Below are 230,686 nucleotides of genomic sequence, written 5' to 3'. Positions count from 1 at the left end.
CCTCAATGAGTTGATTCTCTCTTTTACATAAAATAATTTGTTTTTTTTTCAGAAAACACACACCTTTGCACATCCGGTTCTGTTATTCATTGTGAGTAACTTTATCGGCTATTGCAGAAAACACACAAGCGTATGGATAATAAATTCGTAGTAAATATAGGCCGCCAGTTGGGAAGCGGCGGTAGGGAAGTCGGTGAAAAATTGGCTGCTCGCTTAGGAATTGACTTTTATGATAAGGAGTTGATAAGATTGGCCTCGGAAGAAAGCGGTCTTTGTCGAGAGTTCTTTGAGAAAGCCGATGAAAAAACCTCTCAAGGCATTATCGGGGGATTGTTTGGAATGCGTTTTCCTTTCATCAGTGATGGAGCTATACCGGCAACGAACTGTCTTAGCAATGATGCTTTGTTCAAAGTCCAAAGCGATGTCATACGCAGGTTGGCTGAAGAAAAATCATGTTTGTTTGTGGGGCGTTGTGCCGACTATATATTGCGTGATAATCCCCGTTGTGCCAATATTTTCATATCTTGTTCTCATGAAGAACGCGTGAGGCGTCTTCGCCAGATACATTCTATTTCTGAGCATGCAGCAGAAGAAATGATGAATAAGGCGGATAAAAGACGTTCTGAATACTATAATTATTATAGTTATAAAATGTGGGGAGTTGCTGCAACCTATCATCTTTGTATTGACTCTTCTGTTTTGGGAATTGATGGTACAGTTGATTTGGTAGAGGAGTTTGTGAGGAAAAAACTAAAGATATGACCGGCTTATCGGTGTTACTAAAAAAAAGGCGGATTTTTACTAAATTCTTATGGCATTTTTAGTAAAAATCCGCCTCTTTTTTAGTAATTCTTCTACGATCTACATCATTGTCAACAATATCATCTGTCCTGCCAGAATACGAAGGAACATAGTTAGCGGATAAACGGTGGAGTAACCTACTGCCGGAGCATCGTTGCCCGACGTCTGATTAGCATATGCCAATGCGGGAGGATCGGTATTGCTGCCGGCAATTAATCCCATTAAGGTGAAATAGTTCACCTTACAATAGAAACGGGCTATCATGCCGATTATCAATAGCGGGATAACAGTTATCAGGAATCCATATCCTACATACAGTAATCCGTTGCCTTCCACTACTGTTTGCACAAAATGCTCACCGGCTTCTATGCCTACACTGGCAAGGAAAAGTACGATGCCTATTTCACGCAGCATCAGGTTGGCACTCATTGTAGTATAAGTTACAAGATGCAGTTTATGGCCGAAACGCCCGATAAGGATGGCTACTACCAACGGACCACCTGCCAAACCTAATTTCACAGGAGTAGGCATGCCTGGAAATGCAATAGGGAGGCTTCCAAACAAGATACCTAAGAATATGCCCACGAAAATAGTAACTATGTTCGGAGTGTCCAAACGCTTCAACTGATTGCCTAATACACCGGCTACACGATCTACGGCATCTTGTTGGCCTACCACCATTACACGGTCACCTACCTGAAGCACCAGATTGGGATCAGCAAACAAGTCCATGCCGGAACGGTTGATACGAGTTACGTTCACACCATACATGCTGCGGAAATGAAGGCTGCCTAACTTTTTACCGTTGATTTCGGATTTGGTGACCAGAATACGGCGTGAAACCATCGGAGTATCTTGTTTCTCCCAGTCCACCTGTATCTCTTTTCCGATAAAAGCGGCTACCGCTTCTGCATCTTCTTCAGAACATACAATGAAGAGCTGGTCGCCTACGTGGAATATTGTTTCATGATTAGGGATGCTGACGTGCCCCTCATGGCGGATGCGCGAACAGACAAAAGATCTGCCCAGAAATTCTTTTACCTGAAGCAGAGTTTTACCGGAGATTGATTCATTGCGTACTTCCAGATGAAGCATATGCGGCTGGTGCTTTGCGTCCGTTTCCTGTGTGTTGAGTTCCTCTTCTTCTTTCTTAAGATTCACCCGGCAGATGTAACGTATTGCAATGATGGAACCTATGATACCGACCACACCAAGTGGATAAGCACAGGCATATCCTAAAGCAATAGGATCACCTGTATAGTGTAATTGGCTCAGTGCTTCGTTGGCGGCGCCCAGACCGGGGGTATTGGTCACAGCCCCATAAAGGATGCCGACAATCATAGGCAAGTCTATACTTCCGTCAATGAAGAATATGCCCAGTGCTACTGCGATATTTAATACCACAATACCTACTGCAAGCATGTTTAGTGTCATGCCTCCCTTCTTGAAAGAAGAAAAGAATCCGGGACCTACTTGCAGACCGATACAGAATACAAATAGAATCAGTCCGAACTCACGGATGAAATGCAGTATATGTGTTTCACCTGTGAAACCGAAGTGTCCCATCAGGATGCCTGCAAAAAGCACGAATGTGACACCCAGCGATACCCCGAAAATTTTAACTTTACCCAGCATCACGCCCACAGAAATGACGAATGCATATAAGCAGACGATGTGGGCTACGGATGAGGGGTCCCATAGCAATGTTTCTAACCAATCCATAGTTACCTTATTATATATGTTTTGAAATTTTGCGCAAAAGTAGCTAATAAGGGGGACGTAGCAAAAGTTTTGTGCTACTTTTTGTAATATCAACTTTGCAAAAACAATATGTGCGGTGAATAGGGAGCCGGGATAGAGGCGAACGCTGTGTCATCCATAGATGCAATTTCTTCTAAAAAAACTTTTAGTTTTAAGTATTTCCTTATATTTGCAAGTCTCTTGATGACAAAATGAATCCTATTCAACTATTTTAAATAAATAAACTATGGCAGACAGTAAAGAAAAACTCTTCTCGGACTTTTCCTCCATCTCCACCGAGCAGTGGATGGAAAAAGTTACCGCAGACTTAAAAGGCGCGGATTTTGAGAAGAAACTCGTTTGGAAAACAAATGAAGGATTTAAGGTAAAACCATTCTATCGTATGGAAGACCTTGAAGGCTTAAGGATTACCGATGCACTTCCCGGTGAATTCCCTTATCTCAGGGGTACTAAGAAAAGTAACAATGAATGGTTGGTTCGTCAGGAAATCAAGGTGGAATCTCCTGAAGAAGCCAATGCAAAGGCACTGGATATTTTGAATAAAGGAATTGATTCGCTTTCTTTCCATGTAAAAGCCAAGGAACTGAGTGCAGAGTATATTGATACTTTGTTGAAAGACATCTGCGCAGAGTGTGTTGAACTCAATTTTTCTACTTGTCAGGGGCATGTTGTCGGGCTTGCCGAACTTCTTGTTGCTTATTTCCGGAAAAAAGACTATGACTTGACGAAATTGAGGGGCTCCATCAATTATGATTATTTCAATAAGATGTTGGCCAAGGGTAAAGAGAAAGGTGATATGGTTGCTACTGCCAAAGCCTTGATTGAAGCTACCGCCGACCTTCCTAAATATCGCATATTGAATGTGAACGCATTGACCTTGAACAATGCGGGCGCATACATCTATCAGGAGCTGGGCTATGCATTGGCTTGGGGTAATGAGTACATGAATCAGTTGACTGATGCCGGTCTGCCTGCCGCAATGGTAGCCAAGAAGATTAAATTTAATTTCGGTATCAGTTCCAACTACTTTCTTGAGATAGCCAAATTCCGTGCGGCTCGTATGTTGTGGGCCAATATAGTGGCATCTTATGCCCCCGAATGTTTGCGAGATTGTGAGAACAGAGGCGACAGTAAAGATTGCCGCTGTGCTGCCAAAATGAAGATTCATGCTGAAACTTCCACTTTCAATCTTACTTTGTTTGATGCGCATGTAAATTTGCTGCGTACACAAACCGAAGCTATGAGTGCTGCCCTTGCAGGTGTAGATTCTATGACGGTAGTACCTTTTGACAAGACTTATGCTGTTCCTGATGACTTTTCAGAGCGTATGGCCCGCAACCAGCAATTGCTGTTGAAAGAAGAATCCCATTTTGATAAAGTCATTGATCCGGCTGCAGGATCTTATTATATCGAAAATCTGACAGTGGCTATCGCTGAACAGGCTTGGAAGTTGTTCCTCACTGTGGAGGAAGATGGTGGTTTCTATACTTCAGTGAAAGCTGGAAAAGTGCAGGAAGCTATAAATGAAAGCAACAAAATCCGTCATAAGGCTGTTGCACAGCGTCGTGAAGTTTTGTTAGGTACAAACCAATTCCCTAATTTCAACGAAAAAGCGAGTGATAAGAAGCCGGTGGAAGATACTTGTTGCTGTGGTGGCAGTCATACGTGTGAAAAAGATGTTGCAACCTTGAACTTTGACCGTGCTGCCAGTGAATTTGAAGCACTGCGCTTAGAAACAGAAGCTTCTGGAAAACGTCCGAAAGCATTTATGCTTACTATTGGTAATCTGGCTATGCGGCAGGCACGTGCACAGTATTCTTGCAACTTCTTGGCTTGTGCCGGATACGAGGTGGTCGATAACCTCGGCTTCTCTACGGTGGAAGAAGGAGTTGAGGCTGCTATGGCTGCCAAGGCTGACATCGTGGTTCTATGCTCAAGTGATGATGAATATGCCGAATACGCTGTTCCTGCTTTCAAGGCTCTGAACAATCGTGCTATGTTCATAGTGGCCGGTGCTCCGGCCTGTATGGACGAACTGAAAGCTGCCGGTATCGAGAACTTTATCCATGTTCGCGTCAACGTACTGGAAACATTAAAGGAATTCAACGCTAAACTTTTGAAGTAAGATGAGAAAAGATTTTAAAAACTTAGATATATATGCCGCATTCAAGCCCGCTAACGGTGCTGAGTGGCAAAAGGCTAACGGCATCCATGCTGATTGGAAAACGCCGGAACACATTGAAGTGAAGCCTGTTTATACAAAAGAAGACCTTGAGGGGATGGAGCATCTTGGTTATGCAGCCGGTCTTCCCCCTTATTTGCGTGGTCCGTATTCGGTGATGTACACCCTGCGTCCTTGGACTATCCGGCAGTATGCCGGTTTCTCTACGGCAGAAGAATCAAATGCATTCTACCGTCGTAATCTGGCTTCCGGACAGAAAGGTTTGTCTGTAGCATTCGACTTGGCTACACACCGTGGCTACGACCCTGATCATGAACGTGTGGTAGGTGATGTCGGCAAGGCCGGTGTATCTATCTGTTCATTGGAAAATATGAAAGTTCTTTTCGACGGCATTCCTTTGAACAAAATGTCTGTGTCCATGACCATGAATGGAGCTGTGCTCCCCGTTATGGCATTCTATATCAATGCCGGGCTGGAACAAGGAGCCAAGCTGGAAGAGATGGCAGGTACTATCCAGAACGATATCCTGAAAGAATTTATGGTACGCAATACCTATATTTATCCACCTGCATTCTCAATGAAGATAATCTCCGACATTTTTGAATATACTTCTCAGAAGATGCCGAAGTTCAATTCTATCTCTATTTCCGGCTATCACATGCAGGAAGCCGGTGCTACCGCCGATATCGAGTTGGCCTATACTTTGGCTGACGGTTTGGAATATCTTCGTGCCGGGACCGCCGCTGGTATTGATATTGATGCGTTCGCTCCGCGTTTGTCATTCTTCTGGGCTATCGGTACAAATCATTTCATGGAGATTGCCAAGATGCGTGCGGCACGTATGCTGTGGGCAAAGATTGTGAAACAGTTCAATCCGAAGAATCCTAAATCATTGGCTTTGCGTACGCACTCTCAAACTTCGGGTTGGTCATTGACAGAGCAAGATCCGTTCAACAATGTGGGTCGTACCTGTATTGAAGCAATGGCTGCTGCATTGGGGCATACTCAGTCTTTGCATACCAATGCGCTCGATGAAGCCATTGCCTTGCCTACTGATTTCTCTGCGCGTATTGCGCGTAATACACAGATTTATATCCAGGAAGAAACTTATATTTGCAAGAATGTTGATCCCTGGGGAGGTTCTTACTATGTAGAGTCTCTCACGAACGAACTTGCCCATAAGGCCTGGGAACTTATTCAAGAAGTGGAGAAACTGGGAGGAATGGCGAAAGCTATTGAAACCGGAATTCCAAAGATGCGTATTGAGGAGGCTGCTGCGCGTACACAAGCCCGAATAGACAGTGGTTCGCAGACTATTGTCGGTGTGAATAAGTATCGTTTGGAAAAAGAAGCTCCGATTGATATTCTTGAAATTGACAATACGGCAGTTCGCCAGGAGCAGATTGCCAATTTGAAAACTTTGAAGGAAGGACGTGATGAGGCAGCCGTTCAGAAAGCATTGGAAGCTATCACCAAGTGTGTGGAAACCAAAGAAGGCAACTTGTTGGAACTGGCAGTGGAAGCAGCCCGTGTCCGTGCCACATTGGGCGAAATATCATATGCTTGCGAGAAAATTGTAGGACGTTATAAGGCAGTAATCAGAACTATTTCAGGCGTGTATTCATCAGAAAGTAAGAATGACAGTGACTTCCGACGGGCTTGTGAACTGGCGGAGAAGTTTGCAAAGAAAGAGGGACGTCAACCTCGTATCATGGTTGCAAAAATGGGGCAGGACGGTCATGACCGTGGTGCAAAAGTCGTAGCTACCGGCTATGCCGATTGTGGTTTCGATGTTGATATGGGACCGTTGTTCCAGACTCCCGCAGAAGCAGCCCGTGAGGCTGTGGAGAATGATGTTCATGTAGTGGGCGTTTCTTCATTGGCGGCCGGACACAAGACATTGGTTCCACAGATTATTGAGGAACTTAAAAATCTGGGACGTGAGGACATCGTGGTGATTGCCGGTGGTGTAATCCCTGCACAGGACTATGATTTCCTTTATAAAGCAGGTGTGGCCGCTATTTTCGGACCGGGTACTCCGGTTGCAAAGGCTGCTTGTCAGATTCTTGAAATCTTGCTGGATGAGGAGTAAAAGCCTGTAACTTTATTTTTTCTTTCAAAGGCCTTAAAGATGAGGCCTGTAAGTGTTAAAAAAAGGTGGTATGCATTTGTATATCCGCCTTTTTTTCTTAATCTATGTTATGAAACATGCTTTTTTCTTTGGATAATTTGCAGATATATCAAATGTCCGTATCTTTGCACTGTGTTTTTCATAGTATTAGATTTAAGGTTAACAAAGGTTGGAGTACAGCGGTACTCCTTTTTTTATGTCCGTACCTTATTTATCTCTTATCTTGTGGAATGGATCTTTTTTGCTGTTTGCTGTAATCTTCCTATCTTTGTTCTCATTAATTCTCTAAAATCCCAAATCATTTTTTATGAATCATTCTTTCTATTCTTTTTTTAGAGTAATGCTGTTTTTGCTATTTACTCCTACTGTTTTTGCTCAATGGGTATGGCACAATCCGTTGGCAGAAGGCGATTCGTTGCAATGCTAAAGAAATAAATGTACGCTATACGGTTGCTGGTAGTTTGGCTATGCCACACATGCCTTCTACGGGCGTTTCTGGTGTAGATCTTTATGCTACTCTTATCGGGGACTATCCTACGCTATCTCGCCTCAGATGGGTTATGAATATGAGTTATATCTACCACTCTATAATATAGTGAAATGGTTGGAAATAGGTGTGCCACAAGATGCAAAATTCAGTTGGATTCCTGTCTCTAAAGAGAAACCGCTGGTGATATATGGCACTTCTATCGCTCAAGGCGCTTGTGCTTCGCGACCGGGCATGGCATGGGCAAATATTGTAGAACGTGAATTGGAACATCCGGTAGTAAATTTAGGATTTTCTGGCAGTGCTAAACTCAACCCAGAATTGTTTGATATGCTTGCGGAAATAGAGGCTAAACTCTATATCATCGACTGTATGCCCAATATGGGAGGTAAAGTTGTGAATGACATCTGTCAGCTCACTATCGACGGTGTGAAGAAACTTCGCCGTAGCAGCCAAGCACCCATATTGTTAGTAGAGCACAGTGGCTACGTCAATGAATGGTCGTCGGAATTGTCAGAGAGTGCCTATCGTGAGACTAATGTTGAATTGCGCAAAGCCTATGGAGCCTTGTTGCAGGCAGGGCTGAAAGGTTTGCATTATCTCACAAAAGAAGAAATTGGTTTGACTATGGATGCTATGGTGGAAGGGGTACATCCCAGCGACCTTGGTATGCATCAGTATGCCGATGCTTACATACGTAAAATACGGACTATTTTGCAAGAATCTACTGCTCCTTTTGTGGGAGTAAAGCAACAACGTGATCCCTACAATTGGCAAGAACGCCATGAACTGGTATTGGAACGGCATTGTCAGCAAACCCCCGAAGTGCTGATGATAGGTAATTCCATCATCCACTATTGGAATGGCTTGCTGTCGTAATTCATTTTAACAATACTAAAGCAGAATACCATTGTCTTAAGCCCGTTTCGGGAAGTAATGTTTCCTCGGTATGATACTGAGGTATACTCACTTCAAAAGATACTATGGGAGGGGGAGGTTCATCGTGAAATGGTAGGTGGGACAGGATGCCTTTGGACTTGGATATATTGTTACAAAATAGCTTTTTATTAGACTTCTCAGAAAAGCATTGTGCAATTCTCTGGAATGGGTCTTTGACTGTCAGTTCTGTATAAACCTTCCATAGTTTTATGCATAGTAATCACATTTTTGTACCTTTGCTCCGCTAAAAAAAAGAATTGAATGATAGTTTGTATTGCCGAAAAGCCCTCTGTGGCACGTGACATAGCTGATGTATTGGGAGCGAGAGATAAGAAGGATGGTTACATCGAAGGAAACGGATACCAGGTGACTTGGACGTTCGGCCATCTCTGTACCTTGAAAGAACCGCACGAATATACTCCCAACTGGAAATCATGGAGTTTGGGAAGCTTGCCCATGATTCCTCCCCGCTTCGGAATCAAATTAATCAGTAATCCCACGTATGAACGTCAATTCCATACGATAGAGAATCTCATGCAGCATGCTGACATGATTATCAACTGCGGTGATGCCGGACAGGAGGGAGAACTGATACAACGGTGGGTGATGCAGAAGGCAGGAGCGCGCTGTCCGGTGAAGCGCCTGTGGATTTCTTCATTGACAGAGGAAGCCATTCGTGAGGGATTTGCCAAACTGCGTGACGCCTCGGATTTTCAGCCGTTGTATGAAGCGGGCTTATCTCGTGCCATCGGTGACTGGTTGCTCGGAATGAATGCTACCCGTCTCTACACCATGAAATACGGGCAGAACAGACAGGTACTTTCCATCGGACGCGTACAGACGCCTACGCTGGCGCTGATTGTGAACCGTCAGCTCGAGATACAGAACTTTGTGCCTAAGCAATATTGGGAACTGAAGACCGTGTATCGGGACACTGCTTTCTCTGCCATCATCCGGAAAAGTGAGGAGGAATTGGTACTGGAAGCCGAGAAGCAGAAAGAGGCCATAGCTGCCGGAAAGAAACCTAAAAGCGAAGAAGAGAATCGGGGTATCGACCCCATTACCGACTGTGAACGCGGGCTTGCTTTGCTGGAGCAGATTAAGAACTCTCCTTTCACCATTACCGATGTCACCAAGAAAAACGGAAGGGAAGCGCCACTCCGTCTTTTCGACTTGACCTCCTTACAAGTGGAATGCAACCGAAAGTTCGCCTATTCTGCCGATGAGACATTGAAGCTGATTCAGTCTTTGTATGAGAAGAAGGTGGCTACTTATCCGCGTGTAGATACTACTTTTCTGAGTGATGATATTTATCCCAAATGTCCCGGAATACTGAAAGGACTACGGGATTACGAAGTGTTTACGGCGCCTTTGGTGGGAACCACATTGACGAAATCAAAGAAGGTATTCGATAACTCCAAAGTTACCGACCACCACGCTATCATCCCTACCGGGCAGCATCCGCAGAACCTGACGGATATGGAGCGGCGGGTATTCGACTTGATAGCGCGCCGTTTTATCGCTGTGTTCTATCCCGATTGCCTTTTTGCTACCACCACTGTGATGGGTGAGGTAGAGGAGATAGAGTTCAAAACCACAGGAAAACAGATATTGAGTCCGGGATGGAGGGTGGTGTTCGGCACTACTTCGGCTCAATCTCAGGAAGAGAAAGATGAAAAAAGTGGCGAAGAAGAAAAAGTCCTTCCGACTTTTGTAAAGGGAGAAAGCGGTTCGCATACTCCCGGATTGTTGGAGAAGTGGACACAGCCGCCCCGGCCTTATACAGAAGCAACTTTACTTCGTGCCATGGAGACAGCCGGCAAGCTGGTGGATAATGATGAGCTGCGCGATGCGCTGAAAGAGAATGGCATAGGACGCCCGTCCACCCGTGCGGCCATTATCGAGACTTTATTCAAACGAAACTATATCCGTAAGGAGAAAAAGAATCTGATAGCCACTCCTACGGGGGTCGAACTGATACTGGTAATTCATGAAGAACTGTTGAAGTCGGCGGAACTGACCGGTATTTGGGAAAAGAAACTTCGGGAGATAGAAAAGTGTACTTATAACGCCGGACAATTTCTGGAAGAGTTGAAACAGATGGTATCGGAGGTAGTGATGAGTGTACTTTCGGATAACAGTAACCGTCATATTACTATCCAGATGCCTGCTGTCGGGAAAAGCGGTAAGGTTACCGATAAAGCCGGGGTTACCGATAAACCGAAAAAAGAGCCGAAAAAGAGGACCCCAAGAAAACAAACGGCTGGGAAGAAAACGGCACAGGATGCAGATGTCGCTGTTTCTTCTGCTGAAGGAGGTATGGCTTCCACACAGCCGGATGGGCTTGTCGGTCAGGCTTGTCCCGTTTGTGGGAAAGGCACGATTATTAAGGGGAGAACGGCTTACGGTTGTTCCGAGTGGAAGAATGGTTGTACTTTCCGCAAGCCGTTCGAGTGATTTACAGTCCGTTTTCAGCCATAAATTTCCAAAGTGGAGCAGCCATTAGTGCTTGTCGTATTTCTCCTCTTTGCAGCAATGCTTTTACTTCCTGCAAGGACAGCAGATGTACAGTCAGGTTTTCGGTATCTTCCAGGTGCTGTTCTGCTATTTTTTCTACATCTGTTGCAAGGAAGCAATAAGTAATATTGGTATGAGTTCCGGGATTGGCGGAAATCTGCATGTACTCCTGCCACCTCCCATTACCATAGCCGGTTTCTTCCAGCAATTCCCGTTGGGCGGAAACCAGTGGTGAGACATCTTCTTGCTCGCAGACACCGGCGCAAAGTTCGTAGGATGTTTCCTGCAACCCGTGGCGGTATTGACGGACAAAGACAAATAGTCCGTCGCGAGTGATGGCGATGGTATTTACCCAATCGGGATATTCCAATATATAATAGGAGGGAATATGATTGCCGTTGGGCAATACCACGTGGTCTTTGCGCACGGTACACCAAGGTTCTCTTATCAAGTATTGGCTTGAAAGCACCTTCCAGACTTCTTTTGTTTTCTCCATGATGTCTCGCTGTGTTTACTTATAGTGCAGGTAGAATTCCACTACCGCTTCAATCCCTTTACGGAAAATCTCCAAAGGCATGTTCTCGTTGGGTGAGTGAATGGCGTTCGATTCAAGCCCGAATCCCATCAGTACCGTCTTGATTCCCAACACTTGTTCGAAAGTGGAAATAATGGGAATGCTTCCGCCACGGCGCACGGCCAACGGTTTCTTGCCGAAAGCTTTTTCAAAACCTTTCTCGGCAGCCTGATAAGCAGGCAATGTGATGGGGCATACATAGCCCTGTCCTCCGTGCATTGGTGTTACTTTCACCCGTACCGCATCGGGAGCGATGTTCAGGATATAGTCGGTAAACAATTGGGAAATCTTGTGGTGATCTTGGTGGGGAACTAATCGGCAAGATACTTTGGCGTATGCTTTGGAAGGGAGTACGGTTTTGGAACCTTCGCCCGTATATCCGCCCCAGATGCCGCATACGTCGAATGACGGACGGCAACTGTTACGTTCCAGCGTGCTGTATCCCTTTTCGCCGCAGAGGGCTTGCACGGCGATGGCCTTTTTGTATTTTTCTTCATCAAACGGAATATGGGCTATCATGTCACGTTCTGCCTGTGAGACTTCTTCCACATCGTCATAGAATCCGGGGATGGTTATGCGCCCATCCGTATCGGTCACTCTGCTTATCATTTGACAGAGCACATTGATGGGGTTGGCAACAGCACCGCCGAAGTGTCCCGAATGCAGGTCGCGGTTCGGTCCTGTGACTTCTATTTCCCAATATGCCAATCCACGGAGGCCGGTGGTCAGCGAAGGCAGGTCTGCTCCCAGCATGCTGGTATCTGAAACCAGGATGACATCCGCTTTCAACAAATCTTTGTGCTCCTCGCAGAAGCTTTTCAGACTTGGAGAACCGATTTCTTCCTCACCTTCAAAGATAAATTTTACATTGGTTTTCAGTAAACCATTCTTTACCAAATATTCGAATGCCTTTACTTGTATGAAAGACTGTCCTTTGTCATCGTCAGCGCCACGCGCCCAAATATGTCCATCCCGTACTTCCGGTTCAAAAGGACGGCTTTTCCATAAGTCCATCGGCTCGGCCGGCATTACGTCATAATGGGCATATACCAATACAGTCTTTGCTTCGGGATCTACTGTCTTTTGCCCGAAAACTATCGGATTGCCCTTTGAAGACATTACTAATGCTTCATCGGCTCCGGCTTTCAATAATAACTGTGCCCAGAGTTCGGCGCATGCCAGCATGTTGTCGTGATGTTCGGGCTTGGCACTGATGCTTGGAATGCGGATGAGGCTGAACAGATCTTCCAGCATACCGGCTTCGTTTTCTGCAATATATTTTTTTATTTCCATGATGATTCTTGGAGGGTTATAATTGAGTGGTTTTGTCTATCAGATAATAATCCAGCAGTGTCAGTGCGGTCATGGCTTCTACGATGGGTACTGCACGCGGCAATACGCAGGGATCGTGGCGTCCACGGGCTTTCAGAGTGGTGTCTATGCCGCTGATGTTCACTGTATGCTGTTCCATCAGTACGGTGGCTACAGGTTTGAATGCCACGCGGAAATAGATATCCTGCCCATTGCTGATGCCCCCTTGGATGCCTCCTGAGTGATTGGTGCGCGTCTCGATACGTCCGTTATTGTTGTAGAATACATCGTTCTGCTCCGATCCTTTCTGCTTCAGCCCCTTGAAGCCGTCTCCGTATTCAAAGGCTTTGGCGGCGTTGATGCTGAGCATTGCAGCGCTGAGGGCGGCATGCAACTTGCCGAATACAGGCTGTCCCAGTCCGATGGGACATCTTTTTACTACGCAGGTCACAACTCCTCCTATAGTATCTCCTTCTCCTTTTATTTTGAAGATGAGGTCTTCCATCTCTTTGGCTTTTTCCAGATCTGGGCAACGGACGGGGTTGCTCTCGATGAGGTCAAGGTTGTATGCCGTATAATTTTCCTCAAGACGGACAGGCCCCACTTGTGAGGTATATGCGGTAATCTGTATGCCCAACTGTTTCAAGGCGATTTTAGCCAGTGCGCCTGCCACCACGCGCGAGATTGTTTCGCGGGCGGAAGAACGCCCCCCCCCACGATGATCGCGGATGCCGTACTTCACCTTATAGGTATAGTCGGCGTGCGATGGTCGGTAAACCTCTTTCAAGTTGTCGTAGTCGTCTGAATGCTGGTTTTCGTTCCATACGATGAAGCCGATAGGGCAGCCTGTGGATTTGCCTTCGAAGATGCCGGAAAGGAATTCTACTTTATCCCCCTCTTTCCGTGCGGTGGTAATTCGTGATTGTCCGGGACGGCGGCGGTCCAGTTCTCTCTGCACAAAGTCCGTGTCGATGTATATTCCGGCGGGAAATCCGTCTATTACACCTCCTATGCCTTTACCGTGTGACTCTCCGAAACTGGTAAGGCGAAGAATATTCCCAAATGAATTGAACATAACAAATGCTTTAAAGGTTTATATATGAAGCTGATGCGCCATCTGTTGCTTGATAATGGAAACTTTTGGCACTATAAAGATAACAATTAGTTTTTAAAAACGTTTTATCTGGGGCGATAAAAGTTCTTTTGCCGCTTTTGCATGCCCGGAGGCAGTGCGTTTCTTGCCGGAACTTATTAGCTTGAAGTTTTATATCGAATGCCCAAAACATCCGTATGTTAATCCAAGAACATGGGGCTATTTGGGGACAATACATCCGGGGGCTTTCAATGTTCGGTATAAGAGTGAAATGTTATCGATGCAGGAGTGTTCCCTATGCGGTATAGGTTTGCAACCTTTGCGGGTGTAGGCATCATTCTTTTTCCTTGTAAAGTCTTGCATGGGAATTAAAAAATATGTTACTTTGCTTTTTCTATATAGAGAGAAAATGAATAGGAATGCTTTCATGCATTCTCTTTTATTAACTAAACAAGTATTCATAGAGTATGAAAAAGAATTTATTTTATTTATTCGTATTGATCTGTTCAATGAGTTTGTTTGCTGCTTGTAGCAGCGACAATGACGAAGATACTGCATGGAAGCAAATTCCTGAGACGGAGATTTCGGGTGACAACGCTGTATTGAAGATTAATGATGAAGTAAGAGCTTCGGGAAGCATGCAGATGAAAGTGCAGAATGCTACGGAAGCAACCGTGAACCTGAAGAACGTACTTCCCGGTTATTCTGAGATATCAGTACCTGTGGAATTGAAGAAACAAGCGGACGGTTCATATCTCTTTGCCGGTAAGTCTTCATTGTCCACCCCTCCTTCCATGATGACGAAAAGCACTGCGCCTGCATTCGTCATTTATGATTTGTCCTTGCAGGGCAACATTACTTTGGACGGCAAAGCAAGCGCCCAACTTACCTCAAAATTGAATTCTGCAGCACAAGGAGAATTGACGGGAACTTGGAAACTACAGACCAAAGTGACGAGCGATAAGGGTGCGGTGGCTGCTGCCCCTCTGTTTTTGGTTTGGTCTGCCCTCGAAATCGGCAAGCCCAATTTGGAGCAAGCTGCAAATCTTGTCAATCTGTTTGGCTCTATGGCTTTGGTCAATGTGCTCAATCAAGTGACTTTTGGAGAGGATGGAAATATTACAGCCAAGTATTGGTCTGATGTTGATATGAACGATATCATGGGTGGTGCAGATGATAATGGTAATTTGAATCCTTCGCATACTGAATGGCTCGACTCTCCTAAGGGACTCGCATTTTGGTATGCGAAAGATGGGATGTTGTATGTTGTGCCCAGTATCAGTGCCATCTTGAAGAAAGCTGGTACGGAGGGGAATGCTTCTACAAGTGATTTGACTGCTGTCATGGCTAAGTTGGCTGTATATGGTGTCAACGTAGAGACTCTTATGCCTACGGTCATGCAGTGGATGACAACAGGAATCCCTTTGAAGTATAACGTGGACGGCAATGCGCTGAAAGTATATGTGGACAAGGTGATGGTTACTCCATTCGTAGAAGCTCTTCTGCCGGCGTTGCCTAAGCTACAGGTAGAACTGGAGAAAATTTTGGCTGACCCGAATAATGGAAATGCCGGAATGATCAAGATGGCTTTGGCTATGATGGGTATTGAGAAACTTACGGATATTGAGACTATTTGGAAGGAGAATACCAAAGACTTTAATTTATCCCTGAATTTCACTAAATAAGGCAATAGCTGTAAAGATAAGATTGCCGGCAATCTTATCAGTGGATTTACGAGAAAGAAGGTACACTCTACAAGGTGAGTGCATCTTCTTTCTTTTTGCTTTATGTTTCCAGATTAAATCTGTACTTTATTCCGTTTTTTTTCTACATTTGCATGTCGAATAATCAAATACCATAGACAAAATGACAGAAGCGGAAAGACAACGGATTATAGCCCTGGTGAAGTGTGAGGTAATTCCAGCCATTGGTTGTACGGAACCTATTGCAGTGGCGTTGTGCGTTGCAAAGGCTACGGAGATATTAGGTAAGCGCCCGGAGAAGATAACGGTTCTTTTGAGTGCCAATATTCTGAAGAACGCGATGGGAGTGGGTATTCCGGGAACAGGCATGATAGGACTGCCTATTGCGGTGGCGTTGGGTGCTTTGGTCGGTAAGTCGAAATATCAGTTGGAGGTATTGAAAGACTGTACGCCCCAAGCTGTGGACGAAGGCAAACGTTTCATGGAAGAAAAGCGCATCCAGATCTCACTGAAAGAGAACATAGAGGAGAAACTTTACATTGAAGTATGCTGTCGGGCAGGTGAAGACGAGGCTACCGCTGTTATTGCAGGCGGACATACTACCTTTATATATGTGGCGCATGGCGATGAAGTGCTGCTGAGCAAGCAAGTGGAATCTTGTAGTGAGAAAGAAGAAAATACATTGGAACTGAATCTGAGGAAAGTCTATGACTTTGCATTGAACACCCCTTTGGATGAGATCCGCTTTATACTGGAGACTGCCCGTCTGAACAAGGCTGCTGCGGAGCGCTCCTTTGAAGGCAATTACGGGCATGCTTTGGGGAAGATTCTGCGTGGCACTTACGAACACCGGATTCTGGGAGACAGTGTATTTTCGCATATTCTTTCATATACTTCTGGCGCTTGCGATGCCCGTATGGCGGGTGCGATGATTCCGGTGATGAGTAATTCGGGCAGTGGTAACCAAGGTATTTCCGCCACTTTGCCTGTACTGGTTTATGCAGAAGAAAACAATAAGTCAGAAGAAGAGCTTATTCGTGCCTTAATGCTAAGTCATCTTACCGTTATTTATATCAAACAAAGCTTGGGGCGGTTATCTGCCTTGTGCGGTTGCGTTGTGGCGGCTACAGGTTCCAGTTGTGGCATCACCTGGCTGATGGGAGGTACTTATGAGCAAGTGGCCTATGCTGTTCAGAATATGATTGCCAATCTTACGGGTATGATTTGTGACGGTGCTAAGCCAAGCTGCGCATTAAAGGTCACCACCGGAGTTTCAACTGCCGTACTTTCCGCCATTATGGCAATGGAGAATCGCTACGTGACTTCGGTAGAAGGAATCATTGACGAAGACGTTGACCAAAGCATCCGTAATCTTACAAAGATAGGCTCAAAGGGGATGAATGAGACGGATAGGCTGGTGTTAGAAATTATGACGGGGAAAAATTGAATAACTGAGAAGTGGAAATAAAAAATAGAGGCTACACATGTTCATGTATAATCAACTTGGATTGCGTAGCCTCTATTTCTGATTCTTTAATCTTTTAGTGGCAACATCCGCTGTCGCATCCGCCGTCACAACTGCATCCGCTGTTGCATCCGCCGCCACAGCCTTCACCACTCATCATACGTGCCATCTCTGCCATTTCTTCATTGGTGGCCGGGCGGTTCACCAACACTTCACCAGTAAAGTTCAGGTCACAACCGGCCAGGGGATGATTCATGTCCATCACAACCACATCCTCTTTTACTTCAACTACGCTTCCGTTGATTTGCTGTCCTTCGGAAGTCATTAAAGGGACGATAGCACCTTCTACGATACGTTCGCTGTCAAATTGTCCTTCTATGATGAAGATATTTTTGGGGAGATCGATGACATGGTTGTCATCGTATTCACCATATGCTTCTGATGTGGGGATGGTAAAGTCGAATTTGTCTCCAGCTTTTAAATCTTTCACTTGGTTCTCAAAAACTTCCAGAGTCAATCCCAATCCCGAAATAAACTGGAATGGATGTTCGGAAGTTGCCTCCTCTATGAAATCTTTTTGTCCGTCTTCTATTGAGTGCAGCTTGTATGCCACGGTGATGTACTTGTTTTCTACAGTTTCCATTCGTTCTATATTCTTTATTTGATTAGTAAATACTCTTAGTGGGTGGCAAAGATACGAATAATTTGTTTTGGCTGCAGAGCATTCCTGGTAAATTTCAGATTATTAAGCGGTTTCAGCTATTGGAAAACGGCACTTTCAGGTAATATAAATGGTTTCATTTGGAACAGTTAAGTGACAGAATAGGATTTTAATACCCTGTTTGCTTACGATTATTTATATTTCCTTCTTTTTTTTATTCAAATTGTTTGGAGTTTATAAAAAAGCCCTTACCTTTGCAGCACAATAAACAAAAGAAGAATCGAGTCATGAATCTACATACATCTATTAACCTGGCAGTCTTGCATATTATTCGCGTCGTGGTGGTGGCATCAAGAGCGTGAGAAAGGTTATGTATGTATTCGTACGTTAGAAAATAATTTATTAAGCCTTTCTCACAGTAGTGGGAGAGGCTTTTTTCATAAAAGGAGATTTGAAAGATGAAACATCAGTTACGTAGTTCGTTCAGCACCCAAGGCCGCCGTATGGCAGGAGCACGTGCTCTGTGGGTGGCCAATGGCATGAAGAAAGAACAAATGGGTAAGCCCATCATTGCGATAGTGAACTCTTTTACACAGTTCGTTCCCGGTCATGTGCATCTGCACGAGATAGGTCAGTTTGTAAAGCGGGAGATTGAGAAGTTGGGTTGCTTTGCGGCGGAATTCAACACCATTGCCATTGACGACGGCATCGCGATGGGGCACGACGGTATGCTTTACTCCTTGCCTTCACGCGACATCATTGCCGACAGCGTGGAATATATGGTGAATGCGCACAAGGCGGATGCGATGGTTTGCATCAGCAATTGCGACAAAATCACTCCGGGTATGCTGATGGCTGCGATGAGGCTGAATATCCCTGCCGTATTCGTTTCCGGCGGTCCGATGGAAGCCGGCGACTGGAAGGGGCAGCACCTCGACCTGATTGATGCCATGATTAAATCTGCCGACCAGAGCGTGAGCGATGAGGACGTGGCTCAGATAGAGCAACATGCCTGCCCTACGTGCGGATGTTGTTCGGGCATGTTCACCGCCAACTCCATGAACTGTCTGAACGAGGCTATCGGATTGGCGCTTCCGGGTAACGGTACGATTGTAGCTACCCACGAGAATCGTAAGAAGCTGTTTGAGGATGCCGCCAAGCTGATTGTTGAAAACGCTTATAAGTATTATGAGGAAGGAGACGAAAGCGTGCTTCCGCGCAGCATCGCCACGCGTGATGCTTTCCTCAACGCCATGACGCTGGACATCGCTATGGGCGGTTCCACCAATACGGTGCTCCACCTGCTGGCTGTGGCCCACGAAGCCGGGGCGGACTTCAAGATGGACGACATCGACATACTTTCCCGCAAGACGCCTTGTCTTTGCAAGGTGGCCCCTAACACGCAGAAGTATCATGTGCAAGACGTGAACCGCGCCGGAGGTATTGTTTCAATTATGAACGAACTGGCCAAAGGCGGTTTGGTAAACACTTTCGTGAAGCGTGTGGATGGCATGACGTTAGCCGAAGAGATTGACAAATACTGCATCACCAGCCCGCACGTTTGTGAGGAGGCTATCAAGAAATATTCAAGTGCGGCGGGCGGCAAGTTTAATCTGCAACTTGGCTCGCAGGCGGTTTGTTACCGGGATTTGGACATTGACCGCGCCGATGGCTGCATCCGCGATTTGCAACATGCTTATAGCAAGGACGGTGGTCTGGCCGTGCTGAAAGGAAACATCGCCCAAGACGGCTGCGTGGTAAAGACCGCCGGAGTGGACGAAAGCATCTGGAAGTTTACCGGTCCCGCCAAGGTTTTCGACTCGCAGGATGCTGCTTGCGACGGTATTCTGGAAGGAAAGGTTGTCAGCGGCGACGTGGTAGTCATCACGCACGAAGGCCCTAAGGGCGGTCCCGGTATGCAGGAAATGCTGTATCCCACCTCTTATATAAAGTCCCGCCACTTGGGCAAGGAATGTGCGCTGATTACCGACGGACGTTTCAGCGGCGGTACTTCCGGGCTGAGCATCGGACATATCTCTCCCGAAGCCGCTGCGGGTGGTAATATCGGTAAGATTCAAGACGGTGACATCATCGAAATAGACATACCGAACCGTTCCATCAACGTGAAACTGACGGATGAGGAGTTGGCGGCGCGTCCCCAGATGCCCGTCACCCGCGACCGTGAAGTGTCGAAGGCGCTGAAGGCGTATGCCAGCATGGTAAGTTCGGCGGATAAAGGAGCGGTGAGACTGATATGAGAGAAGGAGTTAAAGGGAGTTAGAAGGAGTTATCGCCCGCTTGCGGGCTTGGGAGTTAAAGGCCGATACTCTTGGAAAATGGAAAGTTGAAAGTTATAACTCAATACTATCGGCTTCTAACTCCTTGAACGGAGCGAAGCGGAGTGATAACTCCCTTTAACTCCTTCTAACTCCTGTAAAGGGATAACTCCTTCTAACTCCTTCAAGCAGATAACTCCCAGCAACAAAGAATAAACAACAAAAGTATATGGAAAACTTAATAACAGGCGCAGAAGCATTGATGCGCTCCTTGGAACATCAGGGAGTGAAGACCATCTTCGGTTATCCGGGTGGCAGCATCATGCCGGTATTTGATGCCTTATACGACCATCGGAAGAATCTGAACCATATCCTGGTTCGCCATGAACAAGGCGCAGCCCATGCCGCACAAGGCTTTGCACGTGTATCGGGCAAGGTGGGTGTGTGCCTGGTGACCAGCGGACCCGGAGCCACCAATACCATCACGGGTATTGCCGATGCCATGATAGACAGTACGCCCGTTGTGGTCATCGCCGGTCAGGCGGCAACGGCTTTCTTGGGCACGGATGCTTTTCAGGAAGTGGACTTGGTGGGCATCACGCAACCTATTACGAAGTGGAGCTATCAAATCCGTCGTGCCGAAGACGTGGCTTGGGCGGTGGCGCGCGCTTTCTATATCGCCAAGAGCGGCCGTCCCGGTCCGGTGGTGCTGGACTTTGCCAAGAATGCCCAGGTGGACAAAACCGCCTATACTCCGACCCTTGTGGATTATGTCCGCAGCTACCTGCCTGCTCCCGAAATGGAGCCGGAAGCCATACGGCAGGCCGCCGAACTGATTAATGCGGCAGAACGTCCGCTGGTATTGGTAGGGCAGGGAGTAGAGTTAGGAAACGCCCAACCGGAACTCCGTGCTTTCATCGAGAAGGCCGGGATGCCTGCGGGTTGCACTTTGCTGGGATTGTCGGCGTTGCCCACGGAGCATCCTTTAAATAAAGGTATGCTGGGTATGCACGGCAACTTGGGTCCGAACATCAATACCAATAAGTGTGACGTGCTGATTGCCGTAGGTATGCGCTTTGACGACCGCGTGACCGGCAAGCTGGAGACTTATGCCAAGCAAGCCAAGATTATCCACTTCGATATAGACCCCGCCGAGATAGACAAGAACGTGAAGACGACGGTTGCCGTATTGGGCGATTGCAAGGAAACGCTGGCAGCGGTGACCTCACTGCTGAAGCCTGCTACCCACAAGGAGTGGATAGACAGCTTCCTGCCCTACGAGCAGATAGAGGAGGAGAAAGTAATCCGCCCCGAACTGCACCCGGTAGGAGACAAGCTGAGCATGGGCGAAGTGGTGCGTGCCGTGAGCGAAGCCACTCGTCATGAAGCAATTCTGGTGACGGACGTAGGTCAGAACCAGATGATGTCTGCCCGCTACTTCAAGTATAGCAAGGAGCGCAGCATCGTCACCTCCGGCGGATTGGGAACAATGGGCTTCGGACTGCCCGCCGCTATCGGTGCTACTTTCGGACGGCCCGACCGCACGGTCTGCGTCTTTATGGGCGACGGCGGTTTGCAGATGAACCTTCAGGAGCTGGGCACGGTTATGGAGCAGAAAGCCCCGGTGAAGATGATATTGCTGAACAACAATTTCCTGGGCAACGTCCGTCAGTGGCAGGCGATGTTCTTCAATCACCGCTATTCGTTCACGCCCATGATGAACCCCGACTACTTGAAGATTGCTTCCGCCTACGACATTCCGGCACGCCGTGTCTTCACCCGCAAGGAACTGAAGCAGGCCATCGCTGACATGCTGGCGGCAGACGGGGCATTCCTGCTCGAAGCCTGCGTAGAGGAAGAAGGGAACGTAATGCCGATGACACCTCCGGGCGGTTCGGTCAATCAGATGTTGCTGGAATGCTAAATATAGAAACTATGGACAAGACATTATATACAATTATCGTTCATTCCGAGAACTTCGCCGGGTTGCTGAACCAAGTGACGGCTGTGTTTACCCGCAGGCAAATCAATATCGAGAGCCTGAACGTATCCGCATCCTCCATCAAGGGTGTACACAAATACACCATTACCGCATGGACGGACAAGGATACCATTGAGAAGGTGACGAAGCAGATTTCCAAGAAGATAGATGTGCTGCAAGCCCACTACTTCACGGACGATGAGATTTACCAGCACGAGATTGCGCTTTACAAGATAACCACTCCCACGCTGGAGGAAAAGCCGGAAGTATCTAAGGTAATCCGCAAATACAACGCGCGCATCGTAGAGGTGAACGCCGTCTTCTCAATCGTGGAGAAGAATGGCTTGAGCGAGGAAATCAGCAGCCTTTATGAAGAGCTGAGCGCATTGGAGTGCGTGCTTCAGTTTGTCCGTTCGGGGCGGGTGGCAATTACCACCAGTTGCTTTGAGCGTGTCAATGAATACTTGGCGGACCGGGAGGCGAAATACAGTCAAAGCAAACAACAACAAGAACAATGAGTGAAGTGGATAATAAGATAGGTACATATCGGTTTGTGGCCGAGCCGTTCCATGTGGACTTTACCGGCAGACTGACATTAGGCGTATTAGGCAACCACCTGCTGAACTGTGCGGGCTTCCATGCCACGGAGCGCGGTTTCGGCATTGCCACCTTGAACGAGGACAACTATACGTGGGTGCTCTCCCGTCTGGCTATCGAGTTGGATGAGCTGCCGTACCAATACGAAGATTTCTCTATCCAGACTTGGGTGGAGAATGTGTACCGCCTCTTTACCGACCGTAACTTTGCCATTCTCAACAAAGACGGAAAGAAAATAGGCTATGCCCGTTCCGTATGGGCGATGATTAACCTCAACACCCGCAAGCCCGCCGACCTGTTAGCACTGCACGGTGGCAGCATCGTGGACTATGTGTGCAGCGAACCTTGCCCCATTGAGAAGCCCTCGCGCATCAAGGTGGCAGCTACGGAGGCGGAGGAGTCGCTGACAGCCAAGTACAGCGACATCGACATCAACGGACATGTCAACAGCATCCGCTACATCGAGCACATCCTCGACCTCTTTCCGATTGCGCTTTACAAGACCAGCCGCATCCGCCGTTTCGAGATGGCTTACGTGGCCGAGAGTTACTGCGGCGACAAACTGTCCTTCTACAAGGAAGATGCCGGTGCGGGCGTTTATAACATAGAGGTGAAGAAGAACGATGCCGAGGTGGTCTGCCGTTCAAAGGTGGTCTTTGTTCAAGCGACGGAGCAGTGGGAACGGACGGATGAAGGATTGAAAACGAATGAAATAAGAAACTTAAATATTAACGTTGGCGAAAGCCACAAATAAAAACTAAAACAAAAATGGCACAAATGAATTTTGGCGGTGTTATCGAGAATGTAATGACCCGCGAGGAGTTTCCCTTGGAAAAAGCACGTGAAATCTTGAAAGACGAGACAATCGCCGTAATCGGTTACGGTGTGCAAGGTCCCGGTCAGGCTTGCAACCTGCGCGATAACGGTTTCAACGTAATCGTAGGTCAGCGTCAGGGCAAGACGTATGAGAAAGCCGTTGCCGACGGTTGGGTTCCGGGCGAGACACTGTTCGGCATCGAAGAAGCTTGTCAGAAAGGTTCCATTATCATGTGTCTGCTTTCTGATGCAGCCGTGATGTCCGTATGGCCTACCATGAAACTCTATCTGACTCCGGGCAAAGCCCTGTACTTCTCTCACGGTTTCGCTATCACTTGGAGCGACCGCACGGGTTGCGTTCCTCCCAAGGACATCGACGTTATCATGGTGGCTCCCAAAGGTTCGGGTACTTCATTGCGTACCATGTTCCTCGAAGGCCGTGGCTTGAACTCTTCTTACGCTATCTATCAGGATGCTACGGGCAAGGCTATGGACAGAACTCTGGCACTGGGTATCGGTATCGGTTCGGGCTACTTGTTCGAGACTACCTTCCAGCGCGAGGCTACTTCCGACTTGACCGGAGAGCGTGGCTCATTGATGGGTGCTATCCAAGGTCTGCTGTCCGCACAGTACGAAGTGCTGCGTGAGAACGGTCATACTCCTTCTGAGGCATTCAATGAAACTGTTGAAGAACTGACTCAATCTTTGATGCCATTGTTTGCAAAGAATGGTATGGACTGGATGTATGCCAACTGTTCTACTACGGCCCAACGTGGTGCTTTGGACTGGATGACTCCGTTCCACGATGCTATCAAGCCGGTGGTACAGAAGCTGTATGCCAGCGTGAAGTGCGGCAACGAGGCTCAGATTTCCATTGACAGCAACTCCAAGCCCGACTATCGCGAGAAGCTGAACGAAGAGTTGAAAGCCATGCGCGAAAGCGAAATGTGGCAGACGGCTGTTACGGTTCGCAAGCTCCGCCCGGAGAACAACTAATCATCCAAGGGGGGGGGCACAGCCTCCCCTGACTGTTTGATAACACTTTGCCCGCTATCGGACTGATAATCTTTCAGCCGCAGATTTCTTATTTTCCCTATCTGTGTCATCAGCGTTATCTGCGGCAGGGCAATAGCAGATTTAAGTTCTCGGATAGCTTGGGGGCACAGCCCCTCTTCCGAATGCTTCTTTTCAGGCGCGGATTACGCGGAATAACGTGGATTAGGCAAACTAAATCCGTGGGATTCGCGTAATCCGCGCTTTCTTAAATATATCCTAAATGAAGTCGCTTCTATGCTTTTAACAGGCTCCTCTTGTTGTGCGGCGGCTATTTTATCCTTACTTTTGCAGCGGCTTTGCGAGGCGGAGCCATTTCACTAAACACTTATAGAGAATGAAGAAACAGACAAAAGCCATTCATACCCGGTTTCAGAGCCGGGACGCTTACAATTCGCTCAGTATGCCCGTCTATCATACGGCGGCCTACGAGTTTGACGATGCCGATGAAATGGCGGACGCTTTTTGCGGCAGGACGAATATGCCCGACTATTCGCGCGTGATGAACCCCACGGTGACTTTCTTTGAGAACAAGGTGAAGGCGTTGACCGGGGCGGCGGATGTCATAGCGCTGAGTTCGGGCATGGCGGCCATCAGCAATACGCTGCTCTGCGTGGCGGCGGCGGGAAAGAACATCGTCACCTCGCGCCACATGTTCGGCAATACCTACGCGCTGGTTTCGGGCACGCTGTCCCGCTTCGGGATAGAAGCGCGGCTGTGCGACCTCACCGATGTGGAGGCCGTGGCACGCCGGATAGACGGAAACACGTGCTGCGTCTATCTGGAGATTATCACCAATCCGCAGATGGAGGTGGCGGACTTGCAGGCATTGGTGCGGGTGGCGCACGAGAAGAATGTCCCACTGATAGCCGACACCACCGCCATTCCCTTCACCGAGTTCTGCTCGCACGACTTCGGGGTGGACGTGGAGGTGGTGTCCAGCACCAAGTATCTGTCGGGAGGGGCCACGTCCATTGGCGGACTGGTGGTGGACTACGGCACGTGCCCGGGCTTCGGCAAGCGGATGCGCACGGAAATGCTGCTCAACTTGGGCGCCTACATGACTCCGCACGTGGCCTATATGCAGACCATCGGACTGGAAACGCTCGATGCACGCTATCGCATACAGTCCGCCAACACCCTTGAACTGGCGCGGAAACTCTGCGGACTGGCTGCCGTGAAGCGCGTAAACTGTGTGGGGCTGGAAGATAATCCGTTTCATGCCTTGGCGCAGAAGCAGTTCGGCCCTACGGCGGGGGCGATGATTACCATCGACTTGGAGGATAAGGACGCTTGCTTCCGCTTCATCAATGGCTTGAAGCTGATACGCCGCGCCACCAACCTCTTTGACAGCAAGTCGCTTGCCATTCACCCGGCCAGCACCATTTTCGGCCCGTTCACGGACGAGCAGCGGCGCAGCATGGATGTGCTCGACACAACAATTCGTCTCTCTATCGGTTTAGAAGACGTGGACGATTTATTTGAAGATATAGAACAAGCATTAAAAAAGTAACAGCAATGGAAACATACGATTTTGACAAGATTATAGACCGGCGGGGCACGGGCGCTCTGAAGTTAGACGTGCTGCAAGAACGCTACGGGCGTGCCGACCTGCTGCCTCTGTGGGTGGCGGACATGGACTTTGAGACACCGGCGTTCATCACCGAAGCCCTGCGCCGCAGGCTGGAACATTCTCTGTACGGCTACACCAAGGACTCTGCCAACTACTGGCCCACGGTCATCAACTGGATAGCCTCGCACCACGGCTGGCAGGTGGAGCGTGAGTGGCTGACCTACATTCCGGGCATCGTGAAGGGCATCGGCATGGTCATCAACGTATTTGTGAAGCCGGACGAGAAGGTGATTATCCAGCCGCCCGTCTATCATCCGTTCCGCCTGACGCCGCAGGGCAACGGGCGCGAGGTGGTGTACAACCCGCTACGCGAGCACGCGGACGGCTCTTACAGCATGGATTTTGAGAACCTGGAAGCCGTGGCGGACGATAAGTGCCGTCTGCTCATCCTCTCCAACCCGCACAACCCGGCGGGCATCGTGTGGGACAAGGAGACGTTAGTGCGCCTTGCCGACTTCTGCCACCGCCGCCACATCCTCGTTATTTCCGACGAGATACATTGCGACATGGCGCTGTTTGGGCACAAGCACCTGCCGTTTGCCTCCGTCTCGCCGGAGGCCGCCGCTTGCAGCATCACCTTCGGAGCGCCGTCCAAGACGTTCAACATCGCCGGCATCGTCAGCTCCTACGCCATTGTGCCCAACCGGGACATCCGCGAGCGTTTCTACGGCTGGCTGGAGGCGAACGAGCTGAACGAAGCGCCGCTCTTTGCGCCCATCTCCACCATTGCCGCCTTCAGCGAGGGCGAGGCGTGGCGTAAACAAATGCTGCGCTACGTGGAGGGCAACGTGGATTTCGTGATAGATTTCTGCGCCCGCCACCTGCCGCAAATCAAGCCGCTGCGTCCGCAGGCCTCCTTCTTGGTGTGGCTGGACTGCCGCGGCCTGCACTTGTCGCACGACGAGTTGCAGCACCTCTTTGTGGAAGAGGCTCGCCTTGCGCTGAACGACGGCGAGATGTTCGGTCAAGGCGGCGAGGGTTTCATGCGCCTCAATGTGGGTTCGCCCCGGAGCGTGCTGCGGCAGGCTATGGAGCAGCTTGCCGAGGCGGTGCGCAGGACGGTGAAGCTTCATTAAGATATATTTCAGGCGCGGATTTCACGGAGAATATAAATGAAATTCCGTGAAATTCGCGTAATCCGCGCCTGAAAACATCCTCTCATTGGAAACGAAAGAGGGATGTGTCAGAATGCTTGTTTAAGCCCTGACATATCCCTCTTTCTTGTGTGTATTCCGTCAACGGAAGGCTGCCCGCTTCTGCCGCCACCGCTGCGGATTGCCTTTGCCGCGGGTGTTGTTGCTCCTCGGTGCGGGTGTTGTTGCTCCTCGGTGTGGGTGTTGTTGTTCCTCGGTGTGGGTGTTGTTGTTCCTCGGTGCGGGTGCTGTCGGGCAATCATTCCATCGGATTTTCCCCGTTGCTGTCCGCTTTGTTTTCTTCGAGCCGTTCCGCACGTTTCACCCCGCCCTGCTCCTTGATATATTCCATCAGTTTTTTGTAGAATGCATGCCGGTTCAGCGTGTCTGCCTCTCCCAGTATGACCAGCTTCATGCGTGCTCTGGTGATGGCCACGTTCATGCGGCGCAGGTCGTGGAGGAAGCCGATTTGCCCGTCCTCGTTGGCGCGTACCAGACTGATGAAGATCACGTCGCGTTCTTGTCCCTGAAAGCCGTCCACGGTATTCACCGTCAGCAGGCTGCGGTAGGGACGCAGGGCGGCGCTCGTCTTTATCTTGTTCCGCAAATGCTGAACTTGTGCCTTGTAAGGAGAAATCAGTCCGAAGTCTATTTGTTCCTCCAGAATCCGTTTTCCTCCGATGCGCAGGATATAAGCCTCCAACTCTTGCAGCAAAAGGTTGGCCTCTTCCTTGTTGATGCGTCCGAAGGTTTCTCCCACAAACTCCTCTTTGAAGTTCATTTCCGAGGTGTCAATCCAGCAAATGGGCGTGTCCCAGTCCAATATACCCCGGTGGCGTACTTCGGGTGCGGCTTTCAGCTCACCGTTATAGAACCATTCTGAAGAGAAGCGCATGATGTCCTCGTGCATCCGGTATTGCATCTTCAGCAGGGACACGGCGGTGGGTTTGGCGGCGGCTACGGTCTCCATGAGTGTGCGTTCCAGTCCTCCACGGGCGGCTTCGGGACACTTCACGGTGGGCGGCAGTTGGCAGTGGTCGCCTGCCAAGATTACGCGGTCTGCCTTGCGGATGGCTATCCAGCAGGCGGCTTCCAGGGCTTGGGCGGCTTCGTCGATGAAGAGTGTGCCGAAGCGGTGTCCGCTGAGCAGACGGTGGTTGCTGCCCACGAGGGTGGAGGCGATGACGTGGGCGCTGTCGAAGAGTTCGGCGTTGATTTGCAGTTCCAAGGCGGTGGCGCGGTCGCGCAGGCGGCTTATGCGGCTGCGCACGCCCTCGCGCTCGTCGTAGCTGCCACGGCGGGTCTTGCCTTGCAGTTGGCGTAGTTCCTGGCGGATGCTCCACAGCTCGGTGTAGAGAGAGTGGCTCTCGAAGCGGCGTTCGTAGGTGAAGGAGAGCATCTTATCGTTGACGCGGGTAGGATTGCCGATGCGCAGCACGTTGACTCCGCGGTCCACGAGCTTCTCCGAAATCCAGTCCACGGCGGTGTTGCTCTGGGCGCAGACCATGACCTGCGGTTCGCGGTGCAGCGTCTCATAGATGGCTTCTACGAGGGTGGTGGTCTTGCCCGTTCCCGGAGGGCCGTGTACGATGGCCACGTCGCGGGTGCACAGCACCTTGTTCACCGCCGACTCCTGCGTGGCGTTCAGCCATGGGAAGCGCACGGGGTAGAGCTCGCGGAATTTGGCTTTGGAGGTGTCTAACAGCGTGTCCCGCAGTTCGGCAAGGCGGTTTCCCTTGGCGCGAAGGGTGTCTTCCAGCGCCTCGAACATGGTGCGGTAGGAGGTTTCGTCGAAGTAAAGCTGCACGCCGAGGTTGTCCGCTGCCTGCACTTCCATGACTGCACCGGTTCCGGGCATCACGACCACCATACGCCCCTCATCGGCATAGCTGACGGTGGCGGTGAAGTTCATATAAGTAATCTTGCCGTCGGCAGACTGGCGGAAGAAGCAGACGGGACGGCCGAATTCGAAGCAGTGCTCTATATCGGTATCTTCCGTGTGGGTGACTTCTATTACCAATTGATTCAGAGAATTATAATAACTTCGTCCCGAAGAAGCAGGATACCAGCAAAGCCCCCGTTTGACTTTTCGGGCCACACCCATATTTTCCGTCTGCCGTCTGAATTCTTCTTTTTCAAACTCATATTCCATGCGCAATAAAAGCTGCTGCTGTTGAAGATGTATGGTAGGGCTGCTTGTATCTTGTTCTTTCATGTTGCAAAGGTAATCATTCCTCGCTTTTGAGGGAAGAAATGCTTTATTTTGTTAAACAAATTGCTCTTTTCTTTTGTTTATAATATTAATTTGTAATCTTTACAATAATGAAAAACTAAAAAATAAGTGGTTATGGTTTATGATTTAGCGATGCTTAAAGCTTTTTATGCAGATTATGCAAAAAAGATAGAATGTGTGCGGGCTGTATTAGGACATCCGCTGACGTTAGCAGAAAAGATTTTGTATGTCCATTTGTATAAGGAAGTAAAAAGATACAAGCGTGGAGAAGACTATGTGAATTTCCGCCCCGATCGTGTGGCTATGCAGGATGCCACAGCCCAGATGGCCTTGCTGCAATTTATGAATGCAGGGCGTGAACAGGTTGCGGTTCCTTCGACCGTGCATTGCGATCATTTGATACAGGCCTATAAAGGGGCTGAAGAAGATATTGCCACGGCTACGAATACGAACAAGGAAGTCTATGATTTTCTTCGTGATGTATCTTCCCGCTACGGTATCGGTTTTTGGCAGCCGGGTGCAGGCATCATCCATCAGGTGGTGCTGGAGAACTACGCTTTCCCCGGTGGAATGATGGTGGGTACTGATTCTCATACTCCTAATGCCGGTGGTTTGGGTATGATAGCCATCGGTGTGGGGGGAGCCGATGCGGTGGACGTAATGACGGGAATGGAATGGGAATTGAAGATGCCTCGTTTGATTGGAGTACATTTGACCGGCAAATTGAGTGGCTGGGCTGCTCCGAAAGATGTCATATTGAAGTTGGCAGGTATTCTGACCGTTAAAGGGGCGACTAATGCCATTATAGAATATTTTGGTCCGGGCACAGAGTGTCTGTCTGCCACAGGAAAGGCAACCATTTGCAACATGGGGGCAGAGGTGGGAGCAACTACTTCTTTGTTTCCTTATGACGAACGTATGGCGGCTTATCTGAAAGCTACCGGCAGGGAAGAAGTTGCTGCGATGGCCGATGCCGTGGCTGCTGATCTTCGTCCGGATGACAATGTCCTTGCAAATCCTGAAATGCATTACGACCGGATCATTGAGATTGATCTTTCGTTGTTGGAGCCCTATATTAATGGACCGTTCACGCCGGATGCCGCCACTCCGATTTCCGAATTTGCCGAAAAGGTGGTACTTAATGATTATCCCCGTAAAATGGAAGTGGGATTAATCGGTTCGTGTACTAATTCCTCTTATCAGGATTTGAGTCGTGCCGCTTCTTTGGCTCGTCAAGTGAAAATGAAAGGACTGAGTGTAGCAGGTACTTTGATTGTCAATCCCGGTTCGGAACAGATACGTTCAACGGCTGAACGTGACGGTATGATGGGTGCTTTTGAGGAAATAGGCGCTACCATCATGGCAAATGCCTGTGGTCCGTGTATCGGGCAGTGGAAGCGTTGCACGGATAGTACGGAGCGCAGGAATTCTATCGTGACTTCTTTCAACCGGAATTTTGCCAAGCGCGCGGACGGCAATCCCAACACCTATGCTTATGTGGCTTCACCGGAGCTGACGATGGCATTGACCATTGCCGGTGATCTTTGTTTCAATCCTTTGAAAGATACTTTGGTGAATGACCAAGGTAAAAGAGTGATGCTTTCGGAGCCTGTGGGTGAAGAATTGCCGTTAAAAGGTTTTTCCTCCGGACGCGAAGGCTATATTGCTCCCACCGGTGATAGGAATGACATTAGTGTCGATCCGAACTCGCGTCGTTTACAGCTATTGACTCCTTTTCCTGCATGGGACGGCGCAGATCTATTGGATATGCCTCTCTTGATTAAAGTACGGGGAAAGTGTACTACGGATCACATTTCAATGGCCGGTCCATGGCTCCGTTTCCGGGGGCATCTGGAGAATATTTCGGAAAATTTGTTGATGGGAGCTGTCAATGCCTTTAATGGAGAAACCAATAAGGTTTGGAATCGCCTCTCCAATACTTATGGAACAGTGTCCGGTACAGCCGGAGTTTATAAATCCGCCGGAATTCCTTCCATTGTTGTGGCGGAAGAAAACTACGGTGAAGGTTCCAGCCGCGAACATGCTGCTATGGAACCGCGCTTCCTGAATGTGAGAGTCATTCTGGCGAAGAGTTTTGCCCGCATCCATGAAACCAATCTGAAGAAGCAAGGCATGCTGGCCTTGACTTTCATGGATAAAGCCGATTACGACAGAATACGGGAGCATGATTTGCTGTCCGTCGTCGGACTGGATGATTTTGTTCCCGGACAGAACTTGAAAGTAGTTCTTCAGCATGAGGACGGTACAAAAGAGAGCTTCGAAGTACAACATACGTATAATGAACAGCAGATAATCTGGTTCCGTGCCGGCTCTGCACTTAATGCGCGATAGAATATGGAAAAAATTACTGTACCTTTTATTACTGGTGATGGAGTAGGAGCAGAAGTGACTCCATCCATGCGGGCTGTTGTGGATGCTGCCCTCAAGAAAGCTTGTGGCGATAAGCGTGGCATCGAATGGAAAGAAGTGCTGGCCGGAGAACGGGCTTTTAATGAGACAGGGTCCTGGCTGCCGGATGAGACAATGGAAGCTTTCCGTACTTATAAAGTCGGCATCAAAGGGCCGCTGATGACGCCGATCGGTGGTGGAATCCGTTCTTTGAATGTGGCGTTGAGGCAGGCGCTTGACCTTTATGTCTGCCTGCGTCCGGTGCGATGGTATAAAGGCATTGTCTCTCCGGTGAAGGAGCCACGGAAAGTAAATATGTGCATCTTCCGTGAAAACACGGAAGATATTTATGCCGGTATCGAGTGGGAGGCCGGTACGCCGGAAGCTGATAAGTTTTACCGTTTTCTGCATGATGAAATGGGGGTGACAAAAGTCCGTTTTCCTGATACTTCTTCGTTCGGTGTCAAACCCGTTTCCAGAGAAGGAACGGAGCGTTTGGTGCGTGCGGCCTGTAAGTATGCACTTGAGCATGATTTGCCTTCAGTGACATTGGTGCACAAGGGAAACATAATGAAGTTCACCGAGGGAGGTTTCAAGAAATGGGGATACGAATTGGCGAAACGCGAGTTTGGCAAAGAACTGGCTGAAGGACGTTTGACCGTAAAAGACTGCATTGCCGATGCTTTTCTGCAAAACACATTACTCATTCCTGAAGAATATTCCGTGGTGGCCACTCTGAATCTGAACGGTGATTACATATCTGATCAATTGGCTGCCATGGTGGGGGGTATCGGCATTGCTCCCGGAGCCAATGTAAACTATAAGACGGGACATGCCATCTTTGAGGCTACTCATGGCACTGCCCCGGATATTGCAGGCAAGGACATCGTGAACCCTTGTTCCATTATTCTCTCTGCGGTGATGATGCTCGAACATTTGGGCTGGAATGAGCCCGCTGCTTTGATAGAACGGGCATTGGAACAGAGCTTTACGGAAGCCCGTGCCACTGCTGACCTGGCCCGCTTTATGCCGGGCGGCGTTTCTTTGTCCACTTCTGCATTTACGGAGGAGATTGTAGAACGAATTTTGGGGTGATTCCCGGTATTAAAACATATATATCATGAAAAAAGAGTATTTGATTTATAAGCTTTCCGAAGATTTGAAAGAAGCTGCCCGGATTGAGAATGAATTGTTTAAGAAATTTGATGTGAAGCGCGGTCTGCGTAATGAAGACGGAACAGGAGTACTGGTGGGGCTGACAAAAATCGGTAATGTGGTGGGGTATGAACGTATTCCGGGTGGTGGCCTGAAACCTATTCCCGGTAAGTTGTTTTATCGCGGCTATGATGTGGAGGATCTGGCTCGTGCCGTCATCAAGGAGAAGCGTTTCGGGTTTGAGGAGGTTGCCTATCTTTTGCTTTCGGGCCGATTGCCCGACAAGGAGGAACTTGCTTCTTTCCGTGAACTTATTAACGACAATATGCCGTTGGAACAAAAGACCAAGATGAACATCATTGAGCTCGAGGGGAATAACATTATGAATATCCTGGCTCGCAGTGTGCTCGAAATGTATCGTTTTGATCCTGCTGCCGATGATACCTCGCGTGACAACCTGATGCGTCAGAGCATTGACCTGATTTCCAAATTTCCCACTATCATAGCCTATGCCTACAACATGCTTCGTCATGCCACTCATGGGCGGTCGCTGCATATACGTCATCCGCGTGAAGATGTTTCCATTGCCGAAAATTTTCTCTATATGCTGAAAAAAGATTATACAGAATTGGATGCCCGTACTCTCGACCTCTTGCTGGTGTTACAGGCAGAGCACGGTGGTGGAAATAACTCTACTTTTACCGTACGTGTCACTTCCTCTACCGGAACGGATACTTATTCTGCTATTGCAGCAGGAATCGGCTCTTTGAAAGGCCCGCTTCACGGAGGCGCCAATATCCAGGTAGCCGACATGTTTCATCATCTGCAGGAAAATATCCGGGACTGGACCAATGTGGATGAGATAGATACCTACTTTACCCGGATGCTGAATAAGGAAGTCTATAACAAGTCCGGTCTGATATATGGTATCGGTCATGCTGTCTATACTATTTCCGATCCCCGTGCCATTCTTCTGAAGGAACTGGCCCGCGATCTGGCCCGCGAAAAAGGTAAGGAACGGGAGTTCGCCTTCCTCGAACTGCTGGAGGAGCGTGCTATTGATGTATTCGGGCGTGTGAAGAATAACGGAAAAACTGTTTCGAGCAATGTTGATTTCTATTCGGGCTTTGTTTACGAAATGATTGGATTGCCCCAGGAAATCTTCACCCCTCTGTTTGCCATGGCGCGTATTGTAGGTTGGTGTGCCCATCGCAACGAAGAACTGAACTTTGAAGGCAAACGCATCATTCGTCCGGCTTATAAGAATGTGTTGGAGGAGGCTCCTTATATACCGATTAAGCAGCGGTAATTACTAAGCTTTAAAGATACTGACATTTATTCTTTCCACCGTAGTAGAAAGAATAAATGTCAGTATCTTTAAAGCTTAGCCTTAGCAGTCGTTTTTATTAAGTTTCGCAGGCCTTCACTGTATTTGTCGTACTTTAAAGCTATGGAGCAAGAGTATCGCCGATACTTATTGTGGATAATGAGGTGCGTGCGAAAAAATATATCCGGCATGCATCAGATAGACAATTCTCTCAATACATTTACCAAATCTTTCTTGATGGGCTTGTCATTCTTGATAGCTTTGGTGAAAGGAACATAAACCACTTCATCGTGCTCAATGCCGATCATGACATTGCGCTGTCCTTCCATGATAGCATCGATTGCCGCTGCACCCAGGCGACTGGCAAGGATGCGGTCGTGTGCCGTGGGGCTTCCGCCGCGCTGCAGGTGTCCGAGGATGGTTACGCGCACGTCGTATCCCGGATACTCATTCTTCACGCGTTCTGCATAGTGCATGGCTCCGCCGGTCAGTTCACTTTCGGCCACTAACACGATACTGCTGTTTTTTGATTTTCGGAAACCATTCTTGATGAACTCTTCCAGTTGGTCCACTTCGGTACTGAATTCCGGTATGATGGCTGCCTCAGCACCGGATGCGATTGCACCGTTCAGGGCAAGGAAGCCGGCGTCACGCCCCATTACTTCAACGAAGAACAACCGTTCGTGCGAAGTTGCGGTATCACGGATCTTATCGACTGCATCCAGAATCGTATTCAAAGCAGTGTCATATCCGATGGTGGTGTCTGTTCCGTAAAGGTCATTGTCGATAGTTCCGGGCAATCCGATACAGGGAACGTCAAATTCCTGCGCAAAGATGCGTGCGCCCGTGAGAGAGCCGTCGCCGCCTATTATGACCAGAGCGTCAATGCCTTCCCTTTTCATGTTATCATAGGCAGTCTGGCGTCCTTCGGGAGTGGTAAATTCCTTGCAGCGTGCGGTCTTGAGAATTGTGCCCCCCAACTGTATGATATTACTTACATTCTGGCTTTTGAATTCTTTGATTTCGCCGGTCACTAAACCTTTGTAACCTCTGTATATGCCTTTTACTGAGAGTCCGTTGTAGATAGCTGCGCGTGTCACTGCACGTATGGCAGCATTCATTCCCGGAGCATCGCCTCCGGAGGTCAGGATACCGATACACTTAACCATTCCCATAACAATCCTTTTGTTTAGTATTAATAGTGGGGCAAAGATAGTAAAAAGCTGAGGGCTTGACTAATAAATTACGTTAATTTGCTGTTCCAGAAGTATTACATTTTATTTTAAAGTCTTGACTTTATGGTTTCGGATATTTCTTCCATCAGCCATTTGGGAGTGGAAGTGGCTCCACACACTCCTATGGAATTCATGCCGGCCAGCAGAGAGTTGTCTATCTCCTCGGCACTGTCTATCAGATGTGAGTTTGGGTTTACTTTCTTGCACTCACTGAACAGCATTTTTCCATTGGAACTTTTTTTACCGCTTACAAAGAATATCAGATCGTGCGAGGCGGCGAACCTGCGGATATTGGGAATACGATTGGCTACTTGCCGGCAGATGGTATCGTAATACTCAAAAGTAACTCCCGGTGATATATGCTTTTTTATGTATTCTACAATGTCTTGGAATTCGTCCAGTGATTTGGTGGTTTGAGAATAAAGACGGATGCTTCTGCTGAAATCCAGTTTTTTGGCCTCCTCCAGTTTCTCGATAACGATGGCTTCTCCGGCTGTTTGTCCCACAAGACCTAATACTTCTGCATGCCCGTTCTTGCCATATATGACGATCTGTTTTTCTCCTCCGTCTTCCTGTCCGTACTCTTGTTTGATTTTCTTTTGCAAACGGAGCACTACGGGGCAGGTGGCATCTATTATTTCTATGTTGTTCCGGCAGGCAATGGCGTATGTTTCCGGTGGCTCTCCATGCGCACGCAGCAATACTTTGGCGTTGTGCAGACGATTGAATTCATCATGATTGATGGTGATGAGTCCCATTTCTTTCAGACGCTCCACTTCACGGCTGTTGTGTACGATGTCTCCAAGGCAATACAACGTGCCTCCGTTTGTCAATTCTTCTTCTGCTTTATTGATTGCGGTGACTACTCCAAAGCAGAAGCCTGAACCTTCGTCTATTTCTACTTTTACCATAGTTGATTTTATTTTCACTGCATCTGTTCCTATCTCGTGTCTGTGGTGATGGAGTATGTTGAGGAACAGATGTATAATTGGTAAGGATTTAACCTCTATTTATTCTGGACAATCCGTTCAAATTGTTCTGCCAGCCATTTCTTCTGTTGGGCAATGGTTAAATGGCTGTTGTCCAATAGCAGCGCATCATCAGCTTTGCGCAGTGGGCTTACTTCCCGGTTTTGATCAATATGGTCCCGTTGCTTCACATTTTCCAGTATTTCATCAAATCCTACCTCTTGTCCTTTGGCTTTCAGTTCATCATGTCGGCGCTGGGCGCGTATCTCAGGAGTGGCGGTAACAAATATTTTTAGTTCAGCATCCGGAAAAACAGTCGTACCTATGTCTCGGCCGTCCATTACAATGCCTTTGGCTTTTCCCATTTCTTGCTGTTGCGCTACCATGGCTTCGCGCACAAAATCCAAGGTAGCGATGGGGCTTACGCGGGAAGACACCTCCATGGTGCGGATTTTGTTTTCTACATTCACCCCGTTCAGATAGGTCTCAGGACATCCGGTTGCCGAATTTAGCCGGAAAGAAATATGAATGTCTTTGATATGCTTTTTAAGCTTCTCCGTGTCTATCCGGTTCCCTCGGAAAATCCCGTTTTCGATGCTATATAAAGTAACTGCACGATACATTGCGCCGCTATCTATGTAGATATAGCCTATTTCACGGGCAAGGTCTTTCGCCATTGTACTTTTTCCACAAGAGGAAAAGCCATCAATTGCTATTGTTATTTTCTTCATTGGAATGATATTTATATATTATAAGGTGTACTGCAAACTAAAAAAGAATGCGAAGAGACTATTTTCAATGTTTCATTTAAAATTCTTGCCAAAGATACTGCATTTTTAAAATATCTCGTTACTTTTGTACCATAAAAGCATGTGAGCACTTTCTAAGGATTAAAAAAATAAAAATACCAAGCCTATTGCGTAAAAAAGAACGGTCAAGCATGGGCAATCATCGAAAAAGTGCTATATTTGCCACAAGTGAGAGACACTATAATTATATTATAAATTTATGGAAATTAAAAAATCACCCAAAGCAGACTTGGAGAACAAGAAATCTACATGGATGCTGATCGGTTATGTAATTGTGCTCGCTTTCATGTTCGTAGCGTTTGAATGGACTAAACGTGACGTAAAGATTGACATGAGCCAAGCTGTAGCCGATGTCGTATTTGAGGAGGAAATCATTCCTATCACAGAACAGCCGGAGCAAGTAACTCCTCCACCTCCTGACGCTCCTTCGATTCCTGAAACGTTGACCATTGTGGATGATGATGCCAATGTCGAAGAAACTACTATCGCTTCTACTGAAGATACAGGACAGAAAGTCGATATAAAGTATGTTCCCGTCAAGGTGGAAGAAGAAGAGCCTGAAGAACAAACTATTTTTGAAGTAGTAGAGGAAAGTCCGGAATTTACCAATGGTGGTATGGCCGGTTTGATGAAGTATCTGTCCAATAACATTAAGTATCCTACTATTGCACAAGAAAATGGGGTGTCAGGTCGTGTAACTGTGCAGTTCGTGGTTAACAAAGACGGTAGTATTGTAGATGCTAAAGTTCTAAGAGGCGTTGACCCGTATCTGGATAAAGAGGCACTTCGTGTGATAAATTCCATGCCTAAATGGAAACCGGGCAAGCAACGTGGTAAACCCGTACGTTGTAGATTTACGGTACCTGTAATGTTTAGGTTGCAGTGATGAAATAATAAAACAGGAGAGAGGCTGCCGGAAAAGCAGCCTCTTTTTATTCCCGGTTATTCCAAAATTTAATGTTATGTTTACAGCTTCTGAAATTTTAAAAAAAATAAATTCTCATATAGCAGATCTGAAATTTACTCGTACTCCCCAAGGTTTGTATGCTCCGGTAAGCTATGTGTTGTCAATGGGCGGTAAGAGAATACGTCCGGTATTGATGTTGATGTCTTATAATCTGTATAAAGAAGACATAGTTCGGGCTTACGGGCCGGCAATCGGTATTGAGGTATATCATAACTATACTCTTTTACATGATGATTTGATGGATTGTGCAGATCGCCGCCGTGGAAAAAAAACAGTGCATAAAGTTTGGAATGATAATACGGCAATTTTATCGGGAGACGCCATGCTGGTGTTGGCTTATCAATATATGGCGCAATGTCCTGCCGGTTATTTGAAGGAAGTAATGGATTTATTCAGCCTGACAGCTCTGGAGATATGTGAAGGACAACAGATGGATATGGAATTTGAACTTCGGAAAGATGTAAAAGAAGGGGAGTATTTGGAAATGATTCGTTTAAAAACATCTGTTTTGTTGGCCGCCAGTCTGAAGATAGGCGCTCTTTTAGGGGGCGCTTCTGCTGAAGATGCCGAACATTTATATAATTTCGGTATGAACCTGGGGATTGCTTTCCAATTGAAAGATGATTTGCTGGATGTATATGGGGATGCCGCTATCTTTGGAAAAAATATAGGAGGAGATATTCTCTGCAATAAGAAAACCTATATGTTGATAAAAGCTTTTGAACATGCAGATGACAGGCAATTGCAGCAGTTGAAAGTATGGGTGGACGCCGGATCATTTGAACCGGCGGAGAAGATTGCAGCCGTAACAGATTTGTATAATCAGATCGGAATAAAAGAAATTTGCGAGAAAAAGATGGCGGAATATAGTGAACGCGCAATGGAGAATCTTGTCGCTGTAAAAGTTGCTGATGAAAAGAAGAAAGAGCTGGAGATTCTGATGGGAAATCTGATGAATAGAGAAGTGTGACTTTTTTATCTTGACAGGATATGCCATATAGAAGATTGCCAAATACTGATCAAGCGAGAATACGAGCATTAAAAGCAGTGGTCGTAAAGGCGGATATATGTAATGTTTATGATTTAGCAGTTTCTTTGAAGACCTTGACTGATGCCCGTAATTTTTTAATGAAGTTTGAGGCAGCACAGTTTTATTATGCCGACTGCTTTGACAGGCAGTCAAAAGCAGGACGTAAGCATCAGGCTAATGTGAAAACAGCCAGATTGTATATTTCTCATTTTATTCAAGTGTTTAATTTAGCTGTCATACGCTCTGAAATACGCCTTTCACATAAAGAGTATTATGGTTTGGAAACAAGGAATAATAATGTACCAGATTTGGCAACCGAAGCTGCATTGGCAGAATGGGGGCGTAAAATTATTGACGGTGAGAATAAACGTATTTCTCAAGGGGGTATTCCTATTTACAATCCTACCATTGCCAAAGTAAGGGTTCATTATGACATCTTCATGGACAGTTATGAGAAACAAAAAAACTATCAGTTGCTGACAGCTCGTAGCCTGGAGGTTCTATCTTCTATGCGTGCTGATGCCGATGAACTTATTCTGGATATTTGGAATCAGGTTGAAGAAAGGTTCGAATCTGTAACTCCGAATGAGAAACGCTTGAATTTATGCCGTGATTATGGCATTATATACTACTATCGTACCAATGAAAAAAGTAAAGACTGAATTGAAGAATGAGGTTGATTGATTCGCATTCCCATCTTTTTTTGGAGGAATTCGCAGAGGATCTGCCGCAAGTGATGGAGCGTGCAAAAGAGGCTGGTGTCACCCATATTTTTATGCCAAATATTGACAGTTCTACCATTGAACCGATGCTTCGGGTTTGTGCCGCTTATAGGGGATATTGCTTTCCGATGATAGGATTACACCCGACTTCCGTCAATGGAGACTATGAAAAAGAACTGGAAATTATAGCCCATGAACTGTCTTCTGTCAATGAATATGTGGCGATTGGTGAAATCGGCATGGACTTGTATTGGGATAAAACTTTTCTGAGAGAACAAGAGGTGGCATTGGATAGACAGATTAAATGGGCATTGAAGTATGATTTGCCGGTGGTTATTCATTGTCGCGAAGCATTTGATAATATATATAAGGTATTGGAACCTTATAAATATTCTTCTTTGAAAGGTGTTTTTCACAGTTTTGTCGGCACAAGGGAGGAAGCTGCCCGCATTATGGAGTTTTCCAATTTCCTTATCGGGATTAATGGGGTGGTCACTTTTAAGAAGTCTGCCTTGCCGGAAGTTTTGAAAAATGTACCTTTGGAACGGATTGTTTTGGAAACGGATTCTCCTTATCTGACTCCGGTCCCCAATCGAGGCAAAAGAAATGAAAGCGCTTATGTGAAAGATACCTTGATTAAAGTATCTGAAGTGTATTGTGAATCTCCTGAAAAGGTGGCACAGGTAACTTCTGAAAACGCATTAAAAGTGTTTGGAATGCTCAAATAACGTCTTGAAGATTTTAAAGTTTATTAATTTTGAGATTTTATTCGAGATAAAACGGAATGAATGTAATAGAAGAACAAAAAAAAGAATACATTTGTAGCTGAAAACGCTTGTGGTTCGCATTTTTTTCGTAATTTGCACCCGTTTTCAAAGAAGGCGTCAATTGGAGAGATGCTCGAGTGGTTGAAGAGGCACGCCTGGAAAGCGTGTATGCTCCTAAAGGGCATCCGGGGTTCGAATCCCCGTCTCTCCGCAGTATAGATGGAATGAAAGAAGAAAAATAACAAATAAATACAATAAGTAATTTAATTAATTAATCTTAAAAATTAGACACACAATGAAAAAGTTATTTGCAATTGTTGCTGTAATGGGAGTCTTAACATTTGGCTCAACTCAACTTGCTCAGGCTCAAGATGCTCCTGCTGCTGAACAAACAGAACAAGCTGCTCCAGCAGCAGAGGCGGCTCCTGCTGATGAAGCTGCTGCTCCTGCGACTGTAGAAGCTGCAGAAGGTGGCCTTCACAAAGAAATCAAGACGAAGTTTATTGAGGGTACTGCATCCTTCATGAGTTTGGTAGCTATCGCATTGGTTATCGGTCTTGCATTTTGTATTGAACGTATCATTTATTTGAGCTTGGCAGAAATTAACACCAAGAAATTTATGGCTGCTATTGAAGCTGCTTTGGAAAAAGGTGACGTTGAAGCTGCTAAAGACATCGCACGTAACACAAGAGGTCCTATTGCTTCTATCTATTATCAAGGTTTGATGAGAATAGATCAAGGTATTGATGTAGTAGAAAAATCAGTAGTATCTTATGGTGGTGTACAAGCCGGTTATTTGGAAAAGGGCTGCTCTTGGATTACATTGTTTATCGCAATGGCTCCGTCTTTGGGATTCTTGGGAACTGTAATCGGTATGGTTCAGGCATTTGATAAAATTCAGCAGGTAGGTGATATCTCTCCGACGGTTGTAGCAGGTGGTATGAAAGTTGCCTTGATTACTACTATCTTCGGTTTGATCGTTGCCTTGATTCTGCAGGTATTCTATAACTACATCCTTTCTAAGATTGAAGCTTTGACCAGCGAAATGGAAGATTCTTCTATCTCACTGTTGGATATGGTTATCAAATATGATTTGAAATACAAAAAATAATTAAGATGGCTAAGTTATCATATAAAGTATCATACTATGTACTGTACGCAATGTTGGCTGCCATCTTGGTAGTATTGGGCTTGTTCTACTTCGGTGGAGATGCTCAGGGCGATGCGGTACTGATGAGTGTTGACGCAGAAATGTGGCAACCTGCTCAGACAGATGCATTGATCTATTTGATGTATGGTCTGTTTGTTGTAGCTATTATTGCTACTGTGGTTGGAGTAGTATTCCAGTTTGGAGCTGCGCTGAAAGATAATCCGGGAGCCGCATTGAAATCTCTGATCGGTTTGCTTATATTAGTTGCAGTCGTTGTTGTTTCATGGGTTATGGGTAGCGATGAACCGCTTAAAATACCGGGATATAGCGGAACTGATAATGTTCCTTTTTGGTTGAAACTTACTGATATGTGGCTTTTCTCTATCTACATACTGTTTGGTGCAACTGTACTTGCAATTATCTTTAGTAGTATTAAGAAGAAATTATCATAACCAATTGGGGTGACTCAATTAAAAGAGTAATTACAATGGCAAAAGGAAAAAGAAAAGTTCCTGATATTAACTCAAGTTCAACTGCGGACATTGCATTTTTGTTGCTGATCTTCTTCTTGATTACAACATCTATGGATACCGACCGTGGCTTGGCAAGACAATTGCCACCGCCACCGGAAAAGGATCAAAAGATAGATGATGTGAAGCTGAAGGAACGCAATGTGCTGACTGTCTTCTTGAATATGAACGACCAGTTAATGTGTGGAAATGACTATATCAGCGTTGATCAATTGCGTGCAAAAACAAAGGAGTTTATAGCTAATCCGTATAATGAAGAATCTAAACCGGAAAAGTATTCGAAGAATATTGATTTTTTTGGCAATATGATGGTTACGGAAAAGCATGTAGTATCTCTGCGTTGTGACCGTGGTTCTTCATATAAAGCATATCTTGCTGTCCAGAATGAACTTGTTGCAGCTTATAATGAGTTGCGTAATGAATTGGCTCAGGAAAAGTGGCAGAAGAATTATGCTGATTTGAACGAAGATCAACAGAAGGCAATTCGTGAAATTTATCCTCAGAAGATTTCTGAGGCAGAACCTAAAAAGTACGGAGAAAAGAAGTAATGGGAAAATTTAATAAGACTGGCAAACGTGAAATGCCGGCGTTGAACACTTCTTCTCTGCCTGACCTTATCTTCACCTTGTTGTTCTTTTTCATGATTGTAACAACTATGCGTGAGGTAACATTGAGGGTTGAGTTTAAGGTTCCGCAAGCTACTGAGTTGGAAAAGCTTGAAAAGAAGTCTTTGGTTACATTTATTTACGTAGGAAAACCTACTGCTGAGTTTCGTAAGAAATTAGGTGATGAAAGCCGTATTCAGTTGAATGACAGTTATGCTGAAGTTGCTGAGGTTCAGGATCATATTATTGGTGAACGTGCCAGTATGAAAGAAGAAGATCAGCCGCTGATGACTGTGTCTTTGAAAGTTGACCAAGATACGAAAATGGGTATTGTAACAGATATCAAAGAAGCTCTTCGTAAGGCTTATGCATTGAAAATTAACTACTCTGCGCAACCGCGTCAGTAAAGGTTAGTAAATATAAATAAAAGGCTACTTGTTCAACAGGTAGCCTTTTGTTTTTTTATTTTAGATTATATACTTCCCGATATATATGTTCTTTTATATTATCGAAGTCTTTCTCGCATTGCAAGTTTCCATAGGCCATAAGTGACATGGGAAGAAAATGTTCACCAGGTTTGTAAGGAGGCTGGTAGTATGTTTTTTCCCATAATGAAAATCCATGGCGTTGATAGAAATTGATGCGCCGTTGTGCCATTTCTTCAACTGGTTTTTCCACTTCCAGGATGATAGGGGATTTCAAAAGCTGGCACAGGTGGTGTAGTACGTTTTTCCCATGTCCACAATTGCGTTGTGCCGGGTCTATGGCAAAATGCTCCACATAGAAAAAACGGCCGAAATCCCAATAAGTAATGAAGCCGACAGGTGTGCTGTCCTGAAAAATAATATTATTGTAGAAATTGACTTTTGTATCGGTATAATAACGCTGCTCCTCCAGTGTCCGGTATTCTTCTGTAGGGAACGAACTTATCATGAGTTGTTCCATGTACTTGTATAAAACAGTCTCGGCATTTGTAATACGTTGAAGTTTGATCATAAATTATAAAATGTTTATCTTTTACTATTTAGTATAAAAATCAATTATCCGTTGGATAGCCCGTTGGCAGACCGGACAAAAATCGGGATATTCATTGGTTCGCATGCGGCAATTATAAGCCGGGCGGTATATGCCTTTGGCAGAATATCCTGCTCCTTCATAAACTCCTATCGGATATTTGCTGCACTCTGTGGGTGGTGTAGGGATTGGAGTGTATTTTGCAAGCATTTCTATCCATTTGGAAGCGAAGTTTTTCAGGGTGCTGATATTTTGTTCCCATGGTTCGATATCCAATGGATAAGTATCTGTCATCACATCATTATCATAGAAGTATTCATCGGCAAGTCCTCCGAAACTGTGCCCGAATTCATGTACCACCACAGGGCGAAATTGGGGATGGTGAGCTGTTGTGAGTGTGTATGAATTATAGATGCCGCCTCCACCGTATTCTTCTGTATTAGCCAAGATGATGATGTGCTCGTAAGGGATTCCGGCCAGTGCATCATGTATGGACTTCACATGTGAAGTTGTCAGATAACGGTCTGAATAAAAAGTGCTGAAATTGGAATTGAAGGCGGTACGTTTCCAGTCGCCTAATCGGGGAACACTTACTCCACTATCTTCCGAAGGGCTTGCTACTGCTATGATGTTAAACTGTGTTTTCATGGATTTGAATGGTTCGTGAGAAAACAGGCTTTCACAGGCAATGGCTGCGTCTTTATAGAATGTATCCATTTCGTTCAGGGTATAACCTTCTGCAAGAATAGCTACATCAATGCATTTGTCCACACTTCCACTTTGTAACAGATATTTGTGTGAGATGGTTCGGTTGATGCCTTTCGGGTGTATCAGAATGTCATTGGGATTGACTGTGTGCTTCATATTTGCCCGGATATTTCTGTGTGGGTCGAGAAGGGTTATTTCTATTTCTGCCGGACGAAGTGGGTAGGGAACTAAGAAACTGTTTTCAAAGCCCTTCGTCACAACTTTCGCCTCGTCTGTTTCAAGCCATTCTTGAAAAAGTGAAGAGAAGGAAGTTTTATAGATAATGTTTCCACTGATTATATCACGCATAACAATTTGCCCGTTGCCTTGCAATGGGAGTTCAGATAAATGATGTCTTCTTCCTGCCCACAACGGCAATGAAGACAGTTCATTCAGGCAGATTTCCTGTTTTGCGGCATTTCCCGTGAAAAGGTAGTCAATACGCAAAGTTTTATCCATAAAGTAATCTGTGAAAACCTGTGCTTGAATGAGTAGTGTAATGGACAGGCACATAAGGAGCAGTGTGTATTTTTTCATAACGATCTTAATATTTAATCTTTCTACAAAGATACTATCTTTAAAGCTCATCTGCAATCATCTTGCATTGGGGGAATGATTTTTTTGTATATATGCCTAAAAGTTTCTGATAAGGTTTTATTCTTTTTTTAGCAATAAAAGTTATGAACCGTATTTTTATTGGTGAAAAAATAGCTAACTTTGCATGTTGACGTATGGAAATACAGAAGATATTAATAATTAATCATTAGAATTTGAAATGGGACATCATCAATTAGATACTTTAGACGAGCAGATATTAAAGCTTATTGCCGATAATGCACGTATTCCTTTCCTTGAAGTGGCAAGAGCTTGTAATGTGTCGGGAGCGGCCATTCATCAGCGCATTCAAAAGTTGACCAATTTAGGCATATTAAAAGGTTCCGAATATGTTATTGATCCGGAAAAAATAGGGTACGAGACATGTGCTTATATTGGTATTTATTTAAAAGATCCTGCCTCTTTTGATGCTGTTACAAAAGCTTTGGAAGCTATTCCGGAGATTGTGGAGTGTCATTTTACAACGGGCAAGTATGACATGTTCATTAAGCTCTATGCGCGCAATAACCACCATTTACTGAGTATAATCCATGATAAGTTGCAGCCATTGGGCTTAGCTCGTACGGAAACTTTGATTTCTTTTCATGAAGCCATCAAGCGGCAGATGCCGATAGTGGTTGAAGAAGAAGATTGATCTATCGGCGAATATAGTCAACAAATGCATAGGGGTAGGGATGCTTCTCGTCCGGCGAGTGTGATTCCCTGCTTTTTTCTTGCCATATAGCCGGATTTATTTCCGGGAAGTAGGCATCTGCTTGAGGTACTTCTGCGTCCACTTCTGTCAAGTGAAGGAGATTGGCGAACGGTAAAGCTTGCCTATATACACTTGCACCACCAATGATGTACACTTGTTCAACGGGGGTACAGCTTCTTAGTGCTTCCTCCAGCGATGAGAATAGTTCTGCTCCCGGGCAGTAAGTTTCCGGATGTGAGGAAAGTACGATGTTACGACGGTTGGGCAGTGCACCCTTGGGCAGAGACTCGAAAGTTTTCCGTCCCATGATGATGGTGTTTCCGGTAGTGAGTGCCTTGAATCGTTTCAAGTCATTGGGCAGCCAAAACAGAAGTTTATTCTGATGCCCTATTCCCTGGTGTCTGTCTATTGCGGCAATAATGCTGATCATAATTATAGTTTACTGATTGTTTTTTCCGAATGTCAGATTGCAACCTTTCCGGCAATGTGAGGATGGGGATTGTAATTAACCAGCTCAAAATCCTCGTACTTGAAATCAAAGATGTTTTTCACATCCGGATTGATATTCATCAGGGGAAGCGGTTTGGGGTTGCGAGTTAGTTGCAGTTTCACCTGTTCTATGTGGTTAAGGTAGATATGGGCATCTCCTAAAGTATGGATAAAATCTCCGGCTTGCAATCCTGTCACTTGCGCCATCATCAGCAAGAGCAGAGCGTAAGAAGCTATATTGAAGGGTACTCCCAGGAAGATATCTGCACTGCGTTGGTATAATTGCAGGCTTAGCTTGCCATTTGCCACATAAAATTGAAAGAAGGCATGGCAGGGAGGCAGGTTCATGTTATTCAAATCACCTACATTCCATGCACTGACAATGATGCGGCGTGAATCCGGGTTATGTTTAATCGTTTCGACAGCTTCACTGATCTGGTCTATAAAACCACCTTTGTAGTCGGGCCACGAACGCCACTGATAGCCATATATGTGTCCTAAATCTCCATTTTCATCCGCCCATTCATTCCATATGCGTACTCCGTTGTCTTGGAGATATTTTATATTGGTATCTCCTTTGAGGAACCATAAAAGTTCATGGATAATTGATTTCAGATGAAGTTTTTTGGTTGTCAGACATGGAAATCCTTCTTCCATATTGAAGCGCATCTGATGTCCGAATATGCTGACGGTTCCCGTTCCCGTGCGGTCGTTTTTCTCTGCGCCTTCGGTCAGTACCCGGTTGAGCAAGTCTAAATATTGTTTCATGATAGTGGTTCTTTTCTGCAATCTGTATGCAAAGGTAGGAGATTAAATTAATAATGAGTAATTAATAATTGAAAATTAAAGGAATGGTGTCAGCAAATTGCCTACCCAGCCTACAAACTTTTTCCATGCAGAGCGTTTTTTCCAAACCTCAGGGGTCAATAAGGTACTGTTTTGCTTGTCTCTCTCAAACATTTCGTTCAGTTGACGTGTGGTAGCGGGATCAAAGATAAAGGCATTTGTTTCATAATCATATCTCAGGCTACGGCTGTTTAGGTTGGCTGTGCCTACCGTGCAGAAAGTGCCGTCCACCATCATGATCTTTGAATGGTGAAAGCCGCCGTTGAAAAGGTAAATCTTGGCTCCTTTCTTCATTAGCTTGTGTGCAACATGGAAAGAGGCTTCGGGAGTAAAATAGATGTCCGATACGGCAGGGATCATGATTTCTACTTCAGTTCCCTTTTTCAACGCATTTCTTATAGCTTTACGGATTGATTTAGTCGGAACGAAATAAGGGTTTACAATCCGGATATTATTTTGTGCTGCCTGTATGGAAGCTGCGTAAGCATGGCTGATAGAACGGGGAGTTTCGAGTGGAGTGCGATCTACGATGGCTATTTCTTCTGCTATGCTGTCCGGAAAATGGGGGGTGTTCGGAAAGTATGACGGCCCTCCTATATGCTGTCCCGTTTCACGGTTCCACATAGTCAGGAAGATTCCCTGTAAATAGCGGACTGCCTCACCTTCGAGGTGGATGTGCATATCATGCCATTTGCCTATTTTTGGTAAACCATTAATATAATAGTCTGCTATATTCATGCCTCCTGTATAGCCTACTTTGCCATCAATGATGACGATTTTGCGATGATCGCGGTGTGCGGCATGGTTTATCCAAGGAAAGGTAATCGGATCAAACTTTACGATTTCGATTCCACGGTCGCGGATAGTCTTCAGGTGGCGTTTCTTCAGCGGCTTGCTGTTGGACCAATTACCGAAAGCGTCAAACAGAGCGCGTATTTCTACACCTTCTTGAGCTTTCTCTGCCAACAAGTCGAATAAGGCATTGGCAATAGAGTCATTACGGAAGTTGAAATATTCCAGGTGGATATGATGTCGGGCCTGCTTGATTGTTTTGAAAAGGTCGATAAACTTGTCATGCCCGGTCATTAATAATTTTACTTCATTGTTGCATGTGACCGGTACTCCTGTCTGTTGCAGATAACTCGTGACAATGCTGTCGCTGGATATCTGTCCGCAGGCATTCCCAATAGAAAAAAGGAATAATATGATAAATGTAACTTTCTTCAAAACTTTTCTTCTCTCTTTAGTTTTATAAATTTGCAAAGATATAAATAACATTGAGAATTACTTATTTGTTTTGAAAAAAAAAGCAGCCCTTACGCTTTTAATAAGGTAAGGGCCGGTTAAGTTATTGTATGGATAATGGTTTATGCCAAAGAAGATATTTTGCGGCATCCGAGAAATATCAGTACCACGGCTGCTATCAGCAATGACTTGGGGTCAAGTTGGGTAATTGTTCCACTTTGTATGGTTGTGCTGAATGTTTCGCGGAGCGCATCTATTATCAGTTGTAATCCGTCCAGGGTGACAAACAGCACCAATGCTAATGTAAAACAGAATGCAGTCCATATCTGTGACAGTCGATGGCTGCGGTTGGGTAGTCGGTGCATCACACGACGGGTAAATCCGTTATCGGCTATTTCCTGTCGGTTTCCGGCAAAAAATTGTTCGAGAAGTTTATCATCATTTTCCATCATAACCATTTTGTTTTAAGTAAGCAGCCATTTTTTCTTTCGCCCGTGAGAGGTGGCTTTTTACTGTTCCCACCGGACATTCAGTGATACCTGCAATCTTTTCGATACTTTGGTCTTCCATGTAAAAGAGCGTGATGCAGGTACGTTCCATTTCTTTCAGAGTGGCCAGCGCACGGTAGATGTCCATGTGCTGCCCTATGTCTTGTTGCAGCGTGCTGCATTGAGTGTCCACCTGGTACGTGTCCAAATCATCCGTCTCTTTTCGGCTGCGAATATAATCATAAAATACATTATAAGCAATACGATAGAGCCAAGTTGAGAAGCTGGACAGATTTTTAAATGAAGCAATATTGGTATATGCTTTGATAAAAGTATCTTGTGCCAAGTCGTCACTCAATTCGCTGTCGCCGCAGGTTTGGTGCAGAAAGAACCGTCGTACGGGCGACTGGTATTTCTTCACCAATTGGTCAAAGGCTTTGGTGTTGTGAAACACCACGACCTGCGCGACTAACGATATGTCATTGAGTTGACTCATTTCTCGTCGTTTTTCTTCTGTTGGCTATAATAGATTACTAATTGACCGAAACCCGTAAACATGATGAGCAAACCTATACATCCCAGGCTGAATTCTCCGGTGATCGCCCAAAGGAAGATGAACAATCCTATTCCGAGAAAAACATTCTTGATGCCTTTGGTGCGGACATCTTCTGTTTCGGTATTCCTGAAGATATTTTCCGGCAACTGCTGCCCGCTTGCCAGAGCCTGTTCGGCCAGACGATATTTGGCTTTCCGATTTTTATAGCGAAAGAAGAAGATTACGAATACGATGAGCAGAGGCATGCCGAAGACAAATATGATAGCAATGATTGAGATCGTGGCAGTGGCTGCAACGTCATTTTGGGAAAGGTCGGAAAACAACCATCCCAATCTGTCGTGACGTTCAGTGCGGTCGTTGTAGTCATATTCGCGGTTGTTTTCCTCCGAACTGCTTTCATAAGTCATGATGCTGAGTGTGTCTGTAACGGTTTTGCCATTGATAACCGCATCTCGTAGTTCTATTACTCTTCTTTTGTTTCCCAGACTGTCATTCTCTGTCACGGTTCTGTTTTTTCCTTGTGCCGATGTGCAGAATAGCATGGCAATCATCAATCCTAATATGATACGTTTCATAATCAATATGTTTTTTAATTTGTTTCTTTGTGATTTAGACGTATGGTAGCCGTTATAAAGTTGCAAAGAGAAGAAATCTTTTTGTAATTTCATCCATGAATGAGTTTCTTGGAAATCCATGGATGCAAAAATAATGTAATTGTTTTGATTGGCAATTCCCATGGAATGTAAATTTTCATTTATGAGTTAAATAATGTGGCCCTTCATTTGCTCTTTGTAGTTTACTATATCTTCTTTGGATTTTTAGTAAATCTTCGGGGGATTTTTAGTAAAAATCCGGAGAAGTTTTACTAATTTTTTTTCCCCCGTCAGGAATGCTTTGTAGCGGGGTATGAAAAAACATTCTTGATATGTAAGGTATTTTTTATTAAGTGTCTTCAATCGGATAAAAAATGCAGGAAGGGTGGTGCTTGATATGCTTTGTATAGCAAGATATAGGTATTTTAGTGCTTTGGGTATCCTTATTTGACGGCCGGAGTTGTTTTACATGATAAATTCAGCTATCTTCGCATCGGTTTTTTGATGAGGATACTGATCTTGAAGAAGCTGCGCAAAATAATGAGACTGTTTCTTCCCTTGCTGTTTATTGTTTATTTGGGAGGATTAACTCTATTTACCCATTCGCATGTGGTGAATGGGGTTATCATAGTGCACTCTCATCCATTCAAGGGGCAGCATGAACATTCTGAAGTTCAGTTGGAAACCATATTCTTCGTTTCTTCTTTTGTAGCTTCTTCACTTCCCTCCTGCCTGATTGCTACTTTGTTTTCCCTTGTTTTGCTCTGTGTGCTGGCTATTCCCGCAACAGAGTGGATTAAAAGAGTGAAATCTCGTGGCGTCATCAGCCTTCGCGCCCCTCCTTCCCTTTGATTCTTGACATAATATTTGTTTAAGAACTATTTTAATTGTGGCATCGATTGGATGTCGCAGGAATTCCATTTTATTATTTAATTTAAAGAATACATGAAAAAATATATGTTTTTTGTGCTGGGAGTGATGTGTCTGTTACTCTCAACTACTGCTTATGCCGAAGATATGAAAGGAACCGATGCCAATATTGTCGGTCATGTTATAGAAAAAAGTACGGGTGAACATCTGCCTTATATGACGGTTTCTTTAAAGGGAACCACTATCGGGACTGTAACGGATGCTACCGGACATTACTTTTTGAAAAACCTGCCGGAAGGCGAGTTTACACTGCAAGTCAGTGCGGTGGGCTATAAGTCACAAGACCGCAAAGTGATGTTGAAGCGCGGCAAGACTTTGGAAGAGAACTTTGAGCTTGAAGAGGATATGATTGCGCTGGATGGTGTGGTTGTCACCGCCAATCGTAATGAAACGGCTCGCCGCCTGGCCCCTACTTTGGTCAAAGTTGTCACTCCGAAACTGTTTGATCTTACAAACTCGCATACATTGTCTCAAGGATTGGTTTTCCAGCCCGGTGTCCGTGTAGAAACCGATTGCCAGAATTGTGGCTATTCACAGGTACGTATTAATGGTCTGGATGGAAAATATACTCAGATATTGATAGATTCAAGGCCTATTTTCTCTGCTTTGGCCGGTGTTTATGGATTGGAACAGATTCCCGCCAATATGATAGAGCGCGTGGAAGTGGTGCGTGGAGGAGGATCTGCCTTATTCGGTTCTTCTGCCATTGCCGGAACTGTGAACATTATAACAAAAGAGCCCACCCGCAATTCCGGTTCGTTTACCCATACTATTTCAAACTTTAACGGTTCCGGTTCGTTCGCCAATAATACAACGTTGAATCTTTCTCTCGTTTCTTCGGATAATAAGATGGGAGCTTATATTTATGGTCAGAACCGCCAGCGTTCGGCATGGGATTCCAATGGAGACGGTTTCTCCGAATTGCCGAAGCTCCGGAATCAGACTATCGGCATGAATGCCTATTACAGAACGAGTGCTTATTCCAAGTTAAGTTTGGAATATCACCACATGGAAGAATTTCGTCGTGGTGGAAGCGGCTTTGATTTTCCTCCACATATTGCGGAAAATGCAGATTTGAATGGTACTGGAGAGCCCGGATTGGTTGAGCAGATCAGGCATTCCATCAATACAGGAGGACTTAAATTTACAGCTTTCTCCAAGAACCAGAAGCATACGTTCAATGCTTATGCTTCTGCCCAGCACATTGCGCGCGACAGTTATTACAGTGCTTATGGCATGACAACGGATTTCACCGGAGTGCTGGGAGCTCAATATATCTATCATTTTGACAAATGCCTTTTCATGCCTTCCGAATTGACCGGCGGCATCGAGTTTAACCATGATAACCTTCATGACAAGGCAACGGATATGCAAAAATACCGTGATGCTGCTTTGGAGGAAGATCCCGCTGCGACAGGGGAACGTTTGCAGCAATTGATTAATAAATATACACCTGTTCCGCTAAATCAGATTGTGAACGTGGCGAGCGCTTATGTACAAAATGAATGGAAAAACGAACAATGGAGTTTTTTGGTTGGCGGCCGTATAGATAAGAACAGCATTATGGATAAGGCTGTTTTCAGCCCTCGCGCCAATATCCGTTACAATCCTACTCAAGACATCAATATCCGGCTTAGTTATGCCGAAGGTTTTCGTGCACCGCAGGCTTTTGATGAAGAATTGCATATTAGTAATGTAGGTGGTGAGCTGGTATCCATCGTCCGCGCCAAAGGGCTGAAGGAAGAACGTTCGCGCAGCTTGAATGCTTCGGTGGACTGGTATCATTATTTTGGAGATTTTCAGGCAAATCTGTTGGTCGAAGGATTCTATACAAGGCTTTCTGATCCGTTCATTCTGACCCCGCCGGCAAAGGACCCCAAGGGCAGTAACTATTTGATACGTACCCGTATCAATGGTCCGGGTGCTAAGGTCTATGGTGGTACATTGGAAGGGAAAATAGCCTATAAGAATATACTTCAGTTGCAGGCAGGCATAACGGTTCAGCGCAGCATTTATGACGATCCGGTGAAGTGGAGTGAGGATGAAAAGCATTTGTCTGAGGCTGAACGCCATAGTGATAAGATTTTGCGTACTCCTGATGTGTACGGCTATTTCACCGCAACTTGCACACCGACAAAAGCGTTTTCCATAGCGTTGAACGGTAATTATACGGGGCGGATGTATGTACCACACTTGATGTCCGAAGTAGATGAGACGGCAGACTTGTTGGTGAAAAGCCCAAGTTTCTTTGAACTGGGTACTAAGTTGGCTTATGATATTGACTTTACGGGCATTTGTCTGCAGTTTAATGTAGGGGTACAAAATATATTCAATTCTTATCAGAAGGATTTTGATAAAGGAGCGAGCCGTGATTCCGGTTATATCTATGGTCCCGGCACACCCCGTTCTTATTTTGCAGGAGTAAAGCTCAGCTTTTAAAAAGCAATGCGGAATGGCATAGTTTGACCGACACCGGGGAACGGTTTCTTGCCCGGTATCGGTCAGTGCTTTGCCCGGTGTCGAATAAAAAGTGGGTTATATTTTGTGTTGCCTTTCTTGTTTTAGACTATCTTTGCCGTCGCAATCAAAAGTTCAGAACATGGAATTACCCGCAGCATTTTCCGACTATACCCGTGCCCTTTTAGGTATCGGTGAATATAATAAGCTGGCTGATGTCTTGGAAGGAGAGCAGCCTGTCAGCATTCGGCTGAATGAAGATAAATTATCAGATTCTTCATTCGGCCTTTTTCATGCCTTTTCCGAGCCTGTGCCTTGGGCTTCTACGGGGTATTATCTTCGCAATCGGCTGACGTTTACTTTCGATCCCCTTTTCCATGCCGGATGTTATTATGTGCAGGAGGCGGCTTCCATGTTTGTGGAGCAGGCGCTGAGGCAGTATGTGTCCGATAGCCCGGTAGTAATGCTCGACCTCTGTGCCGCCCCCGGTGGTAAATCGACCCATACGCGCAGCCTGTTACCCGAAGGAAGTCTGTTGGTTGCCAACGAGGTTATCCGTAACCGTTCGCAGGTATTGGCGGAGAATCTGATTAAGTGGGGACATCCCGATGTTGTGGTAACCAATAACGATCCGGCGGACTTTGCGCCATTGAAGGATTTCTTTGATGTGATATTGGCCGATGTGCCCTGTTCCGGCGAGGGAATGTTCCGCAAAGACCCTGTTGCCGTAAGTGAATGGAGCTTGGAGAATGTGGAGATCTGCTGGCAGCGCCAGCGACGGATTATTTCGGATATTTGGCCTTGCCTGAAGCCGGGAGGAATTCTGCTTTATAGCACCTGTACTTACAATGTGAAGGAAAATGAAGAAAACATCCGTTGGATGCGCGATAAACTGGGGGCGGAAGTGCTTCCGTTGGAAACTTCTGCCGACTGGAACATTACGGGAAATCTACTGGCAAGTGAGGAATTTCCTGTTTATCGTTTCCTGCCACATAAGACAAAAGGAGAGGGATTTTTTCTTGCTGTTGTACAAAAAAAGGCGGGAAGCAGCATCTCGAATTCCGCAGGTGAATGCTCCTTTTTCCGTAGAAAAGGGACAAAGACTGCGGGTATTTCCAAAGAGTCTTGTTCTTCATTGCGTGAGTGGATTCTGGCTCCGGACAATTATGAACTTTTTCCGAACGGTAGCAGTGTCAGGGCTTTTTCACAATGCCATTTTCCGGTATTATCCGTATTGCAGTCATCACTCCGCATTGTGCAGGCAGGAGTTGATGTTGCGGAACTGAAGGGTAGAGATTGGATGCCCTGCCATTCTCTTGCTGTGAGCCGGGTGTTGAGGAAGGATGCTTTTGTGCGCGAGGACATCGGTTATGAACAGGCTGTCTCTTATTTGCGGAAAGAGGCCATCACATTGTCTGCGGCAATTCCCCGCGGAGTGGTACTGCTCACTTATAAGAATATTCCTTTGGGTTTTGTCAAAAATATCGGTAATCGTGCCAATAATCTCTATCCTCAGGAATGGCGTATTCGTAGCGGTTATTTGCCGGAGGCGGTTTTGGAATTGGGGACAGTCTTGTGGGAAAGTTAAATTTTCATGCAGTATTTTTTTACAGGGAAGGTTACCCGGCTGCAAATGTATTATCATTGAAGAAAGGAAGCTGTTTGCCAATCACAAACAACTTCCTTTCTTTCGGGAGGATTATAATCTGCTTTTATAAATTTGTGCCATCACTCTCTGATACTGGTTCTCCAGTTGCAGAAGGTTCGATTTACTTTGATAGACTACCGATACCTCCAGGAAATATTCGATCATGCTGATTTGTCCTCCTGCAAGTGCTTGCCTCAACAGTGCAAGGTCTTGTTGCTGCCCGAAGGTCTGTTCGTACTCTTTTATCGAGGCGTGCAGGTTGCGGGCTTCTTCGTAAAGTTGCCACAGGGTGGAGGAGGCTTGCAGTGCAGCGTTTTCCTTTCGATAGCCGAAGTTGAGTGCCTGCGATTTGGCTATTTTCACTTTGTGGCGGTTCTCAAACAAGGGAAAAGAGAAGCCTACCACAACCCCGTTCAGAGGATGACCGCTTTCTGTATTGCGGCGATAGCCCAATTCCAGCTTGGGTAACCAGCCTTGCAGGCTTGCTGAAACCTGTTTGCAGGCAGCGTCACCTTCATCGTTGAGTGCCTTCAGAATTGGGTCTAAGGCAAGTAGCTCATCACATACTTGCCGAAAGTCGGCAGGTAGTGGATTGGCGGGGTATTCTGCCAGTCCCAAAGTGCTGACAGAAGGCAGATCGGTGTAGGGTGAGGGACGTCCCGGCGTGAGTGGCTGGTTACCGTTCAATGCGGTGAGTTCCTTCAGTTTGTTGTTCAGGGTTGTTTTGTTCGTGCGGGCTTCAGTGCGCACGTTCAGCAGTTCCAGATTTATTTTGTTGGTTTCCAATACGCTTGCATCTCCTGTATCCATGCGCTTGGCATACATGGCAGAGAGTTCTTCGGCATTCTTCAGGCGTTCGTCAAGCAGTGTTTGTCTGCGTTGCAGCATGATGATGTCCAGACATATTTCTTTGGCCCGGAGCAATATCTGTTGGCGTAAGGCTGCTGCTTGTGCATCCAGCGCGCCGGCCTTCAGGCGATTCATCTTCCCGCGGGTGGCGTAGAGAGTGGGGAAGTCGAAACTTTGGGAAACAACGAGTTCGCCTACTGTCTTGCTGCGGTCTTGGGAGTCCCAAAGATGTGCGTAAGACAGAGTAGGGTCGGGCAGGTTGTTACTGGTTCTGTTTTCCAGCTTTTGCGATGAAATGAACAGGGCATTGGCCTGCAATTCTTTGTTGTTCGTTTCGATTTGGCGCAGCACGCCATCGATGCCGGAAGTTTGAGCCGTCAGTCCTGTACAGGCAATAAGGGTTACATTGAGTATGAGTATTTTTTTCATAAGCACTTGTTCTTGAATCATTTTGTTTTATGAATGCTTCTTTGCGGGTTCTTCATCATCAGATAGACTATCGGTATGATGAAGCCGTTCAGGAAGGTGGAGGTCAATAGTCCGCCCAGAATGACTTTTGCCATCGGGCTTTGTATCTCGTTGCCGGGCAGGTCGCCGCCGAGTGCCAGCGGGATGAGTGCCAAAGCAGAAGACAGGGCGGTCATCAAAATAGGGTTTAGGCGGTCGAGCGAACCTCGGACGACACTGTCATAAACGGCATACCCCTCTTCGCGCTGCAGATGGTTGTAGTGGCTGATGAGCAGCATGCCGTTGCGGGTAGCGATACCGAACAGGGAGATGAAGCCGATGATGGCGGGTATGCTTATTTCGCCCGTCGTGACAAGCAGCGCGAACACACCGCCGATCAATGCTAACGGTAGGTTGATGAGGATTATGGCGCTTTCCTTCATATTGCGGAATTCATGGTAAAGCAACAGAAAAATGACTACGACAGACATGAACGAGGTCAGTGTTAGTGTACGGCTTGCCGCCTGTTCACTTTCAAACTGGCCGCCATATTCGATGTGATATCCTTCGGGCAGTTTGATTTGCCGGTCCACCCGGTCTTGTATGTCGTTCACTACACTTCGCAGGTCACGGTCGGTCACGTTGGCGGAGATCACGATCTTCCGTTTCACGTTCTCGCGGCTGATGGTGTTGGGGCCCATTGACGAACGGATTTCCGCCACATAGTTCAAGGGTATTTTCTGCCCGTCGTCCGTGTCTATCATTAGGTCGCGGATGCGGTCGGCCGCTTCGCGCAGGTCGTTCTTGACACGCACCGTGAGATCAAAGCTCTTTCCTCCTTCGTAAACCTGTGACACGGCTTCGCCCGCCAGGCAGACGTTTACGAATTCTGCAAACTCCGGTAGCGTGATGCCATATCGGGCCAGCATTTCGCGTCGGGGAGCGATGATGAGCTGCGGGCGTTCAATCTGCTGCTCTACGTTCAGGTCGGCAATACCGGGGATGTCGCGGACGGCGGTTTTGATTTCATTGCCTAAGGAGAACATGCGGTTCAGGTCGTTGCCGAACAGCTTGATGGCAATGTTGGCTTTGGTTCCCGACAGCATGGCGTCGATGCGGTGACTGATGGGTTGGCCTATCTCCACGTTGGCTCCCACGATGGTTCCCAATTTCTCGCGCACTTCAGCTACCAGTTCGCTGCGAGGGCGGTCTTTCAGTTCGAAAGGAGCTTCTATTTCGGAGACGTTTACGCCCAAGGCGTGTTCGTCCAGCTCCGCGCGTCCTGTCTTGCGTGCCACGGTTTGTATCTCCGGAATGGAGAGAAGCAGTTCTTCGGCACGGTGTCCCATCTTGTCACTTTCTTCCAGCGAGATACCTGGAAGGGAAGACAGGTTGATGGTGAATGAGCCTTCGTTGAAGGAAGGCAGGAAGGAGCGACCCAGGGTGAAGAAGCAGCCCAAGGCTATGGCAAACAGTACGACGGTTGCTCCGAGCACGCTTTTCTTGTGTATCAACACGAAGGTGAGGGCAGTGGAGTACCAGGTTTTCAGTTTGCATGCTACGAGAGAATCGCCGTTTGCCGTGATCACCCCTGATTGTGGTGCTGTGGTTGCCTCTGATACATTGTCCTCTTTTTTCTTCAGAAGATAGGAGCATAGCACGGGTGTCACCGTCAGTGCCACTACCGTGGATGCTGCCAGTGCCACGATGAACGCGATGCCCAGTGGCATCAGCATGCGGCCTTCCATCCCACTGAGGAAGAATAGCGGAACAAAACTTACGATGATTATCAGCGTGGAGTTGAGGATGGGCATGCGCACTTCTTTCGAAGCGTTGAACACTACATTCAGCACGGACAGTTGTTCACCGGCGGGTTTCAGCCGGTTTTCCCGCAAGCGTTTGTAAACGTTTTCCACATCGACGATGGCGTCATCTACCAGCGAGCCGATGGCAATGGCCATGCCTCCCAAGCTCATCGTATTGATGGTGAAACCCATATAATGCAGTGCCAGCAGTGAAGTGATGAGTGCCAGCGGAAGCGTCACCAATGAGATGACAGTGGTACGCACGTTGGCAAGGAACAGGAACAGTATGATGACCACGAAAATACCACCTTCGAGGAGCGACTTCTGCACATTGCCGATAGAGCTTTCGATGAAGCGGCTTTGGCGGAAAACATCCGTAGATACCTTTACGTCGGGCGGAAGATTCTTCTTCAGGTCTTTCAGAGAAGTTTCCAGCTTGTCTGTAAGTTCCAGCGTGCTGGTTGCCGGTTGCTTCGTGATGGTCATCAGTACGGCCGCTTTTCCCCGTTCGGAAGCTGTGCCCAGCTTGGGTAGTTTCGCTCCGATGTGCACGTCCGCTATGTCTTCCAACAGGATGGGAGTGCCGGATGCTCCGCCTTTGCGTACCACGGCCCTTGCCAATTGTTCCACACGGTCTGTAGAGAGTGTGCCGCGTACGATGTACTCATTGCCATATTCATAAAGCACACCACCGTTGGCGTTCAGGTTCATGTTGCGGGTTGCGTTCATCACCTCATCCAGTGCTATCCCATAATGGCGCATACGTTCCGGGTCCAGTTGTATCTGATATTCCTTGATGTCACCGCCCAACACGGCCACTTGTGCCACACCACCGGTAGAAAGCAGGCGCGGGCGTATAGTCCAGTCGGCGATGGTGCGCAAGTCCAGCATGGAGGTGGAGTCTGCAGTCAATCCCACAATCAGCATCTCGCCGAGAATGGACGATTGCGGACCGAGGGTAGGTTTTCCCACATTGGCAGGCAATGATTCGCCCACTACTGCCAGCTTCTCGCTGACAATCTGTCGGGCCAGATAAATGTCCGTATCCCAATCGAATTCCACCCATACTACAGAGAAACCGTTGGTTGAGGAGGAGCGTACACGGCGAACACCTGTTGCACCGTTAACGGCTGTTTCTACCGGAAAAGTAACCAGTTGTTCCACTTCCTCTGCTGCCATACCGTTGGCCTCAGTCATAATGACCACTGTAGGCGCATTGAGATCAGGGAATACATCTACTTCCGTATGCATAGCGGTGTAAGTACCGCCAATCAATAACAGCACCGAGGCTACAAGTACCAGAATGCGGTTTTGAAGTGAGAAATGTATGATTTTGTTTAACATGATTCTTGGCTGTTTTTAGTGTTCATGACTGTGTGCCGGAATTGCATTGCTTGCTGACGCCAGTTTCACCTGATAGGCTCCTTTGGTCACTACCCGGTCACCGGCTTTTACTCCCGCAAGGATCTGAACGCGTTCACCGCTGTCGGCTCCCAAAGCGACGGGCTGCTTCTTATAGCCTTCTTCATCGAGTTGCAGATATACAAAGAAGCCGCCCTGCTCCTCGGTGAGCGCACCGTGGGGCACAGAAATCACATTTTCCATAGGCGAAGAAAGCAGGAAAACTTCTACGAATGCTCCCGGAATAATGTCACCTTTATTATCGAATTCAAAAGTGACCGGGATGTAATAACCGTTCTCGCCCGATGCTTTGCCATACGAAAGCATGCGCCCGCCCAAATCTTCAAGGGTGTATGTCTTGTTGCTGTAAGGAGTACGGAAATTGGCTGAACTGATAGTGCTCAGACAGGGATAATACTTCTCTGACACATCAGCGCGGAGAAATAATTTACGGTTCTGAGTGATGCTGACCAAAGGTTGGCCCACATTTACATAGTCTCCTTCTTTCACCAGCAGGCTCTTGATGTATCCCCCGATAGGGGAGGTTACGGCCTGTCCGGCAGCAGAATGGTTCTTGGCAACGGCTTCATAACTGATACGGGCATTTTCATAGGTCTGCTCGGCTTGCGCAAATTCCTTTTCCGATACAATTTTGTTGCTGACAAGTGTTTTCATACGCTCATATTCCTTTTTAGACACCTCATAAGCGATGCGGGCCTTCTGCACAGGATCTCCTTCTGCCATATTTCCGGATGAGAGTACCACCAACGGCGTGCCTTTGCTTACGCTCATACCTTCGATGACTTTACCTTTGAAAGATACTACGCCCGCTACTGTGGCTACGGCAACGCTTTCGTCTCCCTGTGCCGCCATTATCCGGCCACTGGTCTTGATAATCCGGTGAAAAGTTCCCGGTGTAACGATGCTGGTTTCTACTCCGGCAGTCCGGGCCTTTGTAGCAGGGAGGATGATTTCGTCATTGTCACTGCCGCGGACTTCATTTTCTCCGCTTTCGTGATCATGCCCTTCATGCCCGTGGTCTGCTTCTTGCTTGTGGTTGTGGTTTTCGCTGTCGTGGTTGTGCCCGTCATGATTTTCTCCGGGCGCGTTGTTGCAGGAGCCTAACAGGAATAATCCGATGACTCCCATGAAAATAAATTTCTTCATGATGATATTTTTGTTCTTATTTTCTAATTGGATGTAAAATTAGGAAATGAGACATGCAGTCCGGTTGCATAATTGGATTATGCCGGATGGAAGCTTGTCTCCGGTCTATGCGCCGACAAGAACGTATGGAGGGGCACGAAGGCCTGTGGCACGTGTGATAAACGTGCCATGAAGTGATTCTAAATAGATGCTTTCCTGCCTTTTTATATCATTTTCGGGCAAGACCAGCAGCTTGAAGACAGGTTCAAAGAAAAGGGTAATTACCCATGGCACATTAGGATGTGCCCATGCGCTATTGCTCGAATTGGGGCTTTGTTGTACGAAGTGTGTCGTAACACATCCTGTACCACAGCAACAATGCTCGCTGGCAGAATTATGACGGTGTTCACAACAGTCTTCTGTGATGTCGCTTTTCATGCAAAGCAATCCGTCGGCATGGTGGTGGTGAGGAATGACGGGAATCGTCAGCATAATCATGCTGATGAAAAATAGAACATGAGTGATGTACCGTTTCTTTTTCATTCCTCTATCTTTTGAATGGTTGCAAAGATAGAGGTTAATGAACTAATAGCCAAATATAAGGTATTAAAAAGATTTGAATAGGTCATTTAAGCCTTCATTCATGCTTGGACGAGTGAAAATAAAGTCACGTAGAACATTGTATCGTTGTCCTGTTTTCATGGCCAGTACAACAGTATTGATGATTTCCGGTGCATCGGCGCATAGTAAGGTGCAGCCTATGATTTGCCCTGTGTGTGCATTGATCACAGCTTTGAGCATACCGTCTATGTTTTGTAGAGTACGGGTGCGCAGCACTGAGGAGGCCGGAAGTCGTGACACCCGGATAGAGTAACCGCATCTGGCGGCTTCTTCTTCCGTTAATCCGACATGTGCCAGCGGAGGGTCGGTGAAGACGACATGCGCTATCGGATTGCGGTCATGCGTGCTTCGTGATTTATCACCGAACAACCTGTTGCGGATAATGTGGAAATCGTCAATGGATAAATGGTTATACAGCCTGCCTCCTTTTACCTCACCCAATGCCCAGATGTGTGGAGCAGTGGTTTGAAGATATTCATTGACGGTTATTGCCCCGCATTCATTTGTTTCCACGCCTGCTTTTTCCGGATTTAGCCCGTCAATCATCGGTCTGTGTCCGGTGGCAAGTAAAAGTGCATCTCCTTCCAGATGGCAAAGGTTATCGCCGGAACCATGGGTATAAGTTAGCGTAATTCCGTCTGCTGTGTCATGGATTGCTTGGGTGTGTATATTCAAGTGAATACTGACACCTTTACGCTTCAGCGCTTCTGCCATTGAGGTGGCAATGTCCCGGTCATATTCGGGCATGAATTGCTTGCTGCGCTCCAATATGGATACTTCACTTCCGAAACCGGAATATATTGTGGCAAGTTCCAGCCCGACAGTACCCGAACCTATGATAAGCAAGCGTTTAGGAAGTCTGTCCTCGTGCAGTAATGATTCGCAGGTATATACGCGTTTGTTTCCGGTCAATCCTTCAATGTCTGGTATGGCCGGAGCCGAGCCTGTGTTGATGAATATTTCTTTTCCTTTCAATATTGTCTTTCCTTTTTTGGAAATTACATGGATTGTATTTTCCGACAGAAAAGAGGCTGTCCCGTCATAGATTGTGATGTTGGCATTGACTTTTGCTTTTTCATAATCTTTTTCATGAAGGAAGTGCATAAGCTTGTTTTTCCGTGCGATGGCAAGCGCGTAGAATTTTGACTGGTTTTTATAATCATCGTGATATTGTCGTTCGGCATATTCAGACTCGTATATCAGTGCTTTGGCAGAAGTGTATCCCACATTGGCGTATGCTCCTCTGTATATTCTGGAAGGAGATTCCACGATTGCAACTTTCCAATTGCGACTGGCCAGTTCGGTGGCCAATCTTTTCCCTCCTTCGCCGAATCCTATAATTATGGCATCATATTGTTTCATTTTACTTTCTCTTAGTTAAGGGTTAGTGAATGAAACAATATGAATTAATTATTTGTTCGTGAGGGTCATTAATTAAAGTTTATCGCTCCAGTTCATGCAAAGAGTCCATCTTTTTCTTCTCAAGGAATTCATAAATACCGCATAGATGCTCTTTCACCTGCCTGTTTCCGAATTCATAAACCTTGCTTACCAATCCATCAAGGAAGTCGCGGTCGTGGCTTACTACGATAAGTGTACCATCAAAATCCAAAAGAGCCTGTTTCAGTATGTCTTTGGTTTTCATGTCCAGATGGTTTGTAGGCTCGTCTAATATCAGCAGATTTACAGGTTCGAGCAATAATTTAATCATGGCAAGGCGTGTGCGTTCTCCACCGGACAGAACTTTTACTTTCTTCATAGACTCTTCCGGGCCGCCGAACATGAAGGCTCCTAACAGATCGCGTATCTTATTACGTATTTCGCCCTTGGCTACATCATCTATGGTTTGGAATACAGTGAGGTTTTCATCCAGCAAGGAGGCCTGGTTTTGCGCGAAGTAGCCTATTTGAACATTATGTCCCAGCGTGAGAGTACCCTCATGTTCTATTTCTCTCATAATGCACTTTACGAGGGTTGACTTTCCTTCACCGTTCTTGCCTACAAAAGCTACTTTGTCACCTCGCTCTATAGTCAGATTGGCATTCTTGAACACGACATGCTCACCGTAGGTTTTTCCTACTCCTTCCATGATGACGGGATAATTGCCCGAACGGGGAGAGGGCGGGAATTTCAGGCGCAAGGCCGAGGTGTCTTCTTCATCTACTTCCAGCAATTCCAGTTTTTCCAGCATCTTTACGCGGCTCTGCACTTGCAGGGTTTTTGAATAGGTTCCTTTGAAGCGTTCTATGAACTCTTTTGTCTCGGCTATGAACTTCTGCTGTTCATCGTAGGCTTTTTGCTGCTGCTCGCGGCGCTCTTTGCGCAGTTCCAGATATTTGGAGTAATTTACTTTGTAATCGTAAATCCGTCCCATGGTGACTTCGATGGTGCGGGTTGTGATATTATCTACAAATTTACGGTCGTGGCTGATGACAATGACAGCCTTTCCATTATTGATAAGGAAATCTTCCAGCCATTGTATGGATTCGATGTCCAGGTGGTTGGTCGGTTCATCCAGCAGTAACACATCGGGCTTTTGCAGTAATAGTTTGGCAAGTTCGATGCGCATGCGCCATCCTCCGCTGAAGTCGCTGGTTTGGCGGTGGAAGTCCTCACGTGTGAAGCCAAGTCCGAGCAAGGCCTTTTCCACATCTTCCTCATAGTTTGTAGAGTCGATGGCATAAAACTTTTCGCTCAGGGCAGAAACCTTTTCTATCAATTCCATGTAGCCGTCGCTTTCGTAGTCGGTGCGGGTTTCCAATTCTTTGTTGAGGCGTTCTATTTCTGCTTCCATCTCGTGCAGATGGGCAAAAGCCCGCGCTGTTTCTTGAAATACGGTACGCCCGTCTTCTGTCATCAAGTGCTGTGGAAGATAAGCTATGACACATTCCTTTGGAGCTGATACCCTGCCACGGGTAGGTTGCCTTACTCCTGCGAGTATCTTTAATAAGGTACTTTTACCTGCTCCGTTTTTTCCCATCAGAGCAATGCGGTCTTTTTCGTTGATGACAAAAGATATATCGTTAAATAAAATAGTGCCGCCAAATTCTACGGCAAGTCCGTCTATGGAAATCATTATGTATTTTTTAAAATGAGTGGCAAAGATAACACTATTATATTATTTTTTATATCTTTGCCTCGTATAAACAAAACACATGGGTCATGGAAACAGGAAAATTATCAGCGGATTACCGTCCGCTTATTCTGGTTGCAGAAGATGATGAAAGTAATTTTAAGTTGATAAAAGCTATTATTGGTAAGAAATGTGAAATATTGTGGGCGAAGAATGGTGAGGAGATTGTTGCTTTGTTCAAAGAAAATCATGGAAAGGCGGAAGCTATCCTGATGGATATAAAGATGCCTATTATGAACGGATTGGATGCTACGGTGCTTATACGTCAGGAAGACAAGGAATTACCTATCATTATGCAAACTGCCTACGCTTTTACCGCCGATCGTGAGAATGCTTTGCAGTGTGGCGCTTCGGAAGTTTTGGTAAAGCCGATAACTTTGAGTGCTTTGCGCACTTGTTTGAGTGGATATCTGCCCGGATTGGTCTGGTGAGAGAAATAATTTTCTTTTTTATAAAGTTAAACTTGCCGGGATGTTAGAGTGTCCCGGCAAGAAAAGAATATTTTCAATAATTATCTTCCGGGAAGCCGGTATAAGTATATCCGCCTATTACGACTGTTTTGTCTTTGCCGGCATCGTGCGCTATAGATGACAGTTTCCATGAATATTCAGGTACAGTCGGGTTCTTCCATTCACTTTCCGGCTTTTTCTGACTCTTGAAGGTAACAGTACCACTATATAGCTTGATTTTCAGATATAGGCTGTCTGCTGTATTTCCTCCTTTAGTGGTGACTGCTTTGGGGATAATCTTGCCATCTTCTACATAGGCACGCAGATCCTTACGCTTTACCTCTGTCGTTTGCCCATCCGCAGTAGGTTCTTTGGAGGGTGCTGTTATAGAGAGAAGATTATCGGTCAATTTGTCGAATTCAGTGCTTGTGGATTTGAAAGAAGTCGGGCTTCCGGTGAAGAAGAATTTGCTTTTCAATGAAATTACATCCGGTATGATGTTTTCTATCCACATTTCGTTGGCTACATTGGCAGATGTATTATATATCCTCAATTCTGTGCCGTCATAGTCATGTTGTGTCTCTGTCATGTTTTCGTTCATCAATTTGACGACATACCTTCCCGAATAGTCCAATGTTGCACTGTCCCACACTTCTACATCTTTTTGGCATGAAGCGAAAAATAATGCAGAAGCAAATAATATTTCTATAAATGCGCTTGTTTTTTTCATAATATCTTATTTTTAATTTTTGTTTAACACTACTGTAAAGACCATGCCGGCATACTCGGCTTTCCATGACACCGTACTGTTTTCCGGGTTGTATTTGCCTTCGGTAAGGCCGGTCAAAGTATTATTCCATGGTAATGTGGAACTTGACAATAAAGTAATCGAATTATCGTTCTTTACCTGTACGTATCCTTTGCAGGCATAAGCTGCACCATATCCTGCCCTTTGTTCATAATAGCCTCCCAGAAAATCGGATATCTGGAAGAATCCAGGAGCTATTTTGTTGATTTTTACTTTATATCCCGGATAGTTGGTAATAGCACCTGAACCCGACAGGCGGAACGTTCCGTCAGTAGTGAGGTAATTTCCGGCTATCTCAATGGTTACTGTCGGATCGGCGACGATAACTTTACGCTCTTTGGCTGTTTTCACCCCATCTTTATTGGCATATGAATACCGGATAGAATACAGCCCTACTTTCTGTGCGTCAACCATGCCGGCTGTTTTGACTTCTGCCGTAACATCTTGTTCCCGATAGATTACTTTGTAACCTGGTTCCTGATAAGAAGTTCCTAATGTAACCAGCATTGTCTCTTCTCCCAATAGTTCGAAATGCATTATTCCTGAAACACCTTCGGATTCTTTATCACAAGCTGTAAGCAGGAGTAGGGTGCAAAAGAAAATACTTATATATTTCATCGTTTTCATACGTAAAATGATTTGATTGTTTTTGCTAATTTGAAGTTTCTTTTATTACAATTTCAGCTTTTTTGTCCCACCATATCTTTTCTCCTAAGTTGGCTTTCTGATTGGGCTTGTTTATATTACGGCCCATTACAGCGTCAGGATACAGAGGAGAAGCAGGAAGGGTGTTGTTTAGCTTGTTGCGCCCGTTGACCGCTACCGTTAGATTTCCCACTATTTTCAGATCAGAGTAGGCTGCTGCTCTTTTCAGTTTGATGTCTATGTCATAGACAGCCGGATATTTTATGCGGTTGCGTTCCAAAAAAGATTCAATGTGCTGATAATTGGCATTGGCTACCCATTTCTGCATACCTATCTGTTTTATTTCTTCTTCTATCGTGCCGTCTTTCCATTCTGCATACCCCCCTGTTGCAAGGATATTTCCTGTTGTTCCATGCTGTGCCAATGATGCCTGCACACCTTTTTCATAATAGATACGCGCATTGTTGTGATCGGATGATCGGGCATAAACCTCTGCAATATAAAAGTTTACTTCCCAATCGGACATGATCATCAAGTCCATATCGGCTGCAAAGTTTACGGTGCTGTAAGCTACTTTACTGTCTAAAGTGCTGCCATCGGACGCTTCTTTTGAATCAAAGTCTCCAAAGAATGCACCTCTGTGGGCAGTGGTGGTAGTGAATAGTTTATCAAGACGAGGGTCATCGTTGTTCTGTAAATAATCAATGAAGTTCTTGCATGCAATAACGTTGGTTGACAGATATCCGGCTCCTCCTGCCTCAAACTCTCTCATCGGATGCCGCTTCCCTTCTTGGCCATCAGACCACACTTTGCCTGATATCTTTGCGCTCGAAGTGAGGAAACTGTTTGCTTTGACAAAGGCCAGTGTCTTGGCGTTATCATAACCGGCAGTTTCGGAGAGTCTTAGCATGAGTTTCAGTTTTAAGGAGTTGGCAAATAGCTTCCATTTGCTTAAATCTCCGGCATATATAAAGTCGTATTCTTTGTCAACCGTTGCTCCATTCAGGTCAGTCTTCATCAGTTCTTCTATTCTGGTCATCAAATCGGAATAAATGTCTTCCCCTTTATCAAATTTAGGCGAAACAATTCCTTCGGCTCCCTTCAACGCCTCTTTATAAGGGATGTTCCCCCATAAATCTGTCATTAGCTGCCAAGTGAAAATGGATAATGCTTCGGCTATGAAATAGTTGCCGTTGTTTTTCGACTCCGTGGCAAGTTTCTTTATTCTATCCAAATCGGCAAGTACGCCTGCTGTTAAGCTTCCGTATGCCGTATTGAAGTCTGTCTCATTGTATTCACACAAGAATTTGAATTGGGAAGCGGTATATTTCTGAGTCCAGTATTCTGACCAGAAAGCACCGGCAAATCCCAGATCCCATCCCATCAGGTTGTTGCCCAAGGCTACTTCAGCGGCGGGTAGGATAACTTTTCCGTCAGGTATATCTTCCAGTACATTGGGATCATGGTTCACGTCCAGCCAATCCTGGCATCCGGATGCAAATAGAAGCGCAATTACCGATAATGCAGATATTATAATTTTTTTCATAATGCTTTGTTTTTGGTCGTTTAATTAAAATGCTAAATTTAAACCGAACGAATAGAATTCGTTGCTCGGATTGGCGTTGAACTCACCGAATTTGGCGCTCACGTCATTTCCGAAAGTTGTGGTTTCCGGGTCAATATACGGATTCTCTCGGGGAGTCCACAGCAGGATGTTGCTTACGTTGAATGACAGACGTACACCTCTTACATGCAATGCCGAGCACCATGATTCCGGAAACTGGTAAGCTATACCCGCATCTCTCAGTTTCAGATAAGAACGGCTGATGACAGAACTTTGTGCTCCGTTTAGTCCGCCGCGGTCAGAGTAGAATGTATGCAGTGCAGTAGGATTTACCGGGATGTTGTTTTCGCTGTACGTACCGTCGCTATTGGCTGTTACGGAATTGGGAATGAGGAATGGCTTGCGGTCATTGAGTACCGTTTCGGGAGAACTCCCCGTCCAGTGCATATATTTTTTGGTATTAGAATAGATATATCCTCCGTTTCGATAATCGAATGTGGCGAATATGGAAAGCCCTTTCCATTTGAAGGTATTGGTTAGTCCCATTCTGTACTTCTCATTTATATCTTTGCCGAAGTATTCCGTTTGGGCGGTAGGCTGAGGATTCCCGTTGCCGTCAACAATGGTATATTCCTTTCCGTCGATAACCGTTTTTTTTATTCCGTTCAATTTGAATTGTCCGAGGGGCTTTCCTTCCACGGCATATATGCCTGCACCGCCAAATCCTCCTAAATATACTTCGGGAACATCCAACTTTTCTACTTTGTTTTTGTTTACTGAGATGTTCCACCCCAGGTTCCATTCAAAATCTTTTATTCTGACCGGTGTTATGTTGAGTGCCAGTTCAAAGCCTTTGTTCCGTACGTCACCCAAGTTGCTGATCTGTGTAGTGTATCCACTTGAGGGATCTTTGGGAAGAACATCAATCAGTCCTTCCGTATATCTGTTATAGTAAGAAAAGTCGATGCCGATACGGTTCTTGAAAAAATTGGCCTCAAAACCTATTTCGAATTCTTTGGTTAGCTCCGGTTTCAAATCAGGATTTCCTAACTGATTGGATACAGTATATGAATTAACTCCATTCAGAGGGAAAGATAAGTCATCTACTTTCGGATAGCCGGGATTTGTTGCCGTTGCCGCTACATAGCGGTCATATATGTAATACAAATTGGCATCATTTCCCGTCATGCCATAGGCCATGCGCACCTTGGCAAAATCCATGATGCCTGTATTGATGTTTTTTGTCTTGAGAAAATCTGTTATCAAGAAACTTAATGTCACTCCCGGATAGAAATATGAATTGTTGTTTTTCGGCAGGGTAGAAGACCAGTCGTTTCGTGCGGTAAGCGTCAGATAAGCATAATTTTTATAACTCAGATCGGCATTCAAGTAGGCTCCGACTAAGCGTCTTGTTTCTTTTCGTTGGGAAGAAACGGATGGTGAACGGCTATTGCTCAGATTGTAGAATCCGGGGACGTCAATAGAGTTGATGGAACCGGAGAGCCAGTTGTATTTACGTTCATTTACATTCCAGCCTACTATGGCATTCAATGACCAGTCTTCTGCAAAACTGGCGTTATAAGTAGCCATGATGTCATGGTTCATCTGTATGCGTTCACGTCTTGTTTCCGTATAATTTCCGGCGTTTGCCGTACTTGCTCCTTCGTTGGGAGAGCCCGGTGTAAAGGTTACCGGAGCTGTATGTGTCTCAGACGTGGAAACTTCATAGTCACCCCCAAAACGGTAGGCCAGTGTAAGGTTCTTCACTATTTCATAATCCAGTTGGATTTTTCCGAATAGTTTGTTCTTGTTTTGGACAGCACCGTTTTCATTCAGTACATAATAAGGATTCAAGCCGTAGGGAGTGAAATAATTATCCGGATTATTAAATTTACTGTGGTAATCTTTCAAATCTATGATTGAAATGTCGCTGGCAATTTCGTATAGCGAACGATGCAATGATGTTCCCTGCCCCGAAGCGACAGCTTTTGTCTTTTCTGTACTGAAGTTGACAGATGTTTCTACTTTGAATTTTTTAGTCTGATGAGAGCCTCTGGTGGCAATTGTGTAACGGTTATATGAGTCCTGATTGGTAGGGATGACTCCATCCAGGCTGTTTTGGGAAAGGGATACGAAATAGGTGGTCTTGTCAGTTCCTCCCGACAAAGAGAGTGAATTTTTGAAGTTCTGTCCTATCTCATAGAAATCTCTTACCCTGTCTTTCAGGAATACATAAGGCTTTACTTGTTGCTCGTTGCCTATAATTCGTCCCCATACTCTGTCTTTTCCATCATAGGGTGCTCCCCAGTTCCCGTTTTCATCCAAAGCCCTGTCTCCACTCCAACCTTGACCGAACTGGGATTGTTCTTGTGGCAGACGACCTACTTTGGACATAGTATATCCGCCGTCATATACTATTTGTATTTTCCCGTTAGTGTTCCGTCCCGATTTTGTGGTGATCATAATAACTCCGTTGGCGGCTCGTGAGCCATACAATGCAGTGGCAGCGGCGCCTTTCAGCACTGTCATGTCGGCAATATCGTCAGGATTTAATGCGTTGATTCCCGAACCAAAATCCACTTGGGAATTCAGATTGTCGCCTGATCTGTTTTGGGAGTTGATGATTGGCACTCCGTCAACGACATAAAGCGGCTGGTTGTTGCCAAAGGATGAAGCGCCTCGGATAATGACATTCTGCGTGGCGCCGGGGCCGGGTGCTGTTGAAATATCGACTCCGGTAACTTTTCCTTGCAAAGCATTCATCGGGTTCACCGCCCTCGACTGGACGATGGCGTCTCCTTTGACAGAAGTGGCTGCATAACCCAATGCTTTCTTTTCACGAGTAATGCCCATGACGGTTACCACAACTTCTTCCAGTAACTCTGCATCTGTTTTGAGCGCCACTTTCACCATGGGTCTGATGCTTACTTCCTGCGTCTTCATTCCAACAAATGAAATGACTAAAACTTTTGCTGAATTCGGTACATTGGGAATTGTAAACTTTCCGTCAATGCCGGTTACGGCTCCCATAGAAGTTCCTTTTACCAATACAGATGCGCCAACAACAGGCTCACCGTCCTCTTCGGTAGTCACCACTCCTGTTACTGTGGTTGTTTGAGCAATGACAAAGCCTATGCTCATGAAGAGACAGGCTGCTAATAGCGTTAATTTTCCTTTCATAAATTCTCTCTTAAGATTAACAATTAATGTGTGAATATGGCTTGGTATGTTACAAATATATATATAGTGTTTTGATAAACGATTTCCGATGGCTGTGATTTTGGTTTTATTAACATGTTAATATGTTGTATATTAGATTGTTGCGTTTGAAAATGATTTATATTTATATAATTGTTTATTGTACTTTTGAAGTTTGTTTATGTGAGACTTTTATCATCTGTATCCTATGTGGAAAGGCAGCTTTATTGTGTATGGATAGGGCGGTATATTAGATTTTAAATGGTGAAATTAGATAAATGTATGGTAAATTAGTGGAAATATCGTTTTATATCTTGTTTATTTCGTAATTATTACATATAGCCTGTTTTGTCATTTTAAGAATTTTGGAGTTGTATTGATGCGGTGTCATGCCAACTTTCTTTTTAAGGAGGCGGCTTATTCGTGGAATCCGCATTTTTTACTATCAGAAACTCGCTTTTTACATCCTATTCATTACCCCCTTCACACAGCCTTCTGAGAGGGGGTACATTGAGTCAGGAACTGAAAGGCATTGAGTCCCTGACTGAATGCCTTTCAGTTCCTGACTCAATGTCGTTCGTTCAGTGAGCGAAACAAAACCTCTTCGTGAAAGCAACCGGTTCTCGTAGCTGTTTGTAAAGAAAATGACAGATGGGGTAGCGCTATCCCATTCTGGGGGGAATCGTTTTCAGAAACTTTGCAGTATTTTCGACGCACGAGGATATATCTTTTTCTCCGGCCGAAGATGTGAATGAGGTGCAGATGCAGATAAGCCTCTTTATATAAAATTTGCCATATTTCTGTGAAATAGGATAAATTATAGATAAATAGGAGTATTTTATCTGCGAACCATCTTCTTTTATAATGTAATATATTTAATTGATATGTATATCATGAATAATAATTGCATAATAATTAGAATGCATAAAGAAAGCAAAACGTTAAAACAGATAGCTTATTGATTATTTTTACAAGATTTTCTTTTGAGGTTTAAAAAAGTTAAATACCTTTGCCGCGTGTTAGATTAAAATTTGGTTTTAATAGGTTAATTTTAAGAGAGAATTTATGAAAAGAAAATTAATGTTGTTGTTGACCTGTCTCTTCATGAGCATAGGTCTTGTAACGGCTCAGACGTCCACAGTTTCGGGAGTAGTGATTTCCGACGAAGACGGTGAGCCTGTTGTTGGCGCATCAGTATTAGTAAAAGGCACTTCTATGGGAGAAGTTACTGATATTGAGGGCAAGTTTTCAATCGGTAATGTACCAAGCTCTGCTAAGACTTTGCAAATTTCGTTCATCGGAATGCAAGGACAGGAAGTGGCGATAAAGAGGGGTGCTATCCTCAGAATCGTCCTGAAAGCGGATGCGGAAATGCTGGACGAGGTGATGGTAGTGGCCTATGGCACAGCCAAGAAGTCAGCGTTCACGGGTTCGGCATCCACCATCAAGAGCGAAAAACTGGAGCAGCGTGTCACTTCTAATGTTTCGAATGCATTGGCAGGGCAAGTTGCCGGTGTACAGATCACCAGCTCCGACGGCGCACCGGGTTCATCGGCTACAGTACGTATCCGTGGTATCGGTTCCATGAGTGCCAGCAATGCCCCTCTTTATGTAGTCGATGGCGTACCGTTTGACGGTGCTATCAATACCATTAACCCTTCGGACATCGAATCGATGACCGTGCTAAAGGATGCGGCCGCCAATTCCATCTATGGAGCTCGTGGAGCCAATGGTGTCATCTTGATCACTACTAAGAAAGGACAAAGCGGGGAAGCTAAAGTTACGGTGGATGCCAAATGGGGGTCTAATAAACGTGCAGTACCCAATTATGATATTATTGACAGTCCGGCACAGTATTATGAAACCATGTACAAGGCACTCTATAACTCGCAAGCTTACAAAGGAGCTTCCGCCGCTGCTTCTTATGCATACGCCGACAAGAATCTGCTGGATGTAAAGAATGGGGGATTAGGTTATCAGATATATACGGTTCCCGAAGGAGAGAAACTTATCGGAACCAATTTCAAACTGAATCCCAATGCCACACTGGGTTATAGTGATGGAGATTATTATTATACTTCGGATGATTGGTATGACGAGATTTTTGGAAAGGGAAATCTGCGTCAGGAATACAACGTCAATGTTTCGGGCAAATCGGACAAACTTAGTTATTATGCCAGTGTAGGCTATTTGGATGATTCCGGTCTTATCAAGAATTCTAAATTTTCCCGTTATACCGGACGTGGAAATATGGACTATCAAGCCAAGAAATGGCTGAAGATAGGCACTAACATGGCTTATACACAAAGTACATCGCATCAAAATGGATCTACAAGCTGGGGCTCAAGCGCCAACCTGTTTTACCTGACCAATATGATTGCCCCCATCTATCCGATGTATGTGCGTGATGCAACGGGCAATATCATGCACAACGAGACTACGGGATATGTGATTTATGACAATGGCGCTACATCTACCAACTTCCAGCGTGCTTTCATGAGTCCCGCACGTCCTGCAGCCAGTATCGACAATGACCGTTATACCAATACCAACAGCACATTTAATGGTAAGTGGTATGCCAACATCACTCCGATAGAAGGCTTGACATTGACAGCCAACATCTCGGCTACGGAATCCAACCAACGCATCAATGCCTTATACAGCCGTTGGGGAGGCAGTAACGAAACAAGTGACGGTTCGGCCTATGTGCGCAGCTACCGTTTGTCCGGTGTCAACACTCAATACCTCGCTGCTTATACGCATACATTTGCCGATAAACACAATATTGACATCCTTGCCGGTTATGAACAATATAAACTGAAAATCCAGTCATTGACCGGACAAAACGACCATTTGTATGATCCGTTCATCGGTGAATTGAACAATGCCGGTGGTACGAGTAACAAGAAATTGAATTCTTATACTGACAATTATATGACGGAAGGTATCTTGAGCCGTATCCAGTATAATTATGACGGTAAGTATTTCTTGAGCGGATCCTATCGCCGTGACGCTTCTTCACGTTTTGCCGAAAGTCACCGCTGGGGTAATTTCGGCAGCATTGGTGGTGCGTGGCTGATTTCAAAAGAAGCCTTCATGGGCGAACTAAAGTGGATTGATATGTTGAAGTTGAAAGCCAGTTGGGGTATCCAAGGTAATGATAATATAGGTAACTATTATGCTTATCAAGACCAGTTTGACGTGACTTACAGTGAAACTACCGGAGAATATTCTAAAACCATGACTTATAAAGGGAATAAGGATTTGACTTGGGAAACATCCTATGCCTTCAATGCCGGTATAGACTTTGAATTGTTTAAAGGACGCCTCACCGGTACAATGGAATACTTCAGCCGCAAGACCAAGGACTTGCTTTATAACCAGCCTGTTCCCTTGTCATCGGGTATCACTACGGGTTCTATTCCGACAAATGTAGGTTCTATTGTGAACAAGGGATTGGAACTTGACATTAATGCCATATTGCTGAAAGGGCGCAACATTGAGTGGAGTGCCAATTTCAATCTGACACATTACAGGAACAAAATCACCGATCTTGCCAATAACGTAAAAGAAACAGGCATCAAAGGAAGTTCGTATATTTATAAAATCGGCGGCTCACTGTATCAGTCCTATCTGAAGCAATACGCCGGAGTGGATGTGGAAACCGGACAGGCCCTCTACTATGTTGACCCTGATAACGGCAACTATTCCACAACCACCGATTACAGCAAGGCACAGCAGGCCGACTTGGGCAGTACGCTTGCCAAGGTTTATGGCGGCTTCGGCACTACTCTGAATTTCTACGGTTTTGATTTCACCGTACAATTGTCCTATCAATTGGGTGGTAAGCTGTATGACGGTACTTATCAAGCAATGATGCACACAGGCTATGCATCTATGGCAGGTACTAATTGGTCTAAAGACATTTTGAATGCCTGGACTCCGGACAACCGCTATACGGATGTTCCGCGGCTATGTGCCTCCGATGCTTCTTATCAACTGGACTCAAGCCGTTTCCTTACAAGTTCAGACTATCTGAGCATCAACAACATCACGTTAGGATATACTTTGCCAAAAGCTTGGCTGAGAACTATCGGCATTTCAAGCCTGCGTCTTTACGTCACCGGTGATAATTTAGGAGTTATCTCCGCACGCAAGGGACTTGACCCGCGTTCACGCCTTGGAACCGGAAGTTCTATCACGGCCGGTAACTTTACATATTCTGCCATGCGTAACATCTCAGGTGGCATCACTCTTTCTTTTTAACTAACTAAACGAGTAATGAATTATGAAATATATCAGTAAATTTTCACTATTTGCTTTGGGATGTCTCACATTAATCGCCTGCTCGGACATGGATGACATGAAACCAGAGGGCAGCAGCATCACCGAAGAACAGGTAAACGAAACCACTTCTACCATACCGGCTCGTGTAGCAGCAGACTTGGCTGGAGTTTATTCTTATATGGGAATGCAATATTGCGCCTTTCCAAGTATCACACGCGATGATGACTTCGGACTTCCTTCCGTTTATCTGTCTCAAGAGTTGAACGGGCCGGATATGGTGTGCGACAACAGTGGATATAATTGGTTTAGTGTCAGCAGCGAATACTCAGACCGCAATGCCAATTATGCCAATCCGTATGCACGCTATGCCAACTTTTACAATCAGATAAAACTTGCTAATGACCTGCTGACCTCCATTGACCCGGAAACGGACAATAAGGACCTGCAATACTATATAGGGCAGGCAAAGGCCGTGCGTGCTTTTGATTATTTAGGACTTGCGCCTTACTATCAATTCAACTATGCAAGCAGCAAAGACAAACCGTGCATACCTATCGTTACACCGGAAACGGCGGACTATAGCAATAATCCTCGCGCTACCGTGGAAGCGGTATATGCTCAGATCATAAGCGATTTAAATGATGCCATCAGTCTATTGGAAGGCTACCAACGCCCTGATAAAACAAAGATAGACCAGCAAGTGGCTTACGGCCTTCGCGCACGCGCCAATCTGTATATGGGGAATTGGGCAGAGGCTGCCGCCGATGCAGACAAGGCATTGGCAGGATATACTCCTGCCTCAATGACCGAGGTCGGCACTCCGGCTTTCTGTCAATTAGCCGAGCACAACTGGATGTGGGGGCTGCTGATTGAGGCTGCCAATATCACGGGCAACGATGGATTGCCAACTTGGCCTTCAAAAATAGTTTCCTTTTCTGCCATGAGTTATACCGCCGGCGTGGGCTGTTATAAGCGTATCAATCCATTGCTTTACAATAAAATCTCGGATACAGATGTGCGCAAAGGTTGGTGGGTGAACGAAAAACTGCATTCTCCACTTCTTTCCACCATCTCTTGGAACGGAGTGACCGGAGATGCCATTGCCCCATTGCAAATAGAAGATGTAAAAGTAGCTTTTACTCCTTACACAAATGTGAAGTTTGGCATGAAAAGCGGGATTGGCAGCACTACCAATGATTGCGACTGGTGTTTGATGCGTGTGGAAGAACTGATACTGATTAAAGCTGAAGGCCTTGCCATGAGTGGAAGTACTTCCGAAGGGAAAAAAGTGCTTGAAGATTTTGTAAAAAACTATCGTGATGCTAATTATTCCTGTACTGCCTCTGCGGCGGAAGCACTTCAGACGGAAATCTGGAAACAACGCCGCATAGAACTTTGGGGCGAAGGCTTTGTTATGGCCGACATTATGCGTCTAAACAAGCCGGTGGTACGTTTCCATAGCGGCAACACAGGCATTTGGCCGGATGCTTTCGCTTTCAATATTCAGGCTAATGACGGTTATCTATTGCTCCGTTTCCCTCAAAAAGAAACTAATAACAATCAAGGTATTCCTGCTACCGAAAACACAGAGGGGACACAGCCTGTGGCCGGACAGAATGCGAACTTATTGGATGGAGTGACCGATTAAATGATTAGTAATAATTAATTAAAATAAAAAGAAAAGATGAAACTATTCAATAGATACTTTTTATTAGCCGTCGCCTCCTGCTGTATTTTCACGGCATGTAGCAATAATGATGACTATGTATCAGGCTCTGCGGCAAACAGTGGCGAGAATGTATATTTTGCCGCAAGCAACGAATCATCACCGGTATTGGCTACCGATGAAAATACGTTTTCCATAACGGTGGAGCGCAGCAATGGTACTGCCGCCGAGAGTATTCCTCTGATTGTGGCCACTCCGCACGACAGCATATTCACTGTGCCTGCCACTGTGGACTTCGCTTCCGGAGAAACAAGCAAGACCATTACTATCACGGCAAGTGCAAAAATGCAGATGTTCAAGAAATATGCTTTATCACTTGCCATTCCCGAAGCATACACACATCAGTATGCAGAAACGGAAGTATATCCACGTATGGAACTAAGTGTCCTGAAAGAAGATTATCAACCGTATGCCAACGGTACTTATACCTGCGAGTTCTTTGGAGATAGCTGGGAAGCTGAGCTGGAATATTCGCCTATTCTCAACCTATATCGTTTTTCCGGCTGTTGGATGCCGGGATATGACGTGACTTTCACTTGGGATGGTGGCGCTTCCATTACAGTGAATGGTGGAGAGGCCATTACCACAGGTTATGTGCATTCCAGATACGGCATGGTATCGGCTACTCCTATAAAGGATGAGTGTGGTTACGATACGGACAGTAAGCTATTTACTTTTGGATATACATGGACTGTATCGGCAGGCCCTTTCGGAGATTATGCCGATTATTTTGAAATAACGGAAATGCATTAGATTCTCTCCAAGTTTTCATTTTACATTAATAGTTTCTTTACTCTGACAAGAAAGAAACAATTCGGGGCAACTTCGTGAGAAGTTGCCCCGAATTCGTTTTTATCAGTCATAAACTCAAAATGCCATTCTCTCTATTTTATTCTGTTTCTTTTGCCTCTCTATCCGCTATTTTTCGTTGCACGAACTCAATTTTCAGCTTGGCCTCCTCCATATTCTTCTTAATTTCTGTCATGGAAGATAGTATCTGAGCCAATTCATAGGTAGCGGCAAGTGCCTGCCGGTCGGCAGGAGTCATATCGGTGGAATAGGGGCGTTCCCCCAAATAATTCACTTTGATGTTCTTGTCCTTGTTCAGATAGAGAAATCCCATGACATTGCCGTCTTCACCAATTTTGTAGTCTGCTTTTTCGATTTTCATTCCCAGATCCGTGGTTTCATAACTGTCTTTGGAGGCGGGAGTTTCGGCAAAGCTGCCGTCGGGAGCAGTAACCTTGACACCTACATGATGGATATTCTGCGAGCCGCAATAGATGGAAGTCATGGTCATAACTCCGTTTTCATCTACCCGAAAACGGAGGAAAGAGCGATGCAGATTCTTTTCTATCACTTGTGACGGATGCAGGTAATCGCCCGTTTTCTGGTATTCGACATCTTTCTCGAAAACGAACCTGCCTTTGATGGCTTCGAATTCTTTCTGCTTGGTTTGGAGCATGCTGTCCAGATAAGTCAGACTGTTTTCTTGTTCCTTCAGTTCTACTTCCTGCATCAGTCCTATGCCGGCACGGCGGGCTTCAAAGGCTTTGGGGTATAAGATCTTAATGCTGTCAATCTGTATTTTGGCTTCGTTATAGTCGCCGCGTTCAAAGGCTTCACGGGCGATTTGCAGTTTTTCGACGGCTTTCTTTTCCACATCTTCGCATGAAAGGAATGTGCAGCATAAGCACATAAGGAGCACCACTTTTTTCATAATTGTTGTTCTTGGAGTTAGCGGGAGCAAAAATAGAAATAATATCTGTATCTTTGCATCCTCAAAATGATTTATTGACAAATGATAGAGTTGACTGCAGAAGAACTGAAGCAATTTTTTAGTGACGACATATTTAAAAGTATATCAGCAACGGCTGATGAGCTGGGGCTGGAATGCTATGCGGTAGGAGGATATGTACGCGATATTTTCCTGCAACGTCCATCCAAGGATATTGATGTGGTGGTGGTAGGTAGCGGCATTGCGATGGCCGAAGCATTGGGCAGGCGTTTGGGACGTGGCGCACATGTCTCTGTCTTTAAGAATTTCGGCACGGCACAATTGAAGTATCGCGGTGTGGAGGTAGAATTTGTGGGAGCACGGAAAGAATCCTATACACACGACTCCCGCAAACCCATTGTGGAAGACGGCACGCTGGAAGACGATCAGAATCGCCGTGACTTTACCATCAATGCATTGGCTGTCTGCCTGAATAGGGCACGGTATGGTGAACTGGTCGATCCGTTTGGAGGCATGCAAGACATGAAAGAACGAACCATCCGTACTCCACTTGATCCGGACATCACTTTCAGTGACGATCCTTTACGCATGATGCGCTGCATCCGCTTCGCCACCCAATTGAATTTTTATATAGATGATGGCACTTTTGATTCTTTGTGTCGCAATCGCGAACGTATTTCGATCATTTCCAAAGAGCGCATAGCAGATGAACTGAATAAAATTATTCTTTCTCCTATCCCTTCCAGGGGATTCATCGACTTGGATCGTTGCGGCTTGTTAGAGCTTATTTTCCCGGAACTTGTAGCCTTGCAGGGAGTGGAAACCCGCAACGGAAGGGCGCATAAGGATAACTTTTACCATACCCTTGAAGTGCTTGACAACATCTGCAAGAACACCGATAACCTCTGGCTACGGTGGGCAGCCCTCCTGCATGATATTGCAAAACCTGTGACCAAGCGCTGGGAGCCCCGTGTAGGCTGGACGTTCCATAATCATAATTTTATCGGTGAGAAGATGATACCGAATATCTTCCGCAAGATGAAATTACCCATGAATGAAAAGATGAAATACGTACAGAAGTTGGTGAGCTTGCATATGCGTCCCATTGTGATAGCGGATGATGTGGTGACCGATTCGGCTGTTCGTCGCCTGTTGTTTGAGGCAGGGGATGATATAGATGATCTTATGATCTTGTGTGAAGCCGACATCACTTCCAAGAATGTGGAACGCAAGAAGCGCTTTCTGGATAACTTTCAGTTGGTGCGTCGGAAACTGAAAGACTTGGAAGAACGGGATCGGGTGCGTAATTTCCAGCCCCCTGTCAGCGGAGAGGAAATAATGAAAACGTTTGGTTTGTCTCCTTGCCGGCAGGTAGGGGTACTGAAAAGCGCCATTAAGGATGCCATTCTGGATGGCATAATTCCCAATGAGTATGAAGCTGCCCGTAGCTTTATGCTACAACGTGCCGAGAAGATGGGATTGAATTGTTTGAAAAGCCCGATGCCGGAGTGAAGAATGAAGGGCAGATTGAGTCAATTCTCAATCTGCCCTTCATTGCTTAAATTTGTATGTCTTTTATTCTTCTGCTTGGAATTTGCGGCTTACTTTCATCAGGTTGATAGTGTAAGTCACTACATTCTGGGCTTCTTGTATCATGGTCAGATAAACCATGCTTACCTTGATACTGCCACTCTGTGTCTGGATGCGCTGCAACTCCTCATGTTTCAGGTGTGCAAGCTGACTGTTAAGGTCGTTGGCTTTGCGTATTTCATCATCAAAGTTTTTGTAGTCATTGTCCGCCAATTTATGCCGGCATATCTGCAACAGGGAAGTAATATCTTCCGTGACATCGGCAAACTCTCCTTTCTGAATGGCATCCAGAGGCTTGAAGTTATTGTCAATATGTTCCAGACATGGTTCGCAGAGGCGTCCCACACTATATACCAATTCACTGGCAAAGTCGTTGCCTTGATAATAGTAAAGGCCTTTCTCCAGTACAGTATTATTGTCGAGACGGCACATGGCGAGTGTACCCGTACGTTTCATTTGTTTGATAAGTTGTTTCTCGAATTTTACCGAACCTGTGGTACGGCGTAGTCCGCGCAGATTTTCGTGCAGAAATGCTGTTACAGTACGTTCAAAATTCTCTTCCGTAAATTCAAGGATCTTGGTCAGTTCCTCACGGGTATGTTTGCGGAGTAGTTTTATGATTTCATCTTTGTCGGTACTGTGCATCAGCAGTTTCAGTGTTTCATTGCCCTTCTCTTTTGCTTTGCGCTTTTTATAGCTCATCTGGCTGCGGATCAGTGAGAATACAGCCAGCGCTATAAGTGCTATGATGGCAATGGTTCCTCCGAAGTGGATAATCAGAGCTACAAAAAAGCAGATGGTAAATGCTGCTCCGGCAGTGATGAACCAGCCTCCAATGACACTCAGTACACCTGTGATGCGGAATACGGCAGAGTCGCGCCCCCAGGCACGGTCGGAAAGTGAACTACCCATTGCAACCATAAATGTCACATAAGTAGTGGAAAGAGGCAGTTTCAGTGAAGTTCCCAGTGCGATGAGCAGACTGGCAAGTACAAGATTGACAGATGCGCGTACCATGTCGAAAGCGGCCCCGTCGGCTATGATGGCTTCATCTTTACGGAAACGTGTTTCTATCCATTGTTTGCTGTTTTCGGGCATTATCTTGGCAAGGCCGTTACCCAGATTCATGCTGAACCGTACCAATGTGCGGGCTATCGGAGTGCTGCCGAAGTTTTCTTCGCCTTCATCCTGACGTGCAAGGTCAACGGAGGTTTTAATTACATTGTGTGCTTTCTTGGAGGTACAAAGTGCATATACCATAATGGCGCCTGCTCCGAAAAGAAAATACCAGGGTGTTTTGGCCGAACCTTGCAGAGAGGTCATTAGGAAACCATCAGGCCCGGCGGCTGTTCCGTTAGCTATATAATCCATGAAAGAGGAATATCCGGCAAGAGGTACTCCGATAAAGTTCACCAAGTCGTTTCCGGCAAAAGCGAGAGCCAGGGCAAACGTACCTAAAAGCACCACAATGCGAAAAATGTTAACTTTGCACCAATGTAATATCTGCATCAGGATGGTGAAGGATACAAATGTGATTCCTAATAGCATCAATGTGTTTTCTTGAAGCCAAAGCTTGTTTTCGGGAGTCATGAACGAACTGTCTTTCAGCCCTTTGAACAGCATGAAGTAGATAATGCTGGTTGCTGCGATGCCTCCAAAAAGAGCAATGCTGTACTTGATATGCTTTTTATAATTAAAGGTGAACACGATACGTGCGATCCACTGCACCAGCATACCGAAGAAAAATGCAATGGCAACAGATACGAAGATACCCATAATGACAGACAGTGCTTTGTCTGTATTGATAAGGTCGCCAAATCCCAGATCATTGCCTTGCACTTTGATAAGTGCCAGTGCAAACGTACCTCCCAGAAGTTCGAATACCATAGATACGGTGGTGGAAGTAGGCATCCCCATCGTATTGAAGACATCCAGTAATACGACGTCTGTCAGCATCACCGCCAGCAATATGCACATTATTTCGGCAAAGTAAAAATGTTCTGGCTGATAGATGCCGTGGCGTGCGATGTCCATCATGCCGTTACTTAAAGAAGCTCCGACAAAGACACCGATACCAGCAATGAACAGTATCGTTTTGAAAGATGCTGCCTTTGCCCCGACAGCCGATTGGAGAAAGTTCACCGCATCATTGCTGACGCCCACCACGAGATCGAATACCGCGAGCACGAACAGGAAGATGACGATGCATAAGTAGATTGTTTCCATAAATATGTATTTTATTTCTGGCTGCAAAGGAACGTAAACCGTGTTGCAGGGAAATGTCATACATATTACATCCGTATTACAATCTTTCTTTCAGATATTCATAGAAAGTGTATTGTGAACGTATCTTTTCTTTTTGAGGATGGACGGATTTCCAACGATTACGTAAATGCTCATCCACAAAACAGGCTTTCCGTTTATCGGACAGTTGTATGGAGAGCATGTCTGTCAATTCCTGCTTTAAATCCGAATCCAGTATGGGGGTTACAGCTTCGATGCGGCGATAGAGGTTACGTCGCATCCAGTCCGGTGAGCCCAGAAAGAGCTTTGGATCGCCTCCATTGCCGAAATACCATATACGGGCATGTTCGAGGAAAGTATCCACAATGCGGGTAATCTTTATGTTACGGCTGTATGTTTGTCCGGGAATAAGGCAACAGATGCCGCGCACAATCAAGTCTATTTCAACACCTGCCTGTGAGGCTTCGTAAAGGCGTTCTATCATGGCGGGATCTTGCAGGGCGTTCATCTTGAGGATAATTCTGCCACGCTTCCCGTCTCGAACCAATTTTATTTCGTGATTTATCAAGCGGTTCAGTTCCGGTATCAGGTTGAACCGTGCTACGAGCAGACGGTGGAAGACGGGATTCTCTTTCCCTTGCAGTGTGCGGAATAAGTTATGCAGGTCATTGACAATAATCGGATTGCAGGTGAACAATCCGCTGTCTGCATAGAGAGTGGCGGTTTTTTCATTGAAATTGCCGGTGCTGATATAAGCATAACTGGTCATTTTGTGGCCTTCTTTGTTGCGACACAGTATAAGAGCAACTTTGGCATGAACTTTCAGACCGGGTATGCTGTAGATGATATTGATGCCGGCAGCCTTCATCATTTCGGCTGTGGCAAGGTTGTTCTCTTCATCAAACCGCGCTTTCAGTTCTACGAACACAGTAACCTTCTTTCCGTTTTGTGCGGCGGCTATCAAAGTGTTGATTACAGTGGAGTTCTCGGCTACCCGGTATTGGGTGACCATGATTTCCTTGACGGTAGGTTCGTGTACCGCTTCATATAAGAAATGTATGAAGTGGTCGAAAGAATGATATGGATAATGAAGCAACAGGTCTTTCTTTTCTACATACCTGAAGATTGATTCGCGTTCGTCCAGGCGGGTCAACTTCATGGGCTGAGGTTTCTTGATGGGACGTACGGTCTGGCTGGGATTGGGCAGATGCCGCAAGTCCTCCATATTGAGATGTTTGTCGCCCGGAACCAACTCACGCCGGTCTATGTGGTATGCATCTACCAGAAAATCCAGAAAATCTTGTGGCATGGCACGGTCATATACAAAACGGCAGACATCTCCGATTTTGCGCTTCTTTACTTTGGTCTTCACCTGTTCAATGATTTCAGACGTATTGGCGGCATTGTCTATCAGGATGTCCGCATCGCGTGAAATCTTGATACAATAACTGCTTTCTACTTCGTAACCGGGAAAGATCGTATCTATATTGGCTTTAATGATGTCTTCAATAAACATCAAATAATAATTTTTTCCCACTTTGGGTAGCTCGATGAAGCGCGGAACTTTGCTATAAGGCAGCTTCATTACAAAGTATTGTGTGTGGTCGGAGGAGTTGCCGGATATATCTTTTTGATGCAGGCGTATGGCAAGGTAAAGCCGGTTGTCACGTAAGAATGATGTAACTTTGTCTTTACTTACCGGAACGGGGGCCAGATACGGGAAGATCTCTTCGCGGAAAAAGTCACGTAGAAACTCTTTGTGGAAAGGTTCTACATTACGGCTTTGATAAAATACAATATGATGCTTGCGCAAGGCGGGCAGTATCTTCTCTTCATAGATACGGATACGTTCCTCTAACTGACGGTTTACTTCGTTGTTGATTTCTTCTACCAATTCAATGGCGGACTGCACAGACTCTTCATCATTTTGCACGGCTCCCGTTGCTATCGCTTTATGATCTGCCACGCGTATTTTATAGAACTCTTCCAAGTTTGAGGAGTATATCGAAATAAAATTGATGCGCTCATACAGCGGCAATGTATCATCTTCGGCTTCCAGCAGTACGCGGTAGTTGAATGACAGCCAACTGATGTCACGTTTGAAATATCTGTTTTCCATGGAATTTAAGGTTTAATGATAAATCATCGGATAAACTTTTCCCAAATATAATTACCTTTGTTCTAATAAACAATAGAAGAATGACAAAAATTGGTTTATTATCAGATACACACTCTTATTGGGACGAGAAGTATCTGCAATATTTTGAATCGTGCGATGAGATATGGCATGCGGGTGATATAGGATCACTGGAGGTGGCACAGCGACTGGCGGCTTTCCGTACGTTTAGGGCAGTGTATGGCAATATAGACGGACAGGAAATCCGCAGTCTTTATCCACAGATATTGCGTTTCACTGTGGATGGGGCTGAAGTCTTGATGAAGCATATCGGTGGCTATCCCGGTAATTATGATCCTTCCATTAAAGGCAGCATTTTGGTGCATCCGCCCAAGTTGTTTATCAGCGGACATTCCCATATATTAAAGGTGAAGTATGACAAAACGCTGGATATGCTTCATATCAATCCGGGGGCGGCTGGTATTTCCGGTTTCCATAAAGTGCGCACGTTGGTTCGCTTTGCAGTGGATAATGGTGTTTTCAAGGACCTTGAGGTTATAGAGTTGGCAGGCTGAGAACTTTCATATCTCCACAACAAAACGGGCGCCATTGGTATATTGTTTGTCCAGATAAATCCGGGCATCCAAAGCTTCGGCTATCATCCGACAGATACTTAGTCCTATTCCTGCTCCTTGCTTGTAGTTGTCTAACTTTTCAAACTCACCGAAGATGCTGTCTGCTTTTTCGGATGGAATGCCGCATCCTGTATCGGTGACCGTAAACATGACGCAAGATGCTGTTTTTTGCACGCTGAGGCTGATACTGCCTTCATTTGTATTTTTGCACGCATTGGAGATGAGGTTTTGTAATATCTGTTTCAGGCGCAGTTTGTCGGTAAGGACTTTGATTTCTTGTTGTGGAAAACTTAGCTTCAGTCTTACTCCCTGTGGGACATGAGTTATCATTTGACGGGATAATTCCTTTATAATTTCTTGGGCCGATACTTCTGCTTTGTGTATTTGTATTTTGCTTGTTCCCATGTTACCTAACTCCAAAATGTCGTTCACCAGCTTGGTCAGCAAGTCCGTGTTCTTTATGATCAACTCAGAAAAGCCTTGGCGTTCTTCCATGTTCAGTTCCGGATCGGAGGCTATCACCTGCGAGAAGCCGGAAATGGCATTTAGAGGAGTTCGTATCTCATGGCTGATATTCCGTATGAAAGTGTTTTTTATTTGTTCGGCTTTTTCCGCCCGATGATTCATTGCAGACAGTTCTTCATTCTTCTTTTTCAGTTCCAGTATGCCCCGACGGCGCAGACGTAAGTGTATTTGCAATACAAACACAATAATCAGGGCAGCTCCTATAATCAAGCATAAGATAACAATCAGATAAGATTTTCGCTGGCTTTCTTTTTCGGATCGAATTATGTCGGCTTCCCGCTTGCTTGTTTCGCGTTCAAATTTTATTAACTGGTTGTGTATGTGGTTCAATGACTTTTCGCTTTTCAGACTATCGTCATAGAGCATAGCCTGTTTGTAGTTCTTCAACGCCTCGGCATACAGGCCTTTTTGTTCGTTGTATTGTGATTTGAGTTCATAAACTTCACGTAAACCGCGTAAGGATTTCATTTGCCTGATTTCGGCGACACATTCGTTGAGATACTTGTCGGCAGCTTGCAGATCGTTCTTCTCCAAGTATATTCGTACAATGGAGGTAGCGCTGATGAGCCAGTGCCAATGGTCATTTGCGGATAGCAGAATCTCATAGGCATTTTTGTATTCCCTCAAGGCATCTTCTTTTTTACCTTCTTTGCCATACATATTTCCGAATGCAATGTGGCAGAGCCCTATCCCTACTTTAGAATTTATTTCCCGGTTGGCAGCCATTGAATGCTGGTAGAACACTCGTGCTGAATCATTTTTTCCCATGATTTCGTATGTACTGCCGATGTTGGCATAATTAATGGCCTTTCCCAGTGTATTGCCTGTTTTTTCTTCCTCCTGCAAGGCTCTGAAAAACAGGGTTAGCGCTGCTTCCGGATTATTCAGTTCTTTCTGTACATTGCCAATGCCGTTTAAAATGGAAATCATGCTTTTCTGGGTTTGCTTATTGTTTTTGCGGCTATATTGTTTGTAATATGACAGTCCTTTGTATAAATAGCTGGAGGCTTCTTCCAAATTTCCTATACGGCGGAAGTTAGTGCCGATCTGATTCAGGGTATTGATGATTTCCATGGTATCGCGCAATTCTTCTGCCAGTGTCAGCGCAGCTTGGTGGTAATTGATGGCTTCTTCAAACTTGGATGTTTCGCGCAACCGTTTTCCTAATGTGAATTTTGCCAGCAGTTCATTGTGACGATCTCCTATACTGATGAAACTGTCTTCTTTTTGCTTTAGCTTTTCAATGTTGTGGCAGGAAAATATTGTACTGTCTGTCGGAAATTGCTGAGCATGAACTGTGCTGTGAGAAGTTTCCGACCTGCAGCCGGATAGGAGTAAGGAGAGAAAAGATATGAAAACAATGGTTGCTCGCTGTTTCATAATTATTCTGTTTCAGTAAAGCGTACAAATATAGATATATTTTATAATATCACAAGGCGTTCCTTAATTATTTATATCAAATATTTATATAAGTGCTTGTTCGCCTGTTTAAAGTTTGCATATAATCAAAATTTTGCGGAACTGCCATTTTTATATGTGTTCCATTTATCAGCCTCATGGTATAAATGGCTTCTGATGGTATTGCTTACTTAAAAATAAATTAAAATATTTTGTGCTCCGCAGTGATTACATTATCTTTGTAGGCTGAATAGCACCAAGAGCCGTGGGGCATCGTCCTCCTTCTTATTTTATTCTCCTATTGATTTTATAGAAACCAAAAGAACTGAAATATGAAAGGAATTATTCTCGCCGGTGGCAGTGCCACCCGTCTCTACCCTTTGTCCAAGGCTATTTCCAAACAAATAATGCCTGTTTACGATAAACCCATGATTTATTACCCGCTTTCTACTCTGATGCTTGCGGGAATACGTGAAATCCTTATAATTTCTACTCCGCGGGATTTGCCTATGTTCCGTGAATTGTTGGGAACAGGTGAAGAACTTGGAATGTCTTTCTCTTACAAGATACAAGAACACCCCAACGGGCTTGCGCAGGCATTTGTTTTGGGTGCGGAATTTCTGAACGGCGAATCCGGATGTCTGATATTAGGTGATAATATGTTTTATGGGCAAGGCTTTTCAGCCATGCTGAAGCGTGCCGCTTCCATCGAGAAAGGGGCTTGTATCTTCGGTTATTATGTAAAAGATCCCCGTGCTTATGGGGTAGTGGAATTTGATGCCGATGGAAAGGCCATTTCCCTTGAAGAAAAACCTGTGAAGCCTAAAAGCAACTATGCCGTTCCGGGACTTTACTTCTATGATTCCACCGTTACAGCCAAGGCTGCCGCTTTGAAGCCTTCTGCCCGTGGTGAATATGAGATTACCGACTTAAACCGCCTCTATTTGGAAGAAGGAACATTGAAAGTGGAGCTTTTCGGACGTGGTTTTGCATGGCTTGATACAGGCAACTGTGACAGTTTGCTCGAAGCAAGCAACTTTGTTGCCACTATACAAAACCGCCAAGGATTTCGTGTCAGTTGCATAGAAGAGATTGCCTGGCGTAAGGGCTGGATAGATATTGACCGGTTATATTGTCTTGGTGAACAGCTTGGCAAGACAGAATACGGCAAGTATCTGATGGAGCTTGCCGACTCACGGCGATGAATGCTTTCTCTTTACTCTAAAGGGGAAGGAGGCCTATTTTATCATATTATACTGAACTCATTTGCAATTAGTAATTTGTAATTATATGAAGACTTATCTCGTGACCGGCGCTGCCGGATTTATCGGAGCCAATTATATCAAATATATTCTGGCTGAACATAATGACATTAAAGTGGTGATTTTGGATTCTTTGACCTATGCAGGGAATTTGGGTACTATCGCCGGAGACATTGATGACGAACGTTGTGTCTTTGTGAAGGGTGATATCTGCGACCGTGTACTTGCAGATGAACTTTTTTCCAGATATAAATTTGACTATGTAGTGAATTTCGCCGCTGAAAGTCACGTTGACCGCAGCATTGAGAATCCGCAACTTTTCTTGATGACCAATATTCTGGGTACGCAGAACTTGCTGGATGCTGCCCGCCGTGCTTGGGTGACAGGTAAAGATGAATCCGGTTATCCCACTTGGCGTAAAGGCGTACGTTACCATCAAGTATCTACCGACGAGGTTTACGGTTCACTGGGTGCGGAAGGATATTTTACAGAGCATACACCGCTTTGCCCTCACAGCCCGTACAGTGCCTCCAAGACAAGTGCCGATATGGTAGTAATGGCATATCATGATACCTATAAAATGCCGGTGACCATCACTCGCTGTTCCAACAACTATGGCCCTTATCATTTTCCGGAGAAATTGATTCCTTTGATTATTAAGAATATACTGGAAGGGAAAAAATTGCCGGTTTATGGTGATGGTAGTAATGTGCGTGACTGGCTGTATGTGGAGGATCATTGTAAGGCTATCGACCTCGTAGTACGCAAAGGTGCGGAAGGAGAAGTTTACAATGTGGGCGGACATAATGAAAAGAGCAATCTGGAAATTGTGAAACTTACGATTTCCACTATCCGCCGTTTGATGGAAGAAGAACCGCTATATCGTGAAGTTTTGAAAAAGAAAGAAAAGGGTAGTGACGGCCAGATTGACATCAACTGGATAAACGAAGATTTGATTACTTTCGTTAAAGACCGTCTGGGGCACGACCAACGGTATGCCATTGATCCTACGAAGATAACCAATGCCCTTGGCTGGTATCCTGAAACAAAGTTCGAGACAGGCATTGTGAAGACCATCGAATGGTATCTGAACCATCAGGACTGGGTGGAAGAAGTGACCAGTGGTGACTATCAGAAGTATTACGAACGGATGTATGGAAAAAGATAAGGGAAGAAATGTTACGGTAGATTTGAGATTGTCCGAAACTCTATCAAAATTACCGCACTGAGTAGTAATCCCATAAGCAGCATATTACGTGAAGTCTCGCCTAATATGCTGTTTAGTTTTTTACCTCTGTATATCCTGCACATCCGTTGCCAGGTACGTACATGAGCGAAGAGGTAGAAAAAGGGAAGAAGTATCGCAGTCGGATTCCAGTCTCTTGCAAACCATAGGCTGAGGAGGGTGGCGGCAATCCCCAATCCTAAATACATGTAGCGTCCGAAAGGTTCGCCAAAACGTACGATAAGCGTGCGCTTGCCGCTTGCTGCATCTTGCTCGCGGTCACGGTAATTGTTTACCACCAATAAGGTATCTATTATCAATCCACTGATGACGGAAGCTATTATGACATCTGCCGTAATTGTATATGCCTGCACGTAATAGGTTCCGCCTACGGGAACAAAGCCGAAAAATATCAGGACTGACAGATCTCCCCAGCCATGATAGGAAAGTACTGTTGTATATAAGAAAGCAAAAACCACGCATAGCAATCCCAAAAGTATCAGCTCCCATCCTCCATAGGGCAGTTTTCCCCAATTCTCATACAGAAGTCCGCAGCCAGTGAGGCAGGCGAGAATGACTGTGACACCTATTCCCCGTTTCATGGATTCAGGTGTGATCCAGCCTTGTGCACAGGCGCGTTCCGGCCCAAGGCGGTCTTCACGGTCTGTACCTTTCAGATAGTCGTACAGGTCGTTGATGAAATTGGCAGCTATTTGCATACCGCAGGCAAAGAGCAGGCACAATAAGGCGCCCATAACTTTGAACTGTCCGTCGGCGAGGGTGAGGGAAGTTCCTATTAATACGGGGACGACAGCACCCGTCAGTGTTTTGGGGCGGGCAGCAAGTATCCATGCACGAATCGAGTCGGTCTTTATCGTTTCCATGTTTTTCTCTTGTTGAATCTCTTGCAAAGGTAAATAAAAGGGCAATATTAATTCCTTTATTTTACAAGTTTCTTGAGAAAGCCGTTTTCCCCGCGTTGAAGCGGCCGTTTTCCTTACATGATAACAGTCTTTTCTTTGGCCGGAAATGCAATTACCATGTGAGAGAACGGGTGGCAAGAGAATAAGTCACTTCATAGAGGTGTCCTGCCACAAATGTTCCGTTGTATGTCGCTTCTTTCTGCATGGTTTCGTGGTCTTTGTTGACGGCGGAAAGGGTGTATTGCAAGTGGATGCCGCTGCTTTCGGGAAAGGGAAAGTAAGCCGTTTCTCCGTTTTGCAGACTGACGCTGCGTTCGCCTATTTGTGCATGAAAGATGTGGCTGTCGAAATAGTCGCTGAAGTTGCCGGGCAGCACAAGCCTGATGCCGATATTCGTCATAGGAACTTGCAGGGTGAGGTAGCTTGTTTTTTCGGCTGTGATGGTGAATGTTTGTTCCTTGTAGTAGATAGGCTCACCTTTTTCATTATTGCTCCAGATAGTTCCATAGTTGGGCGAGTAGGCTTTCAGAGTATAGTTGCCTGCGTCCAGCACTATTTTTTCAGTTGCTTCAGTTGCTCCTTCATCATATTTTGCGGCGGTTGTTCCGTCTTCTTTTATAATTTCGATAATCAGGCCGGGGGCAACTGCACGGGTAGTTATCTGACTGACGGTTTCTGCCTGCACTTCAACGGAGGTGAGGGAGAGGATGCCCTTGCCTGATTTAATAGGGGATTCTTCTTGCTGACAAGAGATGAGCAGAAAGAATGCGATTGCTAATATAGATGGTATCTGTTTCATTGTTATTTGTCATAATTGAGAGTAAAAGAATCTAACCAGAACTGGCTGCCTACGATATATGCATTTGTATATCCATTCCAGACGCTTGCGTCTCTGAATTTGTCTTCAAGATGATCGCGATCCTCTTTTGTACCTGCTTTGAATATTATTTTAATGTGTGAAATGGGCATCTCTTTCATCGCGTCATAATAGACGATGGATATAGGTACTGTCGTATAAGCACTGACGGTTGCCCCTGACTGCATGGAACCGAAGCCGATAATGTTTTCGGTATCTTCGGTTTTGTTTATCAGGTAGATCTCGATTAGATATTCGTCATTATTATAAGGCGCGGCCTTATAGGTAAAGCTAAGCGAGGTTGGACGAATAAACGCTTCTTTTGCGGTGATATTGTCATTGTCTGCATTGTAATCTCCGACACATACGATACCGGCAGAAATATTGTAAATGACACTACCTGATTTATTACCGAAGGAACATGTGTTTCCTGAACCCCAGCCAATGGTCATCATGTGTGCTACGGTGCTGTTGTTATCACTGATAGGTAATGTGCTTGATTTTGAAACATAGAATGCGTTTACTCCGCTTGTGTGGCATGTTAAAGGATTCCGTGTTCCAATCCATCCTTCATTGAAGGTATATAGAGGATTCTTGCTTTTGGGATATGTTGTAGAGTATCCGTTATCTAATGTGGAATTGGGTATTTGATAAGCGTCATACGTTTTTAGTTTGACTGTCTCTCCCGGAATAGCCTGTCTATACACCCCTCTGATGTAGTATGAAGTATTGGGCTTCAATCCGTCTTTGCGCAAATCGCTGTTTAATGTCATCCAATTTACGCCGTCAGTGCTGCATTGATAGCTCATATTTTTACTTAGCCTGTCAAAGTTTCCGGTTTTCACTTGATTCTCCTTCAGGGCATTCATTGTAAATTCCTTCGTCCAAATATTTCCGGGAGAAACGCTTACCGTGAATTCCGGCTTCTTCACATCAATCGTATAGCTTTCCCCTTCTTCGCTGCTCCAGCGGTTGTTGGCTTTCACCCGGAGCTTGAATGTGTTCACCACTTCCGTCCCTGCATTTGTCTGCAAGTTCTCTGTCAGTGCTTTCAGGTCAATGGTTCCTTCGGTGGAACTGCCGTCGAGCGTGGGCAGTGCAATGCCTATGCCATTCAGTGCTGTGCGCTCCTCGTCCGTCAGGGCAGAGAGCGTGTAAGTCTTGTTGTAACTTGTATATTGTGTGTCCTTGAAGTCAAACGCAAACTCTATGTCCTGTATCGGCGAATAGGCGTTGTAGCTGATGATTGCATCTGCCGGAGCATCTGCCGTCTCGGTATATTCAAGCGTTCTCTTTCCGTTAAAGCCGGATACCTTCGGTTTCGGAAGCCACTCCATGGGTATGGTTGCTGCTATGGTAACTTTTTCCACTTCCACCTTGTCTATCGTGAGAATTGTTCCGGCCACGGGCGTTGCCGCAGTGAGTGACAGCTTGGTGTGCGTGCCTGCCTCGTAGGTGGCAGGCAACTTCCCGTTGGTGATGGGCATGGAAACTTGCTGCCCGTTGTCAATCAGCGTACCGTAGAATATCAGTTCTACGACGGAACCTGCCCGGAAATAGGCGCTTTTCTGTATATTTTCCTTCTCTATGTTGAGAGAGAATTCTCCTATCTTTACTCTTACTCCATACGCACTGTACTGTGAAGCGAATCTTTCCGGATTGGTGAACGTTATGGAAAGCAGGCTGTTGGCCACTTTGCAGGGAATGGTGACGGAAGTGGTTTTGTTGGTTGTTATCTCCGCCTCTGCAATTCCCTCATAGTAAGGGCTGTCCCATGCCAATACGGCATTTTCGCCACACGATGCGGTCAAACTGTAAGTGCCGGCAGAGGCAGGAATCACTTTGCTGGTATAAGCAGCATTATAGATGTCTCCGCCCGTCTTGTGGCTTGTTATCTTCAGTCTGAAGTTGTCGGCAACGGGTTTCCCAATCTCGGCGGGTGTGGATCGTGAAGCAATGTCCACCACTTCATCTTCCAGTGATATAAGGAATCCTTTGCTTTCCGTAGCCGGTTCTTCGTCATTGTGGCAAGCCATGAAGAAAAGGCTCAATGGCAATATAGAAAAAAGTCTTATAATTCGTTTCATACTGATATGGATGCACTAAACTTAAACTTTAATCGTAAATCAATTCAAAATTGTCTATCCACAACTTGCTCCCTACACCTCCGGTGAAGAAGTCGCCGTACTTGCTGGCACTGGCCACCACTACTATGTATTTGGGAGTACGGTTGGTGTAGCGGTATTCCAGAGGAAGTTCCACCTCTTGATAAGAAGATACGGTTTCTCCCTTTATCAGTTCGGCGTATGCTATTATGTTAGGATCACTCTTTTCAAACAATTGCCGTTCGCTGGGGCGAGTGCGGATTTCTCTCGGTTCATTCCAATCCGTAAGTGCGATATAGATGTGGCAAGAGTCCGGTCGCCCTTTCAGGTAGGCATAATCATCGTCTCCCGCCTTGTCTATGGTGACGGAGGTGTATTTATAGTGGATGCGTAGCTTCGACGGAAAGGAAGTGAAAGGCCTGCCGAAACTCAATACGCCGTTGGTTCCCACCGTTTTCAGATAACTGCCGGTGAAGATATTCCCTGCGGCAAACTTCAGTACCAGATATTTGGATTCCAGCAGAGCCGCTTGTCCTGTTCCGGTGCAGGTCTCGTCTGTGGGTACGGAGTTGCTGTCGCTGATGGTGATGGCTCCACGATTTCCCGTGTCCCAGAAAGAAGTGCCGCCCGAACTCCACGGATTCCATAGTTTGCCGTCCTGATACCAGTTGTCAAAGTCACCGTCGGTCAGTGCCGTGGCGGGGGCAGTGTTGAACGACTGTGCGCTGCCGGCTGTTCCGTCCACGCTCACGCGATATTGGTAGGCAGTGCCGGGAGACAAGTTGCTCAGCGATGCCGTATAGCTTGTTCCATTGACGTTTACGGCAGATGATGCCAATGTATTCCAGGTGTTGTCACTTGCCTTCTTGTATTCTATCACAGGCGTCTTCCCACTCTGTATGTTGCCGGACAGTGTGGCATTGGTAGTCCTCGGAAATACTTCGGCTGAGGCGGATGCACCGTCTTCCGTCTGATAGACATAGACCGTCCATTTATGGCTGGTTTCTTCCCAAGCATGTGATACGTAGAAAGTGCAAGGTTCGGAAAAATCGAAGGTTGCCGATGCAGTGGGGTCGGGAGTAACACTGCCGTGTGCTCCGCCAAGGTTGAATCCGGTTACTTTTATTTTGTCCAAAGGTTGGCTTTTTGCCACATATATCACGATGTTCCGGTTGATGTCGTCTATCACGGCTTTTCCTATTTGATTTTCGAGAACGATGTTTCGGTTGAGAATCTGTTTTACGGTCACTTTCCACAGATAGTCTTGATAGGTTCGTAGTGTGAAAATCACGGCATCGGAGAAATTCACGCGAGTGTCCGAAGATATGGGAAGGTTGTCCAGAGACTCGAATCCCATGCCGGGGAATTTGGAATGGTTGTTGCATACGGCAGAATCAAGTACGAGTGCCGCGTTGTTGTTTACGGTGAGTTTTGTGATGCGCAGTTTTTTCAAGTCCACGGTATCATCCACATAAAGAATAACGGTACGGTTGGTTTTGTTGATGGTGCTTTGCGTGCTGCTGTTTCCTTCAGCGTCGCATTGTCCTTCCACTTCCATAGCCTGTATGCTTCCATCCACAATGGGGTAGGGAATATCGTTTTCTATGGCGCAGGCGGCAACAGACAGCAGACAAAACAAATGGTATGCAAAATTCTTTATATTCATTTCAGTTGCGGTTTACGGTTTTATAAATAGAATGTCATTCCGATGTTTATGGAGAACAGGTTTATCTTGAAGTTGCCGGAAGATGTTCTCCGCTTACCGGTTTCTATCTGGTTGGTTACTTGCTTTTGCCATTTGAAGTTGTAGCCCATTACGCCCACCGATACTTCCACTGCCGAGTAGTCGGTGATGAATGCCGCCATTCCCGGTGCGATACCTATCTGCAGGCTGTGCGTCCGTTCAAAGGTTCCGTCATACTCTGTGCCCGAACCGGTGGAATTCTTTCCGGTGGAGTATCCGTATGTCAGTCGCACTTCATTGAACAGTCCGAATATCTTGCTTTTCCCGATGGGCATGTAGGTGCGCAGAAATCCTGAAACATCATATTGGTGTTCCAGCCAATAGAGATTTTTCAGGTTGATGTTGAAATCCTCTCCCAAATTCAATTCAAAATTGTCGAGGTCAAGGTAGGTGCGGTTATAGCCGAAGCGCATGCCGGCGGATACGTTATCCTTGAAGAAATACCCCACGTATGGACTGACATTGAATGTATAGCCCAAACCTTGCACGTTTTTCAGCACTAAGAAATTCAGATTATCCTCGTCGTGTTCCGAATAAGATACTGTTCCTCCTGCCATCCATTGTCCCTTGGGAATGAATACGGTTTTCATGATTTCCCGGTCGATACGCTGTGGGCGTACAAACTTTTTCTTCTTTACGTCGGGGGCAGTGCTGTAAGTCTTTCCTACGGAATCTGCCAGGATGATGCTGTCTTTCGGCGAATTGTTTTCACCTGCACTCGGCAATGTACTTGCGTCTGCCGAGGCAATTCCTGCCGATAGCAGCAGTATGGATAATACTTGTTTGATTTTCATATATAAAAAAACGACTGTAACCGTGAGGAGGTTGTAAGCCTCCTCACGGTTAAGGGTTATAATTGGGCTGATGTATTATTTGACGGAAGGAGTGTTGCCATAAATCAACTCTAAATCGTCAACGTACATCAAACTGCTATCACTGCCGGTGAAATAGTCGCCATACTTGCTGGCCGAGCATACTATAATGATATGCGTGGGCTTGGTAGTCAGGTTGCGGTATTTCAGGTCGATATTGAATTCTTTCCATGCACCGTTGGTGGGGACACTCTCGGACAGGGGAAGTTCACCGTAAGCCACGATACCTTCGTCATTGTCAAAGTCAATGAAAGTTTCGGTCTTAGTATTGTCCACCTGGTAGGTTCTTGTGGTCAAGGCGATATAGATGGAGCATACGTCCGGCGTCTCGCCCTTCACGATGCCGAGGCTTGCAGGCGTGTTGTTTCCCACGTAGTTCATCGCTGCCGTGGAGTATTGGAACCAACCGTGCAGTTGCGTAGGACGAGCCGTGAAAGGTTGGCCAAAGTCAATCTTTGCGCCGTCTGTACCTACCAATCCGCTGAAACTTCCGGTGTATAAACTTGCCGCAGCAAACTGTCCCAGAGTAAGGAAACCAGCGTATTGCGATTTCAATTCTGCCGATTTTCCTCCCGCGGTATGTACGGTGGAACTGTTTCCTTGCGTTGGGTTGACATTGATTATTGCCCCTGCCTCCGTAGTTGTACCCGGATTACTTGAGTCCCAGAAAGAGCCGTTGGCGGTGAAGTAGGCTTCGGATGCTGCATACCAGGTCTTTCCGGACTTGTACCAATCGTCCAAGTTTCCGTTTACCAATGCTGTCTGGCTCTCTGTAGTAAAATTGGATGCCTCACTTGCATATTCATTGCTGCCTTTCTTGTAAACCATCCGATAGACGTAAGCCGTATTGGGTGTTAATCCGGTCAATGTAGCTTTAAAAGCTTCTCCGTCTTTTGCTGCGGTGATGGAAGTCCATGTATCCGCGGATGCCAATTTGTATTCAAAAGTCATGCAAGTGGCGTCAAGCTCTTCAACGGAAGAACCTATCGAGCCTTCCAGATAGGCGAAGCTGCTCCACGCGTTGGCGGTCTTCACGTCCAGACTTGTGGTAGCTTCCGTAGAGACATTGAATGTAAATGTATAAATGGTTTGCGTATCATCTACCGTGACGTTTACGCCTCCGGCAGAACCGCTTTCGGCCACTTTATAGTTCAATATATAATGGTCGCGGGCTTTTACGCCGTTGATTTTGTCGGTCTGCGAGAAAGACTTTCCGGCATGGTTTACTACAGAAATGGTAGAAGTCAGATTCCCAACAGGGAAATAGGCTGATTTCGTGGCAGTTCCCATTTTGAAGTTCAATGTTGCTACTCCATTCAGTTTGGAAGCGACCGTTGCTTCTGCAGAATTGAAAGCATCCATAAATGTCCGGTCGAAGTTTACCGTAACTTTGACATTGGCCAATGTACAAGTAATATCTGCGGTCACTTCTTTACCTTTTACAACGGTGACTTGTGTGCTGCCTGCATAATAAGGTATATCGAAACCCGATTCCGAACCATCAAAGCCATTGGAGGAGGCTTTGATGGTATATGTGCCCGGTGTCAACCTTATCTGCTTGTTTTTAAGCATTTCCCAATCATCTTCTTCTTTCACAACCTCATTGTTTGCATTGAGTATTTGTATGGCGATTTGTTTGGGATTATAATCATCTGCAACTTTTGTCTGTGCATTGACGTAGGAGTTCGTCTCTATTGCCAGACGAAGATAGCCGGCTTCATTTATGCTGTCCTCTTCTTGGCAAGAGAATATGCATACCGTGAAAAACAGTATGGTGAATATAGAATATATATTTTTCATCTTCTTCATTTCCTTTTATTCCGTGATGGTAACTTGATAGGTTCCTGTTACCGTTTTTCCGTTTTTGTCTGTTACGGTAATGTCAAATTGGTGTGATTTGCCGGAATCGGTCGCTCCTGTTATGTTCAAAAAGGTAAAGAAGACACCGATTTGGAAAGTATATTCCGTATCTCCATCATGTGGAGCCGATGCGGCTTCACCTATTACGCTTTTTACCAATTTGTCAAAATCAGCGTTGTCAATAAGGTCAACCCCTGTTATGAAACTTTGACCATCCATCTTGAGATCGGTTAATATCGCATCGAAAGCATCGTTACCTGCCGTGATTTTTACAACGATACTCTTTAATCCGTCAGTCGCTGTAATCAGCGCGTCTGCACTTGCGGGCATTCCTGTGCCGTCCACAGAATAGGTTGCATTTGTCGGCAGTTTCAGTGTCGGTGCATTTGTGTCCGGATCGGTTGGGTCAGTTGGGTCAGTAGGCTCTGTCGGTTCGGTAGTGCCGGTTTCGTCATCCACCGGAATTTCCACCGTTTCTCCGTGGTTCTCAAAAGTAATATTCGTTGTGATGGTAATTCCCGTCACATTTCCTGTAGAAGATTCCACTGCTCCCATATTGATGTCCAGTGCATCGCCGCCGTTAAAGAAGTCGGTCACATCATCATATTTTTGTGCTGCATCGCTTTTTTTGAATGTGCGGCTCTCGCTTACTGTATTTCCGGTAGTGGTTTTGGCTTTGATGTTGATAGTGATGGCTGTTACTGCATTTTCATCAAACGCCCAGTAGATTGCCTCCGGGGTGGTGTTTGTATGGTCGTAGGACAACACCGTATTTGTTCCGTCGTCTATCGTGATGGTCCAAGCCTGGAAGTTGCTTTTGAAATCGTCACCGTAATTCATCTGAAGCCGGCTGTTTTTCATTTTGCAAGTGACGTTGGTCGTTGTGGTGATCCCTTTCGTTATTGTCATTTCCGTACTTCCGCCGTAGTAAGGTCTGTCCATCTTTTTTTCGAGAGTGCCCGGCGTGTGCGATGTTACTGTATAAGTGCCCACAGCCAATGATACACTTGCCGGCATTTCAGCAACGGTGGCATATTCTTTTTTGACGTCAGCCACATCTGTGCTTTTTCCTTCTATCACTACCGGGAAGTCACCGGTGTTTATGTCTGCGCGTGTCTGTGCGGCGGGCTGCTTCACGGCAACGCTCAATTCCAAAGCGCCTGTATCCGTCTTGCTTGTAAGGTTCCCTTTCAGTTCGTCTCTCAGTTCGCACGAAGCCAGAGCGATGATTGCCAATACGCTTAATGTTATTATATCGAATCGTTTCATTATCGTTTACTTTTTGATTTTTTTATGAAGATAGCTTAAATCCAGTCAGACGGAACCACGATGTCTATTTCATGGTCTTCTGTCGATTCGTCTATGCTGATGGTGATGGTCATGCTGCCATTGTCGTCCTTGGGGGCGATGTTCAGTGTCCAAGACTTGTTGCGCTCCAGATTGTAGGTCTTTTCTGTCGTAATGGATTTGCCGTCTGATGTGCGGGTTACGTGAATGGTGGCTTTCACTGTTTCTCCGTCTTTGTTCAGTTTCAAATACCACGGTTCTGTATCAGCCTTTACCCATGTCGCAGTAGTATTGGCGGCAGTAAGGGCCGACGTCTCATATACCACGGAATAGTCACTGAAATACTTGTCCATACTTTCATCGAAATTGACGGCTACCTTTCCGCAGACCGGAGCGCAGTCCACATTGAGGGTCTGGTCTGCACCCTGAACGGTGAAGGTGCTGCTTCCCTCCACGTAAAATCCGTTTCGGGAAGCATCCTTGTCTTCGCCATAGAAAGCTTTCAATGTGTAAGAGCCGTTTTCGAGCTTGATTTTGGAGGGAAGGTCATCATAAAGATAATTCACCTTTTCTACTCCTGCACTGTTCAGAATTTGAATAGTGTACTGATTCACATTTTTATAGTCGGCTTCATTCACGCTGCGTGTATTGGCACTGAATCCCGTACTTGCGGTAAGGCTCAGGCTGATGTTGCCTGTTTCGCCCGTTGACTGAGGTTCGTTTTCGCTGGAGGAGCATGAAGTTGCCATAAATCCCATACCTATGAGACAACTCATAAGTAACATCTTTGCATTTGTCATATACTTACACAATTAATACCTTATTAATACCCTGTCCGGACTTTCGGGTAGTCCGTAATCTTTAGTTTAGCGGCTGCAAAGTAACTGATTTGTTTAGGAACTCACAAGGTTTGTTTTTCCTATTTTTGTCCGATTTTTAAAGAGTGGAAGTTTTGAATATGTCTAAATATCGCAATTATTGTACTATATGGGAAATTCATATCTCTGTATTTTGTCAATTCTTCAAATTCACTAATTTTGTATGCACATAATGCAAAAACGGGAATTGTATGGAAAAAGATATACCCAAGATAGACATGCCCGAAGACTGGGTGGCAGGAACGGATATAAAGAAAGAATTGCTCAGCCTGTATAAAGATTATCCTGTGCGCCTGAAGTGTGAGGTTCTGATACTCTGTATGGGTGGAGAGATAGAAGCGTCCGTCAATCTGAACCGCATAGTTGTGCATCCGCAGGATATCGTACTGCTGACTCCGGGAAACATCTTGCAGATACATCGTATAGACGGTGAACTGAAAGTTTATTTCTTGGGCTTCGCAGAACGTTTTCTCGGAAGCCCGGAGCAGGCCAAGCATCTGCTCGAAGCCGTTTATTTAGCTTTCGGGCAACCCGTCATTTCGCTGAAGCTTCAAGGGGCTTCACTGATGGAGGATTACTTTTCTTTCCTGATAAAAGTGTTCAATACCTTCAATGAAGACTTGAGGAAAGAACTGACACCGAATCTCTATGCTACCATTCACACCGGCGTGAGGTTGCTTTATAAGGACAAGAATGCGGAGAAGATGCCCGTGTCGAAGAATGAGCAATTGTGCCGGAAGTTTGCCCAACTGGTGGTGCAGCATTATTCCCGGTCGAGAAATGTGGGATGGTATGCCGTGCAATTGGGTATCACACATGCCTATCTGTGCTCCGTTGTAAAGCAGATTACGGGAAAAACCTGTATGGAGATCATAGCTTCCATGGTCATTATGGATGCCAAGTCACAATTAAAGCTGACCGGTGTCTCCGTTCAGGCCATTTCGGACTCTCTGAACTTCGCCGACATTTCCTTTTTTGGAAAATATTTCAAGCGATATGTGGGTATGAGCCCGCTGGAATACCGCAACGGCAGATCGTGATAATGTGCTGATGCCGGTTATTCCGGCATCAGCACCACTCCCTGTTTCTTTTTCCCGTCCATCTTTACCATTATCGGATGCCCGAAACGGATGTGGCGCAGATATTTGCTTTCGTGAAGGGCAGGCTGCGCATTGAGGAATTCCTGATTATATACTCCGTCATTCATAAAGGCATTGATGGTGAAATAGCCCACGCCGAAAGAGGTCAGGTTCTGGAAGAAATGTGTCCCCTGGCTTGGATCGACGCGATAGTTTGTCAATCCGGCTTCCACTATCACGCGGGCGGCACTGATATGAGGCCATTTCACGGGGATGCCCAGCCATGTGTCGCTGCTTCCCCAGCGGCCCGGCCCCACAAGGACATAGTTCTTTCCTTCGTCCAGGAATTGCCGGTTCAGTTTCTCTATTTCCCAGGCAATTTCCTGATTGTGCGAGGCGCTGTAATCATCGGTCTTTACATAAACAATGTCACGGATGTCGTTCATGATGCCGTGCCCAAGGGAATTGTCGGAACGGAGCAATATCTTCTCCTCAGGAATGGAAGTAAGGTCTTCGTCCAGCATCTCCTTGCTGTCCACAATCGGGCGGATTTGCAACAGGTAGAAGGTTCCTGTCTTATCTTTCTCCCGGCTCATGGTAGCTGCGAATTCTATCTCTACCGGACGGCGCATTTCCTGTTGTCCGTACTTCAATACCAATTGCAGAATGCGTGGCAAGGGAAATACATCATGTTGCAGGATGTTGGCGAAAGTAATCACCTTGCGTCCGCCGGGATAAAGCCCGTCACGTATCACCTGATCGTAAGGGTCGTAGGTGGAGGCGATATAGTTCAGTGAGCCATCCTTTTCTGCTTCCTTCACATGAAGCTTCAGCAGGTTAAAGCCATCGTCTATGGAGAAGTCCTGTCCCGCATTACGCAGGTCAAGGGCGTAGAAGCGGGTTTGGGTTTCTTTCAGGGCGATCTCCATTTCGCTTGTTTGCAGCACTTTGTTAGGGTGGTAAGGCGAGAATCTCAAAGTCATGCCACCGTCCACGATGTATTTGCCCAATCCGAGGGCCAGATTGACAATGCCTTCTTCCGCCATTTCGTCGCCGAGAGGATAGTAATTGAGCGAGCGTGCCACCCCCGACATGCTGGGGTAGTAACGGTCTCCGTAGTAATTGCCTGCCACCTCTTGCAAGATGACAGCCATCTTTTCCTGGTCGATGACGTTGCTGGTGGCTTGCATATACGCTTTCGAGTCGCGGAAGTAAACGGAGGCATATACCCCCTTGATGGCATCACCGAGCATACGCAGCATTTCGTATTTGTCATCCAGATATGGAATCATGTACGTGTTATAAATCCCGGCAAACGGTTGGTAGTGGGAGTCTTCGAGCAGCGAAGATGAACGGATGGCGATAGGTGACTTCACCACATCGAAAAAAGTGAAGAAGTCTTCTACGAGATTGTCCGGCAACTTGGCCTTAAGGAAATAGCGCAGGATAACATCATCGTCTGCATCGGACAAGGCTATCTGATACAGGTTGTTGGTATCCATGAACTCATCGAACACATCCGTACAAAGCACCACGGTCTTGGGAATGGCAATGCGGGCATTCTCAAATTCCTCGAATTCGGGATGGTGCTTCACCATATTATCTATAAATGCCAGTCCACGCCCTTTACCCCCTAACGAACCGTCGCCGATGCGCGCAAAATTGGAGTAACGGTCAAAGCGGTCGCGCTTGAACACCGCCACCACTCCCTGGTTCTTCATCTTGCGGTATTTCACGATGGCCTCAAAGATGATTTTGCGGTGCGCATCCACGTCCTGCAGGCTGTTCCATGTAATGGGTTTCAGGAACTCCGCCACCGGAAACATGGCACGCGAGTACAGCCAGCGGCTGATGTGATTATGGCTGATGTGATAAAGGAAAGATTCCGCCGGGATGGCGAACAGGATATTCTGCAACTCTTTCAGATTCTTTACGCGGGCAATCTCTTCCAGCGTGTCGGGGTTGCGGAAAATGAAGTCACCGAAGCCGAAGTTCTCCATGATGGTGCGCCGCAGGTCCACATCCATCTTCTTGGAATTCTTGTCGATGAAAGCGGCTTCATATTTGGAGGCATACGACACGTTTTCCGATTCGCTGGACTGGATGATGAGTGGCACGAACGGATCTTCCTTGCGGATGGCGGCACAGAGCTTGATGCCTGCCAGCCCGTCCTTCTCGCCGCGCTCCACCCGTGGAAAGCGTACGTCGGTGATGACTCCCAATATATTGTTCCCGTACTTTTCGTAAAGGTTGATGGCTTCCTCATAGGTACGTGCCAGCACAATTTTAGGACGTCCCCGCATGCGCAGCGTGCGCTGATGGGCGTTTAAGGCTTCGGTGGAAAACTCCTGGCTCTGCTTCAGTACGAACTTGTAGAGGTTGGGCAGGATTGAAGAGTAGAAGCGGATGCCGTCTTCCACCAGCAGGATGAGCTGCACACCCACCTCGTTGACGTCGTGTTCCAGATTCATCTTGTCTTCTATCAGCTTGATGATGGACATCAGCAGGTCAGTGTTTCCCAGCCAGCAGAAGATATATTCAAAGGAACTCAGGTCTTCGTTGGCGATGCGCTTGGTGATGCCGTGGCTGAAAGGGGTCAGTATCACCATCGGAATCTGCTCGTATTGGCTCTTGATGCTTCGCGCCACGTCGAATCCCTCGTTGTCTCCCGTGCCCGGCATGCAGATGATGAGGTCGAAAGATATGTTGGACAGTTGTGTCAGAGCTTCTTCGCAAGTGGATACCTGCGTGAAGCGTGGCGGATAGCGAAGGGATAGCGAAGTATATTCATTGAATATTTTTTCGTCGATCCGGCCGTCATCTTCCAGCATGAAGGCATCGTAAGGATTGGCTATCAGGAGCACATTGAAAATGCGTCTCGTCATCAGGTTGGCAAACTGTGTATCCTTGAAGTAGAGCTGGTTTAATTTAAACTTACTGAGCATTGTTTCCCGTCGTTTATTGATTCGGAGGACAAAAGTAATAGAAATCAAACCCATTCGGATAGTTTTTCGACTACTTTTTATAAATTTGCCACTAATATTGCATTCACAAAATATTATATGATATACTAACCGAGCAGATAACTTTCCTTATGACAAAATATTTTCTCAATATCCATACATTTACGAAGCACTTGCCAGCCTCCTACCTGCTCCTTACCTTCTCCTTACCTGCTCCCTGTGTCTTCCCTCTCTATAGACACGGAGAAAACACGGAGAATGTAAGGAGAAGATACGGCTTTGGCATGATTTTGACAGGGCTGGTTTTGTTCCTTCTTTGTCCGACGGTTTTCGCGGGTTCTTTCCGTTCACTGAGTATAAAAGAAGGGCTGGCCAGCAGGCAGGTGTTCCAGATAAACAAGGATTCCGCAGGCTATATATGGGCTTATACCCGTGCCGGGATGGACAGGTATGACGGAAACGAGATCAAGCATTACCGGTTGGGTGAGACGGTTGATTTCAAGAATTACATATTGTCCGCCACCATCATGACCCTTGACAGGACGGGCAATGTATGGGTAGCCCTGAAGAACGGAATGGTATATTCGTATGATAGGCAGACGGATGCTTTCCGTTTGCGTGTGGATCTGACGCAGTTACAGTCACTACCCATTTTATATAATATCTTGTTTGACAAGGACAACCGGCTCTGGCTGTGCCTTTCCAACGGCGTTTACTCATGGGAAGAAGGCGTGGGGCTGATTCCGGCCGCTTTACAAGGCAAACTGGTGAACTGCATGGTGCAGGTGAATGAGGGGCTGTTCTTTGCCGGTACGGGTAAAGGAGTTTGGCAACTGACGAAGGTTGTCGGCAAACAGTCGTTTCACGTAAAGAAGGTTGCCCTTCCGGGAGAGATGAATGTGGAGTGCCTGTACAGTTGGGAAAACAAATTGTTCATCGGCACTTTTGCGGATGGCGCTTTTGTACTGGACCGCACGGCAGGAGAGGTGCGTTCGTTAGGAGACTTCGTTCCTCACGTTCCTATCCGCACTTTCGAGAAGACTCCCGACAATTCGCTGCTGATAGCGGCGGACGGGGCGGGGATGCTCCGCATAGATGCGGCAACCGGGCAGCTCCTGAAGCATTATATGACCGATGAGGACGACGATAGGGGACTGAACGGCAATACGGTTTCTGATATTTGTGTGGATGGACAAGGGGGAGTCTGGATCAGCACTACTACGAACGGCATCAGCTATCTGGACCCTGCTATGCCTGATGTACGTAGAATCAGACATGAGAAGAACAATGCCAATTCCTTGAAATCAGACCATGTGAATGTACTGTTGCAGGATTCCGAAGGTGATTTATGGTATGGCACAAATGAGGGTGTCAGCCTTTACCGGCCCGCTTCCCGTAAATGGACTCACTTTCTGGGCGGAACAGGCAGCGGAGGTTCGGTAGTATTGGCGCTTGCCGAAGATTCCGGAGGGAATATGTGGGTAGGAGGCTATGGAATAGGTGTCTATTGCATTTCGAAGAAGACGGGGTGGGTCAGGAAGTTGGAGAAGCGGAACGCGCACCGGGATAAGGGAGTGGCTACAGACTATATATATGCTATCCATGCGGAGGGCGACTGCCTTTGGCTGGGAGGCATCGAAGGTGAATTTACCCGTTACAACATGCGTGCGGATAGCTATACGTATTATCCCATTCACTGTGTGGGTGACATAAAGCCGGGAAAGGATGGCACGCTGCTGCTGGCGGGATGCGACGGGCTGGCGGTCTTTGACAAGGCTACGGGGAAAGCTCGGTGGCAGCGGCAGTTCGGCAATTTTACCCTGCATTATCCCATTCGTTGCCTGACGCAGTCTTCGGCCGGAGATATATGGATGGCTACGGATGGCGAAGGGCTTATATGCTTTAACCCCGACAAGCAGACTTCACGCGTCTATACCACCGCCGACGGGCTGGCGTCCAATTCCGTCAATAGCCTGCTTGAAGACAACGGAGGAAGCATCTGGTTCAATACCGAGAAAGAACTCTATTGCCTCGACTTGTCGAGGGGTATCATCGTCAATGCCAATGATTTCCTGGACGTTTCCTGGGGATATTACAATCCGAATGCAGCATTCCGCCTGTCGGACGGACATCTTGCTTGGGGCACGGCGGAGGGAGTGGTTGTTTTCTCTCCCTCTCTGGATCTTGAATCGCATGGATCGGCGGAACTGATATTCACGGACTTCAAGTTGCTTTATGAGTCGGTGAAAGCGGGCATGAAGGGGTCGTTACTGACAACGAACATCAACGATACACGGCGCATAATTCTGAAGTACGATCAGAACTCGTTCTCCATATCTTTTTCAGCCATTGATTTCACCTCTCCGCACCGCATCCGGTATGAGTATATGCTGGATGGTTACAACAAGGAGTGGGAGCGTTCCAACTCCGTACGGAGCGTGAACTATATGAACTTGTCTCCCGGCAAGTACTTGTTCCGTCTGCGGGCTTTCGATAAATATACGGGGAGACAGATAGGGGAACGTGTGCTGGAAGTCGTTATTTCGCGTCCCTACTGGTTTTCGTGGTGGGCAATCCTGCTCTATCTTGCCGTTGCATCGGTTTTTGCCTACATGCTGGTGCAGAACTGGAGGCATAAGCTCAATGAAGACCGGATAAAGGACAAAATACGCTCTTTTGTCAGCATAGCGCATGACATACGCACTCCGGTCACTTTGATAAAAGCTCCCTTGAATGAGCTTGAGGCACAAGAGGGATTGCCGGAGGAAAGCCGGCGGACGCTTGGAGTGGCGGTGAGGAATGTGGAGAAGCTGATGGCCATGATTGCCCAGTTGATAGACTTGCAGAGGAAGGAACGGCAGGCGGAAAAGTGCCTGGAGGTGTCATGCTATCACATAGAAGACTATCTGAAAGAGAAGATAGCGGAGTTCCGCCTGATAGCCTTGCAGAAGGGGGTGAAACTGCAATTGGAGGTGGAGCCGGGCATGGATGAGGTGTGGATGGACAGGGAAAAGATGGATCATATCATAGACAACCTGCTTTCCAATGCCCTGAAATATACGGAAAACGGAGCGATCAGCGTGCGGACAAAGACGGCGAAGAAGCAGTGGAGCATCGAGGTGAGCGATACGGGCATCGGGATTCCCAAAGAAGAACAAGGCAACATCTTCCATGAGTTCTACAGGGCGCGCAACGCTGCGAACGTCGAGGAAAGCGGTTCCGGCGTAGGGTTGATGATTACCCGGCGCATTGTGAAGCAGCATTCGGGCAGCATCTCCTTCAGCAGTGTGGAAGGGGAGGGAAGTACGTTTACGGTAAGCTTCCCGCAGAGGATAAAGTCGAGTGTGGCGGTGGAGTCGAAAGACGATATTGAGGAAACGTCTGCTGCAGAAACGTCCGTCATGGAAAAGGACATAAGGAAGAAGAACAAGCCTGCGGGCAAGAATGTACTCCTGCTGGTGGAAGATGATGAAGACATGAGGGAATACCTGACAGGCAGCCTGTCTGCCGAATATGAGGTGGTAGGTGTGCCGGACGGTGGCAAGGCGCTGGCGCTGGCGAAAGATATCAATCCGGACATCATCATTTCGGACATTGTGATGCCTGTGCTCGAAGGGGATGAACTGTGCCGCATCCTGAAGTCGTCGGTGGACACCAGCCATATCCCTGTGATACTGCTGACGGCGCTTAGCGAACGAGAGAACATCATCTTCGGGCTGGAAGCGGGAGCCAACGACTATATCATCAAGCCTTTCGACCTGGCAGTGTTGAAGGCGCGAATCAAGAACATCCTGCAAAACCGGCAGCATTTGCGCGAACTGGTGCTGTCCATGGGTAAGGTGGTGGACGAGGCGGAATATACCAGCCAGTTGGACAAGGCCTTTCTGGAGAAGGTGATGGCGATTATCACCGAGGAAATGAGCAATTCGGAGTTGACGATAGATGACTTCTGCATGGCGTTGGGCATGAGCCGCACTGCCGTGTTCAACAAAATGAAGACGTTGACGGGGCAGGGTCCCAACGATTTTATACGTATTGTCCGCCTCAATAAGTCGAGGGAGTTCTTGGGAACCCGGAAATATACCATCGGTGAGGTGTCCACGATGGTGGGATTCTCCGACCCGAAATACTTCAGCACCTGTTTCAAGAGACAGTTCGGCATAAGTCCCAGCAAGGTTCTTAACTAATGAAAGCGGTCTCTGTGACCTCCGCGGACAGGTATCAAACCTTTTTTGTTGGTAAACAAACCTCCATCTCCTTGATAGTGCGTAATATTGCAAACAGAAACGATATTTAACAAACATAGGAAATGGATACTTATTTGGCTCTTGATTTGGGCGGCACTAAGTTGCTGATCGGCGAGGTGGACAGCCGTGGGAATATTTTGAAGTACAAGAAATACGATTCGGGCTACTTTAACCAGCAGGCAGCGCTGGAAATCATCAAAGCGTCGCTCGACGATTACATCCGTACCGTGGGATGGTACGACCGTAAGCCGCTGGGCATGGGTGTGGGGCTGATAGGTCGCGTGGATCCCGAACAGGGCATCTGGTTGCAGATAGACCCCAGCCGCACGCAGACGATAGAACTTGCCAAGGAACTGTCCGATACCTACGGCATACCCTGTCACATAGACAATGACGTAAAGAGCGCCACGCGTGCCGAACGCGTGTGGGGGTTCGGACAAATATCCAAGAATTTTATTTACATGAACGTGGGCACGGGGATTGCTGTGGGCACGGTGGTGAACGGAAGGCAGATACGCGGAAGTCACTTCAATGCCGGTGAGGTAGGCCATGTACGTGTAGGCGTCAACGTAGGCATAAAGTGCGGCTGCGGCCGGATGGACTGTGTGGAAGCCATTGCCGCAGGCATAGGCTTCGACAACTGTGCCCGCCTGATGTGCTCCCGTTATGAGACGAACCTGCACATTCCCGCAGAGAAGGGCGAACGCGTCAGCGTCAGCGAGGTATTTGCACTTGCCCAAAAGGGAGATCCCCTCTGCTCCGTGCTGGTGGAGAATGCGGCGGAAGCGCTTGCCAACCTTATCATGAATCTGGTGCGGGTGATAGATCCCGACACGGTGGTGCTGGGCGGCGGTGTAGTAGCCGACGGGTACATGCACGGCAAGATTCTGGAGAGGCTGCACCCCACCACCATGCGCTTTGTTACCAACGGAGTGGTCATCACCAAACTGAATCCCGGTTTCATAGGCCTGCTGGGCGCCGGGGCAGTAGCCATGAATATGTAGAACCTTAACGAACTGAATCATGAAGATAACAGTAACTCCTACAGAGAGAGAATTTGATTGCGTCGCAGCTTGGCGCATTATCGGCCAGATGCTGAACAAGCCTGCGAGCGTCATCGGCCTTTCCACCGGACGCACCACCGGCAACATGCACCGCCTGGTGGGCGAGATTTATACCGCGCACCCGTTCGAGGCATCCGGCATCACCTTCTTCGGGCAGGACGAGGTGACGGGTGTGTCGCGCCACTATTTCGGCGCCTGCTACGCCATGCTGAAGACGGAGCTGATGGACGCACTCTCCGTCAAGGAGGAGAATTTCCTGATGCTTCCCACCGAGTGCGATGACTTCGGCCGGGCCTGCCGCCTCTTTGAGAACGAGATAGAGACCCGTGGCGGCATCGACCTGCTGATCTTGGGGCTGGGCGAGAACGGCCACTTGGGATTCAATCAACCGGGATGTCCCTTCGACAGCGAGACGCGCCTCACCGGCATGCACCCCGAACTGGAGGTGCGCATCCGCCGCGAAACCAATACTCCTCCCGAAAAGCACCTCGGAGGCGTCACTCTTGGAATAAAAAACATTATGCAGGCACGCCGCATTATATTGGTGGCCAAAGGCGCCAACAAGACAGACATTGTGAAGCGGATGCTCGAAGGCCCCGTCACGACGGAAGTTCCCGCTTCCATCCTTCAACTTCATCCCCACTGCGAGTTCCTGCTGGACAGTGCAGCGGCGGCGGGACTCTCTACCGGTCGTTAAAGCAGGGCGTCACTCGCACATATCCGGGGAGATGCTCGCACATATCCGAAACTTAATCATTTAATAGTATGAAACAACAAGAAAAACAGATTAACTACACAGGCCCTTTCATCACGATGGTGTTCCTGTTCTTCATCGTCGGCTTTCTGACTACGGCCAACACACAATTTCAAGGTCCCCTGAAGGAAGCCTTCCTTTCCGAAGTGGGCGGGCTCAAAAATACCTTCGCCACACTCATCACCTTCTCCTGGTTCCTCGCCTACCCCGTTTGCGGCGGAGTAGGGGCTTCCTGGATCAGCCACCACGGCTATAAAGGCACGCTGATGCGCGGACTGCTGGTCATGATTGCGGGCTTGGGACTCTTCTTCGTCTCCTCCTACTTCACGGTGCACTTCCCCGAAGCTTGCTGGCAAGTGGGGGGCAACATCATTCCCGGCGGATTCTTCATCTTCTTGTTGGGATCGTTCGTGGTTGGCGCCTCCGCCACTATCCTGCAAGTGGTCATTAACCCTTACCTCACCGCCTGCCACGTCCGGGGCACACAAGCCATCCAACGCATGGCCATTGGCGGTTCTGCCAATTCCGTGGGAACTACGCTGGCGCCCTACTTCGTGACGGGTGTCATCTTCGGCGGACTGTCGATGGAAAACATACGGATAGACCAACTGATGATTCCCTTCTTCGCCCTGATGGCAGTCATATCGCTCATCGTACTGCTGCTGATGCGTCTCTCTCTGCCCGACATACAGGGCACGCGTGCCGAGGCGGGCGAGAAGTTGGAGCGCAGTATCTGGTCCTTTAGCCACCTCACGCTGGGTGTGGTGGCCATCTTCTTCTATGTAGGCTGTGAAGTATGCATTGGCGCCAACATCAACATGTACGCCATCGAAATGAACTATGCCTCTCCCGCACTGATGGCTACTCTCTATTGGGGCGGCATGCTCGTGGGGCGGCTGGTGGGCAGTTCGCTTAGCAGCATCTCACCGCGCGTGCAACTGGTAGTCACCACCGTGTCCGCCGGTTCCCTCGCCCTGATAGCCATTCTGTTGAATAATCCGTGGCTGCTGACGGCGGTCGGATTGTTCCACTCCATCATGTGGGGAGCTATATTCACCTTGTCCGTGGCTCATCTGGGCCGATACACCTCCGTCGCATCGGGAGTGTTCATGATCGGTGTGGTGGGTGGGGCTATCCTGCCCCTGCTGCAAGGTGTGTTTGCCGACGTGCTGGGCAGTTGGCGATGGTCCTGGTGCATCGTGCTGTTGGGCGAGGCGTTCATGCTGTACTATGCGCTGATAGGGTCGAAGGTACGGCAGACGGCAGATTGAAAAACCATAAAACATAGATAGTATGAGAAAAGTAAACTTACTAATCCTGTCCGCACTGGCCCTTTTGCTGTCATGCGGCAGCATGCGGGCGGCGGACAAATCGGCAGCCCCGACAAGTGGTAGGGTGGTAGTGGCATACGTCACCTCGTGGAGCCACATTATCCCCGATCCTAAGTACATGACACACATCAACTACGCCTTCGGACATGTCACCGAAACCTTTGACGGCGTAGGAATCGCCAATGAAGAACGATTGAAACAAATTGTAGCCTTAAAGAAGCAGAAACACGAATTGAAAGTGCTGCTCTCTATTGGAGGCTGGGGTAGCGGTCGCTTTAGCGAGATGGCCGCAGATGACAAGTACCGCAAGGCTTTTGCCAGAGACTGCAGGCGGGTGGTAAAGGAATATGGCTTGGATGGCATCGACATCGACTGGGAATATCCCACCAGCAAGGCTGCCAATATCTCCGCCTCGCCCGAAGACACGCAGAACTATACGCTGCTGATGCGCGACATCCGCAAAGCCATCGGACGGCAGAAGTTGCTGACGCTGGCCACCGTGGCCTCTGCAGAGTATATCGACTTCAAGGCGATTCTTCCTTACATTGATTTTGTCAATATCATGTCCTACGATATGGGGAATGCGCCGAAGCACCATTCGGCGCTTTATTCCTCGGACAACAGTGGATGGATGACGGCTTCCAAGGCTGTGGAGGCTCACCTCAAAGCAGGAGTCCCGGCCTCCAGGTTGGTGATGGGCATGCCTTTCTATGGCCGTGGCGGCAAGGATTATCCCGACTTTCAGGACTTCAACAAGGTGGGGCATGCCAAAGGCTTCCGTGAATGCTGGGACGAGACGGCGCAAGTGCCCTACTTGGCGAACAAAGAGGGCACATTGGTTTTTGGTTACGAGAATCCCCGTTCGCTGGCCATCAAGTGTCAGTACATCCTGAAGCAGAACCTGCTGGGTGGCATGTATTGGGATTACGACGGTGACAACGAGCAAGGCGACCTGCGCCGCACCGTCTATGAGGGATTGATGGAGCAGAAACCTTTCCACGACCGTACATACCGTGTGTTGGTGCTTACGGAGAGTGCCGGGCAGCACAAACCTTTCTCCGATGCTGCACTGAAGTGGCTGATAGACGAGAGCAAGGTGCAGAACTTGCAGATACAAGTGCTGAACAGTGCCCGCCTGCTGGCTCAGAAAGAAGTGCTGGAGAATACGGATCTCGTCATCCAGCTTGACTTTCCGCCTTACACTTGGCCAAAGGAGGCGGAGCAGAACTTCATGGATTACATTGACAAAGGTCGTGGCGGCTGGATTGGTTTCCATCATGCCACGCTGTTAGGCGAGTTCGACGGCTATCCCTTGTGGCAGTGGTTCTCCGACTTCATGGGCGGCATCCGCTTCAAGAACTACATTGCCCCGCTGGCCGACGGCACGGTGAGGGTGGAAGATTCGCTGCATCCGGTGATGAAGAATGTGGATGCCCCGTTCGTCCTCCCCGATGACGAGTGGTACACATACGACAAGTCTCCCCGCCCCAATGTCCGCGTCCTGGCACATGTCGATGAATCCACCTATACTCCGGCTTCGGATGTCAGAATGGGCGACCATCCGGTGGTGTGGATCAACGAGAACAAAGCTGCCCGGAACGTCTATTTCCAGATGGGGCATAGCCCGAAGCTCTTCCTCTCGGACGACTTCACAACAATGTTGCGCAACGCCATCTGCTGGACATTGAAGAAATAGAGGTTAGGTGTTTTTTTTAGGATAATTAGGTATTATGTTTTTGCTCCCGTATCGGCTTTGTCAATCATTGCTGGTACGGGATTTTAACTTTATCGCTTTAAATCTTCTTCATTTCCACCCATTCTATATCCGGGTCGATGAGTGTCCGTTCCGTCACTTGTCCGCGTCGTCCGCGGCTGTATTCCGGGATGAAGCGCACTTTAATGTCGGTGATTAATAGCGGAGACACCTCTTCGGGGGTGTCTACGCCTTTTTTTTTCGACTGGCAGGAGTAGAAGAAAGTTCCTACGCCTTTCAGATGTACCGATTTTCCCTCCGCCATCATTTGGGCAAGTATCGGCCCCAGCCCCATGAGTACCGCGTAAGTGTCTCCCGGACTGACTGTAGATATCAGTGACAATCGTTTGGCTACATCGTCCGTTGTAGCCGGATGTTTTGAGGTTACTGCCCTCAAATACCATTTTCCATTTAGCTTCACTTTCCTGAAAAAAGCCATACTGTATTCTCCTTTCTTTATTAGTCGGCATGGTTGAGTGGCTGAGGCGGGATAGCCGAATCTGCCACTTTGTTCAGAATCAATGCCGATGATTGCTACAATCAATGCCGATGATTGCTACAATCAATGCCGATGATTGCCACAATCAATGCCAATGATTGCAACAATCAATGCCGATGATTCTATGCTTAGTTGCAAAGATAACAAGATTAAGTCACACTGTCATCATGCTTGAGTCACAATCTTGGCAGGGCAATGCAAATAGATTCATTCACCCTCATAGGCCATGGCGGAGCAGCTACCCACATAAGGCTTTTCCGCATTTTCAGGATGTGTGCTTTTGGGGGAAAATAATGTATTTAGACTTTCTTTGATAGCTTTTAAACCTATGCGACATTAAAATGTAACATTAGTGTTTTTTCAAACCTCAAATGTCATTTTTTCACCTGCCGTTGAGAATGAATCTGCATACATTTGTGAAAATTTTAACGCTAATTGTTTTAACACTTAATGATTTTATTTAATTTTTAATGCTATGGGAAAGTTATGCAGATTACATCTCCTGCTGTTGGCTTTGTTGCTACCGGGAGTGTCCTTCGCACAAAATCTTTTTAAAGTGCAAGGTTGTGTTACTGACGAGCAGAAGGAGCCACTTATCGGGGCTACCGTGCAGACTAAAGACAAGTCGAAAGGCACGATAACAGATAGCAGTGGCAACTATGTCTTGTCGGGAGTTCCCAAGGGTTCCACCTTGGTGTTTTCGTATATCGGCTACAAGTCGAAAGAAGTAAAGGCAACGTCTACTTCTCTTAATGTTGTTTTGGAATCGGATGATGAGATGCTCGATGAAGTGGTTGTCATCGGCTATGGCCAGCAGCGTAAGGTGACGCTGACGGGGTCTGTCTCCAACGTGGGTGGCAAGGAACTTCTCAAATCGCCGGCCGCATCGCTTGGCAACACCCTTTCGGGTAAGCTTCCGGGTCTCCAGTCGGTGCAGTATACCGGTGTTCCCGGTGCCGACGACCCTGTCATCCGCATCCGTGGTGTCGGTTCGTTCAATAGCGCCGAACCTCTCGTGCTTGTCGATGGTGTCGAGCGTGAGTTCAGCCAAATAGACCCGAACGAGGTGCAGGACATTTCTATTCTTAAGGATGCTTCCGCTACGGCTGTCTTCGGTGTACGTGGCGCCAACGGCGTTATTCTCGTCACTACCCGTCGCGGTGAGATGGGCAAGCCTACCATCACACTGACAACTTCGGTAGGTCTTCAGCAGATTTCCAAATTCCTTGAACCGGCAAACTCCTACGAGTATGCAACGGCTTACAATCATGCTCAGGAAGTGGAAGGAGTAGCCGAAGACGGATGGAAGTTCTCAAAAGAAGCTATACAGCACTGGAAGGACATGGATATGCCCACCGTTTATCCAAGCACCGACTGGTTTAAGTACCTGATGAACGACCACGCATGGCAGCAGCAATATAATATTAATGTGTCGGGTGGTACTGAACGTGCCCGCTATTTCATTTCTGTCGGTATGCTCAATCAGGATGGCCTTTTCAAGACCTTCGACCAAGGTGATGACGCAAACTTCAAATACCGCCGTTATAACTTCCGTGCCAACCTCGATATAGATTTATCTAAGCTGAGTACGCTTTCTGTCGGCATCGGTGGACGCATTGGCAGACGTAACTCTATCGGTAATGGTGAGTATAACGGTCAGTCGGGTGTCTTTGGTGTTGAGGGTCTTCTCAACCATGGTACGCCAATGTCGGGCTACGGTCTTGATAGTGAGGGACGTCGCATTGTTTCCGACCCTGACCTCGTTGGCGCAGTTGGCTCCGATGGTCTCGGTCTTATCTACCAGCACGGTTATACTACTCAGCGTCAGAGTGTCGTAAACCTCGACCTCCAGTACAAGCTCAAACTCGACTTTATCACCAAAGGTCTTGATTTCCGTATCAAGGGTTCCTACAACTCTGACTATACACAGCAGAAAGCACGTACTACCGACGGTGGTATCAGCTACAAGGCCACCATCGCTAAGGGTGAATACAAGGAAGACGGTTCTCCTAAGATTGTTTATGTCCGTCAGGGTGACTCATGGCCTCTTGGCTATGAAGAGAAGAAATGGGGGGGGAGAAACTGGTATGCAGAGGCGAGTCTCAACTATACCCGCAATTTCGGTGACCACAATTTCGGTGCGCTCGTTCTTTATAATGAATCTAAAAACTATTATCCCGGCGGTGTCTATAATTCTATCCCCCGTGGTTATGTGGGTATGGTAGGCCGTGTTACCTACGACTACCAGACTAAGTATATGGTAGACTTTAACATGGGCTATAACGGCTCGGAGAACTTCGCCAAGGGTAAGCGCTTTGGCTTTTTCCCTTCTGCTTCTCTCGGCTGGATAATCTCTTCCGAAAAATTCTGGGAGCCTATCCGTAACGTTGTTTCCTATTTCAAACTTCGCGGTTCTATCGGTAAGGTAGGTAATGACCAGGGTGTTGGTCGTTTCCTCTATCTGCCCGGCACATGGCAGTTCTACACCAATAACGGTGGTGCATGGTGGACCAACGACCGTACAGGTAACTTCGGTATCAACAACGGTGTGTTCATGCCTGGCGCGCGCGAATCCAGCAACGGCAATCCCGATGTTACTTGGGAAACAGCCACCAAGCAGAACTATGGTGTCGATATTCATTTCTTTGGAGACCGCTTGAGTCTCGGTGTCGACCTCTTCTGGGAAGACCGCAAGAACATCCTCATTTCCAATGAAACAACCATCGCAGGTATTTCCGCTCTCAAGCCCAACTCTATCAACTTCGGCCGTGTCAAGAACCATGGTTATGAAATGACTCTACGCTGGACCGACCACATAGGTAAAGTGAACTACTCGATAGCTCCTACATTCGCTTTCGCACGCAACGAGGTTGTGGAAATGGCGGAAGTGAAGAAGGAATTCCCGCACATGTACCATACAGGCCATCCTGTAGGTCAGCCTTTCGGCTACGACTTCTTTGAGTTCTATGTTCCCGGTGAAACCGAACAGCGCTACAAGGAAGTTTACGGTGTTGACATGCCGGACCAGCAGATAACATTGCGTCCCGGTGACAGCGTATTCGCAGACCTCACGGGTGATGGTAAGGTGGATGCCAACGATGTACATGCTATCGGCTATAGCGATATTCCTGAGTATACCGGTAGCGTAAACGCAACGTTCAACTGGAAGGGTCTTGACTTCTCCATGACTTGGGTAGGCGCCACCCACGTCAACCGTCAGCTCAGTTCTTTCTATACTCCGGCCTTCGGTACAGGTAACCAGTCAATGCTCAACAAATGGGTTTACGACAATTCTTGGACCGAAAGTAATCCCGGTGCCAGCCTGCCACGTATCTCTCTTGAGAAATCGGCGCGCGAGCATAACGGTTCACTTTCAGATCCTTGGATGGTGGATGCGTCGTATATCCGTCTGAAGAACCTTGAGATTGGTTATTCGTTCCACATACCCGGTGTGCCCATCAAAAACATCCGTGTTTATGCCAATGGTTATAACCTCCTTACTTTCACAAGCTTCAAGGCCAATGACCCGGAGGCACAAGCCGGCTATGGTAGCACGCGTTATCCTATGACCCGTGTTTACAACTTCGGTATCAACTTTAACTTCTAACATTCAAGACAATGAATCTTATAAAAAAACTCAGAATAAAAGCTGCTACTATTATATGTGTAGCTGCCATGATGGGGATGGGCTCGCTGAACTCCTGTGTCGATGATATCAATGTCGGAAATGCCTTCCTCGACAAGCAGCCGGGTGTCGACGTGACCGTAGACACTATCTTTGTCAAAGGAGAGAATACAAAGCGTTTCCTCTGGCACATGTACGGCGCCATGCACAACCCTTTCACCTATACAGGTGCAATATGGTATTCTCACCCCGATGCTCTTACCGATATTTGTCAGTCGTACTGCGGATGGCACAATCTCGGAAAGTACTACGGTGGTGACCTCACCGAGACGGACCAGGATAACGGCGGCTTCGCCAAGTTCCCCTTCATCGCCAACGGTGACGGCAATGCCCGTGCAGGCATCTGGCGTACCATCCGTGAGGGTTGGCTTTTCATCGAGAATATCGATCGCGTTCCCGACTTGAGCGAATCAGAGAAGAGCCAGCTTCGTGGTGAGGTGTATGTCATCATGGCATCGCGCTATCTCGATGCTTTCCGCAACTTCGGAGGTCTTCCAAAAGTTGAGCACTCATTCTTGGCTGTTGATGTTGTAGATGGCAAGCGCATGGGCGTACTCGAGACAGCAGAGTTCATCGACGGGCTTATCCAGAACGCCATCAACGAGCCGGGGCTTCCTTTCTTTGTGCAGGATCAGGCCACCAACTCCGGACGTCTGACCAAAGGCTCAGCCTATGGTCTGCGTGTAAGGCTGTGGAACTTCGTGGCTTCGCCTCTGTTTAATAGTGACAAACCTTATCTTGAATTCACTCGCAACGAGGAGAACCAGGACATCAACCAAGTATGGACGGGCGGTTACCAGTCCGAACTTTGGCAGAAAGCACTGAAGGCTTGTGAGGATTTCTTCCAAGCCAATAGCGCCAACGGTAACTATTTCGCTCTTGTACAGCCCACCGGTAACAGTGAGCAAGACTATTGCAATGCTTTCCGTGCCGCCTATTGGTTCCGTGGCAACAGCGAGAAGGTGATTGAAGTTCATGCCGGTCTGGGTACAAACGCTTGGAATGGTGACTGGAACGTAGAAGGTATGGATGAGTTCGGTATGGCTCTCTTCACCCTCGAGTATATGGAGATGTTTGGCATGGCAGACGGTCGTAACTTCCCTTACGACAACGTGTTCAATACCGATAACCCCAACAATGTAGACATCTTTGCCGGTCGTGACCCGCGCCTCTACGAGACAATGGTGGTGAACCGCAACAATCTTGTCGAGCAATATGGTGGGCGTTCGAGTACGGAGATGTGGCAAGGCGGCAATATTGACCAAGCCGGCATTACTGCTGTTACCGACAATCCATGGTCTACCCGTATGAAGCTGTTCAAGTATCTCCGCGATAACGGTTATGCAGCATACTACCCGACCAACTTTGCTTATCTGCGTATGGCCGACATCCACCTTTGCTACGCCGAGGCACTCGCACAGACAGGCAATCTGCCGAAAGCCTGCGAAGAAATAAATAAGGTGCGCGCACGCGTAGGTCTTGGCAAGGTAGAGGTTATGAATCCAGGGCTCAACCTAACTACCAACAAGGACAACTTCATCGAGCAACTCCTTAAGGAACGTGCCTGTGAGTTCGGTTATGAAGACTCCCGCTGGTATGACCTCATCCGCTACAAGAGATCCGACATATTCAAGAAACAGGTACACCAGTTGCGTGTATGGCGCAAGGATGCCAACGGCAACAAGATGGATCCTGCCGACCACGATGGCGACACGAGTCTCGAACCCGGTGAACCTTGGCCGAACTGTATCTATGAGAAGATACTTTGTACCAACAATATCCGCGTATGGTGGGATACTGACAACCAGACGAGCAAGTGGACCGACAAATGGTATCTCTCGCCCATTTCACGTGATGAAATCAATAAGGGCTATGGCCTGAACCAGAACCCGGGTTGGTAATCCAGATTTTAAATATCAATAAGACTTATAAATATGAATATAAATAGAATGTTGATGCTTGCGACCGCTGTTGCCTCTCTCACGGCAAATGCGCAGGTAAAACTCAACGATAAGAATGCAAATGCCTATGATTTGGGGTACGGCGTGGAAATAAGCAATTTCCTCAGCACCGCTTCTGCAACCACAATCACAGGCGAAGAATTGCAGCAAACTTCGGCAACTAATCTTGCCCAGGCTCTCTATGGACGTCTGCCAGGCCTCACGGCTTTATCGCAAGGCGGCTTCTCGGGTGACGAAAATAAGGGCGCCTCGTTTAATATTCGTGGCTATCACACGCTTAACGGTAAAAGTATTCTCATCCTCGTCGATGGCTACGAGCGTCCCATCGACCGCCTCAGTGTAGAGGAAGTGGAGAGCGTTACCGTCCTCAAGGATGCTGCCGCTACGGCACTTCTTGGTCATGATGGTATCAATGGCGCTATACTTGTGAAGACGAAGCGTGGCGTTGAAGGCAAGACACACGTCAAGGTGGACTACAGCCATAAGTTCCAGTTCGACCCTGAATTTGCAGACATGGTAGATGGTTACGGATATGCCAATGCTTTCAACCATGCCCGTCACAACGACGGACTCTCTGCCGCATACACCGAGCAGGAGCTTAACCTCTTCAAAGACGGTTCTGACCCGTACTTCTATCCTAACGTGAACTGGCGCGACCTTACTTTCAAGAACAGTGCCGAGGAAGACCATGCATACGTTTCGGTGTACGGAGGTACGAACAAGGTGAAATACTACACCAATATTGATTATACCGATGTGCGCGGTGCTTTCAAGGACACCAAGCAGGCAGACTACAATACGCAATTGCGCCAGTCGAAGGCCAATATCCGTACCAACCTCGACTTCAACATCACCAACACAACTCTCATGTCGGTGAACCTCTTCGGTATGTTCCAGGAGACCAAGCGGCCCTCCGACATCGGTGCTGATGATGCTACATCTGCTATCTACAACCTGCCGGCAAGTGCTTTTCCCTACAAGACCTCGACAGGTATCTGGGGTGGTAACGAGGCATACACTGATGCCAATCCCGTTGCCAAGATTCAGGAGTCCGGCTTCTACAAAACCCATCAGCGTCAACTGTGGGTAGATGCCAAGCTGTCTCAAAAGCTCGACTTCCTGCTCAATGGCCTAAGTATATTCGTCAGTGCCGGCTATGCCAATTCGTCGATTTACGCGGAAAATTCGCACAAGGCACATCAGTATGGCTACGAGCGTTACACCGGTATCATTGGCGACAAGAACAACGTATCTCTGAATACATTCGGTAACAAGGAGACCGACCTTACCTTCAGCAACTGGAATGCGGGCCAGTGGTGGAAAGCAAAGTCCAGCATAGGCATCAACTACAAACATTCGTTCTTCGACAACGACCACTTCATTGCTACCGTTGTTTATGACAACAGTGGTTCGAGCACTGATGGACGTGGAAATACCTACTATCGTCAGAACATCATGGGAGTCTTCCACTACGATTTTCAGAATCGCTACGTTGCCGACCTTGTGCTTGCAGGTAACGGCTCCAGCCGTACCTATCCTTCCAAGTGGGCATTTTCACCCACACTGTCGCTCGGCTGGATTTACGCTGACAACAACGAAGGTCTGCTCAACTACGGCAAGCTGCGTGCATCGGCCGGCATCCAGCATACCGACTATATGCCTACCTATGGCATGTGGCTTCCCACATGGGATGTTACGCACGGTTATGTGGTTATTGGTAACAACTACGGTGCTACATGGGGCGCATCGCTTGGCGCCTTCCCAACTACCGATTTCTCGCAGGAGACCTCTACGAGCTTCAACCTTGGTACTGACCTTCGTCTGGCCAATGCTCTTGATATCTCAGTTGATGCTTTCTACCAGCTTCGCAGCCACATCATGCTCTCTGCAAGCAATGAGAATTCATCGGTGGTTGGTATACAGTCATCCTACAACGATGTTGGTGAAGTGAAGAGTTATGGCTTTGAGGTAAGTGCCAAGTATGCGAAGAAAATCACTTCCGACCTCAATCTCAACTTGGGTGTCAACTTGTCGTGGGCACGCAATGAGGTGAGCAAGTATATCGGCACACCGACCTATCCGCTGAAAGACCCCGTAGGCCACCGTGTAAACGAGGCATGGGGACTCAAGTCGGATGGCTTTTTCAAGGATGAGGCCGACATCAACGCCAGCTACCGTCAGGAATACTCTACCGTAAGCCCCGGTGACATCAAATATCAAGACCTCAACGGTGACAAGGTAATCAATGAGTTCGATGAGACCAGTCTCGGTGGCGCTACCGGCATCCCTGAACTTAACTACGCCTTCAATGTCGGTGTAGAATATAAAGGCTTCGGTCTGAACGCATGGTTCCAGGGCACTGGCAACTACATGAAGTATCTTCCGTCAGCAATATGGGGTGGCATGGCCGACAACGGCAACCTTTCGGTGGACTACTACAACAACTGCTGGGATGTGGCTGGCAACAACGCTCTCTATCCGCGTCTGACAACTCAGAACAACAGCAACAACAGTCAGGCAAGCAACGTATGGTACAAGCCTGTTCACTTCTTGAAGATGCGCAACATCGAGGTTTACTATAAAGTGCCTGCAACGGTGCTCTCGAAGCTCTCTCTTACCGCAGCCAAGGTGTTTGTTCAGGGCGAGAACCTTCTTTCCTTCGACAACGTCGACGCTATGGATGCTGAGGTACTTTCGACGGCATATCCCATGTTCAAGGGTGTCAACATAGGTGTCACATTAACTTTCTAATTAAAGATACATTTATGAACAAGATAAAATATACTCTTTTAGCTATGGCGGCAGCGGTCTTTGTAGGCTGTGCCGACCTGGACTACAACGAAGCTTCGAATCGTGACGAGGACTGGACCTACAATAGTCCCCTCAATGGTGTCAAGGCTCTTGTCTACGATGTCTACGCACAAATGCCGAGCGAATTCAAGGACAATTTCTACGGTAATGGCGCCATGATAGCCAGTGCCACAGACGAGTCCGAGTTTGCACTTTCCTTCTCATCCATTCACAAGTATTTCAACGGTGGTTGGACTCCTTCGAATCCTTTCTCGACCACATGGGACAGGTCATACCGTGCCATCACTCAGGTGCACATGTACCTTGAGCGCATCCACAAGATAGACCTGTCGGATTATGAATATGATCCGGACTACCAGACCATGGTGCAGCAGTTTGAGATATTTCCTTACGAGTTGCGTTTCCTTCGTGCCTATTTCTACTTCGAGTTGGTACGTGCCTACGGCGATGTGCCTTTGGTGACCACAACCCTCACCAATGAGCAGGCCAACAGTGTGAAACGCACTCCAGCCGAGGATGTGTTCAAGTTCATCATCAACGAATTGGATGCCGCGGCTGAATATCTGCCCGTGTCGTATAATGACATTCCCGGTCAGGAAATTGGTCGTGCCACCCGTGGTGCTGCCCTTGCACTGAAGGCACGCGTACTTCTTTATGAGGCTTCACCCTTGTTTAATACAGACAATAACAAGGAACTTTGGAAAGAGGCCGCTGCTGCCAGCAAGGTCATCATCGATAATGCACAGCGCTGGGGCTACAAGCTCAGCGAGTATGCCAACCTGTGGGGACACGATACATTCACCAATTCTGAATTTATCTTCGTGCTTGGCACCCAGGCAAGCAACGACTTTGAGAAGTACAATTATCCTGTGGGTGTGGAGAACGGTAACTCTGGCAACTGCCCTACGCAGGCACTGGTGGACGCATACGAATATCAGGCCGACGGCAAGACATTCAAGGAGAAGCATCCCGGAGATGTTGATGTGACTACCGAAAATCCATACGATGGCCTTGACCCGCGTTTCGAACTCACTGTAGTGAAGAACGGAGATCTCTGGCCATCTAACACAACTCAGCAGATTGTCATTGAGACGTATCAGAGTGGTTTCAACGGTGCTCCTAAGTACGGCGCAACTCCCACGGGCTACTACTTGAAGAAGTTTGTGGATGGCAACTGTGTCACCACAGCCAACAACCAGACTACAACACGCCACAACTGGATTGTGATGCGTCTGGCCGAGGTTTACCTCAACTATGCAGAGGCCATGTACAACTACTACGGTAATGCTGACGAACAGGGTGATTTTGGCATGTCAGCCAATGAGGCTATCAATGTGCTTCGTAACCGTCCTGACATCATGATGCCTGAATTCCAAGGAAACAATGGCTTTGAAGAACACTACATACGTGAGCGTATGGTAGAGCTTGCTTTCGAAGGCCAACGCTTCTGGGATGTACGTCGCTGGAAGAAGGGGGCCGAGTTCTTCAAGAATGTGGATGTGGCAGACTTCAAACTGAATGGAAATGGCAGCTTGATTCTCAATCGAGTTACCAAGACTCGCCAGTGGGACGAGAAGTACAACCTGTACCCGATTCCGCAGTCCGAAATTCAGAAGAATGGCAATCTGAAGCAGAACCCCAATTGGTAAAACAGATTCAATGAAATTTCAAACGAATAAAATTTATGAAGAAACATATTATATATCTTTTGATCTCAGGGTTCGCATTATTGTCGAACATGATGCTGATTTCGTGTGGAGATGATGATGTGGCGGATGCCAATGATGTGCTTGTGGTGAAGTCTGTCCTGCCTACAAAAGTTATGGAAGGACAGGTTGTCACCATCACCGGTACGGGGCTTGAGAAGGCCACTTCTGTTGTGTTCCCCGGCAATGTCTCTGTGAACAACATTACCAAAGTAGGCAACGGCTATATCTCTGTAATAACTCCTGCCGGCGTTTCCGTCGAGGGAGGAACAGTAAGAATAGAAGCCGACGGCGAATCGGCAGAGTCGGTCATGACGCTGACTGTCGGTAAGCCCGAACCTTTGCGCGTGGCTCCTCTTGACAAGGAAATAAAAATCAACGAATGTGTGGAGGTGTATGGTAAAGACCTCGAATTTATCGCCAAGGCTTATTTCCCCGGTGAAGACGGCAAGGACATTGCTGTAGATGCAAGCGACTTTAAACGCAAAGCTACCGGTTCTCTCTATATCTATTCGCCAATGGGTATAAAGGCCGGACCTGCCCAAGTTACCCTCGAAGACTGCAGCGGCAAGAAGTATCCTTTGCCGGAGGTAACGCTGTCTGACAAGGTCTTAGGTGGCAGCGAAGGAGGTGAAGGATATGCTCCAATCTGGGAAGGCGAACAGACAACCGGCTGGTGGTGGCATCTCCCGGCATCTGAACTTGACCTTTCGGCAATAGCGCCGGAAGCCGGCCAAACCATCAAGTTCACGTTCACTCACCATGATGCTCCTCAGACTTTCTGTCTGTGCGATGGTGCGTGGGGTGCTCCTTTCATCCGCGATGGTGGTGAAAGCGGCAACAACATCGTTCTTGCCGCCGGTGAGGACTTTCTGGAATTTGAAATCTCGGAAGGTATGGCAACTACAATGAATAGCGAATCAGGAACCGCTCTCATTATTGGCGGTGACATAACAGTCACCAAGATTCAGATTAAGACAGAATAAACTCTATACAAAGAGGGCATAGCCTGATACCTGCAAACACTTCAAGTCCGCCGAAGAACTTTAGCTCTTCGGCGGACTTTTTGGTAACTTACGCTTGCCGCAAACCTTTCCAAACTACCGTTTAATGATGCTTGATATGATTTAATTATCCTCTGTGATAATACATATATCACTTCTTTGTTGCCTTTAATTCCGCTTCAAGCAATTGTATGCGTTTTCCAACTGTTCTTCATCATACTTCGGAGGCAGACTGATAAAGCCAAAATCGTAATTCTCTTTTGTTATTTCTTGTGCAAGATTGGCTTGCAAAGCAGGTAAGTTTTCCGAAAAATTAGTGACAGCCCCCGATTGGTTATGAAACAAATCCGCTTTCAGGCAATTCATCAGATTGTTTCTGCTCCATCCCTCATCAACAGTACGGTGAATGTAATAAAGTGCTTCCTCTATGGTCTTACACTTGGTAAAGATTTCCACATGATGTCTCCATGGGACATAAGCAAATATTTCAGGGAATGGGAAGCCTGTATTTGTATCTTCATGAATTTCTCCACCAACTTGGTGAAGTCTTATTTTAGCCTGATTATCATCTCTTCGGCTTTTATTTGAGCCTTTTGGTAACGAGCTTTTAAATCGCTTAGCCAATTGGCATATTCCGTGTATAATTGCACATCATGAATTTTTGCCATGAATGGCTCTTGCTCTCTTCTTTATACCTTGCACGTAAAACAGATGGAGAATCACCAAGATTGTCCTTGCAAAAGCGGTTGGTGCGTTCCGCACCTTTCTCGTAGAAAAAAGGTTTGAAAAGAGCAGCCCTGCGGATTTTCTCTGCAAACGGGGCTGCTCTCTTTGGTCAATGGGTTGTTATACATCGCCTCTCATCGGCAGGAGTGATTTCTTGTATCTCACCGACTACATTCCTGTAGCCGGGCAACTTGTTTCCTGTAGCCGGGCGGCTACAAACTTGCAGTTGGGCAGGTACAGACTTGTAGCTGGGCGGATACAAGGTTGCAGTTGGGCGGATGCAAGCGGACAGTCGGGTAAGTACAGACTTGCAGCCGGATAACTACGACCATACAGCCGCACGGATACAAGGTGCATCAACCCAACGGATGTTCTTCTAAATAATCATCACCGCTGCCCGAAGTACCTCCGCCGTTGTTGTCCGAAGAATCATCGGCTGCGGTGCGACCGTCTGCCAACTTATCCACCCATGCAAAGGTAGCTTTCTGTAGGTCGGTTTTGAAAGCATCATCGGGCTGGAAGTTGAGGTTCACGCCTTTGATGTTGCGAGCGGTTACGGCGGCTTTAGTTTCCACTCCCGTGCTGGAGAGGGTGACGCTGAAACTGCCCCAGTTGCCCAACTTCACGCTCTCGCCGCTAAGCAGACGGCGCAGCAGTATCTTGCGGAGCTGGCGGATAGCCATCATAGCCTCCGAGGGGTTGAGGGTGGTTTCATCGGCAAGGTCCATTGCCACTTGGGTCTCGTCCACTTGTGCGGTGGTTACTTGGGTGACGTACCATTTCTTGGCGGCATCCGTGTCCTGAGGATTGACGCGCTGTACGGGTTTTACTAAGATTGCCATAGTTCTTTTATTTCTTAATGGTTAATAATCTGTTGTTCCTTTCTCTGATGTTATTGTGCCACCGCCCCCTGCGAAAGGGGCAGTTACACCTTTGTTTTATAGGTGCATCTCCGAACGTTTACGCTTGGTGTTCGGGATGGCTGTTTTGTTATTTCTTCACGATAACCAAAGGAACATTTGAGTCAGTAGTTGATACTTCAAAAGTATAAGGCAAGCTGTAAGTTACACAAGCATTGTTCATTGCCGTGACTCCTGTGTTCTGCAAGAATGTTGCTGTTACTGACGTGCAATCACCATTGACTGTTCCCGATGCTTTTGCTTCAGTCACTGTGCTATTGATGAAATATACATTAGTGCATGTAACTCCGTAACCGCCCAAGTTACCAAAGGCTGCACCTGCATTTGTACCCTTTACGGCAGCCGTAGTATAACAAACTTTTGCAGAAAGTGTTCCGTCTCCTAAGGTTCCTACCAAGCCTCCAACATATGTGCCTTCAATACTTCCTGCACTATAACATGCATTAATACCCACATATTTTGGAGATGCTCCATAACAATTCCCTACCAAACCACCGGCAGAGCCGTAAGAACCAGTTGCTTTTACTGTTGCGTTACTATAACATCCCTGTATTGTGACGAAAAGGTCGGCTGCATTGGCGTATCCGACAATGCCACCTGTGCAAGATGCTCCGGTAACAGTTCCGTTAAAAGAGCAGTTCAAGATTGTCCCACCAGATGCATCACCTACTATTCCACCTATGCTACCTTGGTTACCTGTTACCTTTACACTACCTGACACTGATAGATTCCGAATGATGGCATTATTTGTACGACCGAAAAAGCCACAATACACATACGCTGTGTTGGTGATGTCAATATTCAATCCGCTAACCATATTTCCGTTTCCTTCAAAAATACCTTTGAATGGATGGTCTTTATCTCCTATCGGGCTGAAAGCCACGCCAGTCAAGTCAATATTATTTTCCAGCGTGATAGTTTTTCCCGCAAAGCTCTGTGCGGAAGTCGCTCCGATAGCTGCCAATGCAGCAGCATCGCCGGATACTATTTTAGAGAGTTCGGCAAGCGCATCAGGAGTAGATAAATTCAGTGTTGTAGCAGTATTGTCATACCATGAATATGCAGATTTGGCAACCGCTTCACCTCCTTCAATCACTCCGGTAAGCCATTCGGATACAATGACCTCACCCACAACCAAACCGTCTTTACCGATAGTCATGTTGTAAGTGTAGCTCTTACCAGCTTCCATAGCCGGGATACCTTTCACTACCGATGCTGTGCTATTCACATTCATGGTGATGAACGACTCGTTTGTATTGGCATCGGTAGGAATCACAAGGGCTGTATAAGTAGTGCCTACTTGCGCAGCATCTGCATTCAGATTCTGAACAAAAGGAGTGATTTCTGCAACGGCTCCTGATGCAGCACTTGCTGTATAGTTAGCTGCGCCCGACTTGATTTTTACATCGGCAACGGTTGGAACAGAGGTAAACTCATCATTAAACTTTTCTATTTTCACAATCACACGAGCCGTCTTACGCTCCATTTCCATAGTCAACTGACCGTTGCCGGAAGGTTTGCCCAGACTTCCGCTGAAAGTCATATAGTCGGCTGTTGTAATCTTATCGCTACTTGTCTGGTCTGTTGGCAGAGTGAAGGCTGTAGCCGATACACCTGTGGCAGTAGGATAATAGGCAGTAAAATCCATGGCGTTGTCTTCCCATTTCAGGTATTTATTCGTTTCAGGAGTCCATGATGTTCCGTCAAAGGTGTAAGTCACCGCAGCCTGCTCATTGGCAGAAATCGTAATTGCATCTCCGTTATTGAACGCTTTCTGCGCCGCTTCATCAGCACCCAACGGATTGCTGCGTGTGAAAATGCCGTTGCCTACGGTAGCGTTCACCTTCACTGCTGTAGGGTCATTCTGCCATGCGGAATTTAGTTCATCTTCATTGCTACAGGCGGCAAGGGTTGCTATCGCAAACGCCATGCCCAGATATTTTGTCATCTTCATTGTTATAAATCTTTTAGTCATTTGTTATTCTGTTGCTACACTACCTGTGTTCTCAGCACCCCAAGCGGCGGCTGAAAGACTCTTAACGGTAAGAATTTCCTTGCCTGCGGTCAGTTCCAACGTATAGGCATAGCCTTGTGCCATGGAAACCGCTTTCTCGGAAGTCCAAGTGTAGGAACTCCCGTTGATGGTCATACTTACGGAGAATCCTTTGGCTGCAATATCCTGTGGCACAAGGATACATTCGTAGTTGGCGACGGCATTCTCCGTTTCGCCCGAACCAGCCTTGTATGTCCCGGCAAATGGAGTTACGGCTGTGGCATTATTGCCTGTTGCGGTCAGTGCGACACCTGCGGTTGTTCCGGTATAGGTGTAATTCAGTTTTGTTCCGTTGATGGCAAGTTCTGTGATGGGGTTAGTTGTCGTTCCACCTTCCAGTGCGTTAAATTCTGTTCCCAATGTCACTTTCAGGTTCAGTTTGGCAAGGGCATGTCCTAATGTCACCTTTATCTTCCCGTTCACCAGATTGGCATCTGCTGTAGATGGGTCGATAGTGGTCTGTGCCATACCTACCAAGTCATTGGCTGCAATGGCTGCGGCATCTGCCGCCGATTGGTCTGCCGCTACACTAAAATCAACTGTGCCCTGTAATTCTGCCTGTGTGAAGGCATGGTCTTTCAAGAAAGCAGCAGTCACCTTAATAGGAGTTGTGTTGTTCTGCCACAACATTTGCTTTGTGTCTGCTCCATCGTAACTGTTCCATGTACCGCTTTCTTTTTTCATCTGGACGAAATAGGAATAGGCTGTGCTGTTCTCGTTCTGTACATCCATGTAGAATGATGTAAGGTTGTCGTTGTCCATACCTGAACGGGTAGCGGGAGCATCCACATTAGTAGCCACACGGATTACTCCGTCTTCCGGGAAATTACTGTTCACAAAAGCATCCTCATTGTTGCTGCAAGCTGTCAGTGCCATGGCTACTGAAGCAAAAGCAAATAAACTCTTCATTTTCATGTTTTTGATATTTTAAATTTGTTGTTAGATTCAATTCTGTGCTTCTCCACCTTCAATTACATCACCTTTGCCCCAGTCGTTGATGCTGACGCTGCCGAGTGTGATTTCATCACGACCGACAATCAGGTTGACGGTGGTGTACTTGCCGGGCATGAGGCTGAAACCTGAAGCTGATGTATAGGTATAGTCTTTCCCGTCAATGGTAAGTGTAATCTCCTTCACGCCACTTTGCGGAACCATGATAGACTGATAGGCTGTGTTTGCTGTTGTGGCAGGCAATTCAATGTAACCGGCAGTTTCTGTGGCGGTAACGGTCTTTGTCAGATAATCAACTGTAGCCTTCTGTTGTGCTTTAGCTTTCAGGTTGGTGACTGTGGGTGTTCCTCCGAACTGGTTGCGAAAAGAGAGGTTGACCACCAGTTTTGACATCAGATGGTCGAACTGCAAAGATACAGCGGTATTGCTTGCCGTGAGTCCCGTCACATTGGTGGCAGCCAGCAGGTCGCTTGCCGTCTGGTCGCTTGTATCCAGTGTGTAGGAGTCCGCTGCAAAGTCGGTAATGGCACGCTGCGGATAGACCGCCATGAAGTAGTGAGTGGAAGTCATGTCTTTCCAAAGCATCTGTGGTGATGCTGTCCATGTCTCGTTTCCGTCAAAGGTGTTGACGGCATTGTTCACTACAAGGTCGGTTGCGGTTATTGCGGTAGCCGAGCCTGTCCAAGCATAGACACTGATTTTGTCACCGTCGGTAAATTTTTGTCTGCCTTCAGCATCGGGGGACGTGACTCTCGTGAGCGAACCGATGCTTGTGTTGACCGTAATGTACTTGGCGGTCTGCACACCCTCGTTGTCATTACTGCAACTGCCCAATGCCAACGCTGTGGCGGCAAGGGCAAGAATGATTGGATTTTGTTTCATCTGAAAAATATTTTAATGTTGTATTCAATTGCTTGGATTAAGGATTTCTCCCCCTGTTGTTTCTCCCACGCCCCAACCGTTGATGTCGGTAATCCTGATGGTTACACCGGGTTGGAATACCTCAAACACTACTTCTGGGGTATAAGTTCCTCCGTTCTGCATTTCGGGAGCTTCTGCTTCAAAGTGGATGCTTGTGTTGTCACTGTATTTGAAGTTGAACTCCAGTAAGGTAGGGATGTCACTCACCGCCCTTGATTCTGTAGGTGTTACCACAGGCATCACACGGATGAGCGGAAAACTTATAACACCGTCCTGCGGTCTTACTTTTCCCAAATAAGCCGGAGCTGTTTCTGGGGTTAGCCTGTTCATGGCAGGATAAAAGCCCTGTGCGGCATTCTTCACATAGGCTTCCACTTCCGTCACGTCGGCAGGCACACCTTTGATGGTAAACTGCAACTCGGCAAGCACTCGGCTCATGTCAACCTGTACGAGTGAAGTTTCTCCCTCATGTACCGTTACTGTTTTCGTCCCATAATGCGCATGTATGGGTGATGCCGAAGCATCGTCAAGGGTAAAGAGCAGGTCCTCGTAGGCTTTAGCATCGCCTGCCGCATCTTTCACTGAGAAAGGTGTCACTAAATTGTTAGCAGCCACCAGTACATAGTTTCCGGCAGGAAGCTGGAAACGGTCGGAAGCCAGTTCGTTCACACTTTTGTAGCTGTATTCCTTGACCAAAGCACCGCTTTCCTGATAAATCCACAGACGCACGCTGCTTACGGCATCATCGGTGGTCATTTTCAGTGTGACGGTAAGTCCGCTCTCGTCTTGGTGAACATCCTTGTCGCAGGAGGACAAGTATATCAAGCCCAGCAACAGGCTCATAAGTCCAAAGATTTTTCTTATCATATCAATTTCTCCTTTCCTTTATTTCCGCACGTCGGACTTTGTCCACATCCGTCTGTTGTCTGTCTATGCCACAACCTTCGGTTATGATTCTTTCTGTAGATATTCCACGTCTTACAAGCCACAGCTTTACAGCATCGGCTCTTTTGGCAGAAATTCGTTTGTTTACATCCTCACTGCCTTTATTGTCACACCAGCCTGATATGGTGATAGTTGTCTGAGGGTTCTTTTCAAGCAATAATTTTATCTCATGCAGCTTTGTACGTTGCGAGGGCTCTATCCACACACTATTGAACGAGAATGAGATAATCGGAAATTTAATTGAACTTGTTCTTTCTGTGGGGTCTGTTACGGTAACTTTTATTTCGTCTTTCATTGGATGTTCACTGATGACGGAATCTTTCACTATGTTCTGCTCTGTTGAAGGCTTTTCATATTCAACAATACTTTCTGTCTGCTGCATCGGGGCAATGGTTGCTTTCTTGTGCTTGACTGTCTTTCCGAAAGCCCAGCCTATACGGATACCGCTTTCCCAAATGTAATTGTTCTTATGTAAATGTTCCGGAACGCCGTCCATACGTTTTCCTGCTAAGTAGGTAATCCCGGAATATGCACCTGCCGAAAGGTTGTCTGTGATTCTGTAGGATACATTCAAGTCACCACCGACACCCAGATGCCATTCGTTGCCGCCTTTTAGTAGCTGCTTTCCTGATGAGATTGTTTTTATAGTTGCTTTTGTCCCTACGGCATATACCGCAGGGGAAATGCCGACTGACCACCTGCCATATCGTGCAGGCTTTATCAGTCCCAAAAGGTTTACATTCAGATGCAAACCATATCGCTGCATACTGACACTGTTTTTCAAATCAGAATAGCCGTAGCCTTCCATATCTGTAACAGGTGCGTTGTATCGGTTGCCGTCAATGCCGAGCCAGTAGCCCTTCTCTATGCAGCAGTCTTGTGCGCTCATGTCCAGTTTGCCGAAAGCAGCGGAGGCTTCCAATGACCAAACGTGGCTAAACCGATACCCACCGTAAATACCTCCAGACATTCCAAACCGTGTTTTATCAGCACCGAAACTGCTGAATGTACTCATTCCGAAAGGCAGACCGCCTTTCAATCCGATATAAAAGCCTTCCGAATAATCCTTCTGCATATCCTTACCATCTTGTGCAATGGCTACGAAAGGGACAAAAAGCAGAAGTACGACTGTTATACCTGTAATGGTTCTTTTTCTCATTATATTATTCTTTAAGTTTTTTATTCTCATATACTCTCTTCATCGCTGAATCCACGAGGTAATAATGTAGTTGGCAATTTATTACCGCCACCACAAGACCGATAGCCATGCAAGTGCAAATTATCGCAAGTGCTATTTCTGCTATATGGTTGAAGCATACCATATTTACTCCTGACAGAACAAGGTAAGCCGCAAACCATCTCGCCAACCTTATTAGTTTCATCCCGTCTTCATAATCCCCTGCAGGTACAACTTCCTCCATGGTGTATTTGCTAATCGAGATTGCCCCTTTCAGACAACTGTAACTGTAGTATAGTGCAACAAGAATAGCCATATATAGAAGCAAGCAGATAAGCCGGGCGGCAAACGTGGTAGTGAAATTTTCATATCCAGCCACAGTGCCCAAAACGGTTCCGCTTAGCAAAAAGCAAACCAGATAAGCACCAACCAGCACGATGGCAGGAACAATGGATTTTACCACATTGCAATGTGTCCCCAGCGGAGAATGCAGCAATGCCAGTGCCGAGAATGTGAATAGTACCAATTCCAAATAATACATTTCAGGGATAATGAATGAGCGTGCCACAGTCATATCAGAAGTAAGGTATGCAGTTATAAAAACTGCCGCAGACATCAGCCCTCGGCAAATAAGCCCTAATGCCAACAGGATGGACACACGGGTATAGGGAAGCACGGTCTTATTGTTGTACTTTACGATAAAGAGCAACAAGACAGCCAGTAAAATACTGGTGGAAGCACTTGTTATATATATTAGGTATTCTAAATTCATTGTTACTTGTTCGTTACATGATTGATTTTACATCCTTTACCCAAATGACGGTTCCTTTGGGGTATGTGTTCTCCTTTTCCATAATGGTATTGATTAATCGCCGTCCGGCAGGGGCGGTTACAACGTTTATGTAGAATTGGAAAGTAGAGGAAAGTATAGATACGAAAAAATCCACAAAAGCCCATGGAAGCCTTTGTAGATTACGTATTCCTTTATTATATTTACACGCGTGAGCGAGGTTTGAAAATTGCTTAGTATTGGTCTCGCCTGAGAGAGAGAGAGAGAGAGAGAGAGAGAGAGAGAGAGAGAGAGAGAGTAGCAGAATTTCTCATTCCACCAAACCTTTCTTCAGTTTTCTTTGTTAAAAATAGAACTTTGCTCATCTCTTGCTGTTTTTATATCCACCTCCGAAAGAGGGATAGATGTTAGATGTGGCAAAGTTCTGAAATGTAGCACCAAACGGATTGAAAATTTACCTGATAATTTTGCAAATGACGGCTTTTTACTTGCAAATTTCCTTAGGAAATTTGCAAATCGGGCTTTTATGTGTTGTAGGGCATGAAAACAGGGCAACATGACTGCTGCCCCGTGTATTCAGAATGAGTGAATTATTCTTCCGAATTTACTTTCTTTCTATACCCCGATGGAGACTCCCCCGTAACCTTTTTGAAGACTTTGGAGAAGGTTGCCAGCTCCGGGAAGCCTGCCGAGTAAGCAATCTCCTTGACGGAACGCTCCGGGCAATCTTTCAGCATCCGTTTGCTTTCCTCTATGCGGAGGTTGTTTATCCATGTATTGAAATTCACATTCAGCGAATGATTGAGGATGAACGACAGTTGCATATCCGTAATGCCCAACTCGCTTGCTACATCGGCAAGCAACACGCCGTCTTTCAGGAAAGGCTTGTCCTCACGTTTCTCCCATCGGTGAACGGAACAGACAATGCTTGCCTCCGCCAAATCTGTTTCGGGATGAACGGGAGCTTTCTCCTTTTCGTCCGCCTCTGCCAATGGCTTCTGTTCGATTGGCTCGGCATCCCCTTCGGTGTGCATTCTGAATGTGTCAAGCTGAAGCGTGGAAAGATAGACATTCTGCAAATTGGAGATGAATATCACAAAGAGGATGAACACTGATGTGTTTATAGCCATAAAGAAAGTATCCAACGAATCATTGGAAAGGAGAAAGTCAACTGCTGCCAGCAGGAAATAACCAAGAAAACAATAGGATATATAGCTGATGCGTTTTCCGTTGAGAACTTCCGTGCCCGAATAGAAGTTGTTCAGCTTCTTCAGATACATCCTTGTTTCTGTTACCAGTTTGAACAGGCATACCGAAAACTCGGAGAGTACCAGCGCATAGAGTATGCCGGAACTGACTTTCGCCCAAGTGCCGGAACTATATTCCGCATATCCGTCAAGCGAAAGCCCTGTGTATTCCCCTGCATGGACGGCAAACCCCACGACATGGCACAACGCCACCAACGCCAGCGGTATGAAACACAGCCGCTGATACAGCCTTGCATTGCCTGATGTGTGCAGCAATCCCATGATAGCCTTTGTCATCAGGTACAGTTGGGCACTGTAAGCCATCGGAATAAAGAAGGCATCCAAAAGGAAGATGTCTTTACCTTGCACAAGCAATGAAAGTACCGCTATATCCACAAGTACATCTATCAGGGCACTGTATGCCAGATACTTCTTGATACGTTGGTATGCCGGATTGACAGGCAGGATGCTTGTCTTCACGGCAAGAAGTGAAACAGCCATTGCAAAGCAAATGCCGCCACTCACTGAGTATGATATTATTTCCTCGAAAGGCATATATTGTTCGTTCTATTTACAAATTACTGAAATTTGTGCGCTAAGATACGGCTTTTTAACGAAACGGAGGAATGAATACCACGCTAATCGGGCTTACAGAAGCGATTTAGGTACGATTTGTATAAGAAATGGGGCTTTTCTCATTGCCGAAATCCATTACCTGTTTTGGCTCACGTCCAAGCTCGTCAATGAGAAGCGGACGTTTGGCGTAGCATTCTATTCCTTTTGCAAGCAATATCCTTTGCAGATGGGTGGATTTCTGAAACTCAAAAATCGGTTTCCGTACATTCATCGTCCGTATGACGGTGTTATATACCTGCATGAGCAATTGCAGGATGAGCGTTCTGCCATGATACTTACCGCACAATCAGCCAGCATCGCCTGATGAGACATAGGCACGTTTTGAAAATCCATTTTTACCTCCATTTATATTATTCTTTGTCTTAGTCTTTATCTTTATATTATATGGGTCAAGGTTAGGGTGTTGATTAGGGTGTAGACTTGGGTACTGATTAGGATTATCGTTAGGTGTCATAATCTGATACCTTGTCTTTACCCTAAAACCCTTTCCGCCTATCTCAAACTTGATAAGGTTAGCATCCGCTTTGCCAAAAAATGGATTACGTGATATAACTCCTTTGTTCATGGCTCGTTTTACTAACTTCTTAAGAAAAATAATATGTTGCATCACACTACCCGCTGTCATTTTATGCTCTATTTTCAGATACATATCGTAATTCTCAATAAATGAGTATTCCAAAGCAGAAAACGGTATATCACTTTTGCCGTACTTATCACGTATAAAACGGGATAGGTTCAAATGAGCATTTACATACGCACGATAGGTGGCAATCGTATGGTTTATGCCTATGCTTTTTCGTATTTCTTCGGTTGCTTCGTCCAATTCTTTAATAGCGTGGTAGGTTCTTCTGTCTGTTCTTGGCATTTTACCCTGTCTTACCATCATATAAAACATGCTCGTTTGAGCAATTTGAATACTTTCTTTATTTATCGAACGGATCGCCTGCCTTATCTTGGCTAACTACCCAGCGGAAAGCATTCACGAGCAAGAGATTTTGTGTTCCGTCTATAAACTCTTCATCACCATGTCCCATATTCAGGTAAATCATGCGGTAGTTTTTGTTGGTCCAAACAATGGGGAAATCGCCAAAATTGACCACATCCTTGATTCCTAACGGATAATTCTTGGGAGAAATAGAAAACAGTACTTCTACATCTTTATTCAGGCGCGGACTCGGATTCCATTGATACCATTCGCTGGCAGGTGCTACAAACGATGCAGGCAGATTCTTGGTAACAGGATGTTCAGCCTTATCGACTTCAACCAACACAGGCTGAGGAGGCCAGTTGTTGCAATAGAACACTCCTCCACCCAAAAACTTGACTAGCCAAGGCCAATTGGTATTCTTGTCATTGTAGGCTGCGGCATGGAAACCTACCCAGCCTCCACCATTCTCCATATATTTCTCGAAGGCATCGCGTTCATTTTTGTTGCTCGGGGTGGTGTTGAGCATGACAACGACATTATATTCTTTCAATTTTTCGTATGGAAATTGAGAAAAGTCAGTGGTGATGTCTAAAATGAAACCATCGCCGTAGTTTAGCTTTTTAATGAATTCTACAGCTTGTCGGGCAAATTCTACGTGAGCCCCTTCGGCATGTTGTGTGTAATAAACCAATGCTTTGAAGCGGGGAGCTCGGGCATAGTTTGCAGGATAGCCTTCGGGGGCTTGTGCATGTACCAGCAATGCACATGCAGTAAATAGCAGAACAAAATAAAGTTTAATGTTTCTCATGGCATATATGTTTTTATGAAGTTAAATGTTTCTTACTCAATATTCGGCAATCAATGATAGCCACTTTCCTGCCGAGGTTACCCACACCTCTTTGTAACAAGCATTATTCGTTTGAGGCCAATAGGGTATGTCTTCATTTCCTAATGTACGGATACCTACGGGCATTTCTCCCGTCATCTCTCCGGAAGAGAAAGTGTTCAGTTGCGGATAATTATGTCCTTCTCCGTAGATCAAAGATTGACCGAAAGGATTCTTACCTACCGTCCAGTACAACTGTTCCAGACCGATGTCGAGCAGTTCCTTATCTTTCAGGAAGTTTCCACAGATGGCGGCAGACTTTCCGGTGGAAAGATGGATTGCTGTATTACCGTTGAATATGTTGAACCAGACGGGGAAGCGCTTCACATAGTGCTCTTTGTCCAGCCGGACACCATTTTTTATTTGCTCGGTATACAACTCCTTCGCATTGGTGGGCGGGAAGAGGTGGAGAGCATAAAAGCCGGTGGTGTCTTTGTACTCCTCTGCATGATATACGCCGCTTGGCAACATTCCGTAAGGGTGGGTGTAGCGCATCAGCCCTTTCAGATAGTTGCCATACAGGCGTATGGAACGTGCCCACTGGGGGTAATCGGGGTGTTCCGGTTGTGTCTCGCAAAGCAGGTTTATGGCTTGCATGTAAACCTGTTCGCGTGACTGGTGTATATAATGAACTATTGACTGTTTGTTTTTGTCGCGGTAGAAGAATCCGCATGTTCCGGCTTTGTCTTTCAGAGGCTCGGTACGTTGGCATTCAAGCGTGTAACGAATGTATTCTGCGGCTATATCAGCATAATAAGATTTCTTCGTTAAGCGGTAAAGTTGGCTGGCCGACCACGATATTGTAGCCATATATTGACTTCGTGAAGTGTTGTAACTATGCTCGTAAGGCTGAATAAACTTGTTGAATCCATCCTTCTTGAATTTATCCATAGCAAAAGTGAAATCTTCTTCGGCTGTTTTAAGCAGATATTCCTGTAGCATCGGGTCGCCCGTCAACGTCACCGAAGCATACGCCTCATATCCGGCATAGAGGAAATTGTCGAATGCCATGTTTTGCACGCGTACGGAGGAGATGTCGTCCAACGTGTTGAATACTCCATCTTGCCAAATAAGCAATCCCATACTGCTGGCACGGTAACCATCACCGTAGCGGTTTTTCAGTACGAATTCCAATCCCCATTCGGCTTCTTCACGCAGACGGGCGGCAAGAGCAGGGTTCTTATCTTTCAGCTTGTTGTAAGCTTCGAGCAGGGAGAAGGTTACATCTCCTGTCTGAAGTGTTTGTTGTGAAAGGTCGCCTGCATCATGCCATCCACCGGCGTAGGAGATACTGCGTCCGTCATGCTTGGACATCAGGTCCACATGGCAAGTAGCGTGTTTGCCGGGAACAGGGTATCCGCAACGTTGGCAGAAAAGGAAATTGAGAACCTTCCATCCCGAATCTTCCCAGATTCTTTCACCGATTCGGAAGGTGGGGGTTAGAGACTCATTTACTTTCAGCTGATATACACCGGGACGGTTGAAACTGGTGAAATCAAGAAGACCGAATTTACCGAGGGTTGTAGTTTCCTCTTTTATTTCTCCTTCATAAACGGTTTGTCCGCTGGCGGGATTTAATAGCTGAAAACGCTTATCATTATATGTTGAGGTGTTTGTGTTTACAATAGCTGTCTTAGGACTGTTCACGGTATATCCCGTAGTCGAATAGATAATTTTTCCGTCGGCAGGACTCCAGCCACTTACATTTTCAGGGTTCTTCACGGTCTGTAGTTCCAGGTTATCTAGGTAGTAGACGGCAGAATCGCCCGTAGTTCGGTCTTTACCTTTCAGGGCTGTACTGAAACTGATACTCATTACTTTATCCCGTTGGTATTCATCGATTTCGAGAAAGCATTGATTCCACTCTTTATTAATCAGATTGATAAGGTGAGAACCCGAAGGCTGATTATAGCCTTTCTTGACAGGCGTATCGGCGTTTATAAACGTAAGGTTCATATTGACAATGCGTGCACCGTCACAATCGGGATAGATAGAAAACGTAATTCGGTTGTACTTTTCCAGATTAGCACCATTTAAGTTATAGGCAACGCCACTGTTTCCGTATGTGGCATAATCCGGATCGGAAGGCGATCCGGTGGCTCTTTTTCCGGTAAATGTAGGGAATTGTAGTTTGATGCTTCCTTTTCCCGAAATCGTCTTCTCAGTGCTGAAAGACATTGTACCTGTACCGGAATGTTTCCAGCCTTCGATACTTGCCGATTGGGTAAGAGGAATGCTTTCTAAAACCTCTTTCTTCCATCCGTTGGTTTCAAAAGAATTAGCCGTATTCAGGGGGAGGGGTTGATGTATCAATCCGCTTTCGTAGAGTTGCTTTTCCAACTGTCCGTCCGGTGTCAGGCAAACCTGTCCGTAGCCGGAAATGCCGATGATAGATAGAAAGGAAATTATAAACAGTCTCTTTCTCATTGTAATGTTAACCTTTAATTCAGATTGCAAGATTAGGCATTATCATTCAAAGAAAGGTTTGCTAATTGCCATAAAAGCTTTAAAAAACGTCAGAAAAGGAGGAATGAGTGATGAATGGAAAGAAAAACATATCTTTCTGAAAGAATGAGAACTTTGACATTTTATTATTATTTAATCAAAATGTTATTGTGAAATATAGCAGGTTTGAAAAGTTTTCCTATATTTGCAGTGTTATTCGTTGACATTTTGATCGAATAACCTTAAATCAATAAGGCTAATAACCATTAAAACGTAATATTATGAATATTGAACGTATCATGTCCTCTTTAGAGGCAAAGCATCCCGGTGAGTCTGAGTATCTTCAAGCCGTAAAGGAAGTTCTTCTTTCTATCGAAGATATCTATAATCAACATCCAGAGTTCGAAAAAGCAAAAATTATAGAACGGTTAGTGGAACCAGACCGTATTTTTACTTTCCGTGTAACTTGGGTGGACGATAAGGGTGATGTACAGACTAATCTTGGTTATCGTGTACAGTTCAACAATGCCATTGGCCCGTATAAAGGCGGTATTCGTTTCCATGCTTCCGTAAATCTTTCTATCTTGAAGTTTTTGGGATTTGAACAAACTTTCAAGAATGCTTTAACAACATTACCTATGGGTGGTGGTAAAGGCGGATCGGATTTCTCGCCCCGTGGTAAGAGCGATGCGGAAGTAATGCGTTTCTGTCAGGCCTTTATGCTGGAATTGTGGCGTCATCTTGGCCCGGATATGGACGTGCCGGCCGGAGATATCGGTGTAGGTGGCCGCGAAGTAGGCTATATGTTCGGCATGTACAAGAAGCTGACTCGTGAATTTACAGGTACTTTCACCGGTAAGGGTTTGGAATTCGGCGGTTCGCTGATTCGTCCTGAAGCTACCGGTTTCGGCGGATTGTATTTTGTTAATCAAATGTTGCAGACAAAAGGTATTGATATAAAAGATAAGACGGTAGCTGTTTCCGGTTTTGGAAATGTGGCATGGGGAGCTGTGACGAAGGCTACTCAATTGGGAGCAAAGGTGGTTACCATCTCCGGTCCTGACGGCTATATTTATGATCCGAACGGCATCAGTGGCAAAAAAATTGATTATATGTTGGAACTTCGTGCTTCGGGCAACGATATTGTGGCGCCGTATGCCGACGAGTTCCCTGGCTCTACTTTTGTGGCAGGCAAGCGTCCTTGGGAAGTGAAGACGGATATTGCGTTGCCTTGTGCGACACAGAACGAGTTGAATGGTGAAGATGCGCGTCATTTGATTGACAATAAAGTGACTTGTGTAGGTGAGATTTCCAACATGGGATGTACACCTGAAGCCATTGACTTGTTCATTGAAAATAAGATTATGTATGCACCTGGCAAAGCAGTGAACGCCGGTGGTGTGGCCACCAGCGGACTGGAAATGTCACAGAACGCCATGCATCTCAGTTGGAGTGCCGCCGAAGTGGACGAGAAACTTCACACCATCATGCACGGAATTCATTCTCAATGCGTAAAATATGGAACAGAACCTGATGGCTACATCAACTATGTGAAAGGGGCAAACATTGCTGGCTTTATGAAGGTTGCCCATGCCATGATGGGTCAGGGAATTATTTAAGAGAGAAACTTTGTTTAGTTGTATTTGTATTTGTGGTTTGTGCTGCCCGCGCCTGAGAAGGTATCGGGCAGTACTTTTTTTGTGAGGAGATAATATTACCCCCTTTCAGGTATTTTATCTCTTTTTCTTTTCTGATTTTGATTATTTTTAGGTATTGCTTCCTCTTTTGCCATGCCGTAGCTTTGCAATCGGAAAAATACTATTTAATAATATAAAAATCAGAGGATGAAAATCAAGAATTATTTAGCGATGGTGATTGTCGCTTTGTGTGCCGGGGCGTGCAGCAATGACAATGAAAAGAGTATGGATCTTTCAGAAGCTGTGGCGGGAACTTACACTGTTTATACTTCTGCCAAAGTGATGGGAACTTCTATGGTGAACAATAACGAAACCGTGAAGTTGACAGCTTCTGCCGGAGATGCCAAGGCAGCCCTTTTTTATAAAGGTGTGTGGGGAGAAGGCCGAACTTCCGACTTGACAGTGACCGCTGCTGTTAATGGTGGCTATACCTTGAACGGTAGCGGAAGCATTGTGGCAAGTATGGGTGACAGTAGTCATTCCGGTACTTATGAATTTACCGTAAAAGGAACGATCAGTGCGGATAAGAAAGAGGCCTCTTTTACTTTCGTCATCGAGTTGGGGGCAATGGGGACAGTTACTGTAACCTCAGGCTTGGGGTATGCTCCGGCAGGCGAGTTCCTTACGGGTACTTATAAAGGATATACATCGACGACATTCGTTCATTCTCCTAATCCTATAGTGGCAGATGGTGAGGTGATGACTGTCACGGCCGATGAGGACGGTACTGTTAAGGTAGTGCTTACTTCTACAAAATGGGGCACGACTACCGTTGACAAAGCTAAGGCTACAAGAGCCGAAGATGGCTCTTATACTTTTACCGGTAGTGGAACTTCTACCGTGCCTGCTATGCATGGTGGTACTGCCAATAATTATGACTGTACACTGACCGGTACTGTCAGTGCAGATAAGGGTGCTGTTTCGTCTGTATTTTCCATCGAAATGGGTGGAATGGGTACAGTAGTTGTTACTTTCCATAAAGGTACTGCTCCGGTAGCCGGATAACTTTGAATCTTTTTTTTTGGTTAATTTTCCAATGAAAATCTATCATTATATAGCAATGCTTGCAGTCACGCTCAGCGTGACTGCTTGTGCATATACCAATCATTTCCTTGATGAAGACGAAAGGGAGGAGGTACTTCCTTACAGCACTTTGCAGAATGTGAAAGTGTCTGCTTACGATACTTGGACTTACATTGACCTGAAAACAGGAAAGATGGAAACGCATCCTGATGCCGGTGAATGGATTTATGGTGGAACAGGTGGAGTTCGTGAGGCACAACAGGCAGAGCCGATAGGTATAGAGTGGCACATTGCCGTACACCGTTACGAGTTCAAGACCAACGGAGCATCGGTACTTAACACTGGGAAGACGGATATGGCAAACGTCACCACCTTACCCGAAGGCTCTTATACACCTGATGCTGTCCTTCCCTATGAGACGGAAAAGGATAAAATGGAAGGCGCCTATCTTCTCAGTATGGATATGGCGGGTATGATGGCAGGAAACATCGGTTATGCACATAATCCTTCCATCAACCTACCCCTGTGTGAAGGTATTACAAGAACTCCTACGGGAACGATGCCTCCCGTTATTTATGGCAACACCGATAAGGTATTCGTGTTGAAATGGGATGACGGAAGTTGGGCGACACTTCAGATAACGGGAGTGGTTCATACTGTGTCTGGGGTCAGCAATTATCTGTCATTCAATTATAAATACAATCCGGCGAAGTGAGTGATAAGTGAATGAGAAGCCTGATTCATCTGTTTTCAATGAGAATATGTCGTAAGTTCATTGCTCTATGCTTTGTGCTGAAATCCGAATTACCTTGGTTATACAGGAAAATAAATTTAAGAATGAAGAAATCAATTAAGCTTTTATGCCTCCTATGGATGCTCTGTGTTGCTACTGCCTCTTTTGCGAATGGCATAAATGATAACGATAATAACAGCAAACGCTATCTCTATGCCCTTAGGGGAGTGGTGGTGGATGAAAATAACGAACCGTTGGCGGGGGCAGCCATTCATGTGGCTGGTACTACGTTCGGTGCAGGCACTAATTCCAGCGGAGAGTTTGTCATACGTCTGAATGATGCAAAGAGATATGTTTTGCAAGTGTCTTTTATGGGATATGAACCGCAAAACATAGAAGCTGTCGCGTCACAGAATCCGGTGATTTTGCGGATAAAGTTACAGCCTTCCGATAATCAGTTGAATGAAGTGGTGGTGACCGGCTCGTTTATAGAAAAGCCACTGATGGATGTACCTGTGCTGACTCGCATTATTTCGCGGAACGACATACAGGCCCTCAATCCCATGAATGTGGAGACACTGCTGCAATACGAGCTTCCGGGCTTGCAGATAGGATACAATTCGATGAGCCAGCAGCCTGAAATAACCTATCAGGGCATGGGTGGAGAGTATATGCTGTTCCTCATAGACGGAGAACGTGTAAGTGGTGAAGGTTCTGACCATAATGTGGACTTCAGCCGCTTCAATGTGGATGACATAGAGCGTATTGAAGTTGTCAAGGGGGCGCAGTCCACCATTTATGGCTCCAATGCCCTTGGAGGAGTTGTCAATATTATCACCAGAACTGCCAATCGCCCTTTCGCGGCAAACTTGAATGCGCGGTATGCCGGTTCTAACGGACAGAAGTACAATGGTTCGATAGGGTTGAAGAAGGATCGCCTGACTTCCTTTTCAAGTTTGACTTACCGTACCAAGGATACCTATACCATTGACGATGGGGAGAGTGGAACTTCTTCTACCCTTTGGGGATACAATATCTGGGACTTCACGCAGAAGCTGGGATATACCTGTAATGAAAAGCTGAGTGCCGATATCAAGGGTACTTATTATCGTAACCAGCGTGACATCCGTCCGGGGAGGCTCTATCAGGAATACTATGTGGACCATTCTCTGAGTGGAAAGGTGAAATATCTGCCGGCCGAAAACCAGCAACTTGTATTCGGCTATATCTATGACAATTACAAGAAGGACAATCATTATTTCCGTATAGACTCCACCTATACCAATTACCGGAACATCAAGCAGACACCGCGTGTGGACTATACGGGAAAATTCGGAAGGCATACTGTAAGCGCGGGATTTGAGGGTGACATTGAGTACCTGAAGCACTACATGCTGAAGGACAGTTCACATGTCAGCAATCAGGCGTATGCATTTTATGCGCAAGAAGACTGGAACATTACAGATCAACTGAACATTGTGGCCGGTGTACGTGCTGATTATCATGAGAAATATCACTGGCATGTCACTCCCAAGATTTCTGTCATGTGGCGTTTTCGCAAGCATGTCGTTTTTCGTGCCGGCTATGCACAAGGTTTCCGTTCTCCGTCTTTAAAGGAGCTTTATATGTCATACGACATGGGCGGATTGGGCATGTTCATGATTTACGGTAATCCGAATTTGAAGCCTGAAACCAGCAATCAATATTCTCTGTCTGCCGAATTCAACAAAGGTGGGCTGAATATGGCGGTTGCTTTCTCACACAACCGCTTCAAGAATAAGATAGACTATATGGCCATAACTGACGAAGCTTACGGTGACATGCAGTATGTTAATGCCGAAAATGCTAAAACTTCTTCTGTGGAAGGCATTTTGCGCTACCGTTTCGGCTCCGGGCTGATTGTGACCTGCTCTTATGCTTATACAAAAGATTATGCGGAAGTGGACGGGAGGAATGCTTCACTGGTACGTCCCCATTCGGCCACTTTCAATGCCATGTATTCGCATAAGTTCGGAAAGGTAGGCTTTAACTGCTCACTAAATGGGCAGTGGGGGGCTGGCTTCGACACATACAGCCGTTCGAAGAACGATGACGGAAGCGTTTCGTACAAAAAGCGCACCTATGATGCGCGTACATTGTGTTCGCTGAATGCCGGGGTAACTTTTCCGAGGGGGATTTCTTTGAATGTAGGAATGGACAACTTGCTCAATTATAAGGATAAGGCCGCTGACAGTACCCTGCAGGTTCCGCAAAAAGGAATCAGCGTGATCGGAACGGTAAATATCAATATTGCAGATATGTTTGGATTATAAATTATAAGGATTATAGTAAAGATGAAAAAGAAGAAAATCATCATAGGGGGAGTAGTAATAGTGCTCCTGTCGGTGCTTTGGGGAGTGTGGTGCGCATGGTTCGGCCCTACCAGGGTGGCGTTTGTTAACTATCAGGTCATCAGTCTCGGTGAGATATCCAAGGCCAACGACAATTCGTTCATCAAGATAGCCGAACTGAGCACTAACGACTTGGACAGACTCAATGACTATGACATGGTGTTTATCAATGCCATGGGTATGAGGATTACTGAAGAACAGCGTGCTCTGATTCGAAAAGCCGCCGACAAGGGACTCCCTGTTCTGACTACCGCTGCGACGAATCCCGACAATAAGATTGTTTCACTGGACTCTATACAAGCGGATACTTTGCGTGCTTATTTGGGTAACGGTGGCCGTCGCAATTATCGCAGCATGCTGAACTATGTGCGCAGGTACATTGACGGTAAACTGTTTTCGGTACGTGAGCCTGAAGTTGCCGTACTGCGTGCCAATGACCTTATTTATCACATAGATCCCAAGAAACCGGAAGACGAGGAACTCGGATTCAACACCATAGCCGATTATGACGCATTTTTGCAAAAGAATGGTTTGTGGAAAGGAGAGGGAGCTCCCCGCATCATTGTTACCGGCATGATGGGAGAACCGACGGAACTCATCAGAAAGTTGGAGGAAACCGGTAATGTCGTTTATCCGGTACGGAGCATGAAGGCACTCATCGACAGACATCAAATCGATTCCATCCGTCCGTCGGCGGTCATCAATATGGCTCATGGACGTATGGGAGATTATATGGTGGATTATCTTAATATACAAAATATACCTCTTTTTGCCCCTCTCAACGTAAACCGTCTGGTGGATGAATGGGAGAATGACAAGATGGGAATGAGTGGCGGTTTTCTGTCGCAGAGTATCGTCACTCCCGAAATAGACGGCGCTATCCGTCCTTTTTCCCTTTTCGGACATTATAAAGATGAGGAAGGGCTGCAACACGTTCTTGCTATTCCCGAACGTTTGGAGATGTTTGTACAGACGGTAAACAACTATATCAATTTGCAGCGGAAGCCCAATTCCGAGAAGCGTGTGGCTATCTACTATTATAAAGGTCCCGGACAAAATGCTATGACTGCCGCGGGTATGGAAGTTGCTCCGTCGCTTTATAACCTGCTGGCCCGTATGAAGAAAGAGGGGTACAAGGTGGAAGGATTGCCTGCTTCTTCCAAGGAGTTGGAACGGATGATACAGTCTCAGGGGGCTGTGTTCAACGCTTATGCCGAGGGCGCTTTTGACGATTTCATGAAGACCGGACATCCGGAGTTGATTACCAAAGCCCAATATGAAGGTTGGGTGAAGAAAGTTCTCCGTCTCGATAAATATGCCGAAGTAGTGGCGGCTAACGGGGAATTTCCCGGTGAGTACATGGTTTCTGCCGACGGACGTTTGGGGGTGGCTCGCTTGCAGTTCGGCAATGTGGCGCTGCTGCCTCAGAACGCTGCTGGAAAAGGTGACAATGCTTTTAAAATAGTGCATGGTACGGATGCGGCTCCGCCTCATACTTATATTGCTTCTTATCTTTGGACGCAGTTCGGCTTCAAGGCTGACGCATTGATTCATTTCGGAACACATGGAAGCCTGGAGTTTACTCCTCGGAAACAGGTAGCTTTGAGCAATAGCGACTGGCCGGACCGCTTGGTGGGAGCTTTACCGCATTTTTACATCTATTCTATTGGCAATGTCGGTGAAGGCATGATTGCTAAACGTCGTTCATACGCCGGTTTGCAATCTTATCTCACACCGCCTTTCTTAGAAAGTAGCGTGCGGGGCATTTATCGTGATCTGATGGAGAAAATCAAGATTTATAATAATCTCGTTTCTTCCGGAGAGCAGCAGAGGGAAGGACTGAAAGCAGGCAAGTCGAATGAAGCAGGGCTTCGCAAGGCCTCATTGGCAGTGAAGGCGGTAACCGTCAGGTTGGGTATTCAGCGTGAATTGGACTTGGACAGTATTCTGAGCAAACCTTATACTGAAGACGAGATACTCCGTATAGAAAACTTTGCCGAAGAACTGGCTACAGAGAAGATTACAGGACAGCTTTATACGATGGGAATACCTTATGAAGATATACGCATAACGAGCAGTGTGTATGCCATGGCTACTGAGCCGATAGCTTACAGTTTGCTGGCTTTGGACAAGTTGCGCAAGCATGCTGATGAAAATATACTGAAGCATCGCGCCCTGTTTACGCAGCGCTATCTGAATCCTGCGCGTGACTTGGTGACCCGCTTGCTGGGTAATGCTGCTTTGGGTACTGACGAATTGATTTGCCATACTGCAGGTATCACTTCTGCCGAACTTGACAAAGCGCGTGAAATTGAGAAATCGCGTAATACACCGCAGGATATGATGACGATGATGATGGCTATGGGAAATGAAGCTCCCGCAGAAGGAAAGAAGCATGCCGATATACCCGGAAAAAACGCCGTTACAGGTGGAATATCGGGTATGATGAAGAAAAAAATGAGGGAAATGGCGAAAGGCATGGATCCTAAAAAAGCAATGGCTCTTGCTAAAGAGATGGGGGCAAGCCCCGAAGCTTTGAAAAAGATGGAAGCTTCTATGATAAAAGAGCATCGCGGAGAAGCAAAACATCAGACGTCGGATTCCATGAAAAAAGAAGGAATGGGTATGATGATGAAAGGAATGTTCCCGAAGAAGGAATATACCAAAGAAGAAATGGATTTTGCGTTGGCTGTGATGGAAGTGGAACGCACTATAAAGAATGTAGGAAACTATAAAAAAGCACTTCTGGGAAGTCCTGAAAATGAATTGGCTTCTATGATAAATGCTCTGAATGGAGGATATACCAAGCCCTCTCCCGGGGGGGATCCGATTGTGAATCCGAATACGTTGCCCACTGGCCGCAATCTTTATGGTATCAATGCTGAGGCTACTCCCAGCGAGGCGGCTTGGGAAAAGGGAATACGGCTGGCGAACAATACCATAGATATGTATAAGAGTCGCCATAATGACAGTATTCCCCGCAAGGTGAGTTATACGCTTTGGAGTGGTGAGTTTATTGAGACGGAAGGTGCTACGATAGCACAAATTCTTTATATGTTGGGTGTGGAACCGATACGTGATGCTTTTGGCCGTGTGACGGATTTGAAACTTATTCCTTCTGAAGAATTGGGACGTCCGCGGATTGATGTGGTTGTGCAGACCAGCGGCCAGTTACGAGATTTAGCGGCCTCCCGCCTGTTTCTTATAAACCGTGCGGTCGAAATGGCTGCCAATGCTAAGGATGACCGTTTTGATAATCAGGTTGCAGCAGGTGTTGTAGAGGCTGAGCGCGTATTGATAGAAAAGGGATTGACACCTAAAGATGCACGTGAAATTTCTACCTATCGTGTGTTTGGTGGAGCAAACGGTGGTTATGGTACTGGCATCCAAGGCATGGTGATGAGTGGTGACCGCTGGGATAATGAAAAGGAATTAGCCGATACATATCTGAATAATATGGGCGCTTATTACGGCAGTGAAAAGAATTGGGAAGTATTTCGCCAATATGCTTTTGAGGCAGCATTGACCCGTACGGATGCGGTTATACAACCCCGGCAGAGTAATACATGGGGAGCTTTGAGCCTTGATCATGTATATGAGTTTATGGGTGGAATGAATCTTGCAGTCCGTAATGTGACAGGAAAAGACCCGGATGCCTATTTGAGCGATTATCGTAACCGCAACAATTTCCGCATGCAAGAGGTGAAGGAGGCGATAGGAGTGGAGAGCCGGACTACGATTTTCAATCCTGCCTATATAAAGGAGAAGATGAAAGGAGAAGCGAGTTCTGCAAATACCTTTGCCGAAATTGTACAGAATACTTATGGCTGGAACGTGATGAAACCAAAGGCTGTTGACAAGGAACTATGGGATGAAATATATAATGTATATGTGAAGGATAAGTTTGACTTAGGTTTGCAGGATTATTTTGAGAAACAGAATCCGGCTGCTTTGGAAGAGATGACTGCCGTGATGCTGGAAACAGTTCGCAAGGGGATGTGGAAAGCAAGCGGGCAGCAGGTGGCGGATATTGCAAAGCTGCACACGGATTTGGTAAACAAATACAGACCTTCTTGTTCCGGTTTTGTGTGCGACAATGCCAAACTTCGTCAATTCATAGCTTCAAAGGTCAATTCTCAGGCTGCCGCACAGTATAAGGAAAGTATTGACAATATACGTGAGTCTGTCGTTACCAATGATAAAAAAGGAACGGTGATGAAGAAGGAGGAAATGACATCGGCGTCTGCAGAAGAACATACGAATGTGTTGAACAATGCAATTGTAGGTATTGTTGTGTTCGTTGCTGTCTTTGCTTTGGTATTGCTGGTCCGCTACCGCCGTAATAAAATGAAAGAATAAATATGGAAACTGTCGTTTTGGTGCTTATGATACTGGTTTGCTTCAACTTCATGTTGAAGCAGACTTATCGTAAGTTGTGGTCTGTGATTGCGATAGCCTTTGTCAGCGCATTGTTTGTGGGACTGATGTGGCCTTATGCCATCGAGCAATCCAAAACACAGATTGCCGATTGGCTGTCAAATCCTTCACTGATGCTTGATACCTCTGTGGTGCTTAGTGTAGAGGTGGTTGTCCAAATGGCGTTTTGCATGCTTGCGGCACATGTGCAGACTGCAGGGGTGATAAAGAAGCGTGTCTTATGGGCCTACCGTATGTTGCGCTGGTTTCCCGGCATACTGATATTCCCTGTTTTGTTTTCAGGCCTGGTAGCATTGATATTCACTTTTCCCGGAGTGTCTTTTTCATTGATAGCTTGGTGCATGGCGGGCTGTGTTTTTGTGTTGATACCTGTCGGAAGTTTTTTGCTGCGTTGGTTGCTGCCTGAGAAAGAACTTCGGCTGGAACTGCTTTTCCTTGCCAACGCTTTGGTGGCCATTCTGGGAGTTATAGCCACAGTTAACGGTCGTACGGCCGTATCGGGCATCAGTGAAGTGAATTGGGATGCCCTTGTAGGTTTGTTGGCCTTGATAGCAGTAGGTGCATTGATGGGCATGGTTGTGAGAAGCATGAAATTAAAAAAGTAAACTAACTAATTTGTAACATCATGAATTATATTTCAGACATTCTTTATTGGATATCTACGGGATTGTTGGTCCCTGTCATTGTATTGCTGATCATTCTGTTTGGGCGTTCCATACTGCTTATCGGCAACTTTTTCGGACAGTATCTTTCTATTCGTAAGACAGAGGCACTGCTTCGTTTGGAAATGAATTCGTTGACGGCCGATACCTTGCCGCAGTTGGCGGAGCGTCTTCCTGGAAAAAGTTCTTCTTTGGTGATTTTATATATCCGTCGTATATTGGAGCAGAAAGATAGTCCCGCCCATGTACAACGTCTGTTGGCTGAATTTGAGATTGCAGCGGACAAAGATCTTGCTATTTCCAAGACATTGACAAAGATGGGGCCTATGCTCGGTCTGATGGGAACACTGATTCCAATGGGGCCGGCTTTGGTAGGACTTTCTACCGGAGATATTGCTTCAATGGCGTACAATATGCAGGTCGCATTTGCAACGACAGTGGTAGGCTTGTTTGCCAGTGCCATTGGTTTCATTACCCAGCAGGTGAAGCAGCGCTGGTATTTACAAGATATGACTCAACTGGAATTTTTGGCTGAATTATTAAATGAAAATCATAAAGTGAAATGAAGAGACGTCTGCTGAGAAAAGAAGAAGACAGTGATCCGATGAGTGTGGTAAGCAACCTTTTTGATGTTGCGATGGTATTTGCCGTGGCTCTGATGGTAGCTTTGGTGAGCCGCTATAACATGACGGAAATGTTCAGTAAGGAAGATTTTACCATGGTGAAAAATCCCGGTAAGGAGAATATGGAAATTATTACCAAGGAGGGGCAGAAGATAAATCGCTATACTCCGTCCGAGAATCAGGATGCAAAAAGAGGAACGAAGGGGAAAAAAGTAGGTATTGCCTATGAACTGGATAACGGGGAAATCATTTATGTCCCCGAATAATACGCTGCATATATAAAATCGTTACTTTTGCACTGTCTTAAACAATAAATAGCAAAGAAATGTTACTACCGGAACTGAAAGTGAGGCGCGATAAAATACGCGTACTTATGGCTCAACAAGGAATTGATGCAGCTCTTATCACTTGTAATGTAAATTTAATCTATACGTACGGACGTGTTGTCAGCGGTTACCTGTATCTGCCGTTGAATGCACCTGCCCGTCTGTTCATAAAGCGCCCCAACAATGTTACAGGGGAGCATGTCCATTCCATCCGAAAACCAGAACGGCTTCCTGAACTGATAAAAGAGTGCGGTCTGCCGATACCGGTCAAACTAATGTTGGAAGGCGATGAACTGTCCTTTACGGAGTATAATCGTTTGGCTGCTTGTTTCCCCGGAACGGAGGTTGTGCCCTGTGGCACATCTTTGATACGTCAGGCAAGGAGTATTAAGACAAATATTGAGATTGAAATGTTTCGCCGTTCAGGAGCTGCCCATACCAAGGCTTATGAACAGATTCCTTCTGTTTATAAGCCCGGGATGACAGACCGGCAGTTGTCTATTGAAATAGAACGCCTGATGCGTCTTGAAGGTTGTTTGGGCATCTTTCGTGTTTTCGGACAGAGTATGGAAATCTTTATGGGGAGTCTTTTGGCGGGAGAAAATGCTGCTGTTCCCTCTCCTTACGATTTTGCATTGGGAGGTGAAGGGCTTGATCCATCTTTACCCGGAGGGGTGAATGGTACTTTGATACAGGCCGGACAAAGTGTTATGGTGGACATGGGAGGCAATTTTTACGGTTATATGGGAGATATGAGTCGTGTATTCTCTATCGGTAAATTGCCTGAAAAAGCTTATGCCGCCCATCAGACTTGTCTGGAGGTTCAGGAGGCCGTCGTTCGGCAGGCTAAGCCGGGAACTGTTTGTGAGGATCTTTATAATACAGCTATCGATATGGTGACTAAAGCTGGTTTTGCCGATTATTTTATGGGTATGGGGCAGAAGGCCAAATTCATCGGTCATGGTATCGGTTTGGAAATAAATGAAATGCCGGTGTTGGCTCCGCGTATGAAACAGGAACTTACTCCGGGCATGGTTTTTGCCTTGGAACCGAAAATTGTATTACCTGGAGTGGGGCCTGTGGGTATTGAGAATTCTTGGGTTGTAACGACAGAAGGCTTGGAGAAGCTGACACTTTGCAAGGAAGAGATTGTGGAGCTTTAGGTTGTGTTCAACGATTAGCAGTTAATGCCATGATGTGATGTCATTGCATCAATTACTAATCGTTGAATGTTGCTATTTTACCCTTCTGTTCAGTTGGTTATTAGCCTTTGAAGGCTTTGACTTTCCAATCCGTTTTCCAGTTGGCTTGTTTTTCCCTTTTTGTTTGGGGCAGGTATTTGTCTTTTTACTTTCCTTCATAATATTCACATAGATAATAACGGGCTATGAAATCCCAATATTTATGTAATAATTCTTTCCCTTTGGAGAAAGGCAGTTGCATATCGGGTAGAATTTCTTTGGTCATTCCATATTTCAACAGATCAAAAGGACATTTTCCGGGACGGCAGAACATTTCATATCCCTCGGTGGCGGCTCGCCGGGCATCATATACCGGGTTGTGTCTTTCACAGAAGTAAGCAGCTACATCTTGTGCAATGAGCATTCCTTTGGCGTTGGCATAAATCACGAATTCTTTCTTGTGTTCTAAATCCGGCAAGAGAGAGGATGGGTGGTTTTCCCATTTCAGTGCTTCAATAAAGAAAGTTCGGAGCTCCCGGTAATCGGCAAAGTATAGTAAAGGCTTTCCTTTACTATATTCCAGACAATGTTTGACATCTTGCGTCAGTTTGGTTTCTGTACTGATTTCCGGTAGTGGAGTGACAGGCATTTCCAGTAAATCAACTCCCATGACCCAAAAGTCGGAAGAAGGCTCATCACTGATAGGTGCTTCTTCAAAGTACTTGTCCATCATATCATAGGCGGTTTGGCTTAATGCCAAGAGGGCTTCATCATAAGGGTTGAAGAAGGTATATTCAGCTTCTTCCCAAAGGGGAGCGTGTGATTTTAGTGTCCATAATATGAAAGAGATGTCCTCTTTATTGATTTCATCGGGTATGTATTCGTCAACTGGTATATAGAATGGCAAGTATGTTCCGTAGCGTTTGACGAATAAATCAGAAAAGACTTTCCAGCCTCCGCTTTGGGAGATGGTATCCTGAAAATACTGACTGATTGAGATGGCGGCTTCGGTCTGAGTGCGGTAGTTCTCGTTTTTGAATAAAGATGATTTTTGACAAAAAGGAAGTAACTTTATGGCAAAGTCAAGATACCATTTGTCGGTAGGCAATACATGAGTACGTTTATTGGCGCCCAGCCATTCTTTGATAGTAATTGCAGCCATATTACAGCCTTTTTAATGCCAGTTTGATTACTTGTTCTACCGGTGCATTTGGATTTTCTTTCAGGATGGCAAGTACCACTTTCTGCGAAGGAGCCTGTGCAAAGCCCAGCATAGTGAGTGCGGCTACAGCCTCTTCCTGTACCTGTGTGTTGGCGGCCATCAGTAGAGAGGTCATGTCTCCGGCAGATCCGGTTGCCACACTGTCCGTTTTTATCTTATCCTTTAAATCGACGATGACACGCTGCGCTGTCTTTAATCCGATACCTTTTACGCTTTTCAACAGGTTGGCATTCTCAGTACTGATGACATTTATTAGCTCGGATGGTGAGAGAGCCGAAAGAATCATGCGTGCTGTGTTTCCGCCAATACCCGATACGGAAATGAGTAGCAGAAACAATTCGCGTTCTTGCTTATCCGCAAAACCATAGAGAATATAGGCATCCTCGCGGATAGCCTCGTAAATGTACAGTTTGCATTCTTTCTTGCCTTGAACGGCGGCGTATGTATTCAATGAGATATTAACGGCATATCCCAATCCGTTACAGTCAATAACTGCGGTTGCCGGACTTAATTCGGCAATTTCGCCTTTAATATATTCTATCATGGTGCAAATATAATGTTTATGTGCGAAATACAGTGAAAAGAAAGCATATTGAAGCGATAAAAAACAAAAATGTAGATAATCTGTGAAAAACTGTGTATATATTATCAAAAACATGGAGAAATGCTTATTTTTGTGCCGATAAGGTAGAAAACTGATTAATAAAACCTATAAAAGAATGAAAAAAGTAAAAGCAGCCATCGTTGGATATGGCAATATCGGGCACTATGTGCTCGAAGCCCTGCAAGCAGCTCCGGACTTTGAAATTGCAGGTGTGGTACGTCGTACAGGTGCTGATAATTGTCCCGAAGAATTGGGGAAATATCCCGTTGTAAAGAATATCCGTGACCTGAAAGATGTAGATGTCGCCATTCTGTGTACACCTACACGTAAGGTGGAAGGGTATGCCAAGGAGATTTTGGCTTTGGGTATCCATACTGTAGATAGCTTTGATATTCACACGGGTATCACGGATCTGCGCCGCACTTTGGATGCTGAGGCTAAAGCTCATAATACTGTTTCTGTTATCTCTGCCGGTTGGGATCCGGGAAGCGACTCTGTTGTTCGTACTTTGCTTGAAGCTATTGCTCCGAAAGGCATCACTTACACGAATTTCGGTCCGGGTATGAGCATGGGGCATACAGTGGCCGTGAAAGCTGTTGAAGGTGTGAAGGCCGCCTTGTCTATGACTATTCCTACGGGAACGGGCATTCATCGCCGCATGGTTTATATTGAGTTGAAAGAAGGCTATGAGTTCGATAAGGTAGCGACAGCTATCAAAGCCGATCCTTATTTTGTGAATGATGAAACTCATGTGAAACTTGTGCCGAGCGTAGATGCATTGCTTGATATGGGGCATGGCGTAAATCTGACTCGTAAAGGGGTATCGGGCAAAACACAAAACCAGCTCTTTGAATTCAATATGCATATCAACAATCCGGCCCTTACGGCTCAGGTATTGGTGTGTGTGGCTCGCGCCTCCATGCGTCAGCAGCCGGGCTGCTATACGATGGTTGAAATTCCGGTTATCGATTTGTTGCCGGGAGATCGCGAGGAGTGGATCGGGCATCTCGTATAATGACATCATTAAAACGCATGGTCTGTTGGAGGCAAACAGGTCATGTGTTTATATAAAGCAGACCATCTGTTTCGTTGGAAGCAGATGGTCTGTTTTATATATGTGTTTCTTTGTTTAGAAAAGGAACCTCAGTATATCATTGAAGTTGGCCCACAGCAACAATCCGAATAGCAGGAACATGCCTACCATCTGTGCGCGTTCCATAAACTTGTCACTGGGCTTGCGGCGTGCCACTATCTCATAGATAAGGAATAATACATGCCCTCCGTCCAGTGCCGGAATGGGTAGTATGTTCATAAAGGCAAGGATAATGGAGAGAAATGCCGTCATATACCAGAACTGATGCCAGTCCCATGTTGCGGGAAAAATACTGCCGATAGTACCGAAACCGCCGAGCTGCTTCGCTCCTTCTTTTGAGAAAAGGTATTTCATTTGTCCGATGTAGCCTTTCAGTGTCTTCACTCCCAAGGCCACGCCTGCGGGGAAGGAAGACAGGAAACTGTAATTCTTTCGTATGACAGGCAATAGCTTGTCGGTTGCCGTACGCGCTGCAATGCCTATTTCATATAGGGAGTCTGTTGTCAGGGTCAGTGTGTCAGCCACTCCGTTGCGTACGTAGGCCAGCGTGATGTCATGGGAGGCGCTGCCTGTTTTCCGGCGGTTCATCATTTCTTCTTTGAAGTCAAAATAAGAAATGACCTTTCCGTCAAGTGCGGTAATGCTGTCGCCCGCTTGCAGGCCGGCTAAAGCAGCAGGGCGTCCGGCAGAAATGCTGTCGATTACAAATGGAAAACGGAAAGAGGCGAAACGCACGCTGTCTGCCAATAGCTTTTCCATCATATCTTCGGGTATGTAAACGGAAGCTTCTTGTCCGCCACGTAGCACAGTTACCTGACGGGCATCTACCACATTGGTCAGAAGGTCACCGTCATAGCGCTCAAAAGGTGTGCCATCGGCAGATACCAATACATCACCGTCACGAAAACCGATATTTTTGGCCGTTTTGTTGAAGTCCATACCCAACGGAGCTTTTTGTACGGGTACATATTCATCGCCCCAAGTGAAAAGTATCATGGAATAGATGAACAATGCCAGCAGGAAATTGAATAATACACCGCCTACCATAATCAATAGGCGTTGCCATGCCGGTTTTGCACGGAATTCCCAAGGTTGCATGGGTTGTTTCATCTGCTCAGTGTCCATGGACTCGTCTATCATACCGGCTATTTTTACATAGCCTCCCAAAGGCAGCCAGCCAATGCCATATTCCGTATCACTGTGCTTGGGCTTGAATTTAAAGAGGGTGAACCACGGGTCGAAGAACAGACAGAATTTCTCAACACGGGTTTTGAAGAGTCGGGCGAAAAGGAAGTGTCCTCCCTCATGAATGATGACGAGCAACGAAAGGCTCATGATGAGTTGAAGGGCACGAATCAAGAATGTTTCCATTAAATTATTTACTATTTTATGATTTACAATTTACTGTTTAATTATCACCTGTTATTTGTTGCTACCATTTCCATCGCGATTTTGCGCGCTTCCTCATCCGTTGCTACATAGTCCTCATAAGTGGGCTTTTGTACAAAGGATACACGGGACATGGTTTTCTCTATCACTTCGCTCATACCGAGGAATGAAATCTCATCGCGCAAGAAGGCTGCAACTACCACTTCATTTGCTGCATTGACGATACAGGGCATATTTCCAGCACGATGCAGTGCTTCATAAGCCAATGCCAGATTGCGGAAACGGGTAGTGTCGGGTTGTTCGAACGTCAGATTCGTACATAGCTTGAAATCCAGACGCGGAAATGAGGCTTTCAGACGTTCGGGATAGGAAAAAGCATACTGAATGGGCAGACGCATGTCCGGCATTCCCAACTGTGCTTTTATGGCGCCATCCTCAAACTGTACCATGGAATGGATGACTGACTGCGGATGTACCACTACTTCTATCTGGTCAGAACGTACGCCGAACAGCCATTTCGCTTCAATTACCTCAAAACCTTTGTTCATCATAGAGGCGGAATCTATGGTGATTTTTGCTCCCATATCCCAATTAGGGTGTTTCAGGGCCTGTGCTTTGGTTACGGTTGCCAGTTGTTTCATTGTACAGGTACGGAACGGGCCGCCGGATGCAGTCAGTATTATCTTTTCTACCGGATTACCCGTTTCTCCGGCCAAACACTGGAAAACAGCGGAATGTTCGGAATCGACAGGTAAAATGGGAGTGCGGTTGAATCGTGCCAGGTCATTGACAAGTTCACCGGCAACCACTAATGTTTCCTTGTTGGCAAGTGCTATGGGTTTACGGGCGCGTATGGCATTCATCGTCGGTTTCAGTCCGGCATAGCCTACCATGGCGGTCAATACCATGTCTATGGGAGTTTCGGTTACAATCTGACAGAGGGCTTCCTCACCGGCATATACCTTGATGGGTAAGTCTGCAAGCGCTTCTTTCAGTTGTGTGTATTTCGCTTCGTTGGCTATTACCACTGCCTCGGGTTTGAACTTCCGTGCCTGGTAGATGAGGTCATCTACACGGTTGTTGGCCGTCAGTACATAGGCTTCGTATTGGTCAGTATGTTCTTCTATGACCTGCAATGCCTGTGTACCGATGGATCCGGTAGAGCCAAGTATGGCTATTTGTTTTTTCATAATTTAAAATACTATATAAAGTTCCGGATTCACTGCTCTTCCTTTATGCCACAACTCAAAATGAAGGTGTGGCCCGGTAGTCAGTTGTCCGGTGTTTCCTACTAATGCGATGGCTTCGCCTCCCGTCACTATATCTCCTTCCCGCTTCAGTAGAGAGCCGCAATGTTTATAGACGGATACGAAGTCCTGATTATGCTGTATTTCTATGAGGTATCCGGTTTCGGCGGTAAAGGTACTCAATATGACTGTTCCGTCCAAAGTTGCCAATACACTTTCACCCGGATTGGATGCAATGTCAGTACCGAAATGTTTCTTCTCGGCATTGAATGGAGATGATATCATTCCCCTGGTAGGACGGTAGAATATCAAGCCATCCACTTCGGGACGGGCTGTGATGGTTGTCAGGTTATATTTTTCCGCATCTTCATATTGTTTCCGGAACTCGGATTCACGTTGTGTGCGTTCCATGAGTGAGTCCTCGCGGAGATTGGTCAGTGAGTCCATGGATTGAATGGTATCGGCTTTTATCTTGCCCTGAAATATATCCTGAATATTCATGATATAAAAATTCTGCCTTTCCACTAATTGTTGAAGTGAATCTGCCCGCAAGGCATTCTCTACCACTTGGGTGCGGATTTCGCTGTTCATATATCCCGGCAGGTAGTTACGCAGAGGAGTAAAGGTAATGATTATAGCCGCTGCCAGAAACAGGATGGTAAGTATGGAAAGCAGTACGGAAATGCCGTTCAGTTTGGATACATGCAGCCCAACCACTTCTTCGAGTGTATTCTCGTTGATAATGGTCAGCTTGTATTTGAACTTGATGTTGTTCCAAAAAGCTTTGCTTCTTTTCTTGTTCTTTTTTATTGCCATTTTATTAAATTCATACTTCTTCTGTTTCTTCCAAAGCCAGCAGTCCTTCCGGTAAGTTCATCGTAATGACTTTGTGCATTTGGTCGATGTCAACGATGAATTCTTCTTGTGCGGGAATCAGCAATTCCTCTCCTTTATGATTCACCACGAACAGGGTATTGATGGTAGATGTATCTACTTCCGCCACTTCTCCAAGTTTGCCGTGATGTATATCTTCCATGCGGAAGCCTGTGAAAAAGTCCCAGCCCAACTCACTTGGCCCTACTTCTTCTGCATGTTTCACGGGAAAATACACCTCTATATTGGTGAACATGCGCGCACGTTCTGCTGTATCTACCCCTTCCAGTTTGACGAGGGCTGTGGTGTCCGAACGGAAACGGTATTCTTCCATGAAAAACGGTACGAATATCCCGTCCAGCAGGCAAATGAGGTATTCAGCCTCTACACGGTCGAAGATGTCATCCGTAAAGGTAAAGGACAATTCCCCGTGAATGCCATGCGGCTTGTTGAACATACCTATTTTATATACTTCCTCTTTGCGTATCATTTCTTTTTAGTTTTTTCTCTGAATAAGCTGATGATAGCTGTCAGTAAAAGCCCCAGTACAATAACACTTTTAATGATATACGGGACAGAGAGGAAATCTTCACCCGGCAGTGTCGCTACGATGAAAAGCGCAACAATGGGTAATATCGTCATCCATTTCTTTTTCATATTCCGTCTTTCCTTTATATTCTTGTTATTCGTGCCCCGAGCGCGTTCAGTCGTCCTTCGATGTTCTGATACCCGCGGTCTATCTGCTCGATGTTGTGAATGCGGCTGATGCCGTCGGCACTCATGGCGGCTATCAGCAAGGCGATGCCGGCACGGATGTCCGGTGACGTCATGTTGCCGCCCCGCAGCTTGAAGCCGTGATTATGTCCGATAACTACGGCACGGTGCGGGTCACACAGAATGATTTGCGCTCCCATATCTATCAGTTTGTCCACAAAGAACAGGCGGCTTTCAAACATTTTCTGATGAATCAGCACACTGCCTTTTGCCTGTGTGGCAACTACCAGCAATACGCTCAGTAAGTCCGGAGTAAGCCCCGGCCAAGGTGCATCGGCAATTGTCATGATAGAACCATCGATGAATGACTCTATCTGGTAAGTATCCTGCGAAGGTATGTGAATGTCATCGCCGCATTGTTCCATCTTGATGCCGAGGCGGCGGAAGCTGTCGGGAATGATACCCAGATTTTCGTATGAAACATTCTTGATGGTCAACTCACTTTTTGTCATGGCTGCCATACCGATGAAACTTCCTACTTCAATCATGTCCGGAAGAATCGTATGCTCTGTTCCATGCAGTTCGTTCACTCCCTCGATGGTGAGCAGGTTGGAAGCGATACCTTCTATTTTTGCGCCCATACGATTCAGCATCCGGCAGAGTTGCTGCACGTAAGGCTCGCAGGCGGCATTGTAAATGGTTGTTTTGCCTTTAGCCAATACAGCCGCCATTACGATGTTGGCTGTTCCTGTTACAGACGCTTCATCAAGCAGCATATAAGTGCCGTATAGCTTTTGGGCTGATATTTCATAGATTTCCCGTTCTTCATTGTAGGTAAATGTGGCTCCCAAGTTCTGAATGCCTATGAAATGAGTGTCAAGGCGTCGTCGGCCTATCTTGTCTCCGCCTGGTTTGGAAATCAGAGCCTTTCCAAAACGGGCTACCATTGGGCCCACCAGCATGACGGAGCCGCGGAGACTGGAGCACTTCTTTAGGAATGCATCGCTTTCCAAATAGGCTAAGTCCACGTTTGCAGCCTGAAAACTAAATGTGTCCATGCCTTTTTTCGCTACATTGACTCCCATATCCCGCATCAATTGGATGAGGTTGTTGACATCCAGTATGTCCGGTACATTATGTACGGTTACCTCACCGGCAGTGAGAAGCGTGGCACAGATAATCTGTAAGACCTCGTTCTTCGCCCCTTGGGGGTAAATGTCACCGGAAAGGCTGTGTCCTCCTTCGATTACAAATGACGCCATGTGCTGATATTTAGTATTTTCGTTTATTGTTCCGGTTATCTCTGCGGTTATTCTGATTGTTCATTTTCGGACGGTAGTTCAGGTCGATCCGTTCTGCCATGAGGCGTACGATATTGTCGGTCATTTGCAGTTTGCCATTGGAAAGTTCGGCGAGGTCATCCGCTATCTTACGGTCATCAACGGTGTCTTTATTCCAGGCGATATAATCTTTTTTCATGTGGTTGCATATCAGCGCAATGAGATTCTGCTTTTCATCTCCTTCGGGAAAATCAATGGCTTTGTCGATAAGCACTTCCAGCGTGCGCCCATAATGGCGATAGCGGATTTTTGTGCTGAGATAGGGCACGTTCTCTGGTTTTGTGTGGAGATTGTCTTTGCGGATAATTTCATACGGATAGTTGATATCCAGTTTGAAATCGGACATGATGGCAAGATGATCCCATAACTTATGTTTGAAATCGGGTACATCACGCAGGTGAGGGAACATATTGCCCATGATGTTGATAATCGTGTTGGCGCAACGCTGGCGTTCTGCACGGTCTTCAATTGTCATTGCATGATCTACCATGTTCTGGATGCTGCGTCCGTATTCCGGCAAGGGCATCCGTTTTTGTTGGGTGTTATATTGCATGTTATTTAATTATTAACATTGAATGTTCAGTGATTATAAAAGTTTCTTTGGCATGCTTGCCACAAACTCTTTCAGATAGAAAGGCTCGAAATAAGCCACATCCTTGAAGTCTTGTTCCGCCATGGCCTTTTCGGCCAAAGGAGACATCATGCCGGCAAGCGGAAGAATGCCGTCGATGAAGTGTGCATTGGGATGTGTGATTTTCTCCTTGCATTTGTCCGCACCGTTGCCGAAGAAAAAGACAGGATGTTTGTCAAGAAACTCCGTGTAGGAGTTCTCGTCCACGATGTCGGCCGCAATATCGCGTATCGGCTTCAAGGCACGGTCGTAGATGGCGGCATAAACCTCCATGCGGCGGGCGTCGAGCATAGGGCACAGTAAGGCGTTTTCGGGAAGCTCGTCGTTGTAAAGCAACACGGGTACACAAAGCACTTTCAAAGTAGGCAGTCCGATAAGGGGGAGGTTGCGCCCGTAGCATATGCCTTTTGCCATAGACACCCCGATACGTAAACCTGTATAAGAACCCGGGCCGCAACTTACGGCTATTGCATTCAGCGGCATGGCATGGCTGTCGGCGAATGATAATGCTTCATCCACAAATACTCCCAATGAAACGGCATGTGAAGGCCCGTTCAGGTCTTCCTTTTTGAATATATTCTGTCCGTCTTCGCTCACTGCTACGGAGCAGGCCGAGGTGGATGTCTCAATATGCAAGATACATGACATAACTTTTATTCTTGATTTTATTGAGGCAAATTTACGTGATTATTTTCACTAATTAAAATAATCATGTAATTTTGCGCAAAACTATAACATTATGATACAATCTATGACGGGCTACGGCAAGGCAACGGTCGAACTGTCCGATAAGAAAATCAACGTTGAAATTAAGTCACTCAACAGTAAGGCGATGGATTTATCCGCCCGCATCGCTCCTCTATACAGGGAAAAGGAGATGGAGATCCGTAATGAAATATCCAAAATGTTGGAACGTGGGAAAGTGGATTTCAGCCTTTGGATTGAAAAGAAAGATGCCGAGCAGCTTGCTACGCCCATCAATCAGGAGTTGATTGAGACTTATTATAAAAGGATCAGGGAAATTTCTGCTATCGCCGGGATTCCTGAACCAGCAGACTGGTTTTCTACTTTGCTCCGCATGCCGGATGTCATGACTAAGAATGAAGTTCAGGAACTGGGCGAAGAAGAATGGGAGGTGGCTCATGCCGCCGTTGAGGAGGCCATCCGTCATCTGGTGGACTTCCGAAAACAGGAAGGAGAGGCTTTGGAAAAAAAATTCCGCGAGAAGATTGCCAATATCGCCCATCTGCTGGAGATTGTCGAACCGTATGAAAAAGAACGGGTTTGCAAAATCAAAGATCGTATCACCGATGCCCTTGAGAAAACTTTGAGCGTGGACTATGATAAGAATCGCTTGGAACAGGAACTTATCTATTACATTGAAAAGCTGGATGTAAACGAAGAAAAACAACGCCTTGGCAACCATCTGAAATATTTTATCAGCACTCTTGAAAGCGGAAGCGGGCAAGGCAAGAAATTGGGATTCATCGCACAGGAGATGGGACGTGAAATCAACACACTGGGCAGCAAGTCCAATCATGCGGAAATGCAGAAGATTGTTGTCCAAATGAAGGATGAACTGGAGCAAATCAAGGAGCAAGTTCTGAATGTAATGTAATCCGTATCTTAACTTTATACAAAATGGGTAAACTGATTATATTCTCTGCCCCCTCCGGGGCGGGTAAGTCAACGATTATCAACTATCTGTTGGCGCAGAATCTGAACCTTTCCTTTTCTATTTCGGCAACCAGCCGTCCGCCTCGAGGAACTGAAAAGGATGGGGTGGAATATTTCTTTCTGACTCCCGATGAGTTTCGCCGCCGCATTGCCAATAATGAGTTTCTGGAGTATGAAGAAGTGTATCAGGATCGTTTTTACGGTACACTGAAGGCAGAGGTGGAGAAGCAATTGGCTGCCGGACAGAATGTAGTGTTTGATGTTGATGTAGTGGGTGGCTGCAATATCAAGAAATACTATGGTGAACGTGCCTTGTCTGTTTTCATTCAGCCTCCCTCGGTGGAAGAATTGCGCAAGCGTCTGGTAGGGCGTGGAACGGATGCTCCTGAAGTGATAGAGAACCGTGTGGCAAAGGCTGAATATGAACTTGGTTTTGTCTCGAAGTTCGACACGGTGATTGTGAATGACGATTTGGAGGCGGCAAAAAGCGAGGCTTTAGGAGTAATCACTCGTTTTCTCAATTCATAATTCATAGCTCATCAAAGTGGAAATAGGAATTTTCAGCGGCTCGTTCAATCCGGTGCATATCGGACATCTGGCTCTCGCCAATTATCTTTGTGAGTACGAGGGGCTGGATGAGGTGTGGTTCATGGTAAGCCCCCATAATCCTCTGAAGAAAGAGGCTGAACTGATGGACGACCAACTTCGTTTGGAGTTGGTGCGGCTTTCCATAGCCGGTTATCCTAAATTCCGCGCTTCTGATTTTGAGTTCCGTTTGCCGCGTCCGTCCTATACTGTCCATACTTTGGATAAGCTGAAACAGACTTATCCGCACGACATTTTTCATCTGATTATAGGAGCCGATAATTGGGCACTCTTTCCTTGCTGGTATCAGTCGGAGCGTATCCTTGCCGAGAATCCGATTCTGGTCTATCCTCGTCCGGGATATGCGGTGGATGCGTCTTCCTTGCCTTTGAATGTAAAGCTGGCTTCTTCTCCTGTGTTCGATATCAGTTCTACTTTTATACGCCGTGCTATGAAGGAAGGCAGAGATGTGCGCTACTTCCTGCATCCGGCAGTATATGAAGCTCTGAAATGAACTGATTCTTTTTCAGCTTCACCTCTTTCATATATTATTTGTTTATTCCAGACACTCGTCCAGATCTTTCATCAGTTGTTCTTTGTCCAGGTGTTGGCCGATAAAGACTATCTTCTGCATACGGTCACCATACTTTTCGTCCCAGTCACGCATCAGGCCGGGTTCTTGCTGCATCAGCCGGATGAGGTCTTCTTCGGGGGCGGTGGCATACCATTGTCCGGCTTCGGTTATCTTCTTCTGTACACCTGCCTGTTCAAAGAGGAAGGACATGTCACGGTTGTTGCTGAAGTAGCAGACGCCTTTGGCGCGGATGACGTTGCGGGGCCACTTGGTGGAGACGAAACGGTCGAATTTATGTATATCGAAGGCCGGCCGGCGGTAATAGACAAATGTGCCGATGCCATATTCTTCCACTTCGCCGCCTTCGTGATGGTGGTGGTGCTCATGTTCTTCTTCCTCGTGATGGTGGTGTCCGTGTGCTTTTGCTTCTTTTTCTTCTTCGGTGGTTGCCTGTCGTTCTATTTCACGAATCCATCCGGCGGCGGTTGCGGCACGCTCAAAATTGAACATGTGGGTATGGATGATTTTCTCCAGATCCACTTCGGCATAATCACATTCTATGATTTCGGCTCCGGGCTGTAGAGTGCGGATGATTTGCCGGATGCGTTGCAGTTCTTCGGGCTTCACTTCGGAGGCTTTGTTCAGCAGAATAATGTTGCAAAACTCAATTTGCTGGATGATGAGGCTCTCTATATCTTCTTCGTCAAGCACCTTGCTGGTAAGGTCACTACCACATGAAAACTCGCTTTGCAGGCGTAGGGCATCTACCACGGTGGTGATGCAGTCCAGACGGCAGATGCCGTGTTTGGTGTAAGCGCCGCCCATGTGGGGAATGGAGCAGAGGGTTTGGGCGATGGGTTCGGGCTCACAGATGCCGCTGGCCTCAATGACAATGTAGTCAAAGCGTTTCATCTTCATGATGTCGAGCATCTGTTCTATCAGGTCAGTCTTCAGAGTACAGCAGATGCAACCGTTCTGCAAGGCTACGAGGCTGTCGTCTTTCTTGCCTACGATGCCGCCCTTCTGTATGAGGTCTGCGTCAATGTTCACCTCACCGATGTCATTGACGATGACGGCAAACCTGATGCCTTGCCGGTTGGTGAGAATGTGGTTTACTAAAGTTGTTTTGCCGCTGCCCAGATAGCCGGTCAGCAGCAGTACGGGAATGTCCATTGTTTCCATTGCTGTATATTAAATTAAGTACAAATCATATTTCATGCTGCAATGCTTTCAAAAGGAAGATTGCAATGCGGATATGCAAAAATACCGATTATATTTCAGTATTTCTCCACGTACTAAGGTTATTCTTAATTGTAAGCACGATATTTGGCGGGTGAGCAATTCTCGTGTTTTTTAAATTGCCTGCTGAAGTGGGTGGGGTATTACATTTTTCGGACACAAATATACCACTATTTCCAACCCCCTGTTCCAATTCCATTTCATTATCTGTAATTATGGCAATACTTTCTGTAATAATGTTGGATGTAAATATTTTTTGCCATCTGAAGTCTGCTCCGGACACATCGCCCACTACCCCCTCCAGGACACCTTCTGAGAGGGGGTACAATGAGTCAGGGACTGAACGGCATTCACTCAGGAACTGAATGCCTTTCAGTCCCTGAGTGAATGCCGTTCAGTCAGTGAGTGAAACAAGAATCCTTCATCGGGCGGATGTTTTCTGCTATTATTCTTTCTGCAAATTTTACCAATAAGTAGCGGATTCCTTTTTTCTGCTTGATAAGGGCTTTTGCGGCTGGATAGTCTTTCTGTACTCGGTGGGACTGACGCCTAAATGCCTCTGCACATAGCGGCTGAAGTAGGACAAGGAAGTGAAGTGAAACTCGTCCGAAATCTGCGATAAGGACAGTTTGCTGTTCTTCAGATACTCTATCAGCATGGGCACGGCGTGCCGGTCAATCAGAGCCGATACGCTGATACCTGTCTGCCGGCGTACCACATTGCTCAGGTACTTGGGCGTTACGTTCAGCAGTCCGGCATAATATGCCACTTCCCGGTTTTGCTTGCACCTTCCACTCGAAAGCAGGGAGACAAGTTGGCTCACCAAGTCCGTCTTCCGTTCCGTCGCTTCATTCTGCCGGTGGCTTTTGGCATGAAAATCAAACAAATCATAAATCATGGTCAAAGCCAGACTGCCCACCATCTCATTGTAAAACGAATGGTTGCTGTCTCCGATGCGGTCTCTCAGCCTCCGGAAGTCATGAAGAAGCGTCCGGGCATCGGCATCCGACAGATGAATGACCGGATTGTCCCAAAGGCTGATACAACCGCCCACACCGTAATGATTGGCGGGGAGCTGGTTGTAAAGAAAATCCAGTGGGGCAAGGATGTACTCTATTTGCAGGTCTTCATCCGTCTGCCAATCCTCCAGTAAGTCGGGACGTGAAAGGACTATCGCATCATTCTGCCGGAAAGAGAAAATGTTGCCGTTGAATGTGAAGCTTCCTTCTCCCGACAGGCACAGCAGATGCAGGCACACTCCTTTATGCAAGTATCTGCTCAGTTCCGAAACGTCTGTGGAATAGACTATTTCGCACCGCTTCTTAGGTTCTTCCGTTTGCTTCATGGAGGCAAAGTTACACTGTTTTTCCAAGAAAGAAGCATTTTGATGAATAAATGAAAACTTGCACGCTATCAGTGAAACCGAGATGGAGGCCGGACGCTGTATCTTTGCACCCGAAAGATAAAACTATATAAGAATGAATACATTAATCGCTTACTATTCACGTCGCGGGCAAAACTACGTCAGCGGAAGTATCAAGGATTTAAAGATTGGCAATACCGAAGCTGTAGCCAAAATGATTCAAGCGCAAATGGATGCAGATTTATTTGAGATAGAAACAGTGGATACCTATCCCGATGATTATATGCCATCATTCCATTTTGTACCCATGAGGGCAGTGGCATGGGACACAGCGAAGCGGACATCCGAAAGGTCTGTCCTACTGCAACCGTGTTGAAGGGTACAGCGATTCACGGCACATCTGCTCCCACGGCAAAATCGGCAGCTACTGCCATTGCAAAAATGGCGGAGTAATCTCTGGAATATGGAGAATGAGCTCATGTGCGGCAAGCTTCCTAAGGGTTCCTTTTCACATCGCCGTTCCAGATAGATTTTGGATGTAACTTCATATTGGTAATCAATGTGTTTGCCAATCATGGATTGACAGTGATGTCACCCGACTCTGCAATCTTTATGATGATACAAAGTCGGGATTTTTTCGGCTTTACATATCTATTATTACCGGTAGTGGCTATATATCCGTAATATCGTTAAACCTATCAGTAATAATGGTATAGACTTTACCACAGAATGTAAGTACATTTGCAATGTCAATTCAGATAATTACTATTTAAATAATAAAAGAACAATGAAAGATGTAATGATATTGACCGGAGCAGGCCAGATAGGTATGGCCATCGCCCGTCGTATGGGAACGGGAAAGAAAATCGTACTCGGTGACAAGAGTATAAAGAATGCAGAAGACATCGCTGGCATAATGAGCAATGCCGGATTTGATGTAGTACCCATGGAGATGGATTTATCTTCACGCTCCTCCATATCGGGATTGATAGCGGAGGCTCAAAGGCAGGGGGAAATAACGATGCTGGTAAATGCGGCAGGGGTATCACCCAGCCAGGCATCTGTCGAAACCATATTGAAGGTGGATTTATATGGCACGGCGGTATTGCTTGAAGAAGTGGGTAAAGTCATCAAAGAGGGCGGAGTCGGCATCACGATTTCCAGCCAGTCGGGACACCGTATGCCTGCACTCTCTCCTGAAGTTGACGAGCAACTCGCTACTACCCCAACAGAAGAGTTGCTGTCGCTTGAAGTGCTGCAACCGCAAAATATCCACGACACTCTTCATGCCTATCAGATGGCGAAACGTTGCAACGTAAAGCGTGTCATGGCGGAAGCCGTGAAATGGGGCGAACGGGGGGCACGCATCAATTCCATCTCTCCGGGCATCATCGTCACTCCGCTTGCCATAGACGAATTTAACGGACCTCGTGGCGATTTCTACATGAATATGTTCGCCAAGTGTCCTGCAGGTCGTCCCGGCACGGCAGATGAGGTGGCAAATGTAGCAGAGTTGCTGATGAGCGGCAAAGGCGCATTCATTACCGGGGCAGACTTCCTGATTGACGGCGGAGCGACGGCTTCTTATTTCTATGGACCGCTGAAGCCCGGAAAATAAGTGTAACCATTTTAAAAATCACTGAATCATGAAGAAATTTGAACAGGCAAAGACTTCTGTATTGTCATGGCTGAAAAGGTTGAAGCTATGAAATTCAGGAGAGGAGGCACTTTGTAAAACAGGAAACTCTCTATAAGGCAATGACAAATGACGAGCCGAGTGTCAGCGTGTTCATCCATTCCTTACTGCCCGTGCTGTGGGGTGGCAACAGGTTATAATCTAAGAAGACACGGAAGCCGAAGTGCTCTTTGGCTTTGTAGTTGATGAAGACTCCGCTTCCAAAGCTCATCCCGCTACTGTCTTTTACGGTCATTTCATTCAGTTTTAGTTTGGGGTAGTGAATGAAGCCTGCCAGCAACTTGCTGCCTACCTGCCAACGTGGAGTGATGGGACAGGATACGTACGGACCGGCGGAATAGGACAGGGCGTCGAACGTATTGTCTTGTGCTTCATTCCCATTTACGATGATATGCATGTTGGTAATCGTGAACCTTCCGCCAAAGCCGATGTAAGGGTTGAGAAAATAAGCGCCTTCCAGACCTGCCGTGCTGCCCGAAGAGGTGCTGAAGGTGGTGTTTTCGTTCAGGTCGTACTGGCTTAGGGGGAGGTTAAAACCAAGGTATAATCCCAGAAATGAGGGTGGCTGCATTTTGTCAAATTCATCTTGGCGGGTAGCTGCGGTGTTCAATCCTTTATCTTTGAATAACAGGTCGGCCAGGTAGTAACCCAGTTCTGTGGAGAGGATGCCGATTCCGGCCCCGGTCAGTATGTCGCTGAGCCAATGTTTGTTGTTGGCCATACGCAGCAGTCCCGTGGCCGAGGCCACGGTGTAAGCTCCTGCACCTATCCACGGACTTTTGTGCCCGTATTCACGGTTCAGCATAGTAGCGGTCATGAAGGCGGTGGCGGTGTGTCCGGAGGGGAAGGAATGCTTGTTGGAGCCATCGGGACGTTCCACTTGTGTGCTGTGCTTCAGCGTATTTACGGTTGCGGCCATTAGCAGTCCGGCCAGAGCGTCGGAAGCGATCATTCGTCCCCATGAACTGCGGCTTTCCACTCCCGATAGCTTCAGCCCCAGCATGGTGGCGGCAGGAGCGTATTGCAGATAGTCGTCTATGTGGCGTCTGAAGGTGGGCATGTAGTCGTTGCGCAAGCTGCGGAAATGATTGTCTTGGTTTTTCACTATCATTCCGCCGATGATGAGAGGTGCGCCCACATAGGTCATTTGGAAGAGGCGGGAGGCGGACATCCTGTCTATGTTTCGTTCTATCCGGCGTGTGTGGACACAGAGGCTGTCGGCTGTGGTGGCTTGCAGGGTAGTGCAGAGGCAGAGCAGGAGTATCGGAATAATCGTTTCCATGCGTTTGCTGTTGAGATTGAGGTTTGTCATTGTATCTGTATTTTATAACGATTCATCATAATTGAGATTCTGCTTAGCCTTTTTGGGAGTGCTTCCAAAGCTCCATACCGCCCCGATATAGAAGATGCGCGGGTCACGACGCTGCTCTACACGTTGCTTCAGTTGGGGGGTGTCGATGGTATAGACTTTCTTAAAGGTGTTGAACACATCGGAAATGGTGGCCATCAGTGAGAGGCGGGTCCGGGGTATCTCGTACTTCATGCCCACATTGGTGATGAAAGTGCCTTCGCGCTTGCCTTGTGGCAATAGTGAGGAAGATATGTAGCGCGAGTTGAGTTGCAGCATCCAGCCTTCAAGCAGGTTGAAGTTGGCGTTCAGCGATGCGCTCCAGGCCAAGTCATTCTTATTCTTTCCATATCCTAACTTCTCGGCGTTTATTTGGTTGTAGAAGCCGTTGCCGCTTAGGTTGATAGTAGCCCATTTGCCTATGTGCGTGTTCATTATCAGCTCAAGTCCGGCAGAGGAGCTTGAATTGAGGTTCTCTTTGGTGGTGAGTAGGATGGAGTTGTTGAGATACTTGGTGACAGTGGTAAGCTTGTTGGTGACATAGTGGTAATAGAGTGTTCCCAACAGGGTGGTTCCGCCATTCTGCCATTGATAGCCGGCTTCGATGGAGTGTATCTTCTCCGGTTTGAGGTATGGATTGCCAGCCTTCAGACTGAGTGGATTCTGGTATTCGGGAAACGGATTCATGTCTTCGCCGTCAGGACGGTTGACGCGCAGGCTGTAATTCAGTTGCAGTTCGTTGCGTTCGTCAAGTTTGTAGGAGGTGTGTAGGGTGGGATATACCATGAAATAGTTGTTCGTCACGACGCTGTCCAGAGTGAAAAGCTGTGACTTTATCATCATGTACTCCGGCCGGATACCGAGCAGCATACCCAGTTTGTCTTGCTTATATTCGAGCGTGGCATATATGGCTTGGTTGTTCTGACGATTGGTGAAGTCACTTGTCTTTTGCAGATCGGGCACGAAGGCATTGCCCTCAGAGTTTTGCACATAGAAGTTCAGGTCAGTCTTCAACAAGTCGGCCTCATAGCCGAGATTCAGTTTCAGATGGCTGCTCAGTGTCCGGCTATAGGTGGCACGGATGAGGTGCTGATAGTAGGCTTGCCATATCTGGGTGTTGTCACGTGTTTCAGGACCGGACAAAGAGAAAGTCTTATACTTGTTGTCTTCCAGCCCTTCCATCAAGGAATAGTTGTAGTCTATGGTCAACAGATGACCTTCACCAAAGGTGTGGGTATAGACAGCGCCTGCTTCGGCTTGCTTGGTTTTCTCATTATCGTGGCGGTAGCGGATGGACTGTGCAAGGACGTTATGCGTTTCGTCTTGGGTGGTGGCGGTGATGTCTTCTGTTCTCAAAAAGGTACGACGGTTGTAGCCTCCGCTGAGTTGCAGGGTGTTGCTGTTGTTGATGTTCCAGTCCATTCCGGCACGGACGATGTGTGACAGGGGACGTGCTCGACTATTGGTGGGTTGAGAGATGTAGGACAGGCTGCCATCGTTTTGGGTGCGGTTATCGGTGGTGGTGCGGTCGCGATGGTCATAGCGTATGCCGTAGGTGGCAAAGAGGTTGACGCGTCCGGTGTTGTAGTTGAGGGAAGTGCCGGCATTGGCTCGTCCCTGCGATCCGATGTTGGCGGTGGCGTTTCCGTTGAAGCCTGCTGTGCGTTGCTTTTTCATCACAATGTTGATGATGCCACTTACGCCGTCGGGCTTGTATTGTGCCGAGGGGTTGGTGATGATTTCCACCCGTTCGATGTCGTTGGCTGGAAGTTGTTGAAGCACGTCGGCACGGGTGCGGGCATTCATAAGGGTGGAAGGTTTGCCGTTTATCAGGATTTCCACATTCTCATTGCCACGCAAACTGATGTTGCCTTCCACATCCACCTGCACCGAGGGGATGTTCTGCATTAGGTCGCTGGCCGATCCGGAAGCACTCATCAGGTCTTGTCCCACGTTGAACACTTTCTTGTCGATGCTCTGCACATAGGTGGACTTCTTGCCTTTCACCACTACCTCGTCCAATTGCTGTGCAGAGGGGATGAGGTAGAGTTTGCCGAGGTTGATGATATTCCGGTTATTCTTTATCGTAAAGGGTGCGGTCTTTTGTTTCTCATAGCCGATATAGCTGAACTGAATGTAGTAGTTTCCTTGAGACAGGCCTTGGATGGAGAAACAGCCTTTGGCGTTGCTGACGGTTCCGGTGATAAACTTGTCCGTAGTCGCTTGGTAGATGCCGACGTTGGCAAACTCCACAGGCGTGTTTGTCGTCTTCTCCAGAATAGTACCTTTCACATTGTCGGGAAGAACGCCGGCCACTGCTTGTACCAGAATGGTACAGAGGCAGAGTGTCAGCGATAAAATCATCTTTTTCATTGTTTCTTTGTATTTCCGGCAAAAGTAAGAGGCGATTTTGTGGAAATATTGAAGATTATTCTTATTGTTCCCTCATTTTTACCGTAAACAGATGTTGTCCGTCTTCGTAGTCGTATCTGATTTTCCATCCGTGGTAGTCGCAGATGGCTTTGACAATGGAGAGTCCCAGCCCGTTACCCTTTATCTTCTCTGAGGGGCGGTAGAAGCGGTTGAAGATGAGATGAGAGTCCAGTGCGGTCTCGCTTGAGGTGTTGGATACGGTAAGTTCGTCACCTATCAGGTAGATGTTGATGCTTCCGCCGGAGGGCTTGTTGTGGCGCACGGCGTTGACAAAGAGATTGTAGGCCAGACTCTCGAACAAGGTTGTATTGCCTTGTACAATCAGCGGTGGCTCGGCGAAGGAATGACGGATACTGATGTCTTGAGCCAGATCTTGCAGCGTGGGCAGGAGGTGGTTCAGCAGTTCGGTGACGTTGATATTATCCTGCTGCTTGTATTGGCTGTTCTCTATTTTGGCCAGCAACAGTAGATTACGGTTGAGGCGGGTAAGGCGGGCGGAGGTCTGGTAGAGGTTTTGGATACAGTCGGCCTGTTCTTCTGTCAGGTTGGGCTGTTGCAGCAACAGGTCGAGTTTGCTTTGGAATACGGCCAGAGGGGTTTGGAGTTCGTGCGAGGCATTTTCAGTGAACTCTTTCTGCATGCAGTAGCTCTTCAGGCTGTTGTCCATCAGTCGGTTCAGCGCACGGTTCAGCCGGTCGAATTCTTTAATATCGCTACCCGGTAGGGTGGGCAAAGTTCCGTCTTCCAGATGGAAGTGCTCCATGACCTTCAGCGTTTCGTCGAAGGGAATCCACAGGCGGCGGGAAATGAAGCGCATCATCAGTACGATGGCTATGCCCAGCACGCAGCTTATCAGGGCGAATTGTAACATCAGGCCTTTCATGATGTCGCGCTCCAGATCAATTTGGGGCATGGGGTGTCCGTTCTGTATCACTTCGATGAGGTCTATCATGTCTTCGGCATAGAAGTGTTTAGTGAGTAGATAGAATAGCGGCGTGGTGAGCAGCAGGATGATGACGGTGCAGATGATGAACTGCGTGAGTGTCTTGCGGAGGAGGCTGGTGGTTTTCATGTTTCGCTCCATTTATATCCTGTGCCATAGACGTTCTTGATGCAGTCTGTGCAGCCGGCTTCGGAGAGTTTGGCTTTGAGGTTCTTGATGTGGGTATAGACGAAGTCATGACTGTCCATCATGTCGGCCATATCGCCGCTGAGATGCTCGGCCATGGATCCTTTGGACACCACACGGTTTTTGTTGCCTATGAGGAATAGCAATAGCTCATATTCCATACGGGTTAGTATTACCTCCTGCCGGCCTACGCTGACGGTCTTGTTCAGCAGGTTGATATCGATGCCGTTGCTTTGTAGCGTGTTGCTGACGGACAGTTCCTTGCGTCGGATGATGGCATAGATACGCATGCTTAGTTCGGGTAGGTGGAAGGGTTTGGCCAGATAGTCGTCAGCACCTATCTTCAGGCCGCTTACCTTGTCGTCCAGCGAGTCTTTGGCGGAGATAATGATGACACCTACGGGATTCTTCTGATTGCGGATGTCGCGCAGTATGTCAAGACCGCTTCCGCCGGGCAGCATCAAATCCAGCAGGATGCAGTCGTATTCATAGTCGGTCACTTTCAGCCGGGCGCTGTCGTAGGTGAAAGCCTGCTCGCAGAGGTAACTTTCGGTGCTGAGGTAGGACACGATACTGTCTGAAAGTTCCTTTTCGTCTTCGATGATAAGTAGTTTCATGGTTGCAAAGTTATTCATTTTTTGTAAGATTCTCCCGTTCTTTTATATATAAACATCATCAGGCTGGGCAGCACTATCAGCAGCAGGGGCAGGGCTACCACAAATCCGCCTATTACTGCCACGGCCAAAGGTTGCTGCATCTGTGCACCCATACCGAAGCCCAGGGCAAGAGGCATCAGTGCCAGTACAGCCCCAATGGCGGTCATCAGCTTGGGGCGGATGCGCAAGGCGATGGCATAATCCACCGAGGAGGACACATCGCCTCCGTTTCTACGGTTCATGCGGTACTGGTGTACAGTGAAGATAGAATTTTCGGCAATAATGCCCACTATCATGATGATACCGGTGTAGCTGCTCACATTCAGAGGTACACCCATAATCCACAGAGCCAGCAGGCTGCCGCAGATGCCCAGCACGGAGATGAATAGTACGGCTAACGAGACGGCCCATTCCTTGAATAAGCACATCAGCACGGCAAACACCAGCAGCGTAGCGAGTCCGAGAATTTGCATCAATTCCAAAAATGACTGTTGCTGTTCGGAGTAGGCGCCGCCATAAGAGATGCTGCACCCTTCGGGTAGGGGGAGTTGCCGGGTGAAAACTTGCTTCAGCTCTTGTACGGTGCTTCCCAGGTCGCGGTTCTCCAGGCGGGCGGTCAGCACTACATTGCTTTTCAGATCTTCGCGTCGTTGCTCCACCTCGCCGGGAATCACCTTCACCTGGCAGAAGAAGCCGAGTGGGCGAGTGCTTCCATCGGGCAGGAAGATGAGTTGTTGCCGAAGCTTCTCCGGTGAATTGTCGGCAAAGTCGGTGAAGCGCAGCAAGATACGGCGCATTTGTTCGCCATCTTGCATGGAGCCTATTTGCAGGCCGCCCGTCATGGCTGCCTGTGCGGGATTGGGTTCTATCATGCTGGCGGATTGGCACAGAGGAATGCCTCCGGTGTAGGCCGAAAGCTGTTCCTGAAAGTCGATCAGCGAGATGCCGAATTGTGAGAGACGGTCTTCATCGGGTAGGAAGACAAGGGAAGGGCCGTTTGGTATCAGTCCATTGTCTATATCCACAATGCCGGGTACGGTCTGCATCACTTTTTCAGCGTGGGCGGCCACTTGCTCCAGCACTTGTTGGTCTGTGCCGAATATCTTTACTTCGATGGGCTTCGGCGTACTCATCAGGTCACCAAGGAGGTCGGTAATGCGTTGGCCGAAGTCTATCGTCATGGCGGGTACGGAATGAGATAATGAACGGCGCAGTTCGCTAATGACTTCTGGGGTACTTTTGCTGCGCTTCTTCTTCAATTGGATGAGGTAGTCGCCGAAGTTGCTGGGGCGCGTCTTGAAGGACATGCCCAGAGCCGTGCGGCGCGAGTAGGTGGCTACATCGGGATGGGCAAGGATTAACTTTTCCATCTGTCGGCAGAGGCGGTCAGTTTCCTCGATGTCAGTTCCAACTGGTGAGTGATAGTCCAGTACGATAGTGCCTTCGTCGAGATCGGGCAAGAATCCCGAATTGAGGTGCGTGGATGCCCACCAACCACTACTGCCAAGCAGTAGTACAAATGTCGCAGCTACCGGCGGATGACGGTAGAGACGGGTGAGGAAATGCACTTTGCGGATAGACTGTTCTTCCAGTTGCTCGTCATCCAAAGTCTTTGGTTTCCATTGCTTCTTGTAGCCTATCATCAGATGCAGCACGGGCAAAAGTAACCAGGTCACAAGAAATGATGCTACCATTGTCAGTTGCATTGTGTCCGACAGTTCCTTGAAAAAGCTCCCCGCCAGTCCGCTCATCAGCCTGAAAGGAAAGTGGATGACGATGGTGGCCATTGAGGAAGCCACCATGGCTGGAAACAGGTTGGTGATGGCATGGTGCACTACTGTAAAGCGATCTGTGCCGGGGCGTTCCTCGTGCTCGCGGTATATCTGCTCAATGATGACGATGGCATCGTCTATAATCAGCCCCACCGAGGCGGCGATGGCTCCAAGTGACATTACATTGATGGAAATACCGGCCAGATAGGCCAGCAGGATGCTGAATGCCACTGTGACGGGGATAGTAATCAGTACTGCCACACTGGCCCGCCACGATCGCAGAAAAAGTACCATTACCGCAATGGCCAGCAGCAGTCCCTCGTAGATGGTTTTCATCACGCTGTGTATGCTGTCGTCCACAAAGGCACTCTGATTGTAATAAGGCTTCAGTTCATATCCGGGGGGAAGTTGTGCGCGTACTTCGGCGGCCTTGGTCTCCACATCTTGGGCAAAGTCTATCAGATTGACACCAGGCTGTTTCACAAGGTCTATCAGCACAGCGTCGTTACCGTCGGCGTTTATTTTCAGGAATTCTTGCTGCTCTTGTATCTCTACGCGGGCTATGTCCTTCAGATGCACAGTTCGTAGCCCGTCATTGTGCACAATGGTGTTCTCCAGTTGCTGCAAGTCGTTGATACGGGTATCGGTCAGTGTCAGATAGAGGCGGTTGTAGTCGGCCACATTGCCATTGCCCATCACGAAGTTGGTCTGCTCGAAGGTACTCTTTATCTGTGCCGTCGTCATTCGCAGGGCGGACATTTTAGCAGCATCGGGGATGATGACAAACTCTTTGGCTTTGCCGCCACGCACTACCACGTTGCTGATGCCATTGACTTGTGAGAAAACGGGGCGCGCCACCAGATTGCCCACATCGCGCAGGGCGATGCGGCTGTGTGTCTTGCTTTCCAGTGTATATCCATAGACGGGAAAGAGTGATTGGTTCATGGCTTCGGTGGAAATGACAGTACCCGGCGGCAGGAAGCCTTTTATCTCGTTGATACGGCTTTCGAGTTGTGTCTTCAGGGCGTAGATATCCAGTCCCCACTTGAAGTAAACCTCCACTACGCAACTGCCGCGGCTGGTGCTGCTCTTTACGATAGTGACACCTTGCACCTTCTTTACGGCACTTTCCAGAGGCTTGGTCACGGTAATCATCATGCGGTCCACCGGCTGCTGTCCGGCATCGGCTATCACGGTGATGCGTGGAAAAAGCACTTCGGGAAAGAGGTTGGTCTGCATGCGAGTGTAGCAGAAGATGCCAGCTAACAATAATAACAGTCCGATGAAAAGGATAGGTTTGCTATAAACTTGATGAAAATATTGCTTTTGAATAGGATTCATTTCAGTGTGGATTTATTTTGTGACGACAACGCGGCTCTTGTTTTCCAGTGCGTAACCTCCGGTCAGGATGATTCTGTCTTTGGGTGAAAGTCCGGCGGCGCTTACCTCTATGCTATCCGCGTTGCTGTGGCCTGTTGTTAAGGGGATTTTGACGGCGGTGCTGTCATCAAGTAATTTCATTACCCATTGATGCTCTTGCGTCTCATCGCTCTGTACGGCACTTTTGGGTAATATCATGCCTTGCCGGCCACTTGTTTCGGTTTCTACAAGTACCTTCACTACCAGCCCTTCGGGAAGGAAAGGTGCGCGGGCTGTGGCTATGACTTGCTGTACCTGTGAGGTGGCGTTCATTGTGGCGAGAGGTTTCTGTACAGTAGCTGCCAGTCGGGTGTCATCAGGTAGAATGATGGTGCACCGGCCGCTTTGCGTCACGATCTTCAATTGTTCGTACGGCACGTTCAGTTGGAACACCAAACTACTCAAGTCTGCCATCTCGCACAGCGTGCCACCTTCGATGACGTAGCTGCCCGGCTGTTGTGTCACGGAGGTCACGATGCCCGATGCTCCGGCCTTTACCGGAATGGTGTGGGAGGTCATTCTTTCCGTTGTCCTTGCAGATTCATCGGTTGCGTTGCCTGCCTGTGTATCTCCGGTCAGTGCATTGTTTCTTGTCTGTACACTTCCGGCCAACGCGCGGCTTTCTTTTGTCTCCAGTGTGTAGAGCGTTTGTCCTTTGTTGACGATGCTGCCCGGTTGTACCTCTGTATTGCTGATAAAGGCGGAGATGGGGGCTGCTATGACGGACTTCCTGAGATATACAGTAGTGCCCGAAAGTACTATCTCACTCTTTATATTGCCTAATGACACGTGGGTCAGGGTGACCGATGTCCTGGACTCACTTTCTGTCTGCTGCCCATTGGGGGTGTTGTGTGTGCAGCCCGTCAGAAGCGCTGAAACTAAAAGGAATGTAATTGCTTTCATATATTTATAATGTGTAATTTAGTGGATTGTCCAATTGATGTTATCACCAGTTCCAGTAATTGAAGGCTGCCACAAGCAACTGGCGGTTGGTCTGCAATAGCATATAGTCTTTGTCTGTCTGAATCTTACTTTTCCACACGTTTAGATAGTCGATGATGGACAGTTGTCCGGCTTCAATTTCTCTCCGATAAGCCTCCAGTACGGCGGCATAGTCTTTGCGTTGGCTTTGCAGCAAGGCGGTTCGTTCATCGTAAGCCTGCAATTCGTCCAGATATTGATGCTTGCGCTGTTCCTTCCGGTTCTGCAATTCGTTTTTGTATCCGGCTATCGTGCGCAGTTGGCTGGCTGATTGCAATTCTTTGTAGCGCTTCTGTCTGCCATCGGCCAATGTCCATGCAAAGGTCAGCCCGGCGCTCATGCCGAAGTGTTTATACAAGGCATTGTACTTGCCGGAGCTGAATCCGGAGTTGATGAACAGATTAAGCTGTGGGTGGTATTGCAGATGGAAGATTTTCAGCGTGGCGAGTGTGTTGAGGCTGTCCAGACGATATTGTTCCATGAAAGCCGATTGTCGTGGGGCAACGGGGTGGGGCGTAAGGCTGATGTTTTGCAGAACTACGAGTGTCGTGTCCTTGATTCCGCACAAGATGTTCAAGTCCGCCAAGTGCGTGCGGAACGATTGAAGTGAGGCTGTTCTCAGGTCTTGATTGCTTTTTTGTTCGATGAGCAGTAGCCGCAGGTCGGTCTGCTTCACCAGCCCATCTTCGGCCAGGTTTCTCATTGCCTTGGTCTGCTGTTCCAGCAGGATGCCGATGGAGTCGGCGAAAGCTATTTGCTGTCGATCTTGCAGGCAAAGGATGTATTGTTGTGCCACCACATACTCCAATTGATGCCGTTCCATGTGTATGCTGTGGTTTATCATCTCTTTTCGCACTTCTGTCTGTTCCTTGGTCGCTTTGTATAGCCGGTTGCCAAGCAGGGGCTGCGTCCACGATACGTAAGCATGGATGTTGCCGCTGTTCTCACCCAGATCGTAGCCGTAATAGTCTGTTCCGTTGTGTGCATTCCACTGGAAGGTGGTCTTTCCATTATCTTTAGAGATGATGGGTACAAACAGGGCATCTCCATTCAATTCGGTCTTGGAGTGTGTGTAGAGGGCTTTCAACCGTTGCAGTTCGGCGGTTTCCGTTTCCTTCCGGTTGTGATAGTCTTGTAGCAACGGGCTGTTACTTTGTGCAGTTTCTATGTAATAGTGTAGGGAGTGGGTGGTATTCTCTTGCCCGTGCAGCAGAGACATGCAGCCAATGGTGAACAGACATAAAAAGATTCTTCTGACAATCATATTCTATCCTTTGTTAAGAGGGCGTTCCAATGGAAACCCCGATTTTTCTTACAAAGGTAGAGTGCGATTTTGTAGGAATTTTGAAGAAGAAGACCAGAGTGGGGAGATGTGAAGAAAGGCGGAGAAGTTTGTCACCTCTCCGCCTTTCATTGAATAACTATAACTTATGTTATTGTCTTTAGATAACTCCTTGTGCCATCATAGCCTTTGCCACCTTCATGAATCCGGCAACGTTGGCGCCCTTCACGTAGTTTACGTAGCCGTTGGTCTCTGTGCCATACTTCACACAGTTTTCGTGAATGTTCTCCATAATGTAGTGCAGCTTGGCATCCACCTCCTCGGCGCTCCAAGACAGACGTTCGGAGTTCTGCGTCATCTCAAGACCTGATACAGACACACCGCCTGCATTGGCAGCCTTGCCCGGAGCATACAAAATCTTGGCATCTTGAAACACTTTGATGGCTTCGGGAGTAGAAGGCATGTTGGCTCCTTCGGACACGGCTATCACACCGTTTGCCACTAATTGGCGGGCATGGTCACCGTTTATTTCATTCTGAGTGGCAGAAGGTAGTGCGATGTCGGCTTTCTCACCCCAAGGCTTTGCTCCTTCCACGTATTTTACGCCCGGATATTGCTCGGCATATTCGCGGATACGTCCACGATAGAGATTCTTCAGTTCCATGATATAGTCCAGTTTTTCGCGGTCAATGCCTGCGGGGTCGTAAACATAACCGTCGGAGTCGGACATAGTAAGAACTTTACCGCCTAACTGTAATACTTTCTCTGCGGTGTATTGGGCTACATTTCCGGAACCTGAAATCAAGACTGTCTTACCTTTCAGATCAGTGCCTTTGGTCTTCAACATTTCCATCAGGAAGTAAACGTTACCGTAACCGGTAGCTTCCGGACGGATTAGCGAACCGCCGAATTCACGGCCTTTGCCTGTCAGCACACCACTGAATTCGCGGGTATATTTCTTGTAAGCGCCAAACATGTAGCCTACTTCACGGCCGCCTACTCCGATGTCACCGGCAGGTACATCCACGTCAGGACCAATATGACGCCACAATTCCAGCATGAATGCCTGGCAGAAGCGCATTACTTCGGCACTGCTCTTGCCGCGCGGCGAGAAGTCGGAACCACCTTTGGCTCCACCCATAGGCAGTGTGGTCAGTGAATTCTTGAAAGTCTGCTCAAAAGCAAGGAATTTCAGGATGCCGAGGTTTACGGAAGCATGGAAACGGATACCGCCTTTGTATGGACCGATGGCGTTGTTGTGCTGTACACGATAACCCATATTGGTTTGTACGTTGCCTTTGTCGTCCATCCAAGTGACGCGGAATTGATAAATGCGTTCGGGGATGCAAAGACGTTCAATCAGATTGGCTTTGTCAAACTCCGGATGTTTGTTGTACTCTTCTTCAATGGTAGAAAGGACTTCTTCTACTGCTTGATGATACTCCGGTTCGTTGGGGAACCGTCTTTTCAGGTCTTCTAATACCTTAGCTGCATTCATAATCTATTTCTTTTATTGGTTGCTACTAAATGTTACCTAAAACAATTTGATTATCGGTTTGTTTCCTTTTTTCTTGTTGCGGTTGCAAAAATACACATAATATTGAAACATGCAAACAGTTTATAAATAAAATGCGGCATAAAACAACAAATTTATTGTTTTATGCCGCAAAAAGGAATAAAAAGATATTATTTATTCTCTTTTCAATGATTTTATGGTAGGAATAAACACCAATGCCGCCGAAATGGCAAGCGTTAGGATGATTGGACCGTCAATTCGTTCGACAGATGTTAGAACCATGTAGCAGAGTGCTACCCAAAGCAGCATGATGCATACACTTTGTGATTTCGATAGTTTTCGTTTCATGGGATAATTCTGTTTTCTGTACGGGCAAATTTTACTTATCTTCTCTATTATCCGTTTTTGCAATTCTTCTTCTTATCTACAATGGCGTCGATGACCGCTACGGCTGTAATGTTCACGATGTCGCGCACGGAACTTTCGAAGTCGGTGAAATGGATAGGCTTGTTCAACCCCATTTGAATCGGACCGATCAGCTCTGTCTCCGTATCCATTGCCTGCAACAGTTTGTAGGCGGAGTTGGCGGAGCTCAGGTTAGGGAATATGAGTGTATTCACGTCTTTGCCTTTCAGACGGGTGAACGGATATTTGGCATCGCGCATCTTGCGGTTCATGGCAAAGTTTACCTGCATTTCACCGTCAATGGCGAGATCGGGATAGTTTTGCTGCATATACTCCACGGCTTCGTGTACCTTCATTGGGCTGCCTTCGGTGTCTGCGCCGAAGTTGCTGTAACTTAGCATAGCCATTACCGGAGTATGGTTGAAGAAGTGCACAGTGTTTTCTGCCAGTTTGGCTACGTCTATCAGCGTATCCGTGTCCGGGTGGCGATTGATGAGCGTGTCGGTCAGAAAGTATGTGCCTCTCTTAGAGTTGAGGATGTGCATGGTCCCGAAATGCTTATATTCCGGGCGGATGCCGATAACCTCTTTGGCTACTTTGATGGTGTTGCTGTATTTGGTATATAAGCCGGTGATGAAAGCATCCGCTTCACCGGTTTCCACCATCATCATGCCGAAGTAGTTGCGCTCGAACATTTTGTCGTTAGCTTCTTCGTAGGTGGCCCCTTGGCGGGCACGCTTTTCGGCGAGGATGCGGGCGTAGCGTTCGCGGCGCGGAGCTTCGTCAGGGTGGCGCAGGTTGACGATTTCGATACCTTCAAGACTGATTTCAAGCTCTTTTGCCAGTTTCTCAATGGCTTCGTCATTACCCAATAAGATAGGTTGGCAAATGCCTTCGGACTTGGCTTCCACGGCAGCTTTCAGCATGTTGGGGTGAATGCCTTCGGCAAAGACTACGCGTTGTGGATTGCGTCGGGCGGTTTCACGCAGTTGGCGTGTCAGTTTGCTTTCCTGCCCCATCAGTTCTTTCAGGTGCTGGCGGTAAGCTTCCCAGTCTGTGATGGGTTTGCGTGCCACACCGCTTTCCATGGCTGCACGTGCCACTGCCATAGACACTTCAGTGATGAGGCGCGGGTCAACAGGCTTCGGAATGAAGTAGTCGGAGCCGAAGGTGAAGTTGTTCACATGATAGATCTCGTTCACTACATCGGGCACAGGTTGCTTGGCCAAATCTGCGATGGCGCGCACAGCGGCCAGTTTCATTTCTTCGTTGATGGCTTTGGCTGCCACGTCCAGTGCGCCACGGAAGATGTAGGGGAAACCGATTACATTATTAATCTGGTTGGGATAGTCGCTGCGACCAGTGGACATCAGTACATCGGGGCGGGCGGCCATGGCTTCCTCATAAGTGATTTCGGGTACGGGATTGGCGAGGGCGAATACGATGGGCGTATCGGCCATGCTCCGTATCATATCTTGTGTCAGGACATTGCCTTTGGAGAGGCCGAGGAATACGTCAGCTCCGCATACGGCTTCTTCCAGCGTATGGATGTCGCGGCGGTCGGTGGCAAAGTAACGTTTGGTTTCGTTCAGTCCGTCGCGGTCGCTGGTGATGACACCTTTGGAGTCGAGCATGACAATGTTCTCGTGTGTGGCGCCCAATGCCTCATACAGCTTGGTGCAGGAGATGGCTGCCGCACCGGCTCCGTTCACTACAATCTTCACGTCTTCAATCTTTTTACCTGCCACTTCGAGGGCATTCAGCAGTCCGGCACTTGAGATGATGGCCGTGCCGTGCTGGTCGTCGTGCATCACAGGGATATCGAGCTCAGCCTTCAGGCGGCGTTCTATCTCAAAGCATTCGGGAGCCTTGATGTCTTCCAAGTTGATGCCTCCGAAGGTGGGGGCGATAGCTTTGACTGCTTCGATGAACTTATCGGGATCTTTTTCATTCACCTCGATGTCGAATACGTCGATGCCGCCGTAGATTTTGAACAGCAGGCCTTTGCCTTCCATTACCGGTTTGCCGGCCAATGCGCCGATGTCACCCAGTCCGAGCACGGCTGTACCATTGGAGATGACGGCAACCAAGTTGCCTTTGGCGGTATATTTATAAGCGTCTTGCGGATTTTTCTCGATTTCGAGGCAGGGCTCCGCGACGCCCGGAGAATAGGCGAGTGAAAGATCTGTTTGAGTACTGTAAGGTTTGGTGGGTACAACTTCTATCTTACCCGGTTTGCCTTGCGAGTGATAAAGCAAGGCTGCTTCTTTGGTTATCTTAGCCATGGGATAATATTAATTTGGTTATAATTTGTTTGCAAATGTAGGGATAAAAGTTCTAATTCGTAGCTCTCATGCGATATTTTCTGTCCTTTTTGTCATTTAATAGCTCGGAATACTTACTTTCAAAGGCACTTGTCCCGTCATTTTTCGTATGCTGGTGTTGCCATCTTAGTGCAGGCCGACATACATCAGTTTATACCCTTGCCACAATGCTCCTATACCTTTGTTATGCATCCTCCCTTTTTCATGCATTCAGTGCTTGCTCAATATCCAAGATGATGTCGTCTGCATTCTCAATACCCACTGAGAAACGAATCAAGTCCGGTCGTACACCGGCAGCCAGCAGTTGCTCGTCCGAAAGTTGGCGGTGTGTGTGGCTGGCAGGGTGCAGTACACAGGTACGTGCATCGGCCACATGTGTGACGATGGCGGCCAGCTTCAGCGAATCCATGAACTTGGTGGCTACTTCGCGGCCCCCCTTCAGTCCGAAGGTGACAACGCCGCAAGATCCGTTAGGCATGTACTTCTGTGCCAGTTCATGATATTTGTCTTCGGGTAGGCCACAATAGTTCACCCATGCCACTTTGTCGTTTTTAGAAAGATATTCGGCTACGGCTTGCGCGTTTTTGCAGTGTTGAGGCATGCGCAGATGCAGGGTTTCCAAGCCGAGGTTCAGCAAGAATGCATTCTGCGGTGACTGTATGCTGCCAAGGTCGCGCATCAGTTGTGCGGTGGCTTTTGTGATATAAGCCATCTTGCCGAAGTTCTTCGTGTACGTCAGTCCGTGATATGACTCGTCCGGCATGCACAGTCCGGGGAATTTGTCGGCATGCGCTTCCCAGTCGAAGTTTCCGCTGTCCACGATGGCTCCGCCCACACTGGTGGCATGTCCGTCCATGTATTTGGTGGTGGAATGCGTCACGATATCGGCTCCCCACTCAAACGGATGGCAGTTGATGGGGGTGGGGAAGGTGTTGTCCACAATCAGAGGCACACCATGACTGTGGGCTATGCGGGCAAACTTCTCTATATCCAGTACCTCCAGCGTAGGGTTGGAGATGACTTCGCCGAACAGTGCTTTGGTGTCGGGGCGGAAAGCTGCTTCAATTTCTTCCTCCGGGGCATCCGGATTAACGAAAGTCACGTCAATGCCCAACTTTTTCATCGTCACGCCGAAAAGATTGTAAGTACCTCCGTAGATGCAGGAAGAACATACCAAGTGGCCGCCCGCCTCGCAGATATTGAACACGGCATAGAAATTGGCAGCCTGCCCGCTGGATGTCAGCATGGCTCCTACACCTCCTTCGAGGGCGGCTATCTTAGAGGCAACGGCATCGTTCGTGGGGTTCTGCAGGCGGGTATAGAAATATCCGCTTTCTTCCAAGTCAAACAGACGCGCCATTTGCTCGCTGGTTTCATATTTAAAGGTTGTACTTTGGTAGATGGGGAGCACACGCGGCTCGCCCTTTTTAGGAGTCCATCCGGCCTGCACGCACAGTGTTTCCGGCTTGAATTGTTTTGCCATAATGTTGTCTATATTAAAGTTATTGTCAATTAAAGCAGTAAGTTGGCGCAAAAGTAAGGAAAATAATGTATTTTTGTCCTTCATAAAGAGAAAATACAGTGAAAATGGTTAGAATCTTATTCCTTTTGCTTCTTATATTGACATCCTTTTCTGTTCGGGCACAGCAGGCCATCGGAATTCCGAAAGCCGGCGAAGGTATTTCTACTTTTCTTCAGCGAAACAATCGTCCGGGGCGGGCCTATTATAAAGAATTTCTTGAACTGAACAAGAAACGCCTGCGCGGAAAAGAAGAATTGCGGTTGGGTGTGAAGTATGTGTTGCCGCCTCTGAAGGACGGAAAAGAAAACTCTTCGGAACAAGATAACCGGAAAAAAAATACCCCGACGGAAATCCAGTCAGACGAGAATCTTTCTGCGGGCACACCTTCAAGAAAAACAGCCGAAGAAGAAGCCGATGCCGATTTTGATATTCCCAAGCAGTCTGCTTCCCGGACTTCCGGCAAGCGCAAGGGTATTGTGCATGAACCTCTTTTTGGCAAATCCTCTGCCGATGTACGGGTCACCGGAAGCCGTTTACGGGGAGCCTGCTTCTATGTGGTGGGCGGACATGGCGGACCCGATCCCGGAGCTATCGGAAAGGTGGGCAAAGTGGAACTTCATGAGGACGAATATGCTTATGACGTGGCCCTCCGCTTGGCGCGCAACCTGATGGAAGAAGGGGCGGAAGTGCGTATCATCATTCAGGATGCCAAAGACGGTATTCGCGATGAACAATATCTCAGCAACAGTAAGCGTGAGACTTGCATGGGGGCAGCTATCCCCCTGAACCAAGTGGCGCGCCTGGAGCAACGTTGTGCCAGCATCAATGAACTTTATCGCAAGGATCGTAAGAAGTACAAGTATTGCCGTGCCATCTTCCTCCATGTGGACAGCCGCAGCAAAGGCACACAGACTGATGTGTTTTTTTATCATGCTCCAAAAAGTGTCTTGGGAAAGAGGCTGGCTGTTACCATGAAGGATACTTTCGGGTCGAAGTATGATAAGCATCAGCCTAACCGTGGCTTTGAAGGCACTGTCAGTGGGCGCAATCTCTATGTGTTGCTCAACGCTTCTCCCACTTCCGTGTTTGTGGAGCTTGGCAACATACAGAATACCTTCGACCAGCGCCGTTTCGTCATCAATTCCAATCGCCAGGCATTGGCTAAGTGGATGATGGAGGGATTTATAGCGGATTATAGGAAGGTAAATGGATGGAAATAAATGCTTTCAGATGACAGAAGATATTAAAAGGCAACTTTTGGAGTGGGCGGAGATTTACCATTGTACTGACTTTATCCAGAGCGACCCGGTGCAGTTTCCACACCGCTATGTGCAGAAGCAGGACATTGAGGTCAGTGGCCTGTTGACCGCCATCATGAGCTTTGGCAACCGCAGGCAGATATTGAAGAAAGCCGGCGAGCTCCACGGACTGATGGGAGAATCTCCTTATCAATATGTATTATCCCGTCGTTGGGCAGTGGATTTTCCTTTTGCGGATAGAAGGAGTTTCTATCGTATGCTTTCTTATTCTGATTTTTATGCCTGTTTTGAGCGTTTATATGCCGCATATTCTTCTTTTAACAGTTTGGAAGATGCTCTCTGCATATATCCGGGTATTCCGATGGAGAAGTTGTGTGCGTTTCTGGATGTTTCTGCCAAAAGCCCGCAGAAGAAACTGAATATGTTTCTGCGCTGGATGATACGGAAAGATTCCGAAGTGGATTTTGGTATTTGGAGAAGCTTTGATTGCAAAAATTTAATTGTTCCTCTGGATACACATGTCTGCCGGGTGGCCTGCACTTTGGGGCTGACTGATACGGAAACTTTTTCTTTAAAGAACGCCTGCCGTATTACCGCTGCTTTAGCGGAGGTTTTTCCCGATGATCCTTGTTTGGGAGATTTTGCCTTGTTCGGCTACGGGGTGAACAATAAGAAATAAATAATTCCGGTTCGTGATGAACCGGAATTATTTTCATGAGTAATTTGTCTTTTTGAGAGCTTATTCTTCTACAGCTTCACCTTTCTCGTTCAGGATAACTGTGGATTCTTGCTCGTCTTGAGCGACAATCACTACTTTGTAGATTTTCATTCCATCTTTTTCTTTTACGAAAGCTTCTTTCACGGAAGAACCTTCATGGTCTTTTGCTAAAGTCTGCATAACAGCCTGTGGCAACTGAGTTGCGTCCATCTTTACAAACTCGTCTTGTGGAGACTGTGCAGTTTCTACCACTGTGCTGTCTTTCACTTCCTGTGCAAATGCAACAGAACTACCTAATCCCATAACCAATGCTAATGCTACTAATACCTTTTTCATAATCGTAAATGTTAAGTGAATATTTAAGTTTACTTGTCTTCAGACATTAACAATAGGACAAAGGTAGTGCCAAAAATGCATGTGATTAGTGTATGCTGCTGTATAATAGATATATATGCCGGAATATGCAGATAGGGATGCCATTCCCTAAATGTGGAAAAGTGTGGAATTGGGCAACAGATTTGAGGAATAATTGCACAGTTTCGGGTAATTCTGCTTAAATTTGCGGCATACTTAAAAATTGCATGAATATGATTAGACTGAATGTTTTTATTCAAGTAAGTACGGAGAACCGTGCTGCTGTGCTGGACGCTGCCAAGGAATTGGTTGCATGTTCCTTGAAAGATAATGGTTGCATTGCTTATGATATTTTTGAGAGTGCAATCCGCAATGATGTGCTTATGATTTGTGAGACATGGAAAGATGCAGAGGCCTTAGCTGCCCATGAAAAGGCAACCCATTTTGTGACATTGGTTCCCAAAATACAAGGACTGGCTTCCATGAAACTTGAGAAATTTACTTTTTGATACATCATTATTATAAGGCACTGCACATTCAGGTAGCAGTGCCTTTTTTGTTTTTTCTGTCAACCATAATACGGCTTTCGTTGTTATCTAATCAGTTCCATATTCAAGGATTAGTTTTTAGCTTATGTAATACCCGAAGATTATGAAGCAGTTTATACTTATTGTTGCAGTATTATGCCTGTCATGCATTGGCAAGTTGGCGGAGGAGCAGGCAGGAAGAAAAAAAGAAACGAAACCAATGAAAGAAATTTATCTGGCAGGAGGATGCTTTTGGGGGACGGAACATTTCCTGAAGCAAATAGACGGAGTGGAGAAAACTCAAGTAGGTTATGCAAACGGTAATGTTGTCAGTCCTACATATCAGCAAGTATGTACAGGAACCACCGGGTTTGCCGAAACGGTAAAAGTGCAATATGATCCCGAAAAAGCGGATTTGCCTTTTCTTATCGATCTCTTTTTTAAAACAATTGACCCTACCAGCTTGAATAAACAAGGAGGTGACAGGGGAACACAATACCGTACGGGTATTTATTATACGGATGCTGTCGATCTGCCTGTCATAAAGGAAACAGTGAAACGTCTGTCTGCCGGCTATACTCGCCCGTTGGTTGTGGAGATAAAGGCTTTGGAAAACTTCTATCCTGCCGAAGACTATCATCAGAATTATCTGGACAAGAATCCGGGAGGATATTGCCATATTAATCCTGCACTGTTTGATGTGGCGCGCAAGGCAAAAATGAAAAGAAGTAAATAATGGATATCTTGTCGCAACTATATACTTTATTATACTAATGATTGTGTATAATAAAGTATATAGTTGCGTTTTATTTTGTCAACTTGAAGGTGGTTTGGAGAATCTGGAAGCAAAAAATCAGTCGTTTTTGAAGACGTGCGGTTCTGAAAACTACCGATTCCCTTTTGGACAACCATTTGGATTACCCTTTAGGTGGAGTATTTGCCAAGAAAAATAAAGCTTCCGATTTTCTTTATTCCATTTTCTTCATTACGCTCAAGCAGATATGCAAAAGTATGCTTTTGCTCCCGAAAATGAATAGCGCAAATTATTGAAAATAAGTGAAATATGATGATTTCGATGGCTTTTTTGAGGGACTCTGGAAAACCACCGAATGGGAAACTTCCAGATGCTCAAATCTGTGTGAATTTGTATATGGGCGAAAAAGAAGAATCCATTGAAATAACTGTATTTCAATGGATTTCAAGTGAGGATGACTTTGTTTTGTGGTGCCACCAGGAATCGAATAAATTCGCTAAGTGGCTGAATATCTTTATATTTATGAATTAGCAAAGAAGCAATCTCCCGCTATCGCTCCACCTTTGCACTTCTTTATTCTGCGCATTGATATGTGGATGATTTCTTGTGTGCAAAGGTAGTGAATTAGTTTAATTAATCGTTGTACTTTGGATATTTTATTGTTGCACAATACCGACCATCACAGAAAAAATCAAGCCAAACTGATTACAGCTATTTTTTTTCGTGGTTTATAATAGCTTTTTTTGTGATTATATTGTTTGTTATCGGAAATAATATACAAAAATCGCATTTATAATTTGCTACTATTGGTTTTTGTTCATATCTTTGTGCCATACATTTTAATAAATTCAACGATTATGATAGCAGAGTTCAATATTGAGAATTTTTTCTCCATTAAATCGGCTCAAAAAATAAGTTTTGAACCTTCGACAGACACTTTTATGTCTGATGAATATTCGTATGAAATTAAAGATGGGGTTAGATTGCTAAAAGTTGGAATTATATATGGCGCTAACGCTTCTGGTAAAACAAATATATTAAATGCCATCGAATTCTTTAGATTATTGGTTTTGAGAATGCCTAAGGATCGGAATGAGGCAACAAAGGTTATTCCTTTTATGTTGGATGACACTTCAAGGAATGAAAAGACGAAGATGTCAATGACATTCTATATCAATCAATCGAAGTATGTCCTCAGCTTTGAATTGAATTCCATATATATATATTCCGAAACACTGATTGTTTATGACTCTATTCGTCCGACTAAACTGTATAGCCGCAGTTATGATGCTACGACGGATTCTACTACCATAGAGTTTGGAGCAAATCTTAAAATGACCAAAAAGAGTCAGGATGTTATTTCTGGTAACACTATCAATAATTGCAGTGTGCTTGCCGCATTTGGTAAAAGTAACGTAGAACGGACAAGGTTGAATGATGTGTACGACTATTTTGCAAAACAAGTAAAGGATGTGTTAGCTCCCGGTATGTTGCTATCAGGATATATAAAATCTCGATTGAATAATGATGAGACAGGAGATTTGAAGAAATTCATTTTAAACTTCCTGAAAGCTTCTGATTTCAATATAGAAGACGTTGTCTTAAACGAAGAAGAAGAATTGATTACTCCGGAATTGGAGCAACTGATTCAGAACGCTCCTATTGAAAATGAAGCTAAAGCTGAAATGCTTAAGAAGGGTAAAATCACAAATGCTGAATTGACATTCAAGCACAAAGCCGGAGATAGTTTATATGACTTGTCTGAAGATTATGAATCCAACGGTACTATGCGATTTATGGGATTGGCTGTTATTTTGAATTTCCTATTAAAAACAAATCGGTTTGTGCCTATTGATGAGGTGGAAACAAGCATCCATTATGAACTGCTGGCATATTTTCTGAAAGTTTTCTTGGCAAATAGCAATGGAACCTCCCAGATGCTGCTGACAACGCACGACATCAATCTTCTCAATGAAGATTTCATTCGTCGTGATACGATATGGTTTACAGATAAAGACGAGCTTGGCGAAACTAAAATAGTACGGCTTTCTAACTTGGGATTGCACAAGAATCTTTCCCCATACAATGCTTACAAGCAGGGAAAGTTAGTAAAGTTACCGTTTCTTGGCAGTCAGTACATAGACTTAAACAACTAATAATATGCGGCGAACAGTAACAAAAAGTATCGCTATCATTGGCGAAGGAGAAACAGAATGGTTCTATTTCGACTCTTTGAGGATTGCCTGTCGCTATCCTTTCAAGGTTGCGCCTGATTTTCCGCAACATAGTGACATCAATCATATTCTGAAACTAGTAGAATCATACTTGAGCAAGCAATATGATTATATTGTATGCCTATTTGATATGGATAGGCTATTACAGTATCCATCTGAAATGCAGTTGTATCAGCGAGCAAAGAAAGAGTATTGGAAAAAGAAATATGCAGGTAAAGTTATGTTTGTGGAAACGAATCCATGTACGGAATTTTGGTTTTTGTTACACTTCCTGCCAAATGTAGTCTGTCGGCGATATGAGAGTTATGACCAACTTCTTCCCGAACTACAGAAGTATATGCCAGGATATGAAAAGACGAAACGATATTTCATACGCACCAACCTCTATAAATATTTAACAGAGAATGGTGATTTGGAACGAGCAATTTCAAATTCCGAAAAGTTGTGCCAGCTATGCAAGGAATCTCCTGAAGATTTGAAAGCATATTCGGAAGTACACAAGGTAATAAAGTTGTTTGATAATATGTAAAATAGAGCATGTCACAGTTTCAATAATAGAATTTGCTTTTCTGATAGGATGATTGAAATAATAAAAATAATTTTATGGAACTATTATATATCTATATCTCAGACGACAAACGTAATATTAAAGGGTGTGAGTACAATTTCTCTCCCAATTATAAATTTTCATATCAGCCAGAATTAAAGACTTTTCACATGGTAAAAAGTGATTCTCTATATAATGGTTGGTTTGGACAAAATATTGTCAATATTACAGCAGTAGTTGGAAAGAATGGTTCAGGAAAGACCAATCTACTTGACTGCATAATAAAGGCGTTGTGTGGTCAAGGTGGAGCCTTTATGTTTTACAAGCATAATGGTCGTATATATTCAAATATTCCAAAACAGCTTTCTAATTATAGATTCACATTTAATGTGATTCAATTCGAGAGATTCGGATCTCCATTAAACTCTGAATTTGAAGAACATATCAATGATACATTTGTCACTTTTTATTCACCAACAATAGATAGAACTTTATCAAACAGGAATTCTCATTATGTGAAATTTGAGGACATTTCAAATTCCTATACTCTTCGACAGTCATCAAGTCGATTAACGCATGAACCGGAATATGCTCGTATGTCAGAAGTTGACATAATGCAAACTAACGATTTATTTAGATTATTGTTGTTGTTTATTTACTCACATGAGCAGAAGCATACTATCTTTGAATCAATCAAATTGCCAGACTATTTTGAGCTAAAACTACTTTATTTTTCAGACATACAACCACAACACCCAACATATAAAGCATTGACACAAGATTTGTCTAATAATGGATTTAAAAACAGATTAAAAAAGTTTATACTAACTCAGGTATTTCTGTCTAATCAGCAGTTTCCTGAAAAATGGGATAATAAAACAACATTTGAAGATGTACTTTTACATCTTAACAACGGAGAATATTATAGACCAAATATTTTCGATACACTTTGTCAACTTTATGATTCTAGCGATATTAAATACACTGAAGAAAGTTTAAGTGGACTGAGAAAAGGGTATTATGAATTTAGCTGTAGTATTAGAATAGAATCTATTACTCAGGCATTTATAACAGCTCTATACTGCTATTACAATTATATTCCTATGGCACCGTATGCTTCTTTTGGGACCATAGGAGAGAGTGTTTCAAATGCCCAAATAGTTATCAATTTAGGCATTTCTTCTGGCGAAAGAGCTATATATACATTTGTATCACGTCTAATGGGTGTGATTTTTAATAAACAAGGTGAACTCCATAATGCGAACATTAATAAGATTATTTGCGACAACAAATTCGATGGCAAAACCATTATTATATTGCTTGATGAGCCAGATTTGCAACTTCACCCTGAATGGCAACAAAAATTTATAAGTTTGCTATTGGATTTATTATATGTATACTTTCCTAAAGTTAAATTCCAGATAATTTTAACTACACACTCTCCAATATTATTGTCTGACATACCACGCAGAAATGTTGTTTTTATCAACAAAAACCCTGATGGAACAAGCAGGGTTTGTAATGAACTAACTTTTAAGGAGACATTTGCGGCAAACATACACACCTTATATAATAATAGCTTTTTTCTTGATGGAGTGCCAATTGGAGAATTTGCAAAACATAAGATTGAAGTAATACATAAACAAATAGACTCAGGGCAAATTAATGACAATATACTTGACGATATCTACAGAATAGGAGAACCTATAATCCGTAATATCTTGTTACAAAAATATGATATCAAACGAAAAACTCTATCTAATGAAAAACGAGTTTCGTTATTAAAAGAAGAATTGGCAAAACTTGAAGACAATAAGTAATGATTAAAATAGAAAAATCTAATATACTGCAAGTTAGTAATTATTATGCTGACTCTATAGTAAATATGAAGAGGCATCTCAAAAGAGATAATCCGTATCTGGCTTATGTGTTTAATGAACGTAAATTCGAGGAACTAGTATTATGTCCTCCATTGAGTTTAAACAAAGAAATTGCATCGTTCAATGAACGCTTTCCTTATATAGATTATGAAGCAGGAGATTGGAGCTATTTTAAAAAATATATGATTGGACAATATGAAAAAGTACGAAAAGAAATTTTACATGAGATTCTTGATTCTTTAAACATAAATGTTTGCCCATACTGTAATCGGCAATATATATTTGGTGCAGATAACAATCGTAAAGTTAGTGCTCAGTTTGACCACTTTTACAGTAAAAGCAGTTACCCATATTTAGCCCTATCATTTTATAATCTTATTCCATGTTGCCCTACATGCAACAAAGCAAAAGGAGAAGAACAAATAGAAATAAATCCATATATAGAAGGATTCCAAAATAATGGAAAATTAACAATAGATTCGCCATTAAATTGTATATTAAAAAATACAGATTGGGAAATTAAGTTTGAGTCAGATGACAGATGTAAAAAGAATATTCAAGCATTTGCTCTGGATGAACTATATAAAAAGCATAAGGATTATGCGTATGAAATAGCAATGAAATCTATTGCCAACCAGAAGGGGTATTATAATGATTTAAAGATGTCATTTATTGATTTGGGAGTAACAGACGAACAAATAGATAGAATAATATGGGGCAATTACTTGGATGAAAATCAATTGTCTGACAGACCGTTATCCAAGATGACCTTAGATATTATAAATCAATTAAAAAGCCTTAGTGGTTGAGCTATATGAGGCTACCTAAAAAACTTGTTAGACAGCCTTGATTTCACATTGGCTTTATCATTGATTCGATGAAGGCGATTTCGTTCTCGGTCAAACAATACTTAACGTAGAGCTGACGGTCGATGTCGATAACAGACAGCGACCAGTCTATATCACTATCTGAAGTGAAGTCTTGAAGAGGGACGAAACGAAAGACACTACTCGGATTATCTTGAGTTTTCTTCTTAATGAAAACTAATGAACGAAAAAACTTAGTTCTCATATATTTAATAATATTAGAGCATTCTTCAATAGTTAAAGACGGTTTATTACAATCATATCCTATGACCAAATAAGTTTGGGAACAAACACTATTAGGCTCTCCGTAGAAGGGCATACCAATAATTTGATGAGGAAAATTATCACCCCCATTGTATGCTTTAGAGATATAAACACGGTGTTTGCTTAGAGTATCTTGATTTTTGGGAATATTACTGAAACTAATCCAAGCATACCCTATAGGATTTACTTGTTTATTCAAGTAGTATTTGATTGAAGCAGACTCGCTTCTTTCCAAAGAAAAACCACGCCACGTTGTAGTTAGTTTGCCGTCTTTGTCGTAAAAGTGTTGAGGACTAACAAGATTAGAAAAATTGGAAAACGAATACTTGTCTCCTTCAATATCCTTTACTTTCAAGAACATGCTCAGTAATTCTGAATCTCGAATTACAATACCCGCCTCTCCAGGATTAAGATATGTTTTGATTGCTGTCTGTTTACCACTTTGATTCATTTTCAAAAGGCATTTTCCGTAATATTCTTCGCTAAAGAGCGAATAGCTAACGCCACCTTTAATTTCAACACCACTAAAACAGTCTAATGCATTGTAGAAGTCAACAAGAGTGATGAAATGATTACTATTTATCATTTTATCTACCCATACATCAGAAATACCTTGACCTGTTTTTGTCATCCAACGGCTTGGGGATATAAGAGAAAAGTACTTTGGATGCAGAGATATACAAGCATCGAAAAAGAAAGGATAGACAGCTGACGCAAAAGCTGTGTTAATTCCAGCTTTATCCGTAGATTGAATATCCTGATACGGTGGATTTCCTACTATTGCATTAATTTTCACGTTCTTTCCTATTAAGTAATGAACTTTCTTGATGAAAAGTTCGGGTTGATTTTTGATTTTGTTGATTAGGTCTTCCGGTGCCCACATATTCACTGTGCCTTGTCGAAATCCCATGAGTGTGCGACGTGTGATTGATTTTGCCATTGGTGTTTTACAGATGACAAAAATGTTTTCAGCTACTGCTTTGTCCCATATCGCCTGATGCTCTTCAAGTGTTTCGGGGGAGAACATTTCATTTTTCAGTCGAGTGCGATAAATGTTGTAGGCGAGATAGAGCGGATAGAGTCCCGACTTTGAATTTATTTCAAGCAAGCAACTGTCAGTTGAAAAAACATCGGCTGTTACTTCAGAGTGGTCAATATACCGTGGCTCATCTATCGGCTCTGAATAATCTTCATTGTAGAAACAAAATCCTCCGAGACAGTCGCCCATGTGCATGTTCACCACTCGCCACGGAGTAAGCACCGTTTCCTTGTCAGGATTGCGGAACGTGGCAAATATTGAGGCTATTCGTGAGATACGTTCCTCTACCGTCAGCTTATCGGCAGCACGAGCCATCGCACGGATACGTTTGCCTGCGGCTGAAAAGATTTCAGGATCATAATATTTTTTGAACGTATTGAACTTCTGTTTGGTAACGCCACGAGGCATAAACTCTTCCCACGATTGAGAATCGACAAGCGAAGTGAAATTGTCAATGGTAAGTTCCGTGTCCTCGTCCTTGATGTCGGCTCCATAGACAAGTAACGGCATGCGGATGGAAATACCCCGTAAAATAGATATAGCATCATCCTTTACTTTTTTCTTCTTCTTCAGTTCCTCCAAACGGGCTTTATCCTCATCCGATAGCTCTTTTTTCTTTTTCTTTTCAAGATTTTCCTTTTCTTCGTATTCCTCGTTGGTCAAACCTTGATTGTTTACATCAATATTACCGGAATTGCCCATTGCTTTAGTCTGACCAATGATGCCCTTTAATTCATCGAACTCACTAATTTCCACATCTGTGAGTTTCAAAAGTTCGTCATTGTACAGGCAACCATCTTCAAAACCATTACGTACCACTCGTTCAACGTATGCCTTTTTCAATTGTTGAAGCATCCGGGTGACATTCATCTCTTCCATCTTACTACCTTCAATCGATATTACAGGACAGAAATTAAGAAACTCTCCGAGTGCACGTTTTTGATTATCCGTAGTTTTTCCTGCTTTCGTAGATACTCGTGGTACTGTGGCGAGTACCTGTAAAGTACGGTCGGGAGCAAAATCAAAGACATAACAATCTTCCTTTACACGTCCGTTTACCGTTGATGGGGTCTGAACACGGAAAATAGTCTGCATATATGCTGAAGCCGCAGTATTGTAACTTCCTGACAACATAAGCACGCCTGTCCATGCCTTTACAGAAACGCCTGTTGTCAGACGTCCGCAGGACAATGTTATTGTACGAGTTTCGTCTGGATTCTTACCAATGGCATCCTCAACCATGCGAAGTGCATCGCTATTTTCCTCGTCCTCATCGCCTTCCCCTGCCACATTCACGATATGAAAATGTTGGAATACGGGGTGAGATTGTAGCATCGCGCTCATAGCTTTGGCTGCCTTAACACCTGGTAGCATCCATAATGTATGTCGGAAGATAGAACGATAGTGATTGTTTGCAAACGGATACATGCTGTTGGCATCTTCCTTTGTCAATAGGTTCAGGAACGAAAGAACATCTTTCTTATGTATGAATTCTCCATCAGCTCCAACACGGAAATATTCTCGGAAGTTGAAGGCAATATCTTCGTCTGCGAAATCTGAAAGTAGCTTGCCTAAATCGTAAGTGTATATATTCAGACGTGGAAGCCCTACATACGGATTCGGGTCTCCGAGATGTGTCATATCCCATTCGGCTTTGGCACGTTGCTCCATCACATAATCCCATGTGTATATCTCGTCCTCCTTGAACTCATCAAGAAGATTGAATGGCGTTCCTGACAGACGCAGCACCTTTGTATCAGACTTAACAAGCTCTGCCATTACAGCCTTGCCAAGAGCTGTTTGTGTTCCCTCATGTGCTTCGTCCACAATAACCAAATTCCACGCAGTTGAAAATATCTCATTGTTCTTGTCAAACTTTCCACCTACGGTTTCTGAGCCGCGTAAATCCTGCATTGAGGCGAAATAAACATAATGCTTTCCGCTTTTTTCATACTGATGCTCAAGTGAGACGAATGACTCTCCGTTTGTCTTTGAGCCATACAGATAGTTTGTCGTATCATAAAATATCTTACCGAAGTCTTCGAACCATCCGCTATCCACCACAGGACGGTGTGTGAGTATAAGGGTGCGTTCAAAATTCTTTTCTTTTACCACTTGAAGTGCAGACAGAGTTTTACCAAAACGCATTTTAGCGTTCCAAAGCATCTGATTCCCTTTCTTGAACTGTCTCAATGTCATGTCTATTGCTTTGCGCTGTTCGGGGCGAAAGATAATTGGAGACTTTTCATTTGTTACTTCTGTGGCAGACAGGGATTTTCTTCCTTCTTTAACTGCCTTAATAGCGAGTTTCGTAGTCTCAAGGTCAGTTATAAACCATTCGGTTCCTTTTCCGCCATTACTATTGAACTCCTTGCGCCGTATTCCCGAACGCAAGAGCACTTGATGCACCTCTTTATCATTAAACCAACCTATTCCGTTACCTTTTAAATAAACAGCTACTTCTGTGTAGAGTAACTCATAGTTTATTCCTGCGGTTTGTGTGTATTGGTCAATGCGTTGACGCGCGGCTTTATTGAGAATACTTGCATTTGGCAGTAACGAGAAAATATTCACGCTGTCATCATCTATACTCGTTTCTCCTATCTTCAGACAGTTGGTATGAATGGCGTCGTTGATACGGAAAACATAAATCAACGTAGATTTTGGTGCTTCAAAGTAATTCTGCATGGCGGTTTAATGTTTTATAAGGTCGATAAAACGTATCTTGTCCTTCGGCTTTTTTGCACCCCAGTCCCTGATAATGCAATAAGTGCCGTTGTGTTTGAGAAGATTGCCAGACTTACACCCCTCACAAGGGCATATCTCCGGGGTGTCGAAAAAAGAAAGCTGCGTTGATGGCTTCTCTCCACAGGAATCGGGGACAACACCTTTCAGTCCGTCCATCTGCCATAAGTTCCATGAAATTATATAGGCTATATATTGCAGGGATTTCAACATGGGCTCATTACCGAACTTCGCACGGTAGTAGTCGGTGAATGTTATAAGAAGGTTTTCCCGTGCGATAAGCAGATTATCACCCTGCCATTCGTATCCGTAAATATTTTGGAAGGCAACCTGTGCCCATTTGAGCCATTCGCCGGAAGTATCCGTATTCTCACTTACTACACGAAGTTTACGGTCAAGCAGTCCGATACGCTTTTCCAACGGAATTGGGTTTCCCGTTGTGGTGTCATATCGGCTTGTGATGTATGGAGCTTCACCACAAGTTATCTCCAATCGAGTATCACGCACATAGTCACGCCATGTCTTCCCTTCTGGAAATGTAACCTTATCAGGATTAGATGTCCATGTATGGTTGTCATGCTCATGGTTAAATACGTCATCACGTCCGAACCAAGCGTTATCTATCAGGTTATTCTGTGCGTTGCATATCCATGACGGGGTGAATACCTCAGCCATATCGCGACTGCGGTCGCGCTGTGTATTACGGGCTTTCAGCACACGTGGCATGATAATATGCCCGTTGTTACCTGTTATTAATTCAGAACAAATTGGGGAAGTGTATTCATAGCCTTTTCCAAGTGACTCATAGTCGGCTGTTGCCCAGAATATATTACGCTGACATTCTGCCGTGCTCATTGTATGATCTTTGAGCAAGGTTGCCATCAAATCAGGTGAAAGCCCTAATATATAATCTTCTAATACATCTGCTTCACAAGGCATTTTCCATACGCTTTTTATAAGTTCGGGAAGCGTATCTCCTTGCAAGAGACAATCATTAGTTGAAAATCAGTCTGTTAACAAGATATTCACTTAACAAGGTTCTTGTCATTACCGACTATTCTACATAAAAACGCCCTGCATAATGTGCCTATATTCAGTAAAATGTGTAATTTTGCACAGTTGAGTGTATCTCTTGCAAGGAGAGCCTTGTTTTCACTAAACAGACTACAATAAATCTTTTAATATAAATGAGTTCGCTTTGTCTATTACAGAGCTATCTAAAGAGGCTAAGTAAATTTGTGTGGTAGTTTCAGAATCATGCCCCATGCCCTCACTAATAACAGAAAGAGGAATGTTCTTACTCTTGGCGATACTAGCCCACGAATGTCGGGCTACATATAAGGTTAAGGATGTCGAAATATTCAATAGTTTAGCTATCTCTTTCAAATTCTTGTTTATCCTGAAATGTGTATTTCTGTATTGGCTTCGACTTTCATTTGGATATTTAAGGATTGGCAATAAGTAAGGACTGGTCTTATTTATAGCATATTTATCAACTATATCCTGCATACATTTCTCCCATTTGATGAACAATTGTTGTTTCGTCTTCCGCCTGCGATATGTCAATATACCGTTATTAATATCTCCTTTCTTTAAGTATGCAATGTCTATGAATGACATACCACGAGTATAGAACGAGAACATAAACATATCACGGGCAAAATCAAAAGCTGGATTCAATGTTAAATCAAGGCTCTTAATATCTTTAATTGACTCAAAGGAAATAGCTCTCTTTATAGTCTTACTTATCCCTGTATATACATGTCTGAATGGAAACTTTTGTGATGTTAACTCTTTTTCGACAGCCCGATTATATACAGCTCTTAGTATACGCATATAGAAGGAACTACTATTTTCGGTTACTCCTCTGTTATGCAGATAAGCCTCGTATAGCTGCATCAAATCTGAATTCACTTCATCAATCAGGAGATCCTTGTTTTCACGGAAAGTCATAAAACTCTTCAATGCAGCTTTATATGTCTCTGATGTTCTGTGCTTGTTCATCTGCGTTAATATCGCAATGACATCACGCATAAAATTGAAAAATGATTGTCCGTCAGATTGCTTGTAGAATATGGTGACAATATCATCTGCCGTATAAATTACGTGTCTATTTTCCAATTGCTTTATAATATTTTCCACACGTTTAACATCCCATTCTATGCGTTCTTTGACTGATAACAGTTTACAATAACGACTATTGGGCGGTATGAATAATGTAGCTGTTACTTCGTTCCATTCATCCACTGAAAGGCGGTATTTAGTTTTAATCTGACGGGTTATGCGATTATGAATAACCTGATAATAGATAGTTCCTTCCTTTCCCTCTTGGGTGGACGAACGATATTTAACTTTGATTGATGCCATATAAAATCAAATTTCTTACTTAATTATTTATTTTTTGCGTAATATAAACCGCAATTAAGCGGTCTTACACCATAGGTTAGAAAGGTTGCCCGACTTCGGAGAGGCAACCAAGCTCCCTGCAAGGGCAAGAGCTTTTCGAGCAACTCAAAATGTTTTGAGTTGCTGAAAAGACATCTTGCTGTGTTCTGGAGAACACAAGAATCCTCCTGAAATCGGATTGCCGATTGAATCATTATTTCATGTAACCGGATATAATCGGGAAAGCCTGTCGGGTAGATATTCTTATCATACCGGATAGAATCAGAACTTTCGCCACAGCCATTGCTGGTAATCCTCGTCGAATGATTTCAGATGCTGGCGAGCCATGTTCTCTATGAATCCCGACACGCTCATTCCCCTGCCTCCGAGTCTTCTTACCACCTCGTCCAGACTGTCACGGAGGTCGCCGCTGATGAAGACCGTCTTTCGGTTATGGATTCTTGGGACTTGCAGGAAATTCGTACGGTATTCGTCAAGTGCGTACCTCACTTGCTTGCCGCTCTGTCTTTTTGTCGATGGTAGGCGCACTGACCGGTCAGTCGGTATGTCTGCCTGTTCTGTCTGTTTGTCGTCCTGTTCAATGGTTTCACTTGTCACATCTGCTGCATCCTGTTCGGTCGCTACATTGGCATCTCCAGCCATACTTGTTGCGGTTGTTTCGTTTTCTTCACTTGTTTCATCGCCTACAGTGGCATTGATGAAGTTTCTTGTTTTTGAACCGAACGAAGATGAATCACGCAAATACTGGTTGAACTCCAGTTCCTCTTCCGATGTCAGTTTCTTTACATTTTTAGCCATAATACTATGTTTATTGAATTAATACTATTGTCCCGATTTGTTGATCGGAACGATTATCGTCTGCAAAGTAAATGCCTTGTTTCCGTCCGCTCAAACGATTGGATTTTTATGGTACGGTCTGTACTGTATTGCCTTTTTGCCCGATAGGTCGGCAGTGAAAACTGCACCGAATTGCACAATAGTTGCAATGCCAATAAGACTGCACCATTCTTATTACAGATGCTGTCCTATGGGAAAATATACCTCTTTTTGATGCTGAACCGGACAAACACTGCCATACCGACGCAGCAAGCTGCCACTTCCGTATTTTGCATTGTCCTCTGTAAACAATACCTTTTCTTTGCAGCGTAAAAACGAATAATAACAGTAAAAACAGACCGATATGAAAATTGTATCAATTGAGAAAGGAACATTTGAAGAGATGATGGCGAGGTTTGAGGGCTTCGTCCATCGCATGGAGCATCTTTGCGAGCGCCACAACGAGAAAGGGATGAGCGGATGGCTCGACAATCAGGACGTGTGCCGTATGCTGAACATCAGTCCGAGAACCTTGCAGACACTCCGCGACAACGGAACGCTGGCATACTCGCAGATAAGCCACAAGACCTATTATCTGCCCGAAGATGTAAAACGTATTGTCTCAACCGTGGAGGACAGACGCAAGGAGGCAAGATTCAAGGGAAAGAGCATCTAAAAAATCAACAATAACCACTAAAATCCAAAGAATGATGAATGAACTCATTACAAACGACAACGAGAGAATAATCCGATTCTTCAAGAACCTTGAGCAGATGCTCGGCAGAGTGGAATGTATGACGAAAGGCTACCGCCCGACACTGGGCGGTGAACGTTTTTTTCCGACAGGGAGGTGTCCGAGAGGTTGAAGGTAAGCCGAAGAACTCTGCAAGATTACCGTAACGGAGGATATATGCCCTATATCCAGCTCGGTGGAAAGATACTCTACCGTGAGAGCGATATAGAGCGGATATTGCAGGACGGCTACCGCAAGGCTTTCAGGATGACGGGCACGTGATTTTCTTGAAAGAGTGAAGTTTGCCGTCTGCCATCCGTCTTTGCGCAAGCAATGGGCAGAAACAAGAAATGGGCGGCATACAGTCGGGCTGAGATATAAGCCAGTCTGTATGCCGCCTCCGGCATTTTATGATTTTCCGTCAGTCGTTCGTTCCCGCTGCCGGATGCCCGATGAGTGTGTGGCTGTCAATCCTGCCACACGCTACCTTTGCATCCGTGCTTCGGGAATGGATGGCTGGCGGAATGGAAATTCAGTTGTACCACGGGTTGGACTTGTTTCCGCATGGAATGAACAGAGAAACGGATGGATTACCGTTTCTTGAACACATCCTGTCGGTTATGAACTTCCGAAAGCGGATGCTACCACTGCTCCGTATTCTGAAAGCGATTGCAATGACCATCTCAATGCTGTATGCGTCAAGGCTTACACCATTGGGCTGTCTTACATACAGTATTGTCTCGCTCTCGTCCAGTTCCTTGTTCCTGTAAATTGCAAGTATAGCCTTGCGTATGTCGCCGGAGAACACCCCGAACATATCTGCTATCTCGAACTTGGTCATCCATACCGTTGTCTTCGGTATAGTTACCGTACCTGCCTCGCTCATTGTTATAATACCTCTTTCCATATCATATGACTTTTGAAAGTGCAGATTTTACATTCATCATATCCTTGAGGATTGAACTGTCCATAACCTTTGCATAGTGCTGCGTCATCTTTATATTGGAATGACCGAGCATCTTGGCTACATTCTCGATGCTTACTCCGTTGGCTAAGCATACAGAAGTAGCATAGGAATGCCGGGCGGTGTGAGTGCTCATCCGCTTGTTGATATTGCACAGATCGGCGATCTCTTTAAGGTAGCTGTTCATCTTCTGATTGCATGGAACAGGAAGGAGCACTTGCTTCTTTAGGCATTGTGGATTATTACTGTACTTATTCAATATCTGCATCGGAATATCAAGTAATGGTATGTTACACATGTTGTTGGTCTTCTGGCGTGCCTTACGAATCCAGTAGTGCCCATTATTGTCCTTTATGATATGTTCGGCAGATAGTTGTTGTACATCAATGAATGCAAGACCTGTAAAGGCTGCAAATATGAATACATCCCTAACCAATGTTATACGATCTAACTCAAACTCCTTATTGTAAATTCTCATAAGCTCATCTATTGTAAGGAATTCACGTATTACCTCCTTCTCATGGAACTTGATGCCGAGAAATGGATTTTTTGTTATCCATTCATTTGACAAAGCTAAGTTGATTATTTTCTTTAAGCATTTCATATAGCGTATGACTGTATTTTGTTGGCATTCTCTTTCTGTCTTCAGATAGAATTCAAAGGCTCGTACCAACTCGCCGTTTACCTCCGTTAAAGGTAAGTCATCCTTTGCATACTTATATCTGATAACCTCATTCAGATACTTTTTACAGTTGTCATATCTGCGGACGGTAATAAGGGCATAGTCCTTTCCTACAAGTGCACGGCATTGCTCGTTGTGTTCCGTCATTGTTCCGATTATGGTACGGATTTCTTCTGGTTTCTCGTTCTGTCTGAAGAATTTTTCTTGCAGGAGCCTTGCCGTAACAGGTTGTTTCTGTTCCTCCATATTCGAGCACAGTCTATGAAGTCTTATTCGCGCTTCCTCTATGTAGGAATTAAGCTCCTGTGCCTTGCGGTTCTTGCCGCGTGCACACTCCTTCGCCTGATTCCATGATGCAGGCTCAATACTCATACGGATATTGTTCTCGACACGTACACCATTTACAGTGATACGCATACATACGGATGCCTCTCCGTTTTTTAATAGTTTGGTTTTCTTTATGAAGAAAAGCACGCTGAATGAATTTCTTTCCATCTTCCTTGTTTTTTAGTGGGACAAAATTAAGGAATCATCAACGTTCTCTTTATACGCAAAATATTGCAAATCAGCGAGAAGCAACCGCTATCGGTGGAGATTTTAGCTCCACCTTTTCTGCTCCACCTATTGGAACACCGAAAACGGTAGCATTCCGTTATTTTTTGCTTATAGCCGGAAAACAAAAACTCCCGATTTCGTGTGGAAATCAGGAGTTTACTGCTTTTTGCTTTTCTTTGAAGTGGTGCCACCAGGAATCGAACCGGGGACACAAGGATTTTCAGTCCTTTGCTCTACCAACTGAGCTATGGCACCATGTTTGTCTCTTTTTCGGTTACAAAGGTAGTGAAAGTTTCGGACTATACAAGGGGGTGGAGGATAAAAAACGCTGATAAAAGCCTATTGAGCTAATTATCAGCATTTATAACTTTAGAGAAAACAGAAAAAAATATTCTTATTTTGTTTTTCGGTTTCTTTTACTTGCTTTCTTCCGATTTTTCGGTGGCATGAGATTCTTCTTTTAATGGATTCCATCCCTGTGCCTTCAACTCAAATTCTTGCCCATCACGGGTAATCAAGGCACAGCCTAGATCTGGTTTGGTGATATGGCCAATGAGTTTGACCCCTTCCATTTCAGAAACTTTTTCATGATCTGCAATAGGTACAGTGAATAGCAGTTCATAATCTTCGCCGCCATTGAGGGCACAAGTTGTAAGGTTCATGTTGAACTCCTCTGCCATGACTGCTGTTTGGTAGTCGATGGGGATATGCTCTTCATAAATGCGGCAACCGACATTACTTTGAGTGCAAATATGTAGAAGTTCGGAGGAAAGACCATCTGAAACATCCATCATGGCGGTAGGCTTTATGCCTTCTTCAGCTAATTTTTCAATGATGTCACGGCGTGCTTCCGGTTTTAGTTGGCGTTCCAGAAGATACTCTTTGCCTGCAAAATCAGGTTGCAGCTCTTTGTCAACTCTGCGAAGAACAGACTTTTCGCGTTCCAGAAGTTGCAATCCCATATAAGCTGCACCAAGATCGCCGGTTACGCAGATAAGGTCGGTTTCTCTGGCTCCATTGCGATAGACTACTTTCCCCTTTTCGCCCTCACCGATGCAGGTAATGCTGATAGTCAGTCCTGTATAAGAAGAAGATGTGTCTCCGCCAACAATATCCACATTGTATTCTTCGCACGCCAACCGAATGCCAGCATACAATTCTTCCATGTCTTCTATGCTGAATCGTTTGGATAATCCCAGTGAAACGGTAATTTGCTGGGGAATTCCATTCATGGCATAAATATCGGAAAAATTGACTATTGCCGATTTATATCCCAAATGCTTGAGGGGGACATAGATCAGGTCGAAGTGTACGCCTTCCAATAGCAGATCGGTAGTGACAAGAACTTCCTTGTTTGCTGGATATGAAAGGACAGCAGCGTCGTCACCGATACCGTATTGACTTGATTTGTTTTTTAGTTTCATCCCTTCGGTGAGGCGGCGTATCAATCCGAACTCGCCGAGGGTCGCTATTTCTGTTCTACTAATCATTTTTTATACATTGTTAATCAGTTCTCTCATAATCTCGGCCATCCTTGGTTGCGCTTCGTCTGCTGCTTTCTGTACTTCTTCATGGGAGACTTCTACGATCTTGCCTTCTACTCCCAAGTCGGTGATTACGGATACACCAAACACTTTGATGCCACAATGATTTGCAACGATTACTTCGGGTACGGTGGACATTCCCACTGCATCAGCTCCCAGAATGTGGAACAACTTGTATTCTGCAGGAGTTTCAAACGTAGGCCCTTGAGTGCCGATATACACTCCGTGTTGCACTTTGATGCCTTTTTCTGCAGCTATGGCATCGGCTTTGCGGATAAGCTCCTTATCGTATGCCTCGCTCATGTCCGGAAAACGGGGACCGTATGGAATGTTTTTGCCACGAAGCGGATGTTCCGGAAAGTAGTTGATGTGGTCAGTAATAATCATCAGGTCACCGATTTCGAAGTCTGGATTGGTTCCGCCGCTGGCATTGGATACAAACAGAGTTTTGATGCCAAGTTCTTGCATTACGCGTACCGGAAAAGTGACTTCCTTCATGGAATAACCTTCATAATAATGAAAACGCCCTTGCATTGCCAGAATGTCTTTATTGCCCAGTTTGCCGAAGATCAGTTTTCCACAGTGTCCTTCGACAGTGGAGATGGGAAAATTGGGAATGTCTTCATACTTTATTTCATACTTCTCGGTGATTTCGCCGGCAAGGCTGCCAAGCCCGGTTCCCAGAATAATTGCAGTCTCAGGATGTGTGTGCATCTTTCCTTTCAGGAAAGATGCGGTTTCTTGAATTCGTTCTAACATAGCCAGTAATGTTTTGGTTAAATATATGTTGTTGATTTTGTAAAAATTCTATTTCTATTGGTAGCACATAGATATAAGGCTTTAGTATTTCGTCGAGTGCCGGATGGAACTTTAATCTTGCTGCATCTTTTTCTGTCGTGATAATCAGACGTGCTCCTTCTTTCATTTGCATGAATTGTCCTTTTATCTGTTGCAGGTCTTTATGGCTAAAATCATGATGATCGTCAAATGCCAGCAGTTTGACATGCGTGGTGTAAGACTCCATTTCTTTTACCAACGAGGTGGGAGAGGCGATGCCTGTAACTAATAGCACTTGTTCGTTTTCTCTTAAGGAAGAGAGAGTTTTACGACTGTCGGCCTTTTCAGAGAACAGCGGTCGTAGTGTGCCGTAGCGGAATCGTGAAAAATACAGTTGTTGGTATGGATATAGGTGTAGCCGCTTGGCAATGATATTGAAGTCTATAGGCTTGATATCGTCCGGACATTTGGTGACTATGACAATTTGTGCCCGGATTTTGCCGCTTGCCGGTTCGCGTAGTCTTCCGGCGGGGAGCAGGCTGTCATCGCACAGCAGCCGGTGAAAATCTGTGAGTAAAATGCTCATTCCCGGTTTTACATAACGGTGTTGAAAGGCATCGTCCAATAAGATGACATCAACAACCGGCTTTTCCAATTTTAACAGTTGTTCGATGCCGTGACACCGGTCCTCATCTACGGCCACCTGTATATTGGGGAATTTACTTTTTATTTGGTACGGTTCATCACCTATCAGTATGGCGTTGCTTTGGTTGTCTGCCAATATATATCCTTTGCTGTTTCGCTTGTAGCCACGACTCAATGTGGCGACATTCATGCCAGCATTTTGCAGGATTTTTATTAGATACTCTGTATGGGGGGTCTTACCTGTTCCGCCCACGGCAAGGTTACCCACGCATATTATAGGAACGTCAAAACTCTTTGACCGGAGCCATCCCCAGTCAAAGAGTTTGTTGCGCAGGCGTACTCCTATTCCGTAAAGCCAGGATAGGGGATATAACCAATGATGTATCTTGATAAAGTTCTCTTCCATTATTGAATGTTAAGTTCAAAAGGTACTCGCGCTTGCAGGCGGTCGCACCTGTCAAAGTTGTCAAGTATGCTGAATTGTTTGTACATTTCACCTACTTTGCTGTTCAGCAGATGTGCCTTGATATAGTTACCAGGATTGGAATTCATAAAACTTTCAAGGAAGTTCTCTTTCTTCGGATAACTCATTATGGTGTATGTGTCTGTTCCTGCTTTGGCAATGGCGATTTCCAGCGCCCTGTCTATGCCGCCCAGTTCGTCAACTAATCCTAATTCTTTGGCTTTGCTTCCTGTCCATACACGACCTTGAGCTATTTTATCCAATTCTTCCTTACTGATGCCGCGGCCCTCGGAGCAACGCGCCAGGAAAGTGTCGTATCCCTGATTTATATACATTTGGAGCAGCCCCTTTTCTCCTTCATTCATAGGGCGGGTAATCATGCCGAAATCCGAATATCGGTTGGTCTTCACAACATCAAAACTTATACCAATTTTGTCTGCCAATCCCTTTGCGTTGGGGAACATGCCGAAGATGCCGATAGAACCGGTCAGAGTAGTCGGTTCGGCAACGATAGTATCGGCATTGCACGAGATATAGTAACCACCCGATGCAGCATAGTCACCCATAGACACGATGACAGGTTTCTTTTTCTTCAGTTCACTGACGGCATACCAAATTTGTTCGGAGCCGTATGCACTTCCGCCCGGTGAATTTACGCGTAGCACAACAGCTTTCACATCTTTGTCATCCTTCAGTTTGCGCAGATCTTTAATGACTTTCTCTGAATTGATGCCTTCTTCGCCGGTTAAAGTAGAGGAGCTTCCTCCATCAATCTCACCATACGCATAATATATTGCAATTACATTTCCGCTTTTGTCTTTGGGAACATTTTTCTTTATGTTTACCATATTCTTGAGACTCAGCACCGGCATTTTGTCATTTTCTTCGATACCCGCCATAGTTTTCAAATAGTTCCGCACATCATTCTTATATATTAAAGTGTCGGCCAGACCTGCTTTTACACATCTCTCAGCAGGATAGAACATCAGCATGCTGTTGGCGGCGGCATTCAATGAATCAACGCTTATTTTGCGTGAAGTAGCTACATCACCCATTATCTGTTTCCAAATGGAAGCGAGGTATGCATTTACCTGTTCGCGGTTGGCAGGACTCATTTCAGTGGAGATAAACGGCTCCACTGCCGATTTATATGTACCTACCTTAAAAATTTGCATTTCCACACCGATTTTTCCCAGCAAATCTTTGAAGAACATCGGCGAGGCAGCGAGCCCTTTCCATTCAACGGCACCTTTGGGATTGAGCAGCACCTTGTCTGCTATGCTCGACAAATAATACAAGCTTTGTGTATAAGTGTCACCATAAGCTACGATGAACTTACCCGATTCTTTGAAATCTTTCAGGGAATTCCGAATTTCTTCCAAAGATGCGAAACTTGCTCCTCCCAATGAACATGCCTGTATGTAGATACCTTTGATGTCAGCATTTTCCTTGGCTTTTTTGATGGAGGAGAGGATGTCATCCAGTCCGTAAGTGTTGTATTCATCACCCAATAGAAAATCGAACGGATTTTCTTGAGTGCGTTCTGCCAACATGCCGTTCAGATCAAGCATCATAATGGAGTTTTTGCGTACTTGTGTCTCTGAATCAGAGGATGATACTATGCTGAAAAATACCAGAATACTGATGAAAAACAAAATGATGCTTGATACTATGATACCGGTTATGGTGGCAAGCGTAAATTTTAGAAAATCTTTCATTGTCTTTATTTTTTTTGATATGCTAACTTTTCAAGCTAATAAATATAAATAAATAAGGTTGATATTTATGCTATCAGTCTCAATGTTTTTCTGTTTGTCACATGAATATCGTTTTTTTTATAATTGAAATAGGCGCATTAAGGCTCAGCCTTTACATAACATTTTCCCTGTGGCCCTATACCTTTTAATTGCTTTTGCTACAAAATTAGTATTTTTCACTGAGATAATAGCATTTTATCTCAAAATTACTCATTAGTTTTTCGTTTGCCTATCTTTTTTTCCCCCTTACTACTGTTAAGCAGTTGCAATGTAAAAAAGTTTTAGGCCCATTATTAGACGCCCTATAACATGCTATTTTAGTCTTCACTCCTCGGCATCCATCCTTCCCGTCATAGTCTCCGCTCTTCGCCCGCTTTATATATATAATGTGTCCCCTTCTTCTTTTTTAATCTTCCTTTTCCATCGGCATAAAACCATGTCTTCCCTCTTCCTTTGTCAATCAGCCTGTTAGGTATTGTATTGAAAAAAACTTTAGAAAAAGGTTTGGATATATTTGTTTCGTGTTTGTAAAATCTCTACTTTTGCACCCGCTTTCCAAGAGACGGGGAGCCTTGAGATTGACATTCTGAGAGAGACGGATCATGAGGGCAGTCCCTTTTTCCCTTTCCCCTCCCTTTCGCAAAGAGAGACGACGAGGAGAAAGAAAAAAAAGAAAAAAACTTCAGAAATATTTGGAGCATATACTTAAAAGTTCTTACCTTTGCATCCGCTTTCCTAAAGAAAGCCGATTTGAAACAAGCGATCTTTGAACAGATTTACATAAACAATACAAGTAGTACAAGAGCAAGGCACTTGACTTTTTTTATAAAGACGAGTGTCTTGGGTATAATGAAAGAACCGTCAATACTTATAATATATAGGTAAAGATAAACTTTTAATAAACCGAGCGTCCTGAACAGAGCAAAGACCGGCAGCAATGCCGATTGACAATACTTTTACAATGAAGAGTTTGATCCTGGCTCAGGATGAACGCTAGCTACAGGCTTAACACATGCAAGTCGAGGGGCAGCATTGTCATAGCAATATGACAGATGGCGACCGGCGCACGGGTGAGTAACACGTATCCAACCTGCCTTCCACTCGGGAATAGCCTTTCGAAAGAAAGATTAATGCCCGATGGCACTGAAAGAGGTCATCCTTTTTCAGTTAAAGAATTTCGGTGGAAGATGGGGATGCGTTCCATTAGCTTGTTGGCGGGGTAACGGCCCACCAAGGCATCGATGGATAGGGGTTCTGAGAGGAAGGTCCCCCACATTGGAACTGAGACACGGTCCAAACTCCTACGGGAGGCAGCAGTGAGGAATATTGGTCAATGGGCGGGAGCCTGAACCAGCCAAGTAGCGTGAAGGATGACTGCCCTATGGGTTGTAAACTTCTTTTATAAGGGAATAAAACGGGCCACGTGTGGCCTTTTGCATGTACCTTATGAATAAGGATCGGCTAACTCCGTGCCAGCAGCCGCGGTAATACGGAGGATCCGAGCGTTATCCGGATTTATTGGGTTTAAAGGGAGCGCAGACGGGGTCTTAAGTCAGTTGTGAAAGTTTGCGGCTCAACCGTAAAATTGCAGTTGATACTGGGGCTCTTGAGTGCAGTATAGGCAGGCGGAATTCGTGGTGTAGCGGTGAAATGCTTAGATATCACGAAGAACTCCGATTGCGAAGGCAGCCTGCTGGACTGTAACTGACGTTCATGCTCGAAAGTGCGGGTATCAAACAGGATTAGATACCCTGGTAGTCCGCACAGTAAACGATGAATACTCGCTGTTGGCGATACACAGTCAGCGGCCAAGCGAAAGCGTTAAGTATTCCACCTGGGGAGTACGCCGGCAACGGTGAAACTCAAAGGAATTGACGGGGGCCCGCACAAGCGGAGGAACATGTGGTTTAATTCGATGATACGCGAGGAACCTTACCCGGGCTTGAATTGCTAATGAATATGGCGGAAACGTCATAGCCGCAAGGCATTAGTGAAGGTGCTGCATGGTTGTCGTCAGCTCGTGCCGTGAGGTGTCGGCTTAAGTGCCATAACGAGCGCAACCCTTATCTATAGTTACCATCAGGCAATGCTGGGGACTCTATGGAGACTGCCGTCGTAAGATGTGAGGAAGGTTGGGATGACGTCAAATCAGCACGGCCCTTACGTCCGGGGCTACACACGTGTTACAATGGGGGGTACAGAAGGCAGCTACACAGCGATGTGATGCTAATCCCAAAAACCTCTCTCAGTTCGGACTGGAGTCTGCAACCCGACTCCACGAAGCTGGATTCGCTAGTAATCGCGCATCAGCCACGGCGCGGTGAATACGTTCCCGGGCCTTGTACACACCGCCCGTCAAGCCATGAAAGCCGGGGGTACCTGAAGTGCGTAACCGCGAGGAGCGCCCTAGGGTAAAACTGGTGATTGGGGCTAAGTCGTAACAAGGTAGCCGTACCGGAAGGTGCGGCTGGAACACCTCCTTTCTGGAGCGACGCTCACGTTACGCCAATCTTCAATGATTGACACTATTAAAAGTTGGTTCTTTCAGTGATACTGACATCAGAACCTCTTTGTACTACGCGTACTTGTTTATTATGATATAATGAGAAAGAAGAAGCCGAGCCGTAAGGCGAGGTTGAACTCGACAGTCCTATAGCTCAGTTGGTTAGAGCGCTACACTGATAATGTAGAGGTCGGCAGTTCAACTCTGCCTGGGACTACGTAAAGAGTTAGAAGTTGACAGTTCAAAGTTGATGGTTATTGTAACTTTCATCTTTCCACTTTCCACTTTCAACTAAAAAACGGGGGATTAGCTCAGCTGGCTAGAGCACCTGCTTTGCACGCAGGGGGTCAACGGTTCGAATCCGTTATTCTCCACATTCCATTCATTTGGAAGATGATCTTTGACATGATGTAACGAAAAAAGTAAAGTAAGAGCTGAAAGTATATATCGACCATACGTGATCGGTAAGACAAAAAGTAAGCAAGGGCGCATGGCGGATGCCTTGGCTCTCGGAGGCGATGAAGGACGTGATAAGCTGCGATAAGCTTCGGGTAGGTGCAAATGACCTTTGATCCGGAGATTTCCGAATGGGACAACCCGGTTAGTTGAAGACTAACCATTCTGCATAGCAGAAGGCTAACGCAGGGAACTGAAACATCTTAGTACCTGCAGGAACAGAAAATAAATAATGATTCCCCCAGTAGTGGCGAGCGAACGGGGAACAGCCCAAACCATACATGTTACGGCATGTATGGGGTTGTAGGACCACGTCGTGGGACGAAAGTTGGTGAGTGGAATGATCTGGAAAGTTCAGTCATAGACGGTGACAACCCGGTACACGAAGCCGACCGAACCTTAGTGGTATCCTGAGTAGCGCGGAGCACGAGGAATTCTGCGTGAATCTGCCGGGACCATCCGGTAAGGCTAAATACTCCCGAGAGACCGATAGTGAACCAGTACCGTGAGGGAAAGGTGAAAAGCACTTCGAACAGAAGAGTGAAATAGTTCCTGAAACCATGCGCCTACAAGCGGTCGGAGCACCTTTTGGTGTGACGGCGTGCCTTTTGCATAATGAACCTACGAGTTACTTTTTCCGGCGAGGTTAAGCGACTCAGTCGCGTATCCGAAGCGAAAGCGAGTCTTAATAGGGCGTATAGTCGGAAGGAGTAGACGCGAAACCAAGTGATCTACCCTTGGGCAGGTTGAAGGATGGGTAACACCATCTGGAGGACCGAACCAATAAGCGTTGAAAAGCTTCTGGATGACCTGAGGGTGGGGGTGAAAGGCTAATCAAACTTGGAGATAGCTCGTACTCCCCGAAATGCATTTAGGTGCAGCCTTGACTTATACTGGTATGAGGTAGAGCGACTGATAAGATGCGAGGGCTTCACCGCCTATCAAGTCTTGACAAACTCCGAATGCGTACCAGTTCTATGTCAGGAGTGAGGGCATGGGTGCTAAGGTCCATGTCCTAAAGGAGAACAATCCGGACCAACAGCTAAGGTCCCGAAATGAACACTAAGTTGAACTAACGAAGTCAGATTGCTAAGACAGCTAGGATGTTGGCTTGGAAGCAGCCATTCATTTAAAGAGTGCGTAACAGCTCACTAGTCGAGGAGTTTGGCGTGGATAATAATCGGGCATAAGTGTTCTACCGAAGCTTTGGGATGAGAAATCATCGGTAGGGGAGCATTCCACTCGGCGTTGAAGGCGGGGCGTGAGCCCTTCTGGAGCGTGTGGAAAAGCAAATGTAGGTATAAGTAACGATAAAGGGGGTGGGAAACCCCCTCGCCGAAAGACTAAGGTTTCCTGATCAACGCTAATCGGATCAGGGTCAGTCGGGTCCTAAGGCTCAGCCGAACGGCGAGGCCGATGGCAGAACCGGTTAATATTCCGGTACTACCTTCAGGAGTGACGTGGAGACGGAGCAGTGACAATGCCGCCATCTGACGGAATAGATGGTTGAAGGGTGTAGATGTTGATTGTGCCAGGCAAATCCGGTGCAAGAGTCGAACCTGACAGTACGGAGCGTTCTTCGAACAATCCGATAGCGCATGTAATCATACTCCCGAGAAAATCCGCTAAACTTCATCCTGTTGGTACCCGTACCGTAAACGGACACACGTAGTCGGGTTGAATATACTAAGGCGCTTGAGTGAATCACGGTTAAGGAACTAGGCAAATTGACCCTGTAACTTCGGGATAAAGGGTCCTCACAGCAATGTGAGGCGCAGAGAATAGGTCCAGGCAACTGTTTAACAAAAACACAGGGCTATGCGAAATGGAAACATGAGGTATATAGCCTGACACCTGCCCGGTGCTGGAAGGTTAAGAGGAGATGTCATCGCAAGAGAAGCATTGAATTGAAGCCCCAGTAAACGGCGGCCGTAACTATAACGGTCCTAAGGTAGCGAAATTCCTTGTCGGGTAAGTTCCGACCTGCACGAATGGTGTAATGATCTGGACGCTGTCTCAACCGTGAGCTCAGTGAAATTGTAGTATCGGTGAAGATGCCGATTACCCGCGATGGGACGAAAAGACCCCGTGAACCTTTACTATAGCTTAACATTGAATTTGGGTGATTGATGTGTAGGATAGGCCGGAGGCTTTGAATCAGGTACGCCAGTATTTGTGGAGCCGCTGTTGAAATACGGCCCTTTGATTATTTGAGTTCTAACCCGCTGATGCGGGGACACTGTTTGGTGGGTAGTTTGACTGGGGTGGTCGCCTCCAAAAGTGTAACGGAGGCTTCTAAAGGTGCCCTCACGACGATTGGTAACCGTCGGCAGAGTGTAATGGCATAAGGGCGCTTGACTGGGAGACTGACAAGTCGATCAGGTAGGAAACTAGAGCATAGTGATCCGGTGTTTCCGTATGGAAGGGACATCGCTCAAAGGATAAAAGGTACTCCGGGGATAACAGGCTGATCCCTCCCAAGAGCTCATATCGACGGAGGGGTTTGGCACCTCGATGTCGGCTCGTCACATCCTGGGGCTGGAGAAGGTCCCAAGGGTTGGGCTGTTCGCCCATTAAAGTGGCACGCGAGCTGGGTTCAGAACGTCGTGAGACAGTTCGGTCTCTATCTATCGTGGGCGTATGAAATTTGCGTGGCTCTGACACTAGTACGAGAGGACCGTGTTGGACTGACCTCTGGTTTACCGGTTGTGCCGCCAGGTGCATTGCCGGGTATCTAAGTCGGGATTGGATAAGTGCTGAAAGCATCTAAGTACGAAGCCAGCCACAAGATTAGATTTCTCAGGGTCGTCAAAGACTATGACGTTGATAGGATGCAGGTGTACAGGCAGCGATGTCACAGCCGAGCATTACTAATTGCCCGTTGACTTTTTGTCTTCCGTAGTATGGGGGATATATACGTTCAGCATATCGTAATGATTAATTACGCATGACTTTACTTTTTGCATCATGTCTGCCTTATTCAGGTGACTACAGCACCGGGGTTCCACCTCTTCCCATTCCGAACAGAGAAGTTAAGCCCGGTCACGCCGATGGTACTGCGTAACAGTGGGAGAGTAGGTAGTCGCCGTTTTAGAGAAGCCCCCGTATTCCGGAAAGAATGCGGGGGCTTTATTTGTTTTGGTATTTTCATAAACTTTTCTTATATTTGCCACAAACTAATTTTATCAACGTTTAAAGTAAATTGAAAGTATGAAAACTAAAGTTTTATTGGTTGCTGTGGCCGTGGCATTTTCTTTTGCAGTAACTTCCTGTGGCAATAAAAAGGCTACTGATGCCAATAGTGTAACTGCAGATTCTTGTTGTGCTGCAAAAACGGAACAATGTGATTCTGCAAAGACTTGTTGCAAGACTGCTGATTCTGCCTCTTGTGATAGTGCCAACTGTGCTAAGGAGTGTGACAAGGCTGCTTGCGATAAAAAGGAATGCAGCAAAGCGTGTGACAAGAAATAATTCAATGCCCGTCTTGAATTTTTTCATAGATAAAAGGTATATCTCAATGATATACCTTTTTTGTTATATATTAAAGTAATAAAAGAGAAATAACTTATGAACTGATTATTTTTTAAAGAAAAAAGTAATGAATTACTTTGTGAGCTGCGAAATAATCTCTACCTTTGCAACATCAAAATAAAAAAATGATGATTCAGAACTTTACATATATTCTACTGTGTGGTATTATTATTCTACTGGCAAAGTTTAGTGGAAGTGAGTGCTGTGCGTGAATATATGTAAGATGAAACGATATACTAAGCCTTTCTCACTTCCCGGTGCGAAAGGCTTTTTTTATGGAATATATATTATAAATACAATAAGCAATGAGTGACAAGTTATTTATTTTCGACACGACTCTCCGTGATGGTGAACAGGTTCCGGGATGCCAGTTGAATACGGTAGAGAAAATTCAGGTTGCCAAGCAGTTGGAAGCGTTGGGTGTGGATGTGATTGAAGCCGGATTCCCTATTTCGAGTCCGGGTGACTTTAATTCTGTGATTGAAATTTCAAAGGCTGTGACATGGCCTACCATCTGCGCTTTGACACGTGCTGTGCAGAAAGACATTGATGTAGCCGCAGATGCTTTGCGGTTTGCCAAGCATAAACGCATCCATACAGGAATAGGCACTTCTGATTCTCATATCAAATATAAATTCAATTCTAACCGTGAAGAAATTATAGAGCGTGCAGTTGCTGCCGTAAAGTATGCCCGCCGATTTGTGGATGATGTCGAGTTTTACGCCGAAGATGCGGGACGAACGGATAATGAATATCTGGCTCGTGTAGTGGAAGCCGTAATCAGAGCCGGAGCCACAGTGGTGAATATCCCTGATACAACAGGCTATTGCTTGCCTGCCGAATATGGCGCGAAGATTAAATATCTGATGGAGAATGTGGACGGTGTTCATAACGCTATCATTTCCACTCATTGCCACAATGATCTTGGAATGGCCACTGCAAACACAATGGCAGGTGTGCTGAACGGTGCGCGTCAAGTGGAGGTTACAATCAATGGTATCGGCGAGCGTGCTGGAAATACCTCTTTGGAAGAAGTGGCGATGATTATCAAATGCCATAAGGACATTGAAATTGAAACCAACATCAATACTCAAAAAATCTACCCAACGAGCCGTATGGTATCCAGCTTAATGAATATGCCGGTTCAGCCCAATAAGGCTATCGTAGGGCGTAATGCTTTCGCTCATTCTTCGGGCATCCATCAGGATGGCGTATTGAAAAATGTGCAGACGTATGAAATTATTGACCCGCACGATGTAGGTATCGATGATAACTCTATCGTACTGACTGCTCGCAGTGGACGTGCGGCTTTGAAAAATCGTCTGCAGATATTGGGCATGCAGTTGGATCAGGAAAAACTGGATAAGGTTTATGAAGAGTTTCTGAAACTTGCCGATAAGAAGAAGGATATCAATGATGATGATATTCTGGTGTTGGCCGGTGCTGACCGTACCCAGAATCATCGTGTCAAATTAGAATACCTGCAGGTGACCAGTGGAGTGGGAGTTCGTTCTGTGGCCAGTCTGGGACTGAATATTTCCGGTGAGAGGTTTGAAGCGGCAGCCAGTGGAAATGGTCCGGTGGATGCAGCTATCAAAGCTCTGAAGAAAATCATCGACCGTCACATGACCTTGAAAGAGTTCACAATCCAGGCTATCAGTAAGGGTAGCGATGATATGGGCAAGGTACACATGCAGGTGGAATATGATAATTGTATCTATTATGGCTTCGGAGCCAATACTGATATTATTGCGGCGTCTGTGGAAGCCTATATCGACTGTATCAACAAGTTCAAAATGTAAATCCAATCATAATCGTAAATAGTTAAACCGTACATAACAAGATGAATACATTATTTGATAAAATCTGGGATGCCCACTTGGTACAAGAGGTGGAAGAGGGGCCCACACAGCTTTACATCGACCGTCTCTATTGCCATGAAGTGACCAGTCCGCAGGCTTTCTCCGGTTTGCGCGAGCGCGGCATCAAGTGCTTCCGTCCGGAGAAGATTTTCTGTATGCCCGACCACAATACGCCGACGCACGATCAGGACAAACCCATCGAAGACCCTGTATCGAAGACACAGGTGGATACATTGGCCAAGAATGCGAAGGATTTCGGATTGGCGCATTTCGGGATGATGGATCAAAAGAATGGTATCATTCATGTGGTGGGGCCTGAGCGTGGGCTGACTTTACCCGGCATGACCATTGTGTGTGGCGATTCGCATACATCGACCCACGGTGCGATGGGGGCAGTGGCTTTCGGCATCGGTACGAGTGAGGTAGAAATGGTGATGGCTTCGCAGTGCATTCTTCAGACTCGTCCTAAAACAATGCGTATCACTATCGATGGCAAGCTTGGAAAAGGGGTGACGGCCAAAGACATGGCTTTGTACATGATGTCTAAAATGACAACCAGTGGGGCGACAGGCTATTTCGTAGAATATGCCGGTGAAGCAGTGCGTGGTTTGACGATGGAGGGCAGACTGACTTTGTGCAACCTGAGTATTGAAATGGGTGCGCGTGGCGGGATGGTTGCTCCGGATGAAGTGACTTTTGAGTACATCAAAGGACGTGAATATGCTCCGAAAGGTGAAGCGTGGAACAAGGCATTGGCTTATTGGAAAACGTTGAAGACCGATGAAAATGCAGTTTTCGATAAAGAAGTGCATTTTGCTGCTGAAGATATCGAGCCGATGATTACTTACGGAACCAACCCCGGTATGGGTATGGGCATCACACAAAACATCCCGACCACCGAAGGTATGGGAGAGGCGGCACGGGCTTCTTTCATGAAGTCTATGGACTATATGGGCTTCCAACCGGGCGAGTCGCTGCTGGGCAAGAAGATAGACTATGTGTTCTTAGGAGCCTGTACCAATGGCCGCATCGAGGATTTCCGCGCCTTTGCCTCCCTCGTGAATGGACGTCAAAAGGCGGAGGGCGTAGTGGCATGGTTGGTTCCTGGTTCTTGGATGGTAGATACACAGATTCGTGAAGAAGGGTTGGATAAGATTCTTGGAGAGGCGGGATTTGTGATCCGTCAGCCGGGATGTTCCGCTTGTCTGGCAATGAATGATGACAAGATTCCGGCAGGAAAATACTCGGTTTCTACCAGTAACCGTAACTTTGAAGGCCGTCAGGGACCGGGTGCACGTACCTTGCTTGCCAGTCCGCTGGTGGCAGCCGCGGCTGCGGTGACGGGTGTGATAACCGATCCGAGGGAGCTGATTTAACCTGCGTAACACTGAAGTAAGGCGTTTCCGCTTGGAAGATTGGGCATGATTGCGGTACTTCCGTATAAGTACTACGGCGTATAGCCTTGCCCGTTTCAAGAAAGATATAGAGATGGCCTCCGTGGCATCATAAAACAATTAAAAAGACTAAGACAATGAAACAAAAATTCGATATACTGACAAGCACTTGCGTACCCCTCCCTCTGGAGAATGTGGATACCGACCAGATAATCCCCGCACGCTTCCTGAAGGCCACCACCCGCGAAGAAAAGTTTTTCGGCGACAACCTGTTCCGCGACTGGCGCTATCGTCCGGACGGCTCGCTGAATGAGGACTTCGTACTGAACAATCCCGCTTATGGCGGACAAATCTTGGTGGCCGGAAAGAATTTCGGTTCGGGTTCCAGCCGCGAACATGCTGCATGGGCCATTGCCGGATATGGCTTCCGGGTGGTAGTCTCCAGTTTCTTTGCCGACATCCACAAGAACAACGAACTGAACAACTTCGTTCTTCCCGTGGTAGTGACCGAGCCGTTCTTGCAAGAGCTGTTCGGCTCTATCGCCGCCGACCCGAAGACAGAGGTGGAAGTGAATCTGCCTGAGCAGACCATTACCAACAAGGCTACGGGCCGGAGCGAACGTTTTGAAATCAACGCCTACAAGAAGCATTGCCTGATGAACGGATTGGACGACATCGATTTCCTGGTAGAAAACAAGGATAAGATAGAAAACTGGGAGAAAAAAAATGAAGCCTAATCATCCGAAAATAGAAATCATGGATACCACGCTCCGCGATGGCGAACAGACCAGTGGAGTGTCCTTTGTACCCCATGAGAAGCTGATGATTGCCCGTTTATTGCTGGAAGATTTGAAGGTGGATCGGGTGGAAGTGGCTTCTGCCAGGGTATCCGAAGGTGAATTTGATGCTGTAAAGATGATTTGTGACTGGGCTGCCCGCCGCAATATGCTGCCGAGAGTGGAAGTGCTGGGCTTTGTGGACGGACACGTGTCGGTGGACTGGATTCACGCTACCGGTTGCCGTGTCATCAACCTGCTGTGCAAAGGCTCGCTGAAGCATTGCACTTGTCAGCTTCAAAAGAGTCTTGAGGAGCATATAGAAGATATTCTCGCTGTGGTGAATTATGCCAATGAGCAGGATATGGAGGTGAATGTCTATCTGGAAGACTGGAGTAACGGTATGAAAGATTCTCCGGAATATGTTTTTCAACTGATGGATGCTTTGATTCAGACCAATATACAGCGTTATATGCTGCCCGATACGCTGGGCATCTTGAATCCTCTGCAGGTCATCGAATTCATGAGGAAGATGGTTAAGCGCTATCCCCATACCCATTTTGATTTCCATGCCCATAATGACTACGATCTTGCCGTGAGTAATGTGCTGGCTGCTGTTTTGAGTGGTTGCAGAGGTCTGCATACCACGATCAATGGTTTGGGCGAACGTGCGGGAAATGCTCCTCTTGCCAGTGTTCAGGCCATTTTGAAAGATCATTTCAGTGCGATCACCAGTATTGATGAGAGTCGGTTGAATGACGTGAGCCGGGTAGTCGAATCCTATTCGGGCATTGTAATCCCTGCCAACAAACCGATTGTCGGCGAAAACGTCTTCACACAGGTTGCGGGCGTGCATGCCGATGGTGACAATAAAAGTAATCTTTACTGTAACGACCTGCTGCCCGAACGTTTTGGACGTAAGCGGGAATACGCTTTGGGTAAAAACAGCGGTAAGGCAAATATCCGTAAGAATCTGGAAGATTTGGGCTTGCAATTGGATGAGGATGCCATGCGCAAAGTTACAGAGCGCATCATCGAGTTGGGAGACAAGAAGGAGTTGGTGACACAGGAAGATTTGCCTTACATCGTTTCGGACGTGTTGAAGCATGGTGTGGTGGAAGAACGTGTGAATCTTAAAAGCTATATCGTGAATCTGGCTTTTGGATTGAAACCTATGGCCACATTGAGAATTGAGATCAATGGTAAGGAGTACGAAGAAAGCTCCAGCGGCGATGGTCAGTACGATGCCTTTGTACGTGCGTTGCGCAAGGTCTATAAGGTGACTTTGGGACGTAAGTTCCCGATGTTGACCAACTATGCTGTAACCATCCCTCCCGGCGGACGCACCGATGCCTTTGTGCAAACCGTGATTACTTGGAGCTATGAGGATAAGATATTCCGTACCCGCGGACTCGATGCCGACCAGACGGAAGCGGCCATCAAGGCGACGGTGAAGATGCTGAATATTATTGAAGGAGAATACGGTAAATAAAATATTAATTATGACTTATAAAACAGTAAGGGATTATTTTGAGAGAAAACCTAATGCAAGCTATTTGTTTTTTGCTTGCGTGATATTTTTGTTCCGTGTTTTCTTGAATTGGTATGGAAATGATGTACAGCTTGTCACCCTTTTAGATGTGATATGTGTGCTTATGTTAACTGCCGGCTTTGTGGCAGGCGACCGCATTCGTCGCAAAAACAAAGCGATGAAAGATAAAATAGAGAATGAATTGAAAAAGAAATAAACTATTATGGACTTTAAAATTGCAGTATTGGCCGGTGACGGTATCGGCCCCGAAATCTCTGCCGTAGGGGTAGATGTAATGACCGCCGTTTGTGAGAAATTCGGACACAAAGTAAACTATGAGTATGCCATCTGTGGTGCAGACGCTATCGACAAAGTGGGCGACCCGTTCCCCGAAGCCACTTATCAGACTTGCAAGGATGCCGACGCGGTGCTCTTCTCTGCCGTAGGCGACCCGAAATTCGACAATAACCCGACGGCCAAAGTGCGTCCCGAACAAGGTTTGCTGGCCATGCGCAAGCGGTTGGGCTTGTTTGCCAACATCCGTCCGGTGCAGACTTTCAAATGCCTGCTTCACAAGTCGCCGCTTCGTGCGGAACTGGTGGATGGCGCAGACTTTATCTGCATCCGCGAGCTGACCGGAGGCATGTACTTTGGTGAAAAATATCAGGACAATGACAAGGCGTATGACACGAATATGTACACTCGTCCGGAGATTGAGCGCATCTTGAAGGTAGGCTTTGAATATGCCATGAAGCGCAACAAGCACCTCACGGTGGTGGATAAGGCGAATGTACTTGCTTCTTCCCGCTTGTGGAGAAAGATTGCGCAGGAAATGGCTCCCCGCTATCCCGAAGTGAATACCGACTATATGTATGTGGACAATGCCGCCATGCGCATGATTCAGGAGCCGAAGTTCTTTGATGTGATGGTGACGGAGAATACGTTCGGCGACATCTTGACAGATGAAGGCTCTTGTATCAGCGGTTCGATGGGATTGCTTCCGTCTGCTTCCACCGGAGAAAGCACACCGGTGTTTGAGCCGATTCACGGCTCGTGGCCGCAGGCTAAGGGCTTGAATATAGCCAATCCGTTGGCGCAGATACTTTCCGTGGCCATGTTGTTCGAGTATTTCGATCTGAAAGAGGAGGGGGCGCTGATCCGCAAGGTGGTAGATGCTTCGCTCGATGCCAATGTGCGCACACCTGAAATCCAGGTGGAAGGTGGCGCTAAATATGGAACAAAAGAAGTTGGCGCCTGGATTGTGAATCGCATTAAGTGCTAATCTTCATTAATGAAACAAAGGAACGGAAGGATTTTTCTTAACTTTGCGAGGCTGTATCAGGGGTGATTCCTGATGCAGCCTCTTTTGTTGAATCACGTGAATGCGATATAAGGAATATCTCCGATACCAGTAGAACAGTGCCGGGATGCAGGTAGAAAAATTGCGGAACATAGGTAGAAAAGTTCTAAAGGTTAAGAAGAAAAAATGTTTTCCACTTGAAGAAATCTCTGTTCGCAGTGCGCGAATACATATTTGCGGTGCTCGGATACATATCCGCGCGGCTCGGACAAGCATTCGCAAACGTTGGACAGAACACACTGTTTAGGCAGATGCTCCCTTATTCCGTTCACGCTAAAATAAAATTCTGTATATGGCAAAGATTGCAAAGAAACTGACGGAACTCATCGGTCATACACCGCTGATGGAATTGGCCGGATATAGCGGCAAGTACGGATTGTGCCGGGATATACTGGCCAAACTGGAAGCCTTTAATCCGGCAGGAAGTGTAAAAGATCGCGTGGCACTTGCCATGATTGAAGATGCCGAAGCACGTGGAATTCTGGCCCCCGGTGCTACAATCATCGAGCCTACCAGTGGAAATACGGGAGTGGGACTGGCGATGGTGGCGACCATAAAAGGATATCATCTCATTCTGACTATGCCTGAGACTATGAGCATTGAGCGTCGTAATTTGTTGAAGGCTTTGGGAGCTGAGATTGTGCTGACAGATGGGGTGTCCGGTATGGCAGGTTCTATTTCAAAAGCTCTGGAACTGAAAGATAAAATCGTCGGTTCTGTCATTTTGCAGCAGTTCGATAACCCTTCCAACGTCAAGGTGCATGAACTGACTACCGGAGAAGAAATCTGGACGGATACAGATGGAAAAGTAGATGTTTTTGTTGCCGGTGTAGGTACGGGAGGCACGGTCTGTGGCGTGGCGCGCGCTTTGAAAAAACACAACCCTGATGTTTATATCGTGGCAGTGGAGCCTGCCTCTTCCCCCGTATTGGAAGGCGGAACGGCAGCTTCTCACCGCATTCAGGGCATCGGCGCCAATTTCGTCCCCTCCATTTACGATGCCTCTTTGGTGGATGAAATAATTCCTGTGCCTGATGACGAGGCCATTCGTGCCGGTCGCGAGTTGTCTTCTACCGAAGGGCTGCTGGCCGGAATATCGTCCGGCGCGGCGGTTTATGCGGCTCGCTTGCTGGCCGGCCGTCCCGAATTTGCCGGCAAAATGATTGTAGCCTTGCTGCCTGACACCGGTGAACGGTATCTGTCAACGGAACTGTTTGCTTTTGATACTTATCCTTTGGATTGATAATAATCTGTTATGAAGAAATTTATTCTTTTCTCCGTCGTATGGAGTATGGCAGCCGTTTCCGCCTTCTGCCAGACTTATAAGGAACTTAGTGAGCGTGCGCTTGCCGCTACGGAGCAGGACAGTCTGGCGCAGGCCGAAGAATATATCGTGAAGGCTTTGAGGCTGGAACCTGCCAATCCGCATAATGCCTTGTTGTTTTCCAATCTGGGTACGATACAGCGTCGCCGGAGTGAATATGAGAAGGCGCTCGAATCTTATACCTTCGCACTGAATATCGCGCCGCGTGCAGTTTCCATCCTGCTGAACCGTGCCGCAATTTATCTTGAATTGGGCAAAGATGAATTGGCTCGGATGGACTATTCGCTTGCCTTGGATATAGAGGCCGACAATCAGGAGGCTTTGCTGATGCGTGCCTATATTTATAGGCAGAAACGGGATTATAAAGCAGCAAGAGCTGATTATGAACGATTTTTGAAACTGAATCCTTTGAGTTACAACGGGCGTCTGGGGCTGGCTACTCTGGCACAGAAGGAAGGTAAATATGAAGAATCGCTCTCTTTGTTAAATAAAATGATAGCGGATAAAATGGACGGTAGTACGCAAATTACGACATCTCTTTATGCTGTCCTCTATATAGCACGCGCCGGCGTTGAGAAAGATATGAAGCATGTTGATCTGGCATTGATAGATTTGGAGGAGGGGCTTGACCTGGATGCCGCACAGCCCGAAGCCTATCTGGCGCGAGGCCAGATTTATCTTTCCCAAAAGAAAAAGGACTTAGCAAAACGTGACTTTGAGAAAGCCGTATCTTTGGGAATCTCTCAGGCAGAGGTGCGCGGACTGTTGCAGCAGTGTAAATGATCTTAGCAATATTTGCGTATCAGTTCGATAAAGTCTTTACCGTATTTTTTCTTTTTATATTCACCTATGCCGCTGATGTTGCCAAACTCCTCTATGGTGGTGGGGCGTGAAGCGCTGAGCAAATGTAGCACCTTGTCGGACAGCACGATATAGGCAGGCAGCGCTTCTTGGTCGGCAAGGCGCTTACGGAGGCTGCGTAGGGCTTCGAACAATTCTTCGCTTTCTGTATTGGGCAGTCCCAAAGGCAGCTCTTGTACGGGAGCACTGGATTTGCGTTTACGTCCCCGTTTGCTGTCTGCGGCTTCTTCCCGGCGGATCACCACAAGCTGCGCACTGCATCTCCCAAATAAGACATCACTGCCGCTTGCAGTGATTTTCAAGTGATTGTTTTCATTGTAGGCTATCTCGAAGTAGCCCAACTGGAGCATTTGCAGCAGGTAATCCTGCCAATCACGGGCAGGTACTTCACGTCCGGCTCCGAATGTTTTCAGATGGTGGTAGCCACGTTCGGCTATTTCGGAACTCAAAGTGCCTCTTAGGATGTCAACCAGCATTCCCGTACCTATCTGCTGATCTGTACGCACGATGGCACTCAATGCTTTTTGTACAATTATAGTACCATCAAATCGTTCCGGAGGATTCTTGCAGACATCGCAGTTTCCGCAGTCGTGTGCGGTGTTTTCTCCGAAATAACTGAGCAGAATCCGGCGGCGGCAGATGTCGGCTTCGGCATACTGCTGCATGCGTTGCAGCTTCTCTATATTGATGCTTTGCTGTCCGCTTTCCGTAGCAAATTTTGTGAGCAGAATGAGGTCTGCCAGTGAATAGAAGAGGAGGGTGTCACTTGGCAGCCCGTCTCTTCCGGCACGGCCTATTTCCTGATAGAAGCTTTCGATGCTTTTTGGTAAATTATAATGAATTACCCAGCGTACATTGCTCTTGTCGATACCCATTCCGAAGGCGATAGTGGCGCATACCACTTGTACACGGTCATTGATAAAATCATCTTGTGCCTCGTCTCTTTTGGCGGCAGACAACCCGGCATGGTAGATGGCTGCCTTGATGCCCTGCTTTTGTAGCATTTGTGCTACCGACTCTGTTTTACTCCGGCTCATGCAGTAGATGATGCCGCATTCTCCCGGATGCCGGTTGATAAAATCAAGAATAGCCTTGCCCTTTTCCTTTTGTTGATACCCGCGCTTTACTGTAAGGCTCAGGTTGGGGCGATCGAAAGATGAGATGAAAATCTTCGGTTGGTTAAGATGGAGTTGTTTAATAATATCCTCACGGGTAATCTTGTCGGCAGTAGCGGTCAGTGCAATGATGGGAATTTGTGGAAATTGTTGGTGCAGAACTCCCATTTGTGTATATTCCGGACGGAAATCATGTCCCCACTGTGAGATGCAGTGTGCTTCGTCGATGGCGAATAAAGAGATGTGCATATCCCGCAGTAAATAGTTGGCTTCAGCCAATAGTTTTTCGGGTGAGATATAGAGCAGTTTTAATTTGCCTTCCATGCACAAGCGGCGCAGGGACGCATTTTCCGTCTCATCATTGTTGCTGTTCAGCGCACCGGCGGCAATACCGTTGGCACACAGGGTTTCGACCTGATCTTTCATCAATGATATAAGGGGAGAAACCACTACGGCAGTGCCTTCGCAAAGCAACGCCGGCAGTTGGTAACAAATGGATTTTCCACCACCTGTTGGCATTAGTACTAATGCATCCTTGCGGTCTAACAAATGACGGATGATCGTCTCTTGCAAAGGACGGAAACTGTCATAACCGAAATATGTTTTGAGAGTTTGCAGCATAAAATTTCAGGATATATATTTTATGGAGCAAAGGTACACTAATTATTGTATAAAGTACAAATTGCAATTCATGTTGATTTTATATAGCACTGTTTTAGTCAAAAGTTAAAGTTTCTTATTAATTGGTTTCGCAGCCTTCTTTTCAACCTTTTTCGTTGTTTACATATCAAAAATATGTACGGGAAAAGTTGCGTATTAAAAAAAAATGTCAGACTTTTGTAAAGTCTAAGGGAAAATCCTTTGGATTTCCAATTTTAAACAACCCTAACCAGTTAATTCAATGAGTGATTTAGAAAACAAGGCACAGGAAAAGGCTCCGAAGAAACGTCCTTACAACCTGCGCGAGAAGAAAGAAAAGGAGGCTGCCTACCGTTCCTTGATACGTCCGGAATTGGCAGATGAGTTGTATGACAGGATATTGAATATCGTGGTCGTGCAGAAAAAGTACAGAGATCAAGACTATTCAGCTAAAGATTTGGCAAAAGAGTTACAGACGAACACCCGCTATTTGTCAGCAGTGGTAAATTCGCGTTTCGGTATGAATTATTCTTGCTTACTGAATGAATACAGGGTAAAAGAAGCAATGCATTTGTTGACAGACAAGAGATATGCCGACAAGAATGTGGAAGAAATCAGTACGATGGTTGGTTTTGCAAACCGCCAGTCTTTCTATGCCGCTTTTTACAAAAATGTAGGTGAGACTCCCAACGGTTATCGTAAAAGACACGCAGATAAAAAGAAATAATTCTGCATGACTGAATGTATAAAAAAGGAAATATTTCGGAACGTTTGTTTCGAAATACTTCCTTTTCGTCTTTATTAATGATACACTCTAATGCCCCGACGCATGAAGAAATATCTTTTTTCTATGGTGGCCGTCCTCTCGGTATTGACGGCTTGTGGCGGCATCCGGAAAACAACTGCCGAAGCAGAAAAATTTGATTATACAGTGGAACAATTTGCAGATTTACAGATTTTACGCTATCGCGTACCCGGGTTTGAGGAATTATCCCTCAAACAAAAAGAATTAGTCTATTACCTGACGGAAGCCGCTTTGCAGGGAAGAGATATTTTATTTGATCAGAATGGTAAGTATAACCTGACCATCCGGAGGTTGCTTGAAGCTGTTTATACCGGATATCGGGGAGATAAGAATACTGCTGATTTCAAAGCCATGGAAATTTATCTGAAACGGGTATGGTTCTCCAATGGCATTCATCATCATTATGGCAGTGAGAAGTTTCTGCCGGGTTTTACCCCGGAATTTTTAAGGCGGGCTTTGCAGGGCATGGATGCTTCGATATTGCCGCTTGCCGAAGGACAGACTGTGGAACAGCTATGTGCTGAGGTGTTCCCTGTCATTTTTGACCCTGAGGTGATGCCGAAGCGTGTGAATCAGGCCGCCGGTGAAGATTTATTGTTGACTTCTGCCTGCAATTATTATGAGAATGTCACACAGCAGGAAGCTGAAGAGTTTTATGGTGCTTTGAAAGATCCTGAAGACGAGACACCGGTTTCTTACGGTTTGAACAGCCGTTTGGTAAAAGTGGATGGTAAGGTTTGGGAAAAGGTGTGGAAAGTAGGTGGTTTGTACGGTTCGGCACTTGAGAAGATAGTATATTGGCTGAAGAAAGCGGAAGATGTTGCAGAGACACCTGAGCAGAAAGCTGTGATAGCTAAATTGGTAGAATTCTATGAAACAGGTGATCTGAAGACTTTTGATGAATATGCCATTCTTTGGGTGAAGGATTTGGACTCACGCATTGATTTTATAAACGGATTTACAGAAAGCTACGGAGATCCTTTGGGCATGAAAGCCAGTTGGGAGTCTTTGGTGAACTTCAAAGATATGGTGGCTACACACCGCACGGAACTGATCAGTAGTAATGCACAATGGTTTGAGGATCATTCTCCGGTGGAAAAGCAATTCAAGAAGGAAAAAGTAAAAGGAGTGTCTGCCAAGGTAATTACGGCGGCTATTCTGGCCGGTGATTTGTATCCTGCCACTGCTATCGGCATTAACCTGCCCAATGCAAACTGGATTCGAAGCCATCATGGTTCCAAGTCGGTGACGATTGGCAATATAACCGATGCCTACAATAAAGCGGCACACGGTAATGGTTTTAATGAAGAATTTGTATATAGTGATGCCGAACTTCGGTTGATCGATAAGTATGCCGACCTAACCGGCGAGTTGCATACTGATTTGCACGAATGTCTGGGACATGGTTCAGGAAAGCTTTTGCCGGGAGTTGATCCGGATGCGTTGAAGGCTTACGGCTCTACGATAGAGGAGGCCCGTGCTGATTTGTTCGGGCTATATTACGTAGCCGATCCGAAACTGGTGGAGCTTGGACTGACGCCGGATGCCGATGCTTATAAAGCCGAATACTACACCTTTTTGATGAATGGCCTGATGACACAGCTTGTCCGTATTGAACCGGGTAATAATGTGGAAGAGGCTCATATGCGCAATCGTCAGCTCATAGCACGTTGGATATTCGAGAAAGGGGCGGCGGAAAAAGTGGTGGAGATGATAAAAAAAGACGGAAAGA

Annotated in this window: 175 protein-coding genes, 4 tRNA genes, 3 rRNA genes and 1 pseudogene (2 of these 183 running past the window's edge); 93 read left to right on the top strand and 90 right to left on the bottom strand. The window is 46.1% G+C overall.

Features of this window, described 5'->3' with window-relative positions; genetic code table 11:
- Both BACHE_RS16480 and BACHE_RS16475 read left to right on the top strand, forming a co-directional pair.
- Positions 1-9, top strand: the end of a protein-coding gene (locus BACHE_RS16480) for an MATE family efflux transporter (protein WP_013548846.1). Its footprint begins 1,344 nt before the window's first position; the window shows 9 of its 1,353 coding nt (coding positions 1,345-1,353); its start codon lies beyond the left edge, outside the window; it ends in the stop codon at positions 7-9.
- A gap of 123 nt (positions 10-132) precedes the next feature.
- Complete coding sequence (locus tag BACHE_RS16475; RefSeq protein WP_013548845.1) at positions 133-762, top strand: cytidylate kinase-like family protein; 630 nt, start codon at positions 133-135, stop codon at positions 760-762.
- A 99-nt stretch (positions 763-861) separates the two neighbouring features.
- Here the strand turns inward: BACHE_RS16475 and BACHE_RS16470 are convergent, their stop codons facing one another.
- A complete protein-coding gene (locus BACHE_RS16470) occupies positions 862-2,523 on the bottom strand; it encodes a putative transporter (RefSeq protein ID WP_013548844.1) in 1,662 nt (553 codons plus the stop codon).
- Positions 2,524-2,788: 265 nt separating this feature from the next.
- On the opposite strand from BACHE_RS16470, the gene mutA reads away from it, so the two are divergent.
- The 5 genes from mutA to BACHE_RS16450 all read left to right on the top strand — a co-directional run bounded on the left by mutA (position 2,789) and on the right by BACHE_RS16450 (position 10,758).
- On the top strand, positions 2,789-4,687 hold the full coding sequence (mutA, locus tag BACHE_RS16465; protein WP_013548843.1) for a methylmalonyl-CoA mutase small subunit: 1,899 nt from the start codon (positions 2,789-2,791) through the stop codon (positions 4,685-4,687).
- Position 4,688: 1 nt separating this feature from the next.
- Positions 4,689-6,836 carry a methylmalonyl-CoA mutase gene (gene scpA / locus BACHE_RS16460; RefSeq protein WP_013548842.1) on the top strand — a complete coding sequence of 716 codons (2,148 nt, stop codon included), beginning with the start codon at positions 4,689-4,691 and terminating at the stop codon, positions 6,834-6,836.
- A 410-nt stretch (positions 6,837-7,246) separates the two neighbouring features.
- Positions 7,247-7,471, top strand: a complete 225-nt coding sequence (locus BACHE_RS18105; RefSeq protein WP_321075139.1) for an SGNH/GDSL hydrolase N-terminal domain-containing protein — start codon at positions 7,247-7,249, stop codon at positions 7,469-7,471.
- Positions 7,429-8,241 (top strand): SGNH/GDSL hydrolase family protein, encoded by an 813-nt coding sequence (locus BACHE_RS16455; RefSeq protein WP_049778949.1) that lies wholly within the window; start codon positions 7,429-7,431, stop codon positions 8,239-8,241. Before BACHE_RS18105 ends, BACHE_RS16455 begins: the two co-directional genes overlap by 43 nt.
- A 321-nt stretch (positions 8,242-8,562) precedes the next feature.
- Positions 8,563-10,758 (top strand): DNA topoisomerase 3, encoded by a 2,196-nt coding sequence (locus BACHE_RS16450; protein WP_013548841.1) that lies wholly within the window; start codon positions 8,563-8,565, stop codon positions 10,756-10,758.
- Position 10,759: 1 nt separating this feature from the next.
- On the opposite strand, the gene BACHE_RS16445 is transcribed toward BACHE_RS16450, so the two are convergent.
- From BACHE_RS16445 to aroC, 3 genes are read right to left on the bottom strand one after another with little or no spacing between them, the layout of a single operon-like run.
- Positions 10,760-11,314 (bottom strand): NUDIX hydrolase, encoded by a 555-nt coding sequence (locus BACHE_RS16445; protein WP_013548840.1) that lies wholly within the window; start codon positions 11,312-11,314, stop codon positions 10,760-10,762.
- Between the two features lie 15 nt (positions 11,315-11,329).
- Entirely contained in the window at positions 11,330-12,685 is a 1,356-nt protein-coding gene (locus BACHE_RS16440) for a dipeptidase (protein WP_013548839.1), read from the bottom strand.
- Positions 12,686-12,701: 16 nt separating this feature from the next.
- Positions 12,702-13,778: a chorismate synthase gene (gene aroC, locus BACHE_RS16435; RefSeq protein ID WP_013548838.1), complete on the bottom strand. Its 1,077-nt coding sequence runs from the start codon at positions 13,776-13,778 to the stop codon at positions 12,702-12,704.
- 485 nt (positions 13,779-14,263) lie between these two features.
- Between aroC and BACHE_RS16430 the strand changes: the two genes are divergently transcribed.
- Complete coding sequence (locus BACHE_RS16430; protein ID WP_013548836.1) at positions 14,264-15,481, top strand: DUF4925 domain-containing protein; 1,218 nt, start codon at positions 14,264-14,266, stop codon at positions 15,479-15,481.
- Positions 15,482-15,662: 181 nt separating this feature from the next.
- Positions 15,663-16,946 (top strand): L-cysteine desulfidase family protein, encoded by a 1,284-nt coding sequence (locus BACHE_RS16425; RefSeq protein ID WP_013548835.1) that lies wholly within the window; start codon positions 15,663-15,665, stop codon positions 16,944-16,946.
- 94 nt (positions 16,947-17,040) lie between these two features.
- On the opposite strand, the gene BACHE_RS16420 is transcribed toward BACHE_RS16425, so the two are convergent.
- Positions 17,041-17,607 carry an FKBP-type peptidyl-prolyl cis-trans isomerase gene (locus BACHE_RS16420; protein WP_013548834.1) on the bottom strand — a complete coding sequence of 189 codons (567 nt, stop codon included), beginning with the start codon at positions 17,605-17,607 and terminating at the stop codon, positions 17,041-17,043.
- Between the two features lie 476 nt (positions 17,608-18,083).
- Here BACHE_RS16420 and ilvD point away from each other — a divergent pair, with 476 nt between their 5' ends.
- The 7 genes from ilvD (at position 18,084) to BACHE_RS16385 (ending at position 27,057) form a co-directional block, all read left to right on the top strand.
- Positions 18,084-19,883 carry a dihydroxy-acid dehydratase gene (ilvD, locus tag BACHE_RS16415; protein WP_013548833.1) on the top strand — a complete coding sequence of 600 codons (1,800 nt, stop codon included), beginning with the start codon at positions 18,084-18,086 and terminating at the stop codon, positions 19,881-19,883.
- A 247-nt stretch (positions 19,884-20,130) separates the two neighbouring features.
- On the top strand, positions 20,131-21,825 hold the full coding sequence (gene ilvB, locus BACHE_RS16410) for a biosynthetic-type acetolactate synthase large subunit (RefSeq protein WP_013548832.1): 1,695 nt from the start codon (positions 20,131-20,133) through the stop codon (positions 21,823-21,825).
- A gap of 11 nt (positions 21,826-21,836) precedes the next feature.
- Positions 21,837-22,400: an acetolactate synthase small subunit gene (gene ilvN / locus BACHE_RS16405; RefSeq protein WP_013548831.1), complete on the top strand. Its 564-nt coding sequence runs from the start codon at positions 21,837-21,839 to the stop codon at positions 22,398-22,400.
- Positions 22,397-23,233 (top strand): acyl-[acyl-carrier-protein] thioesterase, encoded by an 837-nt coding sequence (locus tag BACHE_RS16400; RefSeq protein ID WP_013548830.1) that lies wholly within the window; start codon positions 22,397-22,399, stop codon positions 23,231-23,233. Before ilvN ends, BACHE_RS16400 begins: the two co-directional genes overlap by 4 nt.
- A 14-nt stretch (positions 23,234-23,247) precedes the next feature.
- Positions 23,248-24,291, top strand: coding sequence for a ketol-acid reductoisomerase (ilvC, locus tag BACHE_RS16395; RefSeq protein ID WP_013548829.1), 1,044 nt, complete (start codon positions 23,248-23,250; stop codon positions 24,289-24,291).
- Between the two features lie 394 nt (positions 24,292-24,685).
- Entirely contained in the window at positions 24,686-25,861 is a 1,176-nt protein-coding gene (locus BACHE_RS16390) for a PLP-dependent transferase (RefSeq protein ID WP_013548828.1), read from the top strand.
- 5 nt (positions 25,862-25,866) lie between these two features.
- Positions 25,867-27,057: a MalY/PatB family protein gene (locus tag BACHE_RS16385; RefSeq protein WP_013548827.1), complete on the top strand. Its 1,191-nt coding sequence runs from the start codon at positions 25,867-25,869 to the stop codon at positions 27,055-27,057.
- A 316-nt stretch (positions 27,058-27,373) separates the two neighbouring features.
- On the opposite strand, the gene BACHE_RS16375 is transcribed toward BACHE_RS16385, so the two are convergent.
- The gene (locus BACHE_RS16375) at positions 27,374-29,329 is read right to left on the bottom strand and encodes an AAA domain-containing protein (protein ID WP_013548826.1); all 1,956 of its coding nucleotides are present in this window, start codon (positions 29,327-29,329) and stop codon (positions 27,374-27,376) included.
- Between the two features lie 132 nt (positions 29,330-29,461).
- Here BACHE_RS16375 and BACHE_RS16370 point away from each other — a divergent pair, with 132 nt between their 5' ends.
- The 3 genes from BACHE_RS16370 to BACHE_RS16360 are packed head-to-tail and all read left to right on the top strand — an operon-like array spanning position 29,462 to position 34,220.
- The gene (locus BACHE_RS16370; RefSeq protein ID WP_013548825.1) at positions 29,462-31,699 is read left to right on the top strand and encodes an aconitate hydratase; all 2,238 of its coding nucleotides are present in this window, start codon (positions 29,462-29,464) and stop codon (positions 31,697-31,699) included.
- 3 nt (positions 31,700-31,702) lie between these two features.
- Positions 31,703-32,851, top strand: a complete 1,149-nt coding sequence (icd, locus tag BACHE_RS16365; protein ID WP_013548824.1) for an NADP-dependent isocitrate dehydrogenase — start codon at positions 31,703-31,705, stop codon at positions 32,849-32,851.
- Positions 32,852-32,876: 25 nt separating this feature from the next.
- Positions 32,877-34,220: a citrate/2-methylcitrate synthase gene (locus tag BACHE_RS16360; RefSeq protein WP_013548823.1), complete on the top strand. Its 1,344-nt coding sequence runs from the start codon at positions 32,877-32,879 to the stop codon at positions 34,218-34,220.
- A gap of 212 nt (positions 34,221-34,432) precedes the next feature.
- Here the strand turns inward: BACHE_RS16360 and pfkA are convergent, their stop codons facing one another.
- From pfkA to cmk, 3 genes are all read right to left on the bottom strand, one after another.
- Positions 34,433-35,413 (bottom strand): 6-phosphofructokinase, encoded by a 981-nt coding sequence (pfkA, locus tag BACHE_RS16355; RefSeq protein ID WP_013548822.1) that lies wholly within the window; start codon positions 35,411-35,413, stop codon positions 34,433-34,435.
- A 107-nt stretch (positions 35,414-35,520) separates the two neighbouring features.
- Positions 35,521-36,384 (bottom strand): 4-hydroxy-3-methylbut-2-enyl diphosphate reductase, encoded by an 864-nt coding sequence (locus BACHE_RS16350; protein ID WP_013548821.1) that lies wholly within the window; start codon positions 36,382-36,384, stop codon positions 35,521-35,523.
- A gap of 95 nt (positions 36,385-36,479) precedes the next feature.
- A complete protein-coding gene (gene cmk / locus BACHE_RS16345; RefSeq protein ID WP_013548820.1) occupies positions 36,480-37,172 on the bottom strand; it encodes a (d)CMP kinase in 693 nt (230 codons plus the stop codon).
- 277 nt (positions 37,173-37,449) lie between these two features.
- On the opposite strand from cmk, the gene BACHE_RS16340 reads away from it, so the two are divergent.
- The 9 genes from BACHE_RS16340 to BACHE_RS16300 all read left to right on the top strand — a co-directional run bounded on the left by BACHE_RS16340 (position 37,450) and on the right by BACHE_RS16300 (position 43,428).
- Positions 37,450-38,136 carry an energy transducer TonB gene (locus tag BACHE_RS16340; RefSeq protein WP_013548819.1) on the top strand — a complete coding sequence of 229 codons (687 nt, stop codon included), beginning with the start codon at positions 37,450-37,452 and terminating at the stop codon, positions 38,134-38,136.
- Positions 38,137-38,212: 76 nt separating this feature from the next.
- Positions 38,213-39,187, top strand: a complete 975-nt coding sequence (locus BACHE_RS16335) for a polyprenyl synthetase family protein (RefSeq protein WP_013548818.1) — start codon at positions 38,213-38,215, stop codon at positions 39,185-39,187.
- Positions 39,188-39,207: 20 nt separating this feature from the next.
- Positions 39,208-39,909 (top strand): hypothetical protein, encoded by a 702-nt coding sequence (locus BACHE_RS16330; protein WP_013548817.1) that lies wholly within the window; start codon positions 39,208-39,210, stop codon positions 39,907-39,909.
- Positions 39,910-39,917: 8 nt separating this feature from the next.
- Positions 39,918-40,697, top strand: a complete 780-nt coding sequence (locus BACHE_RS16325) for a TatD family hydrolase (protein ID WP_013548816.1) — start codon at positions 39,918-39,920, stop codon at positions 40,695-40,697.
- 162 nt (positions 40,698-40,859) lie between these two features.
- Positions 40,860-40,947: transfer RNA gene (locus tag BACHE_RS16320), tRNA-Ser, on the top strand.
- Positions 40,948-41,031: 84 nt separating this feature from the next.
- A complete protein-coding gene (locus BACHE_RS16315) occupies positions 41,032-41,847 on the top strand; it encodes a MotA/TolQ/ExbB proton channel family protein (RefSeq protein ID WP_013548815.1) in 816 nt (271 codons plus the stop codon).
- Positions 41,848-41,852: 5 nt separating this feature from the next.
- On the top strand, positions 41,853-42,338 hold the full coding sequence (locus BACHE_RS16310) for a hypothetical protein (RefSeq protein WP_013548814.1): 486 nt from the start codon (positions 41,853-41,855) through the stop codon (positions 42,336-42,338).
- Positions 42,339-42,373: 35 nt separating this feature from the next.
- Entirely contained in the window at positions 42,374-42,964 is a 591-nt protein-coding gene (locus tag BACHE_RS16305) for an ExbD/TolR family protein (RefSeq protein WP_013548813.1), read from the top strand.
- Positions 42,964-43,428 carry an ExbD/TolR family protein gene (locus BACHE_RS16300; RefSeq protein WP_013548812.1) on the top strand — a complete coding sequence of 155 codons (465 nt, stop codon included), beginning with the start codon at positions 42,964-42,966 and terminating at the stop codon, positions 43,426-43,428. Before BACHE_RS16305 ends, BACHE_RS16300 begins: the two co-directional genes overlap by 1 nt.
- 55 nt (positions 43,429-43,483) lie before the next feature.
- Here the strand turns inward: BACHE_RS16300 and BACHE_RS16295 are convergent, their stop codons facing one another.
- Together BACHE_RS16295 and BACHE_RS16290 are read right to left on the bottom strand one after the other, a co-directional pair.
- On the bottom strand, positions 43,484-44,017 hold the full coding sequence (locus BACHE_RS16295) for a GNAT family N-acetyltransferase (protein ID WP_013548811.1): 534 nt from the start codon (positions 44,015-44,017) through the stop codon (positions 43,484-43,486).
- Positions 44,018-44,041: 24 nt separating this feature from the next.
- On the bottom strand, positions 44,042-45,319 hold the full coding sequence (locus BACHE_RS16290) for an IgA Peptidase M64 (protein ID WP_013548810.1): 1,278 nt from the start codon (positions 45,317-45,319) through the stop codon (positions 44,042-44,044).
- A gap of 238 nt (positions 45,320-45,557) precedes the next feature.
- Here BACHE_RS16290 and BACHE_RS16285 point away from each other — a divergent pair, with 238 nt between their 5' ends.
- Positions 45,558-46,031 carry an Lrp/AsnC family transcriptional regulator gene (locus tag BACHE_RS16285; protein WP_013548809.1) on the top strand — a complete coding sequence of 158 codons (474 nt, stop codon included), beginning with the start codon at positions 45,558-45,560 and terminating at the stop codon, positions 46,029-46,031.
- Position 46,032: 1 nt separating this feature from the next.
- On the opposite strand, the gene BACHE_RS16280 is transcribed toward BACHE_RS16285, so the two are convergent.
- From BACHE_RS16280 to BACHE_RS16255, 6 genes are all read right to left on the bottom strand, one after another.
- Positions 46,033-46,521 (bottom strand): dihydrofolate reductase, encoded by a 489-nt coding sequence (locus tag BACHE_RS16280; protein ID WP_013548808.1) that lies wholly within the window; start codon positions 46,519-46,521, stop codon positions 46,033-46,035.
- 32 nt (positions 46,522-46,553) lie between these two features.
- Positions 46,554-47,348, bottom strand: coding sequence for a thymidylate synthase (locus BACHE_RS16275; protein WP_013548807.1), 795 nt, complete (start codon positions 47,346-47,348; stop codon positions 46,554-46,556).
- A 75-nt stretch (positions 47,349-47,423) separates the two neighbouring features.
- On the bottom strand, positions 47,424-48,653 hold the full coding sequence (cls, locus tag BACHE_RS16270) for a cardiolipin synthase (protein WP_049778971.1): 1,230 nt from the start codon (positions 48,651-48,653) through the stop codon (positions 47,424-47,426).
- Positions 48,654-48,793: 140 nt separating this feature from the next.
- Positions 48,794-49,123, bottom strand: a complete 330-nt coding sequence (locus BACHE_RS16265) for a DUF5056 domain-containing protein (RefSeq protein ID WP_013548805.1) — start codon at positions 49,121-49,123, stop codon at positions 48,794-48,796.
- Positions 49,110-49,655, bottom strand: coding sequence for an RNA polymerase sigma factor (locus tag BACHE_RS16260; RefSeq protein WP_013548804.1), 546 nt, complete (start codon positions 49,653-49,655; stop codon positions 49,110-49,112). Before BACHE_RS16260 ends, BACHE_RS16265 begins: the two co-directional genes overlap by 14 nt.
- Positions 49,652-50,290, bottom strand: coding sequence for a DUF6249 domain-containing protein (locus tag BACHE_RS16255; protein ID WP_013548803.1), 639 nt, complete (start codon positions 50,288-50,290; stop codon positions 49,652-49,654). The genes BACHE_RS16260 and BACHE_RS16255 overlap by 4 nt, the downstream gene beginning before the upstream one ends.
- Before the next feature lie 522 nt (positions 50,291-50,812).
- On the opposite strand from BACHE_RS16255, the gene BACHE_RS16250 reads away from it, so the two are divergent.
- The 3 genes from BACHE_RS16250 to BACHE_RS16240 all read left to right on the top strand — a co-directional run bounded on the left by BACHE_RS16250 (position 50,813) and on the right by BACHE_RS16240 (position 55,283).
- On the top strand, positions 50,813-51,160 hold the full coding sequence (locus BACHE_RS16250) for a hypothetical protein (protein ID WP_013548802.1): 348 nt from the start codon (positions 50,813-50,815) through the stop codon (positions 51,158-51,160).
- 93 nt (positions 51,161-51,253) lie between these two features.
- The gene (locus BACHE_RS16245; protein WP_013548801.1) at positions 51,254-53,677 is read left to right on the top strand and encodes a TonB-dependent receptor; all 2,424 of its coding nucleotides are present in this window, start codon (positions 51,254-51,256) and stop codon (positions 53,675-53,677) included.
- Between the two features lie 160 nt (positions 53,678-53,837).
- Positions 53,838-55,283, top strand: coding sequence for a methyltransferase RsmF C-terminal domain-like protein (locus BACHE_RS16240; protein ID WP_013548800.1), 1,446 nt, complete (start codon positions 53,838-53,840; stop codon positions 55,281-55,283).
- 111 nt (positions 55,284-55,394) lie between these two features.
- Here the strand turns inward: BACHE_RS16240 and BACHE_RS16235 are convergent, their stop codons facing one another.
- The 6 genes from BACHE_RS16235 to BACHE_RS16210 all read right to left on the bottom strand — a co-directional run bounded on the left by BACHE_RS16235 (position 55,395) and on the right by BACHE_RS16210 (position 64,688).
- A complete protein-coding gene (locus BACHE_RS16235) occupies positions 55,395-56,621 on the bottom strand; it encodes a TolC family protein (protein WP_041579944.1) in 1,227 nt (408 codons plus the stop codon).
- Positions 56,622-56,638: 17 nt separating this feature from the next.
- Positions 56,639-59,788, bottom strand: a complete 3,150-nt coding sequence (locus BACHE_RS16230; RefSeq protein WP_013548798.1) for an efflux RND transporter permease subunit — start codon at positions 59,786-59,788, stop codon at positions 56,639-56,641.
- A gap of 15 nt (positions 59,789-59,803) precedes the next feature.
- The gene (locus BACHE_RS16225; RefSeq protein ID WP_013548797.1) at positions 59,804-61,012 is read right to left on the bottom strand and encodes an efflux RND transporter periplasmic adaptor subunit; all 1,209 of its coding nucleotides are present in this window, start codon (positions 61,010-61,012) and stop codon (positions 59,804-59,806) included.
- A gap of 105 nt (positions 61,013-61,117) precedes the next feature.
- On the bottom strand, positions 61,118-61,534 hold the full coding sequence (locus BACHE_RS16220) for a DUF6769 family protein (RefSeq protein ID WP_013548796.1): 417 nt from the start codon (positions 61,532-61,534) through the stop codon (positions 61,118-61,120).
- A gap of 63 nt (positions 61,535-61,597) precedes the next feature.
- Positions 61,598-62,974 carry a dihydrolipoyl dehydrogenase family protein gene (locus tag BACHE_RS16215; protein ID WP_013548795.1) on the bottom strand — a complete coding sequence of 459 codons (1,377 nt, stop codon included), beginning with the start codon at positions 62,972-62,974 and terminating at the stop codon, positions 61,598-61,600.
- Positions 62,975-63,053: 79 nt separating this feature from the next.
- Positions 63,054-64,688: an ABC-F family ATP-binding cassette domain-containing protein gene (locus BACHE_RS16210; protein WP_013548794.1), complete on the bottom strand. Its 1,635-nt coding sequence runs from the start codon at positions 64,686-64,688 to the stop codon at positions 63,054-63,056.
- Between the two features lie 86 nt (positions 64,689-64,774).
- Between BACHE_RS16210 and BACHE_RS16205 the strand changes: the two genes are divergently transcribed.
- A complete protein-coding gene (locus tag BACHE_RS16205; RefSeq protein WP_013548793.1) occupies positions 64,775-65,176 on the top strand; it encodes a response regulator in 402 nt (133 codons plus the stop codon).
- Between the two features lie 73 nt (positions 65,177-65,249).
- On the opposite strand, the gene BACHE_RS16200 is transcribed toward BACHE_RS16205, so the two are convergent.
- From BACHE_RS16200 to BACHE_RS16185, 4 genes are read right to left on the bottom strand one after another with little or no spacing between them, the layout of a single operon-like run.
- On the bottom strand, positions 65,250-65,924 hold the full coding sequence (locus BACHE_RS16200) for a lipid-binding protein (RefSeq protein ID WP_013548792.1): 675 nt from the start codon (positions 65,922-65,924) through the stop codon (positions 65,250-65,252).
- A gap of 12 nt (positions 65,925-65,936) precedes the next feature.
- Positions 65,937-66,629 (bottom strand): BT_2262 family domain-containing protein, encoded by a 693-nt coding sequence (locus BACHE_RS16195; RefSeq protein WP_013548791.1) that lies wholly within the window; start codon positions 66,627-66,629, stop codon positions 65,937-65,939.
- A 25-nt stretch (positions 66,630-66,654) separates the two neighbouring features.
- Positions 66,655-68,193 (bottom strand): SusD/RagB family nutrient-binding outer membrane lipoprotein, encoded by a 1,539-nt coding sequence (locus tag BACHE_RS16190; protein WP_013548790.1) that lies wholly within the window; start codon positions 68,191-68,193, stop codon positions 66,655-66,657.
- A 24-nt stretch (positions 68,194-68,217) separates the two neighbouring features.
- Positions 68,218-71,391, bottom strand: a complete 3,174-nt coding sequence (locus BACHE_RS16185; RefSeq protein ID WP_013548789.1) for a SusC/RagA family TonB-linked outer membrane protein — start codon at positions 71,389-71,391, stop codon at positions 68,218-68,220.
- A 1,083-nt stretch (positions 71,392-72,474) separates the two neighbouring features.
- Here BACHE_RS16185 and BACHE_RS16180 point away from each other — a divergent pair.
- From BACHE_RS16180 to BACHE_RS16745, 3 genes are read left to right on the top strand one after another with little or no spacing between them, the layout of a single operon-like run.
- Positions 72,475-75,675, top strand: a complete 3,201-nt coding sequence (locus BACHE_RS16180; RefSeq protein WP_013548788.1) for a SusC/RagA family TonB-linked outer membrane protein — start codon at positions 72,475-72,477, stop codon at positions 75,673-75,675.
- Between the two features lie 22 nt (positions 75,676-75,697).
- A complete protein-coding gene (locus BACHE_RS16175) occupies positions 75,698-77,344 on the top strand; it encodes a RagB/SusD family nutrient uptake outer membrane protein (protein ID WP_013548787.1) in 1,647 nt (548 codons plus the stop codon).
- 36 nt (positions 77,345-77,380) lie between these two features.
- Complete coding sequence (locus BACHE_RS16745) at positions 77,381-78,175, top strand: hypothetical protein (protein ID WP_013548786.1); 795 nt, start codon at positions 77,381-77,383, stop codon at positions 78,173-78,175.
- A gap of 136 nt (positions 78,176-78,311) precedes the next feature.
- Here the strand turns inward: BACHE_RS16745 and BACHE_RS16165 are convergent, their stop codons facing one another.
- A complete protein-coding gene (locus BACHE_RS16165; protein ID WP_013548785.1) occupies positions 78,312-79,142 on the bottom strand; it encodes a hypothetical protein in 831 nt (276 codons plus the stop codon).
- A gap of 81 nt (positions 79,143-79,223) precedes the next feature.
- Here BACHE_RS16165 and BACHE_RS16160 point away from each other — a divergent pair, with 81 nt between their 5' ends.
- Positions 79,224-80,672, top strand: a complete 1,449-nt coding sequence (locus BACHE_RS16160; protein ID WP_013548784.1) for a CCA tRNA nucleotidyltransferase — start codon at positions 79,224-79,226, stop codon at positions 80,670-80,672.
- 63 nt (positions 80,673-80,735) lie between these two features.
- On the opposite strand, the gene BACHE_RS16155 is transcribed toward BACHE_RS16160, so the two are convergent.
- Both BACHE_RS16155 and BACHE_RS16150 read right to left on the bottom strand, forming a co-directional pair.
- The gene (locus tag BACHE_RS16155; RefSeq protein ID WP_013548783.1) at positions 80,736-82,976 is read right to left on the bottom strand and encodes an inorganic phosphate transporter; all 2,241 of its coding nucleotides are present in this window, start codon (positions 82,974-82,976) and stop codon (positions 80,736-80,738) included.
- 76 nt (positions 82,977-83,052) lie between these two features.
- On the bottom strand, positions 83,053-85,113 hold the full coding sequence (locus tag BACHE_RS16150; protein WP_013548782.1) for an RNA degradosome polyphosphate kinase: 2,061 nt from the start codon (positions 85,111-85,113) through the stop codon (positions 83,053-83,055).
- An 80-nt stretch (positions 85,114-85,193) separates the two neighbouring features.
- Between BACHE_RS16150 and BACHE_RS16145 the strand changes: the two genes are divergently transcribed.
- Positions 85,194-85,685, top strand: a complete 492-nt coding sequence (locus tag BACHE_RS16145; protein WP_013548781.1) for a metallophosphoesterase family protein — start codon at positions 85,194-85,196, stop codon at positions 85,683-85,685.
- A 6-nt stretch (positions 85,686-85,691) separates the two neighbouring features.
- Here the strand turns inward: BACHE_RS16145 and BACHE_RS16140 are convergent, their stop codons facing one another.
- Entirely contained in the window at positions 85,692-87,650 is a 1,959-nt protein-coding gene (locus tag BACHE_RS16140) for a tetratricopeptide repeat-containing sensor histidine kinase (protein WP_013548780.1), read from the bottom strand.
- A 350-nt stretch (positions 87,651-88,000) separates the two neighbouring features.
- Here BACHE_RS16140 and rfbA point away from each other — a divergent pair, with 350 nt between their 5' ends.
- Both rfbA and rfbB read left to right on the top strand, forming a co-directional pair.
- The gene (gene rfbA, locus BACHE_RS16135) at positions 88,001-88,873 is read left to right on the top strand and encodes a glucose-1-phosphate thymidylyltransferase RfbA (protein WP_013548779.1); all 873 of its coding nucleotides are present in this window, start codon (positions 88,001-88,003) and stop codon (positions 88,871-88,873) included.
- Positions 88,874-88,958: 85 nt separating this feature from the next.
- A complete protein-coding gene (rfbB, locus tag BACHE_RS16130) occupies positions 88,959-90,098 on the top strand; it encodes a dTDP-glucose 4,6-dehydratase (RefSeq protein WP_013548778.1) in 1,140 nt (379 codons plus the stop codon).
- 11 nt (positions 90,099-90,109) lie between these two features.
- Here rfbB and menA read toward each other — a convergent pair whose 3' ends face one another.
- The 8 genes from menA to BACHE_RS16090 form a co-directional block, all read right to left on the bottom strand.
- Positions 90,110-91,039 (bottom strand): 1,4-dihydroxy-2-naphthoate octaprenyltransferase, encoded by a 930-nt coding sequence (menA, locus tag BACHE_RS16125; protein ID WP_013548777.1) that lies wholly within the window; start codon positions 91,037-91,039, stop codon positions 90,110-90,112.
- A 151-nt stretch (positions 91,040-91,190) separates the two neighbouring features.
- Entirely contained in the window at positions 91,191-91,877 is a 687-nt protein-coding gene (locus BACHE_RS16120; RefSeq protein WP_013548776.1) for a DUF4493 domain-containing protein, read from the bottom strand.
- A gap of 2 nt (positions 91,878-91,879) precedes the next feature.
- Entirely contained in the window at positions 91,880-94,021 is a 2,142-nt protein-coding gene (locus tag BACHE_RS16115; protein ID WP_083808276.1) for a DUF4493 domain-containing protein, read from the bottom strand.
- Between the two features lie 28 nt (positions 94,022-94,049).
- Positions 94,050-95,705, bottom strand: coding sequence for a PCMD domain-containing protein (locus BACHE_RS16110; RefSeq protein ID WP_013548774.1), 1,656 nt, complete (start codon positions 95,703-95,705; stop codon positions 94,050-94,052).
- Positions 95,706-95,725: 20 nt separating this feature from the next.
- Positions 95,726-96,577 (bottom strand): hypothetical protein, encoded by an 852-nt coding sequence (locus tag BACHE_RS16105; RefSeq protein WP_013548773.1) that lies wholly within the window; start codon positions 96,575-96,577, stop codon positions 95,726-95,728.
- Between the two features lie 75 nt (positions 96,578-96,652).
- A complete protein-coding gene (locus BACHE_RS16100) occupies positions 96,653-98,464 on the bottom strand; it encodes a DUF4493 domain-containing protein (RefSeq protein WP_013548772.1) in 1,812 nt (603 codons plus the stop codon).
- A 6-nt stretch (positions 98,465-98,470) separates the two neighbouring features.
- Positions 98,471-99,784: a DUF4493 domain-containing protein gene (locus tag BACHE_RS16095; protein ID WP_013548771.1), complete on the bottom strand. Its 1,314-nt coding sequence runs from the start codon at positions 99,782-99,784 to the stop codon at positions 98,471-98,473.
- A gap of 35 nt (positions 99,785-99,819) precedes the next feature.
- Positions 99,820-100,578, bottom strand: coding sequence for a DUF4493 domain-containing protein (locus tag BACHE_RS16090; protein ID WP_245530905.1), 759 nt, complete (start codon positions 100,576-100,578; stop codon positions 99,820-99,822).
- Between the two features lie 293 nt (positions 100,579-100,871).
- On the opposite strand from BACHE_RS16090, the gene BACHE_RS16085 reads away from it, so the two are divergent.
- Positions 100,872-101,720 (top strand): helix-turn-helix domain-containing protein, encoded by an 849-nt coding sequence (locus BACHE_RS16085; RefSeq protein WP_013548769.1) that lies wholly within the window; start codon positions 100,872-100,874, stop codon positions 101,718-101,720.
- 17 nt (positions 101,721-101,737) lie between these two features.
- Here BACHE_RS16085 and BACHE_RS16080 read toward each other — a convergent pair whose 3' ends face one another.
- Positions 101,738-104,704 carry a PEP/pyruvate-binding domain-containing protein gene (locus BACHE_RS16080; protein ID WP_013548768.1) on the bottom strand — a complete coding sequence of 989 codons (2,967 nt, stop codon included), beginning with the start codon at positions 104,702-104,704 and terminating at the stop codon, positions 101,738-101,740.
- A gap of 302 nt (positions 104,705-105,006) precedes the next feature.
- On the opposite strand from BACHE_RS16080, the gene BACHE_RS16075 reads away from it, so the two are divergent.
- The 5 genes from BACHE_RS16075 (at position 105,007) to BACHE_RS16055 (ending at position 113,814) form a co-directional block, all read left to right on the top strand.
- On the top strand, positions 105,007-108,909 hold the full coding sequence (locus BACHE_RS16075; RefSeq protein ID WP_041579504.1) for a hybrid sensor histidine kinase/response regulator transcription factor: 3,903 nt from the start codon (positions 105,007-105,009) through the stop codon (positions 108,907-108,909).
- 122 nt (positions 108,910-109,031) lie between these two features.
- Complete coding sequence (locus tag BACHE_RS16070; protein ID WP_013548766.1) at positions 109,032-109,973, top strand: ROK family protein; 942 nt, start codon at positions 109,032-109,034, stop codon at positions 109,971-109,973.
- A 19-nt stretch (positions 109,974-109,992) separates the two neighbouring features.
- Positions 109,993-110,730, top strand: coding sequence for a 6-phosphogluconolactonase (locus BACHE_RS16065; RefSeq protein ID WP_013548765.1), 738 nt, complete (start codon positions 109,993-109,995; stop codon positions 110,728-110,730).
- Between the two features lie 68 nt (positions 110,731-110,798).
- Positions 110,799-112,058, top strand: a complete 1,260-nt coding sequence (locus BACHE_RS16060) for an MFS transporter (RefSeq protein ID WP_013548764.1) — start codon at positions 110,799-110,801, stop codon at positions 112,056-112,058.
- 22 nt (positions 112,059-112,080) lie between these two features.
- Positions 112,081-113,814 (top strand): glycosyl hydrolase family 18 protein, encoded by a 1,734-nt coding sequence (locus BACHE_RS16055; RefSeq protein WP_013548763.1) that lies wholly within the window; start codon positions 112,081-112,083, stop codon positions 113,812-113,814.
- Positions 113,815-113,911: 97 nt separating this feature from the next.
- Here the strand turns inward: BACHE_RS16055 and BACHE_RS16050 are convergent, their stop codons facing one another.
- Positions 113,912-114,310 (bottom strand): HU family DNA-binding protein, encoded by a 399-nt coding sequence (locus BACHE_RS16050; RefSeq protein ID WP_013548762.1) that lies wholly within the window; start codon positions 114,308-114,310, stop codon positions 113,912-113,914.
- 535 nt (positions 114,311-114,845) lie between these two features.
- Here BACHE_RS16050 and BACHE_RS16045 point away from each other — a divergent pair.
- Genes BACHE_RS16045 through BACHE_RS16025 form a run of 5 tightly spaced genes read left to right on the top strand, consistent with a single transcriptional unit; the run spans position 114,846 to position 125,519 of the window.
- Positions 114,846-117,977 carry a SusC/RagA family TonB-linked outer membrane protein gene (locus BACHE_RS16045; RefSeq protein ID WP_013548761.1) on the top strand — a complete coding sequence of 1,044 codons (3,132 nt, stop codon included), beginning with the start codon at positions 114,846-114,848 and terminating at the stop codon, positions 117,975-117,977.
- Between the two features lie 11 nt (positions 117,978-117,988).
- Positions 117,989-119,956, top strand: a complete 1,968-nt coding sequence (locus tag BACHE_RS16040) for a RagB/SusD family nutrient uptake outer membrane protein (RefSeq protein ID WP_013548760.1) — start codon at positions 117,989-117,991, stop codon at positions 119,954-119,956.
- Positions 119,957-119,989: 33 nt separating this feature from the next.
- On the top strand, positions 119,990-122,767 hold the full coding sequence (locus BACHE_RS16035) for a SusC/RagA family TonB-linked outer membrane protein (protein WP_013548759.1): 2,778 nt from the start codon (positions 119,990-119,992) through the stop codon (positions 122,765-122,767).
- Between the two features lie 14 nt (positions 122,768-122,781).
- Entirely contained in the window at positions 122,782-124,476 is a 1,695-nt protein-coding gene (locus BACHE_RS16030; protein WP_013548758.1) for a RagB/SusD family nutrient uptake outer membrane protein, read from the top strand.
- A 35-nt stretch (positions 124,477-124,511) separates the two neighbouring features.
- Positions 124,512-125,519 (top strand): IPT/TIG domain-containing protein, encoded by a 1,008-nt coding sequence (locus BACHE_RS16025; protein ID WP_013548757.1) that lies wholly within the window; start codon positions 124,512-124,514, stop codon positions 125,517-125,519.
- Positions 125,520-125,705: 186 nt separating this feature from the next.
- Here the strand turns inward: BACHE_RS16025 and BACHE_RS17210 are convergent, their stop codons facing one another.
- Entirely contained in the window at positions 125,706-126,161 is a 456-nt protein-coding gene (locus tag BACHE_RS17210; protein ID WP_187289278.1) for a DUF1016 N-terminal domain-containing protein, read from the bottom strand.
- 214 nt (positions 126,162-126,375) lie between these two features.
- On the opposite strand from BACHE_RS17210, the gene BACHE_RS17450 reads away from it, so the two are divergent.
- Positions 126,376-126,585 carry a hypothetical protein gene (locus BACHE_RS17450; protein WP_148229869.1) on the top strand — a complete coding sequence of 70 codons (210 nt, stop codon included), beginning with the start codon at positions 126,376-126,378 and terminating at the stop codon, positions 126,583-126,585.
- A gap of 34 nt (positions 126,586-126,619) precedes the next feature.
- Here the strand turns inward: BACHE_RS17450 and BACHE_RS16015 are convergent, their stop codons facing one another.
- The 12 genes from BACHE_RS16015 to BACHE_RS15960 all read right to left on the bottom strand — a co-directional run bounded on the left by BACHE_RS16015 (position 126,620) and on the right by BACHE_RS15960 (position 140,144).
- Positions 126,620-127,105, bottom strand: coding sequence for an HU family DNA-binding protein (locus tag BACHE_RS16015; protein WP_013548756.1), 486 nt, complete (start codon positions 127,103-127,105; stop codon positions 126,620-126,622).
- A 148-nt stretch (positions 127,106-127,253) separates the two neighbouring features.
- Positions 127,254-129,137 (bottom strand): fimbrillin family protein, encoded by a 1,884-nt coding sequence (locus tag BACHE_RS16010; RefSeq protein WP_013548755.1) that lies wholly within the window; start codon positions 129,135-129,137, stop codon positions 127,254-127,256.
- 24 nt (positions 129,138-129,161) lie between these two features.
- Positions 129,162-130,151 carry a fimbrillin family protein gene (locus BACHE_RS16005; RefSeq protein ID WP_013548754.1) on the bottom strand — a complete coding sequence of 330 codons (990 nt, stop codon included), beginning with the start codon at positions 130,149-130,151 and terminating at the stop codon, positions 129,162-129,164.
- Between the two features lie 30 nt (positions 130,152-130,181).
- Positions 130,182-131,069, bottom strand: coding sequence for a fimbrillin family protein (locus BACHE_RS16000; protein ID WP_013548753.1), 888 nt, complete (start codon positions 131,067-131,069; stop codon positions 130,182-130,184).
- A gap of 24 nt (positions 131,070-131,093) precedes the next feature.
- Positions 131,094-131,975 carry a FimB/Mfa2 family fimbrial subunit gene (locus tag BACHE_RS15995; RefSeq protein ID WP_083808273.1) on the bottom strand — a complete coding sequence of 294 codons (882 nt, stop codon included), beginning with the start codon at positions 131,973-131,975 and terminating at the stop codon, positions 131,094-131,096.
- A 1-nt stretch (position 131,976) separates the two neighbouring features.
- Positions 131,977-133,212, bottom strand: a complete 1,236-nt coding sequence (locus tag BACHE_RS15990) for an OmpA family protein (RefSeq protein ID WP_013548751.1) — start codon at positions 133,210-133,212, stop codon at positions 131,977-131,979.
- Positions 133,213-133,216: 4 nt separating this feature from the next.
- Positions 133,217-134,002 carry a hypothetical protein gene (locus BACHE_RS15985; protein ID WP_013548750.1) on the bottom strand — a complete coding sequence of 262 codons (786 nt, stop codon included), beginning with the start codon at positions 134,000-134,002 and terminating at the stop codon, positions 133,217-133,219.
- Positions 134,003-134,610: 608 nt separating this feature from the next.
- Positions 134,611-135,822: a helix-turn-helix domain-containing protein gene (locus tag BACHE_RS16740; RefSeq protein WP_013548749.1), complete on the bottom strand. Its 1,212-nt coding sequence runs from the start codon at positions 135,820-135,822 to the stop codon at positions 134,611-134,613.
- Between the two features lie 106 nt (positions 135,823-135,928).
- Positions 135,929-136,114 carry a hypothetical protein gene (locus BACHE_RS15975; protein WP_013548748.1) on the bottom strand — a complete coding sequence of 62 codons (186 nt, stop codon included), beginning with the start codon at positions 136,112-136,114 and terminating at the stop codon, positions 135,929-135,931.
- A 75-nt stretch (positions 136,115-136,189) separates the two neighbouring features.
- Positions 136,190-136,789, bottom strand: a complete 600-nt coding sequence (locus BACHE_RS15970) for a phage integrase SAM-like domain-containing protein (protein WP_013548747.1) — start codon at positions 136,787-136,789, stop codon at positions 136,190-136,192.
- Positions 136,790-136,826: 37 nt separating this feature from the next.
- Complete coding sequence (locus BACHE_RS15965; RefSeq protein ID WP_013548746.1) at positions 136,827-137,639, bottom strand: ThuA domain-containing protein; 813 nt, start codon at positions 137,637-137,639, stop codon at positions 136,827-136,829.
- Positions 137,640-137,675: 36 nt separating this feature from the next.
- The gene (locus BACHE_RS15960; protein ID WP_013548745.1) at positions 137,676-140,144 is read right to left on the bottom strand and encodes a glycoside hydrolase family 9 protein; all 2,469 of its coding nucleotides are present in this window, start codon (positions 140,142-140,144) and stop codon (positions 137,676-137,678) included.
- Positions 140,145-140,443: 299 nt separating this feature from the next.
- Here BACHE_RS15960 and gdhA point away from each other — a divergent pair, with 299 nt between their 5' ends.
- The 9 genes from gdhA (at position 140,444) to BACHE_RS15915 (ending at position 153,216) form a co-directional block, all read left to right on the top strand.
- A complete protein-coding gene (gene gdhA, locus BACHE_RS15955) occupies positions 140,444-141,781 on the top strand; it encodes an NADP-specific glutamate dehydrogenase (protein WP_013548744.1) in 1,338 nt (445 codons plus the stop codon).
- 225 nt (positions 141,782-142,006) lie between these two features.
- A complete protein-coding gene (locus tag BACHE_RS16735) occupies positions 142,007-142,864 on the top strand; it encodes a calycin-like domain-containing protein (protein WP_013548743.1) in 858 nt (285 codons plus the stop codon).
- A gap of 31 nt (positions 142,865-142,895) precedes the next feature.
- The gene (locus BACHE_RS15945) at positions 142,896-143,597 is read left to right on the top strand and encodes an HmuY family protein (RefSeq protein ID WP_013548742.1); all 702 of its coding nucleotides are present in this window, start codon (positions 142,896-142,898) and stop codon (positions 143,595-143,597) included.
- A gap of 122 nt (positions 143,598-143,719) precedes the next feature.
- A complete protein-coding gene (locus BACHE_RS15940) occupies positions 143,720-145,927 on the top strand; it encodes a TonB-dependent receptor (RefSeq protein ID WP_013548741.1) in 2,208 nt (735 codons plus the stop codon).
- A gap of 21 nt (positions 145,928-145,948) precedes the next feature.
- Positions 145,949-150,364 (top strand): cobaltochelatase subunit CobN, encoded by a 4,416-nt coding sequence (locus tag BACHE_RS15935; RefSeq protein ID WP_013548740.1) that lies wholly within the window; start codon positions 145,949-145,951, stop codon positions 150,362-150,364.
- 2 nt (positions 150,365-150,366) lie between these two features.
- Positions 150,367-151,047, top strand: coding sequence for a hypothetical protein (locus BACHE_RS15930; protein WP_013548739.1), 681 nt, complete (start codon positions 150,367-150,369; stop codon positions 151,045-151,047).
- 20 nt (positions 151,048-151,067) lie between these two features.
- Complete coding sequence (locus BACHE_RS15925; RefSeq protein WP_013548738.1) at positions 151,068-151,670, top strand: MotA/TolQ/ExbB proton channel family protein; 603 nt, start codon at positions 151,068-151,070, stop codon at positions 151,668-151,670.
- Positions 151,667-151,993, top strand: coding sequence for a DUF2149 domain-containing protein (locus BACHE_RS15920; RefSeq protein ID WP_013548737.1), 327 nt, complete (start codon positions 151,667-151,669; stop codon positions 151,991-151,993). The genes BACHE_RS15925 and BACHE_RS15920 overlap by 4 nt, the downstream gene beginning before the upstream one ends.
- A gap of 59 nt (positions 151,994-152,052) precedes the next feature.
- On the top strand, positions 152,053-153,216 hold the full coding sequence (locus BACHE_RS15915) for a M24 family metallopeptidase (RefSeq protein WP_013548736.1): 1,164 nt from the start codon (positions 152,053-152,055) through the stop codon (positions 153,214-153,216).
- A 184-nt stretch (positions 153,217-153,400) separates the two neighbouring features.
- Here the strand turns inward: BACHE_RS15915 and BACHE_RS15910 are convergent, their stop codons facing one another.
- Entirely contained in the window at positions 153,401-154,396 is a 996-nt protein-coding gene (locus BACHE_RS15910; RefSeq protein ID WP_013548735.1) for a DUF3843 family protein, read from the bottom strand.
- A gap of 1 nt (position 154,397) precedes the next feature.
- A complete protein-coding gene (gene ruvA, locus BACHE_RS15905) occupies positions 154,398-155,000 on the bottom strand; it encodes a Holliday junction branch migration protein RuvA (protein WP_013548734.1) in 603 nt (200 codons plus the stop codon).
- A 175-nt stretch (positions 155,001-155,175) separates the two neighbouring features.
- On the opposite strand from ruvA, the gene BACHE_RS15900 reads away from it, so the two are divergent.
- On the top strand, positions 155,176-156,075 hold the full coding sequence (locus tag BACHE_RS15900) for a diaminopimelate dehydrogenase (protein ID WP_013548733.1): 900 nt from the start codon (positions 155,176-155,178) through the stop codon (positions 156,073-156,075).
- 114 nt (positions 156,076-156,189) lie between these two features.
- Here BACHE_RS15900 and rseP read toward each other — a convergent pair whose 3' ends face one another.
- Genes rseP through tsaB form a run of 8 tightly spaced genes read right to left on the bottom strand, consistent with a single transcriptional unit; the run spans position 156,190 to position 162,995 of the window.
- Entirely contained in the window at positions 156,190-157,524 is a 1,335-nt protein-coding gene (rseP, locus tag BACHE_RS15895; RefSeq protein WP_013548732.1) for an RIP metalloprotease RseP, read from the bottom strand.
- A 44-nt stretch (positions 157,525-157,568) separates the two neighbouring features.
- Positions 157,569-158,732: a 1-deoxy-D-xylulose-5-phosphate reductoisomerase gene (locus BACHE_RS15890; protein ID WP_013548731.1), complete on the bottom strand. Its 1,164-nt coding sequence runs from the start codon at positions 158,730-158,732 to the stop codon at positions 157,569-157,571.
- A gap of 3 nt (positions 158,733-158,735) precedes the next feature.
- A complete protein-coding gene (locus tag BACHE_RS15885) occupies positions 158,736-159,605 on the bottom strand; it encodes a M23 family metallopeptidase (RefSeq protein WP_013548730.1) in 870 nt (289 codons plus the stop codon).
- 10 nt (positions 159,606-159,615) lie between these two features.
- Positions 159,616-160,152, bottom strand: coding sequence for a ribosome maturation factor RimM (gene rimM, locus BACHE_RS15880; protein WP_013548729.1), 537 nt, complete (start codon positions 160,150-160,152; stop codon positions 159,616-159,618).
- Positions 160,149-160,319, bottom strand: a complete 171-nt coding sequence (locus tag BACHE_RS17655) for a hypothetical protein (RefSeq protein WP_013548728.1) — start codon at positions 160,317-160,319, stop codon at positions 160,149-160,151. Before BACHE_RS17655 ends, rimM begins: the two co-directional genes overlap by 4 nt.
- Positions 160,320-160,333: 14 nt before the next feature.
- Entirely contained in the window at positions 160,334-161,638 is a 1,305-nt protein-coding gene (gene murA / locus BACHE_RS15875; protein WP_013548727.1) for a UDP-N-acetylglucosamine 1-carboxyvinyltransferase, read from the bottom strand.
- Between the two features lie 10 nt (positions 161,639-161,648).
- Positions 161,649-162,269 (bottom strand): DUF4290 domain-containing protein, encoded by a 621-nt coding sequence (locus tag BACHE_RS15870; RefSeq protein ID WP_013548726.1) that lies wholly within the window; start codon positions 162,267-162,269, stop codon positions 161,649-161,651.
- Positions 162,270-162,302: 33 nt separating this feature from the next.
- On the bottom strand, positions 162,303-162,995 hold the full coding sequence (gene tsaB, locus BACHE_RS15865) for a tRNA (adenosine(37)-N6)-threonylcarbamoyltransferase complex dimerization subunit type 1 TsaB (protein ID WP_013548725.1): 693 nt from the start codon (positions 162,993-162,995) through the stop codon (positions 162,303-162,305).
- 91 nt (positions 162,996-163,086) lie between these two features.
- On the opposite strand from tsaB, the gene BACHE_RS15860 reads away from it, so the two are divergent.
- Genes BACHE_RS15860 through nadD form a run of 3 tightly spaced genes read left to right on the top strand, consistent with a single transcriptional unit; the run spans position 163,087 to position 165,123 of the window.
- On the top strand, positions 163,087-163,965 hold the full coding sequence (locus BACHE_RS15860; RefSeq protein WP_013548724.1) for a YicC/YloC family endoribonuclease: 879 nt from the start codon (positions 163,087-163,089) through the stop codon (positions 163,963-163,965).
- Between the two features lie 23 nt (positions 163,966-163,988).
- A complete protein-coding gene (gene gmk, locus BACHE_RS15855; protein WP_013548723.1) occupies positions 163,989-164,552 on the top strand; it encodes a guanylate kinase in 564 nt (187 codons plus the stop codon).
- Between the two features lie 16 nt (positions 164,553-164,568).
- Positions 164,569-165,123 carry a nicotinate (nicotinamide) nucleotide adenylyltransferase gene (gene nadD / locus BACHE_RS15850; RefSeq protein ID WP_013548722.1) on the top strand — a complete coding sequence of 185 codons (555 nt, stop codon included), beginning with the start codon at positions 164,569-164,571 and terminating at the stop codon, positions 165,121-165,123.
- A 42-nt stretch (positions 165,124-165,165) separates the two neighbouring features.
- Here the strand turns inward: nadD and BACHE_RS15845 are convergent, their stop codons facing one another.
- Together BACHE_RS15845 and BACHE_RS15835 are read right to left on the bottom strand one after the other, a co-directional pair.
- Entirely contained in the window at positions 165,166-166,365 is a 1,200-nt protein-coding gene (locus BACHE_RS15845) for a GTP-binding protein (protein WP_013548721.1), read from the bottom strand.
- A 520-nt stretch (positions 166,366-166,885) separates the two neighbouring features.
- Entirely contained in the window at positions 166,886-167,794 is a 909-nt protein-coding gene (locus BACHE_RS15835; RefSeq protein ID WP_245530904.1) for a helix-turn-helix domain-containing protein, read from the bottom strand.
- Positions 167,795-167,900: 106 nt separating this feature from the next.
- Between BACHE_RS15835 and BACHE_RS15830 the strand changes: the two genes are divergently transcribed.
- Together BACHE_RS15830 and BACHE_RS15825 are read left to right on the top strand one after the other, a co-directional pair.
- On the top strand, positions 167,901-168,161 hold the full coding sequence (locus BACHE_RS15830) for an NADPH-dependent FMN reductase family protein (protein ID WP_013548719.1): 261 nt from the start codon (positions 167,901-167,903) through the stop codon (positions 168,159-168,161).
- A 411-nt stretch (positions 168,162-168,572) separates the two neighbouring features.
- Positions 168,573-169,403, top strand: a complete 831-nt coding sequence (locus BACHE_RS15825) for an SDR family oxidoreductase (protein WP_013548718.1) — start codon at positions 168,573-168,575, stop codon at positions 169,401-169,403.
- Positions 169,404-169,533: 130 nt separating this feature from the next.
- On the opposite strand, the gene BACHE_RS15820 is transcribed toward BACHE_RS15825, so the two are convergent.
- From BACHE_RS15820 to BACHE_RS15775, 11 genes are all read right to left on the bottom strand, one after another.
- Positions 169,534-170,793 carry a phosphatase PAP2 family protein gene (locus BACHE_RS15820; protein ID WP_013548717.1) on the bottom strand — a complete coding sequence of 420 codons (1,260 nt, stop codon included), beginning with the start codon at positions 170,791-170,793 and terminating at the stop codon, positions 169,534-169,536.
- A gap of 12 nt (positions 170,794-170,805) precedes the next feature.
- Complete coding sequence (locus BACHE_RS15815) at positions 170,806-173,202, bottom strand: TonB-dependent receptor (protein ID WP_041579495.1); 2,397 nt, start codon at positions 173,200-173,202, stop codon at positions 170,806-170,808.
- 61 nt (positions 173,203-173,263) lie between these two features.
- Positions 173,264-174,334 carry a sensor histidine kinase gene (locus BACHE_RS15810; RefSeq protein WP_013548715.1) on the bottom strand — a complete coding sequence of 357 codons (1,071 nt, stop codon included), beginning with the start codon at positions 174,332-174,334 and terminating at the stop codon, positions 173,264-173,266.
- Positions 174,331-175,008 carry a response regulator transcription factor gene (locus BACHE_RS15805; RefSeq protein ID WP_013548714.1) on the bottom strand — a complete coding sequence of 226 codons (678 nt, stop codon included), beginning with the start codon at positions 175,006-175,008 and terminating at the stop codon, positions 174,331-174,333. The genes BACHE_RS15810 and BACHE_RS15805 overlap by 4 nt, the downstream gene beginning before the upstream one ends.
- A gap of 14 nt (positions 175,009-175,022) precedes the next feature.
- Positions 175,023-178,160, bottom strand: coding sequence for an efflux RND transporter permease subunit (locus BACHE_RS15800; protein ID WP_013548713.1), 3,138 nt, complete (start codon positions 178,158-178,160; stop codon positions 175,023-175,025).
- Positions 178,161-178,172: 12 nt separating this feature from the next.
- A complete protein-coding gene (locus BACHE_RS15795) occupies positions 178,173-179,141 on the bottom strand; it encodes an efflux RND transporter periplasmic adaptor subunit (RefSeq protein ID WP_013548712.1) in 969 nt (322 codons plus the stop codon).
- A gap of 43 nt (positions 179,142-179,184) precedes the next feature.
- Complete coding sequence (locus tag BACHE_RS15790; RefSeq protein WP_013548711.1) at positions 179,185-180,483, bottom strand: TolC family protein; 1,299 nt, start codon at positions 180,481-180,483, stop codon at positions 179,185-179,187.
- A gap of 178 nt (positions 180,484-180,661) precedes the next feature.
- A complete protein-coding gene (locus tag BACHE_RS15785) occupies positions 180,662-181,999 on the bottom strand; it encodes an NADP-specific glutamate dehydrogenase (RefSeq protein ID WP_013548710.1) in 1,338 nt (445 codons plus the stop codon).
- Between the two features lie 192 nt (positions 182,000-182,191).
- Positions 182,192-182,365, bottom strand: a complete 174-nt coding sequence (locus tag BACHE_RS17200; RefSeq protein ID WP_148229868.1) for a hypothetical protein — start codon at positions 182,363-182,365, stop codon at positions 182,192-182,194.
- Between the two features lie 47 nt (positions 182,366-182,412).
- A complete protein-coding gene (locus BACHE_RS15780) occupies positions 182,413-184,707 on the bottom strand; it encodes an NADP-dependent malic enzyme (RefSeq protein WP_013548709.1) in 2,295 nt (764 codons plus the stop codon).
- A 241-nt stretch (positions 184,708-184,948) separates the two neighbouring features.
- The gene (locus BACHE_RS15775) at positions 184,949-186,229 is read right to left on the bottom strand and encodes an O-acetylhomoserine aminocarboxypropyltransferase/cysteine synthase family protein (RefSeq protein WP_013548708.1); all 1,281 of its coding nucleotides are present in this window, start codon (positions 186,227-186,229) and stop codon (positions 184,949-184,951) included.
- Positions 186,230-186,333: 104 nt separating this feature from the next.
- On the opposite strand from BACHE_RS15775, the gene BACHE_RS15770 reads away from it, so the two are divergent.
- A complete protein-coding gene (locus tag BACHE_RS15770; RefSeq protein ID WP_013548707.1) occupies positions 186,334-187,488 on the top strand; it encodes an N-acetylmuramoyl-L-alanine amidase family protein in 1,155 nt (384 codons plus the stop codon).
- Between the two features lie 10 nt (positions 187,489-187,498).
- Complete coding sequence (locus BACHE_RS15765; RefSeq protein ID WP_013548706.1) at positions 187,499-188,206, top strand: TIGR02757 family protein; 708 nt, start codon at positions 187,499-187,501, stop codon at positions 188,204-188,206.
- 60 nt (positions 188,207-188,266) lie between these two features.
- Here BACHE_RS15765 and BACHE_RS15760 read toward each other — a convergent pair whose 3' ends face one another.
- Positions 188,267-188,581 (bottom strand): hypothetical protein, encoded by a 315-nt coding sequence (locus tag BACHE_RS15760; RefSeq protein WP_013548705.1) that lies wholly within the window; start codon positions 188,579-188,581, stop codon positions 188,267-188,269.
- Between the two features lie 251 nt (positions 188,582-188,832).
- Here BACHE_RS15760 and BACHE_RS15755 point away from each other — a divergent pair, with 251 nt between their 5' ends.
- The 6 genes from BACHE_RS15755 to BACHE_RS15725 all read left to right on the top strand — a co-directional run bounded on the left by BACHE_RS15755 (position 188,833) and on the right by BACHE_RS15725 (position 195,350).
- The gene (locus BACHE_RS15755; RefSeq protein WP_013548704.1) at positions 188,833-189,108 is read left to right on the top strand and encodes a putative quinol monooxygenase; all 276 of its coding nucleotides are present in this window, start codon (positions 188,833-188,835) and stop codon (positions 189,106-189,108) included.
- A gap of 142 nt (positions 189,109-189,250) precedes the next feature.
- Positions 189,251-189,862 carry a peptide-methionine (S)-S-oxide reductase MsrA gene (gene msrA / locus BACHE_RS15750; RefSeq protein ID WP_013548703.1) on the top strand — a complete coding sequence of 204 codons (612 nt, stop codon included), beginning with the start codon at positions 189,251-189,253 and terminating at the stop codon, positions 189,860-189,862.
- Positions 189,863-190,737: 875 nt separating this feature from the next.
- Entirely contained in the window at positions 190,738-192,036 is a 1,299-nt protein-coding gene (locus BACHE_RS15740; protein WP_013548700.1) for an AAA family ATPase, read from the top strand.
- 4 nt (positions 192,037-192,040) lie between these two features.
- Entirely contained in the window at positions 192,041-192,643 is a 603-nt protein-coding gene (locus BACHE_RS15735) for an RloB family protein (RefSeq protein ID WP_013548699.1), read from the top strand.
- A 74-nt stretch (positions 192,644-192,717) separates the two neighbouring features.
- Positions 192,718-194,481 (top strand): AAA family ATPase, encoded by a 1,764-nt coding sequence (locus tag BACHE_RS16730; protein WP_013548698.1) that lies wholly within the window; start codon positions 192,718-192,720, stop codon positions 194,479-194,481.
- The gene (locus tag BACHE_RS15725) at positions 194,481-195,350 is read left to right on the top strand and encodes an HNH endonuclease (RefSeq protein WP_013548697.1); all 870 of its coding nucleotides are present in this window, start codon (positions 194,481-194,483) and stop codon (positions 195,348-195,350) included. Before BACHE_RS16730 ends, BACHE_RS15725 begins: the two co-directional genes overlap by 1 nt.
- 43 nt (positions 195,351-195,393) lie before the next feature.
- Here BACHE_RS15725 and BACHE_RS15720 read toward each other — a convergent pair whose 3' ends face one another.
- The 4 genes from BACHE_RS15720 to BACHE_RS16725 form a co-directional block, all read right to left on the bottom strand.
- The gene (locus BACHE_RS15720) at positions 195,394-199,398 is read right to left on the bottom strand and encodes an Eco57I restriction-modification methylase domain-containing protein (protein ID WP_013548696.1); all 4,005 of its coding nucleotides are present in this window, start codon (positions 199,396-199,398) and stop codon (positions 195,394-195,396) included.
- Between the two features lie 6 nt (positions 199,399-199,404).
- The gene (locus BACHE_RS15715; RefSeq protein ID WP_013548695.1) at positions 199,405-200,394 is read right to left on the bottom strand and encodes a hypothetical protein; all 990 of its coding nucleotides are present in this window, start codon (positions 200,392-200,394) and stop codon (positions 199,405-199,407) included.
- Between the two features lie 225 nt (positions 200,395-200,619).
- Entirely contained in the window at positions 200,620-201,822 is a 1,203-nt protein-coding gene (locus BACHE_RS15710) for a site-specific integrase (RefSeq protein WP_013548694.1), read from the bottom strand.
- A 300-nt stretch (positions 201,823-202,122) separates the two neighbouring features.
- A complete protein-coding gene (locus BACHE_RS16725; RefSeq protein WP_013548693.1) occupies positions 202,123-202,659 on the bottom strand; it encodes a DUF3408 domain-containing protein in 537 nt (178 codons plus the stop codon).
- A 382-nt stretch (positions 202,660-203,041) separates the two neighbouring features.
- Here BACHE_RS16725 and BACHE_RS15700 point away from each other — a divergent pair, with 382 nt between their 5' ends.
- Both BACHE_RS15700 and BACHE_RS15695 read left to right on the top strand, forming a co-directional pair.
- On the top strand, positions 203,042-203,353 hold the full coding sequence (locus BACHE_RS15700) for a helix-turn-helix domain-containing protein (protein ID WP_013548692.1): 312 nt from the start codon (positions 203,042-203,044) through the stop codon (positions 203,351-203,353).
- 34 nt (positions 203,354-203,387) lie between these two features.
- Positions 203,388-203,692: pseudogene (locus BACHE_RS15695) on the top strand (helix-turn-helix domain-containing protein).
- A 250-nt stretch (positions 203,693-203,942) separates the two neighbouring features.
- Here BACHE_RS15695 and BACHE_RS15690 read toward each other — a convergent pair.
- From BACHE_RS15690 to sppA, 7 genes are all read right to left on the bottom strand, one after another.
- A complete protein-coding gene (locus BACHE_RS15690; RefSeq protein WP_013548691.1) occupies positions 203,943-204,317 on the bottom strand; it encodes a virulence RhuM family protein in 375 nt (124 codons plus the stop codon).
- A gap of 1 nt (position 204,318) precedes the next feature.
- A complete protein-coding gene (locus BACHE_RS15685; RefSeq protein ID WP_013548690.1) occupies positions 204,319-205,551 on the bottom strand; it encodes a site-specific integrase in 1,233 nt (410 codons plus the stop codon).
- Positions 205,552-205,793: 242 nt separating this feature from the next.
- A tRNA-Phe gene (locus BACHE_RS15680) sits at positions 205,794-205,866 on the bottom strand.
- Positions 205,867-206,027: 161 nt separating this feature from the next.
- Positions 206,028-207,101 carry a thiamine-phosphate kinase gene (gene thiL, locus BACHE_RS15675; protein ID WP_013548689.1) on the bottom strand — a complete coding sequence of 358 codons (1,074 nt, stop codon included), beginning with the start codon at positions 207,099-207,101 and terminating at the stop codon, positions 206,028-206,030.
- Positions 207,102-207,104: 3 nt separating this feature from the next.
- A complete protein-coding gene (locus tag BACHE_RS15670) occupies positions 207,105-207,914 on the bottom strand; it encodes a purine-nucleoside phosphorylase (protein ID WP_013548688.1) in 810 nt (269 codons plus the stop codon).
- Positions 207,853-208,983, bottom strand: a complete 1,131-nt coding sequence (gene lpxK, locus BACHE_RS15665; RefSeq protein ID WP_013548687.1) for a tetraacyldisaccharide 4'-kinase — start codon at positions 208,981-208,983, stop codon at positions 207,853-207,855. Before lpxK ends, BACHE_RS15670 begins: the two co-directional genes overlap by 62 nt.
- Positions 208,983-210,758: a signal peptide peptidase SppA gene (sppA, locus tag BACHE_RS15660; RefSeq protein WP_013548686.1), complete on the bottom strand. Its 1,776-nt coding sequence runs from the start codon at positions 210,756-210,758 to the stop codon at positions 208,983-208,985. Before sppA ends, lpxK begins: the two co-directional genes overlap by 1 nt.
- Before the next feature lie 997 nt (positions 210,759-211,755).
- Between sppA and BACHE_RS15650 the strand changes: the two genes are divergently transcribed.
- The 14 genes from BACHE_RS15650 (at position 211,756) to BACHE_RS15585 (ending at position 226,317) form a co-directional block, all read left to right on the top strand.
- Positions 211,756-213,280 (top strand): 16S ribosomal RNA (locus BACHE_RS15650).
- Between the two features lie 163 nt (positions 213,281-213,443).
- Positions 213,444-213,517 (top strand) — tRNA-Ile (locus BACHE_RS15645).
- A gap of 83 nt (positions 213,518-213,600) precedes the next feature.
- Positions 213,601-213,674, top strand: a tRNA-Ala gene (locus tag BACHE_RS15640).
- 96 nt (positions 213,675-213,770) lie between these two features.
- A 23S ribosomal RNA gene (locus tag BACHE_RS15635) occupies positions 213,771-216,650 on the top strand.
- Between the two features lie 86 nt (positions 216,651-216,736).
- Positions 216,737-216,847: ribosomal RNA gene (rrf, locus tag BACHE_RS15630) — 5S ribosomal RNA — on the top strand.
- Together the 16S, 23S and 5S rRNA genes with 2 tRNA genes alongside form the textbook arrangement of a ribosomal RNA operon.
- A 119-nt stretch (positions 216,848-216,966) precedes the next feature.
- Positions 216,967-217,227, top strand: coding sequence for a hypothetical protein (locus BACHE_RS15625; RefSeq protein WP_013548685.1), 261 nt, complete (start codon positions 216,967-216,969; stop codon positions 217,225-217,227).
- A 365-nt stretch (positions 217,228-217,592) separates the two neighbouring features.
- Positions 217,593-219,089, top strand: coding sequence for a 2-isopropylmalate synthase (locus tag BACHE_RS15620; RefSeq protein WP_013548684.1), 1,497 nt, complete (start codon positions 217,593-217,595; stop codon positions 219,087-219,089).
- Between the two features lie 41 nt (positions 219,090-219,130).
- Positions 219,131-220,525 carry a 3-isopropylmalate dehydratase large subunit gene (gene leuC / locus BACHE_RS15615; RefSeq protein ID WP_013548683.1) on the top strand — a complete coding sequence of 465 codons (1,395 nt, stop codon included), beginning with the start codon at positions 219,131-219,133 and terminating at the stop codon, positions 220,523-220,525.
- A 155-nt stretch (positions 220,526-220,680) separates the two neighbouring features.
- Positions 220,681-221,280: a 3-isopropylmalate dehydratase small subunit gene (gene leuD / locus BACHE_RS15610; protein ID WP_013548682.1), complete on the top strand. Its 600-nt coding sequence runs from the start codon at positions 220,681-220,683 to the stop codon at positions 221,278-221,280.
- Positions 221,270-222,811, top strand: a complete 1,542-nt coding sequence (locus BACHE_RS15605; RefSeq protein WP_013548681.1) for an alpha-isopropylmalate synthase regulatory domain-containing protein — start codon at positions 221,270-221,272, stop codon at positions 222,809-222,811. The genes leuD and BACHE_RS15605 overlap by 11 nt, the downstream gene beginning before the upstream one ends.
- Positions 222,812-222,821: 10 nt before the next feature.
- Positions 222,822-223,067 (top strand): hypothetical protein, encoded by a 246-nt coding sequence (locus tag BACHE_RS15600; RefSeq protein ID WP_013548680.1) that lies wholly within the window; start codon positions 222,822-222,824, stop codon positions 223,065-223,067.
- Positions 223,068-223,073: 6 nt separating this feature from the next.
- Positions 223,074-224,132 carry a 3-isopropylmalate dehydrogenase gene (gene leuB / locus BACHE_RS15595; protein WP_013548679.1) on the top strand — a complete coding sequence of 353 codons (1,059 nt, stop codon included), beginning with the start codon at positions 223,074-223,076 and terminating at the stop codon, positions 224,130-224,132.
- A gap of 370 nt (positions 224,133-224,502) precedes the next feature.
- Positions 224,503-225,453: a cysteine synthase A gene (gene cysK, locus BACHE_RS15590; RefSeq protein ID WP_013548678.1), complete on the top strand. Its 951-nt coding sequence runs from the start codon at positions 224,503-224,505 to the stop codon at positions 225,451-225,453.
- 12 nt (positions 225,454-225,465) lie between these two features.
- The gene (locus tag BACHE_RS15585) at positions 225,466-226,317 is read left to right on the top strand and encodes a tetratricopeptide repeat protein (protein WP_013548677.1); all 852 of its coding nucleotides are present in this window, start codon (positions 225,466-225,468) and stop codon (positions 226,315-226,317) included.
- A gap of 2 nt (positions 226,318-226,319) precedes the next feature.
- On the opposite strand, the gene recQ is transcribed toward BACHE_RS15585, so the two are convergent.
- On the bottom strand, positions 226,320-228,131 hold the full coding sequence (gene recQ, locus BACHE_RS15580) for a DNA helicase RecQ (protein ID WP_013548676.1): 1,812 nt from the start codon (positions 228,129-228,131) through the stop codon (positions 226,320-226,322).
- Between the two features lie 280 nt (positions 228,132-228,411).
- On the opposite strand from recQ, the gene BACHE_RS15575 reads away from it, so the two are divergent.
- Both BACHE_RS15575 and BACHE_RS15570 read left to right on the top strand, forming a co-directional pair.
- Positions 228,412-228,876, top strand: coding sequence for a helix-turn-helix domain-containing protein (locus BACHE_RS15575; protein ID WP_013548675.1), 465 nt, complete (start codon positions 228,412-228,414; stop codon positions 228,874-228,876).
- A gap of 102 nt (positions 228,877-228,978) precedes the next feature.
- Positions 228,979-230,686, top strand: the 5' portion of a protein-coding gene (locus BACHE_RS15570; protein ID WP_041579919.1) for a dipeptidyl-peptidase 3 family protein. Its footprint extends 341 nt past the window's final position; the window shows 1,708 of its 2,049 coding nt (coding positions 1-1,708); its start codon is at positions 228,979-228,981; its stop codon lies off the right edge, out of view.

The sequence above is a fragment of the Bacteroides helcogenes P 36-108 genome (genome assembly GCF_000186225.1).
Taxonomy (GTDB): Bacteria; Bacteroidota; Bacteroidia; order Bacteroidales; family Bacteroidaceae; genus Bacteroides; species Bacteroides helcogenes.
The sequence above is the reverse complement of the archived record's forward strand: the minus strand, read 5'-3'. Positions and strand labels throughout refer to the sequence as shown.

Coding starts and splice junctions, on each gene's coding strand:
- BACHE_RS16475 (WP_013548845.1), top strand. CDS start 133: ATGGATAATAAATTCGTAGTAAATATAGGCCGCCAGTTGGGAAGCGGC.
- BACHE_RS16470 (WP_013548844.1), bottom strand. CDS start 2,523: ATGGATTGGTTAGAAACATTGCTATGGGACCCCTCATCCGTAGCCCAC.
- mutA (WP_013548843.1), top strand. CDS start 2,789: ATGGCAGACAGTAAAGAAAAACTCTTCTCGGACTTTTCCTCCATCTCC.
- scpA (WP_013548842.1), top strand. CDS start 4,689: ATGAGAAAAGATTTTAAAAACTTAGATATATATGCCGCATTCAAGCCC.
- BACHE_RS16455 (WP_049778949.1), top strand. CDS start 7,429: ATGGGTTATGAATATGAGTTATATCTACCACTCTATAATATAGTGAAA.
- BACHE_RS16450 (WP_013548841.1), top strand. CDS start 8,563: ATGATAGTTTGTATTGCCGAAAAGCCCTCTGTGGCACGTGACATAGCT.
- BACHE_RS16445 (WP_013548840.1), bottom strand. CDS start 11,314: ATGGAGAAAACAAAAGAAGTCTGGAAGGTGCTTTCAAGCCAATACTTG.
- BACHE_RS16440 (WP_013548839.1), bottom strand. CDS start 12,685: ATGGAAATAAAAAAATATATTGCAGAAAACGAAGCCGGTATGCTGGAA.
- aroC (WP_013548838.1), bottom strand. CDS start 13,778: ATGTTCAATTCATTTGGGAATATTCTTCGCCTTACCAGTTTCGGAGAG.
- BACHE_RS16430 (WP_013548836.1), top strand. CDS start 14,264: ATGAAAAAGAATTTATTTTATTTATTCGTATTGATCTGTTCAATGAGT.
- BACHE_RS16425 (WP_013548835.1), top strand. CDS start 15,663: ATGACAGAAGCGGAAAGACAACGGATTATAGCCCTGGTGAAGTGTGAG.
- BACHE_RS16420 (WP_013548834.1), bottom strand. CDS start 17,607: ATGGAAACTGTAGAAAACAAGTACATCACCGTGGCATACAAGCTGCAC.
- ilvD (WP_013548833.1), top strand. CDS start 18,084: ATGAAACATCAGTTACGTAGTTCGTTCAGCACCCAAGGCCGCCGTATG.
- ilvB (WP_013548832.1), top strand. CDS start 20,131: ATGGAAAACTTAATAACAGGCGCAGAAGCATTGATGCGCTCCTTGGAA.
- ilvN (WP_013548831.1), top strand. CDS start 21,837: ATGGACAAGACATTATATACAATTATCGTTCATTCCGAGAACTTCGCC.
- BACHE_RS16400 (WP_013548830.1), top strand. CDS start 22,397: ATGAGTGAAGTGGATAATAAGATAGGTACATATCGGTTTGTGGCCGAG.
- ilvC (WP_013548829.1), top strand. CDS start 23,248: ATGGCACAAATGAATTTTGGCGGTGTTATCGAGAATGTAATGACCCGC.
- BACHE_RS16390 (WP_013548828.1), top strand. CDS start 24,686: ATGAAGAAACAGACAAAAGCCATTCATACCCGGTTTCAGAGCCGGGAC.
- BACHE_RS16385 (WP_013548827.1), top strand. CDS start 25,867: ATGGAAACATACGATTTTGACAAGATTATAGACCGGCGGGGCACGGGC.
- BACHE_RS16375 (WP_013548826.1), bottom strand. CDS start 29,329: ATGAAAGAACAAGATACAAGCAGCCCTACCATACATCTTCAACAGCAG.
- BACHE_RS16370 (WP_013548825.1), top strand. CDS start 29,462: ATGGTTTATGATTTAGCGATGCTTAAAGCTTTTTATGCAGATTATGCA.
- icd (WP_013548824.1), top strand. CDS start 31,703: ATGGAAAAAATTACTGTACCTTTTATTACTGGTGATGGAGTAGGAGCA.
- BACHE_RS16360 (WP_013548823.1), top strand. CDS start 32,877: ATGAAAAAAGAGTATTTGATTTATAAGCTTTCCGAAGATTTGAAAGAA.
- pfkA (WP_013548822.1), bottom strand. CDS start 35,413: ATGGGAATGGTTAAGTGTATCGGTATCCTGACCTCCGGAGGCGATGCT.
- BACHE_RS16350 (WP_013548821.1), bottom strand. CDS start 36,384: ATGGTAAAAGTAGAAATAGACGAAGGTTCAGGCTTCTGCTTTGGAGTA.
- cmk (WP_013548820.1), bottom strand. CDS start 37,172: ATGAAGAAAATAACAATAGCAATTGATGGCTTTTCCTCTTGTGGAAAA.
- BACHE_RS16340 (WP_013548819.1), top strand. CDS start 37,450: ATGGAAATTAAAAAATCACCCAAAGCAGACTTGGAGAACAAGAAATCT.
- BACHE_RS16335 (WP_013548818.1), top strand. CDS start 38,213: ATGTTTACAGCTTCTGAAATTTTAAAAAAAATAAATTCTCATATAGCA.
- BACHE_RS16330 (WP_013548817.1), top strand. CDS start 39,208: ATGCCATATAGAAGATTGCCAAATACTGATCAAGCGAGAATACGAGCA.
- BACHE_RS16325 (WP_013548816.1), top strand. CDS start 39,918: ATGAGGTTGATTGATTCGCATTCCCATCTTTTTTTGGAGGAATTCGCA.
- BACHE_RS16315 (WP_013548815.1), top strand. CDS start 41,032: ATGAAAAAGTTATTTGCAATTGTTGCTGTAATGGGAGTCTTAACATTT.
- BACHE_RS16310 (WP_013548814.1), top strand. CDS start 41,853: ATGGCTAAGTTATCATATAAAGTATCATACTATGTACTGTACGCAATG.
- BACHE_RS16305 (WP_013548813.1), top strand. CDS start 42,374: ATGGCAAAAGGAAAAAGAAAAGTTCCTGATATTAACTCAAGTTCAACT.
- BACHE_RS16300 (WP_013548812.1), top strand. CDS start 42,964: ATGGGAAAATTTAATAAGACTGGCAAACGTGAAATGCCGGCGTTGAAC.
- BACHE_RS16295 (WP_013548811.1), bottom strand. CDS start 44,017: ATGATCAAACTTCAACGTATTACAAATGCCGAGACTGTTTTATACAAG.
- BACHE_RS16290 (WP_013548810.1), bottom strand. CDS start 45,319: ATGAAAAAATACACACTGCTCCTTATGTGCCTGTCCATTACACTACTC.
- BACHE_RS16285 (WP_013548809.1), top strand. CDS start 45,558: ATGGGACATCATCAATTAGATACTTTAGACGAGCAGATATTAAAGCTT.
- BACHE_RS16280 (WP_013548808.1), bottom strand. CDS start 46,521: ATGATCAGCATTATTGCCGCAATAGACAGACACCAGGGAATAGGGCAT.
- BACHE_RS16275 (WP_013548807.1), bottom strand. CDS start 47,348: ATGAAACAATATTTAGACTTGCTCAACCGGGTACTGACCGAAGGCGCA.
- BACHE_RS16265 (WP_013548805.1), bottom strand. CDS start 49,123: ATGATGGAAAATGATGATAAACTTCTCGAACAATTTTTTGCCGGAAAC.
- BACHE_RS16260 (WP_013548804.1), bottom strand. CDS start 49,655: ATGAGTCAACTCAATGACATATCGTTAGTCGCGCAGGTCGTGGTGTTT.
- BACHE_RS16255 (WP_013548803.1), bottom strand. CDS start 50,290: ATGAAACGTATCATATTAGGATTGATGATTGCCATGCTATTCTGCACA.
- BACHE_RS16250 (WP_013548802.1), top strand. CDS start 50,813: ATGAGGATACTGATCTTGAAGAAGCTGCGCAAAATAATGAGACTGTTT.
- BACHE_RS16245 (WP_013548801.1), top strand. CDS start 51,254: ATGAAAAAATATATGTTTTTTGTGCTGGGAGTGATGTGTCTGTTACTC.
- BACHE_RS16240 (WP_013548800.1), top strand. CDS start 53,838: ATGGAATTACCCGCAGCATTTTCCGACTATACCCGTGCCCTTTTAGGT.
- BACHE_RS16235 (WP_041579944.1), bottom strand. CDS start 56,621: ATGAAAAAAATACTCATACTCAATGTAACCCTTATTGCCTGTACAGGA.
- BACHE_RS16230 (WP_013548798.1), bottom strand. CDS start 59,788: ATGTTAAACAAAATCATACATTTCTCACTTCAAAACCGCATTCTGGTA.
- BACHE_RS16225 (WP_013548797.1), bottom strand. CDS start 61,012: ATGAAGAAATTTATTTTCATGGGAGTCATCGGATTATTCCTGTTAGGC.
- BACHE_RS16220 (WP_013548796.1), bottom strand. CDS start 61,534: ATGAAAAAGAAACGGTACATCACTCATGTTCTATTTTTCATCAGCATG.
- BACHE_RS16215 (WP_013548795.1), bottom strand. CDS start 62,974: ATGAAACAATATGATGCCATAATTATAGGATTCGGCGAAGGAGGGAAA.
- BACHE_RS16210 (WP_013548794.1), bottom strand. CDS start 64,688: ATGATTTCCATAGACGGACTTGCCGTAGAATTTGGCGGCACTATTTTA.
- BACHE_RS16205 (WP_013548793.1), top strand. CDS start 64,775: ATGGAAACAGGAAAATTATCAGCGGATTACCGTCCGCTTATTCTGGTT.
- BACHE_RS16200 (WP_013548792.1), bottom strand. CDS start 65,924: ATGAAAAAAACAAGCGCATTTATAGAAATATTATTTGCTTCTGCATTA.
- BACHE_RS16195 (WP_013548791.1), bottom strand. CDS start 66,629: ATGAAAACGATGAAATATATAAGTATTTTCTTTTGCACCCTACTCCTG.
- BACHE_RS16190 (WP_013548790.1), bottom strand. CDS start 68,193: ATGAAAAAAATTATAATATCTGCATTATCGGTAATTGCGCTTCTATTT.
- BACHE_RS16185 (WP_013548789.1), bottom strand. CDS start 71,391: ATGAAAGGAAAATTAACGCTATTAGCAGCCTGTCTCTTCATGAGCATA.
- BACHE_RS16180 (WP_013548788.1), top strand. CDS start 72,475: ATGAAAAGAAAATTAATGTTGTTGTTGACCTGTCTCTTCATGAGCATA.
- BACHE_RS16175 (WP_013548787.1), top strand. CDS start 75,698: ATGAAATATATCAGTAAATTTTCACTATTTGCTTTGGGATGTCTCACA.
- BACHE_RS16745 (WP_013548786.1), top strand. CDS start 77,381: ATGAAACTATTCAATAGATACTTTTTATTAGCCGTCGCCTCCTGCTGT.
- BACHE_RS16165 (WP_013548785.1), bottom strand. CDS start 79,142: ATGAAAAAAGTGGTGCTCCTTATGTGCTTATGCTGCACATTCCTTTCA.
- BACHE_RS16160 (WP_013548784.1), top strand. CDS start 79,224: ATGATAGAGTTGACTGCAGAAGAACTGAAGCAATTTTTTAGTGACGAC.
- BACHE_RS16155 (WP_013548783.1), bottom strand. CDS start 82,976: ATGGAAACAATCTACTTATGCATCGTCATCTTCCTGTTCGTGCTCGCG.
- BACHE_RS16150 (WP_013548782.1), bottom strand. CDS start 85,113: ATGGAAAACAGATATTTCAAACGTGACATCAGTTGGCTGTCATTCAAC.
- BACHE_RS16145 (WP_013548781.1), top strand. CDS start 85,194: ATGACAAAAATTGGTTTATTATCAGATACACACTCTTATTGGGACGAG.
- BACHE_RS16140 (WP_013548780.1), bottom strand. CDS start 87,650: ATGAAACAGCGAGCAACCATTGTTTTCATATCTTTTCTCTCCTTACTC.
- rfbA (WP_013548779.1), top strand. CDS start 88,001: ATGAAAGGAATTATTCTCGCCGGTGGCAGTGCCACCCGTCTCTACCCT.
- rfbB (WP_013548778.1), top strand. CDS start 88,959: ATGAAGACTTATCTCGTGACCGGCGCTGCCGGATTTATCGGAGCCAAT.
- menA (WP_013548777.1), bottom strand. CDS start 91,039: ATGGAAACGATAAAGACCGACTCGATTCGTGCATGGATACTTGCTGCC.
- BACHE_RS16120 (WP_013548776.1), bottom strand. CDS start 91,877: ATGAAACAGATACCATCTATATTAGCAATCGCATTCTTTCTGCTCATC.
- BACHE_RS16115 (WP_083808276.1), bottom strand. CDS start 94,021: ATGAAACGAATTATAAGACTTTTTTCTATATTGCCATTGAGCCTTTTC.
- BACHE_RS16110 (WP_013548774.1), bottom strand. CDS start 95,705: ATGAATATAAAGAATTTTGCATACCATTTGTTTTGTCTGCTGTCTGTT.
- BACHE_RS16105 (WP_013548773.1), bottom strand. CDS start 96,577: ATGAAAATCAAACAAGTATTATCCATACTGCTGCTATCGGCAGGAATT.
- BACHE_RS16100 (WP_013548772.1), bottom strand. CDS start 98,464: ATGAAGAAGATGAAAAATATATATTCTATATTCACCATACTGTTTTTC.
- BACHE_RS16095 (WP_013548771.1), bottom strand. CDS start 99,784: ATGAAACGATTCGATATAATAACATTAAGCGTATTGGCAATCATCGCT.
- BACHE_RS16090 (WP_245530905.1), bottom strand. CDS start 100,578: ATGAGTTGTCTCATAGGTATGGGATTTATGGCAACTTCATGCTCCTCC.
- BACHE_RS16085 (WP_013548769.1), top strand. CDS start 100,872: ATGGAAAAAGATATACCCAAGATAGACATGCCCGAAGACTGGGTGGCA.
- BACHE_RS16080 (WP_013548768.1), bottom strand. CDS start 104,704: ATGCTCAGTAAGTTTAAATTAAACCAGCTCTACTTCAAGGATACACAG.
- BACHE_RS16075 (WP_041579504.1), top strand. CDS start 105,007: ATGATTTTGACAGGGCTGGTTTTGTTCCTTCTTTGTCCGACGGTTTTC.
- BACHE_RS16070 (WP_013548766.1), top strand. CDS start 109,032: ATGGATACTTATTTGGCTCTTGATTTGGGCGGCACTAAGTTGCTGATC.
- BACHE_RS16065 (WP_013548765.1), top strand. CDS start 109,993: ATGAAGATAACAGTAACTCCTACAGAGAGAGAATTTGATTGCGTCGCA.
- BACHE_RS16060 (WP_013548764.1), top strand. CDS start 110,799: ATGAAACAACAAGAAAAACAGATTAACTACACAGGCCCTTTCATCACG.
- BACHE_RS16055 (WP_013548763.1), top strand. CDS start 112,081: ATGAGAAAAGTAAACTTACTAATCCTGTCCGCACTGGCCCTTTTGCTG.
- BACHE_RS16050 (WP_013548762.1), bottom strand. CDS start 114,310: ATGGCTTTTTTCAGGAAAGTGAAGCTAAATGGAAAATGGTATTTGAGG.
- BACHE_RS16045 (WP_013548761.1), top strand. CDS start 114,846: ATGGGAAAGTTATGCAGATTACATCTCCTGCTGTTGGCTTTGTTGCTA.
- BACHE_RS16040 (WP_013548760.1), top strand. CDS start 117,989: ATGAATCTTATAAAAAAACTCAGAATAAAAGCTGCTACTATTATATGT.
- BACHE_RS16035 (WP_013548759.1), top strand. CDS start 119,990: ATGAATATAAATAGAATGTTGATGCTTGCGACCGCTGTTGCCTCTCTC.
- BACHE_RS16030 (WP_013548758.1), top strand. CDS start 122,782: ATGAACAAGATAAAATATACTCTTTTAGCTATGGCGGCAGCGGTCTTT.
- BACHE_RS16025 (WP_013548757.1), top strand. CDS start 124,512: ATGAAGAAACATATTATATATCTTTTGATCTCAGGGTTCGCATTATTG.
- BACHE_RS17450 (WP_148229869.1), top strand. CDS start 126,376: ATGGGTTGTTATACATCGCCTCTCATCGGCAGGAGTGATTTCTTGTAT.
- BACHE_RS16015 (WP_013548756.1), bottom strand. CDS start 127,105: ATGGCAATCTTAGTAAAACCCGTACAGCGCGTCAATCCTCAGGACACG.
- BACHE_RS16010 (WP_013548755.1), bottom strand. CDS start 129,137: ATGAAGATGACAAAATATCTGGGCATGGCGTTTGCGATAGCAACCCTT.
- BACHE_RS16005 (WP_013548754.1), bottom strand. CDS start 130,151: ATGAAAATGAAGAGTTTATTTGCTTTTGCTTCAGTAGCCATGGCACTG.
- BACHE_RS16000 (WP_013548753.1), bottom strand. CDS start 131,069: ATGAAACAAAATCCAATCATTCTTGCCCTTGCCGCCACAGCGTTGGCA.
- BACHE_RS15995 (WP_083808273.1), bottom strand. CDS start 131,975: ATGATAAGAAAAATCTTTGGACTTATGAGCCTGTTGCTGGGCTTGATA.
- BACHE_RS15990 (WP_013548751.1), bottom strand. CDS start 133,212: ATGAGAAAAAGAACCATTACAGGTATAACAGTCGTACTTCTGCTTTTT.
- BACHE_RS15985 (WP_013548750.1), bottom strand. CDS start 134,002: ATGAATTTAGAATACCTAATATATATAACAAGTGCTTCCACCAGTATT.
- BACHE_RS16740 (WP_013548749.1), bottom strand. CDS start 135,822: ATGCCTTTCGAGGAAATAATATCATACTCAGTGAGTGGCGGCATTTGC.
- BACHE_RS15975 (WP_013548748.1), bottom strand. CDS start 136,114: ATGAATGTACGGAAACCGATTTTTGAGTTTCAGAAATCCACCCATCTG.
- BACHE_RS15970 (WP_013548747.1), bottom strand. CDS start 136,789: ATGATGGTAAGACAGGGTAAAATGCCAAGAACAGACAGAAGAACCTAC.
- BACHE_RS15965 (WP_013548746.1), bottom strand. CDS start 137,639: ATGAGAAACATTAAACTTTATTTTGTTCTGCTATTTACTGCATGTGCA.
- BACHE_RS15960 (WP_013548745.1), bottom strand. CDS start 140,144: ATGAGAAAGAGACTGTTTATAATTTCCTTTCTATCTATCATCGGCATT.
- gdhA (WP_013548744.1), top strand. CDS start 140,444: ATGAATATTGAACGTATCATGTCCTCTTTAGAGGCAAAGCATCCCGGT.
- BACHE_RS16735 (WP_013548743.1), top strand. CDS start 142,007: ATGAAAATCAAGAATTATTTAGCGATGGTGATTGTCGCTTTGTGTGCC.
- BACHE_RS15945 (WP_013548742.1), top strand. CDS start 142,896: ATGAAAATCTATCATTATATAGCAATGCTTGCAGTCACGCTCAGCGTG.
- BACHE_RS15940 (WP_013548741.1), top strand. CDS start 143,720: ATGAAGAAATCAATTAAGCTTTTATGCCTCCTATGGATGCTCTGTGTT.
- BACHE_RS15935 (WP_013548740.1), top strand. CDS start 145,949: ATGAAAAAGAAGAAAATCATCATAGGGGGAGTAGTAATAGTGCTCCTG.
- BACHE_RS15930 (WP_013548739.1), top strand. CDS start 150,367: ATGGAAACTGTCGTTTTGGTGCTTATGATACTGGTTTGCTTCAACTTC.
- BACHE_RS15925 (WP_013548738.1), top strand. CDS start 151,068: ATGAATTATATTTCAGACATTCTTTATTGGATATCTACGGGATTGTTG.
- BACHE_RS15920 (WP_013548737.1), top strand. CDS start 151,667: ATGAAGAGACGTCTGCTGAGAAAAGAAGAAGACAGTGATCCGATGAGT.
- BACHE_RS15915 (WP_013548736.1), top strand. CDS start 152,053: ATGTTACTACCGGAACTGAAAGTGAGGCGCGATAAAATACGCGTACTT.
- BACHE_RS15910 (WP_013548735.1), bottom strand. CDS start 154,396: ATGGCTGCAATTACTATCAAAGAATGGCTGGGCGCCAATAAACGTACT.
- ruvA (WP_013548734.1), bottom strand. CDS start 155,000: ATGATAGAATATATTAAAGGCGAAATTGCCGAATTAAGTCCGGCAACC.
- BACHE_RS15900 (WP_013548733.1), top strand. CDS start 155,176: ATGAAAAAAGTAAAAGCAGCCATCGTTGGATATGGCAATATCGGGCAC.
- rseP (WP_013548732.1), bottom strand. CDS start 157,524: ATGGAAACATTCTTGATTCGTGCCCTTCAACTCATCATGAGCCTTTCG.
- BACHE_RS15890 (WP_013548731.1), bottom strand. CDS start 158,732: ATGAAAAAACAAATAGCCATACTTGGCTCTACCGGATCCATCGGTACA.
- BACHE_RS15885 (WP_013548730.1), bottom strand. CDS start 159,605: ATGGCAATAAAAAAGAACAAGAAAAGAAGCAAAGCTTTTTGGAACAAC.
- rimM (WP_013548729.1), bottom strand. CDS start 160,152: ATGATACGCAAAGAGGAAGTATATAAAATAGGTATGTTCAACAAGCCG.
- BACHE_RS17655 (WP_013548728.1), bottom strand. CDS start 160,319: ATGAAAAAGAAATGGATGACGATATTACCCATTGTTGCGCTTTTCATC.
- murA (WP_013548727.1), bottom strand. CDS start 161,638: ATGGCGTCATTTGTAATCGAAGGAGGACACAGCCTTTCCGGTGACATT.
- BACHE_RS15870 (WP_013548726.1), bottom strand. CDS start 162,269: ATGCAATATAACACCCAACAAAAACGGATGCCCTTGCCGGAATACGGA.
- tsaB (WP_013548725.1), bottom strand. CDS start 162,995: ATGTCATGTATCTTGCATATTGAGACATCCACCTCGGCCTGCTCCGTA.
- BACHE_RS15860 (WP_013548724.1), top strand. CDS start 163,087: ATGATACAATCTATGACGGGCTACGGCAAGGCAACGGTCGAACTGTCC.
- gmk (WP_013548723.1), top strand. CDS start 163,989: ATGGGTAAACTGATTATATTCTCTGCCCCCTCCGGGGCGGGTAAGTCA.
- BACHE_RS15845 (WP_013548721.1), bottom strand. CDS start 166,365: ATGGAAACAATGGACATTCCCGTACTGCTGCTGACCGGCTATCTGGGC.
- BACHE_RS15830 (WP_013548719.1), top strand. CDS start 167,901: ATGAATACATTAATCGCTTACTATTCACGTCGCGGGCAAAACTACGTC.
- BACHE_RS15825 (WP_013548718.1), top strand. CDS start 168,573: ATGAAAGATGTAATGATATTGACCGGAGCAGGCCAGATAGGTATGGCC.
- BACHE_RS15820 (WP_013548717.1), bottom strand. CDS start 170,793: ATGACAAACCTCAATCTCAACAGCAAACGCATGGAAACGATTATTCCG.
- BACHE_RS15815 (WP_041579495.1), bottom strand. CDS start 173,202: ATGAAAAAGATGATTTTATCGCTGACACTCTGCCTCTGTACCATTCTG.
- BACHE_RS15810 (WP_013548715.1), bottom strand. CDS start 174,334: ATGAAAACCACCAGCCTCCTCCGCAAGACACTCACGCAGTTCATCATC.
- BACHE_RS15805 (WP_013548714.1), bottom strand. CDS start 175,008: ATGAAACTACTTATCATCGAAGACGAAAAGGAACTTTCAGACAGTATC.
- BACHE_RS15800 (WP_013548713.1), bottom strand. CDS start 178,160: ATGAATCCTATTCAAAAGCAATATTTTCATCAAGTTTATAGCAAACCT.
- BACHE_RS15795 (WP_013548712.1), bottom strand. CDS start 179,141: ATGAAAGCAATTACATTCCTTTTAGTTTCAGCGCTTCTGACGGGCTGC.
- BACHE_RS15790 (WP_013548711.1), bottom strand. CDS start 180,483: ATGATTGTCAGAAGAATCTTTTTATGTCTGTTCACCATTGGCTGCATG.
- BACHE_RS15785 (WP_013548710.1), bottom strand. CDS start 181,999: ATGAATGCAGCTAAGGTATTAGAAGACCTGAAAAGACGGTTCCCCAAC.
- BACHE_RS17200 (WP_148229868.1), bottom strand. CDS start 182,365: ATGAAACGAAAACTATCGAAATCACAAAGTGTATGCATCATGCTGCTT.
- BACHE_RS15780 (WP_013548709.1), bottom strand. CDS start 184,707: ATGGCTAAGATAACCAAAGAAGCAGCCTTGCTTTATCACTCGCAAGGC.
- BACHE_RS15775 (WP_013548708.1), bottom strand. CDS start 186,229: ATGGCAAAACAATTCAAGCCGGAAACACTGTGCGTGCAGGCCGGATGG.
- BACHE_RS15770 (WP_013548707.1), top strand. CDS start 186,334: ATGGTTAGAATCTTATTCCTTTTGCTTCTTATATTGACATCCTTTTCT.
- BACHE_RS15765 (WP_013548706.1), top strand. CDS start 187,499: ATGACAGAAGATATTAAAAGGCAACTTTTGGAGTGGGCGGAGATTTAC.
- BACHE_RS15760 (WP_013548705.1), bottom strand. CDS start 188,581: ATGAAAAAGGTATTAGTAGCATTAGCATTGGTTATGGGATTAGGTAGT.
- BACHE_RS15755 (WP_013548704.1), top strand. CDS start 188,833: ATGATTAGACTGAATGTTTTTATTCAAGTAAGTACGGAGAACCGTGCT.
- msrA (WP_013548703.1), top strand. CDS start 189,251: ATGAAGCAGTTTATACTTATTGTTGCAGTATTATGCCTGTCATGCATT.
- BACHE_RS15740 (WP_013548700.1), top strand. CDS start 190,738: ATGATAGCAGAGTTCAATATTGAGAATTTTTTCTCCATTAAATCGGCT.
- BACHE_RS15735 (WP_013548699.1), top strand. CDS start 192,041: ATGCGGCGAACAGTAACAAAAAGTATCGCTATCATTGGCGAAGGAGAA.
- BACHE_RS16730 (WP_013548698.1), top strand. CDS start 192,718: ATGGAACTATTATATATCTATATCTCAGACGACAAACGTAATATTAAA.
- BACHE_RS15725 (WP_013548697.1), top strand. CDS start 194,481: ATGATTAAAATAGAAAAATCTAATATACTGCAAGTTAGTAATTATTAT.
- BACHE_RS15720 (WP_013548696.1), bottom strand. CDS start 199,398: ATGCAGAATTACTTTGAAGCACCAAAATCTACGTTGATTTATGTTTTC.
- BACHE_RS15715 (WP_013548695.1), bottom strand. CDS start 200,394: ATGCCTTGTGAAGCAGATGTATTAGAAGATTATATATTAGGGCTTTCA.
- BACHE_RS15710 (WP_013548694.1), bottom strand. CDS start 201,822: ATGGCATCAATCAAAGTTAAATATCGTTCGTCCACCCAAGAGGGAAAG.
- BACHE_RS16725 (WP_013548693.1), bottom strand. CDS start 202,659: ATGGCTAAAAATGTAAAGAAACTGACATCGGAAGAGGAACTGGAGTTC.
- BACHE_RS15700 (WP_013548692.1), top strand. CDS start 203,042: ATGAAAATTGTATCAATTGAGAAAGGAACATTTGAAGAGATGATGGCG.
- BACHE_RS15690 (WP_013548691.1), bottom strand. CDS start 204,317: ATGGAAAGAGGTATTATAACAATGAGCGAGGCAGGTACGGTAACTATA.
- BACHE_RS15685 (WP_013548690.1), bottom strand. CDS start 205,551: ATGGAAAGAAATTCATTCAGCGTGCTTTTCTTCATAAAGAAAACCAAA.
- thiL (WP_013548689.1), bottom strand. CDS start 207,101: ATGATTAGTAGAACAGAAATAGCGACCCTCGGCGAGTTCGGATTGATA.
- BACHE_RS15670 (WP_013548688.1), bottom strand. CDS start 207,914: ATGTTAGAACGAATTCAAGAAACCGCATCTTTCCTGAAAGGAAAGATG.
- lpxK (WP_013548687.1), bottom strand. CDS start 208,983: ATGGAAGAGAACTTTATCAAGATACATCATTGGTTATATCCCCTATCC.
- sppA (WP_013548686.1), bottom strand. CDS start 210,758: ATGAAAGATTTTCTAAAATTTACGCTTGCCACCATAACCGGTATCATA.
- BACHE_RS15625 (WP_013548685.1), top strand. CDS start 216,967: ATGAAAACTAAAGTTTTATTGGTTGCTGTGGCCGTGGCATTTTCTTTT.
- BACHE_RS15620 (WP_013548684.1), top strand. CDS start 217,593: ATGAGTGACAAGTTATTTATTTTCGACACGACTCTCCGTGATGGTGAA.
- leuC (WP_013548683.1), top strand. CDS start 219,131: ATGAATACATTATTTGATAAAATCTGGGATGCCCACTTGGTACAAGAG.
- leuD (WP_013548682.1), top strand. CDS start 220,681: ATGAAACAAAAATTCGATATACTGACAAGCACTTGCGTACCCCTCCCT.
- BACHE_RS15605 (WP_013548681.1), top strand. CDS start 221,270: ATGAAGCCTAATCATCCGAAAATAGAAATCATGGATACCACGCTCCGC.
- BACHE_RS15600 (WP_013548680.1), top strand. CDS start 222,822: ATGACTTATAAAACAGTAAGGGATTATTTTGAGAGAAAACCTAATGCA.
- leuB (WP_013548679.1), top strand. CDS start 223,074: ATGGACTTTAAAATTGCAGTATTGGCCGGTGACGGTATCGGCCCCGAA.
- cysK (WP_013548678.1), top strand. CDS start 224,503: ATGGCAAAGATTGCAAAGAAACTGACGGAACTCATCGGTCATACACCG.
- BACHE_RS15585 (WP_013548677.1), top strand. CDS start 225,466: ATGAAGAAATTTATTCTTTTCTCCGTCGTATGGAGTATGGCAGCCGTT.
- recQ (WP_013548676.1), bottom strand. CDS start 228,131: ATGCTGCAAACTCTCAAAACATATTTCGGTTATGACAGTTTCCGTCCT.
- BACHE_RS15575 (WP_013548675.1), top strand. CDS start 228,412: ATGAGTGATTTAGAAAACAAGGCACAGGAAAAGGCTCCGAAGAAACGT.